Origin of the sequence: Vibrio sp. SSH13-20, assembly GCF_040104475.1 — a bacterium.
GTDB lineage: Bacteria > Pseudomonadota > Gammaproteobacteria > Enterobacterales > Vibrionaceae > Vibrio > Vibrio harveyi.
In genome coordinates this window covers 1-230,686 of sequence record NZ_JBECOU010000008.1, presented here as the reverse complement: position 1 = coordinate 230,686, position 230,686 = coordinate 1, and the positions used below count along the sequence as shown (strand labels likewise).

At 44.5% G+C, this 230,686-nt stretch carries 208 protein-coding genes, 2 tRNA genes, 5 pseudogenes and 1 riboswitch (1 of these 216 cut by a window edge); of the genes and pseudogenes, 92 read left to right on the top strand and 123 right to left on the bottom strand.

Features of this window, described 5'->3' with window-relative positions; genetic code table 11:
- Nucleotides 1-3,027 carry the 5' portion of a M6 family metalloprotease domain-containing protein gene (locus ABMY42_RS21775; RefSeq protein WP_349266794.1) on the bottom strand. 9 nt of this gene lie to the left of the window's left edge, so only the first 3,027 of its 3,036 coding nucleotides appear in the window; the start codon lies at nt 3,025-3,027; its stop codon lies beyond the left edge, outside the window.
- A gap of 265 nt (nt 3,028-3,292) precedes the next feature.
- Here ABMY42_RS21775 and ABMY42_RS21770 point away from each other — a divergent pair, with 265 nt between their 5' ends.
- The 3 genes from ABMY42_RS21770 to ABMY42_RS21760 all read left to right on the top strand — a co-directional run bounded on the left by ABMY42_RS21770 (nt 3,293) and on the right by ABMY42_RS21760 (nt 7,591).
- The gene (locus tag ABMY42_RS21770) at nt 3,293-5,539 is read left to right on the top strand and encodes a collagenase (RefSeq protein ID WP_349266810.1); all 2,247 of its coding nucleotides are present in this window, start codon (nt 3,293-3,295) and stop codon (nt 5,537-5,539) included.
- Between the two features lie 173 nt (nt 5,540-5,712).
- Nucleotides 5,713-6,423: an EAL domain-containing protein gene (locus ABMY42_RS21765; RefSeq protein WP_005445992.1), complete on the top strand. Its 711-nt coding sequence runs from the start codon at nt 5,713-5,715 to the stop codon at nt 6,421-6,423.
- Between the two features lie 229 nt (nt 6,424-6,652).
- The gene (locus ABMY42_RS21760) at nt 6,653-7,591 is read left to right on the top strand and encodes a universal stress protein (RefSeq protein ID WP_009697497.1); all 939 of its coding nucleotides are present in this window, start codon (nt 6,653-6,655) and stop codon (nt 7,589-7,591) included.
- Nucleotides 7,592-7,769: 178 nt separating this feature from the next.
- Here ABMY42_RS21760 and gnd read toward each other — a convergent pair whose 3' ends face one another.
- The 3 genes from gnd to zwf are packed head-to-tail and all read right to left on the bottom strand — an operon-like array spanning nt 7,770 to nt 11,474.
- Nucleotides 7,770-9,218 (bottom strand): decarboxylating NADP(+)-dependent phosphogluconate dehydrogenase, encoded by a 1,449-nt coding sequence (gene gnd, locus ABMY42_RS21755; protein ID WP_005445995.1) that lies wholly within the window; start codon nt 9,216-9,218, stop codon nt 7,770-7,772.
- A 40-nt stretch (nt 9,219-9,258) separates the two neighbouring features.
- Nucleotides 9,259-9,975, bottom strand: a complete 717-nt coding sequence (gene pgl, locus ABMY42_RS21750; protein ID WP_009704055.1) for a 6-phosphogluconolactonase — start codon at nt 9,973-9,975, stop codon at nt 9,259-9,261.
- Nucleotides 9,972-11,474, bottom strand: coding sequence for a glucose-6-phosphate dehydrogenase (gene zwf, locus ABMY42_RS21745; protein WP_005445999.1), 1,503 nt, complete (start codon nt 11,472-11,474; stop codon nt 9,972-9,974). Before zwf ends, pgl begins: the two co-directional genes overlap by 4 nt.
- A 545-nt stretch (nt 11,475-12,019) precedes the next feature.
- Between zwf and ABMY42_RS21740 the strand changes: the two genes are divergently transcribed.
- Both ABMY42_RS21740 and ABMY42_RS21735 read left to right on the top strand, forming a co-directional pair.
- Complete coding sequence (locus ABMY42_RS21740) at nt 12,020-12,958, top strand: helix-turn-helix domain-containing protein (RefSeq protein ID WP_009697495.1); 939 nt, start codon at nt 12,020-12,022, stop codon at nt 12,956-12,958.
- Nucleotides 12,959-13,080: 122 nt separating this feature from the next.
- Nucleotides 13,081-15,216 carry a TonB-dependent siderophore receptor gene (locus ABMY42_RS21735; RefSeq protein WP_349266793.1) on the top strand — a complete coding sequence of 712 codons (2,136 nt, stop codon included), beginning with the start codon at nt 13,081-13,083 and terminating at the stop codon, nt 15,214-15,216.
- Between the two features lie 160 nt (nt 15,217-15,376).
- On the opposite strand, the gene ABMY42_RS21730 is transcribed toward ABMY42_RS21735, so the two are convergent.
- Together ABMY42_RS21730 and ABMY42_RS21725 are read right to left on the bottom strand one after the other, a co-directional pair.
- Entirely contained in the window at nt 15,377-16,063 is a 687-nt protein-coding gene (locus tag ABMY42_RS21730; protein WP_050941175.1) for a response regulator, read from the bottom strand.
- Nucleotides 16,060-17,679 (bottom strand): sensor histidine kinase, encoded by a 1,620-nt coding sequence (locus tag ABMY42_RS21725; protein WP_349266792.1) that lies wholly within the window; start codon nt 17,677-17,679, stop codon nt 16,060-16,062. Before ABMY42_RS21725 ends, ABMY42_RS21730 begins: the two co-directional genes overlap by 4 nt.
- Nucleotides 17,680-18,259: 580 nt before the next feature.
- Here ABMY42_RS21725 and ABMY42_RS21720 point away from each other — a divergent pair.
- From ABMY42_RS21720 to ABMY42_RS21685, 8 genes and pseudogenes are all read left to right on the top strand, one after another.
- Nucleotides 18,260-18,487, top strand: a complete 228-nt coding sequence (locus tag ABMY42_RS21720) for a hypothetical protein (protein WP_005446009.1) — start codon at nt 18,260-18,262, stop codon at nt 18,485-18,487.
- Between the two features lie 150 nt (nt 18,488-18,637).
- On the top strand, nt 18,638-20,047 hold the full coding sequence (locus ABMY42_RS21715) for a TolC family protein (protein ID WP_069687162.1): 1,410 nt from the start codon (nt 18,638-18,640) through the stop codon (nt 20,045-20,047).
- A 3-nt stretch (nt 20,048-20,050) separates the two neighbouring features.
- Nucleotides 20,051-21,031: a biotin/lipoyl-binding protein gene (locus ABMY42_RS21710; protein ID WP_005446013.1), complete on the top strand. Its 981-nt coding sequence runs from the start codon at nt 20,051-20,053 to the stop codon at nt 21,029-21,031.
- Nucleotides 21,032-21,049: 18 nt separating this feature from the next.
- Complete coding sequence (locus ABMY42_RS21705; RefSeq protein WP_283313559.1) at nt 21,050-22,237, top strand: ABC transporter permease; 1,188 nt, start codon at nt 21,050-21,052, stop codon at nt 22,235-22,237.
- Complete coding sequence (locus ABMY42_RS21700) at nt 22,234-23,385, top strand: ABC transporter permease (protein WP_349266791.1); 1,152 nt, start codon at nt 22,234-22,236, stop codon at nt 23,383-23,385. The genes ABMY42_RS21705 and ABMY42_RS21700 overlap by 4 nt, the downstream gene beginning before the upstream one ends.
- 411 nt (nt 23,386-23,796) lie before the next feature.
- Nucleotides 23,797-24,854, top strand: a pseudogene (locus ABMY42_RS21695) (IS3 family transposase).
- 132 nt (nt 24,855-24,986) lie between these two features.
- Nucleotides 24,987-26,825, top strand: coding sequence for a hypothetical protein (locus tag ABMY42_RS21690; protein ID WP_349266790.1), 1,839 nt, complete (start codon nt 24,987-24,989; stop codon nt 26,823-26,825).
- Nucleotides 26,826-27,113: 288 nt separating this feature from the next.
- Nucleotides 27,114-27,635, top strand: coding sequence for a YgjV family protein (locus ABMY42_RS21685; protein WP_349266789.1), 522 nt, complete (start codon nt 27,114-27,116; stop codon nt 27,633-27,635).
- An 81-nt stretch (nt 27,636-27,716) separates the two neighbouring features.
- On the opposite strand, the pseudogene ABMY42_RS21680 reads toward ABMY42_RS21685, so the two are convergent.
- Nucleotides 27,717-27,914, bottom strand: a pseudogene (locus ABMY42_RS21680) (carboxymuconolactone decarboxylase family protein); the annotation flags it as partial.
- Between ABMY42_RS21680 and ABMY42_RS21675 the strand changes: the two are divergent.
- Nucleotides 27,914-28,279: a LysR substrate-binding domain-containing protein gene (locus ABMY42_RS21675; protein ID WP_230844761.1), complete on the top strand. Its 366-nt coding sequence runs from the start codon at nt 27,914-27,916 to the stop codon at nt 28,277-28,279. The pseudogene ABMY42_RS21680 and the gene ABMY42_RS21675 sit on opposite strands and share 1 nt — an antisense overlap.
- Nucleotides 28,280-28,368: 89 nt before the next feature.
- Here ABMY42_RS21675 and ABMY42_RS21670 read toward each other — a convergent pair whose 3' ends face one another.
- Together ABMY42_RS21670 and ABMY42_RS21665 are read right to left on the bottom strand one after the other, a co-directional pair.
- Nucleotides 28,369-28,884 carry a membrane protein gene (locus ABMY42_RS21670; protein WP_047516805.1) on the bottom strand — a complete coding sequence of 172 codons (516 nt, stop codon included), beginning with the start codon at nt 28,882-28,884 and terminating at the stop codon, nt 28,369-28,371.
- 127 nt (nt 28,885-29,011) lie between these two features.
- Nucleotides 29,012-30,370, bottom strand: coding sequence for a PLP-dependent aminotransferase family protein (locus ABMY42_RS21665; RefSeq protein WP_349266788.1), 1,359 nt, complete (start codon nt 30,368-30,370; stop codon nt 29,012-29,014).
- A 161-nt stretch (nt 30,371-30,531) separates the two neighbouring features.
- On the opposite strand from ABMY42_RS21665, the gene ABMY42_RS21660 reads away from it, so the two are divergent.
- Nucleotides 30,532-31,140, top strand: a complete 609-nt coding sequence (locus ABMY42_RS21660) for a LysE family translocator (protein ID WP_349266787.1) — start codon at nt 30,532-30,534, stop codon at nt 31,138-31,140.
- A gap of 134 nt (nt 31,141-31,274) precedes the next feature.
- Here ABMY42_RS21660 and ABMY42_RS21655 read toward each other — a convergent pair whose 3' ends face one another.
- The gene (locus ABMY42_RS21655; RefSeq protein ID WP_349266786.1) at nt 31,275-32,441 is read right to left on the bottom strand and encodes a hypothetical protein; all 1,167 of its coding nucleotides are present in this window, start codon (nt 32,439-32,441) and stop codon (nt 31,275-31,277) included.
- A gap of 263 nt (nt 32,442-32,704) precedes the next feature.
- Nucleotides 32,705-33,601, bottom strand: a complete 897-nt coding sequence (locus tag ABMY42_RS21650) for an SDR family oxidoreductase (RefSeq protein ID WP_050908892.1) — start codon at nt 33,599-33,601, stop codon at nt 32,705-32,707.
- Between the two features lie 193 nt (nt 33,602-33,794).
- Here ABMY42_RS21650 and ABMY42_RS21645 point away from each other — a divergent pair, with 193 nt between their 5' ends.
- Nucleotides 33,795-34,679, top strand: a complete 885-nt coding sequence (locus tag ABMY42_RS21645) for a LysR family transcriptional regulator (protein WP_349266785.1) — start codon at nt 33,795-33,797, stop codon at nt 34,677-34,679.
- Nucleotides 34,680-34,782: 103 nt separating this feature from the next.
- Here the strand turns inward: ABMY42_RS21645 and ABMY42_RS21640 are convergent, their stop codons facing one another.
- Nucleotides 34,783-36,375, bottom strand: coding sequence for a S8 family peptidase (locus ABMY42_RS21640; protein ID WP_349266784.1), 1,593 nt, complete (start codon nt 36,373-36,375; stop codon nt 34,783-34,785).
- Nucleotides 36,376-37,008: 633 nt separating this feature from the next.
- Between ABMY42_RS21640 and ABMY42_RS21635 the strand changes: the two genes are divergently transcribed.
- Nucleotides 37,009-37,995: a cytochrome-c peroxidase gene (locus ABMY42_RS21635; protein ID WP_005446048.1), complete on the top strand. Its 987-nt coding sequence runs from the start codon at nt 37,009-37,011 to the stop codon at nt 37,993-37,995.
- 818 nt (nt 37,996-38,813) lie between these two features.
- On the opposite strand, the gene ABMY42_RS21630 is transcribed toward ABMY42_RS21635, so the two are convergent.
- From ABMY42_RS21630 to ABMY42_RS21600, 7 genes are all read right to left on the bottom strand, one after another.
- Nucleotides 38,814-40,238, bottom strand: coding sequence for an aspartate kinase (locus ABMY42_RS21630; RefSeq protein ID WP_009697467.1), 1,425 nt, complete (start codon nt 40,236-40,238; stop codon nt 38,814-38,816).
- Between the two features lie 80 nt (nt 40,239-40,318).
- Complete coding sequence (locus ABMY42_RS21625) at nt 40,319-40,705, bottom strand: ectoine synthase (RefSeq protein ID WP_005446054.1); 387 nt, start codon at nt 40,703-40,705, stop codon at nt 40,319-40,321.
- 14 nt (nt 40,706-40,719) lie between these two features.
- Nucleotides 40,720-41,985 (bottom strand): diaminobutyrate--2-oxoglutarate transaminase, encoded by a 1,266-nt coding sequence (ectB, locus tag ABMY42_RS21620; protein ID WP_349266783.1) that lies wholly within the window; start codon nt 41,983-41,985, stop codon nt 40,720-40,722.
- A gap of 33 nt (nt 41,986-42,018) precedes the next feature.
- On the bottom strand, nt 42,019-42,552 hold the full coding sequence (gene ectA / locus ABMY42_RS21615) for a diaminobutyrate acetyltransferase (RefSeq protein ID WP_026000336.1): 534 nt from the start codon (nt 42,550-42,552) through the stop codon (nt 42,019-42,021).
- A gap of 344 nt (nt 42,553-42,896) precedes the next feature.
- Nucleotides 42,897-44,561, bottom strand: a complete 1,665-nt coding sequence (locus ABMY42_RS21610) for a BCCT family transporter (RefSeq protein ID WP_005446060.1) — start codon at nt 44,559-44,561, stop codon at nt 42,897-42,899.
- 225 nt (nt 44,562-44,786) lie between these two features.
- The gene (locus ABMY42_RS21605) at nt 44,787-45,536 is read right to left on the bottom strand and encodes a 3'-5' exonuclease (protein ID WP_009697463.1); all 750 of its coding nucleotides are present in this window, start codon (nt 45,534-45,536) and stop codon (nt 44,787-44,789) included.
- Nucleotides 45,533-47,413, bottom strand: a complete 1,881-nt coding sequence (locus ABMY42_RS21600) for a DUF294 nucleotidyltransferase-like domain-containing protein (protein ID WP_009703074.1) — start codon at nt 47,411-47,413, stop codon at nt 45,533-45,535. The genes ABMY42_RS21605 and ABMY42_RS21600 overlap by 4 nt, the downstream gene beginning before the upstream one ends.
- A 372-nt stretch (nt 47,414-47,785) precedes the next feature.
- On the opposite strand from ABMY42_RS21600, the gene ABMY42_RS21595 reads away from it, so the two are divergent.
- On the top strand, nt 47,786-49,189 hold the full coding sequence (locus ABMY42_RS21595; RefSeq protein ID WP_349266782.1) for an MATE family efflux transporter: 1,404 nt from the start codon (nt 47,786-47,788) through the stop codon (nt 49,187-49,189).
- A 41-nt stretch (nt 49,190-49,230) separates the two neighbouring features.
- Here ABMY42_RS21595 and ABMY42_RS21590 read toward each other — a convergent pair whose 3' ends face one another.
- Nucleotides 49,231-51,135, bottom strand: coding sequence for a DUF3857 domain-containing protein (locus tag ABMY42_RS21590; RefSeq protein ID WP_349266781.1), 1,905 nt, complete (start codon nt 51,133-51,135; stop codon nt 49,231-49,233).
- Entirely contained in the window at nt 51,132-52,226 is a 1,095-nt protein-coding gene (locus tag ABMY42_RS21585) for a hypothetical protein (protein WP_235612186.1), read from the bottom strand. The genes ABMY42_RS21590 and ABMY42_RS21585 overlap by 4 nt, the downstream gene beginning before the upstream one ends.
- Before the next feature lie 417 nt (nt 52,227-52,643).
- Here ABMY42_RS21585 and ABMY42_RS21580 point away from each other — a divergent pair, with 417 nt between their 5' ends.
- On the top strand, nt 52,644-54,581 hold the full coding sequence (locus tag ABMY42_RS21580; RefSeq protein WP_349266780.1) for an LTA synthase family protein: 1,938 nt from the start codon (nt 52,644-52,646) through the stop codon (nt 54,579-54,581).
- Between the two features lie 99 nt (nt 54,582-54,680).
- Here the strand turns inward: ABMY42_RS21580 and ABMY42_RS21575 are convergent, their stop codons facing one another.
- Complete coding sequence (locus tag ABMY42_RS21575; RefSeq protein ID WP_349266779.1) at nt 54,681-56,348, bottom strand: SgrR family transcriptional regulator; 1,668 nt, start codon at nt 56,346-56,348, stop codon at nt 54,681-54,683.
- Between the two features lie 63 nt (nt 56,349-56,411).
- On the opposite strand from ABMY42_RS21575, the gene ABMY42_RS21570 reads away from it, so the two are divergent.
- Complete coding sequence (locus ABMY42_RS21570; protein ID WP_155243578.1) at nt 56,412-56,552, top strand: hypothetical protein; 141 nt, start codon at nt 56,412-56,414, stop codon at nt 56,550-56,552.
- Nucleotides 56,553-56,595: 43 nt separating this feature from the next.
- On the opposite strand, the gene ABMY42_RS21565 is transcribed toward ABMY42_RS21570, so the two are convergent.
- Nucleotides 56,596-57,780 (bottom strand): MFS transporter, encoded by a 1,185-nt coding sequence (locus ABMY42_RS21565; protein ID WP_349266778.1) that lies wholly within the window; start codon nt 57,778-57,780, stop codon nt 56,596-56,598.
- 101 nt (nt 57,781-57,881) lie between these two features.
- Between ABMY42_RS21565 and ABMY42_RS21560 the strand changes: the two genes are divergently transcribed.
- Both ABMY42_RS21560 and ABMY42_RS21555 read left to right on the top strand, forming a co-directional pair.
- On the top strand, nt 57,882-58,658 hold the full coding sequence (locus ABMY42_RS21560; RefSeq protein WP_349266777.1) for a helix-turn-helix transcriptional regulator: 777 nt from the start codon (nt 57,882-57,884) through the stop codon (nt 58,656-58,658).
- 246 nt (nt 58,659-58,904) lie between these two features.
- Nucleotides 58,905-59,288: a hypothetical protein gene (locus ABMY42_RS21555; protein ID WP_005446079.1), complete on the top strand. Its 384-nt coding sequence runs from the start codon at nt 58,905-58,907 to the stop codon at nt 59,286-59,288.
- Nucleotides 59,289-59,401: 113 nt separating this feature from the next.
- On the opposite strand, the gene ABMY42_RS21550 is transcribed toward ABMY42_RS21555, so the two are convergent.
- Together ABMY42_RS21550 and ABMY42_RS21545 are read right to left on the bottom strand one after the other, a co-directional pair.
- On the bottom strand, nt 59,402-60,136 hold the full coding sequence (locus ABMY42_RS21550; protein ID WP_009702107.1) for a hypothetical protein: 735 nt from the start codon (nt 60,134-60,136) through the stop codon (nt 59,402-59,404).
- A gap of 31 nt (nt 60,137-60,167) precedes the next feature.
- On the bottom strand, nt 60,168-60,326 hold the full coding sequence (locus tag ABMY42_RS21545) for a hypothetical protein (protein WP_005446082.1): 159 nt from the start codon (nt 60,324-60,326) through the stop codon (nt 60,168-60,170).
- Nucleotides 60,327-60,855: 529 nt separating this feature from the next.
- Nucleotides 60,856-60,957, top strand: a riboswitch (glycine riboswitch).
- Between the two features lie 121 nt (nt 60,958-61,078).
- Here ABMY42_RS21545 and ABMY42_RS21540 point away from each other — a divergent pair.
- Nucleotides 61,079-62,455 carry a sodium:alanine symporter family protein gene (locus tag ABMY42_RS21540; RefSeq protein ID WP_005446084.1) on the top strand — a complete coding sequence of 459 codons (1,377 nt, stop codon included), beginning with the start codon at nt 61,079-61,081 and terminating at the stop codon, nt 62,453-62,455.
- Nucleotides 62,456-62,718: 263 nt separating this feature from the next.
- Here the strand turns inward: ABMY42_RS21540 and ABMY42_RS21535 are convergent, their stop codons facing one another.
- Nucleotides 62,719-64,239: an aldehyde dehydrogenase family protein gene (locus ABMY42_RS21535; RefSeq protein WP_005446086.1), complete on the bottom strand. Its 1,521-nt coding sequence runs from the start codon at nt 64,237-64,239 to the stop codon at nt 62,719-62,721.
- Nucleotides 64,240-64,486: 247 nt separating this feature from the next.
- On the opposite strand from ABMY42_RS21535, the gene ABMY42_RS21530 reads away from it, so the two are divergent.
- Entirely contained in the window at nt 64,487-66,250 is a 1,764-nt protein-coding gene (locus ABMY42_RS21530) for a sigma-54-dependent Fis family transcriptional regulator (protein ID WP_281188774.1), read from the top strand.
- 63 nt (nt 66,251-66,313) lie between these two features.
- On the opposite strand, the gene ABMY42_RS21525 is transcribed toward ABMY42_RS21530, so the two are convergent.
- Nucleotides 66,314-66,451 carry a hypothetical protein gene (locus ABMY42_RS21525; protein ID WP_005446090.1) on the bottom strand — a complete coding sequence of 46 codons (138 nt, stop codon included), beginning with the start codon at nt 66,449-66,451 and terminating at the stop codon, nt 66,314-66,316.
- A gap of 342 nt (nt 66,452-66,793) precedes the next feature.
- On the opposite strand from ABMY42_RS21525, the gene ABMY42_RS21520 reads away from it, so the two are divergent.
- On the top strand, nt 66,794-67,705 hold the full coding sequence (locus ABMY42_RS21520) for a LysR family transcriptional regulator (protein WP_349266776.1): 912 nt from the start codon (nt 66,794-66,796) through the stop codon (nt 67,703-67,705).
- A gap of 131 nt (nt 67,706-67,836) precedes the next feature.
- On the opposite strand, the gene ABMY42_RS21515 is transcribed toward ABMY42_RS21520, so the two are convergent.
- Entirely contained in the window at nt 67,837-69,357 is a 1,521-nt protein-coding gene (locus ABMY42_RS21515; RefSeq protein WP_017190255.1) for a DUF1254 domain-containing protein, read from the bottom strand.
- Nucleotides 69,358-69,629: 272 nt separating this feature from the next.
- On the opposite strand from ABMY42_RS21515, the gene ABMY42_RS21510 reads away from it, so the two are divergent.
- On the top strand, nt 69,630-69,836 hold the full coding sequence (locus ABMY42_RS21510) for a hypothetical protein (protein WP_281188919.1): 207 nt from the start codon (nt 69,630-69,632) through the stop codon (nt 69,834-69,836).
- Nucleotides 69,837-70,112: 276 nt separating this feature from the next.
- Here ABMY42_RS21510 and ABMY42_RS21505 read toward each other — a convergent pair whose 3' ends face one another.
- From ABMY42_RS21505 to citC, 8 genes are all read right to left on the bottom strand, one after another.
- Entirely contained in the window at nt 70,113-71,624 is a 1,512-nt protein-coding gene (locus ABMY42_RS21505; protein WP_026000338.1) for a lytic polysaccharide monooxygenase, read from the bottom strand.
- Between the two features lie 478 nt (nt 71,625-72,102).
- Nucleotides 72,103-72,930: a DUF5718 family protein gene (locus tag ABMY42_RS21500; protein ID WP_009697449.1), complete on the bottom strand. Its 828-nt coding sequence runs from the start codon at nt 72,928-72,930 to the stop codon at nt 72,103-72,105.
- Between the two features lie 18 nt (nt 72,931-72,948).
- The gene (gene citG, locus ABMY42_RS21495; protein ID WP_349266775.1) at nt 72,949-73,908 is read right to left on the bottom strand and encodes a triphosphoribosyl-dephospho-CoA synthase CitG; all 960 of its coding nucleotides are present in this window, start codon (nt 73,906-73,908) and stop codon (nt 72,949-72,951) included.
- Entirely contained in the window at nt 73,889-74,425 is a 537-nt protein-coding gene (citX, locus tag ABMY42_RS21490) for a citrate lyase holo-[acyl-carrier protein] synthase (protein WP_349266774.1), read from the bottom strand. Before citX ends, citG begins: the two co-directional genes overlap by 20 nt.
- Entirely contained in the window at nt 74,422-75,939 is a 1,518-nt protein-coding gene (gene citF / locus ABMY42_RS21485) for a citrate lyase subunit alpha (protein ID WP_349266773.1), read from the bottom strand. The genes citX and citF overlap by 4 nt, the downstream gene beginning before the upstream one ends.
- Before the next feature lie 9 nt (nt 75,940-75,948).
- Nucleotides 75,949-76,824: a citrate (pro-3S)-lyase subunit beta gene (citE, locus tag ABMY42_RS21480; RefSeq protein WP_005445440.1), complete on the bottom strand. Its 876-nt coding sequence runs from the start codon at nt 76,822-76,824 to the stop codon at nt 75,949-75,951.
- Nucleotides 76,821-77,117 (bottom strand): citrate lyase acyl carrier protein, encoded by a 297-nt coding sequence (gene citD / locus ABMY42_RS21475; RefSeq protein WP_101904809.1) that lies wholly within the window; start codon nt 77,115-77,117, stop codon nt 76,821-76,823. Before citD ends, citE begins: the two co-directional genes overlap by 4 nt.
- A gap of 41 nt (nt 77,118-77,158) precedes the next feature.
- Nucleotides 77,159-78,217, bottom strand: a complete 1,059-nt coding sequence (citC, locus tag ABMY42_RS21470) for a [citrate (pro-3S)-lyase] ligase (RefSeq protein ID WP_237032187.1) — start codon at nt 78,215-78,217, stop codon at nt 77,159-77,161.
- 264 nt (nt 78,218-78,481) lie between these two features.
- On the opposite strand from citC, the gene ABMY42_RS21465 reads away from it, so the two are divergent.
- The 6 genes from ABMY42_RS21465 to ABMY42_RS21440 all read left to right on the top strand — a co-directional run bounded on the left by ABMY42_RS21465 (nt 78,482) and on the right by ABMY42_RS21440 (nt 85,720).
- Nucleotides 78,482-79,825, top strand: coding sequence for a 2-hydroxycarboxylate transporter family protein (locus ABMY42_RS21465; protein ID WP_017190260.1), 1,344 nt, complete (start codon nt 78,482-78,484; stop codon nt 79,823-79,825).
- Between the two features lie 68 nt (nt 79,826-79,893).
- Nucleotides 79,894-80,145, top strand: coding sequence for an OadG family transporter subunit (locus ABMY42_RS21460; RefSeq protein ID WP_017818057.1), 252 nt, complete (start codon nt 79,894-79,896; stop codon nt 80,143-80,145).
- 11 nt (nt 80,146-80,156) lie between these two features.
- Nucleotides 80,157-81,968, top strand: coding sequence for a sodium-extruding oxaloacetate decarboxylase subunit alpha (gene oadA / locus ABMY42_RS21455; protein ID WP_349266772.1), 1,812 nt, complete (start codon nt 80,157-80,159; stop codon nt 81,966-81,968).
- Between the two features lie 15 nt (nt 81,969-81,983).
- Entirely contained in the window at nt 81,984-83,285 is a 1,302-nt protein-coding gene (locus ABMY42_RS21450; RefSeq protein ID WP_005445449.1) for a sodium ion-translocating decarboxylase subunit beta, read from the top strand.
- 112 nt (nt 83,286-83,397) lie between these two features.
- Nucleotides 83,398-85,053 carry a sensor histidine kinase gene (locus ABMY42_RS21445; RefSeq protein ID WP_069687193.1) on the top strand — a complete coding sequence of 552 codons (1,656 nt, stop codon included), beginning with the start codon at nt 83,398-83,400 and terminating at the stop codon, nt 85,051-85,053.
- Nucleotides 85,040-85,720: a response regulator gene (locus ABMY42_RS21440; RefSeq protein WP_005445452.1), complete on the top strand. Its 681-nt coding sequence runs from the start codon at nt 85,040-85,042 to the stop codon at nt 85,718-85,720. The genes ABMY42_RS21445 and ABMY42_RS21440 overlap by 14 nt, the downstream gene beginning before the upstream one ends.
- 81 nt (nt 85,721-85,801) lie before the next feature.
- On the opposite strand, the gene ABMY42_RS21435 is transcribed toward ABMY42_RS21440, so the two are convergent.
- Nucleotides 85,802-86,071, bottom strand: a complete 270-nt coding sequence (locus tag ABMY42_RS21435; protein WP_005445453.1) for a hypothetical protein — start codon at nt 86,069-86,071, stop codon at nt 85,802-85,804.
- A 556-nt stretch (nt 86,072-86,627) separates the two neighbouring features.
- Between ABMY42_RS21435 and ABMY42_RS21430 the strand changes: the two genes are divergently transcribed.
- Nucleotides 86,628-86,987 carry a hypothetical protein gene (locus tag ABMY42_RS21430; protein ID WP_005445454.1) on the top strand — a complete coding sequence of 120 codons (360 nt, stop codon included), beginning with the start codon at nt 86,628-86,630 and terminating at the stop codon, nt 86,985-86,987.
- Nucleotides 86,988-87,121: 134 nt separating this feature from the next.
- On the opposite strand, the gene ABMY42_RS21425 is transcribed toward ABMY42_RS21430, so the two are convergent.
- Nucleotides 87,122-87,835, bottom strand: coding sequence for a hypothetical protein (locus ABMY42_RS21425; RefSeq protein ID WP_017818054.1), 714 nt, complete (start codon nt 87,833-87,835; stop codon nt 87,122-87,124).
- Nucleotides 87,836-88,450: 615 nt separating this feature from the next.
- Here ABMY42_RS21425 and ABMY42_RS21420 point away from each other — a divergent pair.
- Nucleotides 88,451-89,248, top strand: coding sequence for a DoxX family protein (locus ABMY42_RS21420; RefSeq protein WP_050933126.1), 798 nt, complete (start codon nt 88,451-88,453; stop codon nt 89,246-89,248).
- A gap of 105 nt (nt 89,249-89,353) precedes the next feature.
- On the opposite strand, the gene ABMY42_RS21415 is transcribed toward ABMY42_RS21420, so the two are convergent.
- Nucleotides 89,354-90,988 (bottom strand): ABC transporter substrate-binding protein, encoded by a 1,635-nt coding sequence (locus ABMY42_RS21415; protein WP_349266771.1) that lies wholly within the window; start codon nt 90,986-90,988, stop codon nt 89,354-89,356.
- Nucleotides 90,989-91,362: 374 nt separating this feature from the next.
- On the opposite strand from ABMY42_RS21415, the gene ABMY42_RS21410 reads away from it, so the two are divergent.
- Together ABMY42_RS21410 and ABMY42_RS21405 are read left to right on the top strand one after the other, a co-directional pair.
- Entirely contained in the window at nt 91,363-92,472 is a 1,110-nt protein-coding gene (locus ABMY42_RS21410; RefSeq protein ID WP_349266770.1) for an L-dopachrome tautomerase-related protein, read from the top strand.
- A 112-nt stretch (nt 92,473-92,584) separates the two neighbouring features.
- On the top strand, nt 92,585-92,950 hold the full coding sequence (locus ABMY42_RS21405) for a cupin domain-containing protein (protein ID WP_017818051.1): 366 nt from the start codon (nt 92,585-92,587) through the stop codon (nt 92,948-92,950).
- 125 nt (nt 92,951-93,075) lie between these two features.
- Here the strand turns inward: ABMY42_RS21405 and ABMY42_RS21400 are convergent, their stop codons facing one another.
- Nucleotides 93,076-93,504, bottom strand: a complete 429-nt coding sequence (locus tag ABMY42_RS21400; protein WP_005445461.1) for an NUDIX hydrolase — start codon at nt 93,502-93,504, stop codon at nt 93,076-93,078.
- Nucleotides 93,505-93,599: 95 nt separating this feature from the next.
- Nucleotides 93,600-93,980, bottom strand: coding sequence for a hypothetical protein (locus ABMY42_RS21395; protein WP_017190266.1), 381 nt, complete (start codon nt 93,978-93,980; stop codon nt 93,600-93,602).
- 278 nt (nt 93,981-94,258) lie between these two features.
- Between ABMY42_RS21395 and ABMY42_RS21390 the strand changes: the two genes are divergently transcribed.
- Nucleotides 94,259-94,597, top strand: coding sequence for a YceK/YidQ family lipoprotein (locus ABMY42_RS21390; RefSeq protein WP_017190267.1), 339 nt, complete (start codon nt 94,259-94,261; stop codon nt 94,595-94,597).
- Between the two features lie 107 nt (nt 94,598-94,704).
- Nucleotides 94,705-95,427, top strand: a complete 723-nt coding sequence (locus ABMY42_RS21385) for a peptidase (protein WP_349266769.1) — start codon at nt 94,705-94,707, stop codon at nt 95,425-95,427.
- Between the two features lie 110 nt (nt 95,428-95,537).
- Here ABMY42_RS21385 and ABMY42_RS21380 read toward each other — a convergent pair whose 3' ends face one another.
- The 9 genes from ABMY42_RS21380 to hppD form a co-directional block, all read right to left on the bottom strand.
- Nucleotides 95,538-96,008: a hypothetical protein gene (locus ABMY42_RS21380; RefSeq protein WP_038897556.1), complete on the bottom strand. Its 471-nt coding sequence runs from the start codon at nt 96,006-96,008 to the stop codon at nt 95,538-95,540.
- 834 nt (nt 96,009-96,842) lie between these two features.
- Nucleotides 96,843-96,919: transfer RNA gene (locus ABMY42_RS21375), tRNA-Val, on the bottom strand.
- Nucleotides 96,920-96,965: 46 nt separating this feature from the next.
- Nucleotides 96,966-97,042: transfer RNA gene (locus ABMY42_RS21370), tRNA-Val, on the bottom strand.
- A gap of 179 nt (nt 97,043-97,221) precedes the next feature.
- Entirely contained in the window at nt 97,222-97,560 is a 339-nt protein-coding gene (locus ABMY42_RS21365; RefSeq protein WP_009697431.1) for a hypothetical protein, read from the bottom strand.
- Nucleotides 97,561-97,713: 153 nt separating this feature from the next.
- On the bottom strand, nt 97,714-98,376 hold the full coding sequence (locus ABMY42_RS21360; RefSeq protein WP_349266768.1) for a DUF2726 domain-containing protein: 663 nt from the start codon (nt 98,374-98,376) through the stop codon (nt 97,714-97,716).
- A 196-nt stretch (nt 98,377-98,572) separates the two neighbouring features.
- Complete coding sequence (gene maiA, locus ABMY42_RS21355; protein WP_349266767.1) at nt 98,573-99,241, bottom strand: maleylacetoacetate isomerase; 669 nt, start codon at nt 99,239-99,241, stop codon at nt 98,573-98,575.
- 20 nt (nt 99,242-99,261) lie between these two features.
- A complete protein-coding gene (locus ABMY42_RS21350) occupies nt 99,262-100,299 on the bottom strand; it encodes a fumarylacetoacetate hydrolase family protein (protein WP_349266766.1) in 1,038 nt (345 codons plus the stop codon).
- 9 nt (nt 100,300-100,308) lie between these two features.
- The gene (locus tag ABMY42_RS21345; protein WP_049535922.1) at nt 100,309-101,439 is read right to left on the bottom strand and encodes a homogentisate 1,2-dioxygenase; all 1,131 of its coding nucleotides are present in this window, start codon (nt 101,437-101,439) and stop codon (nt 100,309-100,311) included.
- Nucleotides 101,432-102,505: a 4-hydroxyphenylpyruvate dioxygenase gene (gene hppD, locus ABMY42_RS21340; protein WP_005427851.1), complete on the bottom strand. Its 1,074-nt coding sequence runs from the start codon at nt 102,503-102,505 to the stop codon at nt 101,432-101,434. Before hppD ends, ABMY42_RS21345 begins: the two co-directional genes overlap by 8 nt.
- A gap of 388 nt (nt 102,506-102,893) precedes the next feature.
- On the opposite strand from hppD, the gene ABMY42_RS21335 reads away from it, so the two are divergent.
- The 9 genes from ABMY42_RS21335 to ABMY42_RS21295 all read left to right on the top strand — a co-directional run bounded on the left by ABMY42_RS21335 (nt 102,894) and on the right by ABMY42_RS21295 (nt 117,027).
- Nucleotides 102,894-103,358 (top strand): TetR family transcriptional regulator, encoded by a 465-nt coding sequence (locus ABMY42_RS21335; RefSeq protein ID WP_045490118.1) that lies wholly within the window; start codon nt 102,894-102,896, stop codon nt 103,356-103,358.
- Between the two features lie 693 nt (nt 103,359-104,051).
- On the top strand, nt 104,052-105,158 hold the full coding sequence (locus ABMY42_RS21330) for a M20/M25/M40 family metallo-hydrolase (protein ID WP_005445476.1): 1,107 nt from the start codon (nt 104,052-104,054) through the stop codon (nt 105,156-105,158).
- A 317-nt stretch (nt 105,159-105,475) separates the two neighbouring features.
- Nucleotides 105,476-107,086, top strand: a complete 1,611-nt coding sequence (locus ABMY42_RS21325; protein ID WP_349266765.1) for a peptide ABC transporter substrate-binding protein — start codon at nt 105,476-105,478, stop codon at nt 107,084-107,086.
- A 164-nt stretch (nt 107,087-107,250) separates the two neighbouring features.
- Nucleotides 107,251-108,171, top strand: a complete 921-nt coding sequence (oppB, locus tag ABMY42_RS21320; protein ID WP_005439957.1) for an oligopeptide ABC transporter permease OppB — start codon at nt 107,251-107,253, stop codon at nt 108,169-108,171.
- 9 nt (nt 108,172-108,180) lie between these two features.
- Nucleotides 108,181-109,113: an ABC transporter permease subunit gene (locus tag ABMY42_RS21315; RefSeq protein ID WP_005439955.1), complete on the top strand. Its 933-nt coding sequence runs from the start codon at nt 108,181-108,183 to the stop codon at nt 109,111-109,113.
- Between the two features lie 9 nt (nt 109,114-109,122).
- Nucleotides 109,123-110,106 (top strand): oligopeptide/dipeptide ABC transporter ATP-binding protein, encoded by a 984-nt coding sequence (locus ABMY42_RS21310; protein ID WP_069687204.1) that lies wholly within the window; start codon nt 109,123-109,125, stop codon nt 110,104-110,106.
- Between the two features lie 9 nt (nt 110,107-110,115).
- Nucleotides 110,116-111,111 (top strand): oligopeptide/dipeptide ABC transporter ATP-binding protein, encoded by a 996-nt coding sequence (locus ABMY42_RS21305; protein WP_069687205.1) that lies wholly within the window; start codon nt 110,116-110,118, stop codon nt 111,109-111,111.
- Complete coding sequence (locus ABMY42_RS21300) at nt 111,108-112,904, top strand: aminopeptidase P family protein (protein WP_349266764.1); 1,797 nt, start codon at nt 111,108-111,110, stop codon at nt 112,902-112,904. The genes ABMY42_RS21305 and ABMY42_RS21300 overlap by 4 nt, the downstream gene beginning before the upstream one ends.
- Before the next feature lie 412 nt (nt 112,905-113,316).
- Nucleotides 113,317-117,027, top strand: a complete 3,711-nt coding sequence (locus tag ABMY42_RS21295) for a M66 family metalloprotease (RefSeq protein WP_349266809.1) — start codon at nt 113,317-113,319, stop codon at nt 117,025-117,027.
- 115 nt (nt 117,028-117,142) lie between these two features.
- On the opposite strand, the gene ABMY42_RS21290 is transcribed toward ABMY42_RS21295, so the two are convergent.
- Entirely contained in the window at nt 117,143-119,587 is a 2,445-nt protein-coding gene (locus ABMY42_RS21290; protein WP_349266763.1) for a collagenase, read from the bottom strand.
- A 495-nt stretch (nt 119,588-120,082) separates the two neighbouring features.
- Between ABMY42_RS21290 and ABMY42_RS21285 the strand changes: the two genes are divergently transcribed.
- Nucleotides 120,083-120,577 carry a beta/gamma crystallin-related protein gene (locus ABMY42_RS21285; protein WP_009703515.1) on the top strand — a complete coding sequence of 165 codons (495 nt, stop codon included), beginning with the start codon at nt 120,083-120,085 and terminating at the stop codon, nt 120,575-120,577.
- Nucleotides 120,578-120,651: 74 nt separating this feature from the next.
- Here ABMY42_RS21285 and ABMY42_RS21280 read toward each other — a convergent pair whose 3' ends face one another.
- The 5 genes from ABMY42_RS21280 to ABMY42_RS21260 form a co-directional block, all read right to left on the bottom strand.
- Nucleotides 120,652-121,911, bottom strand: coding sequence for a HAMP domain-containing sensor histidine kinase (locus ABMY42_RS21280; protein WP_050940912.1), 1,260 nt, complete (start codon nt 121,909-121,911; stop codon nt 120,652-120,654).
- On the bottom strand, nt 121,908-122,597 hold the full coding sequence (locus ABMY42_RS21275) for a response regulator transcription factor (RefSeq protein ID WP_038897571.1): 690 nt from the start codon (nt 122,595-122,597) through the stop codon (nt 121,908-121,910). Before ABMY42_RS21275 ends, ABMY42_RS21280 begins: the two co-directional genes overlap by 4 nt.
- A 53-nt stretch (nt 122,598-122,650) precedes the next feature.
- Entirely contained in the window at nt 122,651-123,148 is a 498-nt protein-coding gene (locus ABMY42_RS21270; RefSeq protein ID WP_349266762.1) for a winged helix-turn-helix domain-containing protein, read from the bottom strand.
- A gap of 200 nt (nt 123,149-123,348) precedes the next feature.
- The gene (locus ABMY42_RS21265) at nt 123,349-126,438 is read right to left on the bottom strand and encodes a multidrug efflux RND transporter permease subunit (RefSeq protein ID WP_349266761.1); all 3,090 of its coding nucleotides are present in this window, start codon (nt 126,436-126,438) and stop codon (nt 123,349-123,351) included.
- A 5-nt stretch (nt 126,439-126,443) separates the two neighbouring features.
- Nucleotides 126,444-127,583: an efflux RND transporter periplasmic adaptor subunit gene (locus ABMY42_RS21260; RefSeq protein WP_349266760.1), complete on the bottom strand. Its 1,140-nt coding sequence runs from the start codon at nt 127,581-127,583 to the stop codon at nt 126,444-126,446.
- 224 nt (nt 127,584-127,807) lie between these two features.
- Here ABMY42_RS21260 and ABMY42_RS21255 point away from each other — a divergent pair, with 224 nt between their 5' ends.
- The gene (locus ABMY42_RS21255) at nt 127,808-128,236 is read left to right on the top strand and encodes a hypothetical protein (RefSeq protein ID WP_269992263.1); all 429 of its coding nucleotides are present in this window, start codon (nt 127,808-127,810) and stop codon (nt 128,234-128,236) included.
- A gap of 9 nt (nt 128,237-128,245) precedes the next feature.
- A complete protein-coding gene (locus ABMY42_RS21250; RefSeq protein WP_038873229.1) occupies nt 128,246-128,920 on the top strand; it encodes a Crp/Fnr family transcriptional regulator in 675 nt (224 codons plus the stop codon).
- A gap of 72 nt (nt 128,921-128,992) precedes the next feature.
- Here the strand turns inward: ABMY42_RS21250 and tsgA are convergent, their stop codons facing one another.
- From tsgA to ABMY42_RS21205, 9 genes are all read right to left on the bottom strand, one after another.
- Nucleotides 128,993-130,159, bottom strand: a complete 1,167-nt coding sequence (gene tsgA / locus ABMY42_RS21245; RefSeq protein ID WP_050910918.1) for an MFS transporter TsgA — start codon at nt 130,157-130,159, stop codon at nt 128,993-128,995.
- A gap of 86 nt (nt 130,160-130,245) precedes the next feature.
- On the bottom strand, nt 130,246-130,953 hold the full coding sequence (deoD, locus tag ABMY42_RS21240; RefSeq protein WP_005439921.1) for a purine-nucleoside phosphorylase: 708 nt from the start codon (nt 130,951-130,953) through the stop codon (nt 130,246-130,248).
- A gap of 224 nt (nt 130,954-131,177) precedes the next feature.
- Nucleotides 131,178-132,026, bottom strand: a complete 849-nt coding sequence (locus tag ABMY42_RS21235; RefSeq protein ID WP_005439919.1) for an ABC transporter permease — start codon at nt 132,024-132,026, stop codon at nt 131,178-131,180.
- A gap of 2 nt (nt 132,027-132,028) precedes the next feature.
- Nucleotides 132,029-133,309 carry an ABC transporter permease gene (locus ABMY42_RS21230; RefSeq protein WP_349266759.1) on the bottom strand — a complete coding sequence of 427 codons (1,281 nt, stop codon included), beginning with the start codon at nt 133,307-133,309 and terminating at the stop codon, nt 132,029-132,031.
- Nucleotides 133,306-134,445, bottom strand: coding sequence for an ABC transporter ATP-binding protein (locus tag ABMY42_RS21225; RefSeq protein WP_349266758.1), 1,140 nt, complete (start codon nt 134,443-134,445; stop codon nt 133,306-133,308). Before ABMY42_RS21225 ends, ABMY42_RS21230 begins: the two co-directional genes overlap by 4 nt.
- Before the next feature lie 74 nt (nt 134,446-134,519).
- Nucleotides 134,520-135,434 carry a dihydrodipicolinate synthase family protein gene (locus tag ABMY42_RS21220; RefSeq protein ID WP_199481609.1) on the bottom strand — a complete coding sequence of 305 codons (915 nt, stop codon included), beginning with the start codon at nt 135,432-135,434 and terminating at the stop codon, nt 134,520-134,522.
- Between the two features lie 56 nt (nt 135,435-135,490).
- Nucleotides 135,491-136,462, bottom strand: coding sequence for an ornithine cyclodeaminase family protein (locus tag ABMY42_RS21215; protein ID WP_349266757.1), 972 nt, complete (start codon nt 136,460-136,462; stop codon nt 135,491-135,493).
- A 105-nt stretch (nt 136,463-136,567) separates the two neighbouring features.
- Entirely contained in the window at nt 136,568-137,641 is a 1,074-nt protein-coding gene (locus ABMY42_RS21210) for an ABC transporter substrate-binding protein (RefSeq protein ID WP_038897579.1), read from the bottom strand.
- A gap of 121 nt (nt 137,642-137,762) precedes the next feature.
- Entirely contained in the window at nt 137,763-139,019 is a 1,257-nt protein-coding gene (locus ABMY42_RS21205) for an FAD-dependent oxidoreductase (protein WP_349266756.1), read from the bottom strand.
- Between the two features lie 110 nt (nt 139,020-139,129).
- Here ABMY42_RS21205 and ABMY42_RS21200 point away from each other — a divergent pair, with 110 nt between their 5' ends.
- The 4 genes from ABMY42_RS21200 to ABMY42_RS21185 all read left to right on the top strand — a co-directional run bounded on the left by ABMY42_RS21200 (nt 139,130) and on the right by ABMY42_RS21185 (nt 143,292).
- A complete protein-coding gene (locus ABMY42_RS21200; protein WP_349266755.1) occupies nt 139,130-140,131 on the top strand; it encodes a 4-hydroxyproline epimerase in 1,002 nt (333 codons plus the stop codon).
- An 18-nt stretch (nt 140,132-140,149) separates the two neighbouring features.
- Nucleotides 140,150-141,682 carry an aldehyde dehydrogenase (NADP(+)) gene (locus tag ABMY42_RS21195; RefSeq protein WP_349266754.1) on the top strand — a complete coding sequence of 511 codons (1,533 nt, stop codon included), beginning with the start codon at nt 140,150-140,152 and terminating at the stop codon, nt 141,680-141,682.
- Nucleotides 141,683-141,822: 140 nt separating this feature from the next.
- Nucleotides 141,823-142,497 carry a GntR family transcriptional regulator gene (locus ABMY42_RS21190; protein ID WP_029791076.1) on the top strand — a complete coding sequence of 225 codons (675 nt, stop codon included), beginning with the start codon at nt 141,823-141,825 and terminating at the stop codon, nt 142,495-142,497.
- A 27-nt stretch (nt 142,498-142,524) separates the two neighbouring features.
- Complete coding sequence (locus ABMY42_RS21185) at nt 142,525-143,292, top strand: hypothetical protein (RefSeq protein ID WP_045490165.1); 768 nt, start codon at nt 142,525-142,527, stop codon at nt 143,290-143,292.
- A gap of 111 nt (nt 143,293-143,403) precedes the next feature.
- Here the strand turns inward: ABMY42_RS21185 and ABMY42_RS21180 are convergent, their stop codons facing one another.
- The 3 genes from ABMY42_RS21180 to ABMY42_RS21170 form a co-directional block, all read right to left on the bottom strand.
- Nucleotides 143,404-144,525, bottom strand: a complete 1,122-nt coding sequence (locus ABMY42_RS21180; protein ID WP_050907289.1) for a diguanylate cyclase — start codon at nt 144,523-144,525, stop codon at nt 143,404-143,406.
- Nucleotides 144,526-144,720: 195 nt separating this feature from the next.
- The gene (gene rlmF, locus ABMY42_RS21175) at nt 144,721-145,896 is read right to left on the bottom strand and encodes a 23S rRNA (adenine(1618)-N(6))-methyltransferase RlmF (RefSeq protein WP_349266753.1); all 1,176 of its coding nucleotides are present in this window, start codon (nt 145,894-145,896) and stop codon (nt 144,721-144,723) included.
- Nucleotides 145,883-146,398, bottom strand: a complete 516-nt coding sequence (locus tag ABMY42_RS21170; RefSeq protein ID WP_005528224.1) for a M48 family metallopeptidase — start codon at nt 146,396-146,398, stop codon at nt 145,883-145,885. Before ABMY42_RS21170 ends, rlmF begins: the two co-directional genes overlap by 14 nt.
- Before the next feature lie 139 nt (nt 146,399-146,537).
- On the opposite strand from ABMY42_RS21170, the gene ABMY42_RS21165 reads away from it, so the two are divergent.
- The 4 genes from ABMY42_RS21165 to ABMY42_RS21150 all read left to right on the top strand — a co-directional run bounded on the left by ABMY42_RS21165 (nt 146,538) and on the right by ABMY42_RS21150 (nt 150,301).
- Entirely contained in the window at nt 146,538-146,765 is a 228-nt protein-coding gene (locus ABMY42_RS21165; protein ID WP_005439862.1) for a glutaredoxin family protein, read from the top strand.
- A gap of 285 nt (nt 146,766-147,050) precedes the next feature.
- Nucleotides 147,051-148,157, top strand: coding sequence for an HlyD family secretion protein (locus ABMY42_RS21160; RefSeq protein WP_349266752.1), 1,107 nt, complete (start codon nt 147,051-147,053; stop codon nt 148,155-148,157).
- Complete coding sequence (locus tag ABMY42_RS21155; protein ID WP_349266751.1) at nt 148,147-149,148, top strand: DUF2955 domain-containing protein; 1,002 nt, start codon at nt 148,147-148,149, stop codon at nt 149,146-149,148. Before ABMY42_RS21160 ends, ABMY42_RS21155 begins: the two co-directional genes overlap by 11 nt.
- 133 nt (nt 149,149-149,281) lie before the next feature.
- The gene (locus ABMY42_RS21150) at nt 149,282-150,301 is read left to right on the top strand and encodes an FUSC family protein (protein WP_069687222.1); all 1,020 of its coding nucleotides are present in this window, start codon (nt 149,282-149,284) and stop codon (nt 150,299-150,301) included.
- A 64-nt stretch (nt 150,302-150,365) separates the two neighbouring features.
- Here the strand turns inward: ABMY42_RS21150 and ABMY42_RS21145 are convergent, their stop codons facing one another.
- Nucleotides 150,366-151,235, bottom strand: coding sequence for a LysR family transcriptional regulator (locus tag ABMY42_RS21145; RefSeq protein WP_069687223.1), 870 nt, complete (start codon nt 151,233-151,235; stop codon nt 150,366-150,368).
- 112 nt (nt 151,236-151,347) lie between these two features.
- Between ABMY42_RS21145 and ABMY42_RS21140 the strand changes: the two genes are divergently transcribed.
- The 3 genes from ABMY42_RS21140 (at nt 151,348) to ABMY42_RS21130 (ending at nt 153,907) form a co-directional block, all read left to right on the top strand.
- On the top strand, nt 151,348-152,559 hold the full coding sequence (locus tag ABMY42_RS21140) for an MFS transporter (protein WP_069687224.1): 1,212 nt from the start codon (nt 151,348-151,350) through the stop codon (nt 152,557-152,559).
- A gap of 82 nt (nt 152,560-152,641) precedes the next feature.
- Nucleotides 152,642-153,223, top strand: coding sequence for a DUF1415 domain-containing protein (locus ABMY42_RS21135; RefSeq protein WP_010647584.1), 582 nt, complete (start codon nt 152,642-152,644; stop codon nt 153,221-153,223).
- A gap of 108 nt (nt 153,224-153,331) precedes the next feature.
- Nucleotides 153,332-153,907 (top strand): nucleoside triphosphate pyrophosphohydrolase family protein, encoded by a 576-nt coding sequence (locus ABMY42_RS21130; RefSeq protein ID WP_005445519.1) that lies wholly within the window; start codon nt 153,332-153,334, stop codon nt 153,905-153,907.
- 89 nt (nt 153,908-153,996) lie between these two features.
- Here the strand turns inward: ABMY42_RS21130 and ABMY42_RS21125 are convergent, their stop codons facing one another.
- The 13 genes from ABMY42_RS21125 to ABMY42_RS21065 form a co-directional block, all read right to left on the bottom strand.
- On the bottom strand, nt 153,997-154,770 hold the full coding sequence (locus ABMY42_RS21125) for a nucleotidyltransferase domain-containing protein (protein WP_349266750.1): 774 nt from the start codon (nt 154,768-154,770) through the stop codon (nt 153,997-153,999).
- Nucleotides 154,771-154,802: 32 nt separating this feature from the next.
- The gene (locus ABMY42_RS21120; RefSeq protein ID WP_009697382.1) at nt 154,803-155,309 is read right to left on the bottom strand and encodes an AAA family ATPase; all 507 of its coding nucleotides are present in this window, start codon (nt 155,307-155,309) and stop codon (nt 154,803-154,805) included.
- Nucleotides 155,310-155,368: 59 nt separating this feature from the next.
- Complete coding sequence (locus ABMY42_RS21115) at nt 155,369-155,602, bottom strand: hypothetical protein (protein ID WP_017190310.1); 234 nt, start codon at nt 155,600-155,602, stop codon at nt 155,369-155,371.
- 254 nt (nt 155,603-155,856) lie between these two features.
- Entirely contained in the window at nt 155,857-156,273 is a 417-nt protein-coding gene (locus ABMY42_RS21110) for a lysozyme inhibitor LprI family protein (RefSeq protein WP_009697380.1), read from the bottom strand.
- 87 nt (nt 156,274-156,360) lie between these two features.
- Nucleotides 156,361-157,128, bottom strand: a complete 768-nt coding sequence (gene btuD / locus ABMY42_RS21105) for a vitamin B12 ABC transporter ATP-binding protein BtuD (protein ID WP_349266749.1) — start codon at nt 157,126-157,128, stop codon at nt 156,361-156,363.
- Nucleotides 157,115-158,110, bottom strand: coding sequence for a vitamin B12 ABC transporter permease BtuC (btuC, locus tag ABMY42_RS21100; protein WP_349266748.1), 996 nt, complete (start codon nt 158,108-158,110; stop codon nt 157,115-157,117). Before btuC ends, btuD begins: the two co-directional genes overlap by 14 nt.
- Before the next feature lie 102 nt (nt 158,111-158,212).
- Complete coding sequence (locus ABMY42_RS21095; protein WP_005439838.1) at nt 158,213-159,241, bottom strand: succinylglutamate desuccinylase; 1,029 nt, start codon at nt 159,239-159,241, stop codon at nt 158,213-158,215.
- Between the two features lie 238 nt (nt 159,242-159,479).
- Nucleotides 159,480-161,279 (bottom strand): M3 family oligoendopeptidase, encoded by a 1,800-nt coding sequence (locus ABMY42_RS21090; protein WP_349266747.1) that lies wholly within the window; start codon nt 161,277-161,279, stop codon nt 159,480-159,482.
- Nucleotides 161,280-161,361: 82 nt separating this feature from the next.
- Nucleotides 161,362-161,976 carry an alpha-ribazole phosphatase gene (gene cobC / locus ABMY42_RS21085; RefSeq protein ID WP_349266746.1) on the bottom strand — a complete coding sequence of 205 codons (615 nt, stop codon included), beginning with the start codon at nt 161,974-161,976 and terminating at the stop codon, nt 161,362-161,364.
- Nucleotides 161,973-162,521, bottom strand: coding sequence for a bifunctional adenosylcobinamide kinase/adenosylcobinamide-phosphate guanylyltransferase (cobU, locus tag ABMY42_RS21080; RefSeq protein WP_039974535.1), 549 nt, complete (start codon nt 162,519-162,521; stop codon nt 161,973-161,975). Before cobU ends, cobC begins: the two co-directional genes overlap by 4 nt.
- The gene (locus ABMY42_RS21075) at nt 162,518-163,324 is read right to left on the bottom strand and encodes an adenosylcobinamide-GDP ribazoletransferase (RefSeq protein WP_349266745.1); all 807 of its coding nucleotides are present in this window, start codon (nt 163,322-163,324) and stop codon (nt 162,518-162,520) included. Before ABMY42_RS21075 ends, cobU begins: the two co-directional genes overlap by 4 nt.
- Nucleotides 163,324-164,367, bottom strand: coding sequence for a nicotinate-nucleotide--dimethylbenzimidazole phosphoribosyltransferase (cobT, locus tag ABMY42_RS21070; RefSeq protein ID WP_349266744.1), 1,044 nt, complete (start codon nt 164,365-164,367; stop codon nt 163,324-163,326). The genes ABMY42_RS21075 and cobT overlap by 1 nt, the downstream gene beginning before the upstream one ends.
- A gap of 19 nt (nt 164,368-164,386) precedes the next feature.
- Complete coding sequence (locus ABMY42_RS21065) at nt 164,387-164,998, bottom strand: flavin reductase family protein (protein ID WP_349266743.1); 612 nt, start codon at nt 164,996-164,998, stop codon at nt 164,387-164,389.
- 734 nt (nt 164,999-165,732) lie between these two features.
- Between ABMY42_RS21065 and ABMY42_RS21060 the strand changes: the two genes are divergently transcribed.
- The 8 genes from ABMY42_RS21060 (at nt 165,733) to purT (ending at nt 174,060) form a co-directional block, all read left to right on the top strand.
- The gene (locus ABMY42_RS21060) at nt 165,733-166,428 is read left to right on the top strand and encodes an NAD(P)H-binding protein (protein ID WP_349266742.1); all 696 of its coding nucleotides are present in this window, start codon (nt 165,733-165,735) and stop codon (nt 166,426-166,428) included.
- A gap of 194 nt (nt 166,429-166,622) precedes the next feature.
- A complete protein-coding gene (locus ABMY42_RS21055; protein ID WP_154203626.1) occupies nt 166,623-167,996 on the top strand; it encodes an L-cystine transporter in 1,374 nt (457 codons plus the stop codon).
- A 221-nt stretch (nt 167,997-168,217) separates the two neighbouring features.
- Entirely contained in the window at nt 168,218-168,898 is a 681-nt protein-coding gene (locus ABMY42_RS21050) for a DUF1826 domain-containing protein (RefSeq protein ID WP_005445535.1), read from the top strand.
- A 161-nt stretch (nt 168,899-169,059) separates the two neighbouring features.
- Nucleotides 169,060-170,481, top strand: coding sequence for an exodeoxyribonuclease I (gene sbcB / locus ABMY42_RS21045; protein WP_154203624.1), 1,422 nt, complete (start codon nt 169,060-169,062; stop codon nt 170,479-170,481).
- Nucleotides 170,482-170,539: 58 nt separating this feature from the next.
- Nucleotides 170,540-170,914, top strand: coding sequence for a CidA/LrgA family protein (locus tag ABMY42_RS21040; RefSeq protein ID WP_050903240.1), 375 nt, complete (start codon nt 170,540-170,542; stop codon nt 170,912-170,914).
- 1 nt (nt 170,915) lies between these two features.
- On the top strand, nt 170,916-171,593 hold the full coding sequence (locus tag ABMY42_RS21035) for an LrgB family protein (protein WP_005445538.1): 678 nt from the start codon (nt 170,916-170,918) through the stop codon (nt 171,591-171,593).
- Between the two features lie 255 nt (nt 171,594-171,848).
- Nucleotides 171,849-172,736 (top strand): cytidine deaminase, encoded by an 888-nt coding sequence (cdd, locus tag ABMY42_RS21030; RefSeq protein ID WP_289881279.1) that lies wholly within the window; start codon nt 171,849-171,851, stop codon nt 172,734-172,736.
- A gap of 148 nt (nt 172,737-172,884) precedes the next feature.
- On the top strand, nt 172,885-174,060 hold the full coding sequence (purT, locus tag ABMY42_RS21025) for a formate-dependent phosphoribosylglycinamide formyltransferase (protein ID WP_029791114.1): 1,176 nt from the start codon (nt 172,885-172,887) through the stop codon (nt 174,058-174,060).
- Between the two features lie 76 nt (nt 174,061-174,136).
- Here purT and ABMY42_RS21020 read toward each other — a convergent pair whose 3' ends face one another.
- Nucleotides 174,137-174,787, bottom strand: a complete 651-nt coding sequence (locus tag ABMY42_RS21020) for a thiopurine S-methyltransferase (RefSeq protein WP_042606219.1) — start codon at nt 174,785-174,787, stop codon at nt 174,137-174,139.
- A gap of 336 nt (nt 174,788-175,123) precedes the next feature.
- On the opposite strand from ABMY42_RS21020, the gene ABMY42_RS21015 reads away from it, so the two are divergent.
- Nucleotides 175,124-175,897 carry a phosphoribosylglycinamide formyltransferase gene (locus tag ABMY42_RS21015; RefSeq protein ID WP_005445543.1) on the top strand — a complete coding sequence of 258 codons (774 nt, stop codon included), beginning with the start codon at nt 175,124-175,126 and terminating at the stop codon, nt 175,895-175,897.
- Between the two features lie 143 nt (nt 175,898-176,040).
- Here ABMY42_RS21015 and ihfA read toward each other — a convergent pair whose 3' ends face one another.
- Nucleotides 176,041-176,337 (bottom strand): integration host factor subunit alpha, encoded by a 297-nt coding sequence (gene ihfA / locus ABMY42_RS21010; protein ID WP_005445544.1) that lies wholly within the window; start codon nt 176,335-176,337, stop codon nt 176,041-176,043.
- 526 nt (nt 176,338-176,863) lie between these two features.
- On the opposite strand from ihfA, the gene ABMY42_RS21005 reads away from it, so the two are divergent.
- The 7 genes from ABMY42_RS21005 to ABMY42_RS20975 all read left to right on the top strand — a co-directional run bounded on the left by ABMY42_RS21005 (nt 176,864) and on the right by ABMY42_RS20975 (nt 180,662).
- Complete coding sequence (locus ABMY42_RS21005) at nt 176,864-177,742, top strand: AEC family transporter (protein WP_005445545.1); 879 nt, start codon at nt 176,864-176,866, stop codon at nt 177,740-177,742.
- A 182-nt stretch (nt 177,743-177,924) separates the two neighbouring features.
- The gene (locus ABMY42_RS21000; RefSeq protein WP_005445546.1) at nt 177,925-178,164 is read left to right on the top strand and encodes a hypothetical protein; all 240 of its coding nucleotides are present in this window, start codon (nt 177,925-177,927) and stop codon (nt 178,162-178,164) included.
- 21 nt (nt 178,165-178,185) lie between these two features.
- The gene (locus ABMY42_RS20995) at nt 178,186-178,608 is read left to right on the top strand and encodes a hypothetical protein (RefSeq protein ID WP_017817999.1); all 423 of its coding nucleotides are present in this window, start codon (nt 178,186-178,188) and stop codon (nt 178,606-178,608) included.
- 152 nt (nt 178,609-178,760) lie between these two features.
- The gene (locus ABMY42_RS20990) at nt 178,761-179,021 is read left to right on the top strand and encodes a hypothetical protein (RefSeq protein WP_005445548.1); all 261 of its coding nucleotides are present in this window, start codon (nt 178,761-178,763) and stop codon (nt 179,019-179,021) included.
- On the top strand, nt 179,021-179,404 hold the full coding sequence (locus tag ABMY42_RS20985; RefSeq protein ID WP_005445549.1) for a hypothetical protein: 384 nt from the start codon (nt 179,021-179,023) through the stop codon (nt 179,402-179,404). Before ABMY42_RS20990 ends, ABMY42_RS20985 begins: the two co-directional genes overlap by 1 nt.
- Nucleotides 179,395-179,733, top strand: coding sequence for a hypothetical protein (locus tag ABMY42_RS20980; protein WP_005445551.1), 339 nt, complete (start codon nt 179,395-179,397; stop codon nt 179,731-179,733). Before ABMY42_RS20985 ends, ABMY42_RS20980 begins: the two co-directional genes overlap by 10 nt.
- A 203-nt stretch (nt 179,734-179,936) precedes the next feature.
- Nucleotides 179,937-180,662 carry a metallophosphoesterase gene (locus ABMY42_RS20975; RefSeq protein ID WP_017190331.1) on the top strand — a complete coding sequence of 242 codons (726 nt, stop codon included), beginning with the start codon at nt 179,937-179,939 and terminating at the stop codon, nt 180,660-180,662.
- 89 nt (nt 180,663-180,751) lie between these two features.
- Here ABMY42_RS20975 and pheT read toward each other — a convergent pair whose 3' ends face one another.
- The 16 genes from pheT to thrS form a co-directional block, all read right to left on the bottom strand.
- A complete protein-coding gene (gene pheT / locus ABMY42_RS20970) occupies nt 180,752-183,157 on the bottom strand; it encodes a phenylalanine--tRNA ligase subunit beta (protein ID WP_053050944.1) in 2,406 nt (801 codons plus the stop codon).
- Between the two features lie 18 nt (nt 183,158-183,175).
- Nucleotides 183,176-184,159, bottom strand: coding sequence for a phenylalanine--tRNA ligase subunit alpha (pheS, locus tag ABMY42_RS20965; protein WP_005439802.1), 984 nt, complete (start codon nt 184,157-184,159; stop codon nt 183,176-183,178).
- 281 nt (nt 184,160-184,440) lie between these two features.
- Nucleotides 184,441-185,565 (bottom strand): GGDEF domain-containing protein, encoded by a 1,125-nt coding sequence (locus ABMY42_RS20960; RefSeq protein WP_005445565.1) that lies wholly within the window; start codon nt 185,563-185,565, stop codon nt 184,441-184,443.
- A gap of 177 nt (nt 185,566-185,742) precedes the next feature.
- Nucleotides 185,743-186,924 carry a hypothetical protein gene (locus tag ABMY42_RS20955; protein WP_349266741.1) on the bottom strand — a complete coding sequence of 394 codons (1,182 nt, stop codon included), beginning with the start codon at nt 186,922-186,924 and terminating at the stop codon, nt 185,743-185,745.
- Nucleotides 186,925-186,933: 9 nt separating this feature from the next.
- Nucleotides 186,934-187,671 (bottom strand): outer membrane lipoprotein-sorting protein, encoded by a 738-nt coding sequence (locus ABMY42_RS20950; protein WP_223295720.1) that lies wholly within the window; start codon nt 187,669-187,671, stop codon nt 186,934-186,936.
- A gap of 95 nt (nt 187,672-187,766) precedes the next feature.
- Nucleotides 187,767-190,142, bottom strand: coding sequence for an MMPL family transporter (locus tag ABMY42_RS20945; RefSeq protein WP_274878962.1), 2,376 nt, complete (start codon nt 190,140-190,142; stop codon nt 187,767-187,769).
- Nucleotides 190,143-190,343: 201 nt separating this feature from the next.
- Nucleotides 190,344-191,132, bottom strand: coding sequence for a TetR/AcrR family transcriptional regulator (locus ABMY42_RS20940; protein WP_009697355.1), 789 nt, complete (start codon nt 191,130-191,132; stop codon nt 190,344-190,346).
- A 170-nt stretch (nt 191,133-191,302) separates the two neighbouring features.
- Nucleotides 191,303-192,112, bottom strand: coding sequence for a helix-turn-helix transcriptional regulator (locus tag ABMY42_RS20935; RefSeq protein ID WP_005445576.1), 810 nt, complete (start codon nt 192,110-192,112; stop codon nt 191,303-191,305).
- A 347-nt stretch (nt 192,113-192,459) separates the two neighbouring features.
- Nucleotides 192,460-192,909: a hypothetical protein gene (locus tag ABMY42_RS20930; protein WP_050907392.1), complete on the bottom strand. Its 450-nt coding sequence runs from the start codon at nt 192,907-192,909 to the stop codon at nt 192,460-192,462.
- Nucleotides 192,910-193,053: 144 nt separating this feature from the next.
- A complete protein-coding gene (locus ABMY42_RS20925; RefSeq protein ID WP_005443150.1) occupies nt 193,054-193,368 on the bottom strand; it encodes a heavy metal-binding domain-containing protein in 315 nt (104 codons plus the stop codon).
- A 1-nt stretch (nt 193,369) separates the two neighbouring features.
- The gene (locus tag ABMY42_RS20920; protein WP_009697353.1) at nt 193,370-193,759 is read right to left on the bottom strand and encodes a VOC family protein; all 390 of its coding nucleotides are present in this window, start codon (nt 193,757-193,759) and stop codon (nt 193,370-193,372) included.
- Nucleotides 193,760-193,771: 12 nt separating this feature from the next.
- On the bottom strand, nt 193,772-194,152 hold the full coding sequence (locus ABMY42_RS20915; protein ID WP_017190336.1) for a RidA family protein: 381 nt from the start codon (nt 194,150-194,152) through the stop codon (nt 193,772-193,774).
- A gap of 359 nt (nt 194,153-194,511) precedes the next feature.
- Nucleotides 194,512-194,865, bottom strand: coding sequence for a 50S ribosomal protein L20 (gene rplT / locus ABMY42_RS20910; RefSeq protein WP_004727974.1), 354 nt, complete (start codon nt 194,863-194,865; stop codon nt 194,512-194,514).
- Between the two features lie 40 nt (nt 194,866-194,905).
- Complete coding sequence (rpmI, locus tag ABMY42_RS20905) at nt 194,906-195,100, bottom strand: 50S ribosomal protein L35 (RefSeq protein ID WP_005445589.1); 195 nt, start codon at nt 195,098-195,100, stop codon at nt 194,906-194,908.
- 124 nt (nt 195,101-195,224) lie between these two features.
- Nucleotides 195,225-195,776 carry a translation initiation factor IF-3 gene (gene infC / locus ABMY42_RS20900; RefSeq protein ID WP_074050532.1) on the bottom strand — a complete coding sequence of 184 codons (552 nt, stop codon included), beginning with the start codon at nt 195,774-195,776 and terminating at the stop codon, nt 195,225-195,227.
- 3 nt (nt 195,777-195,779) lie between these two features.
- Nucleotides 195,780-197,708 carry a threonine--tRNA ligase gene (thrS, locus tag ABMY42_RS20895; RefSeq protein ID WP_005445593.1) on the bottom strand — a complete coding sequence of 643 codons (1,929 nt, stop codon included), beginning with the start codon at nt 197,706-197,708 and terminating at the stop codon, nt 195,780-195,782.
- A 295-nt stretch (nt 197,709-198,003) separates the two neighbouring features.
- Between thrS and ABMY42_RS20890 the strand changes: the two genes are divergently transcribed.
- Nucleotides 198,004-198,993 carry a DUF3187 family protein gene (locus ABMY42_RS20890; RefSeq protein WP_038897611.1) on the top strand — a complete coding sequence of 330 codons (990 nt, stop codon included), beginning with the start codon at nt 198,004-198,006 and terminating at the stop codon, nt 198,991-198,993.
- A gap of 4 nt (nt 198,994-198,997) precedes the next feature.
- On the opposite strand, the gene ABMY42_RS20885 is transcribed toward ABMY42_RS20890, so the two are convergent.
- Nucleotides 198,998-199,741, bottom strand: a complete 744-nt coding sequence (locus ABMY42_RS20885; RefSeq protein WP_009697351.1) for a sporulation protein — start codon at nt 199,739-199,741, stop codon at nt 198,998-199,000.
- A 193-nt stretch (nt 199,742-199,934) separates the two neighbouring features.
- Between ABMY42_RS20885 and hutC the strand changes: the two genes are divergently transcribed.
- From hutC to ABMY42_RS20855, 6 genes are all read left to right on the top strand, one after another.
- Nucleotides 199,935-200,642, top strand: a complete 708-nt coding sequence (hutC, locus tag ABMY42_RS20880; protein ID WP_005445599.1) for a histidine utilization repressor — start codon at nt 199,935-199,937, stop codon at nt 200,640-200,642.
- Between the two features lie 121 nt (nt 200,643-200,763).
- Nucleotides 200,764-202,014 carry an imidazolonepropionase gene (gene hutI / locus ABMY42_RS20875; RefSeq protein ID WP_349266740.1) on the top strand — a complete coding sequence of 417 codons (1,251 nt, stop codon included), beginning with the start codon at nt 200,764-200,766 and terminating at the stop codon, nt 202,012-202,014.
- 1 nt (nt 202,015) lies between these two features.
- Nucleotides 202,016-203,029 (top strand): formimidoylglutamase, encoded by a 1,014-nt coding sequence (gene hutG / locus ABMY42_RS20870; protein WP_349266739.1) that lies wholly within the window; start codon nt 202,016-202,018, stop codon nt 203,027-203,029.
- 113 nt (nt 203,030-203,142) lie between these two features.
- Complete coding sequence (gene hutU, locus ABMY42_RS20865; protein WP_349266738.1) at nt 203,143-204,840, top strand: urocanate hydratase; 1,698 nt, start codon at nt 203,143-203,145, stop codon at nt 204,838-204,840.
- A gap of 11 nt (nt 204,841-204,851) precedes the next feature.
- Nucleotides 204,852-206,387: a histidine ammonia-lyase gene (hutH, locus tag ABMY42_RS20860; RefSeq protein WP_009697346.1), complete on the top strand. Its 1,536-nt coding sequence runs from the start codon at nt 204,852-204,854 to the stop codon at nt 206,385-206,387.
- A gap of 576 nt (nt 206,388-206,963) precedes the next feature.
- On the top strand, nt 206,964-207,689 hold the full coding sequence (locus ABMY42_RS20855; protein ID WP_349266737.1) for a DUF3581 domain-containing protein: 726 nt from the start codon (nt 206,964-206,966) through the stop codon (nt 207,687-207,689).
- Nucleotides 207,690-207,771: 82 nt separating this feature from the next.
- Here the strand turns inward: ABMY42_RS20855 and ABMY42_RS20850 are convergent, their stop codons facing one another.
- Both ABMY42_RS20850 and ABMY42_RS20845 read right to left on the bottom strand, forming a co-directional pair.
- On the bottom strand, nt 207,772-208,233 hold the full coding sequence (locus ABMY42_RS20850) for an isoprenylcysteine carboxylmethyltransferase family protein (protein WP_005445612.1): 462 nt from the start codon (nt 208,231-208,233) through the stop codon (nt 207,772-207,774).
- Nucleotides 208,234-208,325: 92 nt separating this feature from the next.
- Complete coding sequence (locus ABMY42_RS20845; protein WP_349266736.1) at nt 208,326-211,361, bottom strand: FAD-binding and (Fe-S)-binding domain-containing protein; 3,036 nt, start codon at nt 211,359-211,361, stop codon at nt 208,326-208,328.
- 259 nt (nt 211,362-211,620) lie between these two features.
- On the opposite strand from ABMY42_RS20845, the gene ABMY42_RS20840 reads away from it, so the two are divergent.
- The 7 genes from ABMY42_RS20840 (at nt 211,621) to ABMY42_RS20810 (ending at nt 217,452) form a co-directional block, all read left to right on the top strand.
- On the top strand, nt 211,621-212,304 hold the full coding sequence (locus tag ABMY42_RS20840) for a DUF3334 family protein (protein ID WP_009697342.1): 684 nt from the start codon (nt 211,621-211,623) through the stop codon (nt 212,302-212,304).
- A gap of 145 nt (nt 212,305-212,449) precedes the next feature.
- Entirely contained in the window at nt 212,450-213,145 is a 696-nt protein-coding gene (locus ABMY42_RS20835; RefSeq protein ID WP_005445617.1) for a DUF2786 domain-containing protein, read from the top strand.
- 156 nt (nt 213,146-213,301) lie between these two features.
- Entirely contained in the window at nt 213,302-213,970 is a 669-nt protein-coding gene (locus tag ABMY42_RS20830) for an OmpA family protein (protein WP_005445618.1), read from the top strand.
- A 76-nt stretch (nt 213,971-214,046) separates the two neighbouring features.
- A complete protein-coding gene (locus ABMY42_RS20825) occupies nt 214,047-215,024 on the top strand; it encodes a J domain-containing protein (protein WP_050932971.1) in 978 nt (325 codons plus the stop codon).
- Between the two features lie 181 nt (nt 215,025-215,205).
- The gene (locus ABMY42_RS20820; RefSeq protein ID WP_005445621.1) at nt 215,206-215,391 is read left to right on the top strand and encodes a hypothetical protein; all 186 of its coding nucleotides are present in this window, start codon (nt 215,206-215,208) and stop codon (nt 215,389-215,391) included.
- A gap of 361 nt (nt 215,392-215,752) precedes the next feature.
- Nucleotides 215,753-216,145, top strand: a complete 393-nt coding sequence (locus ABMY42_RS20815; RefSeq protein ID WP_009697340.1) for a SulA-like leucine-rich domain-containing protein — start codon at nt 215,753-215,755, stop codon at nt 216,143-216,145.
- Between the two features lie 203 nt (nt 216,146-216,348).
- A complete protein-coding gene (locus ABMY42_RS20810) occupies nt 216,349-217,452 on the top strand; it encodes a phosphoribosylaminoimidazolesuccinocarboxamide synthase (RefSeq protein WP_005445626.1) in 1,104 nt (367 codons plus the stop codon).
- Between the two features lie 295 nt (nt 217,453-217,747).
- On the opposite strand, the gene ABMY42_RS20805 is transcribed toward ABMY42_RS20810, so the two are convergent.
- From ABMY42_RS20805 to ABMY42_RS20715, 19 genes and pseudogenes are all read right to left on the bottom strand, one after another.
- A complete protein-coding gene (locus tag ABMY42_RS20805; protein ID WP_005445628.1) occupies nt 217,748-218,149 on the bottom strand; it encodes a hypothetical protein in 402 nt (133 codons plus the stop codon).
- A 136-nt stretch (nt 218,150-218,285) separates the two neighbouring features.
- Nucleotides 218,286-218,732 (bottom strand): hypothetical protein, encoded by a 447-nt coding sequence (locus ABMY42_RS20800; protein WP_017817978.1) that lies wholly within the window; start codon nt 218,730-218,732, stop codon nt 218,286-218,288.
- A 60-nt stretch (nt 218,733-218,792) separates the two neighbouring features.
- Nucleotides 218,793-219,248, bottom strand: coding sequence for a hypothetical protein (locus tag ABMY42_RS20795; protein WP_005445642.1), 456 nt, complete (start codon nt 219,246-219,248; stop codon nt 218,793-218,795).
- 132 nt (nt 219,249-219,380) lie between these two features.
- Nucleotides 219,381-219,626: a hypothetical protein gene (locus tag ABMY42_RS20790; protein WP_349266735.1), complete on the bottom strand. Its 246-nt coding sequence runs from the start codon at nt 219,624-219,626 to the stop codon at nt 219,381-219,383.
- A gap of 311 nt (nt 219,627-219,937) precedes the next feature.
- The gene (locus tag ABMY42_RS20785) at nt 219,938-220,228 is read right to left on the bottom strand and encodes a hypothetical protein (protein ID WP_274876988.1); all 291 of its coding nucleotides are present in this window, start codon (nt 220,226-220,228) and stop codon (nt 219,938-219,940) included.
- Nucleotides 220,229-220,291: 63 nt separating this feature from the next.
- On the bottom strand, nt 220,292-220,543 hold the full coding sequence (locus ABMY42_RS20780) for a DUF2442 domain-containing protein (RefSeq protein WP_274876989.1): 252 nt from the start codon (nt 220,541-220,543) through the stop codon (nt 220,292-220,294).
- 845 nt (nt 220,544-221,388) lie between these two features.
- Nucleotides 221,389-221,630 (bottom strand): annotated as a pseudogene (locus ABMY42_RS20775) (hypothetical protein); the annotation flags it as partial.
- Between the two features lie 154 nt (nt 221,631-221,784).
- Nucleotides 221,785-222,216, bottom strand: coding sequence for a GNAT family N-acetyltransferase (locus ABMY42_RS20770; protein ID WP_050903108.1), 432 nt, complete (start codon nt 222,214-222,216; stop codon nt 221,785-221,787).
- 680 nt (nt 222,217-222,896) lie between these two features.
- Nucleotides 222,897-223,035, bottom strand: a pseudogene (locus ABMY42_RS20765) (DUF3265 domain-containing protein).
- Nucleotides 223,010-223,426, bottom strand: a complete 417-nt coding sequence (locus tag ABMY42_RS20760) for a hypothetical protein (RefSeq protein WP_235612187.1) — start codon at nt 223,424-223,426, stop codon at nt 223,010-223,012. The pseudogene ABMY42_RS20765 and the gene ABMY42_RS20760 overlap by 26 nt, the downstream one beginning before the upstream one ends.
- Nucleotides 223,423-223,857, bottom strand: a complete 435-nt coding sequence (locus tag ABMY42_RS20755) for a T6SS effector amidase Tae4 family protein (protein WP_069687246.1) — start codon at nt 223,855-223,857, stop codon at nt 223,423-223,425. Before ABMY42_RS20755 ends, ABMY42_RS20760 begins: the two co-directional genes overlap by 4 nt.
- Nucleotides 223,858-224,125: 268 nt before the next feature.
- Entirely contained in the window at nt 224,126-224,281 is a 156-nt protein-coding gene (locus ABMY42_RS20750) for a hypothetical protein (RefSeq protein WP_017190350.1), read from the bottom strand.
- A complete protein-coding gene (locus tag ABMY42_RS20745; protein WP_017190351.1) occupies nt 224,278-224,457 on the bottom strand; it encodes a hypothetical protein in 180 nt (59 codons plus the stop codon). Before ABMY42_RS20745 ends, ABMY42_RS20750 begins: the two co-directional genes overlap by 4 nt.
- A 23-nt stretch (nt 224,458-224,480) precedes the next feature.
- A pseudogene (locus tag ABMY42_RS20740) lies at nt 224,481-224,732 on the bottom strand (BrnT family toxin); the annotation flags it as partial.
- Nucleotides 224,733-225,013: 281 nt separating this feature from the next.
- Nucleotides 225,014-225,481, bottom strand: coding sequence for a hypothetical protein (locus tag ABMY42_RS20735; RefSeq protein ID WP_123947169.1), 468 nt, complete (start codon nt 225,479-225,481; stop codon nt 225,014-225,016).
- A gap of 5 nt (nt 225,482-225,486) precedes the next feature.
- Entirely contained in the window at nt 225,487-225,906 is a 420-nt protein-coding gene (locus ABMY42_RS20730) for a hypothetical protein (RefSeq protein ID WP_230544371.1), read from the bottom strand.
- Nucleotides 225,907-226,901: 995 nt separating this feature from the next.
- Nucleotides 226,902-227,270, bottom strand: coding sequence for a DUF2195 family protein (locus tag ABMY42_RS20725; protein ID WP_349266734.1), 369 nt, complete (start codon nt 227,268-227,270; stop codon nt 226,902-226,904).
- A complete protein-coding gene (locus ABMY42_RS20720; protein WP_349266733.1) occupies nt 227,260-227,778 on the bottom strand; it encodes a tlde1 domain-containing protein in 519 nt (172 codons plus the stop codon). Before ABMY42_RS20720 ends, ABMY42_RS20725 begins: the two co-directional genes overlap by 11 nt.
- 317 nt (nt 227,779-228,095) lie before the next feature.
- Nucleotides 228,096-228,389, bottom strand: a complete 294-nt coding sequence (locus ABMY42_RS20715; protein WP_349266732.1) for a hypothetical protein — start codon at nt 228,387-228,389, stop codon at nt 228,096-228,098.
- Nucleotides 228,390-228,728: 339 nt separating this feature from the next.
- Between ABMY42_RS20715 and ABMY42_RS20710 the strand changes: the two genes are divergently transcribed.
- Nucleotides 228,729-228,995, top strand: a complete 267-nt coding sequence (locus ABMY42_RS20710; RefSeq protein ID WP_157782601.1) for a hypothetical protein — start codon at nt 228,729-228,731, stop codon at nt 228,993-228,995.
- A 935-nt stretch (nt 228,996-229,930) separates the two neighbouring features.
- Here the strand turns inward: ABMY42_RS20710 and ABMY42_RS20705 are convergent.
- Complete coding sequence (locus ABMY42_RS20705; RefSeq protein WP_049538686.1) at nt 229,931-230,461, bottom strand: hypothetical protein; 531 nt, start codon at nt 230,459-230,461, stop codon at nt 229,931-229,933.
- Nucleotides 230,462-230,686 lie beyond the last annotated feature (225 nt).

The window sequence follows — 230,686 nt, the reverse complement described above, 5'->3', positions numbered from 1 at the left end:
ATCATTCCTTATTATGAATCTGTACAAATTATTACTCTTTGTTCTTAGGCTAATTAGCATCATACACAAAGTAATCCACAAGCCCATTGAGCCACCTTCTTCACTTTTACCAGGATCGGTTTCCGACACAACAGCTTGCTTAACGACCACTTCAACGGTTTTGGTAATGATCGCGCCATCTTTGTCGTTTACCGCCACTTCAAACGTCAGCTTTTCACTTTTCTTGCTGACTTTCGGTAAAGTCACTTCCACATTTGGAGTCTCTGTGGTGGTAAACTTAGCGGTGGTTCCTGAAACTTGGCGCCATTTGAACGAGTGATCAGCTGAGTCAACATCTTTTAGATCAAGGGCTGATAATGTAACTTTGTCGTTTTCTAGGCCCTCTTTACGGCTTGCTTTTACCGCAAACGTTGGTTCATCATTGACCGCTTCAATCGTTATTACAGCCGTTGCAGTGTTAGATTCACGCCCGTTTTCTTTCACAATTGCAAATTCAAACTGGTCGTTACCAAAATAGTTTTCATCACTTTGGTAGGTATCGCCATCTAACTTACCATGCTTAGGCGCGGTTTTAATCACGATGGTGTCACCCTTCTCCAATCCTTGCTGCTGACGCAATTCAAGTGCTAAAGGCTTGTCTTCTTGGGTTTTGTATTGAAGGTTGCTCGCTGTGACAACTGGAGAATTGACGGTGATAACAACTTCACCTTCAGCCGTCGTACCAAAATCGTCAGACACTTGATACTTCATCACTGTTCTCTGCTCAGGAATATCTGAAACAGGTACTGAGTAACGAATTTTCTGCCCAGCAATTTCTGCACTGCCAATCGCTGGTTTTGTTGTGATTTTGTCCAACTTAATGGTGTTATTTGCATCAGAAGAACGATCGTTCGCTAATACATCAATCGTAACGCTTTCACCACTCATCAACGTCACAGAGTCTCTCTGGGCAGTAATGCTCGGTTTTGCTTGAGGTTTTTCTAACAAAGCAGCAAACGGATAGTTACGACCACGACCTTCGCTTAAACCATTCGTCTTGTACGTATTTGTAGTACCGAAAAACTGTTTCTTTTTCTGTCCGTTAGACAAGTAAGCATCCAAGAATGAGTAGCTGTACTCTGGCTTCGCGTTTTCTAACTCAATCACCAACAGCTGTTCGCCGTCATCAATCTCAAATGGTGCAGCAAACATCACTCGACCGCCCGAATCAGGAATCGTACCCGATGACACTTCGACTTGTGTATCAACATTGATAGATGCATTCCCCCAGGGGTTAGTCGTTAAGTCATACTTAAACATGCGGTAGCGCATATCGGCATTTGGCTGAATTGGTTTCGCATACAAGTAGAAACCTACCAATGTCTTGTAACCTTCGTTGTTATCTAACCCAAACCCTATTGTGTTATTGCGTGAGTCTTCATAAACGTAAGTTCTTGACAGTGAGGTGATCCACGCCGATTTATTGTTTGAAGAAGGAATTGACGCTCGTAGCGATCCATTTTGCGCTGTGCTCGCAATATCATTAATTGAGATATTGGTTTCGCGCCCGCCAGTGATTGTTTTTAGCGAAGGCGATGTATCGTCCGTAACTGTCACTACATTGCTTGAACCAGGGAACACGTCCCCCTGATCAGACCAACCACGCGTTTGTAATTCATCAAGTCCATCCGCTTGGAAAACCTGTACTTGCATTGGACCATTGTCGTTAAAGCGATTGTCCACGCTCACTGCTGTGATTAGTAGCCCTTCACCAGATAACGCACGGTCATATTGGTTTTTGCGGCGGTTTTCGAAGTACGCTCTAGGTCCTTGTTGCTTCAAGTAAGGGTCGAGATACATCACTCCCTCGCCTTGTGCCGTTTCAATGGTCGCGGAACCAGAAGTATCAATGACCTTAGGTTTAATGAAACCAGCAGCTTCCTTACTCCATGCCAGCATATTGACCGGAGTTTCCCCTGCGTAGCTATCGCCTTGTTTGCTTGCCCAGCTTCCTCCGCCCATAAGACCCCATTGGCCCACGGAACCAGAATGCTTGTAGGAGTATAAATCCGGTAGTCCAAGCATCAAGTGTCCAAGCTCATGGGCAATGACCCCCATCGTAGACTGATGATTGCCTTGGAAGTCCGCAAACAAACAGTAATCACGGATCGTCTTACCATCGATCTCAACTGTATTGTGACTGAAGCGGTGAGGCCAGATATATGGTGTGTTAATTGAGCCCGCAGATTTATCGTATCCTGCAAATACAAACATCACCGACAGCTCATCAGGGCTAATTTTGTCATCGTTGTTATCGTCGTAAGTCGACAAATCTACGTAACGATCTAACTTATCGTAAGCCGCCTTGAACGCCGCTTTTAGCTTACCATCACACGTCGAATCATTTTTTGAATGGCAATTCGGATGCGCAATGTCCAGCGTAATATCGATAACACCATCATTCGCTGTGCCTTGTGTTTCTCTCGCCGGTTCAACGATATAACGTCCGTAACTGTTCTTGTGGAAGTAGTCTTTGACGCTTTGTTGGTTGTCACCAAAAATTACATCGGTAAAGTCGTTCACAAACGCTTCATCATTGAAGCTTACTTGGACAACCAACAAAGGTTGATGCTTTGGGTCATCTGTCGCGTTAACCGCTCGAAGTGGCGTTTGCTCAAAATAGGCATCACTTAGCGGATCAATACGACTAGAAGGTACTAAAGAGGACGTCGGACTGACTTTTTCTTTTAACAGTGCTTTCACTGATTGTGGTGTTTCTAATTTGGCTTCCACACCAATTGAAGTCGCAACAAAGCGACCATCAACCACTTCGTGTTGACCATAAAACCATCCTGTATCTTCGTCATAGACGTAGATAATGCCTTCCCGGTCTTGATACCAAAAAGATTCTTGGTCGCCATAAAGTTTTAGCTCTTTCCTAGAGCCGTCATTTAATTGGAATTCATGCCAAGTAGGTGCAGGTAACGTATTAGCATGGGCAAAAGAAGCCATCAGTGTACTGATGATCGGAAAATATATTTTTTTCATATACTCGTCGACTAAGGTTAAAAAGTGACGTTATGTATATCAAAATCAATTTTTCCTTCCCAATTAACAATTCTACTAACGTTATAAAAAATGGTTATCTGATTAATATCACATTTAAATATCCTCAAGGATCATAAGACATATTTATTTTCTTATTAAATCCTATTATTTAACTATGGATTAGTAAAAATATATATTTAAATCCCATTTTAATTACAATACTAATTCTATGAAAAATATTACAACCGCATGTCTTCTTTTATCCATGCTTGGTGTTTTAACTGGATGTGGTGGCGATGATTCTTCCGGAGGTGTCACGACGGTTCCTATCGCTGATGTGGATTCCGGCGATAAAAATGATGACACCACTGACGCAGATTCAGATTCAGATTCAGATTCAGATTCAGATTCAGATTCAGATTCAGATTCTACAGCAGATGATGACACTACGGGTGATGATGACTCTACCAAAGACGACGGAACCACTGACGACGATACTGACGTAGATGACGATACCGAGCTTTTCCCACACAAAGGAAAATGTACTGTTACGGAACTTAACCTTGACCGAGTTAATATCGAATCACGTGTCGCCAACAGCGACTACGAGTGTATGAGAACTTGGTTCTCCCCTTCTGCTGAACAAGCAGATACCGTTTTTAGCACATTGAGTGTCACACGAATTAACGCTGGCTTAAAAAAAGCAATTGAAGCTTATAAAGGGAAAAAGGAACAAGCTCAGCAGATTTATTACTTGGGCGAGTTTATCAAAGCAGCGTATAAGAACCGACACGACACGTTTGCACGAGACTTACAGCCTTTCCCTTCGGAATTGGGCGCAGAGATCGCCGCTACGATCCAAGAGTTTTTACGCTCACCACACGCATTAACAGATGGACGTGAACAACAAGAAGCACTGGCATCCATGTTGATTGTTGTTGATAGCATTCGACAGCTCGCCATTGCCGCTCCTGACGTCTTCAACGTTCTCGATAGCTTTTCTCAAGATAAAAGCGAAAGCTATTACTACCGCAAAGCGATCAACAATGTTTTTATCGCTATGGCTGGACACTCTCAAACCAAAGCGTTTTACGACCTTATCGAGTCTGACCCAAGTTATATTCACCGAATGAGTGCTTTTATTACCAATAACGAATGGGCGATTGGCACCGACTCTGAACAATTACTCGGCAACGCCGCCCGAGAGCTCGCTAGACTTGTCAAAACCCAAGATGCGAGCACAAAACAAGTCGTCATCGATACTTTACGTAGCTTGTTGGCACGTTACCCACTCGGTGGTAAATCGGACCGAATATGGGTTGGTATTGCTGAAATGGTCAATGCTTATGCGTCGGATTACCTAGAACAACTCGGGCTTGGTAATGCGAAGCAAGATCTAAAACAGAAAATCATGACATTCAGTTACGACTGTCGTGGACCTGCGCAAATACTCGCTCAGGAAATGACTGAAGCTCAAGCAGTGACAAGCTGCGAAACATTGAACCTGAAAGAAGATGACTTCCACCAAATTGTTAACACGGGATATCAGCCTGTCGCTGATGATCATAGCGACAGTGTTGACGTTATTGTTTTTAAAACCAAAAACGACTATTCAACCTACTCTAGCTTCCTATTCGGTAACACGACCAACAACGGCGGACAATTCCTCGAGCGAGACCCTTCCAAGCAAGGAAATGTACCTCGATTCGTCGCTTATCAAAACGGATGGGATGACGACTTTTCGATTCTAAACTTAGAGCATGAATACATTCACTATTTGGACGGACGATTTAACCAATACGGTGACTTCCACGAGACAATGCGCGAAGGTAGCATCGTTTGGTGGTTGGAAGGCTTCGCTGAATACATGCACTACAAAGACGGCTATACTGCGGCATTAGTACTTGGTAAAGACAAAACTCACACTTTAGATGAAGTGTTCCGTACCAACTACAGCGACGGTTTGAATCGTGTTTACCGTTGGGGCTACCTAGCCGTACGCTTTATGTTAGAAAAGCACCCTGAAGACGTAACCGAGCTTTTGGGATATTCACGTACCGGACAATACAAAGAGTGGGTTAAACTCCTTGAACGACTCGGTCCTGCCTACAATACAGAGTTTCACTCATGGCTAGATGAAGTAACCAAAGACATTGATGACACGGACATTTCTAAGCCGAAGCCAAAAGAAAAACCGAAGAAAATTGAGCTCAATACCAGCGTTCAAGTTAGTGGTGAAAAGTTCGCAGAGAAACTTTTCTTTGTCGACGTGACGCAGAGCTTCAATCAATTGGAAGTATCGATTACCGGTAGCGGTGACGCCGATTTATATGCTTGTTATGACAAAGTCTGTCACTACTTTGAGTACGAGTGGACCAACTTTACTCATGGCAGTAACGAATCCATTTCGATTCCAAAGAATGAAGACGGCACCATAAAAACGGGTCAATACTATTTCAGCATCAGTGGTCGTGACGAGTTCGACGTAGAGCTATCAGTGGTCGCGAAATAAGCCACTCTCAACCTTCATTAAGCACCTGCTTTCCTCACGGTGCTTAATGAACATTAAATATAATTTATAGCGCTATTATAATTCTTAATTTCCTGAAGTAATTACTTTGGATATAAAATGCAAAACAATGCTTAAGTGTAACGTCGTAATATTAAATTGAAAAAGTGAATAATATGCAAAGGAATAAGCCTTACCTGCCTAACTTCAAATTGACTGACTTTGATATAGAAACATTAGTACAACCTATCATTTGCCCTAAAAGTCAAGAAATTCAATATTACGAAACGTTATCGAAGATTTGTACTTTTGACAAAAATAACATTAATAACGACGTCTTCTTTTCAATTGTAGATAATTCGTTTATTCAAACGCTCGCTTTACAGCAAATTCAATTTTCTCTCGCCCAATACCCACACCAGCGACACTCATTTAATATTAAGCTTTCATGTTTGGCTGACGAGCACTTTGTACAAAAGCTCTTAAGCTTCAACGGAGCCAAGTTCGCATTAGAAATCAGTGAGCTTGATTGCTATACCGAATCGAAAGAAATACACCATAACTTGTCGCAGTTACAGGCAAACAACATCGAAATTTGGTTGGATGATTATCATAGCAACAACAAACTCGCCAATATGTCGCTCGACACCATCTTTTGGGACCGTATTAAAATCGACAAAAGCTTCCTCAAGTACGCGGATCTAGAGTCTATACAAGCGTTAGAGTACTTCTTAGCACCATTTTGTTCTCGTGGTTTGATTTTTGAAGGTGTCGAAGACGCTCAGCATCATCAGATGCTTAAAGAGTGCCACTCTTTGGTCCAAGGCTACCACTATTCGCGCCCTTACCCATTGCAGTCTGAAGAAGCTGTTTCGTTGTGTTCTTAACAAACGACTTTCTTTTCCTAGCCATTCCTCCAGATAACGAAACGCCCAAAGATTCCCTCTTTGGGCGTTTTCATTTTCAAGCCGCGTTCAAACTCAATCATCCGTAATCTAGCTAAGGTATTGATCTCAGTTTGCACATCCAATTTATGTTGTTTCAGGTCAAGTAACCACACTATAAACATGGAAACATTACCTTTCTGATACAACACTTAATAAAAAGGAGGTGCGTATGAAAAGATTCAAAAACATCTTGTTCGTTAGCCAAGGATTGGCTGGCAAAAGTGACTCACTGGAACAAGCAATGAAACTTGCCACAATCCATGACGCTCGCTTATCTGGGCTTATCGTGTGCCCTGAGATGCCATCCAATATGCGCGAATACCAACAGACCTACGAAAATTCTCTGATAGACTCACTATTTACTGACATTAAAACCGCACAGTTGAATGATCCTTTCTCTGACGATGTAGAGCCGTTCCCAATCAGCGTTGAGAGTGGTGACAAACCTGTTGTCTCTATCATTCAACAAGTTAATAAACACCACTACGATCTGGTAATCAAAGATGCTGAGCCACTGGACGAGGGAACAAAAGGGTTTAAAGCGCTCGATATGAAATTATTGCGTAAGTGCCCTTGCCCTGTATGGCTAAACCGAGCAGCAAAACATGTAACGGTATCGAAACGAGTGGCGGTGGCTATCGATCCCATCATTTCCAGTGAAGAGCAACAAGAATTAACAGTTCATCTTCTCCAGTTAGCCCACTCCATCGCAGACTCCTACAACCAACAATTGCACATCGTGTCTTGTTGGGAGTATCAGATGGAAAGCTATCTAAGGCATCATATTTGGATTCAGATTGAAGATGAAGTGCTCGACCAACAAATCGATGCTCACCGAATCGCACACCGTGAAGCATTGGATTCCATCATCCAAATTTCTGAAATTGATGGAGAGTTCTTTATCCATCACTTACACGGCTCCGCTGATGAGCAGATACCAAACTGGGTCAATAAAGAGGATGTAGATGTGCTTGTAATGGGCACTATTGCTCGAACGGGCATTCAAGGTATGGTCATTGGTAATACTGCAGAGAATGTCTTGCAGTCACTCGACTGTTCTTTGGTGGCGTTAAAACCAAAGAGTTTCGTTTCTCCCCTTTCGGTTTGATTCAAAACACCAACACCTGGAGGGAATATAAGGACGAAATATGCCTATATGCCCAAGTGACTTCAAGGTATGGATTCTGAGCGTTACGTTAGATTTGAACCCAAGGAACACAGGTTGCAACAGTCATTAAAAAAGGATGCCACTTGGCATCCTTTTGTTTTAAATCACTAAAGCGCAATTAAACGTCGTAAGTTGTCGACGCTGTGTTACCGCCTGTACCAGTCCAGTTTGTATGGAAGAATTCACCACGTGGACGATCCGTACGCTCGTAAGTGTGAGCACCGAAGTAGTCACGTTGAGCTTGAAGCAGGTTAGCTGGTAGACGAGCAGTTGTGTAACCATCTAGGAAAGATAGCGCAGAAATCGTACATGGCATTGGGATACCAGACTCTAGAGATTTCGCTGCTACTTTACGCCATGCCGCTAGGCTGCCTTGTAGGATGTTTTTGAAGTACTCATCAGAACCTAGGAATGCGATATCTGGGTTCGCTTCGTACGCATCACGAATGTTGCCTAGGAACGCAGAACGGATGATACAACCACCACGCCACATTAGTGCTACGTTACCGTAGTTTAGGTCCCAACCATTTTCGTTCGATGCTTCGCGCATTAGCATGAAGCCTTGAGCGTAAGAGATGATTTTAGATGCTAGTAGTGCTTGACGTAGAGCATCAACCCACTCTTGCTTGTCGCCTTCAACTGGTGTGATTGTCTTACCGAATAGAGACTCAGCTTCAACACGTTGGTCTTTCAATGCAGATAGGCAACGAGAGAATACAGATTCAGAGATAAGAGTCAGTGGAATACCTAAGTCTAGTGCGTTGATACCAGTCCATTTACCAGTACCTTTTTGGCCCGCTGTATCTAGGATCTTCTCTACTAGTGGTTCACCGTCTTCATCTTTGTAGCCAAGGATGTCAGCAGTGATTTCAACAAGGTAGCTATCTAGCTCAGTCTTGTTCCAATCTGCGAATACAGCTTGCATCTCATCTGCGGACATACCAAGACCATCTTTCATGAACTGGTAAGCTTCAGTGATAAGCTGCATGTCGCCGTATTCGATACCGTTGTGTACCATCTTAACGAAGTGACCTGCACCATCGTTACCAACCCAGTCACAACAAGGCTCACCAGCGTCAGTTTTCGCTGCAATACCTTGGAAGATAGGCTTAACAGCTTCCCATGCTTCAGCAGAACCACCAGGCATAATAGATGGACCAAAACGAGCACCTTCTTCACCACCAGATACACCAGTGCCGATGAAGTGGATGCCTTTTTCACGTAGTGCAGCAACGCGACGGTTTGTATCTGGGTAATTAGTGTTACCACCGTCAATAATGATGTCGCCTTTGTCTAGTAGAGGTACTAGAGCTTCGATGAACTTGTCTACAACTTCACCTGCGCGAACCATCAACATCACTTTACGTGGCGCTTCTAGCTTCTCTACTAGTTCTTCTAGAGAGTATGCACCGATGATGTTTGTGCCTTTCGCCGGACCTTCCAGGAACTCGTCTACTTTAGCAGCAGTACGGTTGTGAGCCACAACTTTGAAGCCGTGGTCGTTCATGTTTAGGATAAGGTTTTGACCCATTACAGCAAGGCCGATTACACCGATATCACCTTTCATTGTTTCTCTCCAATTGTCTTTTATTCGACCAGCGACCGTCTTAAACGATTTTCGCCGCTGCGTCTAAATCTAAATACCATTCCGTCAGACCCGATGTCGCTTGGATCTTCGCCGCCGGATATGGAAGTACGCGTGCTGGTGAGCTGTTAATCTCTTCAATGATATCTGCTTTACCAGCACCAAGTACTAAGTAACTGATGCGCTTCGCTGCTTCTAATACGCGTGCCGTCTTTGATACGCGAATCTGACCAGACTCAGGATGAGACGCCAACACTGATAGGTTCTCATCATCGTAGTTTGTCTGACCTGGGAACAGTGATGCAGTATGACCATCTGCGCCAACACCAAGCAAGATCCAATCAAACACAGGAGTGCCATTTTCAGTTGGAATCACTTCTGCCATCTCTTTCGCAAAACGTTCTGCTTCTACTTTTGGCTCTTCTTCACCACGGATACGGTGAATGTTCTCAGCAGGAATATTGACCTGCGTAAAGAGTAGAGCATTTGCTTCGCCATAGTTGCTTTCTGCATCATCAGGCGCAACGCAGCGCTCATCACCCCACCAGAAGTGGAGGTTTTGCCACTGAATTGACGTCGCGTAAACCTCTGTTGCCAGAAGCTTAAACAGCATTTTAGGTGTGCTGCCGCCAGAAAGAGAGATGTGAACAGGTCGGCCCATTTCGCTAAACGCTTTCATATCGTTAGCAAGGCTTTCTACTACCTGCTCTGCTGTTTGGTAGATCTTGTGGTTGATCATAGTTCGCAGTAGTCCGTGTCTGTTAGGTTTTTACAAGGGAAACGCCATGCGCGGTTAGCTCGCTGTAGCAAGTCGTCCGCTTCTTTTGGTCCCCATGTACCACATGCGTATCCGAATAGCGCTTGTGGGTCTTGCTTGAAATCTAGAATTGGTTGCACGTATTTCCAACACGCTTCAACCGCATCGCTACGAGCAAATAGCGTCGCATCACCGTTTAGGGCATCAAGAAGTAGACGCTCATAAGCAGTCAGCATTTGGGTTTCTTGCAGATCAGCGTAATGGAAGTTCATTTTCACTTCCTTCGCCTTAAAGCCTGCGCCCGGCTCTTTCAGACCAAAGCTCATTTGGATGCCTTCGTCTGGCTGAATACGAATAATCAGCTTGTTCTCTGGTGCGTTTTGTCCAAACACTGGGTGTGGTGTTTGTTTAAAGTGGATAACCACTTCTGTCACGCGAGTCGGTAGACGCTTACCTGTACGTACGTAGAAAGGCACGCCATTCCAACGCCAGTTGTTGATGTAAGCTTTCAGACCGATGTAAGTCTCAGTACGAGAATCGTCTGCTACGCCGTTCTCTTCACGGTAACCTGGGAGTTGTTGACCACGAACTTCAGACGCCGTGTACTGACCCAATACAAGGTCGTTGCGAAGTGCGTCTTCATCCAGTGGTTTAAGACACTGAAGCACTTTCACAACTTCATCACGCATCGCGTCAGCATTAATTTGTGCAGGCGGCTCCATACCAACCATTGCCAGTACTTGTAGCAAGTGGTTTTGGAACATGTCGCGTACAGCACCTGAACCATCGTAGTAACCGCCACGCTCTTCTACGCCTAAGAATTCTGCGCCTGTGATTTCCACGTAATCAATGAAGTTACGGTTCCACAACGGCTCAAACATAGCGTTAGAGAAACGAAGTACAAGCAGGTTTTGAACCGTTTCTTTACCTAGGTAGTGGTCGATGCGGTAGATCTGATGCTCTTGGAAGTGTTCGTGGATCTCTTTATCCAGTGAACGCGCTGATTCAAGGTCGTAACCGAATGGTTTTTCAATGATCAGACGCTTCCAACCATCTTCCTCATTGTTCAGACCGTGAGCTGCAAGGCTTGCAGGAATCACGCTGTATAGGCTTGGTGGTGTTGCAAGATAGAAAAGCGTATTACGTTGTTCGAATTGGTATTCGTTTGCCAGTTGGTCTAAGCGTGTCGCCAACTTGCTATAATCTTGTGTGTCAGAAGTATTGATTGCTTGGTAATGCAGATGATTGATAAATGCATTAAGCGTTTCTGGCTCAGTTTTCTCCATTTCCTGAAGCGATTTTTTCAGCTTTTCGCGGTAAGAATCGTCGCTGTACTCAGTACGACTTACGCCAAGAATGGCAAAATTCTCTGGAAGCTGTTTGTTCGCATAGAGGTGGTAGAGAGCAGGAATTAACTTACGGTACGTAAGGTCACCTGAAGCACCAAAAATAACGATGCTGCTGTTTTCTGGTATTACCATCATCTTTCCCTTAAAAACGAGGTACTTATTGTGTGCCCGGATACGGCTAAAGGATTGAGCCAACCCTATCAATGGCACTCAAAAATAGAAAATTGGTCTTACCTATTACGTTGATAGGTAAAGCCTATAGTCTCAAATCACTACAACTACTGAGCCCCTTAAACATAGTCAGGTTCTCAACATTTGGAGGTCATATAAGACGCTTATGTCTCTCGAGTACAACCTTGCACTCTTCGGAGGAGATTTCCGACACGGGGGCGTATTGTCTACGACTATTTGATTTACATCAACACTTGGCGGTGCAAACGTTTAAATAATTTACACAAATCATCATAATCAATTGAATTAAAAGAAATAAATACCCTGCCCGGTCTAGTGATGAAATTTAAGCAAAAACTCTAAAAAGATTATTTATTGTTCAACTTTGCAATCCATTACATAAGCTCTGTGCACTATGCAGAATTTACAACTCTACTTCATAGTTGTTGATAATGATACTTAATTAAAGATAATGGAGTATTCTATCAACACACGTTAGGACTGCTATGAATCAGGGCTCAGCAAAACAGCAATCGACGCATCGTATTCAAGGCGTATTGGATTACATTCATAGTAATCTTGATTCCCCTTTGAGCGTTGATGACATCTCGCAACAAAGTTGCTGGTCTCGCTGGCAGTTGCAGCGCGTGTTTCAGCAGCAAACAGGACTTTCGGTTGCAAACTACGTTAGAGAGCTTAAGTTAAGCTACGCAGCAGAGCGATTAGTCGGCGGAAGTGAGCGCTCTTTGGATATTGCGCTGGAAATGGGGTTTGCCTCCGAGCACGCATTCAGCCGCGCATTCAAGCAGATGTTTTCTGTCAGCCCTCGCGAATATAGAAAGAACCAACAGTTATCAGGGTTACGTAAACCATTTACGTTACGCCACCTTCCAGAAGCGTCGCACAATGACGGGCACTTTATCGAAGTAAAGATAGAAACGAAACCAAGCTTTTATCTACAGGGGCTTTCTCAACCAATCAGCGGTTTGTTCTCCCCTTCTCCAAACTTCCATTACAAAGTCCCGCAGTTGTGGCTTCAGCTTTCTCTTATTGCCGATCAAGTCGAAGAGCCACCAGTTCGCCATCTCGGTGTTATTGATGTTACCCACCCTCACTTTGATGGTTCGAATCTTCAATATTGGGCAGGTTATGAACTCGACGACAATGTCCATTTACCAAGCATTCCAAATGCAGTGTCCGATCAACTAGAGACATTATTCGTACCACAGCAAACTTATGCCGTGATCACTCACATCGGTAAGGCAGCGAAACTTGCGCAAACCCTTGAGTGGTTCATCATGTGCTGGTTACCTGCTTCAAATTATCGCGGTGTCGATGGGTATGAGCTTGAAAATTATCCGGCAGACTACCAGCCAAACAGTGATAACGCCCAAATGCAATACTGGTTACCCGTAGAGCGTTGTTACAGCCGATACTCGAAGTAAGAGAAAAGTCCTATCCTTTAGAGCGAGTTGCACCAAATTGTTAACTTTTCTATTTTTCCTATCTATAAAATACAAATAACAATCATTATCAATAACTAGAAAAAGTAGTGGAATCAGGAAAAATGGAAACCCCGATTAAATTTCATCGCTCAACACTTGCAGTTGTTGTTTCTGCGCTGATCGCAGGACACGCTGTTGCTGACGAAGACGTAACTCAACTCGAAACAATGACCGTATTAGGTGAGACTTACCGAAATACGGCAACAAAAACGTCATTAGAACCAGAAGAAACCCCACAGGCAATCACCATCATTACCAAGGATGAGATGGATTTACGCGGAGTGAGCACGGTCAGCGAAGCACTTCGTTACTCATCTGGTGTAAATACCGAACTGCGCGGTGGTGCCGTTACGCGTCTAGACCTATTCAATATCCGCGGTTTCATTAACTACACCAACTTCTACGATGGTCTCCCTCTCCTATTCAACGGCTGGAACTTACAGCCACAAATTGATGCAGCTGCAGTAGAGCAAGTTGAAGTCTTCAAAGGACCAACGTCTGTTTTATATGGAAACATTCCACCAGGCGGCATGGTCAACATCATTGCAAAAACTCCGCAATCTGAGCCAGCTAACACGGTATCAGTCAGTACCGGCACCAACAGCCTGAAAGAGCTTAACTTCGACACCACTGGTCAAATCGGTGATTCAAACGTGAACTACCGCATCGTAGGGTTGGCGAAGCAGCGAGATGGTCAAGCAGAGACATCAGAAGACGAACGTTATCTGATTGCACCTTCATTCGACTGGCAAGCGACAGACAACACGCTTGTTAATGTTAACGTGTACTACCAAAACGATCCTTCGGCAGGTATTTACACCACCGTACCAGCAGCGGGTTCCGTTCTCGATAATCCACTCGGTTCGTTGTCTCCTGATACTTACTTGGGCGACAAAAACTGGAATACCTATGAACGTGAAGTGTTGATGGTTGGCTACAAAATTCTGCACGACTTCAACAACAACTGGCAGTTCTTGCAAAATGCACGTTACATGACGGCTGACTCGTACCAAGAAAACACGTACAACAGCCCATTAGCCGCTGATAATCGCACGATTGGTCGTAATGCTTACCTCACAGATGAAGAGTCAACTTCATTTGTGATTGATAACCAGTTATCTGGCTACGTTGCCCATGGCAATTTCGAGCATAACTTGCTAATTGGGTTAGATTACCAATACCTAGATTCTGATGTGAAATACAAAGACACCTTAGGTTACTCGCTTACGCAAGACATCTTTAATCCTAATCACAACCAGATTGACCGCGACGCTCTAAAGTTCGCTTACCAGCAAGCATTGGACATCAAGACGAAACAGCTTGGCGTTTACTTTCAAGACCAGCTTCGCTACAGAAATCTTGTGATGATTGCTGGACTTCGCTGGGATAAATACGAATCCGACACCAACACTGTGAGTGATTACCTAGGCACAGTCACACCGAGCAAGGAAAAGCTTGATGAAAACAACGTATCTTTCCGAGTTGGTGCGTTATACGAGCTTGATTTTGGTCTGTCTCCTTACCTGACTTACTCAGAGAGTTTTGAACCAATCGCGGGGGCTGATGCATCAGGTAAAGCGTTCGACCCTTCTACTGGTCATCAATGGGAGCTGGGCTTCAAATACGCCCCTCTGGGTGGTGACGTATCAGGCAACCTAGCGCTGTTCCATATCACCAAGAAAAACGCGATCTTGACCGATCCTAACAACCCATACGCACCGCAATACCAAGCTGGTGAAGTGGTTTCTCAAGGTGCAGAGCTAGAAGCGAAATGGCAAGCAACACCGCAAGCTGACCTAACGCTAAACTACACCTATATCAATATGGAAATTAAAGAAGACAGCTATTACCACCAAGAAGGCAAAACGCCAGTGTGGGTACCAGAACAAACCGCTTCTTTATGGGCAAATTACTACTATGAAGGTACTTTAGCAGGGCTTCGCACTAGTGCTGGCGTTCGTTACGTAGGTAAAACAGAAATGGATGCACAAAATAGTGACCAAGTGCCAGATTACACCTTGGTTGACCTAGCGGCGAGCTATGACTTATCGGCGGCTTCACAATCACTCGACGGCGCAAGCGTCACGCTGTCTGCGAGCAATATCTTTGACGAGGAATACTACAGCTGTTACGACAAGAACAACTGTTGGTTTGGTGCTGAACGATCTATCGAAGCGAAGCTTGAGTACAAGTTCTAACGCCTAACAAGCCGCTCAAACAAGTTCTTTTTCGAGAACATAAAAACAAACTGTATATTTCACAAATCAAAAGCGGTGGCTACCAATAAGCCACCGCTTTTCATTTCTCTTAGCTTTTACTACAGAGCGCTTCTGAACAGTATTTAAAGTTCGAGTTGAGTTACCTTGTCACTTTTCTGTAGCAACGCTCAGGTCGCCCTACTGTGCCATAGTTTAAGTCTGCCTCTAATTCACCAGAACTGATCAAGTATTCCAAATAACGTCTGGCCGTTGTTCGGCTGGCACCAATTTGCTCTCCAGCTTCATCCGCCGTATACATCTCTTCACCGACGAACAATCCTCGAATTTTATCCAAAGTCACCCCATCAATCCCTTTGGGCAATCTTTGCGACGACGCGTCTGATGCCACATTTGATTGCAGCATCTTATCAACTAAATTCTGGTCCAAGCTTTCTGCGACATTGAGTTGTTGGCGTTGCGAAATGTACTTTTGCAATGCGACCTCCAACCTTGGAAACATCACTGGCTTAAGCAGATAATCGACTACCCCGCCTCGCATTGCTTGTTGTAGTGTATCTACGTCTCTTGCCGCGGTAATTAAAATCACATCACAAGTTTGATTGTTCGCACGCAACGTATTGAGGATCTCTAATCCTGTTCCATCGGGTAAGTACACATCCATGAGCAGCAAATCAGGCTTGAGCACCTCAAGCTGTAACTCTGCTTCCATCCGTGTCGTTGCAATGCCCACCACTTCCAAGCCGGAGAGTTGGCTCAGATATTTATGATGTAGCTCTGCAATGGCAATATCATCCTCGATGATCATGACTCGCGTTGCCGTATTCATACTTGTTCTTCCTTAGGCAAATACACGGTAATTCTCGTTCCATGTTCTGTATTTGGTAGCATCTCAACATAACCGTGATAACGCGTCGCCAGTTGATTAACAAGATGCAATCCCACACCTCGATTCTGACGCGACTTGGTTGAAATGCCCTTTTTCAAGAGCTCTTGTGGCTCAATGTTTTCCGGTAGTCCACACCCTTGGTCGACAACCTCTAAAATCACTTCGTTGCCATAATCACTGATCGACACATCAATGCTGCGGCGCTCTAATGCAAACGCAGATTCAACACGAATAGCAGACAGCGTCGCATCGAAAGCGTTGTCGATTAGGTTGCCAAGTACCGTGACCAGATCTTCTGCACTTAACCACTCAGGTAATGGCTCCAATCGACTGCCTTCTTCTACCACTAACTGTAATCCCAGTTCACGTGCACGCTCGGTTTTACCCAGTAACATGCCAGCAATAAGCGGGTCTTTGATGGTATCGCGTAAAAATTCTATCATCGCTTGATAGTGCGCTGTCTCTTGCCCAATCAATTGTTGAACCGCTTCGAGTTCCCCCATCTGAACCAATCCGCTGATCGTATTAAGCTTATTTCTGTGCTCGTGAGTCTGAGAGCGAAGCAAATCGGCGTATTCTTTAGTTTGCGAAAGCTGTTCAGTAAGTTCGTTTATTTCATCACGCAGACGGAAACTGGAAACCGCACCGACGATTTTTCCTTCGACGTAGATTGGCGAACGGTTGGCAATTAAACGCTTGTGATTAAGGAAGATCTCGATATCGTGATCTTCTTGCCCTGTTTCCAGCACGGTATACAAATCGCTGTCTCGCAGGGTATCTGTCAGCGGTTTATTCAGAGCCGATTCCCTTTCAATACCTAAAATCTGACACGCACTTCGGTTGATGGAACGCAATACACCTTGGGCATCAATACTTAATACCCCTTCTTTAATAGTGCTCATGGTGACGTCGAGTTCACCGTACAAACGTCCAATTTCCTCTGGTTCAAAACCCAAAATGGCACGCTGAAATTTTCGGGATGCATAGTTGGAAACAATCGCGTTGGCAGCAACAACGATCAATGCCATTAAGATAAGGAATGCAAAGAAAGGCTCGATGCGGTCTTGTAAGCGTTCCAGCAAATAACCGACCGAAACCACACCAATGATGTTGCCTTGTTGATCGAAAATTGCCGCTTTACCACGGACGGAATAACCCAATGATCCTTGAGCGGTCGAGATGTATGACTTACCTTCCACCAGCGCTCGTTGGTTGTCGCCGCCTTTCATTGGCTTACCGATGCGCTCGTCGACAGGGTGAATCAAACGCACACCATTTTTATCCCCAATCACAATGAACGCAGCACCAAGTGCCTCAGTCATTTCACGAAACCGCTGTTGATAAGGATCGGTATTCTGAGACTCAATCATTTCGCGAACAATATGAGAAGTAGACAAGAAACGAGCAACGCCAAGCGCTTTCTCCCCCATCTCTTGTTCTTGGTCGAATTTTAGGTAGGTAAAGCCCGCAGCCACCAGAATAAGAAGTTCGATCAAACCCGACAGCGTCATAATAATAAGCATGCGCTTACGAAAGCTGATCCGACTCCAACTCATTGATATTTCCTTTATCTTCGCCAGTTTTCCACGTCATTGCGGCACACTTGCCTAAGTTAACACTGAGTTAACATGCTCGCTCTAATCAAATGACAAATCTGTGAACAGACGAAACGTTCTGAACGGTTTACGGTTAATTTATAGGCGTGCCGTGCTTTCTTCAGTTCGAACAAAACCGTTCCAACACTTAGCTTTGTCACTCATGGCTCATTTAGCGCATTTATAGCCGCCGTGAAATATCAAAATTCAATCATAATGCTAACGAAATAATGTTGTAATTTATTCAACATCATACATAAATTGCCATCTAAATCTTGAACATGATCACACCAAATTTAGCGGTTTTTGAGGCGTTTTTAGACTTTCGATCGTATAATTTTTAGTCAAGAAGCCTAGCAGAGCTTCGAACAAAGAAAGCAGCCAACTGGAAGTCTATTTAACGCTCAACACTTGCGTCAGTAAATTGAAGATACATTGATAAAAATACAAATACTGACCGTAGGACAACCACTTAGACACCATCTGCAATTGCAATAACTATAAACAGAGGTGCTTTTATAGTTAGAAGGAACACCAAAACATGGAACGCGATACATTTGGAATTTGCCTGAATAAGGCTATGCTGTCAGAGAATATGTATTCAACGTTTACGCACGTCAGGGCTTATGAAAAGAGTGACACCAGTTCTTCTGATCTCAAGGTGCTGCTTTCATTCCCACAGATGAGTGGTAAAGACTTACTGAATACTATGCGAGGCTCTCGTCAGCTTGAGTGGAGAGCAGAATTTCACTGCCCTTCGATGAAGTGAATCAGTACAAGTCACACAACAACGGTGCGTCCAGCTAAGCCCCACTTAACTGGGCGCAACATTTAACCAACATTTCTTTTGCCCAATCACTTAACACTTTGTAGTGAATACTTTATATTAGAGCTTATACTCTAAAGCAAAGTAGCCACTATGAAACAAACCGGAAAGTTCTGGATTTTGGGTCTTCTCAGCAGCTCAATTTCTCTTGCCTGTCACTCGGCTCCCATCACATTCGATGATGCATGGAATTTGTTGTTAGAAAACAACTATTCCCTTAAAGCACAACGTGCCAATGTTGAAAGCTACGAATACCAACAAAGCGCAACTGATAACCTCAATTTGCCGCAAGTCAGTATTGGTGCGAACTACACACGCTTAGATACCGACGTAACACTGTCTGGTCAGCAAATTCTCGACAGCACTGGGGGACATAATATACCTTTGCCTCCTCCGCTCTTAGGTATGATCGCTAACACTACCTCTACCATTACCGAACGCGACATCTTCTCTTCTTCGATTCGTGCTATCTGGCCGATATTTACTGGCGGTCGCATCAATGCAGCTCAAACCGCCGCAGAAGGTAAAACGGACGAGGCAAAAAGCCAACTCGCAATGGAGCAGCAAGCCCGCTTTGAAGATCTCTCTAAATACTACTTTTCTGTCGTTCTCGCCAAAGAAGTATTAGCAACGCGTCAAGCGGTAGAAAAAGGCTTAACCAAACATCGTGACTTTGCAATTAAGATGGAAGAACAAGGCCAAATTGCTCGCGTTGAACGCCTTCAAGCCGAAGCTTCACTAGACAAAGCCAAGGTTGAGACGCGCAAAGCCGCCAGTGACCTGAGTATTGCCCAAGCGGCTTTGGGCAAGATCTTAGCGCAGAGCGATTCAGTAGAACCTTCAGAAACGCTGTTTATTAACAACAACCTTCCACCGTTGAGTGCGTTTGTTGATCAAACACTACTGACCTACCCCGGCTTAGATTTGTTGGATGCCAAGCACAAACAAGCGTCGAGCTTAATCAAAGCCGAGAAAGGCAAATACTATCCGGAAGTTTACCTATACGGTGATTACAGCCTATATGAAGACGATTCCCTTGCCAGCCAAATGAAACCGGATTGGCTAGTGGGTGTTGGCGTTAACATCCCTCTGATTGAGTCCACTGGTCGTAGCGAGAAAGTAAAAGCAGCACAAAGCATGGTCACCCAAGTTGATGCGCTGAAATCACAAGCGAAGCAAGACTTGTCGCTTCTGGTACAAAAGACCTACCTAGAAGCACAACAAGCCATTGATGAAGTGCAAGGTCTAGAATCTAGTATCGCCCTTGCGGACGAGAACCTACGCTTGCGCGAAAAAGCCTTCACTCAAGGTTTATCGTCATCTTTGGATGTGGTCGACGCACAACTGTATGTCGCCAGCGTAGAAACACAGCAATCAGCGGCACGTTTCCGTTATCTGATTTCTTTAACCAAACTATTAGCACTGAGCAGCGAAATGAACAGCTTCGCTCAATACCAACATACTGCTTACGTTCCAGCATCAGCATCCAAAGAGGCAAAATAAGTCATGGCAGCAAAATCTCTAAAACCCGCTCTACTATCACTTTGCGCTTTGGGTGTCGCTTCTTGGGTTGGTTATCAGTTCTACCAAGCGTATCAACCAGAACCGGCACGTTTACAGGGGTTGATTGAAGCGCAGCAATACAGCATCTCTTCTAAAGTTCCTGGTCGTATTGATGAAGTCATGGTGCGCAAAGGCGATGATGTCGAAAAAGGTCAGTTGATCTTTACCCTTCACAGCCCAGAAATAGAAGCAAAATTGGAGCAAGCCAAGGCAGGTGAAAAAGCCGCTGGCGCATTGGCCCTAGAAGCAGAAAAAGGTGCACGTGAGCAACAAATTCAAGCCGCAAAAGACCAATGGTTGAAAGCGAAAGCGGCTGCAGATTTGATGGAAAAGACCTACCAACGTGTAAACAACCTTTATAAAGATGGCGTAGTCGCGGAGCAAAAACGCGACGAAGCCATGACGCAATGGCAAGCATCTAAATACACAGAAAGCGCTGCATTCCAAATGTACAACATGGCGAAAGAAGGCGCGCGTAGTGAAACCAAAGTCGCAGCAGCAGAAAAAGCACGCATGGCGGCTGGCGCAGTAGCGGAAGTAGAAGCGTATGCCAAAGACACGCAAATCTACAGCTGGTTTGATGGTGAAGTCTCTCAAGTTCTACTGCAAAGCGGCGAACTTGCACCTCAAGGCTTCCCGGTTGTGACGGTTATTGATACCCAAGATTCTTGGGCAACACTGAACGTACGCGAAGATTTGCTCAAACACTTCACCAAAGGCACGACCTTTAAAGCTTACCTACCAGCATTGGATAAAGACGTTGAGTTTAAAGTCACCCATGTTGCCGTAATGGGCGATTTCGCTACATGGCGCGCGACAGACGCATCGAAAGGTTTTGATCTTCGCACATTCGAAGTGGAAGCTCGCCCTACCCAACCAGAGCCTGAGCTACGCATGGGCATGAGTGTTGTGGTTGAGCTGTAATCGCGTTGGCTTAAGATTATGACGATTCAAATCTCACAACGACAAATCCTGCGGCGCGATAAGTGGTTATTATCTTGCCTGACATGGGTGCCGATCTTATTGGCCGTCACTATTTGGGGTGTTTTCTCTGCAGGTATTGCAAGAGATCTCCCGATTGGTGTGGTTGATTTGCAGCACTCGCAGTTGTCACGCAAGATGATTCAATCTCTTGATGCCTCTTCCACTCTTTCTGTTGATTATCACTACACTAGTTCAACAGAAGCGAAGAACGCGATGATCGAGGGTGATATCTACGCTTATGCTGTGATTCCCCCTCAATTCGACCAAGACATTCTTTTGCATCGACAACCTCAACTATCGGTCTTCTTTAACAGCCAATACATTTTGGTTGCCAAGTTGATTAACTCAGCGGTCGCGCAGTCTCAAGGGTATTTTGATGCGCAGTTAGAAACCATGGGTAACCTAGCAAAAGGCAACACCACAACACTTGCAGCTATTGGTCAAGCCGTGCCGATTTCCACCCAGATTACAGCCTTGTTTAACCGCAACACCAACTACGCTCAGTTTTTGGTAACAGCGATTGTTCCGGCGATCTGGCAGATCTGTGTCGTAGTCAGCACCATTTTGATCCTCGCGGCGCATTTTCGCCTTTATGGTAACGGCAACAATAGTTTTGCTTTCTTAGGCGAGCGCCCTTTCACTCGACTAAGCAAAATTCTAAGCCAGTACATTCCTGTCTTTATGGCACAAGGCGCGCTGTTCTTAGTCTGGTTCTACATGGTGCTTGATTGGCCGATGGAAGGCAGTTATCTGGTGATGCTATTAGCGCAGTTCGTAACGACTATCGCATGCATCATCATGGGGGCATTGTTCTTCTTCCTATCGATGGACCCAGCTCGCGCGATGAGCTTTGCTGGCGCATTTACCGCGCCAAGCTTCGCGTTTATGGGTATTACCTTCCCCGTTTCAGACATGAATGCTCTTGCCCATGCATGGAGAGGGTTGCTGCCAATTACGCATTACATCGAAGTTCAAGTGGACCAAGCAAGCTACGGCGCAAGTGCGGCACAATCTATCGGCTCACTCTGGCCGATGGTTGGGTACATTATCCCGCTACTGATGACGGCAGCTTTATTAGCAAAACATCGCAACACAGCTTTGCTAAACAGCGCATCTTCAACAGATAGCAGCCAGGAGGTTGTATGACACTATGGCAACTGATTAAAACAGAACTTCGTTCAGTGATGACCAACCCTGTCGTGGTACTGACGGTCTTTGGTGGCGTGGTATTTTACTCCTTCTTATACCCACTTCCATACGCACAACAGACACCGAGGGAACAGCCAATAGCGATTGTGAATCTCGATGGCAGCCAAACCAGTTTAACCTTAGAACGCATGGTCGATGCGACGCCTCAGGTTAAGGTAGTGACGCGTTTACATACTATTGCCGATGCGAAACAAGCATTCTTAAACCGAGAGATAACTGGCTTCTTGGTGATTCCAGAACACTTCTACAAAGACTTGATGCTTGGCAGCAACCCTACTCTGGCTTATGCCGCCGACGCTTCTTACTTCTTGGTGTACGGCACAGTCGTCGAAGGTTTAGCACAAGCTGGTGGTACGCTTGGCGCTCAAGTTAAAGTAAGCAAGATGGTAATCGATGGTGTGCCACTGAGCATGGCGAGCCATGACTACTCAGCAATCAAACTCAACATGAAACCAACCTTCAACCCAACCATGGGCTACATCGAATACGTGGTGCCAGCGGTGTTTGTATTGATCCTTCAACAAACGTTGATCATGGCAGTCGGGTTGCAAACCGGTACTCAGCGCCATGGTCGTGGGTATTGGTCACAAGTGCCAACAGGCGCTCTGTTGCTGGCCAGAACCTTGGTCTTCGTTGCTATCTACTACTTACTCAGCGCCTATTATTTTGGCTTCAGTTTTGAACGCTTGAACGTCAATCATGTTGCCAATGCCGGTGAATTGTTGACCTTGCTGTTGCCGTTCTTGCTCGGCTGTTGTGGATTAGGTTTATGGCTCGGTTACTTGTTACCAAGACGCGAGTTGGTGACTTTGGTTGTGCTGGTTAGCTCAATGCCATTAATCTTCTTAGCAGGCTTTATTTGGCCGGTTGAGTCGATCCCTGCACCACTGCTTTGGTTTGCAGACTTGAGCCCGAGCACTTGGGCAATCAAAGGCTTTTTAGCTCTCAACCAGATGGGCGCAACGTGGCAGCAAGTGGCTAAACACTGGACTGCACTTTGGGTACTTACAGTACTTTGGGGCGGCGTTGCTTACTGGATTGCCAAACGCAATACCAAACCAGTAGTAACAGAAAGCTTAGGTTAACGGCTTTTCATCCAATTAAGAAAGGGGCTCACGTAGCCCCTTTTTGTTTGCTGGGATATTTTAGTGACTGAGTTGAGCTGAAGAATCAATGGCCCGTTTATGGACAAAAGCAGATTAGATATTGCGCACTAAACCGTACAATTGATTAGAGCAATAGCCATATACCACGCAGATAATTAAATCCTACCCGTTTCTAATGAGGCTTTTTCTTACCCGGAATTTTGCGACAAAAATCACGCTTTATGAGTAACTTTTATCAGAACGACAAATTACCTGATTTGTCCTCTTTCAGTCCCATATGCATAGTGCACCCATCGAAACAAGAGAGAGTAAAACATCTCTGATGGGTTCGATTAAATAGCTCCTTCACAACTAGGAAAGAAATCAGAGTTTGAAAAAATTTATTAGGTTTTGAGCTTGGTTCTTGATCAAGGTTACTCAATATCTGAGGCGGCACGCTCTCTAGACATCAGTGATACGGCTTTACGACGCTGGGTCGATCAACTAAAGATTGAACTTGGTGGAGAAACGCCAACGGTTAAAGCTCTAACGCCAGAAAAGCAGAAGATCCAAGAGTTAGAAGCTAGGATTAATCGCTTAGAAAGAGAAAAATCCATACTAAAAAAAGCTACAGCTCTCTTAATGTCTGACGAACTCGTTAGTTGATCAGTTGAGGGAGCATGAACCGGTCAAAGTTCTTTGTGAGCTATTCGATATGGCGTGTTCCTGTTACTACGAGTTTAAACAACGAAAGCCGAATGCCAACCGCATTCGGTTAACCAGCCGAGTTAAGCAGCTTTTTAACATGAGCCGTGGTTCTGCTGGTAGTCGGACGCTTCAAAGTACGCAAGCTTATGCAAGAAGCTGAGCTGATAAGCAAACAACCTGGCTCACATCGCTATAAGCAGGCTAAGCTAGAGCGCCCAGATATCCCTAATAGGTTGAAGCGTGAGTTCTCAGTTACCACTCCAAATGAGGTTTGGTGTGGCTATATTACTTACATCTGGTCTGGTTCAAAGTGGAGTTATCTGGCTGTTGTACTCGACTTATTTAGCCGCCGTGTAGTGGGTTGGGCGCTATCAGACAAACCCAATGCAGAGTCGACTTGCAAAGCCTTGGATATGGCTTGGGAACAACGAGGACGACCTAGCAACGTGATGTTCCATTCAGACCAAGGAAGCCAATACAGTAGCCTAAAATACCGTCAAAGGCTTTGGCGATATCGCATAACTAAGAACATTAGTCGTCGAGGTGACTGATGGGACAACGCTCCTATGGAAAGGCTATTTAGAAGCCTAAAAACCGAATGGATACCTGCTAATGGGTACCTGACTCGAACTCAAGCAAAGAGAGATATCAGCTATTACTTGATGGACTACTACAATAGGCAACGGTCTCATCAAGCAAATGATGGGCTGTCGCCAGTTACTGCCGAAAATCGGCTTAAGTTAGTGTCCGGAATTTGTTGACGACTACACTACCAGTTAATGAAGTATTAGTTTAATAGATTGAGCACCTAACTTAGGTGCTCTTTTTTATTCCATCACTTAATGCATTTAAGAATGTATTAAGCCATGTAATAACTATTAATCGGAATAACCATGAAAAAATCAATCCTAGCCATCTCTATATCTGTTCTTCTTTCTGCTTGTGGTGGAGGTTCTGACGGTGGTTCTAGTGAGCCTGTACAACCTCCTAAGCCAGTAGTTCCAGAAGAGACAATCCAAGGTATTGCAGACGCTTTAAACTTTGATCCTGAGCTTGTTAGTGCTGTTTGTAATGATGTTTCTTTTGAATGTTCTATCGAACAAGGAACTAAATCTAATGACTCTGTTTCATTGATTGATAAAGAGTTCCTTTTAGGTTTTGGTACAAACTCAGAGGGTAACTTCTGGAACGATGGTTTAATTGCCTTTGAACCTTCTTTAGATTTCGATGTGAATAACATTGCTGAGTTCGGTTCACAATTGCAATTCACACTAAAAATGCATGACGGTTTTCTAAAGCAATACTATGTGAGGATTGCACCGGATTCCGTTGCGATTGATGAAACCACAGGCAAGGTGTTGGTAGACCTTGATTCATTCATCGATGTTTATACACAGGATATGAATGAAACCTTAATGCTTCTAGAAGCTTCTGAGAACCCAGCACTAACCGCTAGATTTACAGTGAAGTTTAAAGACGGTGGAGATATGTTCTTTAAAACTGAACGTGACCTAAGTTCAGAAGGTTTTAAAGCTGCTTTCTCTATGCTTCTGCAAAAGAACAATGAACTGTTCGAAGGTGAACCAGAAGACCCAGAACCAGAAAACACAGCGCCAGTTGTTAACGATGCAAAGGCAATGGTAGTTAATCAAAATGAGATTAACTTCTTTGAGTTCACAGCTACAGACAAAGAAAGCGAATATCTGAAATTCACTATTGATGTTCACCCATTCAACGGTGAAGGTGTTCATTCAGGTGCTTTTGATATGTCTTACAACGGTGTTCTTCAAATCAACTCAGAATACCTAGAAGCAGGTATTTACACTTTTACGGTAACTGCATCGGATGGAGAACTTACAGGTTCTAAAGATTTCGAGGTGTTGGTTAAAGCTACAGAAGAACCAGAACCAGATAACGAATCCCCTAGTGTTGCCTTAGTTGGTTATGAACCATATATGACGGTTGAAGTAGGTGAAGTTTACACGTTCAACGTTGTTACAGAAGACAAAGAGAATGATCCTGTAACTGTATTACTTGGTGATACCCAAGGCTTTGCAAATCTGCATAATGGCGTTATTACAGTTACACCGACAAAGGATCATCTAGGTGCTTTTACCTTGGGAGTACTTGTTAACGATCCTTACCATGGCAGTGCTACAGGATTCCCATTTAACGTTGTTCCAGCTAAACCAGCACAAACATTTGACGACTTTGCAAACCTAATTGGGGAACCAGTTGAACAGTTAGAAGTGTTGTTTAAATCTCATAACTTGGTTTGGAAAATCACAGATAACAACGAACCTATTATCTCGATTGAACATTCTGATTGGTCAGTCGTTGAGTTTAACCTAGCAAGCGGTGTTATGTCGTTCGGTGGTTCAGCTCATATCACTAACGGGGAACTGTTAACACCGTTGGAAGTTCTAGAATACACGGCAGAAAACAACGAAGGTCAAATTCTACCTTTCGAAGCTGAAAACCTAGAGTTAGGCAGAAAGTACGAAACAGGTGAAATTCTATATTTCTGGTCAAAGACAAAATTCACTAATGAAATTCTGAATGTGCTAATGATTAACACAGAACATTCAAATCCAGTAATCGAGGCAAAGGTTAGCGCATACAACGAACTAACAGGGGAAAACGTTGAATATAATCAACGTGTAGATGCTTATGTTCTTGATGCTGTATACCGTCAACCACTGCTAGAGATCTTGGTTAAACACATCAAGTAATTCACCACAAACAAAAAAGGGCATCCAATTGGATGCCCTTCTATTACTCCACACACCCGAGCAAAGGTATCGGCACTTGCTGCAGTATTGGCCACATTGGTTAGCCAAACTTAATAACATTCAGATAGCCAGCTATATCGGTATTAGCCCTGTCAGCCTATCGAGATTGAAAGCCAGAATTAAAAGCTAAATATAAAAGGTAGGAATTAACTAAAGTTAATTCCTACCTTAGGATACATACGCATAATCCCACCTCCATATTTATTCTAAATTTTGTAGGAGGGAAACATGTCGGCATTTCTTTGGTCCCAAATATTGATAGCAATCGCCATCGTATTCGATCTGATATCATTTCAATTTAAAAAAAGGCAAAAAATTGTCTGTTGCTTATGTGCATCTGGCATCTTGATTAGCACCCACTTTGTTCTACTAGAGCAATGGACCGCCGCAAGCTTAATGCTACTCGCTAGTATCCGCTATTTCACTAGTATCTTTACTACATCGAAAAGGTGGATGTTTCTGTATTTAACCTCTGCGTTAATGATCACTGTGATGACCTTTGTTGACTTAATCAATTTGCTTAGTTTTGGCGGAACGTTATTTCAGACCGCAGCTGCATTTTGTAAAAGTGATCAACGTTTACGTCAATTAATGATTGTCGGAACTTTGCTTTGGCTAATACACAATTACCTTGCAGGTTCTCCTACCGCGGTACTAATGGAGCTGTTGTTTATTAGCAGCAATCTTATCGGCTATTATCGTTATTATGGGATACGCCAAGGTCTGTTGACTCAGAACAAATCTGTATAAACATATGCCAATATTTACGACAAGCAACATGAAAAAAAGAGCGAACTTAGTCGTTCGCTCTATGGCATCTAGCTCATTGGACTACTCTTTAGACCAAGCAAACTTTTCAAATACTTTATCTACTGGGGTGTGAGCAACGTGGTTTACGTAGTTACTAATCACTTTTTGCGATAGACCAAGGATCACTTCCAGAACCTGTTGCTGACCGTAACCTGCTGCAAAAAACGCTGCTAGTTCTGTTTCTGATACATTGCCACGCTCACGAACGACAGCAAGAGTTGATTAACCATCAGCTACTCTCAGGTAATAACTTGCCGTATTGGGAGCTAAAAGAAGATGGCAAAGCGATCCGTATTCCTTATCAGCCTCGTTACTCAATCAGCAGTCTGCGGTTAAATATTGATGCGACAATAGCAGGAGCTGGGATCTGCATGATGCCAAGAGCCGCCTTTGAAAAGCATGCAGAAAGAAAAGAGTTAGTAGAAGTATTGCCAGAACTAGAATACCCAACGGGTAAAGCATTCTTGGTGTGGGCAGACAGAAAGCTGATAGCGACCAGAGTGGTTGCCTTTAGAGACATGATTTTTGAAAGGTTTGGGCAATCGGCAGAATTTCTGGCTTCGATTCACTCAGAGCGAAATTAGTAGTTGTTGTATTTATGAAATGCCTATTTATAAATGAAATGCGCCAGACTAGAAAAGCTAATCTGGCGTTTGTTTTGTTACTTTAACGACTACTTTTTACGAAAATATAGGAATGCATTTAACCAAGCTAACCCAAGAATAATCAGCGTCATTACAGGTGGCTTAGACTGAAGTGGTAGCACTTCGGCTGGCACATTTGGCAATAGGTGAACATACACCGCGACAATCATAATTGCGGTAGTTAACAGCGCTGATAACTGCATGGCTTTATCTTTAATTGGTGCTGCGAGTACCTTATTGCCAATCATCACCACAAGTAGCAGTAAACCTGCAAAAATCTCACCTAATTGACCCATCCATCGAGACAAAGTAGGAAAAGGCAGTTCACTTAACGCAATCTGTTTTGCGAACATAGTCGCAAACGGGTCAAAGAATTTTACGGTTCCCGCCATCACCATAAAGGCACCGAGAAGACCAGTTAGGATCTTTTGAACTTTTGTTCCTGCGCTGTCGGCTTTGTCATAATTACGAACCAAAAAAACACTCGTAACGAGTAGCATCGCGCCGATAAGAGATAATTCAAGAACTAATTGTGATGTGCTCATAGCAAACCTTCATTATGTGTTAGCAAGTTTATGGCGCTATTCTACGAAATACAATAAACCTCAAAAATAGACAGGTTTGATTTGTATCCGTTCAAAAATGCAAGATTAAATATTACCTCTAGAGCGTTTAAGTGAGCCGTGCGATTTGTTCTCTGACGGTCTCTAAAGCAGACTGCAATTGTGGGCGGCTTAGTGGACCGGCGAGTGATATCCTCACCGCTGCTGGCACTTCATACCGACCCACGGCAAACATTTCTGCTTCTCTCACTCTGACCCCATGTTTCAACAACGATTGGTTAAAGTGATACCCTGTTAATGGCTCAGGCAAAGGTAACCATACATTGTAGCCAGGGACGCCAATCTGGATTTCGGGAAATACAGCCTTCCAGATCCGATGACGCGCACTGAGTTCCATTGCGATCTCTTCGTCCACCGCCTGCATCGCTTCGCTGGTTAACCAACGACAAACCAGATCGATTATCAAAGGGCTAACATACATACAGCTGGCTCGCAGCGCTCGTTGCAGTAACTCTTTGAAAGACAATGGAAGAATGATAAAGCCCAGTCGCAATCCACCCGCGAAGTACTTAGAAAAACTGCCCACGTATAAGGTAATATCCGGAGCAATAGCGACTAAAGGACTCTTTCGATGGGATGGCGGGCAGTAGAGAACGTCGTCCTCAATAATCAACACATTGTAACGACGGCATATTTCTATGATTTTTAGTCTTCGGCTATCTGTTAATTGAGCTCCGGTCGGGTTTTGTATTCCCGGCGTGAGATAAAGCAGTTTTGGGCGATGCCTCTTACAGTGCAATGCCAGATCTTCTGGATCTAATCCATGTTCATCGACTTTTACTGGCACTAGCTTTCGTTCGGATTGCTGACATGCATAGATGAACTCTGGATAACACAGCCCTTCGGCAAGAATAGTATCTTTTGGACGGCTTAATGCTTGAATAATCAGCGAGATCCCGTGTTGCCCTCCATGGGTCCACACTAGACGCCGTGCATCAATATCGATATTAAATTTGCTCATCAGCCATTGTCGAAGAGTCTCGTTATGACCCTGAATGCCATCAGCGGAGTAGTAATCCAGCACGGCTGCCTGCGCGATCTCCTCGTGAGATAACTCTTTCAACGCATTCGCCAGAAATTTCGGCTGCGATAATAACAAAGGTCGGCAGCGCGCCAAATCAATGCCTTGTTCTTCCAATACCGGATGATAAAAGTGGTTCAGTTCAGTTTCTCTGTTCCGAACATAAGTACCACTTCCTACTTTTGGCTCTGTTAAGCCCCTCCGCTCAAGCTCCTGATACTCTCTTGTCACCGTTCCAACCGTCACACCCAAGCGATAAGACAAAATACGCTGAGGGGGCAATTTTGTATCTGGTTCGAGTTCACCACTCTCTATCACCTCAGCAATCGCATCAGCCAGTGCCATAAACTTAGGTCCGGAACGACCCGATATATCAGGGACTAACATTGTCTCTCTCCGAAGGGGTACAATTAATTCTTGTATTCAGGATAAATAAGGCCTGACGAAAATGAAATCAAAGAATTGTCACCATGACGCATTAACTGTAGGTCTCTCTCACTTTGCCCCTTTACTCTTGGCTCAGCTGCACTTATTTGAGAGGAAAGGAAATGACAACATTATGGGACCTAATGCCAGCGATGAGTTTATTTGCGTTTGTTACCGCCATCACGCCCGGTCCAAATAACTTATTGCTCGCCAACTCAGGGGCACAATTTGGTGTCCGGAAATCATGGCGACACCTAATTGGTATCCGTATTGGTGTTATCGGGTTAATTCTGCTTTGCGCGTGTGGTGCCGGCGTTGCTCTCCAGACTCATCCAAGTTGGTATCTCGCCATAAAATACATCGGTCTGGCTTACATGTTCTGGTTGATAATAAAGCTGTTGTGTACCAACTCTTTCGCGGGTAAAGCCACCAAAAGCAAACCAATCAACGTAACTCAGGCTACGTTGTTTCAACTAGGTAATATGAAGGCTTGGATGGCATCACTTGCTTTGGTCACAAGTTATAGCCTCCCCTCTAGCTATTGGTTATCTGTCGCATTGATTGCTTTCGTGTTTACGACATTCGGACTGTTTGCCAATATGACTTGGGTCTGGGTTGGTCAAAAAATCCGTGTTTATCTCAATACCACATTAAAGCAGCGTATGTTCAATATCAGCCTAGCAGCGATAACATTCATATCATTGTTACCAGTGTTGGAGCACTCAATCTGAGTACTAACGGTTAAGTAATACCGGCTGGTAAATCAAAAAAAGATAAAACGCCCACACTGCTGAACAAGTGTGGGCGTTTTTGATTTTGGCGCCGTACCGAGTAACTGGATGAGTTCAATACTCTTCTGCGCGCTCTACAAAACTGGGACGTGGTGCGCTTCCACTTTTGTTTTATGAATATGGCTCATCTTATGGGTATTAACGAAATCTGTTCCATCCGCAAATTTCTTTTTCACACTATTTGTCAGTATTGTAATGGTGTTACCAAAAACGGCGTCAGTGTGGCGGGCATATTCACACATCGTTGTCTTAACGCCACGTTCAGCAAACTCCTTCTCCATCTTACGAGAATAAGTAACGAATTCAGCCGGCGTGATTTGCTCGTCTAATTTCGCATTATCTACAACCTTGCTTATCACCTCATTTGGCGTTAGTGATTTATCGAGATTGTCTAAGATCTCCACTGCTTTTTTAGGATGCACAGTTGGCGCTCTTTCACAGGTGTACAATCCATAGAGGAACTCGACAACCATTTCGATCGCTTCTTTGTCGTGTCCACCCATCAGATAGCTTCCGTTACCTACTGCACCGCCAGAAAATTTGCTCTCGCCATTAAGGTGCTTAGCTAAATTGCCGTCTGGCTTTATGCTGACACCGATATCGAAGAAGTAATCTCCGGCATTTAGGGCGAGTAAGGAGACCATGTTCTTTGCAAAGGCAGGACTACCGTAGTTGATGCTTGCCTCATACAGCTCTGTCATCTTCTTCGCAATGGCAGGTGTTGTCATGTTTTTCTTCGTCAGTAATTCATCAACTGAAACGAATTTAACATTCTCAGGAAGCTCTATACGTGAGTCGTAACAGGTTCGACCTTTCGTACGTCTATCGACATAAATAACGTGTTTCACCTTTGGAGTGACTTTAGCATTACTAATTACATTCAGCAGACCATGTTCTTTTTCAACACTTGGAATAACATTGTCTTCGCCACTTTCTGCTTTTGTATTGACCCAGCAATAAGCAACTGTCTTGGTCGGTAGTTTGGAAAAACTCGGTTTTGCACACAACAATGAACTGAGACCACTCTTTTTCTTTTTTTCTTTTAATGGCGTTAGTGCGACGTCGGTGTTTTCGTTGTTGCGCTCAGCAAGGACTCTCTCTCGGTTAGCAGCCCAGCGTTTATTGTCTGCTTGCGTAACTTTTAGTTCTTCCCTGCGAGCTATACGTTGTTGTTCAGCGCGCTCTTGGACGGATTGTTGTGCTTGTTCGGTGTGGTCACTTGGAGGAGATTGATATCGCATTAAGTTTGCCCTAATTACCAAATGTAAGAGTTTGTTACAATATGATAAATTTGACACTTAGAATAAAGAGTGGTGATGAAGTAACCGTTCAATAAGGTATTATTACTAAACAAAAGCTCATTATGAAGGGGAAAATTCATTTATTTTCTCTTCGACCTGTTCGCTATTAATACGTTAAAACCAATAAATAATTTATAGTTAAGGTCTCGTCAACGACATTTAAAAAGGGACTCAAATGAGTCCCTTTTTAGTTTCAAATCATCTTAAGCATTCGCTAGTTTTTGTAGCTCTGCTTTGTTTGCTTCTAACCAGGCTTCAAAGCTTTGTGGCTGCTTACCAGTTAGCTTTTCAAATGCCTCACTTGTGCCGTCTGAATAGTTTCCACGGTTGTGTTTGTCCATTGTTACACATAACTCTACGATTGGTGCAGGCAATTCAAACGACTCTAACTGTGCTTGGTAATCCTCATCAGACAAGTTCACCATGGTGGTCGATGTACCCAACACTTTATCTATCACCTTCGCCATTTCCGCATGTGTCATAGATTGTGCACCGTTCATTGGAAGTATAACTTTACCTTGCGCTGGTTTTACTAATGCAGATGCCGCTGCAAAAGCCAAATCTTTACGTGATAACTGAGCCGAGCGACCTTCTGCTGCCGACGTCAACCAATGACCCGATTGTAGAATGCTTGCGAAGTACTCTGCCAAGTTTTCAAAATACCAATTGTTGCGCATGATGGTGGCATGAGGGATGCGACTTTGTTTAATCGCATTTTCAGTAGCTTCATGCTCATGAGCAAACATCACTGGCGAACTCTCTGCAGAAGGCATCGACGTATAAGCGATATGGCTCACCCCTACTTTTTCCGCTGCCGCTACAGCATTCAAGTGTGCTTGAGTTCGAGGACCAGAAGCGTCGATGCTAATAAGCAGCATGCTGTCTGCGCCGAGAAATGCTTTCTCTAGTGACTCTGGGCTAGAAAAGTCTGCTTCGCGAACATCCACACCTTGGCTTGCTAACGCTTGCAGTTTGTCTGGATGGCGAGTAGTTACAATCAATTGGCTTGGTTGAACATTTAGCTCTTCAAGCAGTGCTTTTACTACTTGTGAACCTAGTTTACCTGATGCACCTGTTACTAGAATTTTGCGATCTGACATGACGGTTTCTCCATTCAATTCTTAAATAATTTCTTTTTAATAACGCGGAGATGACCAAGCTGCTGTGGCTCCCCGCTGTCGATGGAGACACTATATCGTTTGATGATTGATAGATAATTACCCTTTGATTAAACTGATTGTTAATTATTACTAAACAATAGTGAATAATAAGAACTTCCGGACAATAAGCTATATGATTTCACTCGATGACATGATGGTCTTTGCTAAAGTGGCAGAGAAACAATCCTTTACTCAAGCAGCGGATGAGCTTGATATCGGTAAAGCGCGTGTATCGCAGATCGTCTCTAAACTTGAGCAAGCGCTAAATACACGTTTACTGCATCGCACTACTCGCTCTCTTTCATTGACCGACGCAGGGTTGCGTTACTATGAGAAATGCAAACTGATTGGCGATATTGCATCTGAAGCGAATGCAGAAACGCAAGATGCTAACCAGATTCCAAGCGGTACGATTCGGATATCCACACCTAGCTCAGCGATGGTGGATATACTGAGTGAGTTCATGCACCTCTACCCAGAAATCAAACTCGATATTATTGAGAGTGACAGTTACAGCAACCTGATTGAATCTCGTTGTGATATTGCACTGCGTGCCTCTTCCGCCCTTGAAGATTCGAGTTTATATGCAATCAAGCTTGGTTATTTCCGAGATATGCTTTGCGCTACCCCAACCTATCTAAGCAAAGTTAAGGCGGTATCCATACCTGAAGATCTCTTAACACTGGATTGGATTAGCCACCATATCGTTCACGGTGATAAGCAGCTTACGATGACCAATAACAAAGGTCAGGTGACACGTTTGATTCACAGCCCAAAGGTACAAGTGAGAACCGCTGCGACAGTCAAAGCGTTTGTTCTGAATCATCTTGGTTTTGCCATCATGCCGAGCTTTATGATGAAGGAAGAGTTAGCGCGAGGAGATCTCGTACGTATCCTACCTGATGTGCACGATTTAGAAATACCGATTTATGCCGTGTACCAAGAGAAAGCGCTAATGCCGCTAAGAGTCCGCACACTGATCGAGTTCTTAAAACAAAAGAGCGATGCGTTTGAATAACGTCAATCACGAGTCATCAAAACAGCGCCATAAAGCAAAGCCCACCGACAAGTGGGCTTTGTATTTTACTGCTATCGATACTTTCTACTATGCGTAACAGTAGCTAGTAGCTTGCTTGGATGCTTACACCGTTGTATCTTGAATAGCCTTGAATCATTACGTGGTAACGTCCGCTTTGAGTGGCATTAACTGTACATGTCTCGCTATTGCCGTATCTGAAAGGTCGACAATCCCAAGCATTAAGCGTTGGCTTAGAGCCAAAGCGTAGATACAAATCTGCATCACCGCTGCCGCCATACATTTGTACCGTTAGGCGTTGCCCTGCTTCTACATCTACGTAGTAATAAGCTACCTGCCCTGTTGAACCGCTCAAGCCACTCACTGGCACACCTGAGGCCAATTTACCTTCTGGATCTGGCGTTGGATCAGGACCACCACAATCTTGACCACAATCGGCATCCGTTAAACTGTAAAGCAATTTATTCACACTGCCTCTTGTGTCCGTGACTTTGCCACTGGTTGCGCGCTCAACGATCAGTGCTTCCACTTGGCTTGGTGAAAGTGCACTGTTTTCTTGGAGATAAAGCGCAGCAACACCAGCAACATGTGGGGTCGCCATTGAAGTGCCACTTATCGTCTTATAACCGCCGTCATACCAAGCAGACTTGATTTGTGATCCTGGAGCGAAAACATCAACACAGCTACCCCAGTTTGAAAAACTAGAACGTGCGTCAGAGCTCGTCGTCGAGCCGACAGTAACACCAGAAGAAACACGCGCAGGTGAGTAGTTACAGGCATCAGCATTGGAGTTACCAGCTGCAAGCATAAAGCTAACGCCGGACTGAACTGCGCTTTGCACTGCGCTATCAAGAGCCACAGATTGCCCACCACCTAAACTCATGTTGGCAACCGAAGGACCAGATGCATTGGCAGCTACCCAATCAACACCCGCAATAACGCCAGACGTTGAACCTGAGCCAGAACAGCTAAGCACTCTGACACCAACAATGCTCACGTTCTTTGCCACGCCATACAAAGATCCGCCGATCGTGCCCGCTACGTGTGTGCCGTGTCCATTACAGTCACTGGCATCCGCATCATTGTCGACAAAGTCATATCCCGAAATGGAGCGTCCGGCAAATTCAACGTGCGAGTTGTTCACACCCGTATCGATAACGTAAGCCGTTACGCCCGTTCCATCAAAGTTGGCGCTGTAATTGTTATTGAGAGGCAGACTACGTTGATCAATTCGGTCTAACCCCCAAATTGCATTACTTTGGTTTACTTCTGCCGAGACTATTGGGTCTAGTGTAAGAATTCTGTCTTGCTCGATGTATTTAACACGTGGATCAGCACGTAACGCTTTCAGCTGTTCAGGAGCTAACGTCGCAACGAAACCGCTGATCGAATTGTCGAATACTGATTCCACTTGTATTGAGTACAAACCAGACATTCGGTCCACTGATTGTTGTGTGAACTGCTGTAATTCAAGTGAATTATTCATCATCATTTGAGGTTGATGAAATACAACGATATAACGATCAGCGATGGCGACGTCTTCAGGCGCAAGCATCAGTGACGCAGGTGTCTGCGCTAAATCCGCATCATTTGGGAGTTCTGTCGATTGCGAAAAAGCGAGAGAAGAATGGAAACAGAGTGCCGAGGTGATACAACAACTTAGTAGTTTCTTTAACATAGAATGTTCCTTGAAATCATAGTCTTGTTGATTTTTACCTAGTACCAAACTGTCAACACGAAAAGACAGAAAATCAGCGTAGTACGCTCAATACGTGCTGCAGTGACGTTACACCATCAAATTAGACAATAAGCAATAAGATGCATAACTGATAATAATTCGCATACTCAAAAACATGATCAATGACCAAGCTTTATTGAAATTGAAATGTAAAAGCCCATCTAGATTTAGAGCAAAATCCCTAAAATGGAATAACTCTAAACATCGGAGTTGTTAGTTGTTAAATATCCTCTATCCAACCTAAGCTAGCGAGATAAAACCTTCAATCGTGGACTTTGCTAGGGACTCCCTCCTATGGTTCTCACTTAATTGCATAATTGACCTAAATCAACGAACCATTCGTTTATATTCTTTACATATTTGTAAATAAAAAGTAACCACCACCACTAAAAGCAAGCAAAATCAAATCGTGCAAACTTTGTTCGCTTTTAACATCGTTTTTTGCCATAAAAACCATCGATTTTTTGCATTTTATAGAAAAAAACGATTGCTATACCGTGACTTCCAGAGCGTACCAATAAGAAGTACGCCGCCCTAGTGAGAGTGAAAAAATCACTTAAAAAGGAAGTTATTATGAAAACTCTTATAGCAGTGAGCGTCTTGTCAGTCCTATCTTTCGGTGCTTATGCTGAGCGCCAATCCGCAGAACCCATTAAGGTGATCGAACCGGTTGCTGGTCTTAATGCGAAAAAGGTAGAACTGGGTAAAACGTTGTGGTTTGAACCTCGATTATCCGCCTCCAACACCATTTCTTGTAACTCTTGCCATAACATCGCAAAAGGTGGCGTCGATAACCTACCAAGTTCCATTGGTCATAAATGGGCGATTGGTCCTATCAACTCACCAACGGTGTTTAACTCAGACTTAAACTTCGTTCAGTTTTGGAACGGACGCGCCAAAGATTTGCAGGAACAAGCAGCAGGTCCAATTGAGAACCCCCTCGAAATGGCATTCACTCACCAATTGGCTATCGATACGCTAAAATCGATTCCTCAATATCGTGAGTGGTTTAAAGAAGCTTACGGCAGTGAGACAATCACCATCGATAATGTAACCGATGCGATTGCGACGTTTGAGCAAACGTTACGTACACCAAATGCGCCGTTCGATCTTTGGTTGAAAGGCGACGACAATGCACTAACAACAGCGCAAGTCGAGGGTTATAACTTATTCAAGGCAAAAGGTTGTACAGCGTGTCATAGTGGTCCATTGGCTGGCGGGCAAATGTACCAAAAAATGGGCTTAGTGAAGCCATTTGCAACAGACAACCCAGACATAGGGCGCAAAGCGATCACGGGGAATGATTTCGATAAGTTTGTGTTTAAAGTACCGACACTGCGTAACATCGAACTCACCTACCCGTACTTCCACGACGGCTCCGTTTGGGATCTAGAAGAAGCAGTAGCAATGATGGCTGACCTTCAGCTTGGTCAGAAGCTGACGAAAGAGGAATCGGTTAAAATCACTGAATTCTTACGTTCGTTAACCGGTGATCAACCAGAGGTGACTCTTCCTCACCTACCTCCTTCAACTAACGAGACTGCTCGCCCAAATATCTAACTCGGTCGTAAATGAATAACAAAGGAGCCATGATCGGCTCCTTTGCTTGGTTATCAAACCATTCCAACAAACCGTCTCATCTAGCAAAAATAAGGCTTTTCAGTTTGACCTTCATGCTGATACCCCGAAGGCATTATCTTATCTCAATAATCCCCAAATGGGTTCATCGAGAACTCTCCATTTTCAAGCGCTTTGTCAGCCAATTGCCCGCAAGATAGCTGGATACAAAAGCTCGTGGGGCGATTGCATCTAAGCTGCCTTGCGTCGACTCAATATATGCCGCCACTCCTAACCGTTGCATACCTCATCGCATGCGCTCACCCTACTTTTATTAAGAAATACAATGTAATTGAATCTTTTTGTACGAACTTCCAATAATATGTCGATTCGTTGGATTAAGTTCGAGGTCTAAGGATAGAGCAAGATGGGATTCAAAACCGTTCAAACACAATCACATTATGTCGATGGCATACTCGTCACTGCCGAATATCACCGCCTGTCGACAAGATTTACCTTGCGAATTGGCGAAGAGATCCTCTATTCAAAACGGCTTTATGCTATTGCGTTTAGAAATGCCCCAATGACCATTAACAACCAGTGTTATCGTGTTAGGGTCATTTGGTGCTTAATTTGGCGAGCAAGGTTAACTAAAGACGACACAGTGGTGATAGAAGAACTGATTGATAAACGACGCTCAAAGTCATTATTTACACTTGTATTCTCTACTATCATGCGAAGTTTAAAGTATGTATTCAGTTAAGCAGTTTCAAATAGAGATCCCCCCGTATTTAAAACTGCAACATGATCAGGCAAGTCGATTAAGCAACATTCACCGATTTTTTCGCTCCGCGGTCTTGTTCAAAAAACTCGCCATGTAATGCGCAAATCGCTTGTTGGTATTCATCATCACTGACGACAAACTGCACATTCACGTTTCTCATTGATGAATGGAGTGCTATCGGTGTGACTCCGCGATTCATCAGGGCTAACACGCCTTTCGCCAGTGTTTTGTTAGTATCAATTTGAGAGCCAATCGCAGAAATCAGCGCAACCATTTTGCCGGTAATAGAAGCTCGTGGATGGCGTTTTTCCGCCTTATAGAGCACTTTATTTAAGCTATCGACACTGCCACCTAGGTAATACGTTATTGAATTCGCATTCATCTCTTTACCGATAAGATTGACGCGGGCATCAGCAATGATTTCCATCAGTTCGTAACTGACATTATCCACTTTTCCAACCATGGTTTGGTCGAACAGGTGAAGCGCAAATACTTTCTGCTTACCCGCAATAATTTCAATGCGGTCACTTTCCGGACGGTAATCCGCAGAGATTAGAGTTCCCTTGTGCTCAGGTTCAAAGGTATTTTTGATCTGCAATTCAATACCACTTTCGCGAAGACCTGCGGCGGCATTAGGGTGAATAGCTTCCATACCAAGGTTTGCCAATTGATCAGCCACATCATAATTCGTAAATCCAATCGGATTGACACTGTCGACACCGACCACTTTTGGATCGGCAGAACTTAAATGGTATTCCTTATGAATAATGGCTAAATCGGCTTTGACTGTTGCTGCAATTCGGCTGAAAGTCATCTCGCTGTAACCACGGTCATACGTATGCATCAACCCTTCTTTGCAGTACGCGTAACCTGTCACGATTGGAAGTTCTTGGGTAACATCAATCCCTTCAAAGGCTTCATGTATTGTGTCATCCAAGCTTAGAGGTTGCTGATTATCCCAACCGGACAGATCAACAAAAGTCGAATTAATCCCCATGTTCTTGAGCTTTAATGCCGTATTGTAGGCACTGTGTGCTTCACCAATTGAAGAGAGAAACTCGCGGATTTGAGGTAAGTAATGACGCAGAGAGAACTGCCCGTACTGACAAGTTTCTAGGATGTTAGTCACGCAAGTTTTTGCTTCTGAAATGCGAGACCTAATGAACTTATCAGCTCTCATACGATTCATCGGGTCAGCAAAAATGTGCTCGTTGGTCAGGAGCATACGGCTTTCAACATACGCTAACGCGTCTTGCCACGCTTCATCTCGTTTGGCTATCAATTGGTAGACACCCGGTTTACTGGTCTTTTTGCATTCCAATAGTGCATCGGTCATTCCGCCATAAGCAGAGACAACAAAAATACGGTTATATGGATTTTGTGGACGAAGGAGAATATTGTCGAGCACAGCATCAAATGCTGTCATCGATGTACCGCCGATCTTTTCTACGGTAAGTGTCATGATGGACCTTAATGGTTGGTAATTTGAAAGAATGGATAAGAAAAAGAGGCGAAACCTCGCCTCTTTAAAACCTTAATGGGTTAATCAACGAGAGGATAAACGCCGTTTTCATCGTGAACTTCTGCGCCTGTGATGGGCGGGTTGAACACACAAGCCATGGTCATTTCTTTGTTTTTATAAGCTCGTAGATAGTGCTCGTCATGCTTGTCTAGAATATATAGCGTACCCGGTTTAATTGGGTACGTTTCACCGCCGACTACTTCGATCTCACCTTCTCCACTCATACAAAATACAGATTCCAAATGGTTCTGATAATGAATGTGCGTTTCCGTACCCTCATAGATGGTCGTGATGTGAAATGAAAAGCCCATGTTGTCATCTTTCAAGAGCATACGGACACTTTCCCAGTTATCCGATACCACGCGCCTTTCGCTATTGCGACACTCGTCGAGTGTTCTAACGATCATGATCTGTTCCTTATTTATGATGCTTGTTTGAAATGTTTGTTTGCGATGGCTTCTACCGAGCCCTCGAAGATATTAAGCCCTTGGGTAAGTTCGGCTTCAGAAATGGTCAATGGGCAGAAAAACTTCACCACTTCATCATTTGGGCCAGCGGTTTCAATGACCATACCATTGTCAAAACAGGTTTTTGCAATGTTGCCCGCGATGTCACCACTCTTACATTCAATACCAATCATCATGCCGCGACCTTTACGCTGCACGAACAGCTCAGGATAACGCTGTACGCAACGTTGGATCACGCTCTCGACTTTGCTGGAACAAGATTTGATATGAGCTTCAAAGTTACTCGTCGACCAATAGGTTTCTAGCGCTTTGGTTGCCGTAATGAAAGCATGATTGTTACCGCGAAACGTGCCGTTGTGCTCGCCTGGTTTCCATTTATCTAATTCAGGTTTGAGCAAAACAATCGCCATTGGCAGACCATAACCGCCAATAGATTTTGAAAGCGTCACCATGTCCGGCTTGATAGCTGATGGCTCAAAGCTAAAGAAAGTACCTGTGCGACCACACCCTGCTTGGATGTCATCAACAATCAGTAAAATATCGTGAGCTTTGCACAGCTTACTAAGTCGTTGCAGCCACTCGTTGGAGGCAACATTCAAACCGCCCTCGCCTTGCACGGTTTCCAGTAGAACGGCCGCTGGCTTGTCTATGCCTGCCGAATTGTCAGTCAGCATGGTTTCAAATAATTTCAGCCCATCAATACCCGCATAGCCTTCAAATGGAATTCGCGTGACGTTGTTTAAACTTGATCCCGCTCCTTGACGGTGGTGTTGATTACCCGTCGCTGCAAGCGCACCTGCCGTACAGCCATGAAAACCATTAGTAAAGGCCACAATGCTGCTACGACTCGTTACTTTTTTGGCGAGTTTGATGGCAGCTTCAACAGCGTTAGTTCCCGTTGGACCTGTAAATTGAACTTTGTAGTCCAGCGCTCTTGGTTGAAGAATGTATTGGTTTAACGCTTCAAGAAAGGCGGCTTTTGCTTCTGAATGCATATCCAAGCCGTGTGTAATGCCATCCATTTCAATGTATTCAAGCAACGCTTGCTTAAGTACTGGATTGTTATGACCGTAATTGAGAGATCCCGCTCCAGCAAGAAAGTCGAGGTAACGTTCACCTTGCTCTGTTTCTAACCAGCAACCTTTCGCACTACGAAAAACAACCGGAAAACTGTTTGAGTATGAACGTACGTTGGATTCCTGCTTTTTAAAAATATCCATGATAAGACCGTTATTTGATTCCTATTAGTGGGTTTATTTGAGGGGGATACGATACAAATATTCAGTATCGTGCTTGCCTTTAAAGTGTTTATCTTCATCCAAGAAGGTGGTCACTTCACCGTCATTGCCATTTTGCGCATCAAGCTTTTTGAATAATGCCCAAGATGCATCATTTGCCTTGGTGATCGTGGTTTCAATGGCAGTAACATTTTCGAGACCTTCTCGGTCAAGAATGTTTTTGAGCATTTTGAAAGCCAATCCATTGCCTCTAAATCGCGGTGCGACGGCGACTTGCCAAATGAACAATACATTGAGCTCATCCGGTTTCTGATAACCAGAGATGAAACCAGCGATCTCACCTTTGTGCTCAACGAGAACACAGGTTTTGCTGAAATGGCTAGATTGGAGGAAGTTACAATATGAAGAGTTCATATCGAGCGGCGGACAATCTGCGATTAAACCATAAATGTCGTCGCCATCAGACACGACAGGTTCACGAAAAATCCATTTTTTGCTTGGGTCTTCTCCAATTTCTGGATACATCACCCAAGGTGCTGAGGTAATCATATGTAGATACATATCCTTCGTACACTAATTAAATTTCCTTTTTATTATGCACACCGATTGTGCATAAAAATCAAACTGACCAGCTCTAAATACCCGTTTATTTGATCCAGATCGCACGAAGGCAAAGTGCAGATGACTTTAAAAATAGTTTGAGCTCTAATGTATTTATAGGGTTAAGAGTATTTTTAGACAGATGCGCTGCACATTATCGATATTGTGGCGTAAAAAAAGCTTTGAACAGGAAGAAAGTCGTAGCCAATTTCTGGCTAGATATGAAGAATTCAGAAAAGAAAACGGCACGTTGAGACGTGCCGTTTTTTTAGTTGTTATGAAAGACGCTCAAACTACGCTTTCGCTTTCTTCATTGATTTTGATGTTGGGCGAGGTTCATCCATTAAACCTTTCACTAGAGATACCGTTGCAACCAACAATACGATTGTGAATGGTAAACCAGTTGTTACCGCCATTGCTTGTGCAGCCGCTAGACCACCGCCAAGCATTAGCGCGATTGCAACTAAACCTTCGAATGTACACCAGAACACACGTTGAGGTGTTGGTGCGTCCACTTTACCACCCGCTGCAATCGTATCGATTACAAGAGAACCAGAGTCCGCTGATGTGATGAAGAACACCACAACCAGAATAATACCCACGATAGAGGTTATTTGAGACAGAGGCATCACATCTAGCATCGCGAACAGTTTAAGTGGAAGCTCTGCATCAAATACCGCTTGGTAACCATCGTTCACGTATTGGCTGATCGCCGTACCACCGAATGCCGTCATCCATAATACACACACGGTTGATGGGATCAGGATTACACACACGATAAACTCACGAACGGAACGACCACGAGAAACACGCGCGATAAACATACCTACGAATGGTGACCATGAAATCCACCATGCCCAGTAGAACGCCGTCCAGCCTTGAGAGTAATTCACGTCTTCACGACCGAATGGCATCGATAGTGCTGGAACATTCGCAAGGTATGACATGATGTTCTCAAAGAAGCCCGTCATGATTGCGAGCGTTGGACCCACGATGATCACGAACAATAGCAATAGTGCTGCTAAACCCATGTTGATTTCAGACAGACGTTTTACACCACTATCTAAACCCGCAACTACCGAGATTAACGCTAATGCCGTAATGATCACGATAAGCACGACTTGCGTTGTCTCTGTCATCGGGATGCCGAACAAGAAGTTTAGACCCGTTGCTGCTTGTGATGCACCGTAGCCAAGAGAAGTCGCAAGACCAAACACAGTTGCAACAACGGCTAGGATATCAATAACGTGACCAACCCAACCCCAAACTCGCTCGCCGAAAAGAGGATAGAAAATAGAACGCATCGTTAGAGGCAAGCCCTTGTTGAACGAGAAGATCGCTAAACCAAGAGCCAACAGTGCGTAGATTGACCAAGGGTGAAGTGCCCAGTGGTAAATCGTCGCTGCCATGCCTAGTGCAGATGCCGCCGCGGTATCCCCCTCTGCTGCGCCTAATGGAGCCCAGTCAGTACGGATACCATTCTCAACGTTCACGCCGCCAAGTGCAGCACTGAAGTGAGACATAGGCTCAGATACGCCGAAGAATACCAGACCGATACCCATACCAGCCGCGAATAGCATCGCTAACCAGCCCGCGTAAGTGTAGTCTGGTGTTGCTTCTGTACCACCGATACGAACGCGACCAAGTGGCGTTACGATCAGAATCAAACACACCACGACAAACACGTTGCCCGCAGATAGGAAGAACCAATCAAGGTTAGATACAAGCCAACCACGCAAACCCGCAAAAAACGGCTCTACTTGTTGTCGGAAAGTCAGTGTTAACACTACGAACAGGATGATCGACATGCCTGAAATAGCAAACACACGGTTGTGAATATCAAGTCCGAAAGGACCTACTTTTAACGCGACGTTGTCCTGACCAATCTGGTAATCAGTATCGATCGGGTTCACCTTACCGTCGGGGCGCTGTATACCGCCATTATTGTCGGTGCTCACGATTTATCTCCTTAAAAACGTGGCTAGATTAAATTCAAATTAAGCTTGTGTAGGAAGCTGAGTGATGACTTTCTTGTGTCACTTGCTGCAAAGCTTATGTGCGATCGTTGTGTCGCTTTTAGAAGGGTTGCTCTACTTTATAATTTTACCCTCAACAGCCATGATATCGCATTGCATTTTGTTATCAGGACGACTAATTATTTTTGTTGTCAATTCACCGAACCACTATTGCCAAACCACGGACAATGGCATGTCACCGTCAAAGTGATACTGCAGTTGTGCCTGCAACAACTCGGCGGTTGCAAGTGCATCCGTAAGGGCATGATGAGGCTGATAAACAGGTAAATGGTAACGCTCACGCGCATGTCCGAGTCGCACAGACCCAGGCTTTTTACCTTTGAGTTTATTTAACCAACCTTCACATTGTCGACGCTGAATTGCGTATTCGATATCCAAGGTGTCAACGACTGGAAATTGAATCCCCTCACCTATACTGTTTAACAAGGCATTATTGAAGAATTGTCGCTCAATGTTTTTGTAGTGCACGACCACAATCTTACCTGCCAACGCATCAAGAATGGCATCAAGAATTTGTTCAAGTTGAGGTGCATTCTTCACTTCAGAATCGGTAATGCCGTGAATCACCACCGACTCTTCATTCAGTTCTCGATTTGGATTCACAACCCAATGACGAGAGCCACTGCACTGTACGCGGCCTAGGGTAAATGGTACCAAGCCTATGGTGAGAATGGCGTCTTCCTCTGCGTTTAAGCCAGTAGTCTCAAAATCGACGGAGACAAACGGTACCTCTTTTAGTGGCGTATCACCATTCACAATAGGCGTAGAGTAATAACGTTTTAATCGAGTATCTTTCGCTTGTTCGGAAAGTTGCTCGAAGAAAACCGCCCAATCGGGGGTCTGGCTGGTATCAAGCAAATCTCGACTATCTTGCTTCTGTTTAGAAAACCACATCATTTGCCACTTCTCTGGTAACGGAACTTAATGTAGTTCTGTGCGTTGCTTAGGATTTGGAATGCAGCTTTTAAGTTGCGACGCTCAAACTCCGACATTTCTTCTGGCTCGATGTTGTTATCGGGCTCTTCCCCATTTTCAATATCCAGCGCTTGATGTCGGATTCGCACCATGTAGATCAACTCCATAGCGTCTTTTAAATCCATGCCGCGGCCTTTCGGTAAGATGCCCGCATTGTTGATGTCATCCAAACGCTCAAACGAGTTTTGCGAACGAGAGCCAATCGCCAACGCGTGCACCCGAATCAGATCCGCCATTGGTGCGGTACCACGACGCTTCAAGTTGATGGAATTGCGATGACGTCCGTCTTTCTCCATTACAAAGTCTTTGAAGAAGCCTAGTGGTGGTGTACGACGGATTGCGTTATAAGCCATACAAGCCAAGAAACGATTGTTCTTCTTAGCACGACGGACAATGAACCCGCTCAGTTGCTCAGCCCATTTCACGCGTCCATGTACACCAAGTAAATCGAAGAAAATACTGCTATGCAGAAGGCGTTCTGGCGTTGGATTATCAATCCAGTTCGCAAAGCACTCTTCCCATTCTGAGCGCGTTTTACGCCATTGTGGGTTAGTTGCCATAATGTCGCCAGTACAGTAGGTGTAACCGCACTCGGCTAATCCATCACAAACGAATTTCGCGAACTGAGCAAAATACTCACCATGCAATGTTGGGTCGTAGCTGTTGTCTAGAATCAGCGCGTTGTCTTGGTCTGTGACGATAAGCTGTTCATCACGCGCCATGGAGCCCATCGCCAACAAACAATACGGGATGGGCGCAGGACCTATTTCTTGCTCTGCTAGCTCTGCCAATCTTTGCTTAAAACTGCTGCCAATAACCGACATCGCTCGTCCAACCATGTGCGCATTTGCGTCTTCGCTCACCATTCGGACAAAGCAGTCTTTCACTTGTTTAGATACCGCTTTGAGATCTTCTACCGAGTTTTGCTGGAAGATAGAACTCACTAGCAACAAGCTGTTTTGCGACTCATAACGGACGATATCCGTCATGCTGATTACGCCAATCGGCTTTTTATCTTTTAGGATTGGAAGATGATGGACGTTGTAACGCAGCATTGTCAGCATAGCTTCAAACACGTAAGCACTGTAATCGAGCGACACAACGTCGTAGCTCATCACTTCACTTACAGGAATATCGCTGTCTCGACCTTCAGCTAAAACGCGAACGCACAGATCTTTCTCGGTCAAGATACCAAGCAGTTGGTCATCGTCGTCTTCAGTAATGTCTTCTTGCGCGCGGACAATCAAAAGCGCAGTGACGCCCTCTTCTGCCATTAAGATCGCCGCTTCACGAACCGTTGCACTGGCTTCTAGCGTCACTGGCTCACGACTTAAGATCTTGCGCGCTTTCGCAGTCGTAAAGTCATTCCCATCTGAATGGTTTGATACAGCGGTACGCAGCCTCGCGCTGTCTTCCAACTCCATGAAATCGGCGAAGTTCTCAAACTCGTCACATAGCTCCGTAAAGATCTTCTCTGGAATGCAGTAAACCAAGGTGTCTTCAATCGCTTTGGCTGGCATACGGACACGGTTGTTCATCAACAACCCCATTTGTCCAAACAAACCACCAGCATCAATACGGTTGTACAACTCCCCTTTACGGCGGAAGATTTCCACCACACCACTACGGATCATGTATAAATCACGAATGTCATCGCCTTTCTTGAGAATGTCCGTCCCTGCGCGGTAATAGGCGACTTCGGCATTCATTGCGATGTTTCTTAGGTGCTCTTCCGGTAAATCATCAAAAGGTGGGTATTGGCTAATGAAATTGAGTACTTCTAATTGCTCGGCTTCCATTCTTTATTCCATACATTGCCTAAACTAAGGCGATAAATATCACCAAGAAAATAATCAGACAATAAATAAATTGAGACGTCAGATAAAAAGCTGTGCAACCGTCGAAAAGCGGAATAATAACTGATGATTATTGAAACGAGTGTGTCTAAAATTGCTTGTTTTCATCTAAAAATCAGCAGTAAAAAACACAATGCATTCACGCGATAGATATTTACTTTAAAAGCTCTCGCAATCGTTTTCTTGTGATCTAAATTACATATTGAACGCAAGAACAAAAATCCGTATATTGCGCGTGCCTACGCGGCACACCCTACAATGCACAACGCTATCCTGCTTCCACTGGTGCATTGATATTGGTGTTTAATTACTTCCATGCAAAACAAACCTTCCTCTTTTTCTCGCTTTTTTAAAGAATCGGGCGCTTTGTTACACCTATCGGTCCCTATCATTCTGATGCAACTTGCCACTCAGTCGATGGGCTTTATCGATACCACAATGGCAGGACAAGTGAGTGCTGCCGACCTTGCTGCGATCGCACTTGGCACCAGTTTATGGCTACCCGTTTCGCTATTGCTTCGCGGCATCATCATGGCATTAACACCTGTTGTGGCTTACCACCGCGGCGCACAAAGTTTAAATAACGTGCGTATCGCGTTTATTCAGATGCTTTGGTTGTCTGCGTTTGTCAGTGCGATTCTGATTGTTTACTTACTACTTGGGGAAACCATTCTCGTTGGCTTAGGTGTTGCACCTGAGATCATCCCTATCGCGAGTGATTACGTTGTCGCGTTGGCGTTTGGTGTTCCAGGCATTGCGCTTTTCTACACTTTGAATGGCTTCTGCGAAGGGATGAACAACACTCGCGCACCGATGTTGATTTCTGTGATTGGTTTGTTGGTAAACATCCCTGTTAACTACATTCTGATTTACGGTAAATTCGGCATGCCGGCTCTGGGTGCGGTTGGTTGTGGCTGGGCTACTAGCTTGGTTTACTGGCTGATGTCGGCCCTGCTGTTTAGCTACATCAAGAGCCATCACCACTATAAAAACATTCTTCACTTCGCAGAATTAAAACCAGTATGGCAAGAGATCAAACAGCTGTTCAAACTCGGGATGCCGATTGGCTTAAACATTGCGGTTTGTGGCAGTATCTTCGCGGTGATTGCCCTGTTGATTGGTCGTATCGGTGCGGAGAACGTTGCAGCGGCGCAAATAGCACTGAATATCTCTAGCATGACGTACATGATCCCAATGAGTCTTTCATTTGGTATCACGATTCGCGTTGGTCATGCATTGGGTGAACAAAAGCTTGAAACGGCCTCTCACCGCAGTTTGGTAGGCATTATTACTGCCGCGCTACTGTCGTTGATTTCAGTCGGCTTCTTCTTGCTGTTCCCAGAGTGGATCATTCGTTTGTACACCACAGATCCTGTGGTTTCAGCAACAGCGGCTACACTGCTGATGTTTACTGCGATGTACCAATTCAGCGATGCACTGCAGACCTCTGCAAACGGTGCTCTGCGTGGCTACAAAGATACTAAGATCCCAATGATTCTGGCAATTCTTGCTTACTGGGGCTTGGCACTTCCACTGGGTATGTTGCTGGGTATCACCGATGAAATCGTTCCTGCTATGGGCGAAGAAGGCTTCTGGATTGGTATCGTGACAGGATTAACTACCGCGGCAATTGCAATGCTGATTCGCTTGGCGCTAGTGATTAAGAAGTACAATCAAACTACGAATGAACTTGATGCTAAAGAACTTGTATTGAACTGATGAACAAAGGAGCTCACTTGAGCTCCTTTGTTCATTTTTAGTTAGGGCTGCTTTAACACTTTGCCATAGAACTTAATTAGAGACTGCTCTGCAAATGTATTAAGCATCTTATTGAAGCGCTCTCTCTCAGACACTTCGACCATTGTAGACCTCACTTCAAGTATTGTTCTTACGGACAATTCAGTCGGCGAAATCAGTTCTGCGCTGCGTGTTAGCGAGCCCAAAGAATGGGTCAATTCAAGAGTTGGAGGAATATCCGTAATTTCCCATAAATTGTTAGTATCGTAATACACATCAGACACAACTCTCACTCCATGGAAAAGTGCAGGGTACTTCTCATTGTACATTTTCAGGTCAACCAATTCCTTCTTGATCCATGCATCATGCTCTTCATATTGAAGCTCTTCTTCCACACCTATAAACGGCTCGATGACCGACTCAGACCGGACAACGGTTCGAGTCGACATAGTGTCGAGATTTTTGACCTGAAATTCGGGGTTGCCGATGCTTGTTACCACTTCGGAATATTCATCCGTTAATTTTTCGATACGTTCAGCTTCACCCAGTTCATACAAATTGGCACGCACCAACCCTGCATATTCACCGACGTAAACCCTTTCTTGAACTTCTTTTTGTCCACCAAAATCATCAAATAAAATCACGGTGTCAGTATTCATTTTCCATCGGTAACGGCTTTGTTGCATTTGTCCAAGTTGAGCGTCTTGCGTCAATGGAAGAGACACTTTGCTTTGAATCCACTCAGGTGTGTACTGCCAATTGGTTTGTGTATCAGTTGGGTCTACACAATAACGTTGTTCACCATACTCAAAACAAACAACTACATGGTTAAATGCCGTCATTGTTGGCAGCAATACCCCTTCTGTTTTGATTTGCTTTGTTGCGACCAAAACTAACTCAGCGTCCAAGCCCAGTTTATTCAATAATCCGAGTAGCAAAACAGATTTATCTTTACAGTCACCCAAGCGGTTTTCAATCGTCTCGGCAAGGTCATGCGGTGTCATCGCATGACCGAACTTTGAACGCGAAACGTAACGAATATCACGAGACACAAAGCTCAAAATGCGTTTAATTTTCTCATCAGTGTCGATTGCGCCATGAGTCAATGTTTGAAACAGCGGCTCTAAGCCCGATTGATCTCTAAACGCTGTGTTCATGGTGGTCGACGCGCGATCCGCGACATCTTGCCATGTTCTCATAGACCCCAAAGCAATGCGACTAATAGCATCACGCCACTTAACCTGATAATCACCATCAAAAGCAGCGATATTGTGCCCCAAACATGAGAGAGTTGAATTGGTCTGTTTACAATTCACATCTTCGCTGTCATTTGCCCAATAAACTGGCGAAGCCTCATCCCACACGACATCGAGTCGGAAACTATCCATTGGGTAGCTACGTTGTGTATGTAGCTCTTCAGCCCAATCATGTTCCATCATTGAACGTTGAGTAATGATTTCATACTTCAAGACAGCAATACTACCTTCTTCCAAGCCTGGGATTGCTAAAGCGATCTCTTTTTGACTGGAAAAGGTGTTATAAACGCCTGTACCTAGCACCTGAATTTGAGATGGGTCAATCTGCTTTATCACTCCGTTTGGTGAAACTGATGCAGCCGCTTTGATTATCACTTTTTCATAATTAGGGTCAAAGTACAGCCCCATCGTCCCATGCGATTCAACGTCGACAAACCTTGGAAAGTAGTTGACTAATGTTTGCTCTTTTCTAACAACGTCGGCTCGAACATTAAACTTAGTTTCACGTAAAAGCTGAGCCATTGCAGAATGTGATTTATCTTTGGGGATGAGAGCTAACGCGTCCCGTAGACCGTCTTGTGATAACTTCCAGTCGATTTGGGGATACTCGTTAGCATGCACACCTAACGATCCAGCAATAGCGACTAGGCTAAATAACTGAGTTAAATTCATTGTAATGTGAACTCCTTTGCCATCGCTGCAAACTCTGGTTTTCTCTGAGAGTAAGTTTTAGCGGGTTGATCTAGGATTCCCATTAGCTCATAGCTATTATCACCAGAGTGAAGCAAAGTCACGTAACCCGAAGCTAACATTGAGCCACTTTCCTTGGTGCAGACTAACTCTACCTTGAGCGCAAAATCGTTACCGACAAAGCTGCGTGACTCTACACAACGAGACGCACCAATCTCCTCATCAATCCATTGACGACGCTCATGCATGTGCTCGTTAATATCCTGGAGCTCTCGGTTATTAAACACGATTAGGTAAGAACCAAACTCTTCACTCGCAAACTCTGCTAACGCTGAGCCATCACTGTACGTACCAATCTCTAAACGATGCCAATTAGCACCATGGAAAGTGAGCTGAAAATCCTGTCCCTGTTCAATGTAAGTAGATTGATCTGGGTACGCTTCTAAACTGTCTTTCATTACGGAATTGTTGTACATCACGCCATACATCAACAGCACACCCGGTGTCATAATGATTACGACCAACCATTCCAAAGGATGGTAACCACCTTTTTTGCCTGTAAACTCAATATCGCTTCGCTGACGTTTGAAATTGTTTACTCGATAAGAAAAAGCAGTAAATGAAGTAGCAGTAAGTAAATATGCAACGAAATCTAGCCATAAGGGTGTTGCCCACTGCGAAGTTAGGGAGAAGTAAATCGTTGATAACAAGAACCCTAATGCACCTAAGTAATAAACGGTACGAACATTGAGGTTCTTATTATCCTCTTCGAGTTCACAAAGCGTGCGATCCAAGCTGCGAAATGCGAAGTATTGGAAAATCGCCAGCCAAGGAACAAAAAACCATAAAAACGGTTTGAAGTTTCTAGCGGATAGTTGGTCTATTTCTTTAATACGGCGATAGAGCCAAAAGTTTGTGTAAAAGCCGAGAGTACTGAAAGCTAAAAACCAATCAAAAATTGGTTTTCTTGGATACGCCACTTTCATTTTTTGAGTAGGCGCGTCATCAGAAGACGATTTATCTAACACTTCTTCGCAAGGCATACTGCTGGTTTCTTGCATTTTAAAATCCATATTTTAATTCAAAGCCAAAACGTACATTGATCCGACTGCGTCACATTGCATTTCAGTCATAAGCTCGAAAGATATTTCTAACTCACTCGTTATATTTATATTTTATAAATCGGCGATATTAACAAAGATGCAGTAAAACACGAATGAAAGAGGCTTAACGCATCTACTTTTGTGATTAACGTTAAATAATAACTAACGCAAATTATTCTCTTCTCTGCTGGTTTTTACTTCCAAATGTTGAGTTTCAAAAAATCACTACTCGTATAGTTGAGTATCGCATTACGCCTCCTTACAAAGCCGTACCAATCATTACAATTAAATTTATAGATAAGCCTTATATTTCACGTTTGTTTCACGTTTTCTTTGATACAAGACGCATCATAAAAACCAAACACATCAGTAAATTAGGGAATATTTATGAAAAAGCCCACCTTTGGGCCTTTACAGCCTGTTGCTGTATTTGCGCTATTTTCGCTTGTCTTTTTGTCCACTTCGCGGATTTTATTAGCCTTTTGGCTCTCTGACCGGATCGAATCTTTTAACGACCTTATTTACATTCTTGGTCAGGGTTTACGCGTCGATTTTGCAACGATTTGTTGGTTGTTTATCCTGCCAGGCTTACTATCTGCGCTGTTACCGGTGACCGGTAAGATTGGTGAGTGCTGGAAATGGTTACTCCGTTGTTGGATGGTCGTTGGTCTATGGATCTTGGTATACATGGAGCTCGCTACCGCTCCGTTTATACAAGAATACGATCTTCGTCCGAACCGTTTGTTCGTGGAATACCTCATTTATCCGAAAGAAGTATTCAGCATGCTTTGGACTGGCTACAAGTTAGAACTGTTCATCGGCACGCTTGGTACGGTTATTACGCTTTTCTTAGGTTGGAAATGGAGTAAGAAGCTGACGGATAATGCTCAGCAAGTAAACTGGAAATGGCGTCCTGTTCTTGCAATTTTAGTGGTTCTGATTGGTGTCGCTGGCGCTCGTTCATCTTTGGGTCACCGCCCTCTTAACCCTGCAATGGTGGCATTTTCGAATGATCCTCTAATGAACGATCTAGCACTCAACTCTTCCTATTCACTGTTGTTTGCTGTCAACAACATGAAGTCAGAAAAGAGCGCAGAGCAGTTTTACGGAAAAATGGATGATCAGAAGATGCTCGACATCGTTCGCGCTTCTTCTGCTAAGTCTGATTTTGATCCATCTTTACTTCCAACCATGAACAGCAACCAAGCAACATATCAAGGAAAGCCAAAGAACTTGGTTATCTTGCTTCAAGAAAGTTTGGGCGCTCAATTCGTTGGTTCCTTGGGTGGTCTTCCTCTTACACCTAACTTCGACAAGTTGATGAATGAAGGTTGGCAGTTCACTCAGATGTACGCAACGGGTACGCGTTCTGTTCGTGGTATCGAAGCGGTGACAACAGGTTTCCCACCATCACCATCACGTGCAGTGGTAAAACTAAGCAAAAGCCAAACAGGTTTCTTTACTATTGCTGACTTACTGAAAAACCGCGGTTACCACACTGAGTTTATTTATGGTGGTGAAGCAAACTTCGATAACATGAAAACCTTCTTCTTCGGTAACGGCTTCGACCAGATTGTGGAAGAAAAAGACTATGAGAACCCTGAGTTTGTTGGCTCTTGGGGTGTAAGTGATGAAGATCTTTACACTAAAGCGGACCAAGAGTTTGAGCGCTTATCGAAAACTGACAAGCCTTTCTTTAGCTTGGTCTTCAGTTCGAGTAACCACAGCCCATACGAATACCCAGAAGGTAAGATTGAACCTTACGATGCTGAGCATATGACACGCAATAATGCCGTTAAATACTCAGACTATGCGATTGGTACGTTCTTTGATAAAGCGAAAAAATCTTCTTACTGGAACGATACTATCTTCATCGTCATTGCTGACCATGATGCTCGTGTATTCGGTGCTAACTTGGTGCCAGTGAAGCACTTCCACATTCCTGCTTTAATCATTGGTAAAGACATCAAACCGCGCAAAGATGACCGCATTGCAAACAACATCGACATGCCACCAACACTGCTGTCTTTGATTGGTATCGATGCAAAAACACCGATGATCGGTCGTGACCTGACTAAGCCTTTGGCTCGTGAAGATGAACGTGCAATGATGCAATATGACAAGAACTTTGGTTACCTAACCCGAGATAACCTTGTTGTATTCTCTCCGGGTGAGAAAGTATCAACAATGCAATACGATTTTGATAAACAAACCATGGAGCCGATGGAAGTTGATCCAGCCGTTATTGAACGCGCGAAAGCCAATGCACTATTTGCTTCTAAGGCGTACCAAAACAACTGGTATGCATCCAAAGCGGTTCAGTAGTCATACCAAACATTCACTGAGCTATAAATGAATAAAAGGAGCGCCCAATGCGCTCCTTTTTGTTTTCTCACATTGTTGTATTCTTAGTGTCTGCAGTCCCTATTCAAGCCACATGTTTTTCAAAGACATCACACCCATTCGGTCAGTTTCTGCTCCATGTAGTTCTTCAGATTGAGAGTAGACAATGTGCTCTCTCCAAAGCGGCGCATAATGGTAGTTCTGTATCAACCAATCCTCCGCTCGGAATAGCTTCTCTAGCAATCCATGACTGTCTTCACTTTCACGCATCAATCCATCAACGAACTGCACTAAACTGTTTTTCTCTTTCTCGCTCAAACATCGAGTAAACGCGTCACTGGCAAGCATCCACTCGTAATACTGATAAGCTCGGTCATCGCCAAATACGTAACAACCATAACCGACATCAGCGATCGCACGTTTCTCGTCGTCTGGGCTTTGAATCGTCCACTCAACACCAAGCTCGGAAAGTATCTCAATGAGTGGATCAAGCTCTGCTTTTAAGTTCTCACGAATTTCGATCACCACTGGACGCTTTGGCTTTGTCATTTGGCTTTCAAACAGGTGAAAACCTTTGTCTTGGTGCTCGTTCATCAGACTATTTGCTAACTCTACGCGCTGATCAGCATGCTTTCTAAAGTGATGAACAATCCAAGCACGCTCTTGCTTGCTCAATTGGTTTTTGTGGTAGAAAAAATGAAGGACAGAACAACCATTTTGCTTACTGTGATCATTTCCGACATTATCAAGATGAATCGCGCGCTGCATTTGCTGAATGTGCGCATGACCCACTTTGCTACAGGGTGACAATGACCAAAATTCAGCCATATCAATCAACCCTCCAATGCCAAAATACCGAGGATTTCTTTTGAGTGTCCAATGGTGACTCTCCAATCGTTCCGCATAATAGGGACCTGTTCCAATAGGCTTATGTGGCTGTTCACAATCCATAATTGCCGTGTGTTTGTCACACAATAAATTGAGGAATACAGGGTCATTTTGACGTAGATAAAACGTCACCCATTGCCCTTCGACATTGATAGAATCAAGGTGGCGAAACAGGACCGAAAACGGATGAGCCTCGTTTAATCTTCGCTCAAAGTTCGCTTTAATATCAGTGCCGCTCAATCGCTTACCATTGTGGAAGGTTACGTCACTGCGCAAGCGAATTCGAACATGGTCTCCCTTATTTTCAAATGCGTGCGCAAGTTCGGGCAAGATGCTTTGAGAGTGAGGGTCAAAACGCAGCAGTGTATTGTAAATGCTATCTATTAGCATCACCGAACGCACAGAGTGAGCTTGATGTGGTCGCCACTCTGGTAATTGATAAGGTGCGATATAAACCAGGGTATTTTGCTTGTTCAGTTCGGTTTGCGCATCACCCAACCACAGAGGCAAGTTTTCTTGAAACACCAATTCGCCATCAAACTGCTCTGCAAGTTGATGTGCTTGGTTGATTTTTCCCGCTTTAACCCACTCTTCTAATGCCTGCTTTAACGCCTCTTCAAACGTCACAAGTAGTGTGAGCGTGGACACGTTTCCCCGCCCCTTACCCGGAGCCCAAGTCACCCAACCATATGATTCCATTGCCACCATCAATTTACTGACATTTCGATCGCTACATTGTAGTTGTTCTGCTAGTGATGCGATGGTGACTGGCTTTCTCTCCTGAGTTTGATAGTGCCGACTCAATTGACGTAAGCGGCTCAAATGCGAGGCAGATTTAAAAGATGAACTATCCATATTCATGTGTTCGTTATTTGTTCCCAATTAGACTTTCATACTATCTCTAAAGTCATACAGGAGGTCAATATGAATACCATTTACTACTCTTACTATACATTAAGTGCCGAGCGCCATCGAAATACACCAAAACCAGAACCAGTAAGAACCAACCAATCTAGAGTGAGTTCATTCTTTCAAACTGTGTTTTCGGTCTTACTCTTTGTGTAAGCACGGATCGAGATAAGGAGCGCCTGACGCGCTCCCTTTTGTTTCACTGTTTCACTAGTATGGTGCTAGCCGGCTTTCTTTTGCTTGACGAAGGCATTAACGTAGCACTCAACAGTGCGATCCCCATCCCACCGGCAAGGATGAAATACATCAATACAAACTCTTGTGTATGGGCATAGGTAGAAGCAATAAGCCAATACGCGATAGGTCCGGTACTAAAGCTTAATGTGTACTTAACGGCGTAGATCCTAGAGCGCCATTTCGCATCGGAATAACGGCCAATAAGCCAATCGTTCACCGGTATTTGCGCGTACGTACACAACATCAAACCAACAAACACCAGAACCAAAGACCATTCATGAGTAACCGTCGCCAATAGCAGGAATAACAGCTGCCCACCAGTAATGCAGGCGAGCAGCTTCTTGATATCAACACGATCTATCAACTCACCCACAACAAGCTGAATAAACGCAGCACAGACAAAAATAGAGGTGGTCAACGTGCTTGAAAGGCTCAATGATTGGCTAAACTGTACGTCCATGATTTTTGGTAACGAGGTCGTAGTAGATTGAAAGACCAAACCACCGAAGAAGACAATCACCGCCACACAAGCGAACAGCACTTTGAGTTGTCGCAAAGGTATCGTTACGTCGTCACGTATATTTTTCACATGTTCGATACCGGTAACGTCTTTCGATGCAAACCAGTACATAACGCCAGTTAGCAAACATACGATACCTGGAATATAAAATGCGGCTTGCCAAGAGAACCATTGGCATAACAAAGCGGTCCCTATTGCCGCGAATGCCAAACCTAAGTTGCCTGCCAGCCCATTTACCGCGATAGCCCTGCCTGTTTTGTTTGCAGAGCTGAAGATAAGTGCAATACCAACAGGATGATAAATCGCGGCAAACAAGGCAATGACACAAAGCCCCAATCCCATTTGCCATGGCGTTTGCGCGAGAGCGGTAAGTAACGCAGAGATGCCCATCCCAAAGTAGAAAACGATCATCATGCCTTTTCGGCTCCAACGATCCGCTAGCCAACCAGCCGGTAGCGACATCACGCCATAAACCAACATGGCTGCACTTCCTACTTGAAGTAGTGTGGCGTAACTCATGTTCCATTCTTTATGCAGCGTTAGTACGACAGAAGGAAAAATGAGCAAGAAATAATGATTAAGTGAGTGCCCCACATTAAGGACACCCGCGTGAATTGAGCGGTTCATCTCGACTCCAAACAAAATAACGGAAAGCTAATTAATGACAAGCTCAGTTTATCTGGCTAGCATTTGGCGTATAGATTCCATCGAGACAGGTTATTGCTCAAATGAGCCAAAACGTCAAAGCCATCAGTTTGGACGTCAGTATCAATCGCTTAGAGGCGGTGGTCATTCCCAAGTACTACCCCAACGGGCACGTCATTGACTGGCATTGCCACCAACACAACCAATTGGTGTACGCCAGCAGTGGAGTGATGGCGGTCGAGACAGAATTGAAGTTATGGGTCGTTCCGCCTCAAAGGGCTGTGTGGATCCCAGCGTATGAGAAACACAAGGTGTACATGTATGGGGATGCGGCGATGAAAAACGTTTACTTGTTGCCAAGCATCGATATTGAGCTGCCAAATCAGAGTGATGTTCTCAATGTGTCACCAATGCTGCGTGAGATGATCATTCATCTTTCTGAGCAACCTGCCGATCAAGCAACCACGGAACCGTATTGGCGTATTGTTCAGGTTTTGTTGGATCAGTTGAAAGTCGCGCCACAAGCGTCCATTCAAATCCCTCTTCCCAACAACGCCAAACTCGAACAAGTTTGTAACTCACTGTTGGAGACCCCTGCGGACAATCGTTCACTAAAGCAATGGGCAGAAGAAATTAACGTCAGCAGCCGTACTTTGAGCCGCTTGTTTCGTAATGAAGTTGGCATGTCTTTCATCGAGTATCGTCAACAAGCAAGATTATTCCACTCTCTGACTTTGTTGGCGCAATCTCACCCTGTCACTACCGTTGCATTTGAGTGCGGCTTTACGAGCGTAAGTGCTTTTAATCATCTATTCAAACAAAGCTTTGGGGTGACACCGGGTCGCTTCTTCATCAATTGATATTGAGGACGAATAAAGCCCGTATTTGATGCAGAGTTCGAACGGTCGATACTCCGAGTACTTGACATCCTTATCATCTGAAGATTCTACCAGATACGCCGTTTGCGTATTTACTCACTAAAAAGACGTAAATAATCAGAAAGATCGGTTAAAAATGTGCATTTTAGGCATTCCCATTCAGTCAGCAATAAATTAGACTCAAATCAATGCCCAAGAAGTTTGAATTATTGATAAAAAGGAATGCCCATGAGCTCAAGTATGATCCTTAATGAATCGCTGATTGTAAGTGGCCGAGATATCCCACTAAAAGAATTGTTGTATGCGAAACGTGTACTTGATAATTACATGGCAGTAGCAAAAGAAAGTAGTCCACTAGAACTGCTCACCGAAATGAAGTCTGCAGCAAAGCAAGTTGAATACTTCACCACTGACGATAACCCTTGCGAAGCACGTAATGTTATCAGTGGTATGATTGACCAAATCGACAGCGCAGAGTCTTTCGATGCCTTTAAATCACTGGCTGGTAAACCGTCTCAAGCGTTGAATGAACTGATTGAAGACCGAGCACAATTGATTAAACATGAACGTGAATTGCTATTAGCTTCAGGTTATGACGCTTCTCGCATCTAATCGACATCGAATTAGAGTTAATCCGTTCTGACGGATAGACACAAAAAAGGAGCTCATTGAGAGCTCCTTTTGTATTTCTTAATCACCAAGCTGGGGAGTGAAAAGCGCTTGCTCTACAGTCCCATCTCTGCCGTAATGTCTTTGATCTGTTTTAGGTCCATCTTGTGAACTTCAATAAGTTGGTCAACTTGGCTTAAACGAGAATTTGCTTCATCGTGTCGGTCACACGCGTCTGATTTCACGTCCCAAGACTTGCCCTCTAGGAAAACGTCACACTCTTTTTTCAACGTTTCGATCTTAGGCAATAGCGATTCACGCTCCTTCTCTAGAGACTCCAACTCTTGCGAGATTTGCAGTTCCTTACGGAACACTTCACGTGAACGCTCAAAGATGGTCGCTTGCATATCGGCTTGGCGATTAAGCTTATCGTTTTCACTCTTAGTGGTACTTAGCGTCGCTTTCTGTTCTTTCACTTGTGACTCAAGTGAAATATTCACTTTTTCTACTTCAGTTAACTGCGCTTGAAGCGCTTTTAGTTCCGCTTTATGAGCTTCTTCTTTTTCTGCCAATAACGTCGCGACTTTTGCATCGATTTCTTTATCCAAGCTCGCTTCGCGTGTTTTCACTTGAGAAACCAAATCCGTCTTGTCTTGTGCTAGTGCTTGGTACTTTTCTTCCAACACTTGGTAAGTGGACTCCCACTTACTTGCTGTCATTGCCGACCCAGCCAAACCACCAAATGCCAAACCCAGTACTGCCGCAATGGCAATATAAATGTGGGTACGCTTATCGCGCTCCTCAATGACAACTACTTCGTCTTGATCTTCAATATTATTCTGAGAAGTCACCGTATCTTACTCCAAGGACTCTACCGGTTTGCTAGCGAGTGAGTTCCGCAATCATGATTGACGCGGTATAAATTAAAAATGCGCTGATCAGCGTAATGACCGTCGCTTTTTGGACTTTTTCATTGGTACGATAACGAAATAGCACAAACGCTAATCCAATCAATACCGCAATGGCTAACAATCTAGTCATACCGCCTCCTTGTCCAATAATGTGAACTTATCTGATTCCATAGACAGTTTCGCAAAGAAACATTGTAACCTATTTCTACGTCGCTTACGGTCAACTTAGCGTAGATTTTGAAGCGATTGCTCCCGTTTTGATCAATTTTCTATTCTAAACTGAATAACTTATCGACACAGCTCTACTCGCCTATCGTTCAATCGAATTAGATTTCGACCATCCATACAAGTAAACAATGAACAAAAGATTGACTCATTTGTTTAATTAATCGACAAACCTATGAAATTAAGACCACAAAGTCCGCATAATGTGTTGAAAATAAATCGTCATTTGGTGTTGAAATGGTAACAAAACATGATAGAGTTCACACGTTAATGGTGACCAGCATCATTAACTAACCTTTACTCATTTAATTGAGTAAATGTTCCGATGAAGACTGCAGGAGAGTGGTTATTAACTAAATTTTAACATTTAGTTAGGGTAACTCGCCGAAGAATTAACTATTTCAGGTGCTACCTTGGTAGCGGGGACTGTAGTTGGAGGAACCTCTGGAGAGAACCGTTAAATCGGTCGCCGAAGGAGCAAGTCCCGCACATGTGTGCGGGGTGAAACTCTCAGGCAAAAGGACAGAGGAGTGGAAAGTAACAACCTAACTATTTGGCGTTCCCGCCTTATTTTGTTTTGAATAGCATAGCTATTAGAGATCCTTGATCTCGTCCTTTCCCTCTTCTCCTTATTAGTTGTTTTATTAAGGGGAAATCATGAACGACCTACAATCTTTACTTCAAACCATTGATAACTTTGTCTGGGGTCCACCACTGCTGCTTTTGCTTGTGGGAACCGGTGTTTACTTCACTTTTAGCCTAGGCTTGATCCAATTTAAACACCTACCAACTGCGTTAGCGATGGTATTCAGTAAAGATAAGTCATCTGATAAACAGGGTGACGTTTCTAGCTTTGCAGCGCTATGTACTGCGCTGTCTGCAACTATTGGTACAGGTAACATTGTTGGTGTTGCAACAGCAATCAAACTTGGTGGTCCTGGTGCCCTATTCTGGATGTGGCTAGCTGCCCTATTTGGAATGGCAACCAAATACGCTGAGTGTCTTCTTGCTGTGAAATACCGTCGTGTTGACGACAAAGGCCAAATGATTGGTGGTCCTATGTACTACCTGCAATATGGTGTTGGCTCGAAAGCGCTAGCTATCATGTTCGCGGTATTTGCACTGGGCGTAGCCTGTTTTGGTATCGGTACCTTCCCTCAAGTGAATGCAATTCTTGATGCAAGTGAGATTTCTCTTGGTGTAAACCGCGAGCTGTCTGCCTTCATCCTGACGCTATTAGTGGCATTCGTAACCTTGGGCGGTATTAAGTCGATCGCTAGCGTTGCAGGTAAAGTCGTGCCAGCAATGGCGCTGTTTTATGTGCTAGCGTGTTTGAGTGTGATCATCATGAATGCAGACCAATTGCTAAATGCAGTTGAGCTTGTATTGGTGTCTGCATTTACTTCGACAGCGGCAACTGGTGGTTTCTTGGGTGCAAGTATTATGCTGGCAATCCAATCTGGTATCGCTCGTGGCGTATTCTCAAACGAATCTGGTTTGGGTAGTGCGCCTATGGCTGCGGCTGCTGCGAAAACGGATTCTTGTGTTAAACAAGGTCTGATTTCTATGACGGGTACCTTCTTCGATACCATCATCATCTGTACGATGACTGGTCTTGCTTTGATCCTTACGGGTGCATGGCAAAGTGACCTTGCAGGTGCAGCGATGACAACACACGCATTTGCGGTTGGTCTTAACGCAGAGACATTAGGTCCAATGCTGGTATCTATCGGTCTTATGTTCTTCGCATTTACCACCATTCTTGGCTGGAACTACTACGGTGAGCGCTGTGTTGTATTCCTATTCGGTACAAAAGCAGTACTTCCGTACAAACTGATTTTTGTTGGTTTGGTGGCTTCAGGTGCTTTCCTTCACCTAGATATGATTTGGCTACTGGCTGATATCGTAAACGGTCTAATGGCAATCCCTAACCTAATTGGTTTAATTGCTCTGCGCCACGTGGTGTTGGAAGAGACAAAACTGTTCTTCAAACCGTCTTCTCAATCAGATGATTTTGATGCAGTAAAAGCCTAATCCAAGTTAGAAACGTGAAGTTCACTTTAATTAAGAGCCCCCTAAGTTGAATGACTTAGGGGGCTCTTCTTATATAGGTATGCCCAAGTGACTTCAAGATGCAGGATTCAGAGCGTTGTCATTGATTCGAGAGTAAGGAAAACGACGCAGTGTAATAACTAGATCTTTAAATCGCCGCCGCGTCTACAAACCAAGTCATTCTCGCTGAACCTAGCATCTCGAGGTTACTTGGGTATATTACATTTTACTGCGATACCTTCGCTTTAGAAAAAGCCTAGCGGATTGACGTCGTAGCTGATTAATAGGTTCTTCGTGTTCTGGTAGTGATCGAGCATCATCTTATGGGTTTCTCGACCAATGCCTGATTTTTTGTAGCCTCCGAACGCAGCATGTGCAGGATACGCGTGATAGCAGTTAATCCAAATGCGCCCTGCTTCGATATTACGCCCCATGCGGTAAGCAAGGTTTTGGTCGCGCGTCCACACGCCAGCACCCAAACCATATTCCGTGTCATTGGCAATCGCTAGCGCCTCTGCTTCGTCTTTAAAAGTAGTCACAGCAATGACCGGACCAAAGATCTCTTCTTGGAATACGCGCATCTTATTGTGACCTTGTAACAAAGTCGGTTGAATGTAGTAGCCTTGCTCCAAGTCGTTTTCCTGTTTCGCCACATCACCACCAAACACGACTTTGGCCCCTTCTTGGCGTCCGATTTCTAGGTAGCTCAGGATCTTATCGAATTGTTCTTGCGATGCCTGTGCCCCCACCTGAGTGTCAGTATCTAGTGGGTTACCTTGTTTAATGGTCTTCGCGCGTTCTGCCACTTTCGCAATAAACTTGTCGTACACAGATTCATGTACCAAGACACGTGATGGACAGGTACACACCTCTCCTTGGTTAAAGAACGCAAGCAGCGTGCCTTCAATACACTTATCTAGGTATTCATCTTCATGATCAAACACATCTGGGAAGTAGATATTCGGAGACTTACCACCAAGCTCAACGGTTGATGGAATGAGATTCTCTGCTGCGCATTTTAAGATATGGTTACCTACTTCGGTTGAGCCCGTGAATGCCAGCTTTGCAATTCGGTTACTGGTTGCTAGTGCTTGCCCTGCTTCTGAGCCAAAACCGTTGACCACGTTCACCACGCCTGCTGGCAAGAGATCACCAATCTTTTCCATCAGAACGAGAATCGAAGTTGGCGTTTGTTCGGCAGGTTTGAGCACCACACAACAGCCAGCAGCCAACGCAGGAGCAAGCTTCCACGCCGCCATCAACATTGGGAAATTCCAGGGAATGATCTGTCCTACAACACCAATTGGCTCAGGGAAATGGTAGCTTGCAGTGTGTTCATCAAGCTCAGCCGCACTGCCTTCTTGAGCACGGATACAGCCTGCGAAGTAACGGAAATGGTCGACCACTAAAGGAAGATCCGCCGCCAGTGTTTCGCGCACAGGTTTACCATTTTCCCATGTCTCTGCTACCGCAAGTTCTTCAAGGTTTTGTTCAATGCGGTCTGCTATTTTCAGTAGAATGTTGGCACGCTCAGTAACGCTGGTTTTGGCCCATTTTGCTCTTACATTGTGCGCTGCATCCAATGCAAGGTTGATGTCTGCCTCGCTAGAACGAGCAACCTTACAATACGCTTGACCATTGATTGGTGACGTATTATCGAAGTACTCCCCACCCCTCGGTTTCACCCATTCGCCACCGATGTAGTTGTCGTAATGTGATTTAAAATTCACGACGGCATTTTCACTACCTGGCTGTGCATAGATCATAACTCTTCCTTTTGTTCTCGTTCAGTTTTTTGTTTTAAACAACCGAGTGTTCAACTCAGCGATGTTGTCACTTCATTACTCAAGTCACATGCCAACAACACACGTCTTGTTGTTAATTAAATGTAAAACTATGATTACCAAGCGATAACAAACTAAGTGAGTGACGTTTGAGCGGATGTATGGTGTGAACACCAGTGTTCAAGTGTTCCAAAATGGCACACCCTCACTGTGACAAAATGGTACAGTCATGGAACTTCAACACATTACCAACAACAACTGGCTTTCTACTTCATGGGACAGAAGTGAACAAGCGGGTTTAAAACAGCGACGTCGACCTGACGATATTCGCGTCACGTCTGCGTTTCTGCAGGACAGACGCCACCAGCTTAACTTCTTAATCGATGCCGTGAAGCAGTTTGCCCTGCCTTTGTTTAATCAGTTGTTTGCGCACAGCGACAGTCGGTTAATATTGACCGATGCAGATGGCGTGATCATCGGTAGCTGGGGGCAACCTAAATTCCGAGAAAAACTGACCGAAATTGCGCTCAGTTCTGGCGCGTGCTGGCAAGAAAAACTGAAAGGCACCAACGCCATTGGCACTGCGTTAGTAGAAGCCAAACCGGTGTCTGTTATTGGTGACCAGCACTTTATTCAACATCATCGCTTTATCAGTTGCTCAGCAAGTCCAATCTTTGATCATTTGGGTAACTTAATGGGCGTGTTGGACATTACCAGCGAAGAGAAAAAGCACGATTTCTCAACGCAAGTACTGGTCCAGAATATGGTTCAGCAAGTCGAAAACCAACTCCTCAATCAAATCCCTCAAGGACATATTCGAGTCGATTTAGCATGCGAAAAAGGGTTACTCAGCAGTGGGTGGCAAGGCATTATCATCGCCAATGAGGAAGGACAAATCCTTGCGCATAACCAAGTCGCCTCGCAATTGCTTGATCAACCGAATGTGATTGGACAATCTCTGGATTCGATACTCGATAATTCGCTAAGCCGTCAATCACTGGTGTTTAAAACTCAACCTTTGTCAGAGAGTAAAACGTCTTCCCGCTCTCTTTCTGCATCCAACGATCTTCATTATGGCGACACCACGGTCGAGCATTGTTGGCAACAAGCAAATCGCGTTATCGACAAAGACATTAGCTTACTTATTCTTGGAGAAACCGGTGTAGGGAAAAACGAATTCGTCAAAGCGTTACACAAAAACAGCCAACGTAAGAGTGGTCCTTTGGTATCAGTTAACTGTGGGGCATTACCCAAAGACTTAGTTGAATCTGAACTGTTTGGCTATGTTTCAGGTGCATTCACTGGTGCAAACAGCAAAGGATATCAGGGTAAAATCCGCCAAGCGCACAACGGCATCTTGTTCTTAGATGAGATTGCAGATTTGCCTCTAGAAGCGCAAAGCCGCCTACTCCACGTGTTACAAGACAAAACCGTACTTCCTGTTGGTTCAAACCAAACCATCCAAGTTGATACGCAAATCATCGCCGCAACACACAAAGACTTAGAGTTGTTGATTGAACAAGGCGTATTTCGTCAGGATCTTTACTACCGTCTCAACGGACTTATCGTCGAGCTACCTCGCTTTGAAGAGCGCAATGATAAGCAAGCACTGATTGAGAACATTCATCGACGCCATTCTGATTCGGAACAGACCATTTGTCCCCACCTTCTTTCATTGATGATGACTTACGTGTGGCCTGGCAATCTGCGAGAACTCGATAGCTTAATCAAAGTCTCTTCATTGATGGCGCAAGGAGAGACGCAACTAGAACTTAGCCATGTGCCAAATCATCTTGCTAAGAAGCTTAGCCATACCAGTATGATTGAAGACGTTAGCGTGCCGAAAACCAAAGATATGCGTTCGACTGTCGAAGATAAGCTGGTAAAAACTTATCAAGCGAACCAAGGTAATATCAGCAAAACCTCACGCATGTTGGGATTAAGCCGCAATACCATTTATCGCAAGCTTAAAAGCCTTGGGATGCTCAAGTGATAGATGTTCAGAGATAAAAAAAGAGCACCGCTTCGGGTGCTCTTCTTATTTTGAAACCTAGCCTTACAGTCCGCCTTCTTGCTGCGCCTGTTTTACTAAAGCCTGACGTTGAGTTTCCGTTTCAGATATCACTTTCTGTTCCTTGTGCGTTTCCTGATCCATATCAGTCGGAATGAAAACAAAGTACTTGTTAAGAGTCATCGTAAGAACCTCAATTATTAGTGTTAAATCACCTTCTTGGTAAATGTAAACAACACCAGCAAAAACAACTTATGCCGGATCCTTGTTGTAGGTTTCAAAAAATAGAGGATGTTTGACCATCAAACATCCTCCATATGCAACCTAATTATAGGATGAGTTCAAGGGCTTACCTAGCACTGTTTTTCACCTTTTACGCAATCTTAGTTTCGCCTTCCGATTGAGCACATCATACTCTTACAAGCTAACCCCATGTCACAAAAGGAAAAATTGTTTTAAATTTTATTGGAACAGAGGATGAGAGACACCGATACTTAAAGCTCAATAACCTCAGGTACTGAGCTCGTGAAAAATACTATTGATTTGAATTTGTATCGCTTTCTTTATCTACTCAGCCAGCAAAAATCGCAGGCGAAAGTGTGTCATACCCTCGACATTAGCAAAGCGACATTCACACGACAATTGGCTGAATGTCGTCAAAGATTTGATAACGAACTCTTCAATGCAGAAAAAGGCATTTATACCCCAACCCTGCTTTGCCAGCAGCTGTGTGAAGTCATCGGCGAACCATTAGAACGCCTAGAGCAAATCCCCCAGCTGGCGCAAAGCTTCAATGCAAATCAGCAAGCCAATGAGTACATATTCAGCATCATTAATCCGTTATCTGGCATGTTGACGACCCCCTTAGTCTCCGCCCTTACAACGGAAGATCAAAAGCCGAAGATTTCATTTATTGATTGGTCGATAGAAAGTATCGAAAACCCAAAACGAGGGGCCGTCGTCATTGGAATTGGCGGCTTTCCAAATGAGCTCAATGAGAGAATGGTTGAGCGCAAAGTTGCTTCTGTTCCCATCTTTGCGTACGTGAATGATCAACACCCACTTAGCCAACATAACGAGCTAGAGCTAAGTGACATTGAAAACCTCGAGACGGTGCGCGTGTCTATGGGCTCTCTTGATGTCAGTGCGTACTATGAACGAATGCGAAAACTCACTGGGGTAAATTTGGAACAGAAACTAACGGTCTCTTCTATGGCGGCAGCGCTTGATTGCGTAAAAGTCAGCCCGTATGTATTTGTCGGGATGCACATTAACGATGATGCCCTATCAGAGGGCGTGCTCCGATTGCCGTTAAGGCTGAATGCTAAACCAATGATGTTTGATGTGGGCGTTCAATATCACCGAGCATTCTACCAGCACCCGATCATTGCTCAGGTAGAAGCCTTTATTAAACGAGCACTGCAAGAAACAAATTAGAACGACTATCACTTGTCGTCGCAAATAAACAGTCCCTCAAGCAAGACCAAACAAAGCCGCAACAGAGCCATAAGAACAAGCCAAAAACAAGCAACCGGTCTATCAATTGACCGGTTGCCTCTTCAATTATCTTACTTCACTTCCGTGATATCACTAGGCTTCCACGAGCCGTCATACCAAGGTTCTAATGGACCGTAGACACGCAAGATAGTGAACCAGCCTTTGTTCGGCACAGTCTCAATCCAGTTTGCTTCTTTGCCTTTTGGTGCTTTCGGACCAAAATACAAATCAATCGAGCCATCTGCATTTGTCATCATGTCGTCGCGTTTGTCGTTCTTACTCGGGAAAGGTTGACTGGTCTGTAATTCCGAACGCGTTTGTGTATCGTAAGCCACAACTGACCAGAAGTTCTTCGCAGGAACATTCGCAGGAATGGTCAGCTTGTAGTTTTTGCTGCCATCAAAGAACTCTCCCTGAGCAGATTTATCAACGATTGCGTACTTAGAACCTTTACCAACCATTTTGAGCGCCATTGCCGGCGTATTAACCGTCGCCATATAGAAGAAATAAGTGCGCGCATCTAGGTTGCGACCACCGTTGCCTTCTTCAATCAGCCATTGGTAATCATTACCAATGAACGCTGTCTTCCAATTACGATCATCCCAAATGTAAGCGTTCTGGGTACGAGGATTAAACATCAACGCTCGTGCGGTTGCATTACCTATTGCTGCACCATCTTCCAATATGCTCTGCATTCGTGCATCTGGGGCAAACGGCTTACCTTTTTGTATGCCGATGGTCGCTATCAGTCCACGCATTTCTGGGTCGATAAACTCAATCGGTTCTTTGTCGATCACCGTTTTGATTTCATCGTAAAAGTGCTCATCATTTGCATGAATGGTATTAAACGATTTACCACTACCAGAGATGAATTCCATCTTCGGCGGCTCGCCTTTCTTAGATAATGGATAAATCTTTAAACCACTATGGTATGAATTCACTGCCGCGTCTGTTTTACCGTCTTTCAAAAAGCCACGAGCAATAAACCAGTTCACGTAACTTGTTGATTGAGAAACGTGATACCCCTCTGGCACTGGACCTTCATAGTTCGGAGGCAAAATAAGGTATTTGCCACCTTCACCTTTATCTGGTCCTACAACACCCATGTCCGTCACAAAACGAAAGAATGCATCATTGACGGTCGTTGGTCCCATACCCGGTGGGATTTCAACCACTGTTGGACCATCACGCTCGAGATCGAGAAATGCGGACGCGTATACCGTATCTGTATTTCCGGTTAAGAACAGCGGATTCGAATCCATCAGATCATCAAACAGCATCACCTGATTGGATGTGGTTAACCCCATTTTCTCATGCCCGACTCTTAACGCTTCCAGGGATGCCATAGGAATCGCGTTCATAAACACTTCTGTTGCTCGCATGGTATCGAGGTTGTTGTATAGCGTATCCATCGTCTGCTGGCTTGGTACGCCATCCTTGAAATTCAAAGTACCAATGCTGGTTTCAACCTTATCAGGTGTCATGATACTGGTAGGAATATCTGTATTGTACGCATTCGTGCTTGCCAGAACAGATGATGAAACCAGTAGGCTAGTGATAACAACGACACGTTTAAGTTGAGTCTTGAACATAAGAGTTTCCTGCTTTGTCAGTGGGGATGCATTAACTGTAGCCAAAGATGGGAATCAATTTTGACGTTCAGCAGAATCAAAAATGTTGGCATAGACAATGAGCAATGAAACTCATATAAAATCACAAATAAAAAACTGTCTACCAGGTCAATATTTAATCTTTTTTGAGAAATATTTAGCCTGTTTTTTGGGTAAATTCCCCCCAGAAGAGAGACAATACGAATGCGGAGTGAAAGCACTCTGGTTCTACCCACTAAGCTTTGGGAGGCGTTATGAAAAGTAACAAACTTGGTCATGTAATGTCATTCAGCAGAATGTTTTCCTTCATTGCCTTTCTGGCTGCCACATTCGCTTGGGTATTAAGTATGTATGCCCTCTTCACGGTTTCCGTCGTGGCACTCTTCGTCAGCGGACTGCTCTACTTGAATGACAAGTTCGGTCATCACCCAAAAGGCAGTACAAAAGAAAAGAGCGCTTAGGCGCTCTTTGAGTTTCAAGCTCTTACATAGCACTAATATCACTCTGTCCGTTCGTTTCAGCCTATTGTCTTTATTTATTCCCAAGTGACTTCAAGATCCAGAATTCAGGGCGAGGTTACTTGGGATAGGGACGATTTTCTGCCCATATTTGCATTTGGTGATATCACCTCACTTACCCCGTCAGTTTATGAACGACGTAAAAAAGCCACTGTCTTTAACTCAAAACAGTGGCTTTCATGCTTGCCTTAGCCAATTCCATTTGGCTACAACCAATGATTAGTTAGCTGGACGCCAAACGCCCCACTTATCTTTTTGGTAAGCCGCTTGTGGGTTATCACCACCTTTAATCCACCATTGTGCTTTCCAATTTTGGTCAGCATACGCGACAACTTCACCACCTAGGTAAGTTTTTGCTGAATCCCATGCGTCATCGCTTGGGTCTGGTGTTGGATCAGGATCTGGCGTTGGCTCAGGGTCTACACCACCATCGTCGACAATCACTTCAAACGTAAATGTCTCTGCACGTTCGCTGTTTACTGCGTTCGCAACAAACGACAAGGTCTCATTCTGCGTAATCGCACGAGTATCAACGACAATCGACGCAGTGCCGTTATTTTGAATACTCACAGAAGAGCCTTGAGTTTGAGTTAAGTTCGCAGCTTCGCTGGTAGAAATCACCACTTTGTCCCCAGCGCTAACTACTTTGTCGCTCTTCACTAACTCGTAGATGTCACCTGCCAATGGTTCAACATTACCGTCATCACCATCAATAACTGAAATCACACCCGACGCTCGACCATCTTTCGAGTTAAAGAAGTTGCGTGATGGATCGTTTTGGAAGTACATGTAATGAGACATTTCTTCATGCCAATCACCAATGAACACCGCTCCATCTTTGAACTCTTCGTGCCAACCATTGATCTCTGACGCCAATAGACGTTGCCAGTCGTTGATGTTCGATGAATTCACTTCAATATCGAAGCTACGTGCAACATCTCCGTATTTATTGATGATGTCATACTTAACCGTATCACCAAGGTCTGGACCAACAAAATTAACTGGGATGTATAGCTCACCTTTCACGAGATCTGGTTGAGGTGTTGGCTCTGGTGGAGGCGTTTCGCCGCCCACAATAGTGATGTCAGAACAGTTGTAGAAGCCTTCACCCGCCGCATCGTTACGCTGCCAGCGCACAAAAAGAATCGCGTCGCCTGAACGATCAGAAGGGATGGTCACATTCATGCGGTATTTACCACCTTCAACTGGGACATTACCTTCGGTTTGAATCAAATCAAGATCGCTCCACGCCAACGCTTTGCTTAGGTCTGCATTTGGTTTGGTTAGGTAAAACTCCCAAAAAGACGGGTTATGTGGTGCCGTCGCATTAAATACAAATTCGAATGTACCCGTATTTAGCTCTGTGCGAGTCCACGCGGTGTGTGGTGCGCCCATGCCCTTTTTCTGAGGGTCATTTGCGTAACACAACGTACCATCTGGAATAGCCGCTTTCACTGCTGCCATATTGTTGTAATCGGTAATGTTCTTCGCGTACTCGTTGCGCTGAACAAACGGATAGGTACCAGAAATTTCTTTTGCTTGAGCACAAGCTGCATTTGGTGGGTTACCTGACCAAATTCCGCCTTGCTCGTAACACGTGTTTTGACGTGCACTAGGAAACTCTGACCAGCCATGAGCATTGGCTGCTGTTGGCAAGCCAGATAGCATTGCCATACCTACTGCTGCTTTAAGAATGTTTTTATTTGCTTTCACTTTTTCACTCTCTACCATTTTATTATGCAAGTCAGCCACAACGGATACTTTATAACCACTGTCACCTATTGCGTGTTTATAGTTTTAATCTGGAAACAGTTAAAAAGAATATACGTAAATTTTATCAATGAAAGTTTTGAGGTTATTGATAGGAATTAACATCACAATTTTAAATACCCTGACATTAACTAACCGAATTATCACCAAAGCAATATAACCCTATTTTTCATCAACTTATAAGGCTATAAAATTTCAAAACACATTTATAATTAGAGTAATTACGTTATTAAACAAACTTATAATAAACATTAAATGCACTTAACGAATCTGTGATTCACTGTCCACTTTTAAAACTTGAGCAAAATACATTAAATATCAATAAGACAAACACTAATATAAATATTAGATATATATCACTCCTTTTATTTCATTCAGCGAATAAGACATTAAAAAGCCCGCTAATTTGCGGGCTTTTTTGTTCTCTATTGGCTTAAACTTAAAGCACTCTTTGACTCACATAAGAAAAGCCTGTCGCTTCATACTGCGACTTCTGTACCATGCCGAGCACATCTTTTGGTTGGTATAGGTGGCTGTCATACACAACAACCACACTTTCATCGCCTCTTTCCAAGAAATTCTGCTCACCATATTCGGTGTAGCGCGTTGCACCCACTGCGACCACTAGCTGGCTTGGGAGATTTGCTTGTTTGAGTAATGCGTGAATGTTTTCCATCGGACCACGATCCACTTGATGATTCATCTGATCACGTATCCAATCCAGCAGATCCGCATAGAAATAGGAGTATTCGTTTACCGCGCAATCTTCCCCGTAGGCGAATACCTGCTCTCCTCGCTTATGAAAGCTCGCGATTCTAAATCTGCCGATATCGCTATCAGGAGTGAGTCGTTCTAGTTCAATAAGTTGCGATGCCAAGCCTTTTGACGCTGCACCCCAATTTTTCTTCTCACTGATTTTATTCGCATCAGGGCGTCGAATCGAACAATCATTAAATGCGCCAAAATGCGTCGGCGTGAGCTGTAAGACCTGACCACCTTCATAAGAAACATCACAGATCAGAGCGAGCTCTGGTTCAATTTGTAAGTTCAAAATATCATTTGGCAACTTGGTCGTATCGGCACTTATTGGATATGTCGACAAATACGGATGTTCGATAAAAGGCACATAAATGGGGAACAATGCTTGGGGCTTGTTAGCGTTCACATCTCCGTAGAGAGCAAAGTCATCAGCCTCACCAGCTTGTTGCAGGTGACCTGCGAAGTTTCCCGCGATACCTAAGATCATCGCATCTTCAAAATTGTGCATACGTTTACTTGTTCCTAATTATTCGTCGTTATTCGCGATGATATGTCTCGTCAAATCATCAATTTCTGCCAGCAACCAAGTCAGCGCGAGCAAATCTGCACTGCCGCCCGGACTAAGGTTTTTTTCAATAAGCTGGCGGTCAAAATCCAGTAGCTGCTCTTCAAGGTTTGGATTATGCCAACCACTACTCTCAATAAGCTTCGATGCTATGTTCTGCACATAACGCAAACCATGCATCCCACCACGAGATACCACGTTGGTATCTTGATTGTGCACCATTAGCGTGAGCAACACTTGCCATAATGCTTGTTCTGCGGACGCGCCTTCATACAACGCTTGTTGGTATGCAGGCAAACTGTAAGTCATGATCGTTTGATAGCCAGACGCCGCCTCACCTCTTGCTCCAGTTAAACCAAATTCTCGATACAGCCGCTCACCATGAGTTTCCGTTTTAGAGTCGGTATTTTTCAGCTCTTGAAATACCATTAACGCACAACTGCGCTTAATAACTTGGCTAATGTGCAGAGAGTCAACCGCAATGCCTTTGCCTTTTAACCAGCCGATCGCGCCACATACCAATCCAAGTCCAAAGATCATCCCTTTGTGGGTATTCACACCACCAGTCACGGCAAACATTGCGCGTTCAGCTTGAATTCCAACCGGACGCAACACATCCAGTAATGTCTCTGCCGAGTGCGTTGCATGCGCAAGACCAGCGTTAAGAAAGCCATTGAGAAAAGGACGAATTGCACTCGCGCTGGCTTCAAACAGCGGCACATTCATATCTGAGTGAGCACCGTTACTAATAAGGTCAACAAGCCCCGGTTTTGGGGACAAGTGCACTTCCACCAGCATCGCATGATATGCCAACTCAGAAACCAAAGAGAACAGATTCACCTTTACAGCAGAGCGATGCGCAACGCTTGGAACACGCTCGATATTTTGGTCGAGCAACAGTTTAAGAGCAACATTCGTCATAACACACCATCGACTCTATGTAAGAAACCAAGGTTTGAAGATCATGTTTACGCGAGCGCGCGCAAATCACGGCATCTTGTTCGCAAATAAGGCATTTTCTTCGCGTCATCCCTTGCCCTTTTCTTGAGATGATCTTTCCATCGACATCAATCACATCTAAATCCATTAACCGACCGAGACGATGGTTATTCTCTATCTCAATCATGGCTCGTTTGAGCGCCATAGCGTTCGGTGCTTGGACCGAAAAAATTGCCTCTGGACCTGTGACTTGTCGCAGCAATTGTCGTCCTGCCATTGACCAGTTTTTTTCGAGACAAGTGGCTTGAATCGCTTGCACACCCTGTTCGAAGATTCGCTCCGTGCACTCCGTCATTTTCTGCGGACCTGGCATATTGACGGTAAACGACAGCAAAGGAAGGGAGTGGCGTTTTAACCACTCACCTTGTCGTTTCACACGAGCTTCTTTGTTGCTCAAGACATCATCGAGACCAACTTTCAGCCCATAGCGAATGCTCATTCAGCTTTGACCTTTCTGATGACATCAATCACAGAACCATCGCGATAACGTACATAACCCACCACTTGATCGTGATATTCAATTGGTTCCGCTTTGCCCGTTAATGATTGCGCTCTCGCAACCAAGGCTTCCATATCAAGCACAGGCAGTCCGGCGCTCAACAAACGCTCTTTTACTTCTGGGCGTCGAGGATTCACGGCAATACCATGGTCGGTCACCAACACATCTATCGATTGACCCGGCGTTACCACGTTTAACACTTGCTCTACGACAGTTGGAATACGACCACGCACGAGCGGAGCAACAATCACGGCAAGGTTTGCGCCTGCCGCTGCGTCGCAGTGACCACCAGACGCGCCACGAATCACACCATCAGAACCCGTGATAACATTGACGTTGAAGTTCACATCAATTTCAAGCGCGCTGAGAATGACCACGTCTAGACGATCAACCACCGCGCCTTTGGAAGATGGGTTAGCGTATTCATTCGCTGAGATTTCAATATGGTTCGGGTTGCGAGCAAGTGAGTCCGCTGCACCAGAGTCAAAACACTGCACGTCGATTAGATTTCGGATCAGCCCTTTCTCGTGCATAGAGACCATGGTTGAGGTAATGCCGCCCAGCCCAAACTCAGCAGTAATGCCTCGTTTTTCCATGCTATTTTCTAGAAAACGCGTGACGGCAAGCGACGCACCACCAGACCCAGTTTGTAAGCTAAAGTCTTGCTTAAAGTAACCAGAATTAATAATCACATCGGCAGCACGTTTTGCAATAAGCAGTTCACGTGGGTTACTGGTAAGACGCGTTTCACCGCCACCAATTTTGCTCGCATCACCAACTTCTTCGACTTCGACTACGGCATCCACCAAATCTTGTGTGATTGATGCAGGGTGATTTGGATAACCGACGATAGATTCAGTAAGCATGACGACTTTACGCGCGTGTTGAGCATCGATTTTGGCGTAACCCAAAGAGCCGCAGCGAGATTTGCCGTTCATGCCATTTGCATTGCCAAACTCATCGCAACAAGGCACACCGATGAACGCCACATCGATGTTTAGCTCGCCTGATTTAATCAAGTGCACGCGTCCTCCATGGGAGTGAATATGCACAGGCTCTTTAAGCAAACCATGAGAAATGGCTTCACCAAGCTCACCGCGAATACCTGATGTGTAAATCTTACTCACTACGCCGTTTTTTATGTGCTCAACAACCGGCGAATGAATACCCGTTAAAGAGCTTGAAGCCAGTGTCAGATCTTTATATCCCATCTGAGCGATAGTATCTAACACCAAGTTAACCACCTTATCGCCACCTCGAAACGCGTGATGGAAAGAGATCGTCATACCGTCTTTAAGCCCAGAACCTAAAATGGCGGAACGCAGACCTGACTTTAGCTTTCTCGACTTTTTAGAGTTTGAGTCGTTGAGATGAGGCGTTAACGCATTTGCCTCTGAAAACAGTGACAACGTCTCTGGCAGCAATGCTGGTTTGATGGATTCCATTTGTTTCATGTTCGTGCCCTACTCTTTAATTCCAGATTGCGCTTTTTGTAACGTCCAACGAGCTCGCTCGATAATTGGTCCATCGACCATTTTTCCGTTAAGTGAAACCACACCAAGCCCTTGCTCTTGCGCTTCTTCTGCTGCCTCGATAACTTGAATCGCGTAATCCACCTCTTTTTGAGTCGGTGCAAATACGTTGTGAAGTAGCTCGATTTGCCTTGGGTTAATCAGCGATTTTCCGTCGAAACCTAACGACTTAATGTGTTCCGCTTCATTGAGGAATCCTTGCTCGTTATTAGCGTCGGAATAAACGGTATCGAACGCCATAATGCCCGCAGCACGCGCAGCTTGCAGAATAGAACAACGGGCGAACAACAACTCTGTTCCTTCTGGGCTACGTTGCGTTTTTAAGTCCCTGACATAATCTTCAGCACCCAGTGCAATGCCAATTAAACGCGAAGACGATTGAGCAATTTCGATGGCGTTATTCACACCTTGCGCACTTTCGATTGCCGCCATCATTTTGGTGCTGCCAACTTCTCTACCACATACACGTTCGATGTCTTCAATGCAGCGCTCCATTTCTTGCACGTCTTCGGCACTGTCTGTTTTTGGTAGACGAACCACATTGACGCCCGCACGCACAACGGCATGCAGATCTTTCAAACCAAACTCAGACTCTAGTGGGTTCACACGGACTACTGTTTCAATCTCTTGATACAGAGGATGTTGCAGCGCGTTAAACACCAACATGCGGGCGGTGTCTTTTTCTCTCAGCGCCACAGAGTCTTCCAAATCAAACATGATCGCATCAGGCTGATAAATGAAGGTATTACTTAACATGGCGGCGTTTGCCCCTGGAACAAACAACATGCTACGGCGTAACTTACTCATGATAATTTGCTCCATTGAATGTCACTGCTGTCTGCCGCGCGCATGACTGCAGCCTGAACGCGAGCCTTAATCACACAATCTAGTGCGCCTTTGTCTTCCACTTCTAACGTTGCGGAAGTCACGCCCATCGAATTGAGCACACCATGAATCAACGCTTCGATGGCTTTGCCAAACTGCTTTTTCACTGTGCTATCAAGAGAAATGTCGATATCACCTTCTGGATTGGGTGAGATACGAACTTGCAAGTCACTGGATTCCAGCGTCCCTGCAAAAGCGGGTTTTATTATTTTCATTGAAAGACCTTTAACACCTTGGTTAAAAATTAATTGGGCTGTTAAGCAGCCACTGTTTCTTGGGTAAGACACGGTAAAGCGTCCGTGTGCCTTTGTAGGTAGTCGATAGAGGTTGAGGGTAAAAAGTGAACCAGTTGATCCAATTGCCCTTTCTGCAAGAGTTTTCGCACCGTTGACGCTGAAATCGTGGTGCCAGACGCACACTTACGCTCTATTTCAATAACGCTGATTGGTGCGCCGTTGAGATCCTTGGTGGTTAATCTGTGTTTCATTTGTTGGTTGTAATAATGAGTCACAACACAGTCTGGCTCTGTCCCAACAAATCGGTGTGTAATGCCTAATGCTGGCGCAATATGCTGACGATATAAATTTAGGTCAATAGCGGTATGACAATAATCAATCAATCGCTTCTCTTTAATAAAGTAAGTAGGAAACGTTGCTTTAGATATTATATATTTTGAACCATGATGAATCGTAAGATTAGGAATATGTTTAGTGCCACTTTCAATCATATTCAAACGATCGTGATAAGAAAAACCTTTACCCTCTTCGCTGACGACAAATAAATGTAGCCAATCGCATTGTGACGCCGCCGTTTCAATTAAGTATTGATGCCCTAAAGTAAACGGGTTTGCATTCATCACAATGCTGCCTATTTTATCACCGTCTTTCTTTTTCTTTCTTAATGAACGTACAAAGTTTCTTAAATTGGTCTGACTATTTTCCATCAAGACTAATTTATCGTCTGCAAAAGAAATGGGGAAAAAGCCAGATTCACGAAACCTTTGCATATTCTGAGGCTTGGTAAACAAGAACAGATCAAAGCGCCCCATTTCATAAGCCATCGTGGTCAACTCAGTCATTAATCGTAGAGAAAATCCAGTACCTTGTAAGGCAGGATCAATCGCAATAGATTTTAGTGTTGAGCCAGCAAGACCGCCGCAAGCAATGATTTGACCTTGAGACTTCGCCACCACAAATCGCTCTACATCAGCGTCAACATCCAAATCATAACAAGTTAGAAACTCGGTAATAGCACCAAACTTCTCGTATTGATTTCGGTTCACTCGACTAAATGCGTAGGTGTCAAACATGATCATCATCCTCTTTCGTGTTGCCGCCATCATGCGTCACTTGAATTTGAAAAATGATGATCCGTATCGACTATTTTCTTCTACTAAACGTCATTTATGAATTTAATGAATTTAATTACTCAACTATCTGTAAATTAAGTGATTGGATAATTAAAAACTTTAAATTCATAAGTGTGTATATATTCCACAAAGTAAAATGATCACACTCACAGTTAGGTTTTTCATTCAAATTTAAATTACGCCATGTTAAATCAACACGGAATAATAATGATGAACGAAAAGACCCTTTCAATAACTGAAACAAGAAGCCCGGGATTAGACTTATTATCTCAAGTCCGAATCTTTGGCTTACCATTACCGCTATATGCATTTATGTTCGCGGTCATGTTAATTGCACATATGACAGACACCATCCCTGATAATATTGTCGGCGGTTTTGGTTTTATGTTTGTTGTTGGTGCGCTATTTGGCGAACTGGGTAAACGCCTGCCTATTTTTAACAAATACATTGGCGGTGCACCTGTCATGATCTTCCTTGTCGCAGCTTGGTTTGTTCATGCAGGTTTATTAACCCAAAACGAGATTGACACTGTCACCGCAGTCATGAAGAAGACCGATTTCCTCGACTTGTTCATTGCCGTTCTGATTACTGGCTCGATTTTGGCGGTTAACCGTAAGCTACTGCTTAAATCATTAGTTGGTTACATTCCGACCATTCTTGCAGCCGTTGCAGGTGCTTCAATTCTCGGCATTCTTGGCGGCATGATGTTTGGCATTTCTATCGACAAAATCATGATGCTTTACGTACTGCCTATCATGGGTGGTGGTAACGGTGCAGGTGCGATTCCACTTTCTGAAATCTATGAATCAGTCACGGGTGGCTCTAAAGAACAGTACTACTCGGTTGCAATTGCAATTTTAACCATCGCCAACATCGTAGCGATTGTCGCAGCAGCGGTTCTAAACAGCATCGGTGAAAAAGTACCGTCTTTGACTGGTAATGGCGAGCTATTGCGTAAGTCTAATTTCGATGTTGAAGAGAGCGAAGCTCCAAAAATCACTCCCCGTGAAATCGCGATTGGCTTGATGATGGCGGCATGTATTTACACCTTCTCATCCGCCCTTTCTAAAGAAATACTGCCAGGTTTTGGTGACGTAAAGATCCACACTTTCGCTTACATGGTCATCATCGTTGCGATTGTGAACGCCTGTGGTATCTGCTCTGAAGAAGTGAAAGAAGGCGCAAAACGTTTGTCTTCATTCTTCTCAAAACAATTGCTTTGGGTGCTCATGGTGGGCGTTGGTATCGCTTATACCGACCTTGGCGAAATCATGAATGCACTAACCTTCACGAACTTAATCATCGCAACATTGATCGTTGCTGGCGCAATCATTGGTGCCTCTGTCGGTGGTTGGTTAATGGGCTTTTACCCAATCGAGTCTTCAATCACTGCCGGTCTATGTATGGCAAACCGTGGTGGCTCTGGTGACCTTGAAGTTCTTGCTGCGTCAAACCGCATGAGCTTGCTGTCTTACGCGCAAATCTCATCTCGTCTTGGTGGCGGTATCGTACTGGTCATCGCAAGTGTCGTGTTCGGCATGTTGGGCGGTTAACCCCCTTCTTATTTTGTCAAAGAGCAAAGTCTTCCTTTGCTCTTTGTTTTGTCCAATGGGAGATATTAATGGAAGTTAATTTATTCACCGAAGGCTTAAACCTCATGACACTGGGTATGGGTTTTGTCTTCACTTTTCTTGTTTTCTTGGTCTTTGCTGTCAAAGCCATGTCTCGCTTTTTGGGGCGCTTTCATGTCGAACCAACTCCCCCTCCGCAAAAGAAAGTGTGTGCTGCCAAACCATCAAACGATGATAACCAACTCGTCGCTGTGATTGCTGCCGCTATTCATCATCAAAAAATCAAACAAAGCTCGCTATAAGAGGAATTCGAATGTCTGAGTCTACTAAACGCATTGGCATCACTGACGTTGTATTACGTGATGCCCACCAGTCGTTATTTGCCACCCGTTTACGCATCGACGATATGCTGCCAATCGCCCAACAGTTAGATGACATCGGCTATTGGTCACTTGAGTGTTGGGGTGGCGCTACGTTTGATAGTTGCATTCGTTTTCTAGGGGAAGATCCTTGGGAAAGACTGCGAGAGCTCAAAAAAGCGATGCCAAAAACGCCGTTGCAAATGTTGCTTCGAGGTCAAAATCTATTGGGTTATCGCCATTACGCTGACGACGTCGTTGATAAGTTCATTGAACGCTCCGTGGTAAACGGCATGGATGTATTCCGTGTATTTGATGCGATGAACGACCCACGAAACATGCAACAAGCAATTGCTGCGGTGAAAAAACAAGGCGCACACGCTCAAGGTACACTCTGTTACACCACTAGCCCTGTTCATAACCTACAAACCTGGGTAGACATCGCGCAACAATTGGGTGAACTTGGCGTTGATTCGATCGCAATCAAAGACATGGCGGGCATCCTGACACCAACCTTAGCCAGTGAGCTGGTTTCAACATTAAAACAGCAAGTGGATGTTGACCTTCACCTGCATTGCCACTCGACCGCTGGCATGGCTGATATGACGTTAATGAAAGCCATTGAAGCTGGTGTAGATCGTGTGGACACAGCGATTTCTTCCATGAGCGGCACTTACGGTCACCCAGCAACAGAATCTCTGGTTGCATCACTTCAAAACACTGAATACGACACAGGTTTGGACATTTCAGCGCTGGAAGCTGTCGCTGCATACTTTAGAGAAGTACGTAAAAAATACGCCGCTTTTGAAGGTCAGTTAAAAGGCTCAGACTCTCGCATTATTGTGGCGCAAGTCCCTGGCGGAATGTTAACCAACATGGAAAGTCAGTTGAAACAGCAAAATGCCGCAGACAAGCTTGATGCGGTGTTAGAAGAGATCCCGAAAGTCAGAAAAGAGCTGGGGTATCTGCCGCTTGTCACGCCAACGTCGCAAATCGTCGGCACACAGTCTGTCATCAATGTCCTTATGGGTGAGCGCTACAAAACCATTACTAAAGAAACCGCTGGTGTCTTGAGAGGCGAGTACGGCCAAACGCCTGCTCCTGTCGACACGGAACTGCAACAGCGTGTGTTGGAAGGTTCAGAACCAATTACTTGCCGCCCTGCCGATAAGTTGGAGCCAGAACTGGAGCACCTGACCACAGAAGTGACCACTCAAGCAAAAGCGCAAAACATTCCGCTCTCCGGCAGCGCTATTGACGACGTACTTACTATCGCGCTTTTCCCACAAGTGGGTTGGAAGTTCCTAGAAAACCGCAACAACCCAGACGCCTTTGAACCCGCACCTTGCAATGAAGCAGCAAGAGCAACAGCACAAACAAAAAATAAGACCAAACCAGAGAAACAAACCATGAATGCTACCTCAGAAAGCGGTGTTTACACCATTACCGTCAACAACCAAAGTTATGTCGTTCAGGTTGACGCAGGTGGCGATATTCAAGCCGTGTCAGCCCCCCAACCTGCACCATCAAAGCCAGTGACAACCGCTCAAGATGCCGAGCCGATGAACGCCCCACTTGCGGGTAACATTTGGAAGATCCACACCAAGCCTGGTGATGAAGTTGAAGAAGGCGATGTGCTACTGATTCTTGAAGCGATGAAGATGGAAACAGAAGTTCGCGCACCACGTTCCGGAAAAATCGCCAGCATTGATGTGTCTGAAGGCGACGCAGTAGATGTAGGCGAACCTTTACTTCAACTGGCGTAACGAGGCATTAGTCACATGGAAAATGTCTTAGCGTTAGTGAATGACTTTGGTTTGTTCCACCTCGAATGGGGACAAGCCATCATGCTTATTGTTGGCTTGATTTTGCTTTATCTCGCTATTGTTAAACAGTTCGAACCTTTGTTGTTGGTGCCAATCGGCTTTGGTGGGATTCTTGCTAACCTACCTGATGCAGGCTTAGCCTTGTCAGCGGTAGAAAACGCGCTCCATGCTGCCAAACCAGAGGTAATGTCCGCATTTGGCTCTGTGTTGAACATTGCGACGGACTCCGCTGCCGAAGTAAAAACGGCACTTGCAACGGCGACACCAACTCAACTTGCCAACATCCACTTACTCGCAGAAGAGTATCAATACTCAGATGGTATGCTGTACCTATTTTACAGCATTGCTATTGCATCTGGCGCTGGTCCTTTGGTGATATTCATGGGCGTAGGCGCAATGACGGACTTTGGTCCATTGTTAGCCAACCCTAAAACCTTGCTTCTTGGTGCGGCAGCTCAGTTTGGTATCTTCGCAACTGTGCTCGGCGCTCTGGGTTTGAGCTCTATGGGTTTGATGGATTTCAGTGTCGCGCAAGCCGCTGCTGTGGGCATCATTGGTGGCGCAGATGGTCCAACGGCAATTTATGTATCTAGCTTGCTCGCACCAGAGTTACTGGGTGCTATCGCTGTAGCAGCTTACTCTTACATGGCACTTGTACCTTTGATTCAGCCGCCAATAATGCGTGCGCTGACCACAGAATCAGAACGCCAAATCACGATGCAGCAATTGCGTAAAGTGAGCAAGTTAGAAAAGATTTGCTTCCCTTTGCTCCTGTTGATTCTGATTGCCATGTTGCTTCCTTCGGCGACACCGCTACTAGGTATGTTCTGCTTTGGTAACTTAATGCGTGAATGTGGCGTAGTTGAACGTTTATCGGATACTGCTCAAAACGCGTTGATCAACGTCGTCACCATCTTTTTGGGTCTTTCTGTGGGTTCCAAATTGGTTGCCGATAAGTTCTTACAGCCGCAAACCATCGGTATTCTCGCACTTGGCATCGTCGCGTTTTGTATTGGCACAATGGCAGGCGTATTGATGGCAAAACTAATGAACCGTTTCGCGAGTGAAAAAGTGAATCCACTGATTGGCTCTGCGGGTGTCTCTGCGGTTCCGATGGCAGCAAGGGTGTCAAACAAAGTGGGTCTAGAAGCAAATGCACAGAATTTTCTACTAATGCACGCGATGGGACCAAACGTAGCCGGCGTTATTGGCTCGGCGGTTGCAGCGGGCGTGATGATCAAATATGTGATCGGTTAGACAGTTACACAAGGAACGAGGCTCGATTGACTATCTTCAATAGATCTCGATCAGGTCTCTTCCTTGTTTCATTTGATAATTTACCCTTCAATCAATAAGAAGCTTACCATTCATGCCAGACCGAACATTTCACGACTACCTCTGCCGTAACCTCTCTTTTAGACAGCGTGTATGGGCGCTGCTTTTTGTGGTTGTTTCGTTTCAATTGCTCCTTATCGGTGGTTATTTCCACCACATCCTTTCTGATACGTTAAACCATCAGGTCAGTGCGCGCGCAGTCATACAAGCTCGTGAAATTGCCAGCGACCCTCAACTGATCGAAGCGGTCTCTTTACGAGATACAGCGCGGGTACAAAAACAAATTAAGCGCCTACAAGGGATTTCCGATGCCAACTTCATCGTCGTCGGCGATAGTAAGGGCATTCGCTTAGCGCATCCAGACATCAAAAAAGTTGGCTACCCGATGCAAGGTGGAGACAACATACGCGCCCTTCAACAAGGATTGCACTACTACTCAATACGAGAAGGCAGCTTAGGTTTTGCGATACGTGGGAAATCCCCCATTATTTCCTCAACTGGCGAGATCATTGGTGTTGTTTCAGTAGGCTATTTACTGGATACCGTTAGTAATTTACTGATCCTCTACTCCACGCCGTTTTTCTTTGCCTTATTGATCATTCTAGTTTGCTCATCTTTGGGCGCTTGGTTCTTCTCTCGTCATATAAAAAGTCAGATGTATGGTATGGAACCAGAAGAGATCGCCCTCTCCCTCCGCGTGCAAAACTCGGTGTTTGAAGCGGTTTACGAAGGCATTATTGCGGTCGACAAACAAGGTCGTATTTTGTCGGCAAACCAGAGGGGACTTAAGATTCTAGGAATTGCGCGTAATCTTTCCCACCTCCAAGGTCGAATGGTGAACGAATACGTCACCCCTGCTGACTTTTTCTTGGGAGCAAAGATGGGAGAAGACTCGGAGGAGTCACAGAGACAGCATCAAGTTATTACCTGTAATGGCGAAACCTTGGTCGCGACTCGTGTAAAGATTTGGGAAGACAATCAACACTCTGGCTGGGTCATCAGCTTCAGACCGCGCAATGATTTAAGCACGCTCACATCACAACTTAACCAAGTTCAGCAGCAAACCGACAATTTACGAGTATTGAGCCACGAATACGCAAATAAGCTTTCTACGGTCAGTGGGCTGATTCAAATCGGCGCGTACGAAGAGGCGCTCAGTGCCATAAGGCAAGAAACAGAAACACATCAAAAGCTGATTGATTTCATTTCTCGTACGTTCAACTCCAAAGTGATTGCGGGTCTGCTATTAGGCAAATACAGCCGAGCAAAGGAACTTGGTCTCGCTCTCCATTTTGATCCGTACTGTCACCTAAGCGGTACACCAACCAAACTTACTGATGATGAGTTAGCCGCCATCATAGGTAACCTACTCGACAATGCTTATGAAGCAACGTTGAAAAACCCTGACAGCAACAAATGCATCTCGATACTAATTTCTGACGCCAACGAAACGGAATTGGTGGTCGAGGTTGCTGACAATGGCACTGGAATACCCGATGAAATCGCAGAATCCCTATTTGATAAAGGGATCACCAGCAAATCGCAACCGGGACACGGTATTGGCTTGTATTTAGTCCACCAGCTTGTCAATAACGCTGGCGGTGCAATCCTCGTCGACGATGCCGAACCAACCGGAACAATCTTTTCTTTATTTATTCCTAACGAGAGTTTGAAAGATGGAAATTTATGACGTTTTGATAGTAGAAGATGAATCCAATATCGCGGACTTTCATTCTTACTATCTTCAGCAAACACAACGTTTCAGACCTATCGGAATTGCAAAAAGTATCGCTGAAGCCAGAAAGATGATTCAGTTACTGAAGCCAAAACTGGTCTTATTGGATAACTACTTGCCTGACGGCAAAGGCATCGATTTATTGAAAGACATAACCGCTGCCAAGCAGTCACCAGATGTTATTTTTATCACCGCCGCCAATGACATGGAAACAGTAAGAGAAGGCGTAAGGTGTGGCGTGTTCGACTATCTGCTAAAACCGATCTCTTATGATCGCTTAACCGATTCTTTAGAGCGCTATCTGAAGTACACCAGTTCGTTAAAAGCAAATGACAACATCAATCAACGCCACGTCGACGAGCTGTTTAACTTTCAATCCAAATCATCACACATGCAAGCCTTACCCAAGGGGATCGATGAGCTCACGCTCGATAAAGTCACGAATGCCTTTGATGATGGCGAAATTATTTACACGGCGGAGTCTCTAGGCAATGAAGTCGGCATCAGCAAAACAACAGCAAGACGTTATCTTGAGTTTTTAGCCGCAAAAGGGTTTCTACTTGCTGTGATTCAACATGGTAAAGTTGGTCGCCCTGAAAGGGTTTATCAAAAGAAAATGTAACCTCCCCCTTGCTTAGGAAGAACGCTTTGAAACCCTACGATTCAAAGCGTTCCCTAAACGTCGTTGAAGCAACAACGTAAATCACAAGGTCAGATCCGCGGAGATAATTTCTGTGCCGTCGGAGACTTCCAATCGTTCAAGGTTATCACTGTGCGCCTTGCATAATGGCACCACGAAAACCTTACGCTCTTCCCCGTCTTTTCTAACCAGAACACCATAATCATGCTCTGCGGTACAGTTGGCTTCGCAGCAAAGGCGATGCTTAACGGTGCTGAAGTGACGCCAATACGCTAGCCACTCTAGTTTTGCTTTTTCCGTAATTAGCTCATCAGATATCTTACTTACTATCATACTCATACCATTTGTTTAGTAGACAGAAGCATTACACCGGATCATTGAGTTTGAGTTTCTAAGCGCGTTCAAAGAAAAGCGCAGATTTAATGCATGATTTAATTTCTATGGTTTTTATTCTCTTTACGCTCCCAAAGGGCACTCTTTGCAAATATAAGGGCCTTGGCTTGTATACTTTGTTGCCGCTTCTTGATTTAGAATGACTAGATCTTTAAATCGCCGCCGCGTCTACAAACCAAGTCATTCTCGCTGAACCTAGCATATCGAGGTTACTTGGGTATAGAACACTCATTAAAAACAAAGCATATTCAAATGTTGATTTCAAAAAAGACCACTAAAAACAATAATATCAACAATGAGTTTGTCGATATGCAAAAACTAAGATTCAAATAATAACAAGTGAAATTTAGTTCAATAAAAATAAATAAAGCAAAATCCAATCAGTGTTATATCTATGGTAAATAAAACATAGAGAATGGCTTATTGACACAAATGTAACAATATGTTTCCATAAAAACATCAAGTTCAACTTTTCATCAAAAGGTGCCTGATAGCCATGGAAAAACTAAGTAAAGAAGAGCTTAATGCGATTGCAACAAGAATGCTGCAAGACCTTATTATGTGTCGGATGCTTGATTTCCCCGAGCAAGGAAAAACAGCAAAAGAAATATCATTACTTACGAGGATCGATATATTCTCTGCATTTAGCATGCTCAACAAGCTAATCGATTGTGGTTTGATAGAAGAAAATAAATATCGGGATGACATTTATTATCGAGCGATCAATATTCCCGAATATTTTCACGTAAGTGTGCATCCCAATATTATTCTTGATTATGCAACAAGAAAAACAGAGCACATAAAGTTCTCTGGCACTTCAAAGCGATTATACAAAAAGCACTATATTTCTAACTGATACGAAGGCTAGTCGTTATCCTAGCAACAACAAAAATGAAGGCTTACCGTGGCAAGCCTTCATCTTGATGATGTTTAGATGAATATTGATTTAAGAGACGTGGTATCGAAAGGACTAACGGCTAGGAGCTAGAGCTAGGAGCCATTTTTGTTAATGTAAACGTCCGGCATCAAACAAGACGTGATGTCTGAGTTTTCGTACTCCACACTGTTCATTAGCTTTCCGCCTTGTAGATCAACGTTTTTCACTCCCATTTGTTTAAGGTCGTTAAGTGAGTAGTACCAACCTTCTGTGAGCTTGTTTTTTTGGCAACTTCTGTCTCTTATCTGACCATAAACCGTGATATATGGGTCGACATTGATGTAATTAAAGTACGCCTTTTCTTTGACCCTCAGATGGTTGAGGTAACCTTCATATTGATTCCAATAACCGTTTGGAATGGTTTGTTTCCACAGTTCATCAGATTGTAACGCACCACCGTGCCACCCTATCAAGGCGTCCTTTTTAATGGTAATACTATTGGCAGCCGTTAAGACATAGTTTGCGCATGCTGAAAAACATAGACGGCTGACTTCCACATCAAGATTATTTTCTTTTACAAAGTACCCAAACTCGATACCGGTATCAATCTCGCCTCCAGGACTGGTAATTCTGAGCTTTTTAATCTTCTTATCGCTAGATTTTACTAACCGAATTGCTTTTAAAACATCACCGCCAGAAATGACACCATCATAAACCAAAGTATCACCAACAATGATGACTTTACTCGCGGTTGGAACCATCAATTGTTGTGATGCACAGCCTGACAATATTACTGACAAACCAACAAGAATATACTGACGCTTCATAAACTGTTCTCGTTTTATATTACGATTAAGCCGCAGAAAAACAGCAAAAAGAGACACTTTACATCTTTTTTGCTTAGTCTTTTCATGAGGAAATAAAGACACGAGAAGACAATTCGTTATATCTTCTCCAATTGATTCATAAAAGCACAGTTTGATCTCACAAGATAATAGATATCAGACAGTTATGCGATCAGGTTCAAACATTAATTGCAGGGAAATATATTTACCCCATTGACACATAAGACATAAATATAGTTAAGCACAGAATCTAATTGAATATATGAATGACATATGCTCAAGTGACTTCAAGATGCAGGGTTCAGAGCATTGTCATTGATTCCCTGTTTACCGAAATTAAGTAATAAAAGTCATTTTTTATCAATAGTCGACAACGTGTTGAATTGAAGGATACTTATTAACATCGGCTTCACGTTCTGCCTCTCCTCTCTTCCACCTTAATTACTCGCTGTCTTGCAGCTGTCACTCGCTTTGTCTGTGTATTGTTCATCTCAGCCAAAGAATGATTTCACTTATTCCCTAATTATCAGAGAGTTAATAAGGCGTATTTTATTGTTCAGACACTCACTACAAATTCATAAACCTGATGAGGACAGGATGACTGCTCTTACTGGTCACGAGATGGAGAAACTATCAATGAACAATAAAAACAACACGTGGGTCGGGTTACAAATAACGTCTTTAGCGTCACTGGCAGCGATCGTGTTTAAACTCAATACCTACAATGATGTGTGGCTAACCACATCCCTTCTATCCTTTGGCGTATTGACACCTATCCTTGTTTTCGCCCTGAGAAATCGCAACAGACTGTCATTTTTGATGACCATTGCTCCAACCATAGTCATCATTCGTATCGGTGATCAAAATGACATTTCATTGGTTGGGTGGTTAACCGCCTTATCGTTGATCCCGTTGCTTGTTCAGTTCATCGGCATTGCGAAAGAGATATACAAAGAAAGCCCAAACGAATTTGCCCTTACCTGTATACGCCTATTTCTCGGATTGAACTTCTTAACCCACGGGACGGAAAAACTGTTTGCAGGAACCCAGATACACAATGGAATGCGAGGTTACTTTGGGCAGGTTGCTGGCTTTGATACGGTCGGTCCTTGGTTCACTGACTTAATGATCTACGTAGGTGGTATAACGGAAATTTCCGTGGCGCTATTGATTGGCTGGGGATTGTTTACACGCATCGGCGTTTTGTGGGCAATTGCGTATTTAATTGCAGCGGAGCTCTTCTCGGGTCACTTCTTCACAGGATATACGTGGGCACTGCCGGGCGGCGGATGGGAATTTCCTTTCTTCTGGGCAATGGCATTGTACCCGTTCTTGTTCCTGCACAATCAAGGGGCGTTATCTCTAGATAGCATGCTTCGTCGAGTTCGCGCTTAAGCTGGTTTTCTCAGCTTAGCCACCCTTGCCGATTTCCCCCGTCCAAAAAAGAGAGTTTGAGTTTCGCAAATCTCACGAAACTCAAACTCTTATCTAGCAATAAGCTTATTTCGCTTTGATGTACAGATCTTTGGTGTAGATCTTATCCTCAGCGTTGCCTTTCGGATAACCACCGAGAAGTGGAGAAACCAAACGAGTCGTCACGTACTGATAGATAGGCGCTAATGGCATGTCTTTCGCCATCTGAGTTTCTGCCGCGTAGTAAAGCTTGGTTCGCTCTTCTTCTGAGGTCGAGTTCAACGCTTTTTCTATGATGTCATCGTACGCTTTGCTCTTATAGTGAACTCCACCATTGACGTTAGAGCCGATCATCAAAGTCAGGAAGGTTGATGCTTCGTTGTAATCCCCACACCACGCGGCGCGCGTAACATCAAAGTTCCCTTCATCGCGACTGGCTAAATAAGATTTCCACTCTTGGTTTTCTAAGTGAACTGTCACGCCCAGTGTTTTCTTCCACATTGATGAAATGGCAACGGCGAGTTTCTTGTGGTTTTCTGATGTGTTGTACAGCAGATTAATATCTAGAGGATGTTGTTTGTCATAGCCCGCCTCTTTAAGCAGTGCTTTTGCTTTTTCATTACGCTGCTTTTGAGTGAGTTTGCCGTATTCAGGCAACTGAGGGGAAAATCCGGCCGTGATTTCTGGCGTCAGGAAGTACGCAGGCTTTTGTCCCTGCCCGAGGATGGCTTTGGTAATAATGTCTCGGTCAATCGCATAAGACAGCGCTTTACGTACTCGAACATCATCAAACGGTGCACGTTGAGTATTGAACTGATAGTAGTAGCTACATAGATTGCCTTTTATCGACAAGTCCTCAGGGTACTCTTTTTGAAGTCGACGGAAGTGTTCGTTTGGCACTTCGTTAGTCATTTGAATCTCACCTGACAAGAAGCGGTTCATTTCTGACACCTGATCTTCAATAGGCAGATAAGTCACTTTGTTAATGACGGTGTGTACATCATCCCAATACTTTGGATTTCGCTTAAGCACGAGACGCTCGTTGACCACCCATCGGTCTGGCACATATGCACCATTCCCCACAAAGTGTTCTGGCTTGGTCCACTTATCTCCCCACTTCTCTACCGTTGCTTTATGGACTGGCATCATGGTGGTATGAGCGAGCATCTTAACAAAGTATGGTACTTCAACATCGAGCTCGACCTTAAGGGTATAGTCATCAAGCGCTTGGACACCTAACTGACTGATGTCTTTCTTGCCTTCTATGATGTCTTGCGCGTTTTTCATTTTGGTCGAAGAAAGATACCAAGCGTAAGGTGACGCAGTTTTTGGATCCACGACTCGACGGAAGCTATAAACAAAATCTTGCGCAGTAACCGGGTCACCATTAGACCATTCTGCGTTGTGTCGTAAATGAAAAACGAAGGTGCGATTGTCCGTTGTTTCCCAAGACTCCGCGACGCCAGGGATGGTTTTACCATCGGCATCTTGCGTTACTAAGCCTTCCAGTAAATCGCGAATCACATTAGATTCTGGAACGCCCTCGGACTTTTGTGGATCAATAGTTGCGACTTCGGTGCCATTACCTCGAACAAACTCCTGCTTTTTAGCCAGCTTTACTCCGTCTGGCACGTTCGCGGCGAACGCAGGTTGAGTAACGGCATAGCCGATGATACTGGTACTGATAAGGAGTGTAATTTTAGTATTGTTATTAATGAACATGGTTGTGCCTGCTTGTTTGCTGTGAAACTTTTTATTAACAACCACTATTCACTACAATATCTCTCTTCAAAAGATAATAATTATTCACAAAATCAGACGCTTTACATCACTTCATCACCACAACTTATCTCTTGCTAATTAGATTCAATAAAATAGTCACGTTGGAGCTTTGAGCTTTGAGCTTTGAGCTTTGAGCTTTGAGCTTTGCACTCACGGATTATCAAAAATTATTAGAAAATAAATCAAATAAAGAACTGTTTTTAATGGACTATTCCGAGGCTAGGATTTCAATACGCACTGAATGAGACGCTCAACATCTCATTCGAGTCGCCAAAATCCATACATCAAACTGTTCATTTCAAAATGGAAATAAAATGAAAAAGCATCTTTTAACTACCAGCCTCTTCACTGCTGCTGCCGCAATTTCAGCGGTGGCATCCTATTCAACTTACGCTGCGGAAATCGGTTCTCTTGAAGCCGTGACACAATTTAACGATTACCGCGGCGCAGGTGTCACCGTAACACCCGAAGGTCGCTTGATCGTAAGCATGCACCCTTTGGACAATCCCAAATATCGAGTCGTCGAAGTGATGGCGAATGGTACTAAAAGACCCTTCCCAACCATGGACTGGTCAGACGGACCAGAGGTCGGCGATGTAGGCTTAAGCGCGGTTATTGGCGTTCACTCCGACAGCAAAGGTACGGTCTGGATGCTCGATATGGGCAGCGAAACCTCACCGGCACAATTGGTCGCGTGGGACACGTCTAAAAATAAGTTGAGCAACCAAATTACAATTAACTCATCTGCGCTAAGAGACAACTCATTCCTGCAAGATTTTGCCATCGATGAAAAGCACGCGAAGATCTACATCGCTGACATGACCTTTGGCAACTTCATTGGGGCAACGAACCCCGCTATTGTCGTGGTAGATTTAAAAACGGGTCAGTCGACACGTGTATTAGAAAATGCGCCCCAGCTTATGCCAGAAGACAGAGATATAGTCATCGAAGCTTCTCTATTGGCATCGAAAACAGAACAAGGTGCCACGAACCACTTACGTTTTGGGTTAAACCCAATCGCTATTGATGACAATAACGAATGGCTCTACTTTGGCGCATTTACTGGCACAAAAATCTATCGAGTTCCGACTTCAGCCCTAGAAAATGCAAAAAACACAGATAGTAAGCTGCAGAATAAAATCGAAGTATATGGACCAAAAAGACCCAGCGATGGCATTGCGTATGCGCCAGGGGGTGGCATTTTAGCGACCGATCTCGAACATAGTGGTGTTGGTTTGGTAACCAAAGGCAAATATCAGACACTTATTCAAGACAAAAAGCTATCTTGGCCGGACAGTATGGCAGTCAGCGGCGATTACATTTATGTCACCCAAGACCAGCTTCATCAGCACCCAGCATTCAGTCAAGGTCTCGGTAATGCAAAGGCGCCTTACACCCTGTATCGCTTCAAATATCAACCTTAACGGTCATCTATTACGTGTGAACAATGTTTCTCTTTACATACGGTCAGTAGCGACATAACGTCGAAGGAGATAAAAAGCGTTTCAATCCCAAAAATTCAAGGAGTTATCATCAATGAAGAAGATCAACATTAATGAGAAATTTGGGCTTTTTTCAGAGCAGTGGACACCCAAAATATTAGCTGAGTCGAACGGTCAGCTAGTTAAAATCGCAAAAGGCTCTGGCGAATTAGTTTGGCATAAACATGACAACGAAGATGAACTATTTATCGTCTTTAAGGGTGAACTGACGCTGAAATTACCAGAGCAAGAAGTGGTACTAAAGCCGGGTGAAATGTTTGTTGTACCGAAAGGTGTCGAGCACTGCCCTGTCGCCGAGCCAGACACTCACTTCATGATGATTGAGCCATCCACAACGGCGCATACTGGTGAGCTGAAAAGTGATATTACCGTATCGGCTGAAGAACAAGAGTGGATATAGCGCGATAAAATTAACCACTAGTCATTATATCCCTGCACTTTGAGGTTACTTAGGGATTAGTATCAAAGCTGGTCTAGAGCTCAAAACTAAACCAGCTTTTACCAAAGGGGCAACGCTACGGCTCTCTATTCAGCGCTAGCTTGGAAAAGCACATCTAGTTCGGTTTGTGCTTTTAGCAAATTCTCTAAAGGCAAAAACAGAGGCTCCGGAAGCTTGTCTAAGTCAAACCATTTCCATTGCTTACACTTCTCCGGTTCAGCGACCTGAGGCTCTCCAACCTCACATGAAGCAGCAACAAACAAAGTGACATAGTGCTTACCCTCTTTCTCGAAAACATCATTCGTGAAGCTCAACTTCTTAAAAGACCCAACAACTAAGCCGGTTTCTTCGAGTGTTTCGCGCTTAGCACAATCTTCAATAGATTCACCCCATTCAAGGTGTCCTCCGGGTGTAGCCCAAGTATGAGCCCCGTGTGAGCCAATACGTTCACCAAGTAGCACTCGTCCTTCGCGCACAATCACTGCCGCGACACCTACTCTTACTGCTTTATCCAATCTAATTCCCTTTTTAATTACTGCATAACGCCGCAATACTTTGCTATGTATTTAATACCGATAGAAAAGCATCCTGCTACAACGAGTAATGTTGCCTAAGCGCCTGCCATAACGCTGTTTTGTATCAATGCAAAACCAAAAATCAACAGTCCAAATGCTTGGCAACCTGCCCTAATGCGTATGTAAATTTCTTCGTTATCTCGCTTATCGAAATGGTCGATGATTTCTACCAAACAGTAAATACAGCCAAGTATAAAGGCAGCAAAAGCGATGTATATGGCATCACCGTGTAGCGTTACCTCTGTACGCCTTCCTAAAAACACATATAACTCGCCGGAATAGATGCCATAAGCGCCATACACCACCAGAAATACGCCGACTACTAAGTTGAGGACTAACTTATGTTTAGGGAACGAGTTAGGAACATGTTTTTCTCCCGCTTTTCTATTTTTCTGTATGAAAAAATCAGTAAACATAGTTATTCCTAAATTAAGTTGGAACGTAAGTGGTATCGCGACGTCAATCGTTGATTAAATTGCCACATTACACATTTCTAGGGAGGTCTGTGGAGAACGATGACAATCTAAGAGCGAAACCTTTCATTTCCCTCTCTCTTAAACGCCACTATGTACCTAAACACTCTAAACCTTGTTGCGTAGCGCATATTATTGAACACAAAAAAGAATATCTACTCGCAATTCATTCTTTTGGGCTATAGATTCAATTTCAACGTTTATGTTTATAAAATATTTAAATGAAAATGAAAAACAATAACTTTAAGAAACTACGAACTGCATTACTTCTTACGCTTACCACTTCAATGATGGGTTGTTCTTCTTTGGATACTCACCTTGTGGGAGGGTATGGAGCGCCGTTTTCAGGAACAACACTGGCAGTCGCGTCCCAACCTTGCGCTTTTAGAAACGACTCGGTGGTCGACTATGTCTTTTACCCTTTGACTTTCATCGACATCCCGCTCTCTTTAGCAGCAGATGTCGTCTTTCTTCCGGTTGATTTAGCAATGGTGTTTACGCCAACGACGGACTATCGATTTGCATTAACACAAGGCTGTGGCACACATAGCATGATCTAAAGTTTGTTGTTAACTCGACAGCTAGCATTTTTATAAAAGCCCTACACATAAGGAACCAGACGCAGATAAACATGTCTATTAATGCGGTTCATTAATCAGGTAAATTTATGTGTGTTAAGTTAACAAAAATGGTTCTCCCTTTTCTATTGCTGCCGGGAGCGCCCGTTTACAGCGCAGAAACAACCAACGTTACACTTGTGGGTGACTCGATTCACTACACCGGTACATTAACCTCCGAAGCAAACGACGCTGTTGTGGAAATCTATGCTGATGCGGCAGTGAAACCAACCACTCTTGTGATCTCAAGTGACGGCGGTGATGTGGAGCTGGGAATGGTCTTAGGTGAATGGGTTTTTGCAAATAAAATAGATATTGAAGTCAACGACTATTGCCTTTCCTCTTGTGCAAACTATGTATTTACCGCAGGCAAAAACAAATATATATCAAACAAAGCAATTATCGGTTTTCACGGAGGCTTAAGCAGCCAGGAGTTTGATACCTCAGATATTGAGGCTTCATTTAAGGACTTACCCAAAAGACAAAGGGAAGAAGAAATTCAAAAAGTCTTACATGAAATGCAAACGTATATTGGCAAAACTAAGGAAAAAGAAGATTCGTTCTTCAAAAAAATCAAAGTAAAACAAGAAATAACAACCCTTGGTCAATCTCCCCGCTACGATAGTTTTTCCGATTCGGATTACTCCGGTTGGACCTATAACCCAAACGATTATTCGAAACTTGGAGTGAAAAACGTTTTTGTTAAACAGCCACCTTGGGAACTCGAACAACTCAAAAAATTTGGAAAAGTTTTTGTAGTCGAAGTCGAATAAACTTCTCGCTAAAGCCCTGAAAAATAGCACCGGGAAAACCCGAGAATAAGAGATATCTAGGCTTGATAGTGCATTCAATCAAGCCTAGCTGCGAGATACGCTTCAAACCTCTATTGCCAGGTAGAAATAATCTGTCTCAGCTTACGTTCTTGTCTTAGTGCTTCAAACCAAAAACCACCACAAGTCAACGCGATTCCAAACAAAAACATACCGAGTGGTATGAGCAAAGGTAAGCTAAAAGTATCAACACTCAGAAGAATGTAAATACCGGCACCTCCGGTAACGGCAAGCCAGAACAACATAAAACACATCACAAACAAGTTTAACCGCATGGAGACGCTCACCCGAGTACCATCTTTATTCGCCTCTACCTTTCCCTTCATGACAGGTAAAAATGAATTTCTGTAACGAATGTTTCCCACAAGATCGAAGCCCGTTTCGTCTACCTTTCCACAAAATGCTGAAGAGGAACTAGGCTTGAAAAAAGCTCGTTCTGATGTGTTTTCTTGTATTCGCTTTAAAACTTCAGGTGCAGACAAGAACGTATCGATTTGAAACCTATTATAGGGAATTAACTTCATAATGATCTCTATATTGAACATATACCCAAGTGACTTCAAGATGCTGGATTCAGAGCGTTGTCATTGATTCGAGTGCAAGGAAAACAACGAAGCGGAATAGCACGCTCTTTCCAAGTTGTTTGACGTAGCAATCGGGTCAATGACACGCTCCCAGAGTGCCCTCTTTGCAAATAGTAAGGACCTTTGTTTGTATACTTTGTTGCCGATTCTTGATTTAGACCCACTAAGCCTTCAAATCGCCGCCGCGTCTACAAACCAAGTCATTCTCGCTGACCCAAGCATCTCGAGGTTACTTGGGTATATCATTCAAAACTACTCAAAAATGCCACACGTTGCGAATCAACATTAAAAAACTGTATCCGTTCAAACCTGAGAAATAACGGTTTACCACCCTTATAACATTGAAATAATTGATAATTTCCATATTTATTATTGAATATTCCAATTACCGCAAAATAAGCTTGAGCGATTGTGGAGGTAAACCGTTCACCTCCGCTTGACCTTTACCTTGGGTGAAGCCCTAGCCTTTCTTTATCAGGTAATGAGAAAGGGGATTTCTTATGGGCATGTGTCATCACAACGGTTCAGATGTTTCTGAAACCAAGCCAATTTGGCGAATACTACTCATCCTAAGTTCAATCGTTCTATTGCTCGTTTTGTTGTTTGGATAAAAGGCGGGATGGCATGTGAAAGTTGCGTACGTCAGGACACTCGATGAATCACGCATCTGAACATCGAATAGCGGAGAACCGTGCCTTAGAGGGAAATTTGCGCGATTTGACAAATTTCAGGTAAAGAAAAGCCCACCTAAAAAGGTGGGCGCTTCTTTAAATTTGGTGGGTCCGGGCGAACTCGAATCGCCGACCCCTACCATGTCAAGGTAGTACTCTAACCAACTGAGCTACGGACCCAAATTTTATGTTCGGCATACTTTGGTTTTAGTATGGCTTTAAGGAGTGGTGGGTCCGGGCGAACTCGAATCGCCGACCCCTACCATGTCAAGGTAGTACTCTAACCAACTGAGCTACGGACCCATTCCTTAAGAACGAGAAGGATATTAGCTATATCCCATTGGGGGTGCAAGCATAAATTCACTAACTTTGAATCGTTTGGCGAAAATCTAAACTCAACACCCGTTTTCAGATGATTTTATCGTCAAGGCTCGACCTGAACGGTGTTAAAAGTGTGATCTACTTAACTTTTGTTGTTTGACCTAATTGTCGTAAGGCACTTCACTGAGCATCCAAATTTGCAAAACTTGCGATACGTTTGGACAATCACCAAACAAAATTTGGTATTTAGGCTCAAATGGTTCACCAATAAACGTCGTACGTATCAACTTGCCCGTTTTGAGATCCACTTGAGTACTGACTCGCCCTTTGAAATTTTGAAAAATCGCAAACTGCTCACTGTGGTAAACCATCTGTTCACGATAAAACAAGAAGTGATCCTGAGGTGTATCTGTTAATTGGCATTCAAGTGGTTTGAGTGACTGCTGTGCATGGCTACTGAACGTGAGCAGTAGTGCTGAAAGAATCCATCCATATCGCATAACGCTTCCCTATTCTTCTTTCTTTATCAAAGTATAGGAGCTACCAGAATGGATGCTGCGAAGTGCTCTTCTTTGTTCAACGGTAAAACAAAAAAGGCTTCAACTAATCCAGTTGAAGCCTCTCTCTATTTCACTATCTAGGGAACAAAATGCTTATTCGTCTTCGGTATCAAACACCACATTGTAGTTTTCTGTGTAGGTACAGTTTGGTTGGCGACTACAAGTAAAGAAGCGTCGACCTTTAAACTCGCCTTGGCTCGCGGTTCTGATTATCATCGGACTGCCACACTTTTTGCAAAAGCGGATTTCTTTGTCCGGCTCAATCAGATCAATGTGTGCTGCCAATAAACGACGTAAACGCCCCACTTGGTAACTGTGTTTTACCGATGCACCAATCAAAGGAAGGTTCGCCGATTTACACACGTGAATCAGCAGTTTTTGGCGCTCGACTTTGCCTTTATGCAATTGCTGACCATTATCAAGCTCAATAATTACACGAGGTTCAAGCGTTCTAGGATCGCAGATAACGTAATCAAAGTAGCTGCGTGAAATTCGGTTACTGGCAATGAAGAACTGCTTCTTATTTTTGACTTCTTTTGGTGCGATCAGCGTCGCCATGTTTACTTTGGCAAACACCACTGCGTGATCACCAACCGCCGCTCTCAAGGCATTAAAAAACGCCCCTTCCTGCCCTTTTAATAGTGGACCTTTCGAACGGTATGGGAAGTCTCGCGTGTCATCGTTTTTGATCACGTACTTTTGAATGATAAAGAAGAAAACAACAAGAAGAACAACAATGATAAAGATGTTGGTCATAGATAAAGTGCGCCCAAAACAACTAGTTGCTCAAAGCCTAAATGGAAATTCTAACCAGAGCAACAAAACCGGTAAATTTTGCGGAGTGATAATAACAGCCGCAAAGCTTTTGAGCACGATTTACGTTAATCAAACAAGAACAAAAACGGGCTCCGTCAAGAGCCCGTTTGTTATTCGTTAAAATATAGAGAAAGTACTAACTGTTTGCGTCGGGTTGGTTTTCTGGCATGGCATCAATAAACGCAGGCAGCTGATTACATGCTTCTACAATCGAGCTAATTACCGGATAAGGAGTCATATCCACCCCAAAACGTAATGCATTGTACACTTGAGGCACTAAGCAAATATCAACAACAGAGGGAGAGTCAGTCACACTGTAGATACAGTTTCCATGTTGTTGTCGATGCTGATTTAGCTTCTCTTCAAATGCTGTAAAGCCTTGGTTAACCCAATGATGAATCCACTCAACTTTTGTCTCTTGATCACACGACAGCTGCCCTTCTAGGTACTGCAACACGCGCAAGTTATTGAGTGGGTGGACCTCCATCGCGATATCCTGAGCCATAGCCAAAGCTTGGTAACGAAGCGGCGATGGTTCTGGAACCACTCGAACTTGCGGATATTGCTCATCGAGATACTGAATGATGGCAAGAGATTGGTTGAGTTGAATACCACCATCCACCAGCACTGGCACAAGCTCAGAGGCGTTTAACTCATGATATTCCGCGCTGTGCTGCTCGCCGCCATTACGTACCAAATGAACCGATTTGGACTCGTAGTTCAGCTCTTTTAAGTTCAAACAAATGCGAACTCGATAAGCCGCCGAAGAACGCCAATAGCCATAGAGGGTGATGTTATCGCTCATACTTCCCTTGCCCCTCACTCTCAGTGTTTTAAGTATTGGCTGACTTGTTGATCAATCGCGCCAAAGATCGAGTTGCCATCTGCGTCAAACATCTCAAGTTTGATAGAGTCACCAAACGACATAAAGCTCGTTGACGGTTTGCCATCACGAATGGTTTCAATCATGCGCACTTCTGCAATGCACGAATAGCCTACGCCACCCTCCTCGATAGAGGTGCCATGCTCCGTGCCCTGCTTATTCGATACTGTGCCCGAACCAATGATTGCGCCCGCAGAAAGTGGACGGGTTTTGCTGGCATGGACAATCAAGTCAGCGAAATCAAACGTCATATCTATGCCTGCATTCGGGCAACCAAATGGGGCATTGTTGTAGGTTGAAACAAGCGGCAGATGCACTTTGTTCTCATACCATGCTTCACCCAGCTCATCTGGCGTTACTGCAATAGGAGAAAACGCTGAAGACGGTTTTGATTGGAAGAAACCAAAGCCTTTCGCCAGCTCCGCCGGAATCAAACCACGCAACGATACATCGTTAACGAGCATGATAAGACGAATTGAATCTTGTGCTTCTGCAATGCTTGCTCCCATCGGCACGTCACCGGTGATCACGGCAACTTCACCTTCGAAGTCAATGCCCCACTCGTCGCTAGCAAATTCGATGTTGTCGCAAGGACCAATAAATGCGTCAGAACCACCTTGATACATCAAAGGATCGGTCCAGAAGCTTTCTGGCATTTCCGCACCACGCGCTTTACGCACTAGTTCGACGTGATTGACGTAAGCACTGCCATCCGCCCATTGATAGGCGCGAGGCAATGGTGATGCTAGATAGTGGGATTCAAACTCTTCACTTCCTGAAACCGAACCATTGTTTAGCGCGTTATAAAGCTCTTCCAGTTGTGGAGCGACTTTATCCCAGTTATCCAATGCCACTTGCATGGTTGGCGCGAGATGCATCGCATGGAAAATTTCAGTTGCCGGAACACATTGTGCCAGGTCTTTGCTCACGACCATCAACAGACCATCGCGAGTGCCATTTTTCTTGGTTGCTAATTTCATCCTTGCCCCTTACTTCTCTTGCCAGCTATAGACGTATTCTTTGTTTTCAACCTTATCGAGCTCGTCAGAAAACTCGAGCGCATGGCGTGTATCAATCATCACTGCCACTTCATCGGTAAACTTCTTCTTATATTCCTGACCCGCTTTGAACGCTTTAGGGTGCGGACCGTGGGTAAAACCTGCTGGATGGAAAGTCACCATGCCAGCTTCGATGTTGTCACGGCTGAAGAAATCCCCTGCGTGGTAGAACAAGACTTCGTCATAATCGTCATTGTTATGATAGAACGGCACCTTCAGTGCGCCTGGGTCACTCTCGATTGGACGTGGCACAAACGTACACACCACGAATCCAGCACCAACAAATGTAGTGTGGGCAGAAGGTGGTAAGTGATAACGGTGCGACATCAAAGGTCGAATATCACGCCAGTTCACTTTCACGACAGCCAAGTCACCGTGCCAACCAATCGCATCAAGCGGGTTGAATGGGTAAGTAATCACACTGACTTTGTCATGGCGCTTCACATGAACTTGGGTTTGCTCTTCTGAGTATTGCGCACGGAATTCGTCATTAATTGACGGCGTTTGCAGAACCGCTGGGTCAAATACAGCATGATTACCCACCATGCCTTTTTCTGGCAAAGAATAAGCGGCATCGGTGTTTTCAATCATCAGAACAAACATTGGCTCACTTGGTTCTAATCGCCAACTGGTTGAGCGTGGAATCATTACGTAATCACCTTCGCTCACTTTGAGGTGACCATAGTCGCAATAAAGATCTGCCGTGCCGTGATGGATGAACAACAGCTCATCGCCATCGGCGTTACGCACCAAGAAGTCCATCTTCTCATCCATACGCCATACACGGATCTTACAGTTGGCGTTGTGTAGAAGATGCGGCACTGCCCAAGGCGAAATCTGACTCGCCGTTTCGACTAGGTTGAAATCGAAAGCTCGCGGGCGTAAATCGCCTTCCCACTCAGACCAACCTGTCGGTGCGTGTTGATGATGAAAGTGTGCCGCAGGACCGAAGAATCCACTTCGACCTGCTTCACGTTCGTAAATTGCCTCTTCCGGGAAATCAGCATGTGCTTGCTTGGAGCACACTCCCTCCCGATGAGGGAATGTGATCCATTTATGCATCGCTTAGTACTCCTCGGCGGATTTGGTCTTCTTCAATCGATTCAAACAAGGCTTTAAAGTTACCCTCACCAAAGCCTTCGTTGCCTTTACGTTGAATGATTTCGAAGAACACCGGGCCAATAACGGTCTGGGTGAAGATTTGCAGCAAGATGCCGTCTTTGGTTGGCGCGCCATCGATAAGGACTTGCAGATCGCGCAGTTTGCTGACGTCTTCCCCGTGTCCTTTTACGCGCTCGTCGACTTTCTCGTAGTACGTATCTGGTGTCGGCATAAAGTCCATGCCGCGATCACGCAGTGTTTGAACGGTTTGGTAGATGTCATCGGTGGTCATCGCGATGTGCTGAATACCTTCACCGTTGTATTCACGGATGAACTCTTCAATCTGGGATTTGTCGTCAGAAGACTCATTGATTGGAATGCGGATCTTCCCACACGGCGCGGTCATTGCGCGGCTAACAAGCCCTGTCAGCTTACCTTCAATGTCAAAATAACGAATCTCGCGGAAGTTACCAATGCGCTCATAGAATCCTGACCACACGTCCATGTTGCCTTGCTTCACGTTATGAGTCAGATGGTCGATTTCGTACATACCAACGTCTGCTTTCGCTAGGCGCTCTTCTGCATCGTCATAGAAACGGAAGTCGACATCGTAAATGCTCTGTTTGCCGTAACGATCCACGAAGTACAGAAGACTCTCACCGATACCGTAAATTGCCGGAATGCTCAGCTCCATCGGACCGATTTCTGTTTTGTACTCTTCACCGCCGTTATCCAGCGCTTGCTTAAGTGCTACGTTCGCGTCTTTCACACGAAATGCCATGCCACAAACGGAAGGACCGTGAACTTTAGCAAAGCCTTCTGCCTGACTGTGCGGCTGGGCGTTAACGATAAAGCTGATGTCACCTTGTCGGTACAGCCAAGCCTCTTTAGAACGGTGTTTTGCGATCTCTGCAAAACCCAACGAAACAAACAGCGCTTTCAGTTGTTCAATACCTTCGCTATCCGCCGCTGTGTATTCCACAAATTCGAATCCATCCGTGCCTAATGGGTTGTAGGTGTCCACCATGACTTTCTCCTTATGTCATTGTTGTGTTTGAACATGCGTTCTCGTTCGATATTTCTAACTTGGCGCAGGAGGAGAAAAATTGGAATACACGAATGGAAATCTGACTTTACGCAGTTTTAGCTATTGATCGTAAAATTTATGTTACAGAAAATTTAAACATCGCAAACGTTTACGGTAACCATAAGGAAAGCATGTTATATCAATGCATTATCATATCTCTCATCAATTTACACACCCCATCCAAATGTAAATAGTTTGTTACCATGGCTAAATTTATGGGCAGTAACGCGCATTTATCATGCAAACAACGTCAATATTAGTTTGTTTATATGGAATGGCAGACGATAAGTGTTAGTATGATTTTTTAATCACAATACTGGCAATAGTTATGGCACGCCGAACACACGAAGATACCCAGATCACCATCAACACCATTCTCGATGTGGCAACAGAGCAGTTGATCACGCTTGGTTACGAGAAAATGTCTTACACAACGTTGAGTGAACAAACAGGTATATCGAGGACGGGGATAAGCCACCACTTTGCAAAGAAAGCCGACATCCCGCGCGCCTTGCAAGGTAGACTACTTAAGATGATGATGGATAAACTCGACCTCTCTAACAACGAAGTCGCTTTTATCCAAAGTTGGAAAATTCGCTTAGAAGACGCCGAGTTCATGGCGATTTGGCGTTTGGCATTCTTGATGACAGTTTGTGAACATCACACACCTTATCTCTGTGACTTCCAAAGTCAGGTAGAAGCGGTTACCTCTTTTAAGCTAAGCAAAGACAGTCAACGCACTATTGAATGGCTGATCGGATTAACCCTATTGACTCTTCACAGTGACAAATAGAAAAGAACCATCAAAAAAGCTGAGCACCCTGCCCGGCTTTCTTGTTTTTGTTTTTTTAGTTATCAAGAATAATCCGTTAATAGAATTCTAATTAAAGCGACCGAACCCTTTGCAGAGTTCGGTCTATCCAGAAAGGCAGTGCGAGAGGACATGAATAAACAGAGACTGTATTAATCCACATTTGTGATATTGCTTCAATAAATAGACGGTAAATTACAATCCACCCTACAGATATATTGGTAACTTTTCATCAGTTACAAAAATAGCTCGACTCTGTACATAAATGCAGCGTTAATTCTGTTAAATCATAGACTTTCCATCTCTCATTAAATTCGTCAAAAGCTCATACTATACCCAAGTAACCTCGAGATGCTTGGTTCAGCGAGAATGACTTGGTTTGTAGACGCGGCGGCGATTTGAAGGCTTAGTGGGTCTAAACATTGATTGACTAAGTAAACTCGCTTTTAACTCGCTTTTAACTCGCTTTCGCATATTTCTACATTCATTGTGTACTTTCGTGACCGCCGCATCAGATCCGGTAATTCACAGGTCAGAATAATGTCAGGCAGAGGTGTTTTTTGATTCAAGACAGTTTTCACATGGATTAGCTGTGTAATAAGAGGTGTTCTGTTCCCTTTCGGGCTCGCACTCTATACCGCTGCGGTCTCGACCAAGAAAGAAAGAGACATCCAAATGACACAAATTAATCAAGAACGTCTAGTTGAACATTTCTGCCAACTGGTTCGCATCGACAGCGAATCTATGAATGAAAAACAAATTGCAGAAACTCTGGCTGAGCAACTGGGCGAACTAGGCTTTACGGTTCACAAACTACCAGTACCAGAACACATTTCTAACGGCTTTAACGTCTACGCACGTCTAGAAGGTAAGAAAGAAGGCTCTATCCTAATGAGCTGCCACATGGATACAGTAACGCCTGGTATCGGCATTGAGCCAATCATCGAAGATGGCATCATTCGCTCTAAAGGCAATACGATCCTTGGTGGTGACGACAAATCAGGCATCGCAGCAATCATGGAAGCGGTTCGCTGCATCCAAGCTGAAAACCTAGAACACAAAACGTTAGAGCTTGCTTTCACTGTGCATGAAGAAGGCGGTCTGTTCGGCTCTGAGTACTTCGACATGACGCACGTAACGTCTAACGAAGCGATCGTACTGGATACAGGCGGTCCTATCGGCACTATCGTGACAGCCGCACCTGGTCAGCAAAAAATCGTTGCGACAATCAAAGGCCGCCCTGCACACGCGGGTCTAGCACCTGAAGAAGGCATCAGCGCAATCATGGTAGCGGCAGATGCAATCAACCAGATGAAGCTGCTTCGTATCGACGAAGAAACCACAGCAAACATCGGTATGGTAAACGGCGGTCAAGCGACAAACATCGTGATGCCAGAACTGAAGATCGTTGCTGAAGCTCGCTCTCTAAACGGTGAGAAGCTAGAAGCACAAGTTAACCACATGATCTCTACCTTCGAGTCAGTATGTGAAAAACACGGCGCAGAAGTTGAAATCGAATCAAGCCGCGCGTACGACGCTTTTGTTATCGAAGAAGACAACGCTCACGTGTCAGCAATCAAAGCGGCATTTGCTGACATGGGCATCGATGCATTCACAAAAGGCACTGGTGGCGGTAGCGACGCAAACAACTTCAACAAGAAAGGTCTAACAACAGTAAACCTTTCTACTGGTATGGCGAAAGTACACACCACTGAAGAATTCATTGCCGTTGACGACATGGTGAAAATCACGGAATTCGTTAAGCACTTCCTAGTGAAATAACCTTGAGAATAAAGCGCAATTTGCGCTGAATTTGAAATGCTAACACTGATCCCCTTCCTGCTTCGTGCATGAAGGGGATTTTTCGTTTCTATCCGCTTTACTCTCTTCATTCTCTCTTTACCCTGCCTTCTTAGCAGATAATCTGACTGTGCCAAGTCGGCACAAATTCATGGATTGAAATTCTACTGGCTCACTTTTTGAGACCAAAAAGCTCAGCTTCTAACACCCTGTTACAGGTATGTTAAAACTCGATTGTCTGAACAATTTATACAATATACATTCAACTCACCTTCAAGGATGAATCGAGTGAGGAAAGGATGAAACTACCTAAGCTACTTTTGTTGGCATCTGTGATGAGCCCAATCTTTGCGGCTTCGACTTATGCTGTGCCGTACCCATCGGGCGTGACACTCGCCGAAGCACAAGAGATCACGCTTAATAACGGTGCAGAAGTGACGTCTATCGATCCGGCTAAACAAGCAGCTGAGCCCGCATTTAACCTTGGTCGAGACTTGTTCGAAGGGTTAACGATTCAAGACAAACAAGGAAAAACCATTCCCGGCGTTGCGAAATCTTGGTCGGTGAACGACAACAATACGGTCTACACCTTCAAGCTTCGTGATGCGAAATGGTCGAATGGTGACAATGTCACTGCACAAGACTTTGTCTACAGTTGGCAGCGTCTACTCGACCCCAATACTGCTTCACCTTACGCTTGGTTTGCCGCGATTCCAAACATCCAAAACTCACAAGCCATTATGAAAGGCGAAGCAACACCGCAAACACTTGGCGTAAAAGCACTGGACGACAAAACCTTCCAAGTGACGCTTGAAAAGCCAATTCCATTTTTTATCAAGCTGCTTAGCCATCCGGTTCTTGCTCCAGTGCATAAAGCCACGGTTGAAAAGTACGGCAGCAACTGGACGCAACCAAAACACATTGTTACTAATGGCGCGTTTACGGTTTCTGAATGGAAGGTAAACGAAAAAATGGTGATGGTGAAAAATCCATATTATTGGGACGCAAGCAACGTCGTGTTGGATAAAATCACGTGGCTGCCGATTGGTGATGCCAATGTTGTGCTTAATCGCTATTTAGCGGGGGAAATAGACCAAGTGATGTCGATTCCTTCTGCACAAAAGAAAAAGCTGATCACCAAGCTGCCACAAGAAGTCGCAGACACCAGTGCGTCACTTGGCTCGACGTTTTATTACCTCAACACCCAGCAGGGTCCAACTAAAGACCTGCGTGTTCGACAAGCCCTATCCTATGCCATTGATCGCAAGATCTTAACCGATGCGATTTTAAGAAACGGAGGTATCCCAATGTTTACCTTGGTGCCGCCACAAACCGATGGCTTTCAATCACACATCCCAGAATACGCGACATGGACAACGAATCAGCGTATCGACAAAGCCAAACGCTTATTGGCGCAGGCTGGTTATAACAAAGCGAACCCACTCAAACTCACTTTCACTGTTCCTACCTTCTCCAAAGACGTGAAAATGGCAACAGCAATGGCAGGCATGTGGAAAAGCCGCTTAGGCGCCCAAATCACCATTAAACAACTCGAGCCTAAAGTGTTCTACGCATTAAAAGAGCCAACTGAAATCACTCGTGGCGGCTGGACCGCAGACTACAACGAAGCTTCAACATGGCTCGATATCTTCGTCTCCAATGGCGAGTACAACGATTCACGCTACAACAACCCCAAATATGATGAGTTGATGTCGCGTTCTAAAACCATGAATGATCCATCAAAGCTGTATCTAGAAGCAGAAAGCATGCTGATTGAAGATATGGCGATTATCCCGGTTTACCGTCCAGGCAACGATCAATATTTGATCAAGCCTTATGTTGGTGGCTACGAGCGTACTAACCCCGAGTCCTCGTACTACCGCAAGAATGTCTATGTGAAAGTCCACTAATGGCATGCTTTCGGCCTGAGTCGGCTCGGTAACACGCACTGACATTGCGAGTACATGGCATATCGTGTCGAACTTCTCTTCTCTCGGTGATGAGCTCAGGCCAATTTTTTTCTCTTTCTCGACGTGACGACATGTGACGTCGAATGACCAAAGGATGATGGATCATGATTTGGTACATTCTCAGACGATTAGCCATCGCGATTCCGACGTTGTTGTTTATCGCTTTGGTCTCTTTTTGGTTGATGCATATCGCACCCGGTGGACCGTTTGACATGGAGCGTCCTATGCCGGAAGTGGTTCGCGCTAACATCGAAGCCAAATTTCACCTCGACGAACCATTTTTGGTTCAGTTCTGGATTTATATTACCAACTTCGCTCAAGGCGATTTAGGACCAAGCTTTGTCTATCAAGACTTTACGGTGACTCAGTTGGTCGCTCAATCTTGGCCTGTCTCTGCCCTACTTGGCGTTCTGTCTTTTTGTATCTCAGTGCCACTTGGCATGCTGCTCGGCACCATTGCTGCGTTAAAGCGCAATAGTCGCTTAGATTACGGATTGATGACCCTTTCCATGACGGGTGTTGTTGTGCCTGCTTTCGTCCTCGCGCCAGTATTGGTGACAATATTTGCGATTCATTTAGGTTGGCTGCCTGCCGGTGGTTGGGAAGGAGGACAACTCGCTTTTCTCGTACTACCAGTGCTAAGCCTTGCGATTGGCTCTATCGCCAGTATTGCTCGTGTTATGCGGGGCGCCATGATTGAAACACTGAATCAACCTTATATTCGTACTGCAAAAGCCAAAGGGTTATCGACCGCATACATCTTGTTCCACCATGCACTGCGACCGTCATTGATCCCCGTCGTCGCCATGCTGGGTCCAGCTTTTGTCTCGGTTGTCACAGGTTCGGTCATCATCGATATCTTTTTTGGTACTGGCGGTATGGGACAACACTTTGTCTCCGGCGCACTGAATCGCGATTACGGCTTAGTCATGGGTATTACTCTCATCGTTGCTTCACTGACGATCTTTTTCAACCTTGTGGTCGACTTGCTCTACACCGTTATCGACCCGCGTATCCGAGTTTAGGAGCCGAGCATGTTATCGATTAAAAAGCTGGATACTCAATCCTTACAAGACCGAGTTGTTGATAATATCGAAGCCGTAGAAGGCCGCAGTCTGTGGCAAGACGCGTGGACTCGCTTTCGCCGAAATCGCGCGGCAATGACCTCCGTTTACGTGCTGGCGTTCATCATCTTGTGTATCACCTTTGGTCCTTCACTTGCTGCCTTTGGACATGATGAGATTGATTGGAACATCCTTGCTGACCCGTACGAGTTGGGGAAACCCTCTTTGAGCAGCGGGCACTATTTTGGTACCGACGACCTAGGACAAGACCTGTTTGCCCGCACGATGCAAGGTGGTCGCCTGTCGATTTTGGTTGGCTTTGTTGGTGCCTTGGTTGCCGTTGTGATTGGCACCATTTGGGGCAGTATTTCCGGCTATCTAGGTGGCGTGGTAGACAGCGTAATGATGCGTATCATCGAAGTGCTCGACTCAGTGCCATTTATGTTCATGGTCATCCTGTTCGTAACCTTATTTGGCAACAACATCTATCTGATCTTTATCGTGATTGGCATGGTCTCATGGCTGGGTATTGCCCGAGTGGTAAGGGGCGTTACCTTCGGTATCAAAAAGCGCGAATTTATTGAAGCAGCACATTCCATCGGCGTATCTAAATTCACCATTGTGCGTCGTCATGTGCTGCCAAACGTGCTTGGGATCGTGATGGTCTATTCGTCCTTAATGGTGCCCGGCTTCATCATGTTTGAATCCTTCTTGAGTTTCTTAGGCTTAGGAGTTCAACCGCCAGACACCAGTTGGGGAATCTTGATTTCAGAAGGCGCAAAAACCATCGACGTGGCATTGTGGATGCTACTTTTCCCATCGCTGTTTTTGGTCGCAACCCTGTTTTGTTTTAACTTCATCGGCGATGGCTTACGCGACGCCCTTGACCCGAAAGATCGATAAGGACTTCCCATGCTATCAATTGAAAACATGAACGTGCGCTTCGATACGCCAGACGGACAAGTGCAGGCGGTCAGCAACCTCTCTTACGCGATTCAAGCGGGAGAAACGCTAGGTATCGTTGGCGAGTCCGGCTCGGGCAAAAGCCAATCGGTGTTTGCGCTAATGGGGCTAACGGCTGATAACGGGAACGTCTCGGGCGAAGCACGTTTTCATGGCGAGAACTTACTCGCGATGTCGAAGAAGCAGCTCAACCGCATTCGCGCAGAGAAAATCGGCATGATCTTTCAAGATCCGATGACGTCTCTTAACCCGTTTATGAAGATTGGCAAACAACTCAGTGAAGTGCTGATGGTGCACAAAGGCATGAGCCGAAAACAAGCCATTGCAGAATCCATTCAGATGCTAGATGCAGTACGGATTCCTTCTCCGGAAACGCGCATGAACCAATATCCACACGAGCTTTCTGGTGGCATGCGCCAACGTGTGATGATTGCCATGGCGTTGCTGTGTAAACCGGAACTGCTTATTGCCGATGAGCCCACAACCGCACTCGACGTGACAGTACAAGCTCAAATCCTGACGCTATTGCGTGAGTTACAACAAGAGTTCAACACCGCCATCTTGCTCATCACTCACGATATGGGCGTGGTCGCTGAAATGTGTGACCGAGTTTTAGTCATGTACGGCGGACAGAAAATGGAACAAGCCGATACGGACACCTTGTTCGCCCAGCCAGCTCACCCGTATACCCAAGGGCTTCTAAAGGCGATCCCATCGATTACAGAAGATATGCCTCGTTTGCCAACCATTGCCGGTAACCCGCCGAGCGCTCTGATCAATCACAAAGGCTGCCCGTTTAGAGATCGCTGTGACTATCGTGAGCCACGCTGCCAAACACAGACGCCTCGGTTTGTGCCCCTTAACGGACGCCAATCCATCGCCTGTCATGTCAAAGCGCAAGGCAGTATTTCTCTTATTCATCAATCGGCTTAAGGAAACGTTATGACCCAGCAAGAAATGTTATTGTCTGCCCGCGACCTGAAAGTCCACTTTCCAGTATCGCGCCATATCATTCCTAGTCGAAGAAAGATCGTCAAGGCGGTGAATGGCATTGACTTAGATGTGTACCGAGGTGAAACCCTTGGCATTGTCGGCGAATCCGGCTGTGGTAAGTCCACATTGGCGCGCGCCCTACTTCGGTTGGTTGAACCGACACATGGCACCCTGACGTGGAAAGGTGAAGATATGCGTGGCTTTGGCAAAAACGCACTCGCCCTTCGTCGTCGCGAGTTCCAGATGATATTTCAAGACCCATCAGCCAGTTTAAATCCGCGTTTAACCATTTCAGAATGCATTGCCGAACCACTACTAACACACGAACCAAGGCTTAAACGTGCCGAAGTTGAAAAACGAGTCATCGCCATGATGGACAAAGTAGGACTGCTCGCAAGCCAGCGTAACCGCTATCCGCATGAGTTTTCTGGTGGGCAGTGTCAACGTGTCGGCATCGCACGTGCGTTGATTCTTAATCCAGACTTGGTGGTGTGTGATGAACCCGTGAGCGCACTTGATGTGTCCATTCAGGCGCAAGTGATCAATCTACTCGATGACCTCAAACAAGAGATGGGACTGACACTGGTAATGATTGCTCACGACCTCAGCGTGGTACGTCATATTAGTGATCGCGTAATGGTGATGTATCTGGGTAAGCCGATGGAAGTCGGACGTTACGACCAAGTATTTGATGATGCGCAGCACCCTTATACCAAAGCGCTGCTTTCTGCTGTGCCAATCGCCAATCCTCAATTAGCACGCAACCGCGAGATCCAATTGCTGCCCGGCGATCTCCCTTCCCCGCTCAGCCCTCCGAGCGGTTGCGTTTTTCGAACCCGATGTCCAGAAGCAACCCAACTCTGCGGGCAGCAAAGCCCTGCAAAAATCGGCTCTGAGCAACATCATATCTATTGTTCAAACATGATTTCAGGAAGTCTTTCATGAATACAACAAACTCGGTAAATCAACGCCTTTCATCGCTGCGAGATGCGATGGCAACTTATAACGTTGCAGCCTACATCGTAACAAACAACGATCCTCACAATAGTGAATACTCTGCGGATCATTGGGCTGGTCGAACATGGATTTCTGGTTTTACCGGCTCGGCAGGCAACGTTGTTATCACTACTCAAGGCGGTGGATTATGGACCGACGGTCGTTACTACATTCAAGCTGAAGAACAGCTTCATGGTACTGGACTCAACCTATTTAAAGCGCGTCAACCAGAGACGCCAAGTATTCCTAAATGGTTAGCCAGCACGTTAGAAGCCGGCAATACCATCGCGGTAGATGGACGCTCTATCAGCTATGCATTTTACCAAGAACTCAAACAAGCGCTTGAGCCTAAAAACATTCAGATTATCCTCGACCTCGACTTACTGACACCAATCTGGCATGACCGTCCTAGCAGACCAACTGAAAAGATCTTTGAGCACCCTGTCGCCTTTGCCGGCATAGACACTAGGCAAAAGCTGGCAGACCTTCGTTCTTGGCTTGGCGACAACCACGTTGACAGTTTATTGGTGTCCACGTTAGACGATGTAATGTGGACGCTAAACATTCGCGGTGCAGATACTCCTTACTGCCCGGTATCTGAAGCGTATCTTGTTGTGGAACAATCGCGCGCTACCGCATTTATCGACAAAGCGAAGTTACCAGCTGAGATAGAAAAACAACTCAACGAGCAAGGTGTCAGCGTTCGTCATTACGACTACGTGAGCCAATATTTGAATCAGCAATGTGAAGGGCTTTCTCTCGCGTTTAACCCAAGCTACACCGACAGTTTATTGGTCAGTGCAATTGAGCAAAACGTTTCACTAAAGCCAATGGCTTGCCCGGTCACCGACATGAAAGCCAGCAAAAACCCGACCGAGCTAGCCAATCTCGAGCAGTCATTGAAGGACGATGGTGTGGCAGTAGTGCGGTTCATGAGTTGGCTAGAAGACCAAGTCCCAAGTGGGCTTGTTACTGAATTGTCTGCTGAGGCGCAGTTAAAAAGTTATCGCCGTCAAACTCGCCATTATGTGAGCGACAGTTTTCGCACCATCGCAGGCTTTGCTGCCCATGGTGCCAAAATGCACTACGCCGCCGATGAAGAAAGCAATGCCGTCGTTAACGAGAACAACTTCTTTCTTGTCGACTCTGGCGGTCAATACCTTGGCGGCACTACGGACATCACCCGTACTTTCCATTTCGGGTCACCGACCATTAAACAGCGCAAAGACTACACCTTAGTGCTCAAAGCGGTCATCCGACTGACTCAGACTCGATTTATGAAAGGCTCTACGGGTGCCTATCTCGACATCATGGCTCGTGGTGTGTTGTGGCAGCATGGTATCGACTATAAATGCGGCACGGGACATGGCGTTGGCATTTGCTTAAATGTTCATGAGGGTCCACAAAACTTTTCGCAAAGCCATCGCGAAGTGGAACTGAAACCAGGCATGGTGATCACCAACGAGCCGGGGGTGTATCGCGAAGGTGAATACGGCGTTCGTATCGAGAACATCATGAAAGTCGTGGAAGTCGAGCAGAATGAATTTGGCACATTTTACGGTTTTGAGACCATTACTCTCGCCCCGATTGCCACCAGCATGCTCGATGTCACCTTACTTAGCCAAGACGAGGTGGATTGGTTAAATCACTATCACACGCAGGTTTATAAAGCGCTCAGCCCATCATTAGATGCCCATGACAAAACTTGGTTACAAGGTGCAACCCAGATGGTTGAAAAATAGCGCTTTATTCATCTCCAATTTCATTTTCATTTCAAACTCTTGTTAATTTCAAATAACTTAGTTTGATTGCCAGTCCTCGGGCTGGCTTTTTTCTTCTCACTGATTCATTCCTCGCTAAAAATCCCTTTTTTCTTAGAACAACATGCCATTCGCATACATAGGAAACATCATTTTGTATAGATGGATAAATACGAATTTGGACATAAGATACCAATCTAATTTCGCGATCAGATCAGAGCTGGAAGCAAAATCACAAGCGCAATTCATGCTATCTATTTCGCCGTCAATTCCCATCAGATAATCAAATCTGTAAGCCACTCACATTGAGATTGCTTATGTAACCCCCTCCATACTGTGTCGAGCTTCTGGCGACACATAAATGTCTATTCCATTGGCAAAAGTAGAGTCTAATATGAAGAAAAACACGCTCGCTTGGCTGATCTCATCCTTATTAGGAAGTACAGCCGCTTTCGCAAACGCGAACCACGACCTAACCTTGGTCGAAGTTGGTAACCAAACCTTTGAACGCATAGAAATGCTCAAGCAGTTAGCAGACAAAGGTCAAGGCACGTCCCAACGTGATGGCGAAACCTACCTTGATTTTCAAGGCTATGAATACTGGGTTAACTTTGATGGCTACCCTAAGTTCCCATTCTTATTCGGCGATCAAGACCAAGCCTACCGAAATGTGGTGGACTTCGTCGGTCCTGAATGGGAGTTCATCATGTACAACGGTGGCTTCTACCTGATGCACAAAGAGTTTGGCGTGATGAACCCAGACGACACAGGTTGCTACGTAGAATATATCCCCGCAGCCCGAGGCTCGAAGCGTCCAAATGGCGAATACATTTGGCAGTCAGATATGATTCAAAACATCGAGACTTCTGATTGTGGTGACCTATCTGCGCCAAACATCAATGCATTGAACGTAGCCAGCGTTTCAGATCAAGGTGTTCAGCTAAAATGGGCTACGCAAAACGCGAATGACAATGTGGTTTTGACGTTGACCGAATCAGCTTCAGAGCCCGTTCGTTATGATAACGTTCAATCTGGCTTGTTCATTGGCAACCTGAAACCAGACACTCGGTACACGGCGGAGCTTTCTTCGTGTAATGCGATTGATTGTATCGAGCCACAAAAGATTGAGTTCACGACAAGTGCGGCACGCCTCGGTTACGCAGACGAATTAACGCTAGTAAATCACTTGAATGGCGATTTGACTGGCTCTATCCATTTTGCTCAAACCCATACGACCACCGCCCCAAATCAAAACGATGTTAACCTGTTCCCTGACTTGGTGATCGACCGTGAAGCTCTGCTTTTATTCACGCCAGAAGACAAAGCCGTTCAACAAGTTTGGGTAGAAGTGAGCTTTGAAGGCACTGTCATCACTCGGCTCCCAATGCTGCCACCAAGCGCGCTTGCGGCTTCTGATCAGCCAGATAATGGACGTTCTAAAGTGGTATTCTCCCATCACGCGTGGTCACTGCCGCTGCAATGGGATTGGATGAAGCCAGGCTTGTCGCTGCGCTTGACCGATAACACTGATCGACAAGGCGACTTAGCTGCTAATGAACTTGTCTTTGGCGGCGCGCCGGAGCTTATCATTCAAAACATCGACATGGGTATGCTCACGGCGCCGCGTGATGGCAACACCATGATCAAAAACATGGCAAAACTCAGCGCCGATTACTTCCAGAAAATCCCAGCATCTAAACTGGTGATGGCGGATTACACTGCCGCTTATTTCCCGAAAGTGACGCTGCCAAACGGTAAGGTTTACACCACAAGCTCAGACGGTGAAGGTGGTTGGCACGGCGGTGACATGCGTGAAGCCATTGGTAAAGCACTGGTATCTACAGGTGTGAATAACGCGAATGTCGGCATTACCGATAGCGCTGGCTATTCGCAAGCTTACAATAAACGCTTCAATCACATTACCGCGCACACCAACCGCGGCGTGTACACCAACGGCATTATTGATCATGGCGGCAGTGGCGGTGGCGGCATCGTGACGTTAACAGCGACAACCGGTAACGAATGGTCACACGAACTGGGGCATAACTACGGTCTGGGTCACTACCCTTGGTATGCTTCTACGCACGATTTGGAATCTGGTTGGGGTTGGGATGCTCTGCATCGCCGCTTTATCGGTAACTTACACTGGACAGGTGAAGCCACGACTAACGATGTGGGTGGTGAAGTGGTACCACCATTTGCGGGTGAATTCCGCTTTATGCGTGACGCACAAGCTGGTGGCGAAGCCGCACTATTGGGCACCATTAGCCATTACACGTTAGAGCACCCTTCTCAATCTCGCCGTGTACAAACGTGGCTCAATAACGGCTTTAACGTCAATTTAAACAGCTCGACTGGTTATGTTCGTTGGAATCAAGAAAGCCAAAGTTACGAAGAAACACAAACCGACACGCCAGTACCTAGCGCGGCAGGCGTGCCTGTTGTCACCATGTTGGGCATTTACGATCCGCGTAACGAACTTGCAAGCCAAGTTTACCCGCTGATTTACTCCAACTACGGCAACGTGTTTGAGCTGCCTTCTTCACCAGACGTAACTTATCATCCGGAAGGCTGGCAAGCGGTGTCTTCTTTGTCTGACGAACAAATTCAACAAGATTTGTGGCAGATGATGAAGGTCAACAATCAGCAAGCTCGTATTTGTCAGTTCACCTACACGGCAAGCAACGGCGAAAGTGCAAACTTCGTCGGTACAGTCAGTACGGATATGGCGCGTTGTGAAAGCAGCGAAGACATGTACTGGAACATCAATGGTCAGCGTGAGCGCATGATATCTCAAGATCATGACTACTCATTGCTATCTAAATACGGTGAAGGTGCTGTGACTTACACGCCGAACGCCGAAATTGGCGAAGTACCGCTTTGCGTGCTTGATAAATCTGGCACGAGCCATGATGGTGCGGGCTACTTTACCTCTTCCCATTGCCAGCAGTTTAGTGGCGTGAAACACAACAACGGTGCAGATTGGCGTTACGCGCGACATCAAGGTGGAATGCATCAGCCAAGTATGATCTCTCAACGTAGCTGTGCAGTTACTGTGGAGCGTCAGGATGGCTCAGTACAAAACATTGCGGTTGCAAGTAGCCGATTAAACGACTCACAAAGCAATAAGTTCCACTTTAACCTAGAGCAACTGCCACTACCGGCTCGTGTCACCTTAAGTTGTACTGACGTGAATGGTGAACAAGTGCTAGATAGCTTGATCCCTGATCAAAACCCAGCGATCGATAAGCTTGTTGGTCCTATCTTTGTTGGTCAGGAGCACGGTTACAAACAATACGTTGATGAACAAGTCATGTTTGCCGACAACGCAGCGTTAAACCGCATCGACTTTGGCTTTGTGGCTGACTTCGACAAGTTCGTAGCAGACAACTACGGAGCGGGTGTGCTGAACAATGGTGAGACAAGCGCAGAACGCCGCGCTGGTGCACTTTACGTGTACCCTAACCCAGTCACCGGCACTCGCGATTACTTCCTAATGCGTGATATCTCTGCGGCGGATTTCCCAACCAACCAAGCAGACAATGAAGGCTGGAAGTACCTAGGCTCAGCGGAAAACCATGTCCAGTTTGGTTTTAACCCACTGAAAGTCGATCGTGGTAACATCGACAATGCACAGCGCATTGCCAGCTACTTCAATCAACCGCAATTGCTAACTTGGGAGCAAGCGAGTTCAACAACATGGGGTCAATCTGAGAACGCAATTTTCATTGATACCGATGAAAGCGGTGAGCGCCGTTACTTTATGCAAAAACGTCCGGGAGTGAACAGCGCGTTGCCAGTTCAAAACACCTCTGACGCCGATTGGCGCTTTATTGGTAGCGATACGGATATTGAACAGTACATTGCTGAGCTCAACAGTGACCTAGCTAAGTTTGAAGCCGAAATCTTAAACTGGCACAAACAAGATCGCATGGGAATTTGGGGCGAGAACAACAACACGGGAACGATAAACGATATTTACGTGTACCACTTCCGTGGTGGTTACCATTACTACCGCCTCATTGACGGCAAGTACTGGTACTTCCCTTGGCCAACGGAGGCGAACCCAAACAACGCTGATTGGCAGTACTTGGGGCACTTCTAAGCCTTAACCGATATTCAATATGAATAAAAACGCCCAGCACAATGTAAACTCGTGCTGGGCGTTTCATTTTCTGTTGTTACTAGGACCAGTTGATCTTAATCAACAGAAACAATGTTTACTGACGACAACCTGAGGTATCAAAGTCCGCTACAATCGCAGCATTTTCAAACTCACCAGAGACTTTAACATACCCCCAGTAATTGCGCTGATTGGACAAGGTAATACACTCAGCATTACCCGCATTGTCTGACCACGCATGGTGATTTGAACCGTTTGGCCAACCATCATTGCTGTACTCAATTTTCAGGTCGCCTACCCCATTTGCCGTGGTGATTGCCATGCTGGTGTGCTCATTGACCGCGGGGATACTCAACCAAATGGTTTGTTGCGTCGCCAAACACGCCGCTTGTCCCGCAGTTAAGCGTCCACCACTGATTTTACTTTGCACTGCACAATCTTGTGGTAGCGCATCAGAACCGCCCTGCGCCGTAATAGTAAGACTGTGTGTCGTGCTTGCGGTTAGCCCATCATTATCAGTCACGGTTAAGCTGATCGTGTACTGCCCTTCACTGCCATATTGGTGCGACGGCTGGGTTTGTGTGCTGGTCGTGCCATCACCGAAATCCCACAAGACGCTGACGATCTTCCCGTTTGCATCCGTGCTGTTTTCACTGCTAAATGTAATGCTTTCACCGACTTTACCCTCACTGTTTGCGGTTATGACTGCATTAGGAGCATCACCAGAAACAAGAGCTTGTTGCCACTGTTCAAACTCGCTCTGGTATAAGATTGCCCACTGATTAATGGTTGCTTTGTAATTTGCCCAGTTACCCTGACGAGTTTCTATCAGCATTTGATTTACGTCGTCTTTATGTTGCTCAAACATGAATCGAACCGCCAAGTAACCCCAGCGATAAATTCTATCGACATCAAAGCCATCATAACTGGTCTCAAAGATCTCGCTGAGCGTAAACGTTGACCCATCTTTGATGGTGTCTATCGCAGCTTGGTTATCGTTCTCCTTCGACACATATTCGGCAATGCCCTCACTCCACCACACGATTCTTTCAGCTGGATGACCGAAGCCACCATAAAGGTCAAATCGTCCATCAAGGTAATGAACATACTCGTGCTCTAGGTTCCACACAAAGTGATCTGGGTTGGCGTAAGGCGCTTCATAAGCAACAAAATTAGGGATGTTCCCCGGCGTTGCTGGATCGCCCTCAAGGTACATTCCCCCATTGTTGGTACTGATGTTAAAAATCGGTCCAGCGTATTTGCCGTAATCATCGCTTGAATCAAAGATATTGACCTGCAACTGCGTGTTGTAGTCATCCGCAACAGGCTGTCTTCCTGTCTCAAGTGAAGTGTGGAAATACCCCTCTTCGTACCCCATCTTCGAACAAGCCGCGACGTGCTGATCTTGCGTCATGTTCTGCGACAAAATACGAATGGTAGGACTACATGTGTACGATTGAGAAAGCACCAAACCTTTCAACTGGGACTCAAAGTTACAAATTCCATAGTCACTACAATCCGCGTAATAAGAGACCGTATCGGCAGCGCCAAGCCAAATGGCATCGCCTCTACCGTACATCTCGTATTGAGCAAAGATCTCGGTCAGTTTGCTTTTCACTGTACTGGAAGCACTACCGGAATATTTGGTTAATCGTCCTAACTCACGACCAGCATTCGCTGCCATAAACTCATCACTAGCACCGATAGCTGACGAGCGCAGTGCAAAATCCCCTAGTGCTTTAACAAGCTCAGTCTGATTACCGATGGTTTGCACAAATTGCTCATTCCACTGACCACCAAACAAAATGGTAAATACGCCATTCACTGCATTACGCATGTACCAGTTCTGAGCGTATTGACTGTCCCAGCGAGTGAGCCACTGCGTAACCTGTGGTAGGTAGGCATGCTGGAGCCCTGCACTGTCCATAGTGATAATGACTTCGCTGAGCACCTTGCCATGTGGGTCACTGTTCTCATAGAAGTTCGCATTGTTAACGAAGGCATCGACGGCTTCTTTTACTGCAGGGGTCACCCAAGAAAGAAACGAGACCTTGCTGTTGTAAAACTCAGCGTAATAACCTGCTCGTAAATACAGGAACAAAGCTTCAAGCTCATCACTGCCGCCCCCAGCGTAGGCTTTCGCTAAATTGGTCGTGTGCTTTGCAATGTTGTACATGTGCCCAGATTCGAACGCCGCTTCTTGTATTCGACTCTCGGCTGAGAAAAGCGCGTTAACACAACTTGCTCCTTGGGTTTTGATCGCGTTGAGCACATCGTTGCTACTGTTCGCAGTGAAAGCTTCTACATCACACACGTTTGCTGCCTGCTCCGCAGACCGAGTAGAAAGGGTACGAAGGGTCGGTTTCGGTTGCTGGGGAAGCAGCTTAGTTGGTGCATAATCTGGCAACGCTCTATCATTACCGTTTTGATGAGCGTGATGTTGATATATTTCTGTGACTTGCTGCGATGGCTCACTTAAAGCAAGCGCATTCGTACTAGCAAAGAAGGTCGCTATTGCGACGGTGAGATTTTTTAGTTCCATCTTTATTCTTCTATATGATGAGTTCCTTAAATGCCGTTACCACTTAGGCATCACCATTTACTCTTCTCACGACAAAGAGCACTCTCATATAAAGCGCCTTGAGCTTTAAAAGAAACATTTCATTAACATTCAAGAGCTTTGGTCTCAGTTTCTAGTACTCAATCTGCCAGAAGACGAACTTTATAAAATTCACTTGCTTGATAAGGATTTCTCACCTATTGCGCTTTTTCACCAGGATCACTTAACGACGTGACTTACCATAAATGGTTTCACTTTCGTTGAGCTTTCTGGCTGCCTTTCTTTCCTCTCAGAAATGCACTTGTCAATAAATCGCCGAAATAATGAGCAACAACATGCGCTTGTGTAATTTTAAGGTGAATTTTCAAGCCATAACGCTTCGTTCTCATTACCTAAACACAAAGTTGTGGTATTCATTCTGCGATTATTTGATCGACTTAAATTAGGATTATCAATATGACTTTGGTTAAGAGATTTATGTTAGGAACATTGCTGTTTTTACCGTCGCTTAGCTATGGCGGTGATTTTGTTTACGTTTGCTCTCTAAAACCTTTTATGGATACATTTTCTCAAGCAGGTCGAACTGAAGCAGAGGCAAGACAAAACGTACGAAGCAGTTGTGAAAAGCAATATGGGGAAGGCAGTATCTTTTGTAAAACGTCTGATGCGAAATGCGAAGGCTCCTCTCTTCGTGGCAGTAGTGATAGTGATGTGAATGATAATGCGTCAGCCGTGATTTATCAGTATCGACACCAAACAGGTCCATCACTGATGCTTAGCCATGACATTTCCGACCTCAGTATGTACAAATTCGATGATAAAATGAGCTCGTTTTCTATCCCTCGCGGATGGCGTGTCCGTTTTTATGTCGATAAAAACTTCCGAGGTGATTACTACACCCGCGATCATGGCTCATACAATGCCGATGGCTTTGAAGATAAGATCAGTTCAATCAAGATCATTTCTCGTTAAGCTTCCACGTTTGTGCTTTGCTTAAAACAGCCCCTCGGTAAATCGAGGGGTTGTATTATCAAAAAGCGTCGAACTTAATTTGGAAGAAAATCAATAAAGACATCATGACCATTATCAATGGCTCGGTTTTTATACAGCCAGTTGTTCTGCTTGATGATTCGTTCAGTCAATTCAAGCCCTAAGCCAAAACCGAGATTGTTCTCTTCCGCATCTTGAGTTGCGCTTTGATTGAATATCACCACTGAGCTTCCCTCTTGCTTTACTTGCACAAAACCATCTGCCGTGTGTTGGAATGCGTTGCGAACCAAATTGGTACAAACCATTCGCGCTAACGGTTCGACCAATAACACTTGTTGTCGATCAGTAATAATATCAACGGTTACTTGCTTGCCTTGCAGCAAATAGGACAATTCATCAATGATTTGGGCTAATAAATCTCCCAACACCACTTCTTTGGCAGGGATTTGAGGCGCGTTACCTCGGTTGAGCCACAGTATTGCTTCTGTTAAGTCGGTCATCGTCGCATTTGCACGCGATATCCGTCTGAGCACCTCCTGTTGTTTTTCCACCTCAACTTGCTTTTCACACATCTTCTTTAGCAGTTCGGTATTGGTTTTGGTGACCGCAATAGGTGTTCTTAGCTCATGACTCGCGTAGGCAAGAAATTTTTTCTCACGCTCAACACTTTGCTGCACTGACTCCATGCTTGATTTAACGATATTCGCCAACACGTTTAGCTCGCTGTAGTGAAAATCTGGAATAGGCTGACTAAGCTGATCCGTCGTCATGTTCTTTGCCCAATTCTTTAACTGTTCAACAGGTGTTGTGACCTTGCGAAAGATGATGATCAAAACCAAATAAAACAGCAATATCGCCACCAACGCGGTAGAAAAAATAATGAAGAAGTGAGGAAATTCATCATCAACGGGGAACTGCTCAGTGCTGTCGTAGAAAGACACTGAGACATATTTCAGCATGCCATTATGCTGCACTTTCATCGCAAACAATGCCATTTTGGGTGGCGAGAAGATTGAACCATCAACAAAATAGTTGGTAAGTGTATTCGTTTCCAAGCTATCACGAGGAATATTCTCACGCACATCTTGGGGCAGATCGCGCCAACGTGAAGCAATGGTAAAGTCGCTGATTTTTACTGGTTCTCCAGGTTGGGTCTCTATAGAGATCGCGTGAGAGAACATCGAGTCTCTTAGTGCGATGTCCATGCCGGAGAAAAAGTAGTGCATAGTTAAAACGGACAACACCACGATTGTCGTAACGCCTGTGAGTAATACCGCAAAAAAACTGTATAAACGGATACTGGGTCTGATCTTCACGACACATCTCCTTCTGAGATTACAAAGCCTTGCTTCACCACGGTCTTAATGAGCTTTTTCTGATGCCCTTGGTCAACGCGCTGACGCAGGTTAAACATGTGAACTTTAAGGCTGTTGCTGTCGGGCTGTTCTTCACCCCAAATTTTGTACATCAACTGCTCACGAGTGACAGGATTAGGGCTCTCACGCATCAGCACTTCTAATATCTTAAACGAAATCGGAGACAGTAAAACGGACTGCCCTGCTCGATTCACGGTCTTCTTTTGTACATCGATGGTCAGATCGGCAATGGTTAACTTGGTGTTTTGCGCGCTACGTCGTTTAGATAAGGCAATAGTTCGGGCAATCAACTCTTCCATCGCAAAAGGTTTGATAAGGTAGTCATCTGCCCCGCGCGAAAATCCCGCAAGTTTGTCGCTCAGCGAATCTAATGCTGTGAGCATGATGATTGGCGTTTCCACCCCTTGTTCTCGCAGTTTTTCACATACATCTAAGCCGTTCATTCTTGGCAAATTGATATCCAAAATGATCACGTCATAGTCGGTTTTTTCAATCATCTGCAAGCATGCCACGCCGTTCGCCACATGGTCGCAATGGATGTCCTCCAAGGCGAGATAGTCAATCACAGCGCTCGCAAGGTCGTGATCATCCTCTACGATGAGAAGCTGTAAGTGATTGGATGACATGAAATCCCCTTAAATGTTGTTTAGTTGGTGGAATGAACGCTTTGGACTGTGTTTTACCATATAGCAAAAGCGTCCCTAATTTTACTTAACCAACTTTTGGTATTTTGATAAAACTCGACCGCATAAGTGGTCTCTTCACGATGCAAAGAAGGCATCTCGATTTGTGTTTGCTGTTTAAGGCTCTCTTCAGCAATGAGCTTATCTGAAGGCAAACGCTCTACAGAAGCGATAAAACGGTAACCGCACTTAGGCACAGTAAGAATATACTCAGACTTTTGACGATTGTCGCACAAGGTCCTTCTTAGCGTTGCAATGGCTTGGGTCAAACTCGCTTCAGTGACTTTAACGTCATTATCCGTCCAAATTCTATCAAACAGAGTTTGCCTAGATAGAGTTTGGTTTGGGTGTTCAATCATCATACTAAGTAACTGATTGCTGTTTTTGCCAAGCACTTTTGTCTCTTCTTCTCGCTCAGTATCCACAATGGTGCCATCAAGAAATGAGTAAACAAATCGACTACCGATAAGAACCGTCACGCTACCACTCTCCATGCTCGTTATTATTTTCGCTTTTTTCGAGAGTGGATACTAAAAAGGGTCAGGTTAAGGTTGGGTTAAGACGACCCTAACTGAACGCAAAAAGGGGCGAATTCACTCGCCCCTATTATTTTTGAATCGCCTAGCGTAGTAATGCCTTGTTAGACACAAGCTTGCTTTGGCATCGCTCCTACTTGGCTAACCATTGACGCGACTTAACGCTTAGTTTTGGTTAGCTTGTTCACAAATACAAAGAAGGTCGGCACAAACAACAAGGCTAATAACGTCCCTGATACCATGCCACCAAATACGCCTGTACCGAGTGAGTTCTGTATCTCTGAGCTTGCCCCACTTGCGAACATCAGTGGCACAATACCAAAGGTAAATGCCAGAGAGGTCATCAAGATTGGTCGTAATCTCAATTTCGCCGCTTGAACTGCCGCTTCAGCAACCGATAATCCCAGCTTGCGTTGTTGGTTGGCAAACTCAACAATCAATATCGCGTTTTTAGCCGATAAACCGATCAGAGCAATTAACCCCACTTTAAAGAACATATCATTTTGCAGCCCACTTAATGATACCGCCCACGCAGAGCCCAATAGCCCAAGCGGTGCGACCAAGACAACCGCAATCGGTATGGTCCAGCTCTCATATAACGCGGCAAGCACTAAAAACACCACTAGCAAAGAGAACAGCAACAAGATCTCCACTTCAGATTCTGCCTGACGTTCTTGTTTGGATAAGTTGGTCCATTCAATACTCACGCTATCATCGACTTGGCTAGCGACTTCTAACACTGCGTTCATTACCTGTCCGGAGCTGTAGGTCTGAGCCGCCATCGCAGAAGTGTCCGCCGCTTGCATACCATTATATCGCGTCAGCTGTTGCGGCATGGACTGCCAATCGGCTTTGATCAGCTCGGATAAGTAGACCAATTTTCCACTGCTGTTTTTCACCGCAATGCCCAAAACATCTTCGATGTTCATGCGGTATTTCTGGTCCGCCTGCACAATCACCTTCTGCATCCGCCCATGGTTTGGAAAATCATTGACGTAGTTTGACCCCATAGCGGTGCTCAGAGTTTCGCTAATGTCAGAGAACGAAACACCCAACGTCATTGCCTTTTCACGGTCAATATCTAACGCCAGCCCTACCGTATAAGGAGTTGCGTTATAAAACAGCCCTGTCACTTCTGGTCGAGCCGTCAATGCTTGGTTGAACTTCTGTTTCAGTTGTTCAAAATCGGCTGCGTTTCTATTTGCTCGGTCTTGCAGTTGAAAGCTAACACCATTAGTTGCGCCCAACCCTTGGATTGCAGGAGGTAAAGCGGCAAACACCGCACCGTCATTAGAGTGCTCACTCATGTACGCGTTAAATGCATTGGCAATGTCCGCACTCGAACGCTCACGCTTATCCCACTCAACTAAGTCTGTAATCATGAGTGCAGAGCCGGAGCCGGAACCCGCAAAACTAAAGCCCAAGACTACGTTGGAAGCGCGCACCTCTGGCTGAGCTAATAAGAACTTTTCAGCAATCGAAACCACTTCTAAGGTTCTTTCTCGGCTCGCATCGGCTGGCAGTTGGATCGACGAAAAGAAGTAACCTTGATCTTCTTCTGGGAAGAAAGTGCTGTTGAGTTGCTGGAACATGTACACCGCACCCACCGATAACACGAGGTAAATCCCCATCATGCGCATCGTTTTATTGGTTGTCTTCGCCACCAACGAGCCATAACGCTGGGTGGAGGATTCAATCGCGCGGTTAAACCAACCCAATAAACCCGTACGCTTGTGCGCATCTTCCTTAATGGGTTTTAACATGGTCGCACACAGCGCTGGCGTCAGGGTTAGCGCCAAAAATGCAGAGAACAAAATCGCAACAGCGATCGACAGCGCAAACTGCTGATAGATTTGCCCAGACGTCCCCGAAGCGAAAGAGATTGGCACAAACACCGCCACCATGACCGCCGTTACCCCAATTACGGCACCGGAGATTTCTTTCATCGCTTTTTTAGTCGCTTCTAAAGGTGATAGTCCTTCTTTTGCCATCAAGCGTTCGACGTTTTCCACCACAATGATCGCATCATCCACAATGATACCGATCGATAGAACAATCCCGAACATAGTGAAAACATTAATCGAAAAGCCCATCAACTTCATGATCACGAACGCACCGCACAAGGCTATCGGTGCGACAATGGCGGGGATAAAGGTGTAAGTAAATCGCTGCAAAAATAGGTACATCACGATAAACACCAAGATCATCGCTTCAACCAACGTCTTAACCACTTTCTGAATGGAGATTTTCGCAAATGGTGCTGCATCACCCGACGCCATGTAGTCGATGTCTTCAGGAAAGGTTTTCTTGAGCTCCTTCATCCGCGCATGAATGCGGTTCGACGTCGCCACCGCATTCGCGCCTGACATCATCTTAATCCCGATACTTGCCGACGATTTGCTATTGATGCGACTGCCAAAGTTATAGCTTTCTTGCCCCAATTCAACGCGCGCCACATCTTTAAGTCGCAGTTGTTTACCATCGGTCGAAGAGCGCAAAATGATGTTCTCAAACTCTTTGACGTTTTTGAGCTGTCCCGACGCGGTCAACGGCGTTACGGTTTTCTGCCCTACTTTTGCAGGCTCTTGCCCTACTTGCCCCGAAGCGATTTGTACGTTTTGCGCGCTGATGGCGCCCGTCACGTCAGACATAGTAAGGTCATAAGAAACTAGCTTTTGTGGATCGACCCATATACGCATCGCGTGCTCGGCAGAGTAAACCGTCACTTTACCAACCCCAGGTATACGCTTGATTTCATCGGTCACATTGCGCGCTAAAAAGTCACTCAATGCCCCTTCTGTCATCTTGCCTGATTTGGAGTACACGCTTAAATACATCAGATCGGAGCTTGAACTCGACTCAACATTCAAGCCACTTTGTCTTACATCTTGAGGTAAACGAGGCTCAACGGTTTTTATTTTGTTCTGCACCGCAATTTGCGCCAGTTCAGGGTCAGTCCCGTAGGCAAACTTCACGCTGATCTGCCCATTACCAGTCGAATCTGAGCTGGATGTAAACGACTCAATGCCATCAGTACCAAACAACTCACGTTCGATGATCGAAATAACGGTGTCATTGATGGTTTCCGGTGAGGCTCCTTGGTAGCTAAAAAAGACGTCAACCTGAGGCTGACTCACCGACGGAAATCGCTCCACTGCGAGCTGCGTAATCGACACTAAACCCAAAAGCGTAATAAGGATGCCGATCACCCACGCAAAGATGGGGCGGCGAATAAAAAAGTGCGACATAGTGATTACCCATTCAACTGCTTAGTATTGTCGTGCCATTCCATTATTTCGATACTGGTACCGGGAAAAGCGTTCTCACCACCAACGACCACCACTTGCTCTCCTTCATTGACACCACTGGTCACTAGGGTCATGCCGCCAGTATTACCATCGGTCGTTACAAGCCGCTCTTCCAATTGCCCATTTTTCACCACCAACAAGTAAGCCTCGCCCGTCGATTTGTGTTTCACGGCTAAATTGGGGATAGCAAAAGCCTCAACTTCGCCAACGGGGATCTGTGCTCGTACAAATTGCCCAACCAACAATCCGCGTGATGTGTTATCTACGACGGCACGTAATGTCACGTTGCTGGTTTCTTCATCCACATACACAGCGGAATAGACCACCTTACCGGAGAGGATCTGACCGCTGGGCGATATCACTTTTAAGCTGCGATCGGATTGATGGATGTCATCGGTTAAGCGAGAAGCCATAGACGCCGGCACTTGAACATCGAGATACACTTGATCAACCTTACGAATCACCGCTAGCGGCGACGAGTCACTCGGCTTGACCAACGCACCTTCAGTGATCAGCTCTTCACCTATCACACCGTCAATTGGAGCGGTTACGACGGTACGCTCTAAATCGAGTTTGGCTTTATTAAGCTGCGCTTTGCGGCTCATCCATTGCCCTTTCGCTGTACCAACACTAAAACGCGCATCATCTAAGTTCTGCTGACTTGCAAAATCAGTCTCACTGAGCTTTTTCAATCGCTCATATTGCGCTTGTGCTTTTTTATAAGCGTTTTCAGCTTCAACCACGTTAGCACGCTGGGTTTCGACTTCAATTTGGTAGGAGTCAGCATCGATTTGATATAAGGGTGTGCCTTTCTTCACAAAGTCCCCTTGGGTGAATAACCTTGCTTCGATGATCCCCTCAACTTGAGGGCGGATTTGCGCAATTTTGATGGGATTTACGCGCCCTTGCACTTGCTCATACAACGCCGTAGTCGTGGATTTGGCAACAACAGTAGAGAGTTTTACAACCTGAGCAAATGCTGCCGGACCTTCTTGACTGGCTTCTTCAGAAGCGGAAGATGGATTGCACCCTGTGGTTATAAGAGCGGCGGCAATCATCACCGCAACCAAAGACTTTCTGTACATGTTTCTTTCTCACAATCAGATGACACGTTTTCGTCACTTAACTTGAATTCGCTCCCAAGGACGGAGCAGTGTGAAAACGGAAACTAGCAGCGGCTTGGTTAAGACAGGGTTAAGAGACCAAGCAATATCACGCAATAACGTAAAGAGGGCGACATGCATGTGACTTTTCGAATACCTTAAACGCAGTTACACTACGCCCTCTTTTCCTTTTCTGACACATTCCCATGACTGACGCTGATATCGAGCTGCAACACCTTTGGTTAGAAGTCCAAGCTGAGCGCTGGCAGAACCTGTCACGCTTTTTGTTTAGCTATTACTGCTACAAACACAACCTCGTGAGTAAAACCAATAAAGTGTGTTGGGAAACAGCCCGTGCTTCACTACCTTGCTCTAAGACGATTACCGAGCGCAAACATGCGGTTATCGAACCATTGATACCGGAAGATACAGTCGTTGGACTATTAAAAACCATCAGTAAAGATGGCGACATGAGCTTTGAAATAATGGCGAGCACACTCGACACATTTTTGCGCTATGTTGTGATCAGCAAACAAGAAAAATCCCAGCTAAAACCCAACATGCCGGCAAGCTGGTATCAGCTAGAGAACAAGCCATTAATGGCACGTTTTGAGCTCGCGGGTATTGTCATTTAAGGTACGTCGATGCAATTACAAACCCTAGGTAAAGGACGCTTCGAGGCGCAATGGAGTGAAGATAAACATCTCATCGAAAAAACGATCCGAGATTGCATCTGTACGCGCCGAATTTTTGATGAAAACGAAAAGCTCCTCACCCAAGGTGAGCATGTCGAAAACTTATATCTGGTCGACTCTGGTCGTATTTCTATGGGCGTTACAGCAAGAAACGGCAAAACCTTTCTGCTTGGTACACTTGAGTGCGAACAACAAGTCTTTGGTGAGATGGAATTCTTTACTGGCTATCGCTGCCAAATGGATATCGTTCCGGTAGAACCGGTTGAAGTTGCGATTATTGACGCGCAAAAGCTGCAAAAATGCTTGTTAGAACAGCCTCGACTGTCGCTTTACTTTGCCAGCGCCATCGCGATTGATTACCAAGATACGGTGGAGATTCTTTCTCGCCGATTACTTTACCCAATCACCTATAACGTGGCGTACGACATTTATCATCAGTATTTAAATGACCTGCCAGTGGATGGATTCCAAAAGAACTATTTGGAAGCGGAGCGATTTGCCACCTCAGACCGTGTTTATCGCCGCGCAGTGAAAGAGCTTGAAAGCAAAGGCTTCATTGCTAAAGAAAAGAAAGGATTACGTATTCTCGACTTGGACGGACTGCGTAATTTTGTCGAAGAATAGCTGAGTTCTTCAATCGTAAATGAGAAAAGGTCTGCACAATGCAGACCTTTTTGTTCTCTCTCTTAATTTCATTTAAGCGGTTTGCGTTTGCTCTACTGTCTTAAACTTCATTGAAACCACCAGCATTGCGACGACTGCTGCGTAGATAACTGGGATGGCGTACATCACGGTTTGCAGACCAACCACACTCTCCATTACCGAACTGATAGCTGGGCTGAACATCGCGCCCGCACTGCCGCTGATTAGGATGTAAGATACGTTTTTACTGGTTGCATTGCGAACAAATGATACACCGTAAGCAATGAAGGCATTGTAAAGCGCTGCACAAGCAAAGCCGTAACCGTAAGTCAGGTATGACAACCATTCTAGTTTATCCGTAGTAACGATAACGCTGGTGATCACCATAGCAACAGAGATGATAGTCAGTAAGAAAGTCTGAATCTTCATACGCGAAACAATCACGGTAGAAACCAACGCACCAACCAGAGCGGCAGACCAGTATTGAGTGATGATGTTGCCCGCTTGTTCAAATGGGATATCAAACTTCTCTTTCACGAACATTGGCGCCCAAGTTAGGAAGGTGTACAGCGCAAGCATACCTAGGAACAAACCTACGCCACCGCTAATGATGCCGAAGTTCCATTCAGATTTTGCTTCTTGCTCAGAGCCACTTTCGCCGCCACATTGGTTAAAGTTGGTCAGCAAAGCAACAAACATGGTTGCCAAAGCTACTACACCCACGCTTAGGTAACTGATGCTCCAGTTCATTGCATTAGTCAGCGCGTAAGTGGTGATCAATGGAAAGACGACGCCTGCAATGTTAAAGGTCGCGTCTTGTACCACCAGCATGGTGCTTTGAATTTTGTCTTTCCACACCGATACCACGATAGTACCCGCGATACAAAGACCAACACCGCCACAGAAGCCAATCACAGTCATGCCGAGCATCACGATAAACAGAGAAGGCGCGACATATAGACTCAGTGCCGCTGCGGCAATCGCGCCGTAACACAATACGGTCATGCGTTTAATGCCGACTTTTTCAATCAAAAAGAAAGCCGCGATCGTACCGGCAAGTGCACCGCCGTTTAATAGCGAGAAAATCGATGCGACTTCGTTAACGTTCGCATCAAAGGTGTTGGCAAGCGGTTCAACCAACATACCAAATTGGGTCGCAAAACCCGCCATGATGAAGTTGGCGAGAAAGCTAATTGCGGTGAGTGTTATTTTATTTTTCATAATTCACTCCAAGGGCTCATAGATAGATGTTCTTAGTATTAGAGAGAGCCGACTAACCAGCTCTCAAAGAAAACTTAATTGTAGGGTTAAGCTTTAATCGCAGTTTCTAGCGCAATTTCAATCATGTTGTTGAAAGAAAGCTGACGCTCTTCTGCTGTGGTTTCTTCGCCAGTAATACAGTGATCAGACACGGTCAAAATCGCCAGCGATTCAATGCCAAATTGATGTGCCAAGCCGTACAAGCCCGCCACTTCCATATCCACACCAAGCACCCCAAAGCGCTCTAAGGCTGGGATCATATCTTCATCCGGATCGTAATAAAGATCGCCTGTGAAAATGTTACCTACTTTGACATCAATGCCCTTCTCTTTCGCAGACATGTAAGCGTTGTGCAGCAGTTCAAACGTTGCAGACGTTGCCATATGGTAGCCACTGCTGCGCTTAGCATTCGTCGGTGAATCTGTGCCTGCCGCTTGGGCTAGGATAACGTCACGCATGTGAACGTCTTTTTGCGTCGCGCCGATGCTGCCGATTCGGATGATGCGTTTCACACCAAAGTCATTAATCAGCTCGTGACCATAAAGCACCATTGATGGAATGCCCATGCCGTGCCCCATCACTGAAATGCGCTGACCTTTGTAATAACCGGTGTAGCCCAGCATGTTACGAATGTCCGTAACCAGTTTGGCGTCATCTAGGTAGGTTTCAGCGATGTATTTCGCGCGTAGCGGATCGCCCGGCATGATAACAGTTGAAGCAAAATCTTCTGCAGAACCTGCGATATGAGCAGTCATAATGTTTTCCTCGTTCGTTCTGATGGCGCAATCATAGTGAGGAAGCAGGACAAAGTTTCAGGACAAAAGTCCGGTTTGAAAGTACGAGCTCTCATAACTGAGCAAAGCGTCAGTATTCAACGAAAAAAGCGCCCACAAGGAGGCGCATTCGGTCAAAAAAGTGAGTAATTCTTTGCAGAGAAAGCTCAGGGTAACCGCAAAATGGCTTGTTGCTTTAACCAGATTTATTCTTGAATGCCACGGATGCGCACGTTTCGTCTGCGCAGTATTTCTAGCGTGACGAGCAGACACACCGACATAAAAATCAACAGTGTCGCGACGGCAAGTATCGTTGGACTGATTTGCTCGCGAATACCAGACCACATTTGCCTTGGTACGGTTTTTTGCTCCGCCCCCGTTAAGAACAACGCGACCACCACTTCATCAAACGAAGTGCCGAAAGCAAACAAGCCACCGGAGATCATACCCGGACGTATTAGAGGAAACGTCACATGTCTGAAGGTATATACTGGATTAGCTCCAAGGCTAGCAGCGGCTTTAACTAAGCTGTGGTCAAAACCACTAAGTGTTGCCGTTACCGTGATCACCACAAACGGTGTACCAAGTGCAGCGTGAGCCAAAATGATGCCGATGTAAGTTTGGGACAGTCCTAAGCGCGTATAAAAGAAATACATTGCTGCCGCCGAGATGATCACCGGAACAATCATTGGCGAGATCAGTAGCGCCATAATAGCATTGCGAAACGGCAAATTACTGCTGGCTAATCCTAGTGCCGCTAATGTGCCAAGCGCTGTGGCAATCAAAGTTGCCATCAAAGCGATAAAAGTGCTGTTTTTGAGCGCTAACAACCACTGCTCGTTGGTGAACATCTCTTGATACCAACGCACTGAGTACGCCTCGGGGTCAAGATTTAGCATGCCCTCAGTAAAGGTGAAATAAGGTGTGGCATTAAACGATAAAGGAATGATGGTTAAAATCGGTGCAATAAGGAAAAACAGCACCAAGCCACAAAAGACCAAATACCCAGCGTAGGCAACTCTCTCGCCTTTGGATGCATAATTTGGCAAACCCATGATTACCCTCCTACCTTGATATTATTAATGCCCACGACGCGGTTGAACACATAAAATAGCGTTAACACCACAAACAGCAATAGACCGCCTAAAGCCCCTGCCATGCCCCAGTTCAACGAGGTTTGCATGTGATAAGCAATCATGTTGGAAATCATCTGCCCGCTTCGCCCGCCAACCAAAGCTGGCGTGATGTAAAAACCGATGGAAAGGATGAAGGTCAAAAGCGCGCCTGCGCCAATACCGGGTAGCGTCAGCGGCATATAAACTTTGGTAAACGCCACCAAAGGCGTGGCACCAAGTGAACGAGCCGCACGAAAGTAAGTCGGACTAATGCCCTTCATCACGCTGTAGAGCGGTAAAATCATAAACGGCAAAAGGATGTGGACCATCGATACCACGGTGCCAAACGTATTGTGAATCATTTGAATCCGTTCCGACGTCAAGCCAGACCAAATCAGTAAGTCGTTAATCACACCTTGGTTTTGCAACAACACAATCCAAGACGTAGTCCGAACAAGTAGCGAAGTCCAAAATGGCAAAAGAACAACGATCAACAATAGGTTTGCGCGCTTGTCTGGTAAGTTTGCTAACAAGTACGCTACGGGGTATGCCATTACCAAGCAAATGAGCGTGATTAAGACCGACATCCAAAAGGTTTTAAAGAAAAGGTCGACGTAGATCTGGCGTTTTTCTGGTTGCGCTTCAATTTCACCAAACTCATTCACTTGCATGTCTAATGCCGCTAAATAGTGGCTCAATGTAATGGCGCCACTGAGGTTCTTAAACGCCGCCCAATACTTGGTTTCTGCCCAGCGCTTGTCTAGCTTAGATAACTCTGTCATCGATGTTGGCAACGACTCAAGGCGAGATAACTTTCTTCCGGTTTTCATCATTAAGCTGCGCATTCCGGAAACTTCAATATTCATGCGATTGGCGATTTTTGGCAGCGTTTTGCTTTGATACAAACCCAATAGCTCATGAGAAAACGCAGCGATCACTTCTGGGTGCGGCTGACCGCGATAGTCCCAGCTTTCCAGCGCTTGAATTGTTTCTGGTAATGCTTGAGGTATGGCTCGATTGTCGACACTGCGATACAGCATTTCTAAGATGGGAAATGCAAAGGTGAGCAAAATGAAACACACCAAGGGCAAAGTAAGCATGATCGAGCGAATGGTTTTTCTCCGTTCTGCTTTTTGCAGCTGAGCTTTGAGATCGTGTTCTTGCTCATGAACTTGGCGCTCGATTTCCAATACCGAGTCCAACGAGGTTAACTCTCGACTCATGCTGCCTCCTCATTGCATTCCGTTTGCGGTTGAGATTGAGGCTTTGAGCAATCAAGGGCGTGGCAATCTTCACTTTGCCAGCCGATGCGGCATTGTGCGCCCGGAGTAAGTGAGAGATGGGGGCGATTGTCATTTGGCACTTTGACGACGAGTTTACCCACCGTCTCAACGTCAACCACTAAGCGATAATGGTCACCATGGTAAATGAGCTCACGCAAGATACCGGAAACTTGGTTATCACACTGATCGCCATCAGACTGAAGGATGATTTTTTCCGGTCGAATCGAAAGCGTGGTGCTCTGCCCTCGCTCTTTGACTCTTACAGGTTTCGCATTGAATGCCGCTTTCCCGACCTGCACTTGGCAACGAGTATCATCTAACGTGTTTACAATACCGTTAAGTTGGTTGTTCTCACCGATAAACTGCGCCACAAACGCATTGCTTGGCGATTCGTACAACTCAGTTGGCGGCGCCAATTGCTGCACTTCGCCATGGTTAAATACCGCAATGCGATCAGACATCGTCAGCGCTTCATCTTGATCGTGCGTCACGTACAAAATGGTGATGCCGAGCTTTTCGTGAAGATGCTTTATTTCCATCTGCATCTGCTCGCGAAGCTGCTTATCCAACGCACCCAACGGCTCATCCATCAACACAAGTTTTGGCTCGAACACTAAGGCTCTTGCGAGTGCAACGCGCTGCTGTTGACCTCCGGATAACTGCTTGGGATAACGACTGGCAACGTGCCCTAGCTCCACCATGTCTAATGCGCTTTGCACTTTACTTTCAATGGTATCACTGTCGAGCTTGCGAACCTTCAGCGGAAAAGCAAGATTTTCAGCAATGGTCATATGAGGAAAGAGCGCGTAGTTTTGAAATACCATGCCGATGTCTCGCTTGTGCGGAGCAAGGTTATTCACCGGCACGCCATCAATATAAATTTCGCCGCCAGTGGCAGTTTCAAACCCTGCCAGCATCATTAAGCACGTGGTTTTGCCCGAACCGGAAGGTCCAAGCATGGTGACAAACTCGCCAGGGGCAATATCTAAGTTAAAATCTTTTACAACCAAGTTGGTGCCATCGTAGGTTTTCTTAACGTGTTGAAAGCTGACATAGTCCTTGTTCGCCGAATTCATGGCTTCCCTCCTCTCACTTTTTTGAACATCAAGAATAAGCAGAGCGTCACTTAACGCCCTGCTAAGCAGCTTGGTTATAGATTGTATTTAGTTAGATCTAGACGAGTAGCAATCGCATGCTCGACCAATTGAATCACCTGTTCACGCTCTGCGCCTTGCAAGATTTGACGAGGGGCACGAACTTGCTCAGAGCCGCGTCCGCACACTTGCTCTGCCAACTTGATGCACTGAACCAAAGTCGGGATGGTGTCTAAACGCAGCAATGGTAGGAACCAGCGGTAAATCTCCAACGCTTCTGCGTAACGACCTTGACTTGCCAACTTGTAAATCGCTACTGACTCTTCAGGGAATGCATTGGTCAAGCCAGAGATCCAGCCTGTTGCACCAAGCATCAGTGATTCAAGCGCAATGTCATCAACGCCGCTGAACACGGTAAAGCGATCGTCAAATTGGTTGTAGAGTTCTGTAATGCGGCGCGTATCCGTGGTGGACTCTTTCACCGCCACAATGCTTTCAAATTCAGCCAGTTTCGCCATGATGTCGAGATTGACATCCACACCGTAAGAAACTGGGTTGTTGTAAATCATGATTGGCATTTCTGGCGTTGCTTGCGCCAAAGTGCGGTAGTAATCAAAGGTTTCGCTTTCTGACGTGCGGTACACCATTGCAGGCATCACCATACAGCCATCAATACCGATTTTTTGAGCGTCTTGCATATAGTCAATCGCTGCAGTGGTAATGGACTCTGCCGTACCAGCAATCAAAGGTACACGACCATTGACCACTTCTTGTGCTGCCTGCAATACCTGACGTTTTTCTTCTGGATACAAGGCGCAGTTTTCTCCTACTGTACCCAAACAGATGATGCCGTTGACGCCATCTTTAATTTGGTTATCGATAACGGTTTGCGTCGCATCTAAGTCAATCGACTGATCGTGACGAAACTGAGTACTGACCGCTGGATAGACACCTTTCCATTCTACTTTCATGAACTTTCTTCCCTATATGTATATTGTATGCAATTTAAAAAGACGAGCTAAAATGCTCAAACTAGGCTGATGCCACTTTCTTTCAATACCGCTTGTACGGCGGCTAAATCGGCTAAGGCACTGCCCACCGATTTGTATAAGGTGATCGCCTCATCACTCTGACGCCCTCTCACTTCTTTGGCGCAAAGCTGTGGCAACTCTCCTTTAATCTGTTCGGCGTTAAACACGCCCTCTTGGATTGGGAGCAGTAAATCCCCTGCTTCCGCTAACACATTAATGCGGCTATCGACATACACCTGCGCGCGTTGCACAACTGTCGAGTCACACTCTCGTTTATCCGAATCATGATTGCCCACTAAGTCGATATGCGTGCCGGGTAGAACCTTTGCACCATCAAACAGTGGTGTAGCAGAAGCGGTCACACAACTAATGATATCAACGTGTTGAAGAGCCTCATCGACGCTCTCAACCACCGACACCGCAAACTGACGCTCGATTGGCAAGGATTGATACTCTGGCGAAGAGACTATGCGATCGACGGTAGCCATTGCTTTTTCCAAGCAGCGTCCCCAAACATAAACCTGTTTAAGCGGTCGAACTGCAGCATACGCCCACGCAAAATATGGTGCCAAATTACCAGTTCCGCATATCAGCAACCGAGAGGCGTTTTCACGCGCTAGGTAATCCGCAGCTAACGCAGACGCAGCTGCCGTGCGCCAGAAGGTCAGCACTTTTCCATCGACCAACGCAACGGGTTGACCGTCTTCTCTATTAAACACCAAGATTTTGGAAGCCAGCGTATCTTTGCCATGTGCCGGGTTCTGTGGAAAATAGGTAAAAGCTTTAACCGCGATTAAGTCTTGGTTCCATGCTGGCAGCAAAGCAAATGCTTCATACTTACCTTCTTCCAAAGGCATCACTCTTCGTTGGGGAATAGCAGCTGGCTGGGCATAAGTTTCTCGCATGGTTTCAATCAATGACTTCATGCTCAAACACGTGGCAACTTGCTGCGCATCGATAACGTTCATCGTTTCTCCAAAGTAAATAAGGGGGGACATCAGAGGCGGAACTTTTGATTATCAAGCCCGCCCCTTCAGAGGTAACACTCAACTGAGTTAGCGCTTGGTTAATGCCTAATTAAGCAGCCAAGTGTTAAACTCTTCATTGAGCTCATCGGCATAATCCGACCACCACTCATCATTAATCAAAAAGGCTGTTTTAAAGTTCTGCGGTGCGGTAGGCAGGTTTGCCAAAATCTCAGGACTTACTTGTGCCGAAGACGACTTGCGGGTTGGACCATAGGCAACGTATTTTGCTTGGTCAGCTAAAGGCTTGGTACCCGACGAAAAGGCGATGAAATCGAGCGCTAACTTGGTGTGCGCACTGCCTTTTGGAATCGCCCAGCCGTTCATGTATCCCATTTGGTGATCCCAAATGATGCGAAATGGCTGACCTTCATCTTGTCTGGCATTATGGATACGACCGTTAAATGCCGAGGCTATTACCACTTCTTTGTCGGCGAGCATTTGTGGTGGCTGAGCACCTGTAGTCCACCACAACACTTGTGATTTGATGGTATCGAGCTTGGCAAATGCTCGCTCGCGCCCTTGTTCGGTCTCTAGCAAGGCATAAACCTCTTCAGGCTTCACGCCATCCGCTAACAGCGCCCACTCTAAGTTACCTTGAGGCTGCTTTTGCAGCGCACGTCGACCAGGAAAGTTCTGCAAATCAAAAAGGTCGGTCAACTTGCTTGGTGCGGCTTTACCTTTGAATGCCTCTTCATTGACGGCAAGTACGGTCGAAACCACAATCGAGTTGATTGCGCATTCGTGAATCGCTCCTTCAATGAAGTCTTGTTCTGCTGGCGTGCCATCCGCACCCGGCGGCAAAATACTTGGATTAACAGGCTCCAACAGCCCTTCTGCACAGCCGCGTACAATGTCTGGCTTGTCTAGCGATACCAGATCCCAGCGCACATTATTAGCTTCTACTTGCGCTTTGATTTCGGCTAAACCACCACTGAAGTCTTCTGAGACAATCTCAACGCCCGTCTTTTTGATAAAAGGTTTGTGGTACGCCTCAACTTGGCTCTTGGTAAACGCACCGCCCCAAGACACAATCGTTAATTTCTCTTCTGCGTATGCAGAGGTCCCCAACAGCATTCCTGAAATCAACATCGCCAGTGGTGCTTTCGTCATTCGTGACATGTTTTACTCCTTTGGTCGTTTTCTGGAGGTATCCGGATACGGCTGCTGGACACCTTGTTGTTAAATTTTCGTTAACATTAGCATTAAATATATTTTATACAATATTTAATATTAAAATTTTTTAAGCGAATCGCTTGAGCGTAAATGGTGAAAGATCAACCGATGTTTTTTTGCCTTCAACAAGCTCCAAAATCAGATCGGCGGTGATTGCAGCTTGGGTTAATCCAAGGTGCTGATGCCCAAATGCTAGCAGCACTTTTCCTTCACAAATCTGGTCAATCACAGGTAACGAGTCCACTGTTGAAGGTCGATTTCCCATCCACTTTTCCTGTTGCTTGAGCGGGTTTAATCCACTCTCGAACATCGCATCCCCTTGCTGATACAGCATCTCGGCACGCTTCATATTCGGGGGAGATTCTACGTGCGCATACTCCACGGTTCCCGCTAAACGCAGCCCACTAGCCATTGGCGTCATGATGAATTTTCGGTCGGCAGAGCTGATCGGAAACGGCAACGCTTGCCGTTTATCATCCATCATCAAGTGATACCCTCGCTCGGCTTGAATTGGCACAGCGATACCAGTTAATTGCTTCACTAAAGGCTTGGAATGTACCCCGGCAGCAACGATGATACGGTCGAATGAATATTGACTTGATTCCACCGATACTTGTCCCGACTGACTTAGAGCATCAATCGTTTTATTAACAATGGTCCCACCCTGCTTCTCAAATTCATCATAGAGTTCAATGCAGATGGAATAAGGGTCTATCGTATGTCCCGTCTCAGGAAAAAACACCCCATGACGAACCTGGCGACTAAGCTCGGGAAGCTGTTCACGGATGGTTTTCTGCGTCCACACTTGATACTTCACGCCGTGTTTTTCTAGCTCTTCTAGCGTACTTTGATAACGTTCGAACAACCGCTCGCTTTCAAAGGTCAATAACGAGCCATCCATTTTGATCAGGTCTTTTTTCTCGATGGAATCGAGCAGCTGTTGCCAGCTTTTCACTGCTCTTGAATTGAGACTTTTGATGGCGTTGGTCGAAGGCTCTGTCGACGATGGTTTGGCTTTTGATAAGAATCGAAGCATCCAACCCATAGTGGAAGGGAGATCTTGCCAACGGATAGAAACCGGACTTTTTGGGTTCAATAGCATCTTAGGTAACTGAGGAATAAGACCCGGTGTTGCGAGAGGAAAAACTTGCTCAGTGGCAATGTGTCCAGCGTTCCCTTTCGAGCAACCATTTCCCACGCCATTCGGATCGAATAGCGTCACCTGATGCCCTTGTTGCTGCAATTTTAAGCCAATTGCCAAGCCGATGATCCCCGCGCCTACTATCGCTATATTTTGATTTCCAGTTTCTTCCTTGACCAACATGAATATGCTCCAAGTCACATTTGAAAAAGCAGATTGTATACAATATATTTTACATCACGATAACATTAAGCCCGTTCGATTCAACCCATTTTTTCAGCAAGGAGCGAAAAATGAGACAAGGAACCTTTTTCTGTATCGATGCCCATACCTGTGGCAACCCTGTCCGATTAGTGGCAGGCGGTGTTCCTCCGCTTAAGGGCAATACCATGAGTGAGAAGCGCCAATATTTCTTGGAACACTATGATTGGATTCGTCAGGCATTGATGTTTGAACCTCGTGGTCATTCCATGATGTCAGGTTCTGTTGTTTTACCGCCTTGTAGTGACAATGCTGATGCCTCGATTTTGTTTATCGAAACCAGCGGCTGCTTACCAATGTGTGGGCACGGCACAATAGGTACCGTCACCACAGCAATTGAGAATCGGCTGATCACACCAAAGGAAGAAGGTCGTTTGATCCTTGACGTCCCTGCTGGACAAATCGAAGTGCATTACCAAACAAAAGGTGACAAGGTCACGTCAGTAAAGATCTTTAACGTTCCTGCTTACCTTGCTCACCAAGATATCACCGTTGAAGTAGAAGGACTGGGAGAAATCACTGTCGATGTTTCTTATGGAGGCAACTACTACGTGATTGTCGACCCACAAACCAACTATGCCGGTCTTGAGCACTACTCACCTGATGAGATTTTGATGCTCTCCCCCCGAGTACGTGAAGCGGTTTCAAAAGCGGTGGAATGTGTGCACCCAGACGACCCTACTGTGTGTGGCGTCTCTCACGTACTTTGGACAGGTAGCCCTACTCATGAAAACGCAACCGCTCGCAACGCGGTGTTTTATGGCGACAAAGCCCTTGACCGCTCCCCTTGCGGCACAGGCACCAGTGCCCGTATGGCGCAGTGGCATGCCAAAGGCAAACTCAAACAAGGTGAGGACTTTGTCCACGAAAGTATTATCGGCAGCCTGTTTAACGGACGTATTGAAGGCGTCACTGAAGTGAACGGGCGAGCAGCCATTCTGCCTAGCATCGAAGGCTGGGCGCAAGTGTATGGACACAACACCATCTGGGTGGATGACGAAGACCCATACGCGTATGGATTTGAAGTGAAATAAGGACAGTAAGGAATCACAATGAACCCGCAAACCGACAACGTTTTTTACGCTACCAACGCCTTTACCGGTGAAACGCTTCCCCCTGCATTTCCTGTTCACACGGAAGTTGAGGTCAATCAAGCCGCAACTGCTGCTGCAAAAGTCGCACGCGATTTTCGCCGCTTAAATAACAGTAAGCGCGCTAGTCTGCTTCGCACGATTGCCAGTGAATTAGAGGCAAGAAGTGATGACATTATCGCCCGAGCCCATTTAGAAACGGCGCTTCCCGAAGTACGCCTGACAGGAGAAATCGCTCGTACAGCGAATCAACTTCGCTTATTCGCTGACGTAGTCAATTCTGGCAGTTATCACCAAGCCATTCTTGATACGCCAACCCCAACTCGCGCCCCACTACCTAAGCCAGATATTCGTCGCCAACAAATTGCGCTTGGTCCTGTCGCGGTATTTGGTGCATCCAACTTTCCGTTGGCTTTCTCTGCTGCTGGTGGAGATACTGCTTCTGCTCTAGCGGCAGGATGCCCGGTGATTGTAAAAGGTCATACTGCGCACCCAGGTACAAGCCAAATCGTTGCAGAGTGTATCGAGCAAGCGCTGAAACAAGAACAGCTACCACAAGCGATTTTCACCTTGCTGCAGGGAAATCAGCGCGCTTTAGGACAAGCTCTGGTCAGCCATCCTGAAACTAAAGCGGTGGGCTTTACTGGATCGGTTGGCGGTGGACGCGCCCTGTTCAACCTAGCGCAGCAACGACCTGAGCCAATCCCGTTCTATGGTGAACTTGGTGCGATTAACCCGACGTTTATTTTCCCTTCCGCAATGAGAGCCAAAGCCGACTTAGCGAAGCAATTTGTTGCTTCAATGACCATAGGATGTGGGCAATTTTGTACGAAACCTGGCGTATTGTTCACGCTGAACACACCGGAAACACAAGGGTTTATTGAAACCGCGCAAGCCCTCATTCGACAACAATCTCCTTCCACTCTACTTACTCCCGGAATCCGTGATAGTTACCAATCACAGGTCGTCAGCCGAGGTTCTGACGACGGAATTGACGTCACTTTTTCTCAAGCGGAGTCCCCTTGTGTTGCATCAGCTCTCTTTGTCACGAGCAGTGCAAATTGGCGCAAACATCCTGCGTGGGAAGAAGAGATTTTTGGTCCACAATCGTTGATCGTCGTTTGTGAAGATGTGGCTGATATGCTTTCGCTCAGTGAAACGCTGGCAGGCTCGCTAACCGCGACAATTCATGCAACGGAAGAAGATTACCCACAAGTATCGCAGCTCATCCCTCGTTTGGAAGAGATTGCTGGACGACTGGTATTTAATGGCTGGCCGACAGGCGTAGAAGTTGGTTATGCCATGGTACATGGCGGTCCTTATCCTGCATCGACCCATTCGGCTTCTACTTCTGTTGGTGCGGAAGCCATTCACCGTTGGCTACGTCCGGTGGCTTATCAAGCGTTACCAGAAAGCTTACTGCCCGATTCGTTAAAAGCAGAAAATCCATTGGAGATCCCGCGCGCAGTAGATGGCAAAGCAGCTCACAGTTAAGTCATTGGCTCAAAAAGGCACCAGTTGGTGCCTTTTATTTCACGCCACATCTCAAAACCTTCGCTTGCAGTTGGCTTAATCCAGAAAAACAATAAACTAAAGAAATTGGATACAATATTTATTTTTGACGGGAGACTTCAATGTCACAAAAACCTGTTTTTAAGACCCGCACTCAACTGGTTGAGGAAGCGATTCGAACTCAGATCCTTAAGGGCGAGTTAAAAACTGGTCAACCTTTACGTCAGGACGCGTTGGCAAAAGAGTTTAATGTTAGCCGTATTCCCGTTCGTGAAGCGTTAGTGCAATTGGAAGCACAAGGATTAGTGAGCTTTGAGCCTCATAAAGGGGCAACAGTAACCGAGCTCTCTCCAGATAAAATCGACGAGTTGTTCGAACTGCGTGCCGTAGTGGAATGCCACATTTTAGAGCGTGCGATTCAGAACATGACTGACGAAGATCTCGAACGCGCACGTGAAGTCCGTGAACGTTTTGAAGCGGTAGTCAACAGCGGCGATGAAGTAGAAGAATGGAGCAACTACAACTACGAATTCCATAAAGCGCTGTATACCCCAGCAAACATGCCAGAAACCATGGATGTGATTTACAGCCTCAACACTAAGTGCGACCGCTACATTCGCATGCAACTGCTGTTCACTACGGGCATTCAAAAGGCAGAGCAAGAGCATTTGACCTTGTTCGAAATGTGTCAAAACCGCGATGTGGACGGCGCTAAGTATCTGCTGAAAAAACACATTTTGGAAGCTGGTACCGCCATTCGTAACTTGTTGTTGGAACAACAGAACACATCAAAATAAGCTCAGCAGTTAAGGTGGTGTTAAGAAATGAATGTCGGACCTAAATTTCTATTAGCGGCGCTGCGACAAAAGATCAAAGATGAGGGGCTGTGCTACAGCTCTTTGTCGGAGAAAAGCGGTATTCCGTTGTCGAGCATCAAACGCCACCTTCATAATCCTTCTTTGGGCTTGGATAAAATCCTTGTCTATCTCAACTATTTAAACACCGATCTTATTGAACTAGCCAACCTCGCCAATCAGCTTCAGCATGAGAACGAACAAATGCTGACTGAAGAGCAAAGCGCGTTATTTCTTGAACACCCCTACCTTCTCGACTTTATCTATATGGTGACGTCTCGTAACCTCGACCCGCAAGACATTGCGAAAACCTATCAGTTATCAGAAACCAGTCTGCGTTTTTATCTGCGGATCGCGGAAATGCTAGGTTATGTTGAAGATTTTGGTGATGGGCTGTTCTACCGTTCTGGGCGACGCTTTTTGATGGAAGAAGGCTCTGAACTCGACTCATTATTCCGTGAACGCTTCCAAAAAGAATCCTTATCTCACGAGGTAAATCCGGGGATTTGTGTCGGTCGTATTCGTTTGACCAACGCACAACGCCAACAACTAGAAGAAGAAGTTTACAACAAGCTGGTTAAGCTCAATGCGATCAATACTTCTAATGATGATGGTGAACTCACCAACGTATTAATGCGTTGTACTCCTGGAGCACAAATTTTCTTCTCTGACGGACTGCCTGACATTGACGGCGACCTATTAAAATATGTCGCACAACTCACCAATAAAAAAAATTAATATGATTGTTATTGAACTTCAATCGATTTTATATTGATTTTCAATTTAATATTAATTATCGAATTTAAAATCGACAACTAGCTACTTTTAATTCACCGCAGTTAATATCGTTTATATCTCGTCTGCGATGACAATATTTCGACCATTGAGTTTTGCTTTATATAAGCACTGGTCTGCTTTATCTAAGTAATAACGAATATCCAAATTCGGTTCTGGACACTGAGTGAACACACCAATTGAACTGGTTAATATGTGACTTTGAGCACTGGTTTCACAAATAATAGAAAGCTCGGCTGTGGCTTTTCTAAACGCCTCTGCGCGGTTGATTGAGGTTTTATGTTCAGACCCTACAATCACAACTAGAAACTCTTCCCCACCAATTCTAAACACGATGTCATCGAGGTCATTAAAGTGAGCAGACAACAATGCGCCTACTTTGGTGATTGCTTCATCCCCTTTTAGATGACCAAACCGATCATTTAGTTGTTTAAAGTAATCTAAATCAATGGATACAAAGCTGACGAGTTGGTTAGTGTCTTGTGCTTTATTAAGAATATCTGGCGTCATGATATTGAAGTATCGGCGATTGTACAGACCCGATAATTCATCAGTAATAGCGAGTTCTTGCAGCTTTTTATTGAGACATCTCAATTCTTTCTCAGCAACAAAGCGACGATGCTTTTCTCTCACTAATTCAATAGATTGACTTGATACCTCAAAATACATTTTAAGTACAGTATCGGCAACCAAGCCATTGATACCTTGCAAAGTGTCGACAGCATTCACTTTCGCCGTCTCTAAAGAGTCACTCGACTCCAACTCTCTTACTGCCACGCTCATTTTTTTATCGTCGCCAATAATATGGAACACGAGCCAACGCACTAAGAACTGTAGGATATGCTCAATAGATTCTTGCCAGTTGAGATCTTTCGAGTCCGCTTGGATTTTTATGACTTCATCAACAAAAGAGGCATGGCTCTTCTTATGCTCATCATTCCAAATATCATCAGAAAAGTATTCATTCCATACACTTTCTTCATATGAAAAGTGATATTGAGCATAGTCTTTTAACTCACTAAATACACCGTCTACTTCAATCTGGTCATCATAAATCAACGTATTAGCTAATTTATTCACCAATAAAAATAGATGGTAATGTTGTTCATCAATCTTTTTCATCCCTGTCTCAAAATTGTGATTCCAAGGGAAGATGATCAGTTCGTTATCGGACATCGCTGGGCATATATAAATATTATTTCTTTACTGGATAGTACCCCATGTTATTTTAACTTGATAGCCCTACCATATAATTTGACATAAAGAGAAAATAAACTTGTTATAATTATTAAATTAATGAATTTCTTGTTAAAAAATAGCACCAACAAAGTGGTGCTATTTTTTAATTATTTGAACAGCTTTGCTGGATAACTACTTTAATTCAATCCACGCTTTACGCTGCGATTTGTCCATGTAGGACCAAGCGATAAAGCGGCTGACTTTTTGTCCTTGGCTCATTTCCACGATCCGGATAGCTTTTACACCCAACTTTTCAAGTTGTTTACGCATCGGACGAACATTGTCTTTCTTTGAGATTAACGTGGTAAACCAGAGCACTTGTGCACTGAATGCTTGGCTTTCGTTCGCCATTTTACGGATGAATGCAGCTTCACCACCTTCACACCATAGCTCAGCATTTTGGCCACCAAAGTTAAGCGCGGGTTTATTGGCCTTTACTGGTGGCGTTTTCGCTTGATGAGCTTGAACCTTCACGCCCTTCTTACGCTGATTCGCTTTTAAATTATCCAGCTTACGCTGACTGCCCATTGCGGCTTCTTCAGCTGAACGGTGGAATGGTGGGTTACAACTCGTAATATCGTAGCGATCGTTTGGTTGGATAATACCACGGTAAATATTGGACTCACTGGTTTGTTGTACCAGTTCGATCTTACCGTTTAACGAGGCATTACGCTCTGTGATTGCTCGTGCTGATTCAATCGATGTTGCGTCAACATCGCTACCAGTGTAATGCCATCCATATTGAGTCACACCTACGATTGGGTAAATACAGTTTGCCCCTACACCCACATCAAGTGCTCGCACCTTATGGTGTGCGTATTTGCCTTTTACTTCACTATCAAGCAACTCTGCTACGCGATGAACGTAATCCGCACGCCCAGGAATGGGCGGACATAAGTAAGTATCAGGAATATCCCAGTATTCAATATCATAATGCGCCGCCAGCAATGCTTTATTGAGCATCTTGACGGCTTTTGGATCAGAGAAGTTGATTGAGTCTTCCCCTTTCGGATTCTTTATCACAAATGATTTGAGCTGAGGCTCTGCTGTGATTAGCTTTTTGAAATCGTAGCGACCTCGATGTGCATTACGTTCATGCAATCCACTTTTGGCAGTTTTGATCACTTCCACATCGCTGCTTTTGTTCGCGGCGTTAGTTTTCAGACCAGTGCTTTTTGCCGCACTCGCAGCTTTTGCTGTTGGTTTATTTTTCACACGCTTTGGTTTGATCTTGGTGACTTCTTTGCTCGGCTTAGACTTCGCCGTTTTTGGCTGAGCTTGTTTCGCGTTGTGATTATTGGTCTTCATTCGAATTCGCTTTTAAATCGAGGTAAATCATAAACAGACGAGCATCAAATTCGAGTTGGTGATACTCAGGTTCCATATAACAGCACAGTTGGTAAAAGGCTTTGTCGTGGTTTTTCTCACGCGTGTGTGCCAGCTCATGTACCACCAGCATGCGTAATAACGCTTCAGGTGCATCTTTAAACACGTTCGCAATGCGAATCTCATTTTTCGATTTCAGCTTGCCACCATGGTTACGACTTATCACGCTATGCAAACCAAGCGCATTGTTTACAGCGTGAATTTTCTTATCGTAGACCACTTTGCTAATTGGCGCGGCTTTCTTCATGTAGCGATTTTTGATCGCTATTGCGTATTCGTAAAGTGCCTTTTCGCTTTTGATTTGGTGTCTATCTGGGTAGCGTTTTTCGAACCAAGGCACCAGTTTACCACTGTCGACGAGTGAACTGACTTGCTCGACAATGTTCTGCGGATAACCTTGAATATATCGAAGTGACGGATGCATGCGTATTAAGTCTGCTATGACAAAAGAAAGGCGCTAAATATACCTGAGATGAGCAAGAGTTTCATCTTAGGTTTCGAGCTTTCCTTTGTTGCGAAACCTCGCTAAACTTCGCCTCCCGACGATAATGGAGAGAAATTGAATGAAACGTGTCGTTCTTTACGTCAAAGACAAATGCCCGCACTGCAAAGATGCTCAACGTTATCTTGATTCGAAAAATATTAACTACCGCTTGTGCAATGCAAAAATGCAACGCGGACGCAAAGAGCTCGATGCACTGGGGGCTCGTTCTGTACCTGTACTGAAGATTGGCGATCGAGTCATGATTGGCTGGAATCCAAAGAACTTTGAAAAAATGTACAGCAACTAAGTGACATATTAATCAATTTGTTTGATCACTTAGTCACGTTATCTCTACCCTAAAGAGCTTCTCCAAAGAGAGGCTCTTTTTCTATCTGCCCACCCTATTTCTTTGTCTGTCGCTCTTATTCAAACCACTACTCTACAAAATTTCCGAATGTCGCATAATGGCAATTTTTACTTCCTTACACATTGTATTTTAACGCTCAAACGAACTGGTCTCAGTTTAATTCGCGCCTAGCTTGCGTCGATGGAGAACTCTGACCATCTTTCTTCATCATTAGTGAGTGTTTATATGTCAGAGACAGCAGCAGAAAACCAAGTAAACCAGACGCCGAAACCGGTTAATAAGGTCAAGCGCACAACCAATGCATTATTGGCACTCACTATGGTGTCCATTGGTACAGCGATAGTGGCAGATCGCATCATTCCGACAACCGATAATGTCCGTGTGGAAGGCAATGTCGTCTCATTGATCCCACAAGTTTCTGGCCAAGTAGACAGCATCAGCATTAAACCAAATACCGAAGTCAAAAAAGGCGATGTGCTACTGCAAATCAATACCACCGATCACCAGATTGCGGTCAAGCAAGCAGAAGCAAAACTCAAGATCGCAGGACAGAATGTTGGCTCGCAAATGGCAGGTGTGATGTCAGCACAAGCTCAATTGACCACCGCGCTCGTGGCCCAAGAAAATGCTAAACGCCAAGGGCAACGAGTTTTAGCCATGGCAGAAAAAGGCGTGGTTTCAAAATCAGATGCAGATACGACTCGCGCAGCCATTGATAAAGCGAATGCCGATGTCGTTAACGCCAAAGCGAACCTCGAAAAAGCAAAAGCTCAGGTGGGAGCGGCAGGTGAAGAGAACGCTCAGATCCAATCGGCTTTACTAGAACTGCAACAAGCGCAACTGAACTTATCACGCACGACAATGCGAGCACCTTCTGATGGCGCTGTGACCAATTTTAATTTGTCTCAAGGCGCTTATGCCACAGCAGGTTCTCCTTTGATGACGTTTGTTGAAAGCGACGGTTTATGGCTTGAAGCCTTCTTCCGCGAAAACAGCATGGGCAACATTAACGCCGGAGATAAAGTTGAAATTGCACTCGATTATGCGCCCGGACAAACCTTCTCTGGCACAGTATCTTCAGTAGATTTAGGGGTTGCATGGGGCGCGAATAATCAGCCAGGCACCTTAGCCACCGTGAAAAATCAAAATGGTTGGCTGCGCGATACACAACGTATGCCCGTGACCATTAAGCTCGATGATAAACATGCGGCTGACTTCATGCGCATCGGTGGACAAGCAGATGTGGTGATCTACACAGAGAGCAACGCTCTATTTAACTTTCTGGGTAAAGTTTGGATCAATCTAGTGAGCGTGTTCTCTTATGTTAGATAGTCTGACTCAAGCACAAGAACGTCGAATACTGCGCTATGTTGTCACCGTAGGTTTGGCTACTTTTATCGCGTTATGGTTTACCTGGCCTTTGGCATTTTGTACGCCTCTTTTGACGGCAAAATTCATTGTCGATAAACCCCAGTTTCATATCCTGCATGTCAAACAACTTGGCTATGCGTTGATCTCCACCGCGGTCATTGGCTTTTTGGTATCGAGCGGCTTGCCAGAGTACAAAATAGGTTTTCTGGCCGTACTGTCGTTGGGCATGTTGTGGAGCTATTACCTATTTACCGATCCAAAATGGGTAATGTTTGCCACTTTCTTGATGATTGCCCTGATCTTGATTCCATCGGTTACCATTATAGACAAGCAAGCCGCGTTAGACGTGGGCATCGGTTTTGCGTTTTCTGGTATCGTCGCCGTAGCGCTTTACGGGGTGTCGCATGTTTACTTCCCAGAAGAGGATGCGACTGAATTTGCTGGCTTCCCTCCCTCCCCTCTAACTCAAGAAGTTCGTTGGAATGCTGCGATTCGAGCTTGGATGATGTCGTTTCCCTTGGTTTGTTTTTATTTCTATTTCCAACTGTCACAAATATTACTCACCGTTGCGTTTGTCATGCTGCTTTCTCTGATGGCAACCAGCGACAAAGCGGGCAAAACATCATTGTTTTTTGTTATCAGTAATGTGTTAGGAGGACTACTCGCTTTCGCCGCTTTCGTTACCATTTCTCTGGTGCCAAATATGTACATCTACATGTTAGTGATGTTGGTGGTTATTACGTTACTTGGGACCAAGATTTACACCGAGCCCGCCAAAGCCCCAGTCTACGCCACTGCATATACGGGCTTTATGGTGTTAATGGGTACCTCCATGAGCAGCGGTGCGCTAGACGATAAGTTTTACGTTCGGATATGGCAGTTAGTGTTGGTCGTTGCCTACATGGTATTTGTGACCTATTTCTTCGAATCTCGCGACAAGAAGACCGCGTAGTCGCATTAAGCTTGGGCACTTGATGCTGCTCAAGCTTTCATCACTATTGTCGCAAACTGGCAATGAATATTTCATCAAATTGGTAATCTCATACCTTCCTTATTGTTATTCACTGAAGGATGGGAAATACGCCATGCTCGATTCACTCGCTCAAAAATTCATCCCACCAAAGCCTTACCTTGTGTTAGGCAACCGCATGTTTTTGCTTTCCATCGTGCTGCTTATCATCAGTGCGTATATTTATGATGTCGGAGAAGCTTTTGTTGCGGTGGAAGTGGGAATCATCCACTACCTATACAATCTCAAATTCAGCACAACAAAGGACACTCTACTAGGTAGCCTTCATCCTTTGATCATGACATTAATTGCGGTACCACTTTCCATGGTGCCTATCACTTATGCACCTTTTACCAGTGCGGTGTTTGCTTTCTTACTCGTCATAACAGAGCGCGATAAACACCACCAAGGAGTACCAAAGTACATTCTGCCGCTGACGTTTATGTTGTTATCGATGATGATGCCAGTAGATATCCCAGCCACAGAACTTATTCTTCAACGTTCAGTATCGGTTGTGCTTGGCATCACTGTGGCGATCATTGCTAGCACGCTGGTTTGGAGAAACACCAACGCCGAGAATGGCTCGATGAACACCACACATAAAATTGGTCGTGTTGATCTCAAGTACTCCAGTCGCAAAGCGCTAGGGATTGGCTTGGTGCTGTCGTTAGGTATATGGGGTGGCACAGGAGCCGTTTTAGGTGCTTACCTATTTATGATGATCCACAGCCCGTTCAGCAAAGATTTAGCACCGAAAGCTTGGCAACGTTTGAACGGAACCTTTCTTGGCGCATTAGTTTATTTGCCTGTGGGGTTGCTATTGGGCTCGTTCAACTCCGACATGGCAATCACAATAACCATGTGGGTTTTAGTCATCGCTTCGCTTTACGGCATCCTTGTGTATCTCGAACACAACTACACCATTGCCACGGCTTGTATCATGCTACTTATTCTTACTGTATCGGTAGGTCCTTTTAATCCGGAAATGGCAGAATTGATCTTTTCGCAGCGAGTATTGTTCACCGTAATCGGTGGCGCTGCCATGGTGGCTCTTGGGGTTTTGATACCACTTAATGAGAAAGAGATAACTGCATAAAAACAAAAGCCTCCCGATTAAAGGGAGGCTTCCATTGAACAGTTTGGTTTTAATTGGATACGAATCAAACATACCGCTTCACAAAGTCAATGAAAGTACGGTCGGCAATGGATAGATAGCCTTGTTTTCGCCACGCGAGTGCAAGGTCGAGCTTAACGCTCGGTTCAAATGGAATACCCACCACGCCTTGTTCATGTTGTGTCACCAGTTCTAGAAGCGCGGTAATAGCAAATTCTTGTTTAACGATACTCAGAATGAGCGGCAGCAAGTTGGTTTCGAATGAGGACTTCATCGTAAAGCCATGCTCTTCACTAACGTGGTCTAAGAATTCTCGGTGGAAGTAGCCATGCTGGAACATCACCAAATCATGCTCGAAAAACTGATCAAATGTGATGGCGTTGCGCTGAGCTAAATCATGTTCCGGAGCCACAACAGCAACCATTTGGCTAGTGAACAGATGATCCGTTTCTAAGTCGTCTGGTACAGCGTCACAGCTAATCACGCCAATATCGAGCTGACCATTAAGTAACATTCGACGGATAGACTGTGTCCCCGCCTCCACCAGCGTTAGCTTTAAATCTGGATACTGGCTCTTAAACGCCATGACAATTCGAGGAAAAAAATAGCTGCCCATCATTGAAGGCGTACCAAGGCGCACTTCCCCTTTGGCTAAACCTTTAAGTTCATCAATCGCTAGCTGCGCATCGTGTAGTTGCTGAATCACTCGCTTAGCGTGAACCAACAAGGTTTCCCCTTCTTTGGTTAAGCTGATTTTCTTTTCTTCTCGGCGAAACAGCGTCACGCCAAGAGACTGTTCGAACTTCTTAATTGAAATACTTAACGCTGGCTGAGCAATGTGCAAAGCCTTAGCTGCATGAGTAATGTTGCCGTGTTCCGCGACCGCCAAAAAGTGTTTAAGTTGTTTCGATTCCATTAGATCAAAAATATATACCAACCATATTTTTAATATATTTTTTCAATCCACAACTAACTGATAGATTGATCACAGTTTCTTTATATTTGCTCGCTCGCATTAGGCAGGACTCATGGTCAGTTTCGGCACTCCGGAATACAAACGCATTACGCTATCTCTGGCACTCGGCTCGTTTTTAGTTTTCTCGAACCTATATCTCCTTCAGCCGATGCTGCCAAGCTTTGCGGCGCACTTTCAGATCTCGGAAACGCAAGTCAACTGGCTATTCGCCGCCACCACACTGGCTCTCTCCTTTAGCTTGGTCCCGATGGCTGTGCTCTCTGAATCGATTGGGCGCAAACCTGTAATGATGTTTGGTCTGTTTTCGATCCCTGCTATCTCCGCATTAATGCTGCTTGGCGATTCGTTTTTGTTCTTAGTGGTTTGTCGCGCTTTGATCGGTGTTGCGCTTGCCGCGTTTGCAGCTGTTGCCGTTGCTTATATGGCGGAAGAGCTAGATAAACACGCATTTTCAATGGCGATCGGTACTTATATCGCAGCCAATTCATTGGGAGGAATCGCAGGACGTATCAGCGGAGGATTGTTGGCAGACAACTTCAGCATCGATGTCGCCATCGAAGTTATGATGCTATTCACCCTTATCGGTGTGGTCAGCGTGCATTACTTGCTGCCAAAGCAGAAAAACTTCACCCCTTCTTCAAGCAGTTTAAGGCACCACAATAAAGCTATAATCGGACACTTCAAAAATCAACGTGTGTGGTTCGCTATGCTAATTGGCGGTTTGAACTTTGCCTTGTTCGTTAATCTTTATTCGGTAATGGGATTCCGCTTGGTCAGTGCACCACATAATGTGCCTGTCGGGTTAGCTTCTCTCATCTTTGTTTGCTATCTAGGTGGTACGTTCTCTTCCCGCTGCGCCGGACATTGGAGTAAACGCTTTTCACCGATACTTGGCATGTTTTTAGGCTCTATCGTCAGTATGGCTGGCATGTGGATCGCAGTAATTGAAAGCATACCTGCAATGTTGACAGGTTTGTTATTGATCAGCTTCGGCGCGTTCTTCACTCACACACTTGCTTACGGCTGGGTTGGACAAAACGCAACACAAGCAAAAGCAACGGCGACCGCATTGTATCTCGTGCATTACTATATTGGCGGCAGTTTAGGTGGATTCCTATTGCTCTATTGCTGGCAAAACGGCGGTTGGTCGAGTGTACTCATCGGCGGCAGTGCACTGTACATCGCCATGTTCGCTGCTATCACATTCTTAAAACACATCGCAGAGCGAATTGACGCTGGCGATAACGCAGACATAAGGGCTTAATAAAGCGTTAAGCCCTATTGATTTTATGTTGTGGCGTTGGTCTGCTATGCTTGCGCCACATTCATAAAAGCAAGAAAGTCGTATGCCAACGCGCTCAACACAAGAATCATCAAACACCGATATCAATGCGATCACAGAGCAAGTCAATCAATGGCTCAATGATGTCGTGATCGGGTTAAATCTCTGCCCGTTCGCTGCTAAGCCACAGCGCAATAAACAAATCAAAATCTTCGTTAGTGAAGCCTCGCAAGAAGAAGCTCTACTTGAAGACATTTTGCTGCAACTGATCGAGCTCAGTAATACCGAGCCAGAAAAACTGGAGACAACCTTGGTTGTGGTTCCAAACATGCTGCAAGATTTCTGGGATTACAACTTCTTCATTGATTGGGTTGAAGGTTTGATCAAACAGCAAGATTGGGAAGGCATTTTCCAAGTTGCCACCTTCCATCCTGATTACTGCTTTGGCGGTGCAGAACCAGAAGATGATGAAAACCTGACGAATCGCTCTCCATACCCAGTGTTTCATTTGATCCGTGAGGAGAGCATGGAAAAAGTACTTAAGCACTACCCTGATCCAGAGTCCATTCCAGATACCAATATTGCACGTGTTTCAGCGCTTTCAGAGGAAGAACGTAAGAAGCTCTTCCCTTACCTATTTCGCTAAGACTCACTCCCCAAGAGACAGAATTCTAACCAGTTAGAATGGGATCGCTTGGGGATTAAAGTTCGGTTTGATATGATTGCGACTTCAATCGATTCAATGGACATTAGAATGCAACTGTCAAAGCTAACCCAAGAGATTTTTGATCACCTATACCGTGACATCACCGAGTTCCGTAGCACTTTCGACCTACCAGTGGCGGATGTTGCAAGCCTAGACGCACAAGCAGATACACTACACACTTCTCTTGCGATCGAAGAGCTTACTGAACTAGCGGAAGCGGATTGCAAAACCGAGCAAGCAGACGCAATCATTGACAGCGTTTACGTTCTAATGGGTCGTCTAGTACACCTTGGTGACAGCAAAGTTGAAGATAACCTAGCGATCAGCTACCTGATCGATCTACTGCTTAACGTAGCGGTGAACCGTGGTATCGACTTTATCCCTTGCTGGGACGAAGTACATTCAAGCAACATGAGTAAAGTGTGCCGTAACGAGCAAGAATACGCAGAAACAGAAGCGTTCTACGCTGAACAAGGCATCAAGCTGATGGCGGTTCAAAAAGGCGAATACATCATTGCTAAATGCGCAGAAGATTTTGTATCTGAAGGCAAAACGGTACGTAAAGGTAAGGTTCTAAAATCGGTTTACTACCGCCCTGCAGACCTTAAGCCACTTACACAGTAAGTCGTCGATTAGGCACTACAGATAAAATTTAGCGCCCACAATACTCAATATTGTGGGCGCTTTTTATTCTGAGCGTTCTTGATAAACAATCAACTATGCAAAGCCCTAGCATTGATGTATTGACTTAACCGCTGATAAAGTGCGATGGCATCTATTTTGGACGCTATGTTGCCTATTGCACATTGGTAAGCAAGATCAATATCTTGATGTTGATTTGGGTAGTATTTTCTCGCTACTTCGACACATTCAGGCAAGTTGATATACCAACTGCCGTCCTTCTCAGCGACAAAATAGTAGGCAGCTCTTATCAACTTCTTACCAATCACTTTTGCTACCGCTTTGTCACTCATTTGCGCAAAACGACCACTCATTTGCTCCAAAAAAACCGCGAGGTCATCATTGAGAGCTTCAGCGATTTCAAAGCTGGGTTTATGTGACACAAACTCTTTTGATAAGTCATTTCCCCAAATGCAGCAGCAACAGTGCTTGAGCCAAAATTGCCAATGGCATTTTTCTTTTGGGTCTAGAACACGATGACGCTCACCTGGGTCAATATCAAGTTTGCTTATTTGCGGATAAGCTTTGGGGATGCTTGAAGACAGTTTGTTGAATATGCCCAGTTCATTTTGACTCACCGGTGCGGTCAGTATTACGGAAACATCGAGATCTGAGTGCCCCAGCATTGCTGTGCCTCTGGGAACGCTGCCGTACAAGTAGATACCATCTATTTGTTTTGGAAGTTGCGTTATCAACTCACCAACAACGACCTCAACAACTGGTTGGAACTCTATTTGAATATTTTCTGGTGAACAGTCATTGCGGATAAAGCCCTGGGCATCGAGACCATTATCTCGCTTGTGCATGGCGAATCTCCATCATAAAAGGAATGCTAAATTCAAATACCAAGCTTTTCGACCAATTTGGCAAACGACGTTTCGATACTGTCTGCTGCCGTATCAATCTTGACGACTTCCGTCTTCCAAGCCTCGTAGTGACGAGCTTTTACTTGTTGCCAATTCGGTAGCTGCAGGTTCTCAACTTCATTCTTACGAGAATCAACACGTTGTTTATGCTCATTCTCATCCGAGCAACTTATCTCTATGTTAACAAAGTGAGCGGACATGCTTGTTGCCACTTGCTGCCATTCATGCCGTGTAAGCTCTATGGGGTTACAAGAGTCAGCGATACAACTCAACCCAAGTTCAAGGTTATCTCGGATGATCCGGTAACTTAGCCGATAACCCTCACCTTCAACCTTGAAATGACACAAATCACGTAGACCTTGCTCTATAGTGTCGACGCGTACATACATCGCGCCAACTCTTGCGGCTAATAGCTTTGCTAACGTCGACTTACCAGACGCAGGAAGACCAGAAAAAATGTACAAGGTAGGAATCGTCAAATGAACTCCTTCTCTATTAAATGCCATAAGCTTGAAATACATGATTCAAAAGAATGATGCTAAAGAACATCAAAGCGACATGCCAAACATTCGTCACCATCAATGTACTCTGCGAACCAATAATGCCCATCTTCCAATTCTCGATAATTGACCAAAGTATATGATTTGGCAAACCGATATTGCAATACAATGAGCTTATTGCATTTTGGCGGCCAACTCGTTGTTTCAACAATTAAATTGTTGTTTTTCAGCTCAGATTTAAGGATCTCAGTTAGAAGGAGACTTTGGAACATACTATCGGTCCTCAAAAGAAGTGCTAGCTCTCCAACAAGAGAAGAAACTTACAGCTAAATTTACCCGCAAAATGCCCTACGATCAGGCTCTGAATCACATTTGCCCTCTTTGGCATAAAACACTTCCCATTTACTGCCTGAGTGGGCTAAACAGTATCTCTCATCCGCTATACCGTTTAGCGTGATAGAAGCCGTGTTGAGGTTAAGTACGTTGACGCGTTTTAAAAAACGAATCTATCCGCGTTTAAGTAACACTACTCAACATTTGGTTCGGGTAAAACCGGCGGCGTACTATCCATGTAGGTTAAGAAGTTTTGCCAAATTTCGTGAGTTCTTTGTTGAGTTAATTGAGTTTCGCAGGAAATAGCCATCACGCCACGAATTGTCCCTTCACGCCACTGCGTATATACCGAATCACAATGCGACGTCACATACGCTTGCCAATCTTTTTGTGCAACTTGAATCGCTTTAATCAGCTCAGGATCATAAGAATTATGTTCGAAACTCGTTTCCAAATACTTATTTAGTTGCTTTTGAGCAGCCTCTAACTCAATGGCTGCACACTGATTAATCTCTAGGGTACTGACCGCGTTATTACAATCTATCGCTTCTTCTTGAGCAAATGCCATAGATGACAAACTCGTTAGAGCCACAATCACGTATTTTTTCATTCCTTTCTCCAAAAAAGAGCTCAAGCCGACGCCATTTGGGGTCATGGTTAAACGTTAGTGTCTTGAAGCGTCGCTTTAATATACGCCTCAATCAAAAATCAAATAGGGTCTATCTTCCAATACGACTTTACGAACCTGAGTTTGGAAAACTTCTGCCAAGCCCTCTTCCGTGAGTACTTCATCTGCATGACCTAAAGAATGCAATACGCCGTTATTGAGCAGCAAGACTTTATCAGCATGCCTAAGCGTTCGGTTTAGGTCGTGGTTTGCGACCAACACCCCGATACCTTGCGCAGCGACGGCATTAATAAGCTGATATAGCAGTCCTTCTTGGGCAATATCGAGCGGCGCTGCGGGTTCATCCAAAATCAATAGCTGAGAGTAAGGGTTAATTGTGCGCCACACTTGCAAACACACTCCGGCTAAACGGACACGCTGCCATTCACCGCCGGATAATGTCTGAATACTTCGATGAAGCTTGTCTTGCAGTTGTACTAGCTCAATAACAATATTAACGGCATCTCGTACTTTCGCGTCGCTGATATTGGCACCAGTTGGCAATGAAAGTGCTAAGTATTGAAAGACATCAACATTGAATGCGGGCCTTGATTGCTGACACAGATACCCACGAATATGCGCTTGTTCTGAAAGTGGCATTGCTAGTAAGTTTTTATTGTCGACAAGTACTTCCCCACTCACGCCTTCACGCTGAGTTAAAGTGCCAGATATCGCGCCAAGTAATGTACTCTTTCCTGAGCCGTTTGGACCCACGACATGAACAACCTCACCCGGCTTACATTCAAAGGAAAGCGGTAGAAGTCGACTTCCCACTGCGATGTGCTTAACGTGCATCATGACTTTTCACCAGCATCCAAATGAAGATAGGTGCACCGATAGAAGTGGTCATCACTCCAAGCGGCAGCTCAGCAGAATCAAGTAACAAACGCGCGCCGATATCAGCAAACACCAATAAGGCTGCGCCAGATATTGCAGATAGAGGCAACAGGTAGCGGTTTTCTGAACCAAACGCCAATCGAAGCAGATGCGGCACGACTAAGCCCACGAAGCTAATGATCCCCCCCAACGCAACGGAACCACCAACAAGTACGGAGATTGCCAAAATAAGTTTCCAGCGCATCTGATGAACATCAATACCCAGTTGATTGGCATGGATTTCCCCTAGCATCAACTTATCAAGCGGTTTGCCCTTGGAGCAGAGCCAAATTAGCACAGGTAGCATGACCAAAGTAACCGTGTGCTGATACCAACTTGCTCCACCAATGCTCCCCATTAGCCAATACATTAACTGACGCAGGCTCAAGTCATCGCTAAAGTAGAATGCCCACGTCACAATCGCGCTCGACAGAATGCCCAAAGCAACACCGACGAGCAACAGCCTTGCGGTAGTGAGATGCATTGCCCTTGCGATACCAACCAATATGACGGTAAACAACATCGAACCGGCAATGGCAGCCAACATAAAGATCATCGGTGAAGGTAAAACTGGTAAGGCAAACATGACGAGCACCATTGCCAAACTCGCGCCACCGGAGATCCCGAGAACGCCGGGTTCGGCTAATACGTTGCCAAGCAGAACTTGTAAGGTCGCACCAGAGACCGCCAGAGCCGCACCAATAATAGCGGCAGAAACCAAGCGTGGCAGGCGTAAATCCAACAAGAGTTTTTGTTCAAATGCAGAGAGAGACTGAAAAGGAGAAAGGAATACCTCTCCGACCATCAAGTGGATAGCAGAGAGCAGCACGAGAATCACTGACATGATCAAAAGATTGCGTTGCCAGCGTCGTTCCTTGTTCAGGATAAGTTGTTGAAAATCCATAGTAGCCGATAAATACAAACGAGGCTTAACCTTACAGTTAAGCCTCGGTAAATTGCAAATGTGTTCTTACGCTTTATTCGCCGAAATTAAAGCGATATGGCATTAATCGTAGACTAACTCGCCATCTTCGTAGCGCGTTTTCACTTCACACACCATTAATGCTGCGCGTTGACCAATCGCAACGTGGCGATTTGGGAAAACAACGGCTTCGTTATCGTTCTTCGCCATTAATGGTTTGTCACCATCGTGACCAAACACTTCGCCGTGAACGAATGAGGTGAAGTTCTCGACGTTGTCATCAAACATGAAATCGAAATCTTCGTGCAAGCGCACAATCGTACGACTCACACGGTACTTGATACATGGCTTAGACAAGTGCTCAGCTTTCGCCTCTGCAATTAGGTTACGCAGTGATAAATCGAATGCTGTCAGTTTGTCTAAGTCGTTTTCACCAATGCGAGCCACACGACCAAGTTCCATCGTCAAAGCTTGCGCGCCGTAGTTCTCTGCACTGAACCAGCTGAATGTGCTGGTTGGCGAGTTAGACAGTAGCACTGCTTCAATATGTGCACTGTCGAGAAAATCAATCAAAGCTTTGCTACGAACAGGATGACGCGTTTTCGGACTCACAGCAAAGGTGTAGTGCTTTGAATCACGGATCGCACAGTGCAAATCTAAGTGCCAGCGTGTTTCCGCTGCCGTATCTTGATAGAAATCTCTGACTAACAATTTAAGAGTATCAGCAATCGCAAGCTCTTTGGTTGGCTCGTGCTCTTTCTCATCAAACAGTCGGTTAAGGTTTTCTTCTAAAAATCGCGTGTGCGCCAGGGTCGATTCTGGGTGAGCGATAATGAATAAGCATCGAGCCTCGACTTTCTGGAAGCCAGATTCGATGTCTTTGATAATTGAATCCACCAGCTCCATCGGTGCGGTTTCATCCCCGTGGACACCACAAGAGATGATGACGTTCTTTGTTTCCTGAGTGTATTCGTCAGGAATCACTTCTAGCACACCACGCTGATAGAGTTTAAGTTTTACACCATTAGACAGCACCTGCTCCGCTGGCGCGACATCAATATGAACATCTAACGTGTCAGTTAAAAACGATTGGCGAAAGAGAGACTTCGTCATGCGTTACTCCTTAATAGCACGGCGGGTATGTTAATAAATTGTACAAAGGATTTTTGTTGTTGCGATCCCACTTATGAGTAGAAGCCACCAAATTTATTTAAAATCCCATACCTTTTCGCGCCATGCACTCAAATCAAGCATTGAGGCGTTTATTTTTTAAACAATTACAAAGTGTTAGGGCTGTGAACTTTACCACAGCCCTAAAGAAGATCATTATGATTTGATCAACTTTTAGCGTTTATTCACCACGTTGTGCGAGTAAACGTTCAAATTCGTCTACTTTGTCACGAACTAGCTCCACACTCTGCTGCCAGAATTCTGGTTGCGTCAGGTCCATTGAAAGGTGCTTGTCTACAACCTCTTCAGCCATCATGTTGCCAGTATCGCGCAACAGTTCTACGTAATCGCCGTAGAAACGCTCTCCTTTAGCTTCACGTTGAGCGTAGATACCTTTACTGAACAAGAAGCCGAACAGATATGGGTAGTTGTAGAAACTCACACCAGAAATTGAGAAGTGCAGTTTGCTCGCCCAGAAATAAGGGTCAGCTTCGCTCATTACATCGCCATACCAATCTTTCCACGCTTCTGACATTAACTCACAGAAATCATCTGCTGTCAGTTCGCCCTCTTGGCGACGCTCGTAGAAAGCTTTTTCGAACTCGTAACGAACTGGAATATTGATCATCAGCGCCAACGCCGAAGAGAGCTCTTCCCACAGCATTTCGAGCTTATCATCCACACTTTCTGCTTTTGAAATCAGATGATCGCGAACGATGTTTTCAGCGAAAATTGAAGCTGTTTCTGCCAACGTCATCGGGTAGTACGTTTGGCAAAGCGGCAAATCACGAATCACCCAGTTGTGGAAGGCATGACCAAGCTCGTGAGCAAGCGTCATCAAGTCTGAGCGGCTACCACTCCACGTCATAAACACGAGCGGCGTACGCGTCGCTGGCAGCTTAGTACAGTATGCGCCAAGGCGTTTGTTGGCATTAGGCGCGGCATCAATCCAGCCGTTTTGTACCATCATGCGGACAAACTCGGACATGTCTGGATTCACGGTTTCAAACGCTTCACAAATGACGTCGATTGCTTCATCGAAGGGATAAACTTTCGCTTCACCACTCAAAGCAGGCATCGCAGCAAGATGGTTCCATGGTTTCATCTCATCCAGACCGTGGACCTTAGCCATTAGCAAACCGGCTTTTTGACCAATTTCACGACTGTCTTTAGCGACTTTCATCATGGCATCCAACGTTTCTGCTTTGATTCGGCTGCCATGCAAGCTTGGATCAAGGAAATGAACATCACGTTTGGTAGAACGCTTTTTGTTCTCTGTTAAACGCCAACCTGAAAGCGCGTTAAGGATAGAGGCAAAAGACTCTTGGTGTGTCGACATCGCCTTCTGAACACCACGCCATGCAGCTTCTTGGCGATCAAATTCAGAACCATAAAGAATGCTTGCTGCTTGCGAGAAGCCAAGCTCTTCACTTTCACCATCAGCGTAGTCAAGCTTCACTTTCAAAGAACCCGTGAGGTTGTTGTATAACTTACCCCACGCAGATTTTCCATCCACGCTCATCGCCGCTAATAGCTTTTCTTCTTCGGTGCTTAAGCGTGTGTCAGCCAGTTTGCGTGAGTTCAGGATTGAAAACGCCTGACCACTGATGTCTGGATTTTCATGATCCAAAACGCGAGTAATGAACTCTTCATCAGCGTGAGTCAATTTAAGCTCAAACGCACTGTAAGCTTGAGAAAGCTCAGAGAAAATACGCGTCATACGACCCAGCAGTGCTTTCGCTTCTGCATTTGTCGCATCCACTGACGCGTAACAGTTTGCGAAGTTCGCAATAGTGCCAGCCAAACGGCTTGCCGCCTCGCTGGTTAAGATTGCGTTTTGCATCACTTCAACAGAGTTACAATCAGCAGACTGTTTATTGAGTAGGTCAATGCATTGCTCTACAAGGGCAATGTCATCTTGAATTCGTGGGTCAGCGAGATCGTTATAAACGATGGATAAATCCCAGCTAGGAGCGGTCATTTATGGTTCCTTTTGATGTAATCGAGCCAGCTCTTTTCTCTCTAAAACTCGGTAGAGATCCAAGCGTTGGCTACTTCCGTGACTAATTTTCAAATAGTGGTACGCCTATCGAACGAACTGAGGCGTAAATCTGATCATCGATGGTAATTGTTATATGTGTTACTGACGCATTTCCTATCGCTAATGTCGAATACCATCGCGGATTGCGCCAATCTACACCCAATACATGGGCAAGAATCATTCTAATTACGCCACCATGCGTGACAATTAGCAAGTTGTCATTGATATCATTAATGATTTGAGACCAAGCACAAGTTACACGATGAGAGAAATCATCCAAGCTCTCAGCATTCGGTAAGGTGTTTTGTGCCGGTGCTTTCCAAAACGCATCGAGCTTATTCCAGTGCTCAGAAAGCATGTCAAATGGGATGCCGTCGAAATCACCAAAATCCAACTCTTGAAGTTGTGGTTCCACACTTAAAGGCAAAAGTTGCTGCTCAGCAAGTATCTCAGCAAGATCGTGACAACGTGACAAAGGAGAACTGATGATCCCTTCTACTTCTCGACCCGTCTGTTGCCAAGCTTGCGCAATTTTGCGTTGCTCAGCTTCATCGACTTTTAAATCGGCTTGTCCGTGTAAACCTGGGGCTGCGTTCACTTTCCCGTGTCGCAGTAAATAGATATTCAGCGTTTTCATCTCTTCCCTTCCTGTGGTTTGAGCTCAAGCGGCAAGCCCGCAGCGACAAACGTGACTCGCTCACATACGGTCGCCAGTTTTTGATTCATCCGTCCCGCATTATCGACAAAGTAACGACTGACGGCGCCGAGCGGCACAATGCCCATGCCGACTTCATTAGAGACAAAAATTAGCGTCGCGTCAGATTGTGCTGCCGCATTCACCAACAACTCAATTTGCTCCTCTAATCGCTCATTGTTGCAGTCATCATCGAGTTCAAAGATCCAGTTGTTGAGCCAAAGCGTAAGGCAGTCAACTAACACGACATCTTGAGACGAAAACTCACAAATTAGCTCAGGCAAGTTAAGCGGACATTCATGTTCAATCCACCCAGCCCCTCGCTGCAGTTTATGATGAGCAATGCGCTGCCTCATCTCGTCATCAAAAGGCAATGCCGTCGCTACATAGTGAAGCGTTCCGTTTTTATTTTGTGCCCATTGTTGCGCCCTGCTCTCTGCTAAGCTCGATTTTCCTGAGCGCGCACCACCTAGAATAAGTTGCTTCATAATGAATGACTAAATGCGATAAGAGTGAGATAAACAAGCAACTCTGCAAGCTGCTGCGCAGCACCAAGGCAATCGCCGGTAAATCCGCCGATACGTTTGGTCAGCCAGCGTTTAAAGCCGACACGAAACAGTGTCAATACCAATACAATCACAGCAGCCTGAGTCACGCCCAGTAACAGCGCGACAACCCCACCTGTGAACAGTAGTATCGCGACTTCTAAGCTCGATTGCTTATTCGCTAACGGTTTACTTTTCGAGGTGTCCGCGTCACTAACGTAAGGCATGTCATATATGAGAGTGGCAGCCAGTGCTCGGCTCACGGTGTACGCCACGACGATCATCAGCCAAAACTGAGGCTCATTGGCTAACTCGCTCCAAAATACAAACTTCGCCAGCAGCGCCAGCATTAGCGTTGCCGCTCCGTACGTCCCGATGCGGCTGTCTTTCATGATGGTTAAGCGGCGCTCTAACGTCATACCACCGCCAATGCCATCCGCCATATCCGTTAAACCGTCCTCATGAAATGCGCCGGTAAGCAGCAGGCTAAATGCCATGGTTAACACGATGGCAACTGAGTTTGGGAACAATAAACTTGCCAGTGAAAACACAGCTGCACACAGTAGCCCTAGCAACACACCGACCAAAGCAAAGTATCGCCCCGCTTGGTTCATGCGCGTTTCACTGTAAGGTAAATCAGAAGGTACTGGTATGCGGCTAAAAAAGCTGACTGCGAGCAAGAAAAGCTCACTCTGATAGCGCAAAGAACGAGTCTCTGAATGGAGTGTATTATCAGAACCAGACACTAAACCGTCACTCCCGCACTCTCAAAACTTGCCATGTTGTTGTAAAACTGAGCCGCCGCTTTTACCAGTGGCAAAGCAAGCGCTGCTCCGGTTCCTTCACCTAAGCGCAGTCCAAGATCTAAGAGAGGCTCCGCTTGTAAGCATTCCAGCACAAACTTGTGTCCATTCTCTTCTGAGTTATGAGCAAACAACATGTAATCTCGCGTCTCTTCATCTAATAGAGTCGCGACATAAGCGGCTACAGATACGATAAATCCATCGACCAAGACTGGCGTTTTATGGCGTTTCGCTTCTAAGAATGCGCCAACCATTTGCACGATTTCGAACCCACCGACTTGAGCCAACGCGCCTTTGGTATCAAGGTCACGGCAGCGATTCACACCTTGCGCGACTAGCTTGATTTTGCGGTTTAGCTGCTCTTGAGTAATGCCCGTACCATAGCCAACACAATGGTCGACTTCCAATGGACTCAACGCTGTTAACAATGCCGATGCCGAACTGGTATTGCCAACCCCCATTTCACCAAACATCAACAAGTTCGAGCCATTAAGAATCGCCTGTTGCGCGACCTTTGCACCATATTCTAAGCCTAGTGCGACTTGTTCTAACGACATCGCCGTTTGTTTAGCAAAGTTTGCCGTGCCATTTCCCAAACGTTTCTCAATCAAGTTGGGATGATGTTTAAAGTCAGGAACTAAGGTATCGATCGGTGACAACATGCCACAATCAATGACCTTAAAGTCAATTTGGTTGAGATCGCAGAAACAATTAATGGCGGCGCCACCAGCGAGAAAATTCGCCACCATTTGCTGAGTCACAGCGCTTGGCGCAATGCTCACCCCTTCTTCGGCGATACCGTGATCACCAGCGAATACCAACATGGTTGGTTTGCGAATTACTATTGTTTCAACCGCTTGAGGCTTATCTTGGCTTTGAATTAACGCCAGTTCTAGCGCCACTTTTTCGAGCAAACCAAGAGCGCCTAATGGTTTGGTTTTGTTATCAATGCGAGCTTGAATTTCTGAGGCAAAAGAGCGATCCATGATGATGGTTCCTTATTCTTTATTTTGGTCGAGAAACAGAGAACGTCTTTTCTAGCGTGGCGTACTCATTTCCACCAAGCCTTGCTAATGGGTCAACCGCTAGAGAGTCGACTTTTAAACGATCACCTTCCATGGATATGACCCGCTCATCGACATAAATGTGTTCAATCTCAGCAAAGATTAAACTTTGCGGTGTCTCCCCCATCTCTATCACTTCATGCAACTTACAGCCGAATGCAATTGGCGCGCCCTCTAGGCGTGGTAATTCGAAACCTTGGAAATCAACCGTCTCAAGTTGAGTCGTCTCTAGTTCAGATTCCCCATGTTCTAATGTGGCAGAAGATAAAGTGACTTTATCCGCGAGATCGCTGGGTGCAATATGGATAACCAACTTACCGGTTTCTAATGCATTTCGCGTGGTGTCCTTGATGTCCCCATTGGGCTTTTTTCCCACAGAAATCATCAATAAAGGTGGACGGCTAGAGACCGCAGTAAAGTAGGAAAATGGCGCTAAGTTGAAGTTTTGCTCACCTGAGTCTGTGAGCACCCAAGCGATTGGGCGAGGAATGACAGTTTGAGTCATCAAATGGTACACCTGCGTTGGCGCAAGCGTACTGAGATCTATGTTCATACGACGTCCTTGGTCTTAGAAAACCGCGAGAGAAATGAGACTCCCGACAAATTGAGAGAACAAGTGTACCCCTCTCCCGTGCAATTTCATCTGATTTTCTCTTTTTGACAGCGCTTTTTGTCAATTCGACAGTCATATTGATAAAAATATTATTTCAACCTGCTCATTTAGCGATAGAAGAAAAACAAAGTCGAGCAATGAAACCACATATGTAAACAAGAGAACCTTTCTTTTAAGAGGTAAGACCGAAAGTCAGCCCACCTATCGAAACAGGTCTATATAACTGAATAATAAATAATTTTAATTTCCATTCGTCGATTTAAAATGATTTTTTGTTCCTTATAGGGTTGTTAGATTAGTTCCGATTTACCCACAACATTCCAATGTTGGCACGAGTGATGCTATTCAGATCTTGTCCCCGACATAAAGAGTGAGAAACCATGTTTGCCAATCAAAGTCGTCGCCCTGCTAAGAAAGGCAAGCCCAACAAACAACGCCCATCGCGGCAATCCATACCCTTATCATTCTCCTAGGAAAAAAGACCCGTTCGTCCCGCGGGTCTTTTTATTTGCGGGTATTTTATTCGCTTAGCTTTCTATACCCAAGTAACCTCGAGATGCTAGGTTCACTGAATTCGATTGATTAAGTGTCATACATTAGCTACCTGACTGCAGCTTCGTGGAAGAAATGCGCTACAATAGCCTAAGCACTTGTTCTTAAACAGGAAGGATACAATGGACAACGATTCAAACGCATGTGTGATTATTGCAGGTGGTACAGGTCTTGTAGGGAAAGAAGTCATGGCTAAACTTGTCTCACAGCCTAGCATCGAAACGCTATATTCTCTCTCCCGCCGAACGATCACTGGTATCGAGGATCCAAATAACAAAATTGTCCCATTGTTAGACGCGGCGCTCACAATCCACGATTGGGACGATCAGCAACCGATTCCACGCGTCGGTTTTATTTGTCTCGGCACCACATTAAAACAAGCTGGCAGCAAAGATGCTCTGCGAAAAATCGACGTCGAATTGGTATGTAAAGTTGCTCAACAAATGAAGATGATCGGTGTAAAACGCATCGCTGTGGTTTCGAGTCTAGGCGCAAAAGCGTCTTCTTCATCCCATTATCTAGCTTGCAAAGGACATATGGAAAAAAATATCGAGAGGATGGGCTTTGAAGAAGTGGTGTTCGCAAGGCCCGGACCTCTGGTCGGACAGCGAGAAAATCCTCGTACGGATGAAAAGGTTGTTCAGACACTTTCTAAGGTAATTCGTCCGCTTATGCTTGGTAAATTGGCGAACTTTGTACCCGTTCATGCTCAAGACGTAGCCAAAGCGATGATTTATCAAGTTTTCAGCTATCAAGAAGAAAAAGTCATTTATTTGCATAGAAAGGATATGCTTGATCTCATTAGGCACTATGATTGAAAAATTTCGCCTAAATATTACGCTAAATCAGTCATCAACGAGAGTCGAGTCGCATTTTTATATTCATTTTAGATCTATCTAATACCTGTTAATCATTTTTAAAGTTATATCCCACTCGGTATCTTACCCAACCAGTATATAGCTCCGTATAAAATTTAATCAGCACTTCTTATGCCGATTACTAAGGTAAGATTATGAATTTCGCAGTGGTTGCTTCTCTGGCGGTGTTTATCGCCATATTAATGTTCCTTTTTAACCAACAACAAAAACAAAACACACTCTCGCGTTTGGTTTTAATTGGCTTGGTTACGGGCTCTCTTTTCGGTCTTGGACTGCAACTTATTCATGGCGAAGGCAGCGATGTCATTGGACAAACACTTGATTGGGTCGGCATAGTCGGCAGCGGTTATGTTGGCCTGCTTAAAATGGTGATTATGCCTTTGGTATTGATTTCCATGATTTCCGCCGTTGTAAAGTTAGAGAAAGGCGGTTCGCTGGGTAAGATCTCTGGTCTAACGATTTCTGTTTTGCTGGTAACAACAGCCATTGCTGCCATGATCGGTATTCTTGTTACGACTACATTTGGTTTGTCTGCCGCTGGATTAACTGAAGGTGCACGTGAAACGGCTCGTATTGCCGTATTAGAGAGTCGAGTAGGATCAGTAAGCGACCTAACGATTCCTCAGATGTTAGTAAGCTTTATTCCAACTAACCCGTTTGCCGATCTTACAGGGGCTCGTTCTACATCGATCATTGCTGTGGTTATCTTTGGTGTTTTAGTCGGTATCGCTGCACGTAAAGTGATGGCAGAAAAAGAAGAGTTGGAATCTCCAATTCGTACTTTTGTGGAAGCGGCACAATCCGTGGTTATGCGCCTGGTTAAGATGATCATGGCATTAACGCCTTATGGTATCGCTGCCCTTATGGCGAAAGTGGTCGCAACATCAAGTGCTGCCGACATTTTTAATTTGCTTGGCTTTATTGTTGCGTCTTACGTTGCAATTGCACTGATGTTCCTTGTTCATGGTCTACTTGTTTCTTTTGTCGGCGTTAGCCCTGCTGAGTACTTTAAAAAGATTTGGCCAGTACTGACATTTGCATTCACGTCACGCAGTTCAGCGGCAACGATTCCACTTAACGTTGAAGCACAAATCACCAAGCTAAACGTACCACCAGCGATTGCGAACTTGTCAGCGTCTTTCGGTGCCACTATTGGTCAGAACGGCTGTGCAGGTATCTACCCAGCAATGCTTGCGGTAATGGTAGCGCCAACAATGGGTATCGATCCTCTAGACATCAACTTTATTCTGTCACTGATTGCCATCATCACGATTAGCTCATTTGGTATTGCCGGTGTCGGCGGCGGCGCAACCTTTGCTGCCCTGATTGTACTGCCTGCGATGGGCTTGCCTGTGACAATCGCAGCGCTACTGATCTCTATCGAGCCACTAATTGATATGGCGCGAACTGCACTTAATGTCTCTGGTGCAATGACTGCAGGTACCATTACCAGCCGATTGTTGAAATCCACCAACGACAATGGACAGTTAGAAGAACAAAAAGCGTAGCTGTTCTCAAAAAATAACTCTCAGTTTGAGCCGATGGTTTCTCCATCGGCTTTTTTGTATTTAAGCGCACCAAAGTGAAGAGTCATCCCCTTCCTATCTTCTCCAATTAATGCCTTACTCCCTACTCGCTAACTGTCTAAACTGATTTATTGAGCAGCATTGTTATGATATAACATTTCACAAATATCAAAATGAACACAGATAACATCGGAGGTAATGTCATAAGTTCAACTTTAATCGAGTCCACTTCAACTGAGGCTCTTGAATGCACACTTCGAGCGCCGTGTTTCAGTTCAGGCGAAGAGCCAACTGTGTTAGCGAACATCTATCAAGAAGACATCAATATCGCAATCTGGCGGCGACAATTCGATCAACCGCTTGCCGATGCCACGAATCGGTTCATCACCTCCCACCCTAACTTCAATAAATCGCTGAATGTATCTCCTGAAAATGCTTATGAAGTACTGCAATACGCAACCGATGGGCAGGCGCCGGATGTATTGTTGAGAAATATCGTGGAGTTAGTCGACATGTTTTGCTATTTGTTTGAGTTAGAAGACGCAGGACTGCGCCTAGCGACACTCAATAGCGCGATGTGTCCCCGTTTTCACGTTGATCAAGTCCCCTGCCGCCTAGTCACTACCTACCAAGGCATTGCGACTCAATGGATTGCTAATGACGTACTTGATCGCTCAAAGCTCGGTCGCGGTAGTCATGGGCTTTCGGATGCAGAATCCGGCTTATACAGAGCAGAATCAGACATCAGGCACCTTTCTGTTGGTGACGTTGCACTGCTAAAAGGTGAGCGTTGGATCGGAAATGAAAACAAAGGGCTGGTTCATCGCTCGCCTAGTATCCAATCGAATCAAGCTCGTTTGTTGCTCACCCTTGATTTTGGCTAATAAAAATCAGCGATTGTCCAAGCATTAACCAAATAAAAAACTTCAAGCCGAAAGTGACACTTCGGCTTTTTCATTTTCACAACGTCACATTGCATCTTTCGTTGCGAGTCAAGGCGTTGAATGGTCTAATACTCCTATCGGTTCCGTAAACGGTAAGCAGAATGCACCAAGACAATCAGCCCACTTTTTTCTTTTTCGATTACGAGACTTGGGGAACAAGTCCAGCCAAAGACCGCCCAAGCCAGTTTGCTGGCGTTCGCACTGATGAAAACTTCAATATCATTGGTGAACCTTTGGTGATGTACTGTCGTCCACCTGCTGATTACCTTCCTTCGCCAGAAGCAGCTTTGATCACTGGTATTACACCACAAAAAGCAATGCAAGAAGGCTTACCTGAACCTGAGTTTATCGCCAAAATTCATGCTGAATTGTCTAAACCAAAGACGACTAGCCTTGGCTACAACAGCATACGTTTTGATGATGAAGTCACTCGTTACACTTGCTACCGAAACTTCATCGACCCATACGCATGGAGCTGGCAAAACGGCAACTCACGATGGGATTTGCTTGACGTGATGCGAGCATGTCATGCCCTGCGTCCTGAAGGTATTGAATGGCCGGAGAACGATGAAGGCTTTACAAGCTTCAAGCTAGAGCATTTATCCGTAGCGAATGGCATTGAACACAGCAATGCTCACGATGCGATGGCCGACGTGATTGCCACGATTGAAATGGCGAAGAAAGTTAAAGCCGCCCAACCTAAGCTATTTGACTACTTTTTCTCGATGCGTAACAAGCGCAAACTCAATGAGCTGGTTGATATTGTCAATATGACTCCGTTGATGCATGTATCAGGCATGCTTGGGCGTGAATGCCAATACACAAGCTGGATTGTGCCTGTGGCTTGGCACCCAACCAACAACAACGCTGTTATCACGATTGATTTAGCCAAAGATCCTCAGCCGATCCTTGAACTTTCAGCGGAAGAACTGAAAGAACGCTTGTACACCAAGCGTGATGAATTGGGCGACTTACTGCCTGTACCAGTGAAGCTAGTGCATCTGAACAAGTGCCCTATTCTCGCTCCAGCAAAAACATTAACCGCGGAAAATGCGGAAGTCATTGGTATTGACCGCCAACAATGTTTAAACAATTTAGCGTTGTTGCGCCAACACCCAGAGATCCGAGAGAAGCTGATTAGTCTATTCTCTATAGAACGTGAATTCGAAAAGAGTAATGACGTTGATACGCAGCTTTACGATGGCTTTTTCTCGCCTGCTGATCGCGCTGCTATGGACATCATTCGTGAAACCGATCCGAATAACTTAGCCGCACTGGACATTGAATTCGATGATAAACGAATCAAGCCATTGCTTTTCCGTTACCGTGCTCGCCATTATGCAGGCACATTAGATGAACAAGAACAAAGACGCTGGGCACAACATTGTCGTGAAGTTTTCGAAAGTCAGATTGAAGAGTACATGATGAATTTGGAAAACTTAGTTCACGAACATGAAAGTGACGAAAAGAAGATAGCAATATTAAAATCCGTCTATCGTTATGTAGAGAGCCTAGCCTCCTAATTTCTTACCTTGTTCAAGCGCACCTTCGGGTGTGCTTGTTGTTTTATATGCTGTCAAAATGATAAAAGATCGATTACTACAGCTGATCCATTTGCTCATCTCCCTCGCACTCATCATGGGAGCACTTGGTATCGGCAACACTATTCAAAAATTCGTTGGCATTTCTGTTCCAGGAAGTGTCATCGGCATGCTTGTGCTGTTTTTCTCAATGACCCTTGGCTTAGTCAAAGTGGAATGGGTTAAGCCAGGTGCAACCCTATTCATCCGCTATATGATCCTGCTATTCGTGCCTATCAGCGTGGGTCTGATGCAACACTTCGATATGCTACTGGCTAACGCACTGCCAATTATTGCGAGTGCAGTAGGCGGATCACTGATCGTATTGGTCAGCTTGGCATGGTTCTTAGATTACTTACTGAAGGAGAAGCACTAGTATGTGGTTACTTGTCACTATTGTGGTTTTCCTTGCCGCACGCCAAATCGCAATCAAGGTGAACAATCCGATTGCTAACCCGCTTTTGATCAGTATCGCGGTATTAATCCCGTTGCTAACCTTTTTGAAAGTGCCATTTGAAACATACTACGCTGACAACGAATACATCAGCTTTTTACTTCAACCCGCCGTTGTTGCGCTGGCATATCCACTTTATGAACAACTGCCTCAAATCAAAGCCAATTGGCGCATTATCACTCTGGCTTGCACGTTAGGTAGTGTTATGTCCATGCTTACCGCTACGCTCATTGCGGTGGCATTTAAAGCTGACATTAGCTTAATAGCCAGCTTGGTTGGTAAGTCTGTGACGACCCCTATCGCGATGGAAATCTCTAGCCACTTAGGCGGAGAAGCAGCTGTTGCGGCAATTTTAGTGCTTATTGTGGGTTTGTTTGGTGCCATCCTCGCGTACCCGATCTTCAATATCATTGGTATTAAGCATCCAATTGCGCGCGGTCTAACAATGGGTACTGTTTCTCACGCTCTCGGCACCGCAACATGTGCTGAGAAACAACCGGGAGATGCAGCGTTCTCATCTCTTGCATTGGTGCTTTGTGGCATCATCACCTCGATTCTCGCGCCAAGCTTCTTTGCTTTGGCGGTTTGGTTATACCAATAATAACCTCAATGACCTGCTTTGCTATCAAGTGAGCAGGTCATAATCTCCTCTAGAAAATTCGCAGTATGAATATACGTTGATATAGTTATTAGTGGGACAGAGATAACGTTAAATCTTAGTGAAATCGAATACATGTGTGAGCTCACTCTAATTATGTAACGTAAATTATCATTACACACATTAACGTGATCTAAAGCACAGAACATTTCCACCTTTCACATAGAATAACTGTCCATGCAATAACAAGGATTCAACATGAAAAGTCGCATTGAACAGGCGCTAGCAAGCGCTCCTGAAGCACTTTCAACACCTCTTGCTCCTATCGTCCTTTCTGACGATTTTGATGCCACTATTTCTGAGCAACAGTTTGAAGCGCTACTGAACGCTACCAATCTTTCTGATAAAGAGCTTCGTGTTGCTCTACTTCCTTTTGCCGCTGCGTTTTCTTACGCACCGATTTCTGAATTCTATGTAGGCGCGATTGTTCGTGGTCTATCTGGTCGCCTTTACTTCGGTGCGAACATGGAGTTTTTTGGTGTTCAGTTAGGTCAAACTGTTCATGCTGAACAATGCGCGATTAGCCATGCTTGGATGAAAGGCGAACGTGGTGTTAAAGATATCACCATTAACTACAGCCCTTGTGGTCACTGTCGTCAGTTCATGAATGAACTAACTACGGCGAAAGAATTAAAGATCCAATTGCCAGAGCGTGAAGAAAAATCGCTACACGACTATCTTCCTGAAGCATTCGGTCCTGCTGATCTTGGTATCCAGTCAGGTCTAATGGCAGAAGTGAAACACGAGTTTGCTTGCGATGACAACGACACTCTGCTCCAAAAAGCAGTTACTGCGATGAACATCAGTCACGCTCCATACACTAACAACTTAAGTGGCATCGCTCTTGAGATGAATAGTGGTCGTGTATTCCAAGGTGCTTACGCAGAAAACGCAGCGTTCAACCCTAGCCTTCCACCACTTCAGGTTGCCTTAATTCAAATCCTGATGGCAGGCGAGCAGTTTGAAGACATCAAAGCCGCAGCACTAGTGGAGAACTCACAGGGTAAGATCAGCCACCTAGCCGATACTCAATCAACACTAGAGGCACTGAACCCAGATATTCCAGTGAGTTTTGTTAACATTTAACTCACAATGCTCTTATGAGAGAGGCTCTGCATGACGCAGGGCCTTTTTTTATTGTTTAAAATCACACGCAAACGTTTGCTTCATTCGCAAAAATCAGTATGATCCCCTGCAAATTCGCTTCCACCACTTTATTTTGTAAGGGAACACTATGTTTGGTACTGCTACTAGCACTCATGCTACCCGTGTATTACTTCTGGGCTCTGGCGAGCTTGGTAAAGAAGTAGCAATTGAATGTCAACGTCTTGGTTTAGAAGTGATCGCGTGTGACCGTTATGCTGACGCACCAGCAATGCAAGTCGCTCATCGCAGCTACGTCATCGATATGCTTGATGGCAAAGCATTAGAAGAAATCATCAAGAAAGAGCAACCTGCTTATGTGGTTCCGGAAATTGAAGCTATCGCAACAGACAAATTAGTTGAGCTAGAAGAAAAAGGCGTGAACGTCGTTCCGACAGCGAAAGCAACTAAGTTGACCATGAACCGCGAGGGCATCCGTCGTCTTGCAGCTGAAGAGCTAAGCTTAACGACTTCTCCTTATCAGTTTGCAGATAACTTTGATAACTTTAAAGCGGCAGTTGAGCACGTTGGTATCCCTTGTGTAGTTAAACCTGTGATGAGTTCGTCTGGTAAAGGACAAAGCGTCATCAAAACAGAACAAGATGTGCAAGCAGCGTGGGAGTACGCGCAAGAAGGCGGTCGTACTGGTGCTGGTCGTGTGATCGTCGAAGGCTTTATTGACTTCGACTATGAAATTACGCTGCTGACAGTACGAGCGAAAGATGGCGTCCATTTCTGCGCACCAATTGGACATCGTCAAGAAGATGGTGACTACCGAGAGTCGTGGCAACCACAAGCAATGTCAGATACTGCGATTAAAGCAGCAGAATACACAGCGGAGAAAGTCGTAAATGCGCTCGGTGGTTACGGCATCTTCGGTGTAGAGCTGTTCGTGAAAGGTGATAAAGTAATTTTCAACGAAGTTTCACCTCGTCCACACGACACTGGCATGGTAACTATGATTTCTCAGGAAATGTCTGAGTTTGCTCTGCATGTTCGTGCGTTCACTGGCATGCCAATCAACAGTATCATTCAATACGGCCCGTCCGCGTCAGCTGTCATCCTAGGGCAAGGTACATCAACAGATATTCGCTTTGATAATCTTGCCAATGCCCTGGCTCAACCACAAACTCAAGTTCGTTTGTTTGGTAAGCCTGAAATCGATGGTCGCCGTCGTTTAGGCGTTGTTCTAACGCGTCGTAAGACTATCGAAGATTCGATTAAAGATGCAGTGAATAGCGCTTCTAAAGTACAGATCGTTTACTGATTTCACTAGTTCGCTCCAAGAAATAAAAAGCGCAGCCCAATTGGCTGCGCTTTTTATTTGTATAAACTCAGTTACCCTATTCACTTTCAATTAAATACACTTCTTCAGAGAAGTGACTCAGACCCTTTTTGGCAATTTTAGGGTGATTATCATCGGCTTGATCTACGTTTAAGCATGTGATCTTATAACCGGAAAATAACTGTTCAATCTCTTCTACAGGAACACTAAAAGGAGGTCCTGCCATCTCTTCTTGCGGGTAGTTCAACGTGACCAACAAGATACGACCGCCAGGATTCAGCAATTGCTTAACACGAGCAGCATATTCTGCTCGCATCTCTTTAGGAAGAGCCACTAACGCAGCGCGATCGTAAATGATATCGGCTTTAGATACTGGGGCGGTAAAGAAATCACCCGTATAAATCGACAGCTCATCAAACTGATATAACTCGTGCATACCATTAACAGGCGTTACCGTTGGTGTGTAAAAATGCTCAGCAAAAAACGCTCTTACCGCAATTTGGCTTAGCTCAACGCCCTGAACTTCGTCGTGTTTGGTCGCTAACCAAATCAAATCCTCTGACTTACCACACAGAGGCACCAAAACTTTATCATCACGCTTTGCAGCCGTATGTTGCCAAAATGCAGGCAATAGTGGGTTCACGTCTTCTAGATGAAAACCAATTTGGTTACTGGCCCATTTATTGTGCCAAAATTCTTGATCTCTCATGATTCTTCTACTTGTCGGCTGATAGTGGATTCGAGCTTTGCGCTTCACTTTTGTGGGCTAAGACTAATGATTTTTTCAAATTTGTCTATGCCGTTCATCTTTGGTTAATACTGCAATGTTAGTATGGCTAACGTTCAAGAAGGAACCCTTCCTTGTTCTGATGGTCAGAATAAAGGAAAGCAAAATGGTGATCTAGAACACGATTCCACCATAAGGTTGAAAATCAACCTTGGAATCTATCGTAGAGACCCCATTAACTAGGTAGTACCTGATTTGCGAATCTTAGTGACCTTTTCGTTACCCATTTTCTAAGTGCAAGCAAGTTAAGGAGAGTGAATGAGCTTATTTCTACGTACTACGGCATTGATGCTATTAGTACTAAGCCGTGCGCCGGCTTTCGCCGCACTTCCAAATGTCCCGAGTAACGAGCAAGACCGTTCTGCTAGCCAAAACGAAGTTTGCTCAAAATTGTTTAAACATAGCCTTAGTGGTTTGTATGGCATTCAGTCAATCGACTCCAAACCAACACAGCCTTATTCAGATTTCGACGTACTTTACAGCAAAGCGCACCAAGCGCAGTTTGAGCTAGAAACCATCTGTAAGAGTACTGCCCTTCTCACTGACGCACAGCCTTATTTTGCTGGCGTTAAATCTCAGCACCGCGCCGAAGAGAAAATCGCCCACGAACTTGACGGTCAAGTAGAACGTATCACCGACTTAGCCCGTGCAACTATCGTTGCAAATGACGTAGCAAGCTTGGTGTCGGTATATGAAACGTTAGAGCGCGAAACAACCATTGTTAAAGTAAAAAACCGCTTTAAAAAACCAACGGCTTCTGGTTATCGTGATCTCAACTTGTTGGTCCGTTTACCAAAAACCAACCTAATTGCTGAAGTCCAATTGCATCTAAAAGCGATTGCTGATGTAAAAAGTGGTCCGGAGCATGATTTGTACGAGCAAATTCAGAAACTGGAACGTCAAGCTCTGGTTGAAGGTCGTAACCTAAATGATATCGAGATGGCATCAATTCGTAACATGCGTACTCAATCTAAAAACTTGTATCAAGAGGCTTGGCATCCTTACCTAACGACGCACCTAGAAGCAGCCTAAACAAACAGTATTTTAGAAACTGATTCCCTGAATACTGAAAAACCACCGCAATTGCGGTGGTTTTTATTTGTTCTTTAGTCAGTAATGAAAGCCACAAACAAAAAGACCACGACAAAGCGTGGTCTCATTCCATGTTACATGGCTTACTGGTCGGTCTTTAGGTTCTCTACGCGAGCTTTCAACTTCTGACCCGGGCGGAACGTAACGACACGTCGAGCAGTAATAGGAATATCTTCGCCAGTTTTCGGGTTACGACCAGGTCGTTCATTCTTGTCACGAAGGTCAAAGTTACCAAAACCTGACAGTTTTACCTGTTCGCCACTTTCTAGTGCCTTACGAATCTCTTCAAAGAACACTTCCACCGTTTCCTTGGCGTCCCGTTTACTAAATCCCAATTTATCAAACAGGTTTTCTGCAAGTTCGGCTTTTGTGAGCGCCATAAAACTTTCCTCAAAGCTATGTTAAACAATGCTACCTTAGTGTAGCGCCAGAGCAGTTTTACCCTACCAATTCAACAACATATCGGGGTTACATCAGGAAGTGTATGCCAAGCTTATGATTTTCGCCAACTTTTTTCTTTGCTAATATACGGAATGTTGCACCACGCAGATAGTTTACCCACCACCATTTCCAGATTTTCCTTTAATTCCCTCTCCAATGGCAAAAATATCCAGTTCAAATTACTAGTTTTAAAACTCAAAACAACATTAATCACTATTTAATAAAAATGTCAGATACTGACTACTTTACAAACAATTGACACAAAACTTCTTACCTTTTCAGTAAGTTGAGTACGTTTGAAAATAGATCTGATCGGTCCTATTTAGCAGACTTGTTATTCAGATATAGCGTGACACTAGGAGCATGAAAGCTTGAACAGCGACAAAATTCTATTGATTGCTCCATGACGGTTAACTGAAAGGTTGTTACTGTTTATCCCTGTTTTCACCACGCGAAAGAGCCGCCATGTTGCACCAAGTCATCAGTATCTTATTTCCCGTCTTTGTCTTGGTTTGCGTAGGTTACTTAGTTGGTCGATGCCTCAAGCCCGATTTTCGCCCAATCAATCGCATCAATATGGATGTGTTTACTCCGGCACTGGTATTTTCTTCTCTTGTCGGTATGCCACTCAACATGGGGCAAGTCCCCTTGCTACTAGCCGCGCTTATTGCTGTCGTAGTACCTGGCATTGTGATGGTTCCCATCGCGAAGTTTTGCGGATTATCATTCAAAGCATGGGCTCCACCACACATGTTTCGAAACAGCGGTAACTTAGCGATACCGCTGTTTACTTACACCTTTGGGGAAATCGCCCTTCCCTCCGCAGTATTGCTTTTTGTCGTTTCAGCATGCCTACATATAAGCCTTGGCGTTATGCTACTGAGTAATGGCAATCCGCTTAAACAAATCGTCAAAATGCCGATCTTCTTATCCGCTTTGCTCGCGTTGCTTATCAACATTTCTGGTATTGGTATTTGGTCTCCTCTTTTTGAAGCGACCACATTACTTGGGCAGGCCGCCGTCCCAGTTATGTTGTTATCATTGGGAGCACAAATGCGCCATTTAAGATGGGATGGTCTTCGAGTGGGTCTTTGGTGCACACTTCAATCACTCGGTACCGGAGCACTCGCCTTTGCCTTAATCTATACCTTGATACCATTGCCAATCATGCAATTACAGATGATGGTGTTGTTTACCATGTTGCCACCAGCTGTAATGAACTACTTGTTTGCTGAACGACTCAATATCGAACCTCTGAACGTTGCTTCTATGGTCTTGTTTGGCAACTTTTTAAGCATTATTACTCTACCGCTGCTACTAACGTTCGCTTTATCACTTGCTTGAACCATGCCTCCACATAATCCATCAACATCAAGCAACGTTTAACAAATCACAACGTAACGCTTCAAATTTGAAATCTAATTTTTAACAATAAATTCACCTTATCTAGCCTTTATACCTCGCTTTTTGAGTGTTTTATCTATTAGCCTGAACCCTCCGCAAATTTACAAAGGAGTTGTAATTTTATGGATAAGACATGCCGTGTGATTTTTCTCGGTGGTGCTCATCACTTAGAGGAAATCACAACAACACTCAACACAGTCAAATTTACACCAACAGTGTGCTTTGGCGATGACGAATACGTTCTACTCCCAAAAGGAGTTGGTAATTCACCTAGATACTTCGTTTATGTGCACTCCACTTTGACAGATGAAGAACAAAATGAACTGATTCAATTAATCGAAATTCCGATGAAAAATAAATAGAGGCTTAATGGAGGACAGATAATGTACGAAGTTATTTTTATTGGCGGTGAGAGCCATGGTGAAAATATTTCCCTCAACTCTCTACCCTTAACGGTAGATAAAAATGGAGAAAAATATTCTTTATTTGGCTTAACAGACCCTAACTATGACAAACCTTACAAAATATACTGTACGAAGTATTCAATCGCAGAACGGTATATTCCTCAAATTGTTAAAGTCGAATTTATTGGTGGTCATTGGGATCGAGAATTTGAACACAGAATTCTGGGGTGGATACCTACAAGGGTGAACCGAACTCGTGAGGTCCTCGATAATCTAATAACCAATTCCTATGAATTAGTCACTCAGTTTTCCGACGGGAAGACCGTCCACGCATACGCCTCTGAAGATGTTCCAGAAGTATTTTTAAATGAAAGAATGCAAGCATTGCTCAAAGGAGATTGAAGCAAACTTTATCGCTGACATTGTTTATTTAACAAATTCGCAATCTAAATTTTACGGCTAAATTAACCATGTCTCTTTTTTGAGTCTCGCTTTTTGAGCAATTTATCGATTAGCCTAAAATCTCTCAACACTTGCAACGGAGTTGTAATTATATGGATAAAGAGTGCCTTGTAATTTTTCTAGGTGGCTATGAACACTTAGCAAAAGTTGTAACTACGCTTGATGCCATCAAATTCTCTTCAACAATAAAATTTGGCAATGATGAATATACCCTCATGCCAAATGGATATGGAAATACACCTCGAATCTTCTTTTATGTACACACTGAACTGAGTGAAGACATCATTAGAGAAATGAAAAATATGGTGAAACTTTCTATTGATAAAAAATGGTTTGAAATTGGTGGTGAATAATGGCGTTAGAAGTATTTATTGATATTTGTGGAGTCTCAGCAACAACACGAGAGATAGACAGGGAATGGGTAACCGGACTCGTTAACAGAGCAAAAGACCGCAAATCTAAGGTATGGGTGTCTGTGATTGTCCGAGATTTGAAGCAAGATATTAACATTCGGCTTGCATGCGGTAATGCACCAAGAATAGCAACAACCACAAACAGCCCAAGACGAAAACCGCTAACCCAGCTCGAAAGTAAGCTGGCGGATCTCTGGTCTATGTTCCGGTGCGAAGGTGGGAACGTTAACGTTCAGGGCGTATGTGATTTTATCCGCTACCTCGAAGGATGTCAGAGACGTGAGAGTGATGAAAAGCTAAAAAAGGATAAGCAGTGGCATTAGTTATTTCCATTGATTGCTGTGGGGTAGTCATTGATTCATTAGAGAGCAACTCGAAAACCATAAACGCTATTGTGACGAAAGCTCAAGAACAAGGACAAAAAGTGTGGCTACGTATATGCCTAAAAGATGTATCGCAGAACATCGATATTGAACTTTGCTGTGGAGAACCGCCGTCTAACTCTGTGCTACCAGCAGCTAAAAGAGGCTCACTCATAGAGAAGAATATTAAAAAACTTTGGTTAGAACTTGGTTGCGCGGGTGAACAAGTGAATGCACAGAAGATCTCTGCATTTTTACTGTATTTTCAAAGCTATATTAATCAGTCCTAGAGAGTAGAACCTGCAAGCACGAACTACCTATCAAGTTAACGTTTAAGAAGGGCGCTGGTGTTCTTCAGTTATCGATTAAGCTGTGGCACTGCGCTTTTAAACAGATGACCTAGAGAAACCTTTTAATGGTAGAGGCATATCAAAAACAAAAGATTGAATGATAGACTAACGTCAAACAACTACCGTTTTTGCTTTGCAACTCTATGACATCAATTATTCAAATCAGCGACTGCCATTTAAGTGACGATTCAAGCTTTGAGAATCTACGTAGCGCGCTTCTTTATGCTCAAAAAGATTCATCATGCGATACCCTTTTGCTAACAGGCGATCTTTGTTGCAACCCCAAACCGGGTGATTACCGTGTACTACTAAGTTTCCTAGAAAAGCACATTCGCGATAAGAAAATATTCGCAATTGCAGGCAACCATGATGACACCAAATTGATGAAGCGGGAACTGGTCGGTAGCTCTATTAACGTAGTGAATAAAGCCAAAATTCATAACCGTGACATGCTGTTCTTAGATTCGAGTGCTAAACCTTTGGATAAGCGCCACCCTTTAGGCTCTGGTCGTGTCGATAACCGTGGGCTAGCACGCTTCAATAAACAACTTCGCCATGCGATCAATCCGATTGTTGTTATCCATCACCCTATTATTCCCGTAGGCTCGGATTGGATGCAAGCCATTTGCTTGGAAAACAATGCAAGCTTACATGCGCTTTTGGCTAAGTACCGAGTTCAAGATGTTATTTGCGGGCATGGTCATGATGCACTGACTGTAACGCGCCAAGAAGTCACTCAACATATGGCACCCGCTACTGCTTACGGTTTTGACCACAGTATTGACGAATACAACCGCAATGCAAAGATTGGCGTGAATAAGATTCACCTCGAAGGTGAGAGGATGAAGGTAGAGACAGTTTGGCTCTAGTTATTCCCTATTTCCTATCTCTCAAGATATAAAAAAACCCTGCCAAACTGGCAGGGTTTCCATTTCTTAAGAAGATACGTTACATGAGATTAGTCACGTAGAGACGCACCAAACTTCTCAGAAACGTGAGCAACGATAGCGTCAACCGCACCAGCGATATCTGCATCTTCCAGAGTACGCTCAAGTGACTGTAGAGTCAGAGCGATTGCTAGGCTCTTCTTACCTTCTTCAACGCCTTTACCTACGTAAACGTCGAACAGCTTCGCATCTTTAAGGAACTCGCCACCTTGCTCTACACAAGCGTTAACGATATCACCAGATGCAACAGCTTCATCCACGACTACCGCGATATCACGACGGTTTGAAGGGAATTTAGAAAGTGCTACCGCTTCAGGGATCACTTTGCTGTTGATTGCAGACCATTCGATTTCGAATACGATAGTACGACCATTTAGACCGAACTTACGCTCAAGTTCTGGGTGAACAGTACCGATCACACCCACTTCTTTACCATCTACGATGATTGCCGCAGATTGACCTGGGTGAAGTGCTGGGTTAGCTTTTTTGCTTTCAGGTGACAGTGCAGCGAAAGAGTACGCTTTTTCGTTAGCAGACAGCTCTAGAATTGCTTCTAGATCGCCTTTAAGGTCGAAGAAATCAACAGTGTTAGTTTCGATATCCCAATGCTCTTCACCGCGAGTACCTGCGATAACACCGGCAAGCATTGGCTCTTGGCGCATACCGTTTTCTGCCGATTCACATGGGATGAAACGTAGACCATATTCAAATAGACGAACGCGTGGCTGTTGACGCTTCTGGTTGTGAACAACCGTGTTCAGCAGACCTTGGATAAGACCAAGACGCATTGCTGACATGTCTGCAGAAATTGGGTTTGGAAGCACTAGAGGCTCAACACCAGGTACAACTAGCTTTTGTTGCTCAGGCTCAACGAAGCTGTATGTGATTGCTTCGTGGTAACCACGGTCAACAAGAAGATCACGAACGCGTTTCAGTGGAAGATCCGCTTCAACGTGGTTGTGCATCTTAAGTGCTGCTGCTGGGTGTTGGTTAGGAATGTTGTCGTAACCGTAGATACGACCAACTTCTTCAATCAAGTCTTGCTCGATAGCGATATCGAAACGCCATGTTGGTGCTACTGCCACCCAACCTTCTTCAGAAGCTTCAACTGTCAAACCTAGGCGCTCTAGGATTTCTACTACGTCAGCATCAGCGATGTGGTGACCTAATAGGTTGTCTAGCTTAGTACGACGTAGAGCAACTTTGTTTGGCTTAGGTAGGTCTGCTTCAGACTCTACAGCAACAACAGGTGCGACTTCACCGCCACAGATCTCAACAAGAAGCTGAGTTGCGCGCTCCATTGCGCTCACTTGTAGTGCGTAATCCACACCACGTTCAAAACGCATTGAAGAATCAGTGTGAAGACCGTAACTACGTGCGCGACCACGGATGTGGTCAGGTGCAAAGAATGCACACTCTAGTAGAACGTCTTTAGTTTCCGTTGTTACACCAGACTCTTCACCACCAAAGATACCTGCGATTGCAAGTGCTTTGTTGTGGTCAGCAACAACTAGTGTATCTGCGTTTAGTTCTGCTTCGCTACCGTCAAGAAGTGTTAGCTTCTCACCTTGCTCAGCCATACGAACTACGATGCCACCTTCGATCTTCGCTAGATCGAATGCGTGCATTGGTTGACCTTGCTCTAAAAGAACGTAGTTAGTGATGTCTACTACAGGGTCGATAGAACGAATACCACAACGGCGCAGCTTCTCTTGCATCCATAGTGGCGTTTCAGCTTGAACGTTTACGTTCTTAACAACGCGACCTAGGTAACGTGGACACGCAGCTGGCGCTTTCACTTCGATAGACACTTTATCTTCGATTGAAGCTGCTACTGCTTCTACTGATGGCTCAGTTACGTCAGCTCGGTTTAGTACGCCAACTTCGCGAGCTAGACCACGAATGCTGAAACAGTCAGCGCGGTTTGCTGTTAGGTCTACGTCTACTGTTACGTCGTCTAGACCTAGGAATTCACGGAAATCCGTACCGATTACTGCGTCTTCTGCTAGCTCCATGATGCCATCTGACTCAACATCGATACCTAGTTCAGTGAACGAACAAAGCATGCCGTGAGATGGTTGACCACGTAGTTTTGCTTTTTTGATTTTAAAATCGCCTGGAAGAACAGCACCAACCGTTGCTACTGCTACTTTCAGACCTTGGCGACAGTTGTGTGCGCCACAAACGATGTCTAGAAGCTCTTCTTCACCCACGTCTACTTTAGTAACGCGCAGTTTGTCTGCATCTGGGTGTTGACCACATTCAACAACGTGACCAACTTTAACGCCGTTGAACGAACCTGCTACAGGTAGCACGTCATCAACTTCTAGACCCGCCATTGTAATTTGGTGAGTTAGTTCGTCAGTGGTAATCGAAGGACTAACCCACTCACGAAGCCATGATTCGCTGAATTTCATAGTGATTTATCCCCTGGATTACTTGAACTGTTTTAGGAAACGAAGATCGTTCTCGAAGAACGCACGTAGGTCGTTCACGCCGTAACGAAGCATTGTTAGACGCTCAACACCCATACCGAATGCGAAACCAGAGTATTTTTCAGGATCAATGCCTACGCTACGTAGTACGTTCGGGTGAACCATACCGCAGCCTAGTACTTCTAGCCATTTACCGTTTTTACCTTTCACATCAACTTCAGCTGAAGGCTCAGTGAACGGGAAGTAAGATGGACGGAAACGTACTTCCACTTCCTCTTCGAAGAAGTTGCATAGGAAATCGTGCAGGATGCCTTTCAGCTGTGCGAAGTTTACGTTCTCATCAACCAGCATGCCTTCCACTTGGTGGAACATTGGCGTGTGCGTTTGGTCGTAGTCGTTACGGTATACACGACCAGGTGCGATGAAACGGAATGGTGGTTTGCCATTTTCCATCGTACGGATCTGTACGCCTGACGTGTGAGTACGAAGCATCAAATCTGGGTTGAAGAAGAAAGTATCATGGTCAGTACGCGCTGGGTGATCAGCTGCGATGTTTAGTGCATCAAAGTTGTGGAATGCATCTTCGATTTCTGGACCAGACTCAGTGTTAAAGCCAAGTTCACCAAAGAACTTCTCAATACGCTCTACAGTACGAGTAACTGGGTGTAGACCACCGTTCTCGATACGACGACCTGGTAATGTTACGTCGATCGTTTCTGCCGCTAGCTTCGCTTCAAGCTCTGCACGTTGTAGTGCGTCTTTACGAGCTGCGATAGCTTGCTGAACCACGCCTTTCGCTTTGTTGATCTCTTGACCCGCTTCACGGCGTTCTTCTGGTGGTAGTTTACCTAGGCTTTGAAGTTGAGCAGTTAGCTCACCTTTTTTACCTAGATACTGAACACGCACTTCATCAAGTACGACTAGCGATTCTGCAGCTTCAATTGCTGCACTCGCGTTAGCAATGATCTCTTCTAGATGTTGCATCGTTTCCTCATCTACCTATTGGTAGTATCCATAAGGGAGTGATTGGTTTTTTGATAGCTGTACATAGTAGCCAAACCCGCCACCAAGGCCAAATTGAATTATGAAAAGAAGAGGTTATTGAATAAAAAGAACACAAAAACGTAAAAAATGAAGGGTTGCTATGGAATAACCCCTGCTTTTTCGTGATTGTTTTTGCATAAGTAGCTAAAGAATACGCCACATAGATTTTCACCAAACAGTGAAAAAATTGGGTTCTCTGGCGTTCTAATGTGAATGACGAGTTAGTTCGAAGATATTAGCTTTTGCGATGACCGTACTCGGTTTTTACCGTTTTGTTTTGCCAAGTAAACGCCTTCGTCAGCAACTCGGATCAAATCAGTGTAAGTTTGCATTTCTTCGCGGCGTTCTGCTACCCCGACACTGATGCTGCCTCGCCAAGGTTCGAATGCTGTTGGAACCAGCATGTGAGAGATCTGTTTTCTCACCATCTCGGCAACATGCAACCCACCTTCAAGACCCGTGTCCGGGCATATAACAACGAACTCGTCGCCGCCAAGTCGGCACACGATATCATCACTGCGGAAAGAGTGTTTTAGCGCTTGTGCAAGTTCTTTTAAGACCAAATCTCCGGCTTCGTGACCACAGGTGTCATTGACTTGCTTAAAGTAGTCCGCATCAATCATGATACAAACCAAAGGTAAAGCTCTCGCCTCCTCGTTTCGCCATAAGGTCTTGAGAGATTTAATCGCACTTCTTCGGTTCGGCAGTTGAGTCAACGAATCCGTGAGTGATAAAGCCTCTAGCTGCTTATTGGCTTGAGAAAGTTGTATTGTCCTTTCATCCACTTTTTCTTCCAAAACCAGATTAAGCTTCAGTAATTCTCGGTTACGCTCTGAAACTTGTGAAAACAGAGCATTTAGCGCATCCAGCAATGGCGCAGTGGATGCGTTGGCTTGTTTTTCTTGTTCATCATACGCCGCCCTCGGTGACATCCCAGATTGAATGGCAGCCACTTGCTTAGACATATTTTGATCAATACCAAGAATGTGGTAAGCCAACCAATGAATGAGGAAATCCAATAACTGCTCAGCAGCGCGTTTATTGGCATCACTGATAAAGCTCTGCATACTGATGATGTCGCTCATAAATGCGCGGTGTACTTGGATATGTTTTTCTAGGTGCTCTGGGTGGATCTCGACCTCTCGCATCAAGTTCTCTTCTTCTTTGAAGTGGAACTCGGCATAGCGAGACAGTTCAAATAATGCTACTTGAATGTCCGTGAGAGTGATGCTGTTTTGCGCCAAAAGTTCGCCGTACTTGTTGATAAATCCAACAAGATATTGGTGCTGTTCATCGACTTCTTCGATGCCTGTTTCAAAATAAGTGTCCCAGCGAAATGAATTCAACGTTACTACCCCTAAGTAAAACCGGAGGGTTTTGTTAGTTGCTTATCGCATCGCTATCAAAACCACAACAAACATAAGGAATAGTAACGATAAATCTTCCTTACGGCTCTAGCAGCCAGTCAAAATAATGACATGGATCTCTTTGCCTTAGAATTTTCGATTTACTTATCTCCCGCACTAAAAATAGTACTGGATAGATAGCTCGATAAAATCATCGTCTCTTGCGAAATACAAGAGGTCCGTTGGCGTGTCATTTTTAAACAACCAAGCATCAATTTGCCACTTAAAATGATTTGAAATGCGGCTGGAAGCCTCAAGTTTTGCGTTGTACACATCGGTATTATCGAGATCTTGCGTGATACCAGTTAGGATTTCGGTGCCATCTTCATCATTAAACGCTAAGCGAACACCTGCAAAGACATCATTTTGACCAATGTTCTGCGCGTTGTTACCACGGCTATCATATAAATACTCACCGATAAGACCCACATCCCATACCGTTTCAAAAGCCCCCACTATCGTGTATTCAAATCCGGAAACAACACCGACATGATTATCAAAACTATCACGATAAACACTTTCAAGTTTCCATAACCAATCTCCCACGATTCCCTGCACATCCAGTCCAACATGACTCATCAATGCGTAGTAAGGTTTTAGCTCGCCTTGCTCGAATCGAAAATACGGATCACGGTTCGTTCCATAGACATAGCTCAAGCCGAGATCCCAATCGCCAAACATTTGTGCATACCGCAACGCGACATCTACATGTTTTTCTTCTCGACTCGATTCGTACAACGCATCATCGGAGACAACAGGATCGAACCTCAAACGCCCATCTTTACCCGCGAATGTTCGTTCACGAAAATAAGGCAAGATCATAGCATCCAGCGTTCCCCACTCTTTGATGGACGTAAAATGCACCATGGGTTGTCCCAATTTATCTTCACCATCGACCGCTTCTACCGCATCAATTTGGTTTACAACATCCACTAAGTGCGCAGATTCTGTTACACCCCAAAACACCTTGCTGATACCAACACGAAGTTCATAGTCATCCCAATAGGTTAAATACAAGGCTTCTCGAATATCAGCATGCGTACGATCATCATCCATGCTGTCCCAACGATAAAAAGGCGTAAAGGTGAAACTCGCATCACCATCTTGAAGATCCCAGTAGAGCTCTGGTTGCAACACTAGCGATGTTTGCCCTTTGCTCTGCCCTTGAGCACCGGCAGAGAAAAATTGTCGATGCTCGAAGTTAACCTGACCTGCCAATTCAGCGCCAAGCAAAGACGAAGAACAAAGCACAGCCATAATGCTAGCCAAGACTCGGCCAGCAGCGATTGCCCTAGTCATTCAACCTCCCTACTTAACACGCTTGAGGATGTTTTTGTTGAAGTCGTTATCTTTAAGACCGGTCTGGAACGTCAATTCACTGGTTGTCAGTTCTGTACTCTTGCCCGTTTGGTGATTCATCATTGCCATAGTGTGGGCACGCCAGTATTGATTCAGATACTGTTTGTAATCAGAAAACTCTAACGTCTTTAGCAACGCGCCTTTGCGGTCATAAAATTCTACTTTCAGAGGACGATAATGTGCTTGATCTAGCCAAACCACCTGCTTGGTGTAACCGGAGTTTTTATCTGTCGGGATTTGCTCTAATACAAACGTCTGTTGGTCATTCATCGTTTCATCTTTAAGGTAATTGAAACGGTACTTTTCAATCTCGAATGAGCTCAGGTCTTCATAAGCAAACTCACTGCCCATAAATGGACCAGATTTATTGCGTGAAGCGATACGTTTTACGCGTTTGAGCGCGGGTAGATAGAGCCATTGGTCGTCAGCGCCCACCGTGTGTGAATGATTAAGAAATGCGGTTCCTTTAACATCTCGTGGTTCATCAAAGATAGTTAGCCCTTTATCGCCATCATCAGCGACCTCCAGTGATTTTAGGCGCATCAAGCGAGTACTACTTTCTCCTTGAGCATTGCGAAGTATCATTTGCATGGTGGCAACAGAATCTCCCCAGCCTTGGTCACGCGCTTTGCGCTCTTGTGCAATTTCCAACCCTTTAGCTTCGTCAGCCCAAGTGAGAGGAGCCATTAACAGAGAAATCGATAATGTAACGACATTCAGAGGTTTGCTAAATAACTTCATCATATAGTCCTTGTCTTGTTTTCCTTGAGGGCACTGTTCAATCACAACGATGCCGTAATGTTTTTCTTCGCTTGTGTTTCTGGCGTTTTAGTCTTTGTTTGCTCGACATATGCTGCTTTATCAAAACGCATGAGTAGCGTTGGCAAGAATAAAAAGTCCACGACCAAGGCGATAAAGATCACGATCGCACTAAGCTGCCCCATATCTGCATTTAAGCGGAAGCTCGACATAGCCAATACTGAGAAACCTGCTACCAATACGACGGTAGTGATCCACAGTGCACGACCAACAGTGTGGAAGGCATAACGAACGGCCTGTTCAGCATTTTGTCCTTCTTTTCGTGCTCTTTGATATTTCGAAAGGAAATGAACCGCGTCGTCGACCACAATGCCAAGCGTCAAGGTCACCACGACTGACAGTCCTAGATTGATTTCACCAGAGATCAGCGCCCAAAGACCGAAACCAAGCACGGCCGGGGCAATATTTGGAACCAAGCTGATGAGACCAAGCCTTAGCGAACGCAGCGCAAAGATGAGTAATGCAGAGATCAAAACTAATGTAATTGGTAACGTAGAGAGCATACTTGCCATATTGGTCTCACCAATGTGAGCAAACATCAATGATGGACTCGATGCGACCACATCATATTGCGGTGCATTGTCGGCAAACCACGCGTAGATTCGGTTCTCAAGGTCAACTAATTCAACACTCCCTAAATTATCGACGGTTAACACCATTTTGATCGAAGATTTATCAACATTAATCTGATTATTAAGATCTAAGCCGTACGGCAAAGACATCTCATAGAGTAGAAGGTATTGCGCCGCCAATTCTCTATCTTGTGGTAGTAAGTAGTAACGCTCATCATCAGCGTGCATGTTTTTATTGAGGCGTTTATATACATCCGCGAGCGTTGCAACATGATCTGTCTCAGGCTGTTCGCGAAGCCAATCGGTAAAGTTGCCTATAGCGGTAAGAAAAACAGGATCAGCAATCCCTTGCGACTCATTGGTTTTGATGGCAATGCTGAGATTGGTCATGCCGCTGATACGTGCTTCCATAAAATCGGCAGCTTGACGAAAATCACTGCGATTATCGAAATACTTTACGGATTCATCATTGACTCGATTTAACGGTATCAAGCTTGCACTCACTGCAATAACGATCACTGATATTGGCAGTAACACGTTACGACGTAAAACGACAAAATCTCCTAGCTTGTCCATGAAGTCGGTCCCGCTCTGTGAGGCAGGTTGCTTAACTGAGACTGGTAATAGTGTGAGTAACGCTGGAAGCAGCGTCACTGATAGAAAACAGGCAATCATCACCCCTAATGCCGATAAGTTACCAAAATCTCGCAGCACAGGAGAATCCGACATATTCATCATCAGAAAGCCAATTGCGGTTGTAACTGACGTGATTAGGATGGGCATAAAGTTAAGAGAGATACTGCGCTCTATCGAATGTCCCTTACTAAAGCCGTTTTGCATCGACTGGCGCATAGTTGCAATAACATGCACGCAGTCCGCTACAGCCAATGTCATGACCAAGGTTGGCACATTAACCGTCGCAGTGCTTAAAAACATACCAGCCCAACCAGACAACCCCATCGTTGCTATCACCGAGCCAATAATCACAATAAGAGTCGCGACAACACTTAAGAATGAACGCAGCATGATGGTTAAGAACAACAAAATAACCAACAGCATCGTTGGTACTAAGGTAGCGCTATCCTCTTGTGCTGCGGTCATGAAGGCATAGTTCATGGCGATAATACCAGCTTTATGAAACTCAACATTTGGATAGTTTTGCTGATACTGCGCCAGCATCTGATTAATGTGAGCCATCACCTCTTGGACTTCCGCTGTTTTATCAACCTCCGGCAATTGAACGGTGATATTCACGACAGTGACATCGCCTTTTGCAGAGATCAGCGCATTTTTTAACACTGGCTCTGTTAGTGCGATATTTTTTACTTTCGCAATTCGCTCTGGAGTCAACTCATGCTCTTCGTAAAGCAGGTCTTCGACCAAGAGATCATCTTCAACCGCTTCCGTGTGCTGGTAATTAGCCAGAGAGTCTACTCGGCTCGAATACGGCACTTGCCACGAATCCACTGTTAAGTTTTGTATGAGTTTCAGGATCTCAGGAGTAAACACCTCTCTGCTATCAGGAGCGATCACGATAGCAAGATTGTCTGTTTTGGCGAAGGTGGTTTGAATTTCGTCGAAAGCTAATAACTGCTTATTGCTGCCATCGAAAAAGATATTATAGTCGCCCCGAAAATAGAGATTCTTTGCTCCGATCGTTGCGATAATAACGAGTAATACTGTTGCCAGCAGAACCCAAAGACTGTACTTGGTTGGTATTTTCCCCCATTGACCGGGGCTTGCTTGTTGAGCTTGGTGGTGTTTCATCACACTCTCCCTTTGTGACGTTTCGTCAAAAAACGGAGTTAAAAAAGCAGCTTACGCTGTTCTCTAATTCCAGATGCGTTAATAACGCAGTTTTGGCACTCTAGGGATTAAAAATCCTGATACCAAAACAATCGTTATTGACGATCCGTCAAATAGTGTGACTAAAAAACCAATCGAATAACCGATTGGTTTATACCCTACTCAGCGATTGACTGAATCAAGGTAAGCAATTTCTTCGCTAAATAGTTCCTGCTCAACTCGACGCCAGGTTTTGCGGTAATCCCAATCTGTTGAGAGAGGTAACCACCCTAATCCATCAAGTAACATATTCGCATTGTGTAATACCGAAAACGGGTCTTGCAAACGCTGAATACATCGACTGTTAGATGCATTTTGCGCCAAAGCATTAGAACCAAACGCAATCGACCAATTGGCAAAAACAATCGCATCAGCACCAACAGCAGGAGAGAATTTTAAATCTCCAATTTCCACGGCGTGGTTTACTAATGCGTCCGCTCCAGATATTACTTCTTCTTCCAGCTTGTTCAATTCATTCAGTCGAGCGGGTGAAGCTTTCTCTATCACCCAAGGAGTTTTGGCGACAATAGCGCAAGTCGACAATACGGGTTCCATACGGGCGTAAATACGATACCCAACATGCATTGCAATGATCTTTTCACGCGTGTTGCCATCAAAATTTGCCGTACGCTCAAAAAACACCGCCTCACTTTTCAGTGAGTGTATACAAAGTGCAAGGATCACATCTTCTTTGCTGCAAAAATGGTTATAGATGGTCCCTTTTGAATACGGACTGGCAGCCGTTAGCTTATCCATGGTGAGATTAGCAAAGCCTTGTTCTTGCACTAAAGATTTAGCCAGTTGAACTAATTCGACCTCGCGATCAGCGATCGCCTGCTGTTTCTTAGTCAAACCAGAAGCAATTCGGCCACCCTCTTGCTTGTCATCTTTGTTGCAACCAAAGTTAAACATACTTCCTCGTCCCGTATCCCTGTGTAACTCAAATGAATTGTAACACGAATATGGTTTGCAGAAACGCCATCACATTTCTGACGAATCGTCATAATTGACACTTCGTCATATTAGTTCATTAAATAAACATTTCAAGGATGAATCTATAAATCACTAAAAATAACTAGAAGCTATATCGAAAGGCTTGGTTTATCCCCAGCCGAAGCGATAGCGTAGCGAATGTCATCAATGAAGTTGACTTCTGTTTGTACAATACCATCAGAAAACGTTACAGGCTGATGCGGACCTGCTATCAGCAAAACGTTGGTAAAGTCTGACACATTAAAGTTCTCTGCAACGACGTTTTTAGAATGAAAATCTAACACGGTTTTCGCCATCTGCTCTTCTAAGATAAGTAGCTGTTCTTCCGTGATTTTCATTCGCGATAGCGCTACACGTACACACTTCTCATGGGTAGTCGTTTGTTCTTTAAGGATCTCGGTGTACTTCTCGTTAAGTTTAGAGTTTTCTGCATAGCTGTAATAAAGCGGACCGTGAAGCGTGATGTTGTTATCTTCGTCCACATAAACCAAATCAAGCAGCTCTAGAGCACCAAGGTAGTCAGACATGCTTTGCTTTGAGAGATCATACTTTTTCATAAGAATGGTGTAGCCATCCTTCCCCCTCAGCATTCGAAGTTCTCGATAAAAATCGTAAAGATGCGGAAACTGGAAAAAGACTTCATCCTGCGTACGACTGAAATAGTCCTGATCCTCAGCTTGTAGCTGATTTGCCAGCTTTTGAAGCTCATCGAGGGTACAATCCACAGCTCGACAATACTCAAGTAGCTTATCAAGACCTAGGTTAGTGCTAGTTAAATGACGTTTAAAAGTGGACAACGGCATGCCCATTTTCTCAGATAACTCTCGATATGTTAGCCCTTTGGTTTTGATCGCTTGTCGTAATGCGGCTAACAAGTACTCGGGAGTGAGTTCTCTCATCTACAATTCCTTATGGCAATGTTACAACTGAATGGTATTTGTAACAATTTAGAACCAATTGGCAAGCCATAAGTTCATATTTTTATAAGAAAACAGTGAATTAATATACCCAACATCACATTTAGATGAGCAATACCGCCACCAGAAATGCATTCAGTTTCATTATATCTAATCAATTAAACACATCATAAATACGGTATAACATCCATAGCCCGTCGCATTTCATGCTGATTTATGGAAACTACTCGAATACTTTCGACTTTGAAAGACGTTCATTTTTAGAATAATCACATTAAAACGCACACGCCAAAAAACTGCATATATATGCAACAAAATAGTTCTATTTCTTAAGGCTGAACTTTCTCTGCCACATTCTGTTCAGTGTCAACTATATGGGAGCGCAAAAAACGTAAATGGATAATAGAAATCCCAACGATGATGAATGGAACATAGATACTCGTTATTGAGTTTGCGATGTAGATCAGGGTCATTTTAAGTTTACCGACAACGCCAACTGAATGAGACCAGCCCTCTGTATTCCCGTCTGAAAAAATACCAAAAGCAAGGTAATACAACATCAGATACAACAGAATAGATTCTTTCCATTGCCCTTCATTCAAATGCCCGACAGCACTCCAAGATACAAATAATGACAAGAATAAAAGAACAAGTAGACCTAAGAAGTCGATAGGAAAAGACAACATGGTCACGAGTAAATTACCTTTAGCTGCTAGCGTCGCTACCAGTAAGCACACGCAGAACGTCACAATTGCATTATTTAAAACTGTATCACGCATAAATTCGCCTCCTTTTTTAGGAGGCGAATTATGAGATAAAAACAGCCATTGACGCTTAGTTAAAAATGGGGAAACGAGCTACCTCTAACGATTTCATCTTTATTGCACATAAGTTTGCAACACGCTGTGCAACATCATTCTTTATTAAACGAGCTTTACTGCCGTACCAAAGGCAAGAATTTCTGATGAACCGTCCACAATCGAACTGGTGGTAAAACGAATACCGACAACAGCATCTGCTCCTAGGTTCGCGGCATCCTCTACCATTCGTTGAATAGCGATATTTCGGGCTTCAGTCATCATTTCGGTGTAGCCACGAATCTCACCACCAACAATACTTTTTAAGCCAGCCATGAAATCACGCCCAATGTGCTTTGACTGAACCACATTGCCCGTCACGACCCCTTTTATCTCCGCAATTTCACGCCCTGGAATCGTCTCGGTTGTTGAATAAATCATGTTATACCTCAGCAAGATAATTAGATAACTCAATTAAGTTACCATCTGGGTCTCTAATGTAAACCGATAGGATGTTACCAATTGCACCTGTCCGTTGAACAGGGCCATCAATAACCTCGACAGAATGGGAGTCTAAATGGGAGAGCACATTTGCAATTGGCGTATCACATACAAAACATAAATCAGCACTCCCAGAAGCTACTTGACTTGCCTTAGGTTCAAATTCATTGCCAAGCTGATGCAAATTGATCTTCTGCCTTCCATACACAAGTGCAACACGCCCCTCACCAAAGGTGATGCTTTCCATACCAAGCACTCGCTCATAAAAATCCACCGTGGTTGCTATGTCTTTTACTGTTAAAACCAAATGGTCTAATCGATTTATTTTCATCCCTACCTCTTATTACAACGCCTCGCTTGAGATTACTGCCTCTATTTCTATTGCCAAATCAGCATGGATCAAGGCACTTACTTCCACCAGCGAACACGCCGGCAAGTAGCCCTCATAGAAATCAAATAGTACTGAACGAATCGCCGCGAGTTGACTCATATCAGTAATAAACACCGTCAACTTCACCAGATCACGCTTCTCTCGTTGCTCTTCAGCCAGTATTTGCGATAGATAAGATAAAACTGTCTTAGTTTGATCTACTAGCCCCTCAGCTTGGCTCGAAGAGCCTAACGCAGTCAACCCTGAAACATATAAGGTCTCACAGTGTCTAGTAGCATGAACATAAGGACCTGAAACCTGTGGCAAAAATTCATAACTGATTCGTTGAACCATATATTCCTTCCCTAGCGGTTAAGTTTTCGTTTGTTCAGTTGCTCTTTCTAGTCGTGGAGCAACACCATAGTTCGCTTAATGATGTCCTCTAACGGCTGCGCCTTGGTGTCTTTCCTAGCTCTTTTGCTCGTTATGCCGATAAACCCTACCACAGATTAATAACAAAATGATTTAGCAAGCACTGAGATGGAAGTGAGAAGTGAGAAGTGAGAAGTGAGAAGTGAGAAGTGAGAAGTGAGAAGTGAGAAGTGAGAAGTGAGAAGTGAGAAGTGAGAAGTGAGAAAACTTACGGATAACAAAACAAAAAGCAATAAAAAAGGAGAGCTAATGCTCTCCTTCTCTTAATCCTAAACTGCTAATTAAAGAGCAGCTTTCGCTTTTTCAACTAGAACAGCAAATGCTGCTTTGTCGAATACTGCGATGTCCGCTAGGATCTTACGGTCGATCTCGATAGATGCTTTCTTAAGACCGTTGATGAAACGGCTGTAAGATAGACCATTTTGACGAGATGCCGCGTTGATACGTGCAATCCATAGTTGACGGAATTGACGTTTCTTAGCGCGACGGTCACGGTAAGCGTATTGACCAGCTTTAGTAACTGCTTGGAAAGCTACGCGGTAAACACGTGAACGTGCACCGTAGTAACCTTTAGCTTGTTTTAGAACTTTCTTATGACGTGCACGAGCTTGTACACCACGTTTTACGCGAGGCATTATGCTTCTCCTAAACTAAACGATTGATAACTAAAAAGAATTAAGCGTATGGCATCATACGAACAACTGCAGCCACTTCACAACGAGGAAGGATTGAGTTTGGACGTAGTTGACGCTTGTTCTTAGTAGTACGCTTAGTCAGGATGTGACGTTTTGTAGCGTGCTTGTACTTAATACCACCAGCAGTTTTCTTAAAACGCTTAGCAGCACCTTTGTTGGTTTTCATCTTAGGCATGATGAATAACTCCGCATTGAGTAGGTTTAATAAACAACGTAATTAGGGCGAACAAAACCCAGCCGCTATACCTTTTATTAGAAGGAAAAGGCGGCTAGGTCTTAATTACTTGATGAGCCGTTAATTACTTCTTTTTAGGGGCAAGAACCATGATCATCTGACGACCTTCGATCTTACTTGGGAAAGATTCCACTACAGCAAAGTCTACAGTGTCTTCTTTCAAGCGATGAAGAACGTCAACACCGATGTCTTGGTGTGCCATTTCTCGGCCACGGAAGCGAATTGTTACCTTCACTTTGTTGCCTTCTTCAAGGAAACGCGTCAGGTTGCGTAGTTTTACCTGATAGTCTCCAATATCAGTTCCAGGACGGAATTTTACTTCCTTAATCTGAACCTGTTTTTGCTTTTTCTTCTGCTCTTTAGCAGATTTGCTCTTTTCAAAGAGGAATTTGCCGTAGTCCATAACACGACAGACTGGCGGCTCAGCGTTAGGACTGATCTCCACAAGATCCATGCCTGCTTCTTCAGCAGCTGCGATCGCTTCTTGAATCGATACAACACCAACTGATTCACCGTCAGCGCCAGTTAGTCGAACTTCACGAACGCCACGAATTTCACCGTTCATACGGTGTGGGTTTTGTTTTACCGGCTGTTGGCCGCGTCTTCCGCCTTTAATAGCTTATTCCTCCAGATTGAGCTTACGGCTAGAGATCTCGTCTTGGATGTATGCGATAAAGTCATCCACTTTAAATTTACCGAGATCTTTACCTTTACGAGTACGTACTGCGATTTCGCCTGCTTCCATCTCTTGGTCACCGACAACAAGCATATACGGTACACGCTTCAAAGTGTGTTCGCGGATTTTAAAGCCAATCTTCTCATTTCTCAAGTCCGCTTTAGCTCTAATTCCACTTTTTTGTAGTTTTTGTACTACTTCCTGAACATAATCTGACTGTTTATCAGTAATGTTCATAAGAATTGCCTGTTCTGGCGCCAACCAAGTTGGGAAGAAACCAGCATATTCTTCGATAAGGATACCAATGAAACGCTCTAGTGAACCTAGAATTGCACGGTGAATCATTACCGGTACAAGACGTTCATTGTTTTCACCTACGTAAGTTGCACCTAGGCGACCTGGTAGGTTGAAGTCTAACTGAACAGTACCACACTGCCACGCACGGTCTAGACAGTCGTATAGCGTGAATTCAATCTTAGGACCGTAGAACGCACCCTCACCTTCTTGAATTTCGTATGGGATTTCCATCGATTCAAGAGATTGTTTCAATGCTTCTTCAGATTGATCCCAGATTTCGTCTGAACCTACACGTTTTTCTGGACGAGTAGACAGTTTCACTACGATGTTGTCGAAACCAAATGTTTGGTACGTATCGTACACCATCTTGATACAGTTTGTTACTTCTTCTTGAATTTGGCTCTCAGTACAGAAAATGTGAGCGTCATCCTGAGTAAAGCCACGTACACGCATAATACCGTGTAGTGCACCAGATGGTTCGTTACGGTGACATGAGCCGAACTCAGCCATACGTAGCGGTAGGTCACGGTACGATTTTAGACCTTGGTTAAAGATCTGTACGTGACCTGGACAGTTCATTGGCTTAATCGCGTATTCACGGTTTTCAGAAGAAGTTGTGAACATCGCATCAGCGTATTTGTCCCAGTGACCAGAGCGTTCCCAAAGAACGCGGTCCATCATTAGCGGACCTTTTACTTCTTGGTAACCGTACTCATCTAGCTTAGCGCGAATGAATACTTCTAGATCACGGAAGATAGACCAACCATTGTGATGCCAGAACACCATACCCGGCGCTTCTTGCTGCATGTGGAATAGGTCTAGTTGCTTACCAATCTTACGGTGGTCGCGCTTCGCCGCTTCTTCTAGGCGAGTTAGGTGCGCTTTCAGAGCTTTCTTATCGTGGAAAGCTGTACCGTAGATACGTTGAAGCATTTTGTTGTCGCTGTTACCACGCCAGTATGCGCCTGCCACATTTAATAGTGTGAAATGTTGACAGAAGCTCATGTTAGGTACGTGTGGACCACGACACATGTCGATGTATTCTTCATGGTGGTAAAGACCTGGACGATCATCACGAGATACGTTTTCGTCTAGGATTTCCACTTTGTATGGTTCTTCACGTGATTCAAACGTATCACGTGCTTCCTGCCAGCTTACTTTTTTCTTAACCACTTCGTACTTGGTTTTCGCTAGCTCTTTCATACGCTTTTCAATCTTTTCAAGATCGTCTTGCGTTAGAGACTCGTCTAGGTCGATGTCGTAGTAGAAGCCGTTGTCGATTGTTGGACCAATCGCCATTTTAGCTTGAGGGTAAAGCTGCTTAAGAGCGTGACCAAGAAGGTGAGCACAAGAGTGACGAACGATTTCTAGACCGTCCACTTCATCTTTAACTGTGATGATCTCTAGGCTTGCGTCTTCTTCAATTAGGTCACACGCATCTACGCGGTTACCATTTACACGACCAGCGATAGTTGCTTTTGCAAGACCAGGACCGATCGATTGCGCAACTTCCATAGTAGAAACTGGGTTGTCAAATTGACGCTGACTGCCGTCAGGAAGAGTAATAATAGGCATGCTATGTCCTTTACAGTGGTGTTGCACACCAAGCAACACATGTTATTCAAATTAGAAGATATTTCGAAAGTTGATGACGGTCGCTCGGTAACACGAATACCGGACCTTCATCAGAACGAGGATTGTACCTAGCTCACATTTAGAATGCAAAGAGCGATTTCAAAATGTCATCTAAACTTCATTACTACCAATTCAACACTAAGCCCAAATTGTATAATTATTGCAATTGAACAGCATTCAAAACATGAAGACACTATAGTTAATTTATTGAGTAATCTCATTTTAGGCTTTCATCATGATGGATTTAAGATGGCAACCTACTCTTTTGAGTTGCGCCTTGTTTCTAAGTACCCCAGCGTTCAGCGCATCCGATTTGTATGGTCCACTGCGCTCTTATGCGCAATCTCCAATACAAGTGGTCAGTCATACTAACGTACTTCGCTCTGGGTATAGTCTTCCCTCCGGCTACGTTGAAGCATATGGTTCGGGCACCATCGCAAGTGTCTGGGCTCACACAAGCGATTATTCTCTCGATTACTATCACAACCAACTTGAACTCGGTGGAAAATGGCAAATCAATGACCAGTGGCAATGGGAACTGAACTATCGTTGGGTCTTTGCTGCAGACAACCATTTAGATGGACTGACCGAAAGCTTTCACGACCTATTTGGTATCGGACAAAATGGGCGAGATGAAGTCGACAAGAACCGCTTTTATATGTCGATGCCCGAGTACGACATTTTAATAGAGGATTTTGAAGGTGAAACACTGGCAAACAACCTCTCAACGTATATCCAATACCAAATAATACAAAATGAACATCATGGTTTATCTGTCGGTGGTAGTCTCTACTATAACGATGTCGCTCACGGCTCCTTTAAAGGAAGCAGTTTTGAGCAAGGAGTACAAATTAACTACAGCTACCGACTCAATGCAGCCAATGTATTCTATTCCATGGCGGGGATGACGTTTCGAAATAGTGATCGAGCGCTTGTTGACTTCCCATACCGGCACAACACGGCAGCGCTTGCTGGCGGATATCGTTATGCGTTAAGCAACAATCACCACTTTATCCTTGAATATCATTGGTATCAGGGCTCCACTGAAGGTCCAAGCGAGTTTGCTGACGCATCGAATGAGTTTGTTATTGGTTATCGCTATTTGATGGAGAACTCTGCCATTGAAATCATGGCGATTGAGAATGCGAGAAACATGGATAACAGTACCGATATCGCCTTCACTTTTGGATATCGGTACCTATTCGTTCCAGAAACGGAAAGTTAGATGTTTACAGATTCAATGTCGGCGCAACTGCTGCCGCAACTTCTGAATCAGAAGCTCCAATCGGTAACGAGAAAGAACGGTATTGATCGCCTGACATACTAAATGAACGGTCGATCTCTGCTAAACAGTGAATAATCCCACCATCTAGGATAAATGAGAGTTCGATCTCTTTAGTTGACACAAAACCGTTATTACGAAATTCCAGTTCTTGATAGATACCCGAGCGTGAAGAGAACGTATTGCCACGCAAGAAGCCTTTCTCGACATCCGCTTTCACCATAGTAAAACCCGCTTGTTCGATGGCTTGGATTACACGCGAAGCGACTGGTAACGGCTTAACCTCGATGTAATCTCTATCACGCGGGTCAATCGCAAAGCCAATATCTAGCGTAGTTTCTACCCAAACATGGCATTGATTTTTCTGTGCACTCACAGCTGTGATTGGTGTTTCGTCATGAAGTTTGAGCTCGAATGGCACTTGTTTTTCTTCATTCGGTTGAATGACAAACGGTTCGACCGCTTTAAGTTGGTCTATCGTGAAAGTTTGGTAACTGATACTGTCATCCACTTCCACTTTCATTTCGGTATTGAGCTTGATGGTAATAGCATCAATTTGTTGCTCTACGTCACCACCTTTGATTTGAACATGACCGCGCAGTGTTGCCCCTTGGTACACGCTCATTTCATCTAAGATCGTATCGACTTTAGCTGAGCCGATCCCAAGCGACGCTTTGAGTTTTTTAAACATGCGATTCCTTTGTGACTGTCTATTTTCATTGTTTTGATAAGTCTCTGTTTACACAACTGCAGAAACTCCTGCAAGTAATAGACGACAAGAATGCGGACTAATTCCTTTTATCACTGCAAAAAATAGGTATGTTTGTTTGCAATTTGTCCATAGATTACGCACTATTTGTATAGTCAATTAAAAGGAAATCTTTATGTCTGCGCCACTCTACATGCAAATCAAGCAATTCATCCTCGATAAAATTGACTCGGGAGAGTGGATAGTTGGGCATCGTATTGCGACAGAGATCGAGTTGACTGAGCAGTTTGGTGTGAGTCGAATGACCGTCAACAAAGCCATTCGGGACTTAGTCAACGAGGGGAAACTGCAACGTCGCCCTCGCCTTGGGACTTTTGTTTGTGATCCGGCGGAGAAATCAGAATCGCCCCTTTTAGACATTCGCAATATTGCCGATGAAATCAGTAATCGCGGACGAGAACACCGCAGCGCAGTGTTACAACAAATCGCTATAAAAGCCGATGACGCTATTGCAACCAAGCTTGGCGTGATGTTAGGCACAACAGTATTTTATAGTGAAATCATACACTTTGAAGATAACAACCCGATTCAACTTGAATTGCGTTGGGTCAACAGCCAATATGCGCCAAATTATCTACAACAAGACTTCACTTGTAAGACGCCAAACCAATACCTATCAGACAATTGTCCACTGAGCGCCATAGAGCATACGGTCGAAGCGATTATACCGGATGGACGCGTTAAGCAAGACCTGAAAATGCAAGCCAATGAACCGTGCTTACTCCTCAATCGCCGGACTTGGAGCCAAGATAAACTGGTCAGTACAGCCCTTCTGTATCACCCTGGTAACAAGTACAAATTAAGCTCTAAGATCCTGTTATAAACTGGACGTTACTTCTTCGTTTCGATCACATTTCCGCAACATTAGCCTTGTCAGTGATGCTTTTTTCTCCTATTTATTTGTATATACATTTAAAGAATACGAATTGAAAGGAACGACAAGAATGGATCTGTTGATTGAGAACGCCCGTTTAGTCACGATGCAAGAAGGAGAACATGGTTACCTGCCTTCTCCTCCTGCCCGCGTTGGCATTCGTTCGGGAAAAATCGTTGCCATCAGTACCACAGAAAAAGGCAAAGACAGTGCACAAACCGAATCCATTCTGAATCCAGATCATTACGAACAAACGCTTGACCTTCAAAACAGGTTGTTACTGCCAGGGTTAATAGATTGCCACACCCACCTCGTATACGCGGGTAATCGAGCCAACGAATTTGAAATGCGCCTCAATGATGTGCCTTACGAAACAATCGCCAAGCAAGGCGGCGGTATTCTCTCTACCGTTTATGCCACACGAACCGCAACTAAAGAACAACTAATTGAGCTCGCTTTGCCACGCCTTGACGGTTTGATTGCAAGCGGCCTCACGTCGATTGAAGTCAAATCCGGTTATGGATTAACTCTGGATGATGAAATAAAAATGCTACGTGCAGCCAAAGCCTTGGAACATGAACGTAAGGTTAAGATCACAACCACCTTACTCGCTGCTCATGCGCTTCCTCCAGAATATAAAGATTGCGCTGACGACTATATTCAGCATATTTGTGACGACATTATTCCTCTTGTCGCTCAAGAAAATCTCGCCACCAGCGTCGATGTGTTTTGCGAATCGATAGGCTTTAACTTAGAGCAAACCGAACGCGTCTTTCAATCGGCTACCCAACACGGGTTAAGAGTGAAAGGGCATACTGAGCAGCTTTCTATGCTTGGCGGTACCGCTTTAACCGCTCAATACAATGGTCTGTCTGCCGATCACATCGAATACCTAGATGAACAAGGCGTAATAGCTTTAGCCAGCTCTCCAACGGTTGCGACGCTGCTTCCCGGCGCGTATTACTTCCTACGTGAAACCCAATTACCACCGATTGATTTACTCAGAGAACACAAGGTTCCAATGGCGATTGCAACAGACATCAACCCAGGAACATCCCCGTTTGCTGATTTAACCTTGATGATGAACATGGCATGCACACTTTTCCGTTTAACACCACAAGAGGCATTGCGTGGTGTTACGCAAAACGCTGCAAAAGCATTGGGTTACGGAGAATCTCGTGGCGTCATTGATATTGGCTGTGACGCCGATTTCTCCATCTGGGATATCGAGCATCCAGCAGACCTCAGCTATCAAGTCGGTGCAAAACGCTTAGTAGGTCGTATAGTGAATGGTGAATACGTTTCCCACGGAGGGCATTAAAATGTCTCAATCCGATGTAAATCACCCACCCTTTCACTGGCAAGGTCGTCACGATGCCGAAGATGGAGAACAAGGAAAGCGTGTCCACCACGTGATCAAAAATATCTCCGCCGAAGAACTACCACATGTAAGCGAAGGCGTTTCAATACTTGGCTTTGCTACCGACGCAGGTGTGGCGCGTAACAAAGGTCGCATTGGTGCGAAGAAGTCACCAGATTTAATCCGTCGTGCCTTAGCCAATCTTGCATGGCATCAGGACGCGCCACTTTACGATATAGGAACCGTCGTTTGTGAAGACGATTTACTAGAGTCAAGTCAGAATCTGTGCGCGCATACTATTGCTCAAGTCCTACCCTATAGCCCTGTCGTCGTCTTGGGTGGAGGGCACGAAATTGCGTGGGCTTCATTTTCTGGATTGGCCAAATACTTCAAAACCCATCACCCAGATAAGCAGCCAAAAATCGGTATCATCAATTTCGATGCACACTTTGACTTACGCGCTTTTGAAAGCCCCATTGCAGAGGTAAAGCCAAGTTCTGGTACACCATTCAATCAGATCCATCATTTTTGTCAGCGTAACGATTGGGCATTTCATTACGCCTGCATAGGTGTCAGCCGCAGCAGCAATACTCAGGCTCTTTTTCAAAAAGCAGATCAACTCAACGTCTGGTACGTGGAGGATAATCAGCTTTGTTACATGAACCACAGCTATCATTTAACCCAGCTCCAGCACTTTATCGATGACTGTGATTATCTCTATCTGACGATTGATTTGGACGTATTTCCAGCGGCAACTGCACCTGGGGTAAGCGCGCCAGCAGCGAGAGGCGTGAGCTACGACATCCTTGCACCGTTTCTCGATCGAATACTGCATTACAAGAACAAACTCATGTTGGCAGACATTGCAGAGTACAACCCCACTTATGACGTCGATAGCCAAACGGCTCGATTGGCAGCACGCCTGTGCTGGGATATTGCCAATGCCATGGCAGAGAAAGACCATAAACCCAAATAACCGAATTCAATAACACTTAACTCGAATAATGGTCGGTTCTCATGCCTAGTTATTTGAGGAGAAGTAGCCAAGCAGAGACTTGGATATAAACGTGAAACTAAAGGAGTCTTAAAATGACACAGCGCCAGGGACAAGATCCACGACTTGATACAAGCAGAACAATTCGTGCTCCACACGGTACACAACTGCGCGCCAAATCTTGGCTGACGGAAGCGCCACTTCGTATGCTGATGAACAACCTTGATCCAGATGTAGCCGAGCACCCTCACTCGCTTGTCGTTTATGGTGGCATTGGTCGAGCAGCACGAAATTGGGAATGCTTCGATAAGATTGTTGAAGTGTTAGAAAGACTCGACGATGACCAAACTTTACTCGTCCAATCAGGCAAACCTGTCGGCGTTTTTCCGACGCATAAAAACGCGCCGCGCGTGCTGATTGCGAACTCAAACTTAGTGCCACATTGGGCGAATTGGGAACACTTCAATGAGCTCGATAAAGAAGGCTTGATGATGTACGGTCAAATGACCGCAGGCAGCTGGATTTACATTGGCTCACAAGGCATTGTTCAAGGTACTTATGAAACCTTTGTGTCTGTGGCGAGAAAGCACTTTAAGGGTGATGCCAAAGGTCGCTGGATCTTAACTGGGGGCCTTGGTGGCATGGGTGGTGCTCAACCTCTTGCTGGCACCATGGCTGGCTTTTCCATGATTGCGGTCGAGTGTGACGAATCACGCATCGATTACCGCCTACGTACCGGTTATGTTGACAAAAAAGCAACGTCTTTGGATGAGGCACTAGCGATGATCAAAGAATCTGACGCACCAATTTCAGTTGGTCTACTGGGCAATGCAGCAGATATCTTCCCAGAGCTTGTAGAACGTAACATCACACCAGACGTAGTAACAGACCAAACCTCTGCGCACGATCCATTGAATGGTTACTTACCTCAAGGTTGGAGCATGCCACATGCTGCAGACATGCGTTTACAAGATGAAGCGAGCGTAGTTAAAGCAGCCAAACAGTCGATGGCGATTCAAGTGAAAGCTATGTTGGAGCTTCAAAACCGAGGCGCTGCAACGCTTGATTACGGAAATAACATCCGTCAAATGGCTTTAGAAGAAGGCATTGAGAACGCGTTTGACTTCCCTGGCTTTGTACCAGCTTACATTCGCCCGTTATTCTGTGAAGGCATCGGACCGTTCCGCTGGGCAGCATTATCTGGAGACCCAGAGGACATCTACAAAACCGACCAAAAAGTGAAAGAGCTGATCCCGGATAACCCACATCTACATAACTGGCTAGACATGGCACGCGAACGCATTCAGTTCCAAGGTCTACCAGCACGTATCTGCTGGGTTGGTTTAAAAGATCGAGAACGTTTAGGTCAAGCCTTTAATGAAATGGTGAAGAACGGTGAGCTCAAAGCCCCTGTCGTCATTGGTCGTGACCATCTAGACTCAGGGTCTGTAGCAAGCCCGAACCGTGAAACCGAAGGCATGATGGATGGCTCAGACGCCGTTTCAGACTGGCCACTACTAAACGCATTGCTGAATACCGCAGGGGGTGCGACATGGGTATCTCTTCACCATGGTGGTGGCGTAGGTATGGGCTTCTCACAACACTCTGGCATGGTGATTTGTTGTGACGGCAGTGATGACGCGTCGGAGCGCATTGCACGTGTTCTACATAATGACCCAGCAACGGGGGTTATGCGTCACGCTGATGCAGGATACGACATCGCAAAACAATGTGCAGCTGAGCAAAAACTGGATTTGCCAATGCTCAATGAAGAACTGAAAAAGCTGAAGTAAGGATGAAAGACATGCTCAATTTAACGCTAAAGCCAGGTCATATTAGCTTAAACGAACTACGCCAAGTGAGCCGCTCACCCGTAAACCTTACTCTGGATCCAAACGCGATTCCAGCAATAGAAGAAAGCACTCAAGTGGTCGATCGAGTGATTGCAGAAGACCGGACGGTTTACGGCATTAACACCGGCTTCGGTTTGCTAGCAAATACACGCATTGCACCAGAAGATTTGGAAACACTGCAGCGCAGTATCGTGCTTTCTCATGCGGCTGGTATCGGCAAGTTCATGTCAGACGAAACCGTTCGTTTGATGATGGTATTAAAGATCAACAGCCTCGCCCGTGGGTTCTCTGGCTTACGTTTAAAAGTCATCAACATGTTGATTGATTTGGTGAATGCTCAGGTCTACCCATGCGTCCCTCAGAAGGGCTCTGTAGGCGCATCTGGTGACTTAGCGCCATTAGCTCATATGAGTACGGTTCTTCTTGGTGAAGGTCAAGCTCGCCATAATGGCAAAGTGATTTCAGGTCTAGAAGCACTGCAAATCGCCGGTCTTGAGCCAATCACTCTTGCTCCAAAAGAAGGGTTAGCACTGCTTAATGGTACTCAAGCGTCAACAGCATTTGCACTAGAAGGTTTGTTCATTGCCGAGGACCTGTTCTCATCAGCGACGGTTTGTGGTGCGATGTCAGTAGAAGCGGCTTTAGGCAGTCGTCGTCCGTTCGACCCACGTATCCATCGTGTTCGTGGTCATCGTAGCCAAATGGATGCCGCCTTGGCGTACCGCCACCTGTTAGAAGCGACCAGCGAGATTGGTGAATCTCATACCAACTGTGAGAAGGTACAAGATCCTTATTCACTGCGTTGCCAACCTCAAGTAATGGGAGCTTGTTTGCAGCAAATTCGCAATGCAGCAGACATTCTACAAGTGGAGGCCAACTCTGTGTCGGATAACCCGCTGGTCTTTGCGGAAGATGATGACATCATTTCCGGCGGTAACTTCCATGCAGAGCCAGTCGCTATGGCAGCGGATAACCTTGCACTTGCGATTGCTGAAATTGGTAGCTTGTCAGAGCGACGCATGGCACTGCTTATAGATAGCGCTCTATCTAAGCTTCCTCCCTTCTTGGTCGACAATGGCGGCGTGAACTCCGGCTTTATGATTGCTCAGGTGACATCGGCAGCATTGGCAAGTGAAAACAAAACATTGGCTCACCCAGCTTCTGTCGATAGTTTGCCAACATCCGCAAACCAAGAAGATCACGTTTCGATGGCTACTTTTGCTGCTCGTCGTTTAAAGGAAATGGGAGAGAATACACGTGGCATTTTGGCGGTTGAATACTTGTCAGCTGCTCAAGGGCTAGATTTCCGTGCGCCAAACAAATCTTCAGAGCGTATCGAAATTGCCAAGCAAATGCTGCGTGAGAAAGTGTCGTTCTACGATAAAGACCGCTACTTCGCGCCAGATATCGAGCAAGCCAATGCACTACTCAAGCTCGCTCTGCACAACGCATTAATGCCAGAAAGCTTACTACCAAGCGTGCATTAATACATAATGAGTGATGACTTTAAAGGCTCCTCCGTGGAGCCTTTATTATATTTATATATACCTAAGTAACCTCGAGATGCTAGGTTCAGCGAGAATGACTTGGTTTGTAGACGCGGCGGCGATTTAAAGGTCTAGTGGATCTAAATCAAGAATCGCCAATAAAATATACAAGCCAAGGTCCTTACTATTTGTAAAGAGTACCCTTTGAAAGCGTGTCATTGACTCGCTTTTCTATTAAACCAATGGCTAAGTCAAACAAATTGGAAATTGGAAATAGCTGGCTGTTACGCTGCGTTGTTTTCCTTGCTTGCTTTCGGTAAGTAGGGAATCAATGACAACGCTCTGAACCCTGCATCTTGAAATCACTTGGGTATATACTCATCGCCCGAAGCGAATGGTAAATTCCTGATTTATAGCCATACTGAATAATGTGACACAAAAGCACTCTTTTTGATGCTTAATTGCCCTGCGTTATCGTTTCATTGTTAAGATACAGTGAAGTTTTCACTGGATGGACCATTGCTACGCAGATATTCGCATATAATCCCTGACAGTTTTGGTTACTACGTAAAAATTATGTTTCTAACACCTTATTTTTCAAACACTAATCACCAATTTCAGTTCACTCGTGAGCAAGCAAGTCACTTCGCTAAACGCGTCGCTGGTGATTACAACCCTATCCATGATGAAGACAACAAACGCTTTTGTGTGCCGGGCGATTTACTTTTTGCCGTATTGCTAAGCAAAGAAGGGGTAAGCCAGAAGATGCGTTTCGATTTCTCCGGAATGGTGAACGATGGCGTAGCGCTTCATATCGAGAATAAGTGTGAAAAAGAAAGTGCCGTAGTCGATGAAGCAGGTAAAGAATACCTGCGCATGTCTCGTGAAGGCGAAACTAACCTCAACCCTGAGTTCATTGAACACGTGGTGACTAACTACGTTCAATTCTCTGGCATGAACTTCCCTCACATCATGGTTCCTCTGATGGAAGAGAAACAAATGATGATCAACTGCCAACGACCATTAGTGATCTACGAAAGCATGGAAGTAGAATTCAGTCGTTTAGACCTAACTCATCCAGAAGTAGATTTCACTGGTGCGACGTTCGATGTTGAAGGTAAGCGCGGCGTAGTAACACTAAACTTTGCCTTCAAAGAAGATGGTGAAGTTGTTGGCAAAGGCATCAAGCGCATGGTTGCGAGTGGTCTTAAGCCATACGACCAAGATGCAGTGGACGATTTGGTTCAACGCTTTAACGAGCGCAAGGATGCCTTCCTAGCAAAGTTTGCTAAGGCAGCATAATCATCCCACTGCCGACAGATTTCAAAAAGAAAGCCCAGCGTGTTGCTGGGCTTTCTTTCATCTGTAACTCGGTATCTTTGCGTCAAATCCAGCGACGCACTTGGTTTTTATAATCCAAATAGTCTTCGCCAAACAACCTCTCTAACGCACGTTCTTCTGGCTTTATTTGATAACGGTTCATGTAGGCCACAAACAATACACCACATAAAATAACGCTTAAGTGTTGCCACCACAAACCTATAGCGACAATAACTAATAATAACGCCACATACATTGGGTTACGCGTGTAGGCAAAAACGCCGGAATCCACCACTAGTGAAGCTGTCTCTGGTTTAACCGGATTTACGGTCGTCTTTGCTTTGCGAAATTCATAAACACCGGCAATACCGATAAAACCAGCAAGAATAATGAGCCCCGCCGTAACGAACTCGACAAACGGCACTGTAATTTTCATTTCAGGCATCGCTTCTTTTAACCCATACATCAGCAGTATCATCAAGAAAAATAGAGCGACAGGCGGCACTTTAAGCTCAAGCTTTTTCAATCTTCATATCCTTATGAAAGTAAAAACAGATTCATGTTCAGTTACATAGCACTAATGACAACAAGCCCAGTAAAACTGGGCTTGAGTAAACGTTATAACAAGGTTAGCAAAGCTTGCACTGGGTGTTTAGGTTTGATGCCTTCAAAACGCTTTACTTGGCTTCGACAGGAATACCCTGTAATTAAGCATCGGTCATTATCAAGCTTATCTAAATTTGGTTTCCAGCTTAGATCATAGATATCACGAGACATAGTTAGCTTATCCACTTCATGACCAAAAGTGCCCGCCATACCACAACAGCCTACAGGCACAGTATTCAAGATCGCACCAAAGTGAGCAAAGATTGCCCCCCACTCTTTCTCAGCATTTGGCATTTTTGTTTTCTCAGTACAATGCGCAAACAAATACCAAGGTGCTTGCTCTTTGGTATCTAAAGCCTCGAACTCGCTCAGTCTTGGATAAAGCCATTCATGAGCAGTTAAAACATCAAACTGACCACGCTTACTGCCCAATACCTCAGCATACTCATCGCGATAACAAAGCACTAGCGCGGGATCAACACCCACCATTGGAATGTCTAAATCCGCAACCATCTCCAAGAACTTAGCGGTATCTTGAGCGGTGTGCTTGAACTGGCGTAAGAAACCTTTAATGTGCTGTGCTTTGCCATTTGGCTTAAATGGCAAAAGAACAGGGTTCATACCCAACTTCTTAACCAGCTTGATAAAGTCTTCCACCACCTCAGCATCGTAGTAGCTGGTAAATGGGTCTTGTACAATCAGTACATGCTGTTGTTTGTCCTCACTTGATAAACCACTCAGCACTTGAAGATCATAAGCCGTCGTTAACGTGTCTACACGATCCTTCAAAGTAGGCACAGACAGCAACGGTGCATCGACATAACCCACAGTAGATGCCGTTAAACTTTGCACCCAAGACTGCTTAAGCACTCCATTCACAAGCGTTGGTGCTTTTGCCATTAATGGCAGCATCGACTCAATGTTCGACACCAAGTAATCTTTTGCCGGACGTTGGTAGCGCGAGTGATAGATGTTTAGGAAACGAGAGCGGAAGCTAGGCACATCAACCTTGATAGGACACTGACTCGCACACGCTTTACATGCAAGACAACCATTCATTGCCTCGTATACTTCGTGAGAGAAATCATACTCATGACGACGATTGATTGAATGACGTACACGGTCGATCATGGTTTTGATAGGCGTTTTATTTTCTAGCGTCTGCTTCTCTAAGTCGAGAATATCAATGCCTTGCTCTGTCAACTGACGTAACCATTCACGCACCAAACCTGCTCGCCCTTTTGGTGAATGGCGACGATCTGCTGTCACTTTCATCGAAGGGCACATCGGCGAGCTCGTGTCGTAGTTAAAACATAAGCCGTTCCCGTTACACTCCATTGCCTGCTTGAAGCTATCACGCACCTGAACGTCAATCTGACGGTCGAAGTAGCCACGTTTCGTATCCGTGACTTTCACAAGTTCTGCATCGCTGTTTAACGGTGTACAGATTTTGCCAGGGTTCATTTTATTGTGCGGGTCGAACGCCGCTTTTACACGTCGTAGCTCGGTAAACAGTTCCTCACCGAAGAACTCAGGTCCATATTCAGAACGAAAACCTTTTCCGTGCTCACCCCACATCAAGCCACCGTATTTGGCCACCAGCTTAACAACCTCGTCTGAGATTTCATGCATTAAGGCTTCTTGATGAGGATCGCATAAATCCAATGCAGGACGGACGTGAAGTACGCCAGCGTCTACATGACCAAACATACCGTAGTTGAGTGACTTCGCATCCAGCAGTTCACGGAACTCAACAATAAAGTCCGCTAGATTCTCTGGCGGCACACAAGTGTCTTCCGCGAACGCTACCGGCTTAGCACGCCCTTTCGCGGCCCCCAACAGCCCCACAGCCTTTTTACGCATGTTGTATATACGCCCGATGCTCGCAACATCATTGCATACTTGATATCCAATAATACCCGCTTCTTCGGTCTCTAGCATGCTATCAAGTCTGCTCGTCAGGGAGGTCACTTGCGCGGCAACTTCCTCTTCATCTTGACCTGCGTATTCCACCATATTGATGCCAAGCATCTCTTTGTTGGGAACGTCGGTGATCAGGTCGCTGACGGTGTGCCAGACAATGTCTTGTTTGGCAAGGTTAAGCACCTTAGAGTCAACGGTTTCGACTGATAGAGCATTTGCCTCAACCATAAATGGAGCGTTACGTAATGCAGAGTCAAAACTGTTGTATTTTACGTTAACTAACGTTCGAGCTTTAGGGATGCGAGTTAAGTTAAGTTTTGCCTCGGTAATGAATGCCAACGAACCCTCAGCCCCACACAATACGCGAGTAATATCAAAACGATCTTCCTGCTCATCAAACGCGTTCTTTAAGTCATAACCGGTTAGAAATCGATTTAATGGTGGAAACTTATCATTAATTTGCTGACGCTTATCACGACACACCGCTTCGGTAATGCGCATCGCGTTGTAGGCAAATTCACCTTCAATGGGCATACCATGAGACAGATCCGATTCTAAGATGGAACCGTCAGCAAACACCGCTTGCAGTGACAAAACATGATCTGACGTTTTACCGTATTTGAGAGAACCTTGACCAGATGCATCGGTATTGATCATCCCACCAATCGTTGCTCGGTTACTGGTCGATAAGTCTGGTGAAAAGAAGTAACCATATGGGCGCACGGCATCGTTGAGTTGGTCTTTGACCACTCCCGTTTGAACACGCACCCAACCTTGCTCTTCGTTAACCTCTAACACTTTATTCATGTGACGCGACAAGTCGACCACAATGCCTTTGGTTAACGACTGTCCATTGGTACCTGTTCCGCCTCCACGTGGTGAAAACGTTATACGTTCATAAGCTTCCTTATTGCTCAACCGACCAATAAGGGAGACATCTTGAGTGTTTTTTGGGTGAACTACAGCCTGAGGAAGTTGCTGGTAGACACTGTTATCGGTGGCTACCGCAAGGCGGCTAGAATACTGGCTTTCAATATCGCCAGTGAACCCGGATTGCTCAAGTTCTTTGAGAAAACTCAGAACAAGAGGATCGACATCCGTTTGCGAGTGTAATCTTGGTAACATTTGCTTCCTGCCCCTACTGCGCTGATCCAATCAGCTGCGGGTTATGTAATTTTTAAGCACCCACGCCTCGGAACTACACCGTCAACAGCAGAAGACAGAGACATGAATGAGGTAATATTCTTTGAATTACGTCACTTTACAACATTTAAAAAGGCGTTCAAATCAGAATCTCCAAACAAGAATTAAACTTATGCTTTATTTTTTGAGGCTTGATGCCTTACATTGAAAGGGAAATAGCCCTTTAATATGAGCTTTCAGGATGAAAAAAAATAAAGTTGTAACCACTGAAGATATCCTTCTAAAACTTTGCCAGTCGGTTTCTGGCGTTCTTACTTCGGCGACTTCCTCTCAAGTTAACTACTCAGCAATGGTGCAAAAGATCAACAAAACCAGCCTCAAGCCGGATTTTGGTTGTTTTGTACTGTTTGACGGTGGGTTTACTGGATTGGTGGTCATTAACTTTACTGCTAAAGCGGCACTGGAGGTCTACACCAACTACATGCGCAATATGGGCATGCCAGAAGAGGAGTTAGCGATCTCGCACACCTCTGACGAAGTAGGTGATGTTCTTGGTGAGCTGATGAATCAGCTGGTTGGCGACTTCACCAACAAGATCCGCAAAGAGCTACAAACCAACATTACTCAAAATCAACCCAAAATGTTGGCTCTGAATAAACAGGTAATTTTGCAAGTAGACACCAACCTCGACCGACCTCAAGCGCGTCGCGTGACCTTCTCTACGGCAAATAACAACATTTTCTACTTAGAACTTGCGATGGACAAAACCGAGTTTATTCAACTTGAAGAGTTTGAGGTGGCGGAAGACGAGAGTCCAGACGACATTTTAGAAGCGACTCGCAAAAGTATGGAAGATAAGCAAGCGTCACAATCAAGTGGTTCTAAAAATGACGCAGATGATCTGTTAGACCAGTTAGGTTTATAACGTTTCAATCGCTATTAACACCGTATTAAGCCCCTTTTAATAAGGGGCTTTCTTTTTGCTCACAGCTCACCTTTCTGGCGTTTTTAGTGCGAAAAAGGTAATATGTCCGACTTCTTAAATTTTCTGCTCTTGGTACTGTTCATCGATGGATAAACAAAAAGCTCTGAAGAAAATCGCCAAATGTTTAGAACTGGGTAATTCCGCCAACGTCAATGAGGCTGCAAACGCCATCAAAATGGCGCATCGTTTGATGCTTAAATACGGGTTGGATAAAGATGACATTGAGTTTATCAAGATGGGTAAGACGCAATCGTCACACCTGCTGCCAGCCAACATCAGTTCAACATTGCTGCGTGTGATCCGCGGTATTAACACTAAATTTGGTGTCGAGGCAGTACTTCTAAACCATAAAGGATTAAAACGAGTTGAGTTTATCGGTGAAGCAGACCGTGCGATTTTTGCTGCATTTGCATTCGATATTATCTATCGTGAAATGAACGAAAGTACTGGTCAGTTTCGTAACAGCTTTGCCGGTTCAGGCACCTCATCAATGGAAGTCACTCGTCGCGTGAACTCTTTTGTTTCAGGTTGGGTTGAAGGAGCACTTGAGAAACTACCAGTGATCTCCCCTGATGAAGAGTCCGCAAATAAGATCAATAACTACATTGATAAAGAATTTAAAAACATCGACCGAGAGACGTTCAAGAAACAACTCAAAGAAGCGATGAAAAACCTCACAGCAGATTATGAAGTTGGCCTAAAGAAGGGTCGTAAGGTCTCCGTTAACCGCGGAGTGGGCGGAGAGCAAGCGAGAAAAATGTTGGATAACCCATCGAAGTGAACCTATCACTGGTTATTCAATCGCCAACTATCAGAAAAAGCTGACGAACGTCCTACCAATCTGACGTTCACATAACAAATATCAATACCTTCTATTCCATAATTCACATCCCATTATGAGGCGCCATTGCGCCTCGGCTTATACGGAGATTTTCCTTTGAAAAAGATGTCTATTGCACTTGCGCTAGTGCTGGCTCTTACAGGCTGTCAAGCAACCCAACGCCAAAACGCAACCACAGGTGAATACGAAACAAATTCAACCACACAAGGTGCGCTTATCGGTGCGATTGCCGGCGCAGCAATCGGTCTTGCGACGGGCGACAATGCAAAAGAACGTCGTCAACATGCATTAATTGGCGCTGCAGCTGGTGGCGCAACTGGTGCTGGCATTGGTTACTACTTTGACCAACAAGAAGCAGAATTGCGTCGTGCACTACTGAATTCAGGTGTGCAAGTTGAACGCGTAGGTGAAAACAAACTGCTTCTTCGCATGGAAAACGGCATTGGCTTCTCTTCAAGCTCTTACCAATTAGACGCAAGCATCCATAACACACTACGTGGCGTGGCGCGCATTCTGGTTGAATACCCAGACACTAGCCTTGTGATCGATGGTTACACCGACAGTACTGGTAGCGATTCATACAACCAAACGCTATCTGAGCGTCGTGCTGAATCGGTACGTCAATACCTAGTATCACAAAACGTCGCAGCAGGTCGCGCAATCGCACGTGGCTACGGTGAGCGTAATCCAATTTGCTCAAACCAAACTTCTGAAGGCCGTGCTTGCAACCGTCGTGTTGAAATCCAGATCTTGCCACTGAAGTAATTTGGTTGCACCATATCGGTAATAACTAAAATTACCGGAGCAGGTCTAGCGATAAGCGCTAGACCTGACATACCTCATGTGTTTCAAAACTTTTGCCCTTTCTCTGGTATTGATGACCAGTCTGACGGGCGCAGCATTCGCCTCCCAAAACCCAACTCAGCCTGAGGCGCAATTCGAACTAGCGCAGCAACTGGCTCTATCCCCTAATCCAACTTCACCTAATGACGCACGCTATTGGTTAGAACAATCGGCACATCAAGGGTATATTCCAGCGCAAAAGCAGTTAGCCGAAGACTACGCTAGAGGTTTAACCGGAGACGTAGATTACACCTTAGCAGTGTATTGGTTTACATCAGTGGCACTGGATGATCCAAACGATCGCGGGTTCTTGTTGGCTGATTTTGTAGAACATCATCAGCAAGAAGTATCAAACGCCGATTTGGTTGAAGCCTGGTATCAACTTTCGGCTTTAAAAAACCCACAAGCAGAGCAAGCGTACAATCAATTTTTGGAAGCGCGGTTTAACCAATTACGAGCTAAACAAGTATCGGAAATCGTCGAGTTAGACAAAAAAGCCACCGACGAAGAAGAACAAGACCAAAAACAAGCGAAGTCCACGCAACAAGCACAAGAGTCCACACTTTGGTACTTCTTTGGCGCCCTAGGTGCTGCTTTAGTAATTGCTGGAGGCGCATTCGCAACTCGTCGACATCGTCAGAATATCAATGTAAATACCGCCCACCAAGTATCTAGAACGCTGCAGTTAGAAACTCAAACTAAAGAACTTGAATTTGCAAATAAGCAGCTTAAACATCAACTTGAAAAGGTATTCAAAGAGTTTAGGAAGATCAAAGGTCAATCGGAAGGACACAGATTGGCTGTAGCATGCGCCATGTTCGGTTATACCCCACAGAGTATCCCAGACAGTAAAGCAGTGAAATTGCGCTACAGACAACTATCAAAGCTCTATCATCCTGATTCCAGAGGAAGTGAAGAAGAAATGAAGCGTTTAAATCAGGCGTTTAAAACCATTTCACAGAATGTTACAAAATAGTAAAACCAAGTCAAACCCCTTTAGCATGCGAGCTTTTCTGCCTCTAAAATAAAGGCTCGCAATCGATCTCCCTCTCAAACAAATTAACAGACATTTAACCTAGCTATCTTTTGTATGCCATAATACTTGGCGAAAAATAACACCTAGCGACTCAAAATTCATGTAGGTGGGGAGAAAATCAATGTTCACTGAAGAAGGCACCTGTGACTGGTGCAAAAAACCTAGCTTTGTTACTCGTCATGATTACCTAGATGGTAAATACCATCGTTCTTGCAAATCTTGCTACGACATCGCCAAAATTGATGTGCGCCTCTTTAACCAAGGTGAATTGCAAATGCGTGAACGTATGGTTCAGCGAGCAAGCTAACCACAACAAATCAATGGAACTGATTTTCAAAGGCGCCTTGTTTAAGGCGCTTTTTTGATCGTATCAGCTTACCACTTTCCATCCTGTCTTTTCGTCTCCGAGTCAAATCCTACTGTGCAACCCCTGTCTATACAGTAGAAAAACACTGTATAGACAGGAAGCGCAATGTCGATGAGTTCACATTTTCTCACACTGCCAATCTACACTCGATAATAATTTCATCCCTACAATTCAATAACTTAGCAAAAACCCAAGCCATAAACATGCGACATTTATTCTAAGTCATCGATAAAAATGGGTTGATCAGACTTCGAAAACAAACTACTGTATACACATACAGCATGTATAAAGGAACAGTAAGATGCAGTTACAAAGTCAAACTCATACATACTCTCGCTACAACGTATTGGCGCAAGCAACACAACCGATGGATGTCTCTGACCAACTTCTTTCTCAGTTGGCAGTATTATCTCAGCAACAGCAGTGGATTTTGTTTACTGCTCAGTGCCCGCGTCCTGATTTTGAGCAACTTGCTGCTTCTAATATTCGCTGTCAAAACATCATTCAGATGAAGCCATCTCAGCAACTTTCTGAAGTGGAAATCGTTATTAAAGCCATCCAATCTGGCAATGCTAGCGCAGTTGTTGCTTCGAATGAGATTGCTCTTATCAATCAATCTATGCTTCGTGACATCGCTCAGCGTTATCAGTGCGAAGTCTTTTTCGTCGAAGGCCGTCCAAGCCAATACCACTAATAATATCGACGTTATCCATCCTGCATCTCGCCTCCTTTTAAGGGGGCTTTTTTATACCAAAACAAAATAAGGCAAACGTTTGCTTTTTCTCTGGCGAGTTAAAATAGTTCTGGTATGATGCCCTCATTCGGTTTATTCAGTGCGCACTGTGCGCTGAGTAAGTTCTCTTTCTGACGTTTGATTAAGATGATAGGAATGTCGCAATGAGCCTTGCTAATCAAGTACTTGCCGTCAATGACGACCTGCCAATTCGCACTCACAAGCCCGTCCACAGCGGAAAAGTTCGCTCTGTTTACTGGTTAACAGAAAAAGACAGCGCACGACTGATCAAAGAAAAAGGATACGACGTCGCCCCAGATGCGCCCTTGGCCATTATGGTAATCAGCGATCGCATCTCAGCATTCGATTGTATTTGGCACGGAGAAGGAGGACTAAAAGGCGTTCCGGGTAAAGGAGCAGCGCTGAACGCAATTTCAAATCACTGGTTTAAACTGTTTAAAGAAAACGGTCTTGCAGATAGCCATATTTTAGATATCCCCCACCCGTTTGTCTGGATTGTACAAAAAGCCAAACCAGTTAAGATTGAAGCTATCTGTCGTAAGTACATTACGGGCTCTATGTGGCGTGCTTATGCAAATGGTGAACGCAACTTCTGTGGTATTCAGCTTCCAGAAGGTCTTGAAAAAGATAAAATGTTGCCAGAGCTACTAATGACACCTTCAACCAAAGGTATCTTGAAAGGCATTCCTGACGTCCCTGAAGCTGATGACGTGAACATCACTCGCGAAAATATCGTGGACAACTTTGCAGCTTTCAACTTCTCTCATGCAGAGGACATAGCGCAGTACGAGAAGCTACTCAAAGAAGGCTTTAACGTGATCAGTCATGCACTGGAAGCCATCGACCAAACCTTTGTTGATACTAAGTTCGAGTTCGGTTACGTACACGATGCCGCAGGTAATGAAAAACTAATTTATATGGATGAAGTTGGCACACCTGATTCATCGCGAATTTGGGATACCAAAGCGTATCAAAAAGGTCAAATCGTCGAAAACTCGAAAGAAGGTTTCCGTCAATTCCTGCTAAACCACTTCCCTGACCCAGATATTTTACTTAATAAAGAGCGTATGTCAGAACGTGAAGCATTGGCTCGCAACAACGAATTGCCAGTCGAATCTTTAATGGATATCTCTCGCACTTACATTGGTATTGCAGAAAAAATTACCGGAAAGCCAATTACGTTAAGCCAAAACCCTAAAGCTGAAATCATAGAGATTTTAAGTAAAGACTATGGCTTAATTGACTAAGCTACCCATTGCCGTTTACTGGCAGTATAGTCTCGATTAAAAAACCCGCACATTGCGGGTTTTTGTTTTTATTCGTTTGCATTTAGCTAACTTAATAAATGTTTCGTAAGTAACGCATTGTTCAGCTTCGAACCAATGTGAAGACAGGACACAGACCTTCAGAATACAACCTTGAGAGTCGAGTGACAACGTAACCACAACAAAGACTACTATACCAAGTTAAATAGTGTGTTTATACCCAAATTCAAAGTAAATATGATTGAGTTAAATACTCTTGAGTTCTATATCGACAGGCTCAAGCAATCTCTTTTTCCAATGTTTCTATAACCCTTTTAGCATCTCTCAGCGAAGCCCCCATCTCTTTTCTATAAAGACGAATAGCTTTTAATTTAGCCCCGGATTTAACCGCATCACACACCTCGATTGAGACACCAAACCGTTGATCGACCTCTAAACCTGATTGTTCCAATAAGAGATCTATCTTGCGCTCAATTATCTTTTGTCGATACTTAATTGAAGAGAACTCGTTTTGTCCCCAAAATACAGCAAAAGCTAATATGCCTAACATCCACTCCACAAAGCCCTCCTTTGACACACGTTGCTCCCCTAAACAGGAAAAGTTGTGAGGAATAAAACCAATAATTAACATGAGTTCAATTGCTTCGGTATAACTATCTCTAATTACGCCAGTAATCATGGCTTTTACTGCGATGCACCTTCAAGCTTCTTGAATTAGAAGGCATGGTTAAAACGAAATAACTCACTTTTTCGTAGTCCATCGCCATACCGATCATCATCAGATGTTGACACAATATAATTCTCACAGCTTAGGTTCATTCGTGTTTTATTAATCCCATCGCTTCTGCTGTTGTTATAGCATTGAAAGGTCCCAAAATTTGATTAGAGAGAAAGATAAGCTGCTGTTCATCTAAATGTTTAACATCAACATTGCTTGGCATGTCGAAGTAGATAAATCCTTTCAGAACCTCATTGAGCGTTGTAATGTCATATTCGCTCAAAACACTTTTAAGTTTTTCGGCTTCTTCTTGAGTGCACTCGTAATCCTTAAGAAAATGTATGTATAAGAATACTTTTCTTTTGTTATCTAGCGTCAAACTTTTGAACCAATCAGACTGAGGAAATACGATAGTCGTTTCCTTACCTACCTTGTCACACTCTTGCCACTTGTCATTCCATGTTTCCAAGTAGCTCAGTTTATCCACTTTTGACACGCATCCAACTAAAATGAGTAGCGTCACGTTGATAACGAGTGTTTTCATTATCCCCACGCAATATAAACAACAAAGTTGATTCATTTTTTCCTCGTTCTTACAGAAACATTAAATCAAGCGCTCGTTACAATCTAACATTTTGACTGGTAACTGGTTATCCACGAGAAAGTAATAAAATCGCAAATCCTCGATCAAGTCTTTCGAAGCAAGTTCAAAATCTTGGTAAGTCTGATTTTTGTAGCGAAAACGAACCGTGTGTTCAAACCTCTTGGTTTGTCCATACAGAATTTCTTTTACATCAGATGTCATGATACACATATTGAGAAACCTCAACTTAGTGCCATCAAACGAGACCTCGACAGACTGTCGTGGTTTTGATGCTGAATAATCGATAAGTAGTGAGAAACCACAACCAAAGGCTATAAAGCTGAGTTGAGTAAGCAATGGTTCTTCTGAAATGATCACTAAGTAGTAAGCTAAAATACTAAAGAAAAAGACTCTGTTTATAAAACTATGAAGTAGCTTAATATTGGACAACTTGTTTTGTCTTAATAATGTTTTCATGTTTCCCTTTATCATTTTCACTAAGAAGTAATAATTTTTCTAAAATCTTCCAAATCCAAAAGAGAATTTGGTCACTCTTTCCGTTTTTAGTTTGTAGATCCTAGTGCCCGTATTGGGTGGAAATAACCTTACTTATACTTTAGTAAATTTAAAGATTAAACATTCCAGTAGCATGAGATCGTTTGCAAGTTCGATATAATCATCACTGTCTTCATCTAATTTAGCTAACAAAGCTAAATTACGCTCATACTTCTCAATTAAGTAAATCTTTATGTACCTCAGTTCTTTATCATCAAACATAGAGCTCCAAGCCTGTTTTATCGCTGCTTTGAAATCCATAGCTGATAACGTTTTTGTGCAGCTGGCGAAACGTAACACTCTTTACTCTCAACCCATATAGGGCGCTGTCGCCTATTTAGAAGCGAAATATGTATCGTACTTCCATCATCTGCAGTGCACTCGTCCCCACCGAGACAACATTGGTTTCGCTGCCATCGCTTTCCTTGAAAGTAGTAAGACTGACCATTGCGAGTTAGTGTTATCAGATCTATCAAGATATCTCCATTTTGTAACTCAACATATGCGAGTAAATTTCGTGACTTGCGTTTCACTTCTCCCTCCAATGGAGCAACATTAAATAAGGTTTTCACTTTCAATACATCTAAGGAATCCTATCAGCAAAGCGAGTGTCATAAGTCTTCTTGGTTAAAATTAAGTATTTGTTCCCCAAATACAACCTTCGCCTCACTCTCAAGTGACTTTCTGAGTAGTTGAACCTTTATATAATCATTAGCAGCATTAGCGCGAACATTTTCATCATCGGAAAAATCACTTATACTCCTTAGCCTTTCGAGCTCATTAAGCGTAGATTCTAATATTATTCTAGTTTCCCAATCAACAAAGCTACATTTTAATTCCCTAACATATGTTAGTGACTTTTCTCTATTTGACTTGATGATAGTAAAATTTTTCTTTTCCATGAACATTTCCGTCTATTATTAATTTTTTGCAATCTAAAAACCTTCTAAAAAAAGGAAAAATCATTAATTTAAAACATTATTTTCATAAAGATCTTCAATAGGAAAAATCATATTATAATCATGCCAGTTCAGATTACCATCAACAATGTCAAAGTCAACAAAGAAACAAGTATCCCTGTACTGCTCATAATCCGGGTGTTTTCCACTAAAAATAAATAATGAGAAGTCAACAATAGAGATGTGTCCGTCACTGAATTGTATCTTTAATATGTATCCAAAAAGGTGTTTTACCTTGACTATTGAAATATGTTCCACTTTTTCCTTCTAAAATCTGCTCAGGATCATTGTCCTTTTAGCGAAGATTACTGTTTATATAAAAAACGTTAAAAACAATCTTTAAAATCCGTTCCATTAGAGTTGGTGATAAGGCGTAAATTTCGAATTAATTAGTAGCTTTACACTTCAGTGTATTATCTCCAATAAAACTGTATGAGAACATACTATTAGATTCAATATAATAAAAATATATTGAATACGCACACCAAAAAAATATATATCAAGATACTTACCCAGCCATTTTTAATTAACGACTAAACTAGGAAAATTAGAAGTAAAAACATATTTTTAATAAGTCCACTTCTTCTTTTGGATGCTTTTAATAACATAAATTCTGACGAATAGTATTTATCGTAAAGTAAACCCAATAAAAACGAAAAATATATTCCACATACAAACAATAACAAACTTATGTCGATTTTAATGAGCACTACACCAAGGAAAGGACAAACTAGTAATATAGAGATAAGTATCATCCATATTATGAGCATTGACACATTTTCAACCCCACTCAAACTTCCTAGCCATAAGTTTCGGCAAATAATCCATTTTACCTCCTGATACATTAGACAGGTTTCATCTTGCATATATGCTTCAAGTAAAATCATAAATCATATCGCCCTAATAAATAAGCCTCACCTTTATATAATTGACACCTTGAGATCAATGGCTCAGTTATAATGTTGTAAGTTACATTTTTGTATTAATATCGAAACATAACTAAACACTAATCCCCGAAATTAGACTCTTGACTTAATAAGTTAACGCCGCGGGCATTAATTACTATTCTGCAACAATTTCTGATATCGGAAAGTGTGAGGCTATCAACTTTGCGAACTCTGCATATGCCGTGCATTATCTGCGGATTTTTACCACCACAGGCTTTCCCATAATATTTAATGTCTGGCGAAGAATACAATGATAGTGCTTTCTCAGCATAAGTCATTACAGTTCCCGCTTCGCCACACAACGCCCCAAACGCATAAGGCTTTATAAATTTATGGTGTTCTTATAGTAGTTGATATTTTAACCAATATTCTGCGGTATTGTCATGCTACGCCCAAGCAAATAGCACACTGAACTGGTTTGGAGTAAAAACGCCAAGCGTTACGAATCACTCTTAAATTTATTGTTATGTGATTTTTCACCACATACGGAAACGCCCAAAGTTATTAGCTTTGGGCGTTTCTTCTAGCAAACTGGTTACGACAAACCGAGCTCTAAAGTGCCATATGCAGAATTGGAAAAGGTTTTCCCATATCATCAAGTGGTGAGCGAGAAACAACTCTAAAACCCATATACTCGTAAAAACCTACGGCTTGCGGGTTTTGTTCATTTACATCGACTTTGGTTGCACCTAACTGCTCTATTGCATATTGCAGTAGCACCTTACCAACACCTTGCCCTCTTGCCTCGTTCAAGATAAATAGCATTTCAACCTTTGAGTCGTAGATACCCACGAAACCTAAAATTGAGCCGCTATCATTTTTCACACATCTCAACGCGACAGCAGGAAAAGCCTGCTCAATGATAATTGGTTTAAAAAACTCAATATCTTCTTCTGTTATGAAGTCATGAGTTGCTCGGACTGAATTTTCCCAAACATTAAGCATTTCTGCATAATTTTCAGGAAGCACATTTTCTACAATCATCGTATTTTCTCTAAAGTTGACTGAAATTCATGTGCAGCCGCGAGGAGGAATGTTAACCTCAATAGGTATGAGTTGTCCACCAATCGCATAATTCCCTGCTAAGAGTGAGCAACACAGAACAAAAGCTGCCGCACATCACCTTAGTCACTAAAATCAAGGGATGATAAAAATGCTACGCGTGATGCCCCCCTAAACAGTTTGTTGTGTTTATGTGTTGGAGCGAATGATCTCAAAACCGTCGTCAGCGGCAATCCTAAAGTTATTGCTAAATCCATTTTTTATGGTTACGTCTAATGATTTTTTGCACTGTTTGATATCAGGACATACTCCATTTTCTACTTCGAATACGTATCCTCCTGGAGCTAAGTAAATGGTAATTTCCTCCATCACGTTAAGCCACACCACGTATTCTCCATCTATTTTCAAGAATGTAGTAGCCCAAAGACCCTAAAACACCAGTGTCCCGTGTTATCGTCACTGGAACAGTTCTAAGTTCAGAAGGTTTATATAATTTTTGATTATATAATCGTTTATGAGACGCTAGCTTGACATCAGATGGTACTGTTGGAGCTGTAGCGCATCCAACTAATCCAACAATTAAAAATAAACACAAAATCCTTTTCATATATTTCTCGACAAATTAGCTATACGTTTTTAAGCTACATACACATAACGCCTTGTTAAGGTATAAAGCACGCAATACCGAAGCTCCTGCATACCACCTCAAACACCAAACGCAACGCATAGTAAAAATGCCAAGCGTGCTGAATCACTCTTGAACAGATTGTTAGAATTACTTTTGCACGGACTTTGATACAAAGTATTCAAAAACCCTTCTTTCTCTATCAGCCCCGCAACTACCACTTTCCTTAAACCAGTTGATCAACTCTACTGGTTTATCACGGCGGAAAATTAACGCTCCATAACGAGAAGTGCATTCTTCGTTGTCGAAAGATTGAGATTCAACCAAAACTACATATTTATCATTGAATCGCTCTAGATGAATTAAACTAGTTTCTCCAAACTTAATAAACGAACATTTTTTTTCCCCGATATCACTCAGTTCTTGAGAATATGAGAGATTCCCAGCGTTAATAACGTCTACGGTACAATCTTCATTTAACTTAATTTCTCTTTCAAAAATCGAGAATTGCTCTGCGCTAACGGAAAACGAGATAAAAATACTTATAAAGATAGAGAACTTACTCATGTTAATGTCCACATCCATATAGTTTTCGCTTCCCAATAGGCATCGCCTACAGCTTCAGTCCCATCCCATAAATCTATATGCCCTTGCCCTGAAAAGTCAGGAATATTCATATAACATACGATACCTTTCTTACCGATAGCATTGCTTGGCGGTTGCCCATTTGCTTGGCTTGTCCAACCGAGTGTACGTGTTCCTAAGACTTTTGGAGAACCTAGCACTGCAGCTAGATCTTGTGCCCCCCTCAAATAACCATGCGGGCATTTATTCTTTGACGAATTCTTAAAGGCTGTAAGGAAGTCACTATCTGTTTTAACTAAAGCTTCGCTCATCCTAATTGCGCAAGTATTGGGAAATGCCATTGAGCATGAATGGATTTGCGTAGGAAGAGTTTTATAGTTTACTTTAAGCTTGCTGAAACTTGGCTTTTTCATATTTAACCTTTATTGGTGTAAGCTTAAGGGAATACTCACATATGCAAATATGTTGTTAAATATGAGTACGTCTTTTTGTCGACTCATATCGATATTTATAAGTCTATTAATTTCAAGTCGTTGTATGCGCCTTTGTAGTTCTAACACCCTGTTAAGGGGTGAGCAACGCAACCACGAAACCTAATCATACCACCGTAAACATAAAGCCCAGCGATGGAGTAAGAATGCCACGCGTTGCGAATCACTCTTAAACAGTTTGTTAAATGACCTATGACTTCGGTCTTTTCATTTGGTTTAAATGATGCTGACGAATCTCTGGTGCTATTTGGCTTGGTTTGCTACTTTCATTTGACTTTTTTAAATAGAGCCAGTTCGTTTTTCCGTTGAGTGATTGAACGTCTGAAAGTTTAATTGTCTTTGTCATGCTCTCTCCTTTGGTGTACCAAACGCTTCAAGTTCCTTTTCGGTTGGAACGACACTATCTGGATCACTGAGGGCTGCCTCATTAATTTCTCTATCAGATAGCGCTTCAAGTTGCTTTTTGTCAGTTTGCCCGCGAGAGAACTTCAAATTCTCAATCGATACCTTTTTGATTGTCATATTACACCACCTGAGAGTATGGCTTAATAAATCTCTCTCATAAGATTTTTTTCACGAGAGTTAGCTTTACGTGCTGAGATTAATCTAATATTACCACTTGATTGCCTCTCTGTATAAATCACAAACAAGATACCATATTTTGTCTTGCCAATCGTTTGAAACCTAGCTTCACCATAGTCGTAGCGTGTATCTTCTCTTTCAATTCTGCTAGCATCAAGAAAAACGTGTACAGCATCAGCAAAATCAATTCTATGTTTTGCCAAATTTATTAAGTTTTTGTTCTCGTCCTACTCAAATTCCATAGTTTGCCCTTTTGCCCCAGTGTGAGTGAATATGGAATTTCAAAGCGTAAATGCGATTTACCAATATTTTTAGTTCGCGCTAACTCAATATACATCATACCTCGATTACATTAAGTTGCACCGATTTGAAAGGTCATTTAATGCCCTGTTAAGGTGTGAGCAACGCAATACCGATGTCCCTGCAAGCACCTTAATCACATAAACCAACGCATAGTGACAATGCCCAGCGTTGAGAATCACTCTTAAATGCTTTGTTAGGTTTCTGCTTTTGGCGAGCCTTGTACATGTAAAAAGCTACTAAAGACGCTTTTTCTGCTGACCCCTTTCGGGTTAGACACGAAAGGAATAATCATTTCTGCCTTGGATAATACTTTTATATTCCAGAGTGTATCCCCTATAAACAAAAATGATATTGAGCCGTCTTTCTGAAGGGTCAAGTCTTGTAAACGCCCTGTTGAATAAGCACTACCTATATACAAGTAATCGATCAGCTTTGCATTAAGATCAAACAAATATACTCTCAGCGTTTCTTCATTAAGGATGTCATCAGTGACAAAGATAACGTAACAGTTATCATACTTTACGCCATATTCTACTTGTACACCTTTGACAAAAGAATTTGCGGGCCAGCCTTCAATAGCCAATAATATCTTGTAAGATATGTACTCACTGCCTTTCTCAACGTCACGTATTTCCAATTTATCTTTTGATAACAGTTCCATATCAACTACCACGCAATACTCACTCCAAATGCAGCTAATGTTCCACCTATAAAAGCCCCCACACTTACACATACTGGAGCTCCCGGACCACAAGCTAAACCTGCTATTGCCCCTCCAGCAATACCGCCGCCAATACCAGCACCTGCAACTAAAGCCTCGCGACCAGCTGTCTCAAGTTTCTTCTCAGAGGAGGTAATCGTGTACACAGAAAGACCGATAGATAAAACAATCAAACCGCGTCCTGCACTTGAAATATTTTTCATTAGCCTATTGACATCTGGATTAGATTTGCCAGATGACTTTACGATTTCCGAATACACTTTGTTCTTTTGTTCTAAAGTAAGATCGTTGAAGTGCTTGGTAAGATAAATCTCGTTTGTTTTCTTCGCGACCAGTTCATTTAGCGTTCTACCTTTGCTTTTCAACCGCTGAGCATATGCGTTTCCGACGGGGGTACTTTTACCCCTTACAATCTCCATAATTACATTTCGAGTTTCATTCGCCTTTTTTGCAGCTTCCTCTCAACTAATTTTTCCTTGTTTTACTTCTAACTTTAACTCTTCAGAGAAACGCTTTATTTGTCTCGAGTAAAGCTGCCTAGCTTATGCATCTACCACCATACAAAGACCAACATTCACTGCTTGCGCTTCTGAAGCTTGAATCGCAGCCTCAAACTCTCTTTTGTCCTGGATATTTTGCATATTGAAGTCCCTATCATAGTAATCCCAATAATATGCAACCATGCACGATCACTGTAAAGCTCTGAGCAATGCAATACCGGTGCTCCCGCATGCCACCTTAAACACTAGACGCAATGCATAGTAAAAATGCCACGCGTTACGAATCCCTCTTGAACAGTTTGTTATGTGCGTGCTTAAACTGAACACCTTTGCTCACAGAACAGCTAATCGATATAAGAGGCGACCGCAACTGCACCAAAATAGAGTTCAAGTGCGAAATAAAAAAGTACACTTTTGGAGACTCTCTTCTCTAAAAGCACTTTAACCATAAGAAGTTTGACAATAACGTATACGATGGCAACTAACATTCTATCCCTACATGTAGCTTGAGCCCAACCGTGGCTACCCAACCGACGACACCTAGTAACCCGAACAATCAAGATGCTGGAATTGCAAAAAAGATATACAAGACTGCACCAAATACCGAGCCAGCCATGAACAATCCTAACTTAAGTGCTGTACTTTTATCCGATTCCTTTTTGGACATAGTAATGCCTTTTAATAATTTAAATTGACTTACATGCACATCTAAACAACACGAACACCAAAGCACATAACGCCTTGCTAAGGTGTGAGTAACGCAATACAAAAGCTACCGCACGGCGCCTTAATCATCATAAGCCACCGCATAGTAAAAATGCCATGCGTTACGAATCTCTCTTAAATGCTTTGTTATTGCGCTAGTTATTACCGCAAGCCAAAGCACCCTTGATGCTGCTAATATTTTTCAATGTATTATCGAGCAATAAAGGAACTGATATAATGCGAGACTTGATCAAAGCAAAGTCAAAGCTTGAACTACCAGAAGGCATGCTTTCAAGCGTAATAGATGCTATGGCAGATTTGCACCCACAGCTACCTATATTTTTTTCTAGTGTCAGCTTCATATCTACTAGAGTTAGATTGTTACGGTCATAAGTATCGCTAGTATCAATAGAAACACAATTTGAAAGTGTATTCTCGAAGTCAACGAAACTACTTGCAGTCTGCTGCGCGAACGACAAAAAGGGGAGGCAACAAAATAATAAAATACAGATTCTAGCCAACATAAGTTCCACCATTAGTTTTTACATTCGGTTGGTATTTGATACTTAACATAAGCTTCCGAGCATCTGTTTTTTTGATAAACGCTCTAAGTTCATTGAAGAAGCGTCCTTCCACTTCGATACAGCCATGGCTGTATCCTTTAGTTGAATCATGAAGGTAAAAGCCACTTCTCGAAGGTCTGCATCTTTTTTTGGTAACCTCGTCGTATGGTTCAAAGCGCACCCGATTGTAGCCCCAGTTATCCCAGTAAGGATCACACTCGCCTGCGCTTTCTCCACGCGGTATTTCTTGAACCTGCCATGATGGTTTAAGCACACAAAAGCCAGAACCATCATCTTCAGCCAAAGCTCCCAATATAAGAGGAATATAGTATTTTCCCTCTGGGACAGGACCTTTATCTGGAACACACTGGTCTTCAGGGTATTGATAACCCTTCATTCCAGAAGTCGCTTTAAAGGTACCGCGCCCGTGCCACTTCAACTCTGTTCCTGTATAAACCGAACTCTCCATGTGTAACTCCTTTTCACTTTGAAAAGGCAAATACTCACTCAAATGAATAACGAATTAAACTGTATGTTTTTAGTTTAATTTATCGCATCTTATGCCAGAGACAGGCGGTAATTGAAATTGCAAGCAATGCAAAACTATCGCCTAGCGCTATAACGCCCTGTTAAGGGGTGAGCAACGTAATGCCGATACTTCCGCATACCACCTTAAACACCAAACGCAACGCATAGTAAAAATGCCACGCGTTGCGAATCGCTCTTAAACAGTTTGTTATGTTTGCATCACCAACGTTCAAAAATTAAAAAATATCATTACCCATTTTATCGGATATACTTATGAATATATTCACTCTTTGCTTTATAGTATTCTTTCATTAGCTCATCGCTAATAGGACGCTGCTTCTCATAATAATGCTTTCCTAATGAACTACGCGCCGAATCCGAAAGTTCGTGAATTACTTCCTCTCCAAATTTTAAATAACGAGAAACTTCATCAACCTTTAATAAAAAAGTAGCAGCTTCCTCTCCAATGCCATAATCACACCTTGAATTTAGAATGTAACTTTCCCCATCACTATATAAAAGCCAGTTATTATGTTTAGCCACAACTTTCATACTATTAAATTCCCTATTGTATATCATATTGCATTTTTGCTGTTACCAACGATAATAAACATAACGCCCTGTTAGGGTGTGAGCAACGCTACCACCTAACCTAAACTATTGTGCCGTAAACACTAAAGCTGATACAAACTAAAAATGCCAAGCGTTGAGAATCACTCTTAAACGCTTTGTTATGCCAAAAGCGGGAGCTCACAAACTTTTCAACACCTTTTATTACATGGGCTCAATAGTAAATTTGAGAGTCCACTCGCTTAGCTGGGAACTAAGGAACAACACAAAGCTTTAATATGCTACAACGCCCATAATGAGATGAAATTTAGAAAAGTATTAATGAAAGTTAGAATCACTATTAGTGGTTTAGGCGCAGATATCCCCAAGCTACCGATCGGCGTCAATTTAATATCTGGCTGCTATATAGAAACAAAACCTAATGATGGTAATGCTCCAACGCGCTTATATGGAGTCGCTGACTACTTATCTGTCGGTGGAGAATCAAGTACTTTAATATTTGGTCATGCTCAAACGGAGTGGATGACAGTAGAAAGTGAATCAGCTAAAAATTATTACAGTACGAAAACTTTCTTGGAAGTCACGTAGACGTCGAGGTAAAAGGAACATCCTTCGGCTCAAGTAAAGGTGATGTGACTTTGAAGGTAATTGATAAAATTGGCAATGCGAAATCTGCCATAGATAAATTCAATATAAAAATAGATGCTTACCAACTAGCCTCAACTAAAATTAGGGGGCAGATTAGAGTTATGAAAACTGCAAGCTCTAAGTAGGAATTTCTGATGTCGCAATATTTAAAAACTGTAAAAAATAAAACATTAAACTTCATAAACAAGTTATTGCTATTTGCAACTATTTTTCTTTTGGGAGCTTATTGTTTTCTAATACTCTCTCGTAATCACTTTACGATACTTAGCAATGAAATGCTTGGTGATACAACTTACATCATGAATTCAATGATCTTAGATATTGCACTAAGAAAACCTTTGATATTAGCCCCTATAATATCAAGCATTTTAGTCATAAAACACTATAAAAAACAAAAAGACTTTTACCATAAATTACGCTTTAATCTAATAAACATTTTGTTTATTTCCTTAATATTAGGTTCAATAGTGTACTCTCTATATATCCCATAGAGCATTTTGGCATAACGCCCTGTTAAGGTGTGAGCAACGCAATACCGAAGCCGCCGTATACCACCTTAAACACTAAAACCAACGCATGGTGAAAATGCCACGCGTTGCGAATCACTCTTAAACAGTTTGTTATAAATCATTGCCACTGTTTTTGTACGAGCCGTTTGACGACTAGCATTAAAAAAGTGAGCACAATTAAACAAACAAAGATAATTACAAACCAACTACCCCAAACCATAAAAATATAGTTAAAGTCATACCTACAAGTACTTAGAGCTAGAGATTTAGCAGTACAAAACTCTCCCATTGAGTTATGTTTAACTGCAATATACAGGGGAATGCAAGCTAGAATACTAGAAACAACAATAGACACGATAAAGTGTTTTAAACGGCACATTTGGCTGGGCTCCATGGTTGCTCAAGATATAGCTTGGCTACACGTGCACCGTAATCGCTAACTACTTCAGCACCCAAAAAATTATAGATCGTAGCTATTTTTCTTATCGTCGGATTTTCAATACGAGCCTGTATTCTAGATAATAGAGCGATCCCGAACTCGATATTGTAGTAAGGACAGCCTAGGGCTTCTTTAGTGACGCCAATGTCTTTCCAATATGAATAATGTAGATTCATCGGCAGTATGGTTTTTCTCAAAGGATAGACTTTATCATACCAGCCATGAGTAGTTTCCATATACATTATTGCTGCGACTAGCCGTGGGTCTACACCATGTTTCTTTGATTGATGAATTATCAAACCGCACCATTTCCCAACTTCACTGAAGCTATCAATTTCGTATAATGGCTTTCTACCGACTGCGCTATCGCTATCAACGATAGTAAATATTGCAGGTGTATCATTGATAATGCTTAACTTCCTTTCCGCAGATTTATTCAGAACAGGTATGTCGTTCATGTCTTATTCCCTCAATCAAAGCAAATATGATACAAATCACATACCAATAAAGTCATCTTAATATTCTGTTTTCAGACACGAATCTCAATCTTGATTTATAACGCCTTGTTAAGGGGTGAGCAACGCAATACCGAAGTTGCCGCATACCACCCTAATCACTAACACCAACGCATAGTAAAAATGCCACGCGTTGCGAATCCCTCTTGAACAATTTGTTATGTGAAC

Excerpts from the sequence above, each read along its gene's own strand:
- ihfA (WP_005445544.1), bottom strand. The coding sequence starts at position 176,337 with ATGGCGCTCACAAAAGCCGAACTTGCAGAAAACCTGTTTGATAAATTG.
- ABMY42_RS21560 (WP_349266777.1), top strand. The coding sequence starts at position 57,882 with ATGAGCCAAAACGTCAAAGCCATCAGTTTGGACGTCAGTATCAATCGC.
- ABMY42_RS21150 (WP_069687222.1), top strand. The coding sequence starts at position 149,282 with ATGCTCGATTCACTCGCTCAAAAATTCATCCCACCAAAGCCTTACCTT.
- citE (WP_005445440.1), bottom strand. The coding sequence starts at position 76,824 with ATGAGTAAGTTACGCCGTAGCATGTTGTTTGTTCCAGGGGCAAACGCC.
- rpmI (WP_005445589.1), bottom strand. The coding sequence starts at position 195,100 with ATGCCTAAGATGAAAACCAACAAAGGTGCTGCTAAGCGTTTTAAGAAA.
- deoD (WP_005439921.1), bottom strand. The coding sequence starts at position 130,953 with ATGACTGCTCATATCGCAGGTTCTGCAGAAGATTTTGCTTCAACTGTT.
- ABMY42_RS21700 (WP_349266791.1), top strand. The coding sequence starts at position 22,234 with ATGACACTATGGCAACTGATTAAAACAGAACTTCGTTCAGTGATGACC.
- ABMY42_RS21645 (WP_349266785.1), top strand. The coding sequence starts at position 33,795 with ATGATTTCACTCGATGACATGATGGTCTTTGCTAAAGTGGCAGAGAAA.
- cdd (WP_289881279.1), top strand. The coding sequence starts at position 171,849 with ATGAAAAGTCGCATTGAACAGGCGCTAGCAAGCGCTCCTGAAGCACTT.
- ABMY42_RS21565 (WP_349266778.1), bottom strand. The coding sequence starts at position 57,780 with ATGAACCGCTCAATTCACGCGGGTGTCCTTAATGTGGGGCACTCACTT.
- ABMY42_RS21035 (WP_005445538.1), top strand. The coding sequence starts at position 170,916 with ATGTGGTTACTTGTCACTATTGTGGTTTTCCTTGCCGCACGCCAAATC.
- ABMY42_RS20750 (WP_017190350.1), bottom strand. The coding sequence starts at position 224,281 with ATGACAAAGACAATTAAACTTTCAGACGTTCAATCACTCAACGGAAAA.
- ABMY42_RS20955 (WP_349266741.1), bottom strand. The coding sequence starts at position 186,924 with ATGACTAGGGCAATCGCTGCTGGCCGAGTCTTGGCTAGCATTATGGCT.
- btuC (WP_349266748.1), bottom strand. The coding sequence starts at position 158,110 with ATGGATTTTCAACAACTTATCCTGAACAAGGAACGACGCTGGCAACGC.
- ABMY42_RS21300 (WP_349266764.1), top strand. The coding sequence starts at position 111,108 with ATGAATACAACAAACTCGGTAAATCAACGCCTTTCATCGCTGCGAGAT.
- oadA (WP_349266772.1), top strand. The coding sequence starts at position 80,157 with ATGTCTGAGTCTACTAAACGCATTGGCATCACTGACGTTGTATTACGT.
- ABMY42_RS21535 (WP_005446086.1), bottom strand. The coding sequence starts at position 64,239 with ATGATCTATGCACAGCCAGGTAGTGAAAATGCCGTCGTGAATTTTAAA.
- ABMY42_RS20985 (WP_005445549.1), top strand. The coding sequence starts at position 179,021 with ATGGCGTTAGAAGTATTTATTGATATTTGTGGAGTCTCAGCAACAACA.
- ABMY42_RS21595 (WP_349266782.1), top strand. The coding sequence starts at position 47,786 with ATGCAAAACAAACCTTCCTCTTTTTCTCGCTTTTTTAAAGAATCGGGC.
- ABMY42_RS21090 (WP_349266747.1), bottom strand. The coding sequence starts at position 161,279 with ATGACCGCTCCTAGCTGGGATTTATCCATCGTTTATAACGATCTCGCT.
- ABMY42_RS21265 (WP_349266761.1), bottom strand. The coding sequence starts at position 126,438 with ATGTCGCACTTTTTTATTCGCCGCCCCATCTTTGCGTGGGTGATCGGC.
- pgl (WP_009704055.1), bottom strand. The coding sequence starts at position 9,975 with ATGATCAACCACAAGATCTACCAAACAGCAGAGCAGGTAGTAGAAAGC.
- ABMY42_RS21380 (WP_038897556.1), bottom strand. The coding sequence starts at position 96,008 with ATGAAGTTAATTCCCTATAATAGGTTTCAAATCGATACGTTCTTGTCT.
- ABMY42_RS21310 (WP_069687204.1), top strand. The coding sequence starts at position 109,123 with ATGCTATCAATTGAAAACATGAACGTGCGCTTCGATACGCCAGACGGA.
- ABMY42_RS21420 (WP_050933126.1), top strand. The coding sequence starts at position 88,451 with ATGACTGCTCTTACTGGTCACGAGATGGAGAAACTATCAATGAACAAT.
- ABMY42_RS21415 (WP_349266771.1), bottom strand. The coding sequence starts at position 90,988 with ATGTTCATTAATAACAATACTAAAATTACACTCCTTATCAGTACCAGT.
- ABMY42_RS20935 (WP_005445576.1), bottom strand. The coding sequence starts at position 192,112 with ATGAGAGAACTCACTCCCGAGTACTTGTTAGCCGCATTACGACAAGCG.
- ABMY42_RS21295 (WP_349266809.1), top strand. The coding sequence starts at position 113,317 with ATGAAGAAAAACACGCTCGCTTGGCTGATCTCATCCTTATTAGGAAGT.
- ABMY42_RS21230 (WP_349266759.1), bottom strand. The coding sequence starts at position 133,309 with ATGAGTCGAGAGTTAACCTCGTTGGACTCGGTATTGGAAATCGAGCGC.
- ABMY42_RS21655 (WP_349266786.1), bottom strand. The coding sequence starts at position 32,441 with ATGCGATATCAATCTCCTCCAAGTGACCACACCGAACAAGCACAACAA.
- ABMY42_RS20820 (WP_005445621.1), top strand. The coding sequence starts at position 215,206 with ATGTTCACTGAAGAAGGCACCTGTGACTGGTGCAAAAAACCTAGCTTT.
- ABMY42_RS21435 (WP_005445453.1), bottom strand. The coding sequence starts at position 86,071 with ATGATAGTAAGTAAGATATCTGATGAGCTAATTACGGAAAAAGCAAAA.
- ABMY42_RS21510 (WP_281188919.1), top strand. The coding sequence starts at position 69,630 with ATGAAAAGTAACAAACTTGGTCATGTAATGTCATTCAGCAGAATGTTT.
- ABMY42_RS21275 (WP_038897571.1), bottom strand. The coding sequence starts at position 122,597 with ATGTCATCCAATCACTTACAGCTTCTCATCGTAGAGGATGATCACGAC.
- ABMY42_RS21140 (WP_069687224.1), top strand. The coding sequence starts at position 151,348 with ATGGTCAGTTTCGGCACTCCGGAATACAAACGCATTACGCTATCTCTG.
- pheT (WP_053050944.1), bottom strand. The coding sequence starts at position 183,157 with ATGAAATTCAGCGAATCATGGCTTCGTGAGTGGGTTAGTCCTTCGATT.
- ABMY42_RS21585 (WP_235612186.1), bottom strand. The coding sequence starts at position 52,226 with ATGGATTTTAAAATGCAAGAAACCAGCAGTATGCCTTGCGAAGAAGTG.
- ABMY42_RS20815 (WP_009697340.1), top strand. The coding sequence starts at position 215,753 with ATGCAGTTACAAAGTCAAACTCATACATACTCTCGCTACAACGTATTG.
- ABMY42_RS21160 (WP_349266752.1), top strand. The coding sequence starts at position 147,051 with ATGTCAGAGACAGCAGCAGAAAACCAAGTAAACCAGACGCCGAAACCG.
- ABMY42_RS21440 (WP_005445452.1), top strand. The coding sequence starts at position 85,040 with ATGGAAATTTATGACGTTTTGATAGTAGAAGATGAATCCAATATCGCG.
- hutG (WP_349266739.1), top strand. The coding sequence starts at position 202,016 with ATGTCTCAATCCGATGTAAATCACCCACCCTTTCACTGGCAAGGTCGT.
- citC (WP_237032187.1), bottom strand. The coding sequence starts at position 78,217 with ATGATCATGTTTGACACCTACGCATTTAGTCGAGTGAACCGAAATCAA.
- ABMY42_RS20885 (WP_009697351.1), bottom strand. The coding sequence starts at position 199,741 with ATGTTTAAAAAACTCAAAGCGTCGCTTGGGATCGGCTCAGCTAAAGTC.
- ABMY42_RS20925 (WP_005443150.1), bottom strand. The coding sequence starts at position 193,368 with ATGATTTATTCAACAACCGAGACGATTCCAGGGCGTGAAATTGCGGAG.
- ABMY42_RS21360 (WP_349266768.1), bottom strand. The coding sequence starts at position 98,376 with ATGACCAACATCTTTATCATTGTTGTTCTTCTTGTTGTTTTCTTCTTT.
- ABMY42_RS21005 (WP_005445545.1), top strand. The coding sequence starts at position 176,864 with ATGTTGCACCAAGTCATCAGTATCTTATTTCCCGTCTTTGTCTTGGTT.
- ABMY42_RS21095 (WP_005439838.1), bottom strand. The coding sequence starts at position 159,241 with ATGACGAAGTCTCTCTTTCGCCAATCGTTTTTAACTGACACGTTAGAT.
- rplT (WP_004727974.1), bottom strand. The coding sequence starts at position 194,865 with ATGCCTCGCGTAAAACGTGGTGTACAAGCTCGTGCACGTCATAAGAAA.
- ABMY42_RS20720 (WP_349266733.1), bottom strand. The coding sequence starts at position 227,778 with ATGGAGAGTTCGGTTTATACAGGAACAGAGTTGAAGTGGCACGGGCGC.
- ABMY42_RS21205 (WP_349266756.1), bottom strand. The coding sequence starts at position 139,019 with ATGTTGGTCAAGGAAGAAACTGGAAATCAAAATATAGCGATAGTAGGC.
- ABMY42_RS21365 (WP_009697431.1), bottom strand. The coding sequence starts at position 97,560 with ATGCGATATGGATGGATTCTTTCAGCACTACTGCTCACGTTCAGTAGC.
- oppB (WP_005439957.1), top strand. The coding sequence starts at position 107,251 with ATGATTTGGTACATTCTCAGACGATTAGCCATCGCGATTCCGACGTTG.
- ABMY42_RS21640 (WP_349266784.1), bottom strand. The coding sequence starts at position 36,375 with ATGTTAAAGAAACTACTAAGTTGTTGTATCACCTCGGCACTCTGTTTC.
- ABMY42_RS21220 (WP_199481609.1), bottom strand. The coding sequence starts at position 135,434 with ATGAAAGTAGAATGGAAAGGTGTCTATCCAGCGGTCAGTACTCAGTTT.
- hppD (WP_005427851.1), bottom strand. The coding sequence starts at position 102,505 with ATGGTGGACACCTACAACCCATTAGGCACGGATGGATTCGAATTTGTG.
- ABMY42_RS21210 (WP_038897579.1), bottom strand. The coding sequence starts at position 137,641 with ATGTCACGAATGACGAAAGCACCACTGGCGATGTTGATTTCAGGAATG.
- ABMY42_RS20995 (WP_017817999.1), top strand. The coding sequence starts at position 178,186 with ATGTACGAAGTTATTTTTATTGGCGGTGAGAGCCATGGTGAAAATATT.
- ABMY42_RS21130 (WP_005445519.1), top strand. The coding sequence starts at position 153,332 with ATGCAACTGTCAAAGCTAACCCAAGAGATTTTTGATCACCTATACCGT.
- ABMY42_RS20845 (WP_349266736.1), bottom strand. The coding sequence starts at position 211,361 with ATGTTACCAAGATTACACTCGCAAACGGATGTCGATCCTCTTGTTCTG.
- ABMY42_RS20760 (WP_235612187.1), bottom strand. The coding sequence starts at position 223,426 with ATGAGTAAGTTCTCTATCTTTATAAGTATTTTTATCTCGTTTTCCGTT.
- ABMY42_RS20975 (WP_017190331.1), top strand. The coding sequence starts at position 179,937 with ATGACATCAATTATTCAAATCAGCGACTGCCATTTAAGTGACGATTCA.
- ABMY42_RS20825 (WP_050932971.1), top strand. The coding sequence starts at position 214,047 with ATGTGTTTCAAAACTTTTGCCCTTTCTCTGGTATTGATGACCAGTCTG.
- ABMY42_RS21540 (WP_005446084.1), top strand. The coding sequence starts at position 61,079 with ATGAACGACCTACAATCTTTACTTCAAACCATTGATAACTTTGTCTGG.
- ABMY42_RS21195 (WP_349266754.1), top strand. The coding sequence starts at position 140,150 with ATGAACCCGCAAACCGACAACGTTTTTTACGCTACCAACGCCTTTACC.
- ABMY42_RS21065 (WP_349266743.1), bottom strand. The coding sequence starts at position 164,998 with ATGAACATAGATCTCAGTACGCTTGCGCCAACGCAGGTGTACCATTTG.
- ABMY42_RS21165 (WP_005439862.1), top strand. The coding sequence starts at position 146,538 with ATGAAACGTGTCGTTCTTTACGTCAAAGACAAATGCCCGCACTGCAAA.
- ABMY42_RS21225 (WP_349266758.1), bottom strand. The coding sequence starts at position 134,445 with ATGAATTCGGCGAACAAGGACTATGTCAGCTTTCAACACGTTAAGAAA.
- citX (WP_349266774.1), bottom strand. The coding sequence starts at position 74,425 with ATGAGCATTCGCTATGGGCTGAAAGTTGGTCTCGATGATGTCTTGAGC.
- ABMY42_RS21430 (WP_005445454.1), top strand. The coding sequence starts at position 86,628 with ATGGAAAAACTAAGTAAAGAAGAGCTTAATGCGATTGCAACAAGAATG.
- cobT (WP_349266744.1), bottom strand. The coding sequence starts at position 164,367 with ATGGATCGCTCTTTTGCCTCAGAAATTCAAGCTCGCATTGATAACAAA.
- hutH (WP_009697346.1), top strand. The coding sequence starts at position 204,852 with ATGCTCAATTTAACGCTAAAGCCAGGTCATATTAGCTTAAACGAACTA.
- ABMY42_RS21665 (WP_349266788.1), bottom strand. The coding sequence starts at position 30,370 with ATGTTAGTCCCTGATATATCGGGTCGTTCCGGACCTAAGTTTATGGCA.
- ABMY42_RS21555 (WP_005446079.1), top strand. The coding sequence starts at position 58,905 with ATGAGCTCAAGTATGATCCTTAATGAATCGCTGATTGTAAGTGGCCGA.
- ABMY42_RS20915 (WP_017190336.1), bottom strand. The coding sequence starts at position 194,152 with ATGGTTCAACGAATCAGTTATGAATTTTTGCCACAGGTTTCAGGTCCT.
- ABMY42_RS21215 (WP_349266757.1), bottom strand. The coding sequence starts at position 136,462 with ATGAACGTTATCGATGCGCAGCAAGTTGCCACGTGTTTGAGCATGAAG.
- ABMY42_RS21335 (WP_045490118.1), top strand. The coding sequence starts at position 102,894 with ATGGCACGCCGAACACACGAAGATACCCAGATCACCATCAACACCATT.
- ABMY42_RS21515 (WP_017190255.1), bottom strand. The coding sequence starts at position 69,357 with ATGTTCAAGACTCAACTTAAACGTGTCGTTGTTATCACTAGCCTACTG.
- ABMY42_RS21305 (WP_069687205.1), top strand. The coding sequence starts at position 110,116 with ATGACCCAGCAAGAAATGTTATTGTCTGCCCGCGACCTGAAAGTCCAC.
- ABMY42_RS21465 (WP_017190260.1), top strand. The coding sequence starts at position 78,482 with ATGAACGAAAAGACCCTTTCAATAACTGAAACAAGAAGCCCGGGATTA.
- ABMY42_RS20920 (WP_009697353.1), bottom strand. The coding sequence starts at position 193,759 with ATGAAAATAAATCGATTAGACCATTTGGTTTTAACAGTAAAAGACATA.
- ABMY42_RS21650 (WP_050908892.1), bottom strand. The coding sequence starts at position 33,601 with ATGTCAGATCGCAAAATTCTAGTAACAGGTGCATCAGGTAAACTAGGT.
- ABMY42_RS21740 (WP_009697495.1), top strand. The coding sequence starts at position 12,020 with ATGAATCAGGGCTCAGCAAAACAGCAATCGACGCATCGTATTCAAGGC.
- ABMY42_RS21720 (WP_005446009.1), top strand. The coding sequence starts at position 18,260 with ATGGAACGCGATACATTTGGAATTTGCCTGAATAAGGCTATGCTGTCA.
- ABMY42_RS21330 (WP_005445476.1), top strand. The coding sequence starts at position 104,052 with ATGACACAAATTAATCAAGAACGTCTAGTTGAACATTTCTGCCAACTG.
- ABMY42_RS21155 (WP_349266751.1), top strand. The coding sequence starts at position 148,147 with ATGTTAGATAGTCTGACTCAAGCACAAGAACGTCGAATACTGCGCTAT.
- ABMY42_RS20735 (WP_123947169.1), bottom strand. The coding sequence starts at position 225,481 with ATGGAACTGTTATCAAAAGATAAATTGGAAATACGTGACGTTGAGAAA.
- ABMY42_RS21290 (WP_349266763.1), bottom strand. The coding sequence starts at position 119,587 with ATGGAACTAAAAAATCTCACCGTCGCAATAGCGACCTTCTTTGCTAGT.
- citG (WP_349266775.1), bottom strand. The coding sequence starts at position 73,908 with ATGACGAATGTTGCTCTTAAACTGTTGCTCGACCAAAATATCGAGCGT.
- ABMY42_RS21525 (WP_005446090.1), bottom strand. The coding sequence starts at position 66,451 with ATGACTCTTAACAAGTACTTTGTTTTCATTCCGACTGATATGGATCAG.
- ABMY42_RS20725 (WP_349266734.1), bottom strand. The coding sequence starts at position 227,270 with ATGTTGGCTAGAATCTGTATTTTATTATTTTGTTGCCTCCCCTTTTTG.
- citF (WP_349266773.1), bottom strand. The coding sequence starts at position 75,939 with ATGAAACAAATGGAATCCATCAAACCAGCATTGCTGCCAGAGACGTTG.
- tsgA (WP_050910918.1), bottom strand. The coding sequence starts at position 130,159 with ATGAAAAATAAAATAACACTCACCGCAATTAGCTTTCTCGCCAACTTC.
- ABMY42_RS21425 (WP_017818054.1), bottom strand. The coding sequence starts at position 87,835 with ATGAAGCGTCAGTATATTCTTGTTGGTTTGTCAGTAATATTGTCAGGC.
- ABMY42_RS21250 (WP_038873229.1), top strand. The coding sequence starts at position 128,246 with ATGCAATTACAAACCCTAGGTAAAGGACGCTTCGAGGCGCAATGGAGT.
- ABMY42_RS21270 (WP_349266762.1), bottom strand. The coding sequence starts at position 123,148 with ATGGAGAGTGGTAGCGTGACGGTTCTTATCGGTAGTCGATTTGTTTAC.
- ABMY42_RS21325 (WP_349266765.1), top strand. The coding sequence starts at position 105,476 with ATGAAACTACCTAAGCTACTTTTGTTGGCATCTGTGATGAGCCCAATC.
- ABMY42_RS21770 (WP_349266810.1), top strand. The coding sequence starts at position 3,293 with ATGCTTGGTGTTTTAACTGGATGTGGTGGCGATGATTCTTCCGGAGGT.
- ABMY42_RS21570 (WP_155243578.1), top strand. The coding sequence starts at position 56,412 with ATGAATACCATTTACTACTCTTACTATACATTAAGTGCCGAGCGCCAT.
- ABMY42_RS21125 (WP_349266750.1), bottom strand. The coding sequence starts at position 154,770 with ATGCACAAGCGAGATAATGGTCTCGATGCCCAGGGCTTTATCCGCAAT.
- ABMY42_RS21000 (WP_005445546.1), top strand. The coding sequence starts at position 177,925 with ATGGATAAGACATGCCGTGTGATTTTTCTCGGTGGTGCTCATCACTTA.
- ABMY42_RS20715 (WP_349266732.1), bottom strand. The coding sequence starts at position 228,389 with ATGAAAGTTGTGGCTAAACATAATAACTGGCTTTTATATAGTGATGGG.
- ABMY42_RS21625 (WP_005446054.1), bottom strand. The coding sequence starts at position 40,705 with ATGATCGTTAGAACACTCGACGAGTGTCGCAATAGCGAAAGGCGCGTG.
- ABMY42_RS21315 (WP_005439955.1), top strand. The coding sequence starts at position 108,181 with ATGTTATCGATTAAAAAGCTGGATACTCAATCCTTACAAGACCGAGTT.
- ABMY42_RS20950 (WP_223295720.1), bottom strand. The coding sequence starts at position 187,671 with ATGGCTCCTCTCACTTGGGCTGACGAAGCTAAAGGGTTGGAAATTGCA.
- ABMY42_RS21590 (WP_349266781.1), bottom strand. The coding sequence starts at position 51,135 with ATGAATTTAACTCAGTTATTTAGCCTAGTCGCTATTGCTGGATCGTTA.
- ABMY42_RS21345 (WP_049535922.1), bottom strand. The coding sequence starts at position 101,439 with ATGCATAAATGGATCACATTCCCTCATCGGGAGGGAGTGTGCTCCAAG.
- zwf (WP_005445999.1), bottom strand. The coding sequence starts at position 11,474 with ATGGTAATACCAGAAAACAGCAGCATCGTTATTTTTGGTGCTTCAGGT.
- ABMY42_RS21255 (WP_269992263.1), top strand. The coding sequence starts at position 127,808 with ATGACTGACGCTGATATCGAGCTGCAACACCTTTGGTTAGAAGTCCAA.
- ABMY42_RS21580 (WP_349266780.1), top strand. The coding sequence starts at position 52,644 with ATGAAAAAGCCCACCTTTGGGCCTTTACAGCCTGTTGCTGTATTTGCG.
- ABMY42_RS21715 (WP_069687162.1), top strand. The coding sequence starts at position 18,638 with ATGAAACAAACCGGAAAGTTCTGGATTTTGGGTCTTCTCAGCAGCTCA.
- ABMY42_RS21385 (WP_349266769.1), top strand. The coding sequence starts at position 94,705 with ATGTGTGTTAAGTTAACAAAAATGGTTCTCCCTTTTCTATTGCTGCCG.
- ABMY42_RS21690 (WP_349266790.1), top strand. The coding sequence starts at position 24,987 with ATGAAAAAATCAATCCTAGCCATCTCTATATCTGTTCTTCTTTCTGCT.
- ABMY42_RS21145 (WP_069687223.1), bottom strand. The coding sequence starts at position 151,235 with ATGGAATCGAAACAACTTAAACACTTTTTGGCGGTCGCGGAACACGGC.
- ABMY42_RS21055 (WP_154203626.1), top strand. The coding sequence starts at position 166,623 with ATGAATTTCGCAGTGGTTGCTTCTCTGGCGGTGTTTATCGCCATATTA.
- ABMY42_RS21190 (WP_029791076.1), top strand. The coding sequence starts at position 141,823 with ATGTCACAAAAACCTGTTTTTAAGACCCGCACTCAACTGGTTGAGGAA.
- ABMY42_RS21705 (WP_283313559.1), top strand. The coding sequence starts at position 21,050 with ATGACGATTCAAATCTCACAACGACAAATCCTGCGGCGCGATAAGTGG.
- ABMY42_RS20745 (WP_017190351.1), bottom strand. The coding sequence starts at position 224,457 with ATGACAATCAAAAAGGTATCGATTGAGAATTTGAAGTTCTCTCGCGGG.
- ABMY42_RS21135 (WP_010647584.1), top strand. The coding sequence starts at position 152,642 with ATGCCAACGCGCTCAACACAAGAATCATCAAACACCGATATCAATGCG.
- ABMY42_RS20710 (WP_157782601.1), top strand. The coding sequence starts at position 228,729 with ATGAAAGTTAGAATCACTATTAGTGGTTTAGGCGCAGATATCCCCAAG.
- ABMY42_RS20805 (WP_005445628.1), bottom strand. The coding sequence starts at position 218,149 with ATGATTACTGGCGTAATTAGAGATAGTTATACCGAAGCAATTGAACTC.
- ABMY42_RS21185 (WP_045490165.1), top strand. The coding sequence starts at position 142,525 with ATGAATGTCGGACCTAAATTTCTATTAGCGGCGCTGCGACAAAAGATC.
- ABMY42_RS20810 (WP_005445626.1), top strand. The coding sequence starts at position 216,349 with ATGAGCCTTGCTAATCAAGTACTTGCCGTCAATGACGACCTGCCAATT.
- thrS (WP_005445593.1), bottom strand. The coding sequence starts at position 197,708 with ATGCCTATTATTACTCTTCCTGACGGCAGTCAGCGTCAATTTGACAAC.
- ABMY42_RS21765 (WP_005445992.1), top strand. The coding sequence starts at position 5,713 with ATGCAAAGGAATAAGCCTTACCTGCCTAACTTCAAATTGACTGACTTT.
- ABMY42_RS21660 (WP_349266787.1), top strand. The coding sequence starts at position 30,532 with ATGACAACATTATGGGACCTAATGCCAGCGATGAGTTTATTTGCGTTT.
- ABMY42_RS21635 (WP_005446048.1), top strand. The coding sequence starts at position 37,009 with ATGAAAACTCTTATAGCAGTGAGCGTCTTGTCAGTCCTATCTTTCGGT.
- ABMY42_RS20705 (WP_049538686.1), bottom strand. The coding sequence starts at position 230,461 with ATGAACGACATACCTGTTCTGAATAAATCTGCGGAAAGGAAGTTAAGC.
- ABMY42_RS21505 (WP_026000338.1), bottom strand. The coding sequence starts at position 71,624 with ATGGTAGAGAGTGAAAAAGTGAAAGCAAATAAAAACATTCTTAAAGCA.
- ABMY42_RS21410 (WP_349266770.1), top strand. The coding sequence starts at position 91,363 with ATGAAAAAGCATCTTTTAACTACCAGCCTCTTCACTGCTGCTGCCGCA.
- ABMY42_RS21545 (WP_005446082.1), bottom strand. The coding sequence starts at position 60,326 with ATGACTAGATTGTTAGCCATTGCGGTATTGATTGGATTAGCGTTTGTG.
- ABMY42_RS21575 (WP_349266779.1), bottom strand. The coding sequence starts at position 56,348 with ATGAATATGGATAGTTCATCTTTTAAATCTGCCTCGCATTTGAGCCGC.
- ABMY42_RS20755 (WP_069687246.1), bottom strand. The coding sequence starts at position 223,857 with ATGAAAAAGCCAAGTTTCAGCAAGCTTAAAGTAAACTATAAAACTCTT.
- ABMY42_RS21390 (WP_017190267.1), top strand. The coding sequence starts at position 94,259 with ATGAAAATGAAAAACAATAACTTTAAGAAACTACGAACTGCATTACTT.
- ABMY42_RS21600 (WP_009703074.1), bottom strand. The coding sequence starts at position 47,413 with ATGGAAGCCGAGCAATTAGAAGTACTCAATTTCATTAGCCAATACCCA.
- ABMY42_RS21730 (WP_050941175.1), bottom strand. The coding sequence starts at position 16,063 with ATGAATACGGCAACGCGAGTCATGATCATCGAGGATGATATTGCCATT.
- purT (WP_029791114.1), top strand. The coding sequence starts at position 172,885 with ATGTTTGGTACTGCTACTAGCACTCATGCTACCCGTGTATTACTTCTG.
- ABMY42_RS21110 (WP_009697380.1), bottom strand. The coding sequence starts at position 156,273 with ATGAAAAAATACGTGATTGTGGCTCTAACGAGTTTGTCATCTATGGCA.
- ABMY42_RS20840 (WP_009697342.1), top strand. The coding sequence starts at position 211,621 with ATGAAAAAAAATAAAGTTGTAACCACTGAAGATATCCTTCTAAAACTT.
- ABMY42_RS21725 (WP_349266792.1), bottom strand. The coding sequence starts at position 17,679 with ATGAGTTGGAGTCGGATCAGCTTTCGTAAGCGCATGCTTATTATTATG.
- ABMY42_RS21040 (WP_050903240.1), top strand. The coding sequence starts at position 170,540 with ATGATAAAAGATCGATTACTACAGCTGATCCATTTGCTCATCTCCCTC.
- hutU (WP_349266738.1), top strand. The coding sequence starts at position 203,143 with ATGACACAGCGCCAGGGACAAGATCCACGACTTGATACAAGCAGAACA.
- ABMY42_RS21015 (WP_005445543.1), top strand. The coding sequence starts at position 175,124 with ATGAGCTTATTTCTACGTACTACGGCATTGATGCTATTAGTACTAAGC.
- btuD (WP_349266749.1), bottom strand. The coding sequence starts at position 157,128 with ATGATGCACGTTAAGCACATCGCAGTGGGAAGTCGACTTCTACCGCTT.
- ABMY42_RS21405 (WP_017818051.1), top strand. The coding sequence starts at position 92,585 with ATGAAGAAGATCAACATTAATGAGAAATTTGGGCTTTTTTCAGAGCAG.
- ABMY42_RS21500 (WP_009697449.1), bottom strand. The coding sequence starts at position 72,930 with ATGCACAATTTTGAAGATGCGATGATCTTAGGTATCGCGGGAAACTTC.
- citD (WP_101904809.1), bottom strand. The coding sequence starts at position 77,117 with ATGAAAATAATAAAACCCGCTTTTGCAGGGACGCTGGAATCCAGTGAC.
- ABMY42_RS21020 (WP_042606219.1), bottom strand. The coding sequence starts at position 174,787 with ATGAGAGATCAAGAATTTTGGCACAATAAATGGGCCAGTAACCAAATT.
- ABMY42_RS21060 (WP_349266742.1), top strand. The coding sequence starts at position 165,733 with ATGGACAACGATTCAAACGCATGTGTGATTATTGCAGGTGGTACAGGT.
- ABMY42_RS21460 (WP_017818057.1), top strand. The coding sequence starts at position 79,894 with ATGGAAGTTAATTTATTCACCGAAGGCTTAAACCTCATGACACTGGGT.
- ABMY42_RS20940 (WP_009697355.1), bottom strand. The coding sequence starts at position 191,132 with ATGTTTAACTTTGGTTGCAACAAAGATGACAAGCAAGAGGGTGGCCGA.
- ABMY42_RS21350 (WP_349266766.1), bottom strand. The coding sequence starts at position 100,299 with ATGAAATTAGCAACCAAGAAAAATGGCACTCGCGATGGTCTGTTGATG.
- ABMY42_RS21630 (WP_009697467.1), bottom strand. The coding sequence starts at position 40,238 with ATGACACTTACCGTAGAAAAGATCGGCGGTACATCGATGACAGCATTT.
- ABMY42_RS21200 (WP_349266755.1), top strand. The coding sequence starts at position 139,130 with ATGAGACAAGGAACCTTTTTCTGTATCGATGCCCATACCTGTGGCAAC.
- cobC (WP_349266746.1), bottom strand. The coding sequence starts at position 161,976 with ATGAAAACGCTGAATATCTATTTACTGCGACACGGGAAAGTGAACGCA.
- ABMY42_RS21260 (WP_349266760.1), bottom strand. The coding sequence starts at position 127,583 with ATGTACAGAAAGTCTTTGGTTGCGGTGATGATTGCCGCCGCTCTTATA.
- ABMY42_RS21450 (WP_005445449.1), top strand. The coding sequence starts at position 81,984 with ATGGAAAATGTCTTAGCGTTAGTGAATGACTTTGGTTTGTTCCACCTC.
- ABMY42_RS21605 (WP_009697463.1), bottom strand. The coding sequence starts at position 45,536 with ATGATGTGGTTTTCTAAACAGAAGCAAGATAGTCGAGATTTGCTTGAT.
- sbcB (WP_154203624.1), top strand. The coding sequence starts at position 169,060 with ATGCACCAAGACAATCAGCCCACTTTTTTCTTTTTCGATTACGAGACT.
- hutI (WP_349266740.1), top strand. The coding sequence starts at position 200,764 with ATGGATCTGTTGATTGAGAACGCCCGTTTAGTCACGATGCAAGAAGGA.
- ABMY42_RS20770 (WP_050903108.1), bottom strand. The coding sequence starts at position 222,216 with ATGATTGTAGAAAATGTGCTTCCTGAAAATTATGCAGAAATGCTTAAT.
- hutC (WP_005445599.1), top strand. The coding sequence starts at position 199,935 with ATGTCTGCGCCACTCTACATGCAAATCAAGCAATTCATCCTCGATAAA.
- ABMY42_RS21235 (WP_005439919.1), bottom strand. The coding sequence starts at position 132,026 with ATGGGTTTGCCAAATTATGCATCCAAAGGCGAGAGAGTTGCCTACGCT.
- ABMY42_RS20855 (WP_349266737.1), top strand. The coding sequence starts at position 206,964 with ATGTTTCTAACACCTTATTTTTCAAACACTAATCACCAATTTCAGTTC.
- ABMY42_RS20945 (WP_274878962.1), bottom strand. The coding sequence starts at position 190,142 with ATGAAACACCACCAAGCTCAACAAGCAAGCCCCGGTCAATGGGGGAAA.
- ectA (WP_026000336.1), bottom strand. The coding sequence starts at position 42,552 with ATGATTACCTCAGCACCTTGGGTGATGTATCCAGAAATTGGAGAAGAC.
- ABMY42_RS21735 (WP_349266793.1), top strand. The coding sequence starts at position 13,081 with ATGGAAACCCCGATTAAATTTCATCGCTCAACACTTGCAGTTGTTGTT.
- ABMY42_RS21170 (WP_005528224.1), bottom strand. The coding sequence starts at position 146,398 with ATGCATCCGTCACTTCGATATATTCAAGGTTATCCGCAGAACATTGTC.
- ABMY42_RS20990 (WP_005445548.1), top strand. The coding sequence starts at position 178,761 with ATGGATAAAGAGTGCCTTGTAATTTTTCTAGGTGGCTATGAACACTTA.
- ABMY42_RS21710 (WP_005446013.1), top strand. The coding sequence starts at position 20,051 with ATGGCAGCAAAATCTCTAAAACCCGCTCTACTATCACTTTGCGCTTTG.
- ABMY42_RS20795 (WP_005445642.1), bottom strand. The coding sequence starts at position 219,248 with ATGAAAACATTATTAAGACAAAACAAGTTGTCCAATATTAAGCTACTT.
- ABMY42_RS20890 (WP_038897611.1), top strand. The coding sequence starts at position 198,004 with ATGATGGATTTAAGATGGCAACCTACTCTTTTGAGTTGCGCCTTGTTT.
- rlmF (WP_349266753.1), bottom strand. The coding sequence starts at position 145,896 with ATGAAGACCAATAATCACAACGCGAAACAAGCTCAGCCAAAAACGGCG.
- ABMY42_RS21180 (WP_050907289.1), bottom strand. The coding sequence starts at position 144,525 with ATGTCCGATAACGAACTGATCATCTTCCCTTGGAATCACAATTTTGAG.
- ABMY42_RS21530 (WP_281188774.1), top strand. The coding sequence starts at position 64,487 with ATGGAACTTCAACACATTACCAACAACAACTGGCTTTCTACTTCATGG.
- ABMY42_RS21395 (WP_017190266.1), bottom strand. The coding sequence starts at position 93,980 with ATGTTTACTGATTTTTTCATACAGAAAAATAGAAAAGCGGGAGAAAAA.
- ABMY42_RS21285 (WP_009703515.1), top strand. The coding sequence starts at position 120,083 with ATGTTAGGAACATTGCTGTTTTTACCGTCGCTTAGCTATGGCGGTGAT.
- ABMY42_RS21760 (WP_009697497.1), top strand. The coding sequence starts at position 6,653 with ATGAAAAGATTCAAAAACATCTTGTTCGTTAGCCAAGGATTGGCTGGC.
- maiA (WP_349266767.1), bottom strand. The coding sequence starts at position 99,241 with ATGAGCGATAACATCACCCTCTATGGCTATTGGCGTTCTTCGGCGGCT.
- ABMY42_RS20930 (WP_050907392.1), bottom strand. The coding sequence starts at position 192,909 with ATGCGTGATACAGTTTTAAATAATGCAATTGTGACGTTCTGCGTGTGC.
- ABMY42_RS20800 (WP_017817978.1), bottom strand. The coding sequence starts at position 218,732 with ATGAAAACACTCGTTATCAACGTGACGCTACTCATTTTAGTTGGATGC.
- gnd (WP_005445995.1), bottom strand. The coding sequence starts at position 9,218 with ATGAAAGGTGATATCGGTGTAATCGGCCTTGCTGTAATGGGTCAAAAC.
- cobU (WP_039974535.1), bottom strand. The coding sequence starts at position 162,521 with ATGAAGCAACTTATTCTAGGTGGTGCGCGCTCAGGAAAATCGAGCTTA.
- ectB (WP_349266783.1), bottom strand. The coding sequence starts at position 41,985 with ATGGATATTTTTAAAAAGCAGGAATCCAACGTACGTTCATACTCAAAC.
- ABMY42_RS21115 (WP_017190310.1), bottom strand. The coding sequence starts at position 155,602 with ATGTTCCAAAGTCTCCTTCTAACTGAGATCCTTAAATCTGAGCTGAAA.
- ABMY42_RS20835 (WP_005445617.1), top strand. The coding sequence starts at position 212,450 with ATGGATAAACAAAAAGCTCTGAAGAAAATCGCCAAATGTTTAGAACTG.
- pheS (WP_005439802.1), bottom strand. The coding sequence starts at position 184,159 with ATGCAACATCTAGAAGAGATCATTGCTAACGCGAGTGCAGCAATTGAA.
- ABMY42_RS21685 (WP_349266789.1), top strand. The coding sequence starts at position 27,114 with ATGTCGGCATTTCTTTGGTCCCAAATATTGATAGCAATCGCCATCGTA.
- ABMY42_RS21670 (WP_047516805.1), bottom strand. The coding sequence starts at position 28,884 with ATGAGCACATCACAATTAGTTCTTGAATTATCTCTTATCGGCGCGATG.
- ABMY42_RS21445 (WP_069687193.1), top strand. The coding sequence starts at position 83,398 with ATGCCAGACCGAACATTTCACGACTACCTCTGCCGTAACCTCTCTTTT.
- ABMY42_RS20785 (WP_274876988.1), bottom strand. The coding sequence starts at position 220,228 with ATGGAAAAGAAAAATTTTACTATCATCAAGTCAAATAGAGAAAAGTCA.